This window comes from Microbacterium sp. KHB019 (assembly GCF_037285405.1).
Taxonomy (GTDB): Bacteria; Actinomycetota; Actinomycetes; order Actinomycetales; family Microbacteriaceae; genus Microbacterium.
In genome coordinates, this window is record NZ_JBBDHF010000001.1 from 1 (window position 1) to 224734 (window position 224734).

A 224734-nucleotide genomic window follows, 5' to 3' on the forward strand; every position below is an offset into this window, starting at 1 on the left:
GTCCGACACAAACGCACCCGCCCCTATCGTCCACAGACCAATGGCAAGATCGAGCGTTTCCACCGCACCCTCGCCGACGGCTGGGCCTACGCCCGCTTCTACGGATCCGAATCCGAACGCCGAGACGACCCGGCTGGCTGCACTTCTACAATCATCACAGGCACCACTCCGCAGTCGGAGCCGCGCCCGTCAGCAGAATCAACAACCTGCCTGGACATCACACCTAGACCAGTCGGGTCAGACTCCGTAGACCTCGCGCACGCGATCGCGCAGCTGGTGGGAGCAGGCGGTCACCGCCTGCTCCCATGTCAGGTTCGCACCGTCCTGGGCGCTGTCCGAGACGGCCTTCCAGATGCGGATCGGAACATCGAACTGCGCGGCGACCCATGCGTACGCGAACGACTCCATGTCGACCAGGCGGCCGCCGAGAGACAGGATGAGCTGCACGGCCTCCGCGTCGTCGATGAAGCTGTCGCCCGTCGCGATCGAGACATCGCCCTCACCGAGCTGCATGCGCTGCGGCATGGAGACGTGTTCGCCGCGGACACCCTCTTCGTTGATGACATCGTGCTGGAACGCCCAGTGGACCTCGTGCACGCCGGAGTCGATGGTCTCGTCGAGCGCCCCAGCGGTGCCGACCACGAGGATCTCGTCGTACGTGCCGGCGTCGAGCGCGCGGGTCAGCGCGTAGGTGGCCTTGAGCTTGCCTGGTCCGGTGACGAGGCGCTCGAACCCGGGGAGATCCTCGGGGAAGGCGACGAGTTCGGATTCGAGGGCGGCGACGAGGAGTTTCACGAGTCCATTCTCCCAGCACCGTGAATCGAAACGAATCGCAACGCATAGCCCTGACATCCGGATGCTGTGAAAGGCTGGACCCGTGACGATCGTGCCCCCGGAACCAGGAGAGCCGCGGCGCCCGCTCGGGCCGCGCGACCCCGGTGACGCCTGGGTCGTCGCCGAGACGGGGGAGCGGTACTGGGGGCGTTTCGGTGCCGCGGGTCTTCTCGCCGTGGATGCCGAGCGCGGAATCCTGCTGCAGCACCGCGTCAGCTGGAGTCATTTCGGCGGCACATGGGGTCTCCCCGGTGGGGCGCTGCACGAGGGCGAGTCCCCCATCGACGGTGCGATCCGCGAGGCGACGGAGGAAGCCGGCATCCCGGACGGTGCCGTACGCGTGCGGTTCACGAGCATCTACGACATCGAGATCTGGTCGTACACGACCGTCGTCGCCGACGTGGTGGAGCCGTTCGAACCAGTGATCAGTGACCCGGAGAGCGTCGCCCTGGAGTGGGTGCCGTTCGAGGAGGTGGACGATCGTCCGCTGCATCCGGGGTTCGCCGACGCGTGGCCTCGTCTGCGCGAGCGCCTCACGCCCTCTCTCGGTTAGTCCCGCCCGCGCAGCCTGTCGATGTCGCGGCGTTCGCGCTTGGTCGGACGACCAGCGCCGCGGTCACGGACACCGAGCGCCGCGATCGGCTCGCGCACCGGTGTGCGGTCTTCGTAGGCGAGCGCGGCGACGGGTGCACCGACGCGCTTCGTGAGCGTCTGACGGACGATGAGGATGCGGTCGAATCCGCTGATCCGCACTCGTACCTCGTCGCCGGGCTTGACGGTCTGCGCAGCCTTGATCTTGTCGCCGTTCACGCGTACATGCCCTGCACGGCATGCGGTGGTGGCCGCCGAGCGCGTCTTGTAGACGCGGATCGCCCACAGCCAGCTGTCCACTCGCACTGGGGAGGTCATCAGCTGCCCGGTCATGCGACGCTCCGCGTGCGCAGCGCCACCAAGGCGCCCGCGACGATGAGGCCCTGGCCGAGTGTGTAGGTGAGCATGACGAGGGGGCTGGTCCAGTCGGGCATCATGTCGCTCATGAACAGCCGGAACGCGAGCACGGTGTCGCTGATGAGGAAGAAGACGCCGCCCGTCACGACGAGCGGGTGGCAGCGGGCCGCGAACGCTGCGGTGCCGCCGAGCACGAGGCCGTACGCGGCGACGGCGGGAAGCAGAGAGCCGGTGTGCGGTCCGAGCACGATGATCATCCCGACCCACCAGGCTGCGTAGACGAGCGCCCACCACGGCATCCGCCGAACGCGCAATACGCGGGCGAACAGGACGATGTACGCGACGTGGGCGAGGCCGAAGAAGAGCAGCATGAGGGGCAGCTCCGGGCCGTCTGGGAAGAACGCACCGGCTCCGTCGCCGAGCCACGACAGGGCGATCGCCGCGAGCAGCAGGGCGATTGCGACGACGGGGCGCAGGCGCAACGAGACGAGCACGGGGATCGCGAGCAGTGGCATCAGCCAGAGCTTGGTCGGGTTCGCGATATCGCTGCCGATGGCGAGGGCCGCGACGTGGATGATCGACATCGCGATGTAGGGCAGGAACGCCCAGGAGAGGAGCGTTCTCAGCGGAGTGCTGCGCGGCATCCCACCATCGTATGGGTGCGCCTCTCAGACGACCTCGAGACTCACGAGCGGACGGTCGGGCTTGGGGCCGTCGATTTTCGTGAAGCCGGCAGCGAGGAACGTCGACAGGGCGCCGTGAAACAGGTCGTTGACGCGGACATCGGTCTTCGCCGTGTCGATCGGATAGCCCTCGATCACCCGGGCGCCGGCTGTTCGCGCGTACTCGATCGACGCTTGGAGGAGCGCGGCGTTCAGTCCCTGCCCTCGGTGCTCCTTGCGGACCACGAAGCAGCTGATCGCCCAGACACTGTCGTCGTCGAGGGACTCGCGGGTGGTGGCCACGATGTTTCGGGTGCGGGCGAGGCGCCGCTGCGAGAGCCGTGGCCCGACGCGGACCCAACCGGCGGCTTCGCCGTCGATGTACGCGACGATGCCAGGAGGCCGGGCGGAGACGACCTCGTCCTGGAACATCGCGGTGCGTTGATCGAGGTCGGTCGTCTCCCACTCCTTATTCGTCAATACCGGCCAGACGCACTGGCAGCTGCGACCGTCTCCACCGCCGCTCAAGGCATGCTGGATGTCTTCCCAGACCTCTGGGCTTGCGAGCGCGGTGGTGATCGTGGGCATGTTGGGCAGAGTACGCCGAGGCTCTGACACGAGCAAGGTTCTGGTTCGCGAACCCACCGCGGTGCGGCTAAGATAGGGGAGTTGCCTGCGCGAGAGCGCGAGACAACGGGCTGTGGCGCAGCTTGGTAGCGCACCTGACTGGGGGTCAGGGGGTCGCAGGTTCAAATCCTGTCAGCCCGACCAGAGTACGGCCCGGAAACTCGCAAGAGTCTCCGGGCCTTCTCCATCTCCATCTCAGGATGTCCTGCTCTTGGGTCGATACGTCCGGGCGAGACTGCGCCTGTTCGCCTCATCGATCTCGACCAGCTCCCAGTCGAAGCGGCGCCCACCGGGGACATCGAAGATACGGATCCCGTCGCCGAGGAAGACGGGCGCGACGAACACCTGCAGCTCGTCGATGAGATCGTGCTCCAGCGCCTGCCGAGCGATATCGGCGCTGATGATCTGAATGTCTCGATCGCCGGCGATCGCTTGCGCGCGGTCGATCGCCTCGACGATGGAGCAGTTCACGGCGATGACGGTCGGGTCGTCCGCCAGTTCCTCCGGCCGGTGCGTGAGGATGAACTCCGTCCCCGACCACGCTCCGCCGTAGGCTTCGGCAGTCATCTCGTCACGCTCGTCCCGCTGTGCCTGGGCCGCGTCATACCCGTCGCGGCCGGAGATGATGACGGCCACCTTCGAAGCCATCCGCTCTGTGGTGCCCTCAGCGTGCGGTTCGGAAGCGGCGAGCCACGACATATCGTGTCCGGGACCGGCGATGAACCCGTCGATCGATGCGGTGAACCCCCAGGCGACTTTGCCCATGCTGACGCTCCTTCGCTGTTGCGTGTGAGTGTAACTGAGCGGTGATCCGTCGGTCTGCTCGTCTCACCGTCAACCCGTTGACCCGGTGACCGCACGCGAGTAGACAGACGGCATGAGCGAAGCATCAGGCACGATGAAGACGCTGATCCAGAAGATCGGCCGAGCGAAGGAGCTGGATGCGCCAGCCACGACCTTGATTGGGTGGGTCAAGACGGCGACCCGGTCGAAGGGCGTGAAGAACGCCCTGTCCGGATCATGGCTCGGGCATCAACTGCATCCGATGCTCACGGACCTCCCGGTCGGCGCCTGGGGCGCTGCGGTCGCACTCGACCTCGCGGGCGGGGAGGAGAGCGCCGCAGCTGCCCGCCGCCTCGTCGGCCTCGGCATCCTGGCATCCGCCCCCACCGCTCTCTCGGGCGCCTCGGACTGGTCCGACACGATCGGCGCCGACCGTCGCGTCGGCTTCATCCACGCGGCATCCAACGCCACCGCGAGCGTGCTGCAGGCCAGCTCCTGGCTCGCCCGCCGACGCGGCCATCGTGGAGCGGGCATTGTGCTCAGCATCTTCGGCCTGTCACTCACGCTCGGCTCCGCCTATCTCGGCGGTCACCTGTCGTTCGTCCGTGGCATCGGTGTCAACCACACGGCGTTCCAGCGACCGACTCGCAAGTGGACAGATGTCGCCGCCGAGAGCGACATCGCCGAGGGCTCGCTCACCCGGGTGACGGTCGGAGACGTTCCCGTGCTGCTTGCCCGGCAGAACGGCGAGCTGCACGCGATCTCGGCGGTGTGCACGCACGCCGGGGGACCACTCGACGAAGGAACCCTCGACGCCGACGGCTGCGTCACGTGTCCGTGGCACGGCAGCCGGTTCCATCTGGAGGACGGCGAGGTCGAGCGCGGCCCAGCCAGCGTTCCGCAACCGCTCTGGGAGGTCAGCGTGGATGACGGCCGGGTCAGAGTTCGCGCAACCTGATGACAACAGCCTGCGATATGGACATCACTCCGCACATCGTCGACGTCCTGCGCCCCGATGAGGTCTTCGTGTTCGGCTCCAACTCCGGCGGTCAGCACGGCGGTGGAGCTGCGCGCGTGGCTCATCAGCGCTTCGGAGCGGTCTGGGGCGAAGGCCATGGCCATCACGGTCGGACGTACGCCATCGACACCATGAACGGGCTCGACGTGCTCGCCGACGAGGCCCGAAGCTTCATCGCGTACGCCGCAGCACATCCTGAACTCCGCTTCCTCCTCACGCCGGTCGGCTGCGGGATCGCGGGACACACGCTCGAAGAGGTCGCGCCGCTGTTCGTCGGCGTCCCCGCCAACGTCACGATCCCCGAATCCTTCGTTCCGCATCTGTCTGCTTGACTGGGCAGATGGAGCGTCTTCAGGTTCCGCTCTATCTCGCGGCCCTCGCCATCGGCGCTGTCGTCGGCCTGCTGTTTCCGGTCATCGCGCAGCCGGCCGAAATCGCCATCACACCCGTGCTCGGTCTGCTGCTCTACGCGACGTTCTGCGGCGTGCCGTTCGCGAAGATCGGCCGGGCATTCCGCGACTGGCGGTTCCTGACGACGATCTTCGCCGTGAACTTCGCCGTCGTCCCGATCGTCGTCTGGATGCTGTCCCGCATCGTCGCCCATGACCAGGTGCTGCTCGTGGGTGTCCTGTTCGTGCTGCTCACCCCGTGCGTGGACTACGTCATCGTCTTCACAGGCCTCGCCGGCGGCTCACGAGATCGGCTGCTCGCAGCCACGCCACTGCTGATGCTCGCGCAGATGCTCCTTCTGCCGCTTTACCTCTGGGCCTTCGTCGGTGCGGACTTCGTCCTCGGCATCGACCTCGCGGCGTTCGCTGAAGCCTTCGCGCTGCTCATCATCCTGCCGCTCGCCGCAGCCGGTCTCACGCAGCTCGCCGCAGCACGCACCCGCTGGGGCGGCCGGGTGCTGAGCACGGTCGAAAAGAGCATGGTGCCGCTGATGATGCTCACGCTCGCTGTGGTCGTGGCATCCCAGATCGCCGGCGTGGGGGAGCGGATCGGTTCGCTCCCGCTGGTGATCCTCGTCTTCGTCCTGTTCGCGGCGATCATGGTTCCGGTCGGACTGGCCGCAGCTCGTGTCGCTCGACTCGATGCGCCCGGCTCGCGAGCGATCGTCTTCAGCGGAGTGACGCGGAACTCGCTCGTCGTCCTGCCGCTGGTTCTTGCTCTTCCCGAGGCGTACGCCCTCGCGCCGCTGATCGTCGTCACGCAGACGCTCGTCGAACTCGTCGTGATGGTCATCGCCGTGAAGGTCGTTCCGCGGTTGATCCCGGCCGCGCGCACACGCAGCATCCCCGCATAGCGCCGCGAAACGGACGTTCTGTCACGCGCTCCGAGACCTGTCAACCCCCTCACAGCGACACCTTCGGCCCCGGGAGACTGCTCGTGATGGCGGTATCAGCTCTTGGAGCACCCCGCCACGTGATCGAGGAGGAACCATGGAATCGACACCGGACGCCGCTTCTGATGCCGGCGAAGACATCCGCGACGTGGACGACGAGATCCCCGAGGCCGATCTGCCATCGTCGGCCGAGCAGCCCGAGACCCAGGGCGATGACCCTGTGGAGGCGGAACTCGGCGACGAAGGACAGGGCGACCTCGCGCCCGAGGATCTCTGACCGGCGGAAGCAGCCGATCAAGGCCGGCGAGGAGAGTGGACACCATGTCGGAGCAGACGATATACCGAGCACCCATGCGTTCGCGCGATCCTGATGTGCCGACCGGCATCGCCGTGACGCGGGCACTCGAGGGAGGACTGTGCGGTGTCGGCGGACGACTCGATCATCCACCTGCTTCGCTGTCCGACGCCATCGTGCAGACCGATGCGACGTACGGTGAGCGCGCAGCGCGACGACTCGAGCGATTCGCGTCAGCTGCGCTCAGGTCGTTCGTGTGGACCCGCGATCTGAATGCGTCTCTGTGGCTCGGCCGGATAGGCGGGGCGTGGAGATACGACGCGAATCCGGGGGCGTGGGCTGTCGACCTGATGCACGTCCGGGCATGCGAATGGATCCCGACGCCCATCCCGCACGAGCAGGCGCCTCCGTCCGTGCGTGCCTCTTTCGCGCGCGGCGGCCGCAACTGGCAGCGGATTCGCGCCGCCGACGCCGCAACGGGAACCGCCCGGACATGGTCGCGATACTGGCACGACGCGCCGGTCCCGGGCACTCGCCCATTCGGATAGTCAGCCCGATGCACAGGTGCGAATCATGTCGCGCCGCCGGCTTCTCGCGCCCGTGCCACGACGATTCCCCGCTGTGACGCCCAGAAGCCGTCGAGCATGTCGCGCAGCTGGGCGGCGTCGACGTCGGCGCCGAACGCTTCAGCGCCTGGCTCGAGCATGATCCCCGACGCAAGAGGGCCTGCGAGCACGGGATCGAACCCGAGCGCGTCCACGAGGGATGACACGACGTCGACATCGGCCGGGTTATCACCGGCGACGGCGATCGCCTTGCGACCGGATGCCCCGGCCGGACGCGCCTCGTCCTCGAGGTCCTGATATCCCATGTGGCTCAGCGCCTTCACGACCCGCGCCCCGGCGAGGTGCGTCTGCACGAGCTCGCTGGTCGAGGTCCGCGGATCGCTGAGGTCGTCTCGGATGCCATCCGAACCCCACCAGTAGTTCATGGCGTCGATGACCAGCTTGCCGCGCAGGTCGCCTGCGGGCAGCATCCGGTACTTTCCGAGCGGAAGCGCGAGGATGACGGCATCCGACTCGGCGATCACGGTCTCGACAGGCGCGGCGATCGCACCGAGTGCCCGCATGCGCCCGGCGATGACCGCGGGGTCGCCCGAGCGCGCGACGAGGACGTGCAGGCCGGCGGATGCCGCGAGCCGGGCGAGCACGCCGCCGAGCCGGCCGGCTCCGAGAATGCCGAGGGTCTGGATCGTGCGCGCGGAGGTCACTCCGTCATCGTAGAACCCGGGCCCGAGCAGTCAGTCAGAGCTGGTTCACGCGGATGAGGTTGCCGGCCGGGTCGCGGAACGCGCAGTCGCGCACGCCGTAGTCCTGATCGGTCGGCTCCTGCACGATGTCGGCGCCGCCCGCCTCCATGCGCTCGAAGAAACCATCCAGATCATCGGTCGCGAGCGTCAGTGCGGTGTAGACGCCTTTGGCGATGAGGTTCAGGATGGTCTCGCGCTCGTCGTCGGTGATTCCGGGGTCGACCGCCGGCGGATGCAGCACGATCGACGTCGACTGACCTGCGGGTCCCACGGTGATCCAGCGCATGTTCTCGTAGCCGACGTCCTTGCGGACCTCGAATCCGAGCAGGTCGCGGTAGAAGCCGAGGGCGGCGTCCGCGTCAGTGTGGGGCAGGAAGGTGTTGTGGATGCTGATGTTCATGAAGGCCACGCTAGGCGGAGGCCGTCACCTGCGCTTCTCGATTCCTGATCGGTCTGGTGACCTGCTTGGCCAGGCACGGTGGGATGCCGTCCACTGAATGCGACGGGTCCTCGCGGTACGCGCTCGGCGAGACTCCGACGAGCTCGGAGAACCGGGTGCTGAACGTGCCGAGGGACGAGAACCCGACGGCGAAGCAGATCTCGGTGACTGACAGATCGCCACGACGCAGCAGGGTCATCGCCCGCTCGATGCGCCTCGTCATCAGGTACGAGTAGGGCGGCTCGCCGTAGATCCGCCGGAACTCGCGGCTCAGGTGACCGGCCGACATGTGCACGCCGCGGGCGAGGTCCTCGACGTTCAGCGGACGCGCGAACTCACGGTCGATCCGGTCGCGCACGCGGCGCATGACCGTGATGTCCGCCCGGTCGTCTGCACCTGCCATGCGTCCATCCTGTCAGGCCCGCTCGCGCTCCGGACAACGATCGAACGCGTCAGGAATCGAGAAGTGCCGTCGCACTCGCCGCCGATAGCGTGGGGTCACGGCAACGACACGACGAGGAGACAGGACCATGACGAAGAACGACGCCGGAGGATTCTCCGCAGAAGAGCGCGCCGCGATGAAGCAGCGTGCGGCGGAGCTCAAGGCCGACGCCAAGCGCGCCAAGGGTGCTGCGAAGGCAGCGGCCGAGAAGGCGGAGCAGCTCGCGAAGATCGCGCAGATGCCGGATGGCGACCGCGAGATGGCCGAACGCCTTCAGGAGATCGTCGAGTCCGTCGCGCCGGACCTGGCGCCGAAGCTGTATTACGGTCAGCCCGGTTACGCGCGGGACGGCAAGGTGGTGGTGTTCTTCCGCAGCGGCCAGATGGACAAGGAGCGCTATTCGACGTTCGGCGTGAGCGCGCAGGCCGCCCTGGACGAGCCGACCGGCTTCTGGCCGACCTCATACGCGCTCATCGACCCCACCGAGAAGGCATGGGAGCAGTTGAGCGAGGTCGTGAGGCGCGCGGCAGGAGCCTGATCGTAGAGTGCTGCCAATACTCGCGTCGACGCGCCCGTCGTAAGGCGGTTCGTCAGTCGGCGCTGCCGGCGGCAGCTGTCGCCCTGTTGCGGCGGAGCTGTCGGACGCGTACCACGATCCAGGCGACGACGGCGATGACGACGACCGCGATGACGACCTTCTGGAAGATTCCCGCATACTCCTCGACGATGTGCCAGTTGGCGCCGAGGTAGAAGCCGGCGAGCACGAAGATCGTGTTCCAGATCGCACTCCCCGCGGTGGTCAGCACGGTGAAGCGCAGCAACGGCATCCGTTCGATGCCCGCCGGGATCGAGATGAGGCTCCGGAAGATCGGGATCATCCGGCCGAAGAACACCGCCTTCGATCCGTGCTTCTCGAACCAGGCCTCCGTGCGCTCGACATCCTCGACTTTGATCAGCGGAAGACGCTCTGCGATCGCGTACATCCGCCGTCGCCCGAGCCAGGCGCCGATGCCGTACAGGGCGAGAGCGCCGACGATCGACCCGACCGTCGTCCAGATCAGAACCTCGGCCAGGCCCAGCGTGCCCTGCGCGGCCGTGAAGCCCGCCAGCGGCAGGATGATCTCGCTCGGCAGAGGGGGGAACAGATTCTCCAGCGCGATGGCGACGCCTGCGCCGACTCCGCCGAGGGTCTCCATGAGGGCGACCGCCCAGGCCGCGATCGCGTTGAGGTTCTCGGCTCCGGCATCCATGACCACCAGCGTAGGGAAGACCGTCTGTGGATCCCCGCAGAGTCACCCGATGTTCACGTCGGCGCTGAACGGGCGCAACTGCGGGATCCAACACCGCACGGCGTGCGCGTACTCGACATAGTCGGCGCCGAAGCGGGCTTCGAGGTCGTCCTCCTCGAGCGGTCGGACGATCCAGTTCCAGATCAGCGACCCGCTCAGGGCGTAGACGACGACCAGCCAGGACCCCACCGCGAGACCCACGGCGACACCCTGTGCGATGCCGGCGATCGCCATCGGATTGCGGACGAACCGGTACGGACCGGTGACCACCAGCCGCCGCGCCATGGCCGATGGCAGCGGTGTGCCCTCGCCGCGCGTCGACATCACGGCGGCCGACCAGAGCCCCAACGCGCCCGCGGCGACGAACAGGATGCCGCCGCCCACGCGCACCGCATCGGGGAAATCGACGTGCAGGCCCCAGCGCTGCTCGAAGTAGACGATGGCCGCCGGGATCACCCCGAGGAACAGCCCCCAGAACACGACGATCTGCGCGGCCGAGCGAGTGACGTGCGCACGGGTCGTCGTCGCGGTCGCGAGCCGGAAGGAGAACGGCCCGAAGAGGATCCACTCGGTGGGAGCACGCCCCAGCCAGACCAGCAGCCCTGCGGCGATGCTCCCGACGGTGGCGGCGATCATGAGCAGCACGCCCCACCCGGCCAGCCCTGTGAGCGTCGCGTACAGCGCCATGCCGGTAGCGACGACCGCGGTCCACGGTGCGACGATCCACACGGCCCTGCGCACGCCGACAGCGACGAGCAGCGACGCGATGACGAAGAGCGGGACGTCGAAAGCGGCCACCAGTACCGGATCCAGGCGCCCCAGTGTGAGCTCGCGGACGGACTCGGACAGGGCCGTACCGACCCACCACGCCGCGCCCGCGACCGCCTGCGCTGCGAAGTACAGGCGGCCGGTCCGCGCGTCGAGACGCGACAGCAGCGGAGACGGCATGCAGTGAGTCTAGGCGTCTGCACACGAAGCCCTTGCCTCCGCCGCCGGTCTTCGTAGGCTGTAGCCATGGACAGGACGATCGTGATCGCGATGCCCGCCCCGATCCCGCACGGGCACCGTGTCGAGGTGGTCGAGAGGGTGGATGAGAACGGCGAGCGCTCGGTCCTCGCCGTGACGGATCTGGAGACGCGGATCCGGTACGAGCACTCCCGGTCCGCCGTCCCGGGAGCGGCGACCTGGGTCGGTCGGGTTCTCGAGTGCACGGTCAACCCCGGCCGTGCAGGTTTCAGCACCACGCTGCTGGTCGACCCTGTCGGGCCCGGTGCGGCCGAAGCCGATGTGGCCCTGCGCGGGGCGGATGCCGCGGCATCCGCCGTCACGGACGAAGCGCTCCGCTGGGGCGGGGCCGACCGCAAACCCGAGCCGGAGGCGCCGCGCTTCTGGTGAGCCGACGCGTCAGCGGAAATCGCGCGATCGATGCTCGAGGCCGGTGCGCAGATCCTGGAATGCATCCGCGAGCACGTTGATCACACCCTCGGGTGAGCGCTCCAGGATCCCGCGGATGATCAGCGCGGGGGAGTCCCGCGCGATGCGGCGATAGCGATTCCAGACCCCGGCTGAGCAGACCACGTTGACCAGGCCGTGCTCGTCCTCGAGGTTAAGGAACGTGATGCCGGATGCCGTCGCGGGGCGCTGTCGGTGCGTGACCAGTCCCGCCACCTCGATGCGCCGCCCGACCTCATGCTCGCGCAGCTGGGTCGCGGTGAGCACGCCGCGTTCATCGAGTGCCGAGCGGAAGTGCACCATCGGGTGGTCGTCGATGGAGACGCCTGTGGTGGACAGGTCAGAGGCCAGGCGTTCGTAGCTGGTCTGATCGGTGAACAGCGGCGGCTGCACGGACAGGGTGGTGCCCGGCAGATAGCGGGCTCGATCCTCGGCGGCTGCGCCGGAGAGCCAGACCGCCTCGCGGCGAGTCAGCCCGAGGCATTCGAAGGCGCCGGCGGATGCCAGGGACTCCAACTGCGCCGCCGTGGCATCCGTTCGGCGCACCAGATCATGCAGGTCCCGGTAGGGGCCGTTCGCCTCGCGCTCCGTGACGATCCGCTCTGCCATCGGCGTGCCGATGCCGCGCACGCTGCCGATCCCCAGCCGGACGGCGAACGCGCCGTCACGGCGATGCGCCTCCGACTCATCCGGTGCGTCGCGGTCGAATTCGCCTGGGGTCGGCTGCTCGTAGACGGCACACGACTCTCTGCCGGTGGGACCTCTCCTGTCATCATCTCGCTCCAGACCAGCAGTCGCCCGCGAGGCGTGCAGATCGGGACGCCGCACCTGCACGCCGTGCCGCCGGGCGTCGGCGGTGAGCGTCGCAGCGGAGTAGAACCCCATCGGCTGCGCGTTGAGGAGCCCGGCGAGGAACGCCGCCGGATAGTGCAGCTTCAGCCACGAGCTGGCATAGACCAGCAGCGCGAACGACAGCGAGTGCGATTCGGCGAATCCGAAGTGGGCGAACGCCTGGATCTGCGCGTAGATGCGATCGGACTGCTCCGGGGAGAGCCCGTGCCGGGTCATGCCGGCGTACAGCTTGTCGCGGATGCTGTCGATCCGCTCCAGCCCGCGTTTGGACCCCATCGCCCGCCGTAGCGTGTCCGCTTCATCGGCGTCGCAGTCACCGATGGCCGTCGCCATCTGGATGAGCTGCTCCTGGAACACGGGGATGCCCTTGGTGCGCTCGAGCACCGGCTCCAGCACCGGATGCGGGTAGGTCACCGGGTCAACGCCCATCTTGCGCCGGACGAACGGGTGAACGGCGCCGCCCTGGATGGGGCCGGGGCGGATGAGAGCGATCTGGATGGCGAGATCGTAGAACCTCCGCGGCTGCAGCCGGGGGAGCAGCCCGATCTGCGCACGCGATTCGACTTGGAACACTCCGATCGAGTCGGCGCGGCAGAGCATGTCGTAGACCGCGGCCTCCTCCTTGGGAATGGTCTCCAGCTTCCACGTCTCACCCGTCGAGGCGGCGACGAGATCGAAGCAGTTCTGCAGAGCGGCGAGCATGCCGAGCCCCAGCAGGTCGAACTTGACCAGCCCCATCCACGCCGCATCATCCTTGTCCCACTGGATGACGGTGCGCTTCTCCATGCGGGCATGCTCGACCGGAACGACCTCGCCCACTGGACGCGCGGTGAGCACCATGCCGCCGGAATGGATGCCGAGATGCCGTGGCGCCTTCAGAACCTCACCGGCGTACTCCAGCACCGTCTCGGGGATGTCGTGGCCGTCGGCGGGCATCAGGTCTGCGCCCCAGCCGTCGACCTGGCGCGACCAGGCGTCCTGCTGGCCGGGGGAGTAGCCCAGTGCCCTCGCCATGTCGCGCACGGCGTTCTTCGGGCGGTACTGGATGACGTTCGCGACCTGCGCCGCGTTCTCGCGCCCGTACTCCCCATAGACCCACTGGATGATCTCCTCGCGGCGCCCGGAGTCGAAGTCCACGTCGATATCCGGCTCTTCCTCGCGGGTGCTGGCGAGGAACCGTTCGAACGGAAGACCGTAGAGGATCGGGTCGACGGCGGTGATGCCCAGCAGGTAGCAGACCGCGCTCGCAGCTGCCGATCCGCGGCCCTGGCAGAGGATGCCGCGCCGCTTCGCCTCGGCGACGATGCCGTGCACGATGAGGAAGTAGCCGGGGAAGTCCTTCTCGTCGATCACGTTGAGCTCGCGTTCGATGCGGGCACGGCCGGCGGCATCGAGTCGGGGGTACCGGTTGGGCACCGCCTCCCACACCAGATGCCGCAGCCAGCTCATCGGCGTGTGCCCGTCAGGAACCTTCTGCCGTGGCAGGGCGGGGCGCGCGCGGCGCAGTTCGAACGCCGACTCCTCGGCGATGCGCAGCCCGTGCGAGATCGCGCCGGGGTAGCGGCGGAATCGCTCGGTCATCTCCGCGCCACTGCGCAGATGCGCCGACCCGTGCGACGGCATCCACCCGTCGAGATCGTCCATGCTGCGCACCGCACGCACTGCGGCGACGGCCTCGGCGAGCCCGGCGTGCTGAGGCGCCGCGTAGTGCACGTTGTTCGTCGCGACGATGGGGAGGTGACGGGATGCCGCCAGCTCGGCGAGAGCGTCGTTACGGCGGGAGTCCTGCGGATCGCCGTGGTCATACAGCTCGATGGCCACGTTGTCGTGCCCGAAGAGGTCGACGAGTCGCCGCAGGGGAGTTTCGGCATCCCCGTCGGCGAGCCCCCGGCGGACGCCGCTCTTTCGGCATCCGGTGAGGATCGTCCACTGACCGCCGGCGCTCGCCGCGAGATCGTCGAGGTCGTAGACGGGGCGACCCTTCTCTCCGCCGCGCAGCTGGGCGCGGGTGATCGCGCCCGAGAGCCGGTGATACCCCTCCATGCCGCGGGCGAGCACGAGCAGATGCTCGCCGACGGGGTCGGGGGCGCCGCCCTGCGGGGCCGGGAGATCGAGCGACAGCTCCGCGCCGAAGACGGTCTGCAGCTCGATCTTCGGTGTCCCGTCCTTCGGCTCTCGCTTCATCATGAGATCGGCCGTTTCGGCGAAGCGCGCGGCGCCGTAGAACCCGTCGTGATCGGTGATCGCGAGCGCGGTGAGGCCGAGCCGTACCGCCTCGGACAGCAGATCCTCCGGAGGGGAGGCGCCGTCGAGGAACGAGTACGAGGTGTGCGCGTGGAGCTCGGCGTACGGGACGGCGTTCTCGGGAGGGGCGACCGGCGGCGGAGAGACGGCCCTGCGCTTGCGGCTGACCGGTCCGGGGTCCGGCCGGGTGGGAAGGGGTTCGCCGCTGAGCGTCTTCTCGAGCTCATTCCACGGCATCGCCGGATTGTGGAAGCCCATCAGCGATACCTCCCCTCGACCCACCAGGAGCCGTCCTCCCAGAGGGCGAGCCAGGCGCGCTGGGACTCATCGACGATCTGGAACCGCTGCGCGTTGCGGGCGCGCTCGGCATCCCAGGCGCGTTCTCGCAGCGGCCAGGGGCCGGCCCAGCTGAGCACAGGGACGTCTTCGATCCGTGCAGGCGGAGCCGACAGCATCCCGCGCTCGTCCACTGTCGGGGCCGTGCCGTCTGCCCCGGTGACCCTGGCGGGCAGCGGCGGGGAGAACACCTCGGAGGGGAGGGGAGCCGGAAGGCTCCCTGGCCAGGGCAGCTCGGCGTTCCGCTCATGCGGGGTCTTGTCGCCCCACGGCTGGAACAGCTGCCTCTCCGCCAGCCGTCGTCCTCCGGTCACCTGCGGCGTCACGACGCCGCGATGCCCGAGCAGCGCCTGCACGCGAGACACCGCATGATGCAGGCGCTGCTCGGGACCCTGCCCGAACAGTCCCGGCTGATGGTGCGCGCTGTCATCGACGCGCGTCGGGGTGATCCGCACCTCGAGGATGCCGGCACCGGTGTTTTCAGAACCGACCGGCTCGGTGTCGGCGAGCGCCCCCGCCAGCCCCTCGAGCTGCCAGCGCACCCGATCGATCAGATCACTCGCCTCGAACGACGTGGGATGCATCCAGACCCGCGACGAGACGCCCCCGTCGTCATCGGTGAGGTCGATGCGCACCTCCGTGCACACCTGTGAGAGCTCGGCGAGGGCTGCGGTGACGGCATCCGCTGTCTGACGCACCGCGAAGGCGACCTGCTCGGCCTGCGCGAGGGGGCTGTCGAACACGATCTCGCGCGCGAGCTGCGGCTCAGGAGTCTGCGGCGTCAGCGGCCGCGAGTCCGCCCCCGCAGCAAGATCGTGCAGCCGCACCCCCCGCTCGCCGAGTCGGTCGCGGACGAGACCTGCCTCGAGTGCGGCGAAATCGGCCAGCGTGCGCACCCCGAGCTTCATCAGCAGCGTCGTGATCTGCTCGTCGCTCAGCACCTGGACGGGGAGCGGCGCGAGGAAATCACGCGATCCTCCCTGCCCGACCACGCGAACGGGGTCTGCCAGACGAGCCGCCTGCTCGGCGGTGAACAGGCCGTCCGCGACGCCGGAACGCGCCCCTGGGTGGGTGTGCTCGGCGAGCGTGTCGATGAGGTGGAGGGCGGCCTGCTCTTCTCCGCCGTAATAGCGGGCGGCCCCTCGAGCTCGGAGTGCGACCAACCCCGGTCGCAGCGGTTGGATGCCAGGCACCAGCTCTTCGAGCAGGCGGAGCACAGGGAGGAACATCCGCTGCTCCTGCAGCGGGTCTGCGGGAAGGATCCGCAGCCCGGGGGAGCTGGTCTGTGCGAGTCGGCGACGCTGCCCGCGGCGCACTCCCTGGGCGCGGGCGGACGCCGAGCACGCGACGACGAGGTTCGCCTGTACGACGGCGACCGGCTCGTCCCCTGGCGGGGAGCCGAGCGCCGCGCGCACCGGCCAATCCGGCAGCCACAGCACGAGGTGACGGGGAGGCGTGTTCATCCCGCGACCGCCAGAAGGTCGGGTCTCGAAAGATCGGGCGCGGGCAACGGTGCGACAGGCCGCAACGCGGCAGGAGCGGCATCCACTCGCCCGAGCGAGGTCGGCATCTGCACGCGCACCCGACGGCCGGATTCGAATCGGCGGCCCGATGCCCGCAGCGTCACAGTGCGATCGGACAGCAGCCCCCACCCGGAGCCCAGACCGTGCCACTCGGTCTCCTCCACGCGGATCGTCGCCTCGCTCTGCGGCCAGGGGGCGGTGACCAGCAGCGTGCAGCCGCGGTCGCGCAGGCGTGCGTTCAATCGGGCGATGTCGGCGTCTGCGACACGGCTGCGCGGGTGCACGGCGATGATCGGGATCACCTCGGAGAGAGCCACAGCGACGGTGAGCCAGCGCGGACCGGGGTCAGGCACGAGGATGAGCCGCTCGAGCTCGACGCCGAGATCGCTCATCGCCTCGACGCCGATCGTGGGCATGCCGATGATCGCGCACCATGAACCTTTCTGCGACGGAGCGGCGAGGAGAGCGCCGAGCAGACTTGGAGAGGGGGAGAGGGAGTAGGCGGAGCCCACTCGAAGACCGGGGTCGGGAAGCAGCCCCTCCAGTGCCGGATCGAGCGGGAGGAAGGGTACGTCGCTGCGGCGTCGCTGCATGCGGGAGATCTCGCTGCGCAGGCGATGCACCTCCTGCGCGCGGGAGGCGATGCTCTCGCGAGGGAGAGCCGCGGGGGCGGGAAGTGCGGTGCCCATGCATCCATCCTCGAAGATATCTACGAATAAATCAAGTGATGCTTCGATGGTAATTCGTACACCGGACATTGACGTTATCCACAGGGCGGATCCGCGTCATCCGCGTTTCTCGTAACCTTCCGGGATGCCTCCGGTCTCGCCGTTCGACGTCTCGCTGTACGACGTCGCCGTCATCGGTGTGCACCTGGCCCTCGCGGGAATCGGCATCTGGCTGCTGGCGATCGACGCCCGCACCCATCGTCTGCCGAATCGGATCGTGCTGCCGGCGCTCGCGGCATCCCTCGTTCTCGTCGGCGTCGACGCGCTCGTGACCCAGCGCACCGACGCGCTGCTCGGGGCGCTGGTGGGGATGCTGATCCTCGGCGGCTTCTACGTCGTGCTCCGCGCCATGAGCCGGGGAGGGATCGGCGGGGGAGATGTGAAGCTCGCCGCCCTCATCGGCCTCGTGCTCGGATGGCACGGCATGCAGGTGCTCGTGATCGGCGCGGCATCCGCCTTCGTCCTCGGCGCGATCTACGCCCTTGCGCTCATGGCGGTGAAGCGCGCGAACCGGTCCACCCGCATCGCATTCGGACCCTGGATGATCATCGGTGCGGTTCTCGGCATCGCGATCGGCTGAGGACATCGCCGCCGAGTGAGGACTATGGTGTGCTCATGGCAATCGCACGACTTCACGGCGGCCCGCTGGACGGGCAGATCATTCCCATCGAGGAAGCCGATGACAAGCTGATCGTTCCCTACAGCGAGACTCAGGTGGTCTACAACCGCCGCGGGGACGAGCAGAACACCGGGTCCGGCGACGGACCGACCGAGGTCGATTACTGGTACGACGAGGCGCTCGAGGATCTCACGCTGAACGATGACTGAGGGGTCACGCACCGTCGAGGTCGAGCGCAAATACGACGTCGACGTCTCGACGCCCCTGCCGCACTGGGTTGAAATCGAATCCGTGGATGCCGTGACCTCCGGCGAGCTCCGTGAACTCGACGCCCGTTACTTCGACACCGCAGATGCTGCTCTCGCGCGAGCGGGCGTCGCCGTGCGCCGTCGCACGGGGGGCCCGGACGCCGGCTGGCACATCAAGGGGCCGCGTGAGGGGGACGGGCGGCTCGAGATCGCCTGGCCGCTGGACGGCGCCGGTGAGGAGGGCACGATTCCGGATGCTGTCTCCGATGCCCTCGCCCGCTGGACGACGGCTCCGCTCACGCCGCTCGCACGCATCGAGAACAGCCGCACCGCCTATGTGCTCACCGGGCTCGCTGGAGCGATCGCCGAGTTCGTCGACGACCGCGTGCGCGCCACCGACCTGCGCCACGGCACGCAGCGCGTGTGGCGCGAGTGGGAGGTCGAACTGGGCCCCGCTGCCCCTGCCGACGAGGCCGGGCGCGACGCGTTCTTCGCCGCAGTCGAAGCCGCGGTCTTCGCCGCCGGTGGGCGTGCCGCGGCATCTGATTCGAAACTCGCCCGCGCGCTGGGCTTCTGACACGACTTCTCTGGGCAACTTCCCTGGCGCAACCCCCTTCTGCCGGCGGGGTCGGCGTGCTTGAGTGACCTCATGAGTCACGCCCCCATCCTGCGTTCGCTGCAGACGATCGTCCCCGAAACGACCCTGCGGCAGGAGGAGGTGCGCGACGTCTTCGCCGCCCAGCCCGATCTCGGTCGGCTCGCCCAGCGGATCGTGACGGCATCCTTCAACGGCTCGGGCATCGACACCCGGTACACGGTGCTCGACGAACTGTCGCTGTCGGCCGACACGGATGAGCCGCAGTTCTTCGATCGCGAGACCGGTCGGTTGCTCTCGCCGAGCACGAAGGTGCGCAACGAGGTCTACGTGCGGGAGGCGTGGAAGCTGTACGTCGACGCTGCCCGCAGATCCCTCGAGGCCGATCCGGACATCACCGCAGCCGACATCACCCACGTGATCACCGTCTCGTGCACGGGGTTCTACGCACCGGGGCCCGACTACGAGATCGTGCGTTCCCTGGGGCTCGCGGACAGCGTCGAACGCTATCACTTCGGATTCATGGGTTGCTACGCGTCGATGCCCGCACTGCGGGCCGCCGCCCAGTTCTGTGCGGCGAACCCGGACGCCGTCGTCCTCGTGGTCAGCGTCGAGCTGTGCACGCTGCATCTGCGGTCGTCCGAGGACCCGGACATGATCGTCGCGACCTCGCTGTTCGCCGATGGGGCCGCAGCCGGGCTCGTCACCGCACGATCGTTCGACTCCGCCGTGCCGGGGTTCGCGTTGGACCGGTTCCACACCGGGATCATCCCGGAGGGCAAGAAGGACATGGCCTGGATGATCGGCGACACCGGTTTCGAGATGATCCTGTCGACCGCCGTTCCGCAGCTGATCGGGGACAACATCGCAGGTGCGCTGCGTCCGCTGTACGCGTCCGACGCGGTCCTCGCCGGCGCGTTCGATGACGGATCGATCGGCGAGCAGGTGGCGCACTGGGCGATCCACCCCGGCGGACGAAGCATCCTCGACAAAGTCGAAGAGCACCTGAAGCTGTCAGAGCAGCAGCTGCACCCCGCGCGGGAGGTGCTGCGTCAGTACGGCAACATGTCCAGCGCTACGGTGCTGTTCGTGCTGCGGCGCATCCTCGAGGAGGAGGGCGCGCGCGACGGTGAGCGCGTCGCGGCGATGGCTTTCGGCCCTGGACTGACGGCCGAGACCGCACTTCTGACCGTCGTCGCACCGTGACGCCTGACCTGTCTGCCCGCGCCGTCGATGCGCGCGAGCTGATGGACGATCCGGATTGCGACCTCCGGATGCTGGAGCGGACGTACGAACAGTTTCCGCTCGTGAACACCATGGTGTCGCGGTGGCATTCGGTCTACCGGCGTGACATCCGGCCCCGTGCGCGACGGAAGCCTCTGCGCCTGCTCGATGTAGGGGCAGGCGGCGGTGATGTGTCGCGGGCGCTCGCCGCGTGGGCGCGTCGCGATGGGCTGCAGGTCGCGGTGACGGCGCTGGATGCCGACGATCGGGCGATCCGGTGGGCGCGCGAGCGCGGTGGCGGGGTTTCATACCGATGCGCGCACACCTCAAGCCTGGTCGCGGCCGGTGAGCGCTTCGACGCCGTCGTCTCCAACCACCTGCTGCATCATCTGACCGGTTCGGAGCTGCTCGAACTGCTGGATGATTCGATTCGCCTGGTCGAGGACGACGGTCTCGTGCTCCACCGCGATATCGCGCGAAGCCGCTTCGCGTACCGGGCCTTCGCCGCCGGGACGCGGCCGTTCGCGCGGAACGTGCTCGCCGAGTCGTTCATCCGAGAGGACGGGCTCACGAGCATCCGTCGGTCGTACACGGCCCACGAGATCGCCGAGATCGTGCCGGCCGGCTGGCAGGTGCGGCAGGAGCTGCCCTCGAGGCTGGAGCTGCGATGGGAGGCGTGGGATGCCCGACCATGACGTCGCGATCGTCGGCGCGGGCCCGGTCGGGCTGCTGCTGGCGTGTCTGCTCGCGCAGCGTGGCATCGACGTCGCGGTGTTCGAAGCGCGGGATGGTGCGGACGAGCGGTCTCGTGCGATCGGCATCCATCCGCCAGGGCAGGTGGCGCTGGATGCTGCCGGCATCGGTGATGAGGCGCGCGGCGAGGCGCTGGTGCTGGAGGGCGGCGAGGTCGTCTGCGCTGGGCGTGTGCTGGCATCGCTTTCGTTCAGCGAACGCCAGCGGGTGCTGATCCTGCCGCAGCACCGAACGGGCGAGCTGCTCCGCGGCCGGCTGTCAGAGCTGTCTGCTGATGCGCTGCAGCTCGGGCGTGCTGTGGCCGGGGTGCGGAACGAGGGGACAGTCGTTCGCTTGACGCTCGCGCAGTCCAACGATGTCACGGCGTCCGTCGTCGTAGCGGCTGACGGTGTGCGAAGTGGCATCCGCCAGCAGCTCGGCATCGGATGGCGGGGTCGGCCCGGTGCGGGTTGGTACGCGATGGCGGACACCCACGACGTCGATCGCGGGTCACGTGCCCAGCTGTATTGCGAGGCAGAGGGGCTGGTCGAATCATTCCCTCTTCCGGAGGGAAGGCGACGCTGGGTCGCAGCTGATCCTGAGCGTGTCCTCGGCGAGGCGGAGTCCTTCATGCGTGCGATTCATGCGCGCACCGGCATCCATCTGGACCTCGCCTCCGAAACCCGTCCGACGATCTTTCAGGCTCGGCAGCATCGTGCGTCACGCCTGGTCGACGGTCGGGTCGTGCTCGTGGGGGATGCTGCGCATGAGACGAGCCCGATCGGCGGGCAGGGGATGAACCTCGGCTGGGCGGCCGCGGTCGACCTGGCCGCAGCCATAGAACGCTCCCTGCGTGCGGGGTTGCCGGACTTCGCCGATTACGAGCGACGCGCTCTTCGCGCGGCCGCGCGTGCTCAGCGCCGCTCGTACTTCTACATGACGATGGGGCGCCCGGTTCGCGGGCCCGTCCTGCACGGTCGCAATGCGGTGATCCGGATGCTGGGCACGGCGCCCCTGCGCGGCCGAACGGCCGACATGATCACGATGCGAGGGACGTGAGCCCTTCGCGGGTCGTTGAGCGGAGGCGGCAAGCAGCGTGTGTCGCATATCGTCGACTCATGCCCCTCGTACTCATCACCGGAGCAGCCCGCGCGAACAGCATCGCCGCCGGCGTCGTCGCCAGGCTGGAAGCCGACGGGTGGGACGTCGTGACCAGCGATCTAGCGGCCGGCGACTACCCATGCGATCTTTCCGCGACCACGGCGCCCGCCGCGCTGATCGACCGCGTCTCCCGCGAGCGCGGAACCATCTCGGCCCTCGTGCTCAGCCACGCACACGACGTGGAGTCGGGCGTTCTGAGCACGACTGCCGAGGAGTTCGACCAGCACATGGCAGTGAACGCTCGCGCATCCCTGTTGCTGATCGCCGCTTTTGCACGCCAGGTCGATTCAGCCGGCGGCGCGATCGTCGCGTTCACGAGCGACCATACGACTGGGAACCTCGCGTACGGAGCATCCAAGGGTGCACTCGACCGGATCGTCATTTCATCCGCTCGCGAACTCGGCCCGCAGTCGATATCCGCGAACGTCGTCAATCCTGGACCGATCGACACCGGCTGGATGGATGATGAGACGCGCACGACCCTGACGTCCCATCATCCACTCGGCCGAGCGGGGACGCCGAAAGACATCGCAGCTGTGACCTCATTCCTTCTGTCGGATGAAGGACGCTGGATCAGCGGCCAACTGATCAACGCTGATGGGGGCTTCTCCGCTCGATTCTGAGCGCATGCGGGCAGGCGCAACCCACCGGCACACAGGTGGACTCTGCGCGAGCGGTCTCAGCGGCGCACCCTCACCGCGGTAGCAGAATACCGAGCGCTCCAGGAACCACCCGGATGCTCACGCTTTCGCTGCCGAGGCGCTCGCCGTCTGCGTAGACGACGAGTCCGGGAGCGGATACCTCGATCTCGCGGCCGCGCATCGTCGTCACCTGAGGCAACTGCACGTGCGTGCCGTTCAGCAGCCGAGGGAACAGCCGCAGCAGTCGGAGCCGCCCGATCGGGGGGACGTGCGTGACATCGAGCAGCCCGTCATAGGGGTCCGCACTCGGGCAGACGGGCATCCCGCCGCCGTAGCTGCGAGTGTTGCCGACGGCGATCAGCGTGCCATCCGCGATCGGGGCATCCACGCCGTCCACTCGCACGGCGAAGCGCATCGGCGCCAGCCGAACCAGCTCGATCAGCAGCGCGAGGTAATAACGCGCGCCGCCGCGCGGCCACCGCAGTCTGTTAGTGCGCTCACTGACCTTCGCATCGAATCCCAGCGCCGCAATGGTGAGGAAGTGCGTCGCGCCGTCCGGACAGGTCGCCTCGCCGACATCGAGTGCCCGCGGGATGCCGTCGACCGCGGCCTCCGCCGCGAGCGCAGCCGTCTCATCCGAGCCGTATGGGATGCCGAGCGATCGGGCGAGATCGTTACCGGTGCCGGCCGGGACCAGGACGATCGGGATGCCGGATCCGACGAGAACGTCGACGACGCTCGACAGCGTTCCGTCGCCGCCGACGATCACGAGAGCATCTGGCCCGGCTGCGACCGACTCGGCGACCAACCGTCGCGATTCCTCAGGGGATGAGCCGGCGAGCACAACCGGATCCACACCACGCTGGCGCAGGTGGGCGATCGCCGCATCCGCTCGCGAAGAACCGCGTCCGCGCCCGGCCTCCGGATTCACGAGGACGTGGACGTTCGACACGTCAGCCCTCCCGAGACGCGATGAGCGCGCCGGGGTTCATGATTCCGGCGGGATCGAGTTCGCTCTTCAGCGCGCGCAGGATCCGCATGCCACCGTCGCCGATCTCCTTCGCCAACCAGGGAGCATGATCACGACCGACGCCGTGGTGGTGGCTGATCGTGCCGCCGCTGCGGAGGATCACGTCGTTCACGCGCGACTTGATCGCATCCCACTGTTCGAGAACCTCTTCGCCGGAGCCTCGCAGGTTGCCGATGATCGTGAAGTAGAGCGCGGCGCCCGTCGGGTAGACGTGCGAGATGTGGCACATCACGAGCGACTTGGCGTCTTGCTCTGCGAATCCAGCGCGCAGCGTTTCGGTGATCACAGCCTTCAACTGAGCGATGTCCGACCAGACAGCCGCGGTCTCGAGCGTCTCGCAGAAGACTCCGTGATCGAGCATCGCGTCACGCAGATACGGCGCCCCGAACCGGCCCTTCGCCCAGTCCTCGGCGGGCCCCGCGCCGGTCGAACGCCCTCCGGCGGCCGTGAGGACCTTCGCAGTGAGTGCATGACGCGCGGCTGCGACCTCAGGCTCGCCCTCGAAGACCGTGACGGCGCTGCATCCCTTCGACAGTGCCTTGCCGATCTTGCCGTGCTGCGCGAGTCCGATCCCGGTCTCGGCCTCGTCAGAGAGACGGATCACGGTCGGGCCGCTGCCGAGCTGGGCGACACGGCGAAGGGCATCGACTCCTGTCGCGAAGTCGGGGAACGACCACCCTTCGTAGATGCGTGTCACGGGCAGTCGGTGCACGCGCAGGCGCAACTCGGTTATGACGCCGAGGATGCCCTCCGCGCCCAGGAAGACGCGCAGAAGATCCGGCCCCGCCGCCGTGCCTGGGGCCCCGCCCAGAGCGACCTCGCCTGTCGGCGTCGCCACGCGCAGTGCTGTGACCATCGCGTCGAAGCGGCCGTTGCCCGCCGAGTTCTGACCGGACGATCGCGCCGCCGCGAATCCGCCCAGGGTCGCGTACAGAAAGCTCTGCGGGTAGTGCCCAAGCTCGAACCCGCGCTCCGCCAGCAGGCGCTCGGCCTCGGGGCCGGTCGTACCGGCGAGGAACTGGGCCTCGCCGCTCACCTCATCCAGGTGGAGCATGCCGGTGAGCCGGCGCAGGTCGAGTGCGATCACGGCCCGATGACCGTCGCGTTCAGGATCCAGCGCTCCGACGACGCTCGTGCCGCCGCCGAATGGCACGACCGCGACACTGTGTTCAGCAGCCCAGCCGAGGACCGCGAGAACCTCCCCGTGATCAGCGGGGGAGACCACGGCATCCGGAGCGTCCTGATCCGCGAACCGCTTGTGGACGAGGTCGATCGTGGATCGCCCTCCGGCATGCCGGATCCGCGATTCGTCATCGGTGCTGACCTGCGCATCGCCGACGATCGTTGCGAGGTCCGCGCGATCTTCGTCCGTGAGCGCGGATGCGGCAAGGTGAACGTCTGACAGGGCGACCGCGGGCTCTGCACGCTGCACCCGGCCGAGCACAGTCGGCAGCAGAGCTCTCACCGCCAGCGGCAGATCCTTCGCGAGCGCAGGGTCGCCCCAGCCGTTCCAGCGCATCATTGCAGCAGGTGAAGTCTCCGTCGTCATGGGTTACAGTGTGACACATTATGGAAAAGCGTCAAACAATCTCGGAGCTGGCCATGGAGGCAGAGCTGCCGTCCTGGGACGCCGCCGACGCGCACATCCTCGAACGAGCATCCGATCTCATCGCCTCACGAGGCACCGCGCGCCTGACGATCGCCGAGCTCGCTCGTGAGGTGCGTGTCAGCCGCCCGACGATCTATCGACGCTGGTCGAGCGCTGACGAGGTGGTCCGAGCAGCACTGCTGCGCCAGACGATGACGGTCATCCGCCGGCTCGAGCCCGAGGTGAGCACCCGCGAGCGGCTCGTCAGCGAGACGCTCCGGTTCGCCGACCTGTTCCGAAAGGACCCCGTGTTCGGACGCCTGCTCGCCAGCGAACCGGAGGCGTTCACGCAGTACAGCCTGGAGCGCGTCGGATCCAGCCAGCGCGCGATGCTCCGGTGGCTGGCCGACGCCATCGCCCACGCGCAGAACGGCGGAACGGTACGCGCCGGCGATCCGAGCGACATGTCCGTCATGCTGCTGCTCATCGTGCAGTCAGCTGTCCTCTCGTACAACGCCGTCTCGTCGCTCATCGGCACCGACGAATGGCACACCGAACTCTCCCGAGCTGTGGACGGATACCTGCGGCCATGACAGAACCCGGCGCACGCGGGTCATCGATGCTCAACGCCGCGCGGCGGTCGCGCGAGCTCGAGGCTCTCGCGGGCGCCGACGAGATCGATCTGCTCGTGATCGGCGGCGGCGTGACCGGGGCGGGTGTCGCCCTGGATGCCGCGAGCCGAGGCCTCTCCGTCGTCCTCGCAGAAGCCCACGACCTCGCATTCGGCACCAGCCGTTGGAGTTCGAAGCTCGTGCACGGCGGACTGCGCTACCTCGCGTCGGGAGACTTCGCCGTCGCGCGAGAGAGCGCACGCGAGCGCCATCTGCTCATGACCCGCATCGCTCCGCACCTCATCCGCGCGCTGCCGCAGCTGGTGCCGTTCGTCGATGGCGTCTCGGCGAAGCAGCGCTTCTTCGGCGGCATCGGCCTATGGATGGGAGACGGCCTGCGCCGCATCGCCCGCACGCCGAGCTCGGTTCTGCCGCATCCGCATCGAGCGACGGTCGGTGAGGCCGTAGCCATGTTCCCGGCGCTGAGCCGGAACGGCATCCGCGGCGGCATCGTCGGCACGGACGGTCAGCTCATCGACGACGCGCGGCTCGTCACCGCCGTCGCGCGAACCGCAGCCGCGCACGGCGCGACGATTCTGACGCGAACGCGGGCGACCGATGTCTACGGCAGCGGTGCGACCCTGCACGACGAGCTCGGAGGGGGATCGTTGCGCGTGCGCGCCCGCGCGGTCGTGAACGCGGCGGGCGTGTGGGCAGGTCAGCTCGATCCCGACATCCGCCTGCGCCCCAGTCGCGGAACGCACATCGTCCTTGATGCCGCGACGCTCGGCAACCCCACCGCAGCGCTCACCGTTCCGCAGCCCGGATCGATCAGCCGCTTCGTGTTCGCGCTGCCGACGCAGCTCGGACGCGTGATCGTCGGCCTCACCGACATCGACGCGCCGGGCCAGATCCCCGACGTTCCGATCCCGGCCGAGGACGAGATCGACTTCCTCCTCACCACGCTGTCACGGGCTCTCGACCGTCCGCTGGCACGCAGCGACGTGCGCGGCTCCTTCGCGGGCCTCCGCCCGCTCATCGAGTCGAGAGCCGGTGGATCGACCGCCGACATCTCCCGCCGCCACCACGTCGAGGTGTCATCGAACGGCAGCGTCAGCATCCTCGGTGGCAAGCTGACGACTTACCGCGCCATGGCGAAGGATGCCGTCGACCTGGCTCTTCGTCATGCCGGGCTCGACGATCCAGGATGCCGCACCGATCGACTCCCGCTTGTCGGAGCGCCCGGTTGCCCGGTGCCCGTTCCGGATGCCGGTGCACGTCGCTCATCCGCAACTCTTCGTGCGCGCTACGGCGCGGAAGCGGCATCCGTTCTTGCCATCGGCGGGCATGGCGGCGCCGAGCGCGTGGCGGACGGGATAGACGTCATCCGCGCCGAGGTCGCGTTCGCGGTGCGCGCGGAAGGCGCGCTCGACGCGGAGGACGTGCTCGACCGGCGCACGCGCATCGGTCTGGTGCCCGACGACCGGGTCGCCGCCGAGGATGCGGTCGCGGAGACTGTTGCGGAGACGCTCGCGAACCTGCGGTGAAACGACGAACGGCCCGGCAGGCGGAGCCTGAACCGGGCCGTTCGAACGAGTGATCAGAAGTTGATCATGTGGCCTGCGAGGCCGTGGAAGCCCTCCTGCAGCGCCTCCGACAGCGTCGGGTGCGTGTGCACGTTGCGCGCCAGCTCGAGGGCCGTGAGGTCCCACTTCTGCGCGAGCGTGAGCTCGGGGAGCAGCTCCGAGACGTCCGGTCCGATCATGTGAGCGCCGAGCAGCTCGAGGTGCTCGGCATCCGCGACCATCTTGACGAAGCCGACGGGCTCGCCGAGGCCGTGCGCCTTGCCGTTGGCCATGAACGGGAACGTCACGACCTTGACGTCGTGGCCCTCGTCCTTGGCCTGCTGCTCGGTGAGACCGAACGAGGCGACCTGAGGCGAGCAGAACGTGGCACGCGGCATCATCCGGTAGTCGCCCAGCGTCTGCGTCTCGGCTCCGCCGATGGTCTCGGCCGCCACGACGCCCTGCGCCTCGGCGACGTGCGCCAGCTGCAGCTTCATCGTGACGTCGCCGATCGCGTAGATGCCGTCGACGTTGGTCTTCATGTGGTCGTCGATGTCGATCGCGCCGCGCTCGGTGAGCTTCACGCCCGTCTTGTCGAGACCGTAGCCCTCGACGTTCGGGGCGAACCCGACCGACATGAGAACCTTGCCGGCCTCGATGGAGGCCTGCTGGCCGTCCTTGCCGGTGTAGGTGACGGTGACGGACGATCCGTTGTCGACGACCTTCTCGACCTTGGTCGAGGTGAGGATGTCGACGCCGTAGTTCTTGTACTGCTTGGTGATCTCCTTCGACACGTCGGCATCCTCATTGGGAAGCGCGCGGTCGAGGAACTCGATGATCGTGACCTTCACGCCGTAGTTCGTGAGGACGTACGCGAACTCCATGCCGATGGCGCCGGCGCCGACGATGACGATCGACTCGGGCAGCTCGCGGGTCATGATCTGCTCTTCGAACGTCACGACGTTGTCGCTCAGCTCGACGCCCGGCAGCAGGCGGACCTTCGAGCCTGTGGCGATGATGACGTTGTCGAACGTGACCTCTTCGGTGGATCCGTCGGCCTTGGCGACGGAGATCGCCTTCGGGCCGGTGAAGGTGCCACGACCGTTGTACTCGGTCACCTTGTTCTTCTTCATCAGGAAGTGGATGCCCTTGACCCGGCCCTCGGCGACCTCGCGCGAGCGATCGAACGCCTTGCCGAAGTCGATGGTGAAGTCACCCGAGATGCCGAAGAACTCGGCCTTGTGGTTCAGGGTGTGGGCGAGCTCTGCGTTCTTGAGGAGTGCCTTGGACGGGATGCAGCCCACGTTGAGGCAGACACCGCCCCAGTACTTCTCTTCGATGATCGCGGTGGAGAGGCCCAGCTGTGCGCTGCGGACTGCGGCGACGTAACCGCCGGGGCCCGCGCCGAGGATGACGACGTCGTAGTGTGGCATGCCTTAAGCCTATCGCCCTGCGGGGGCGTCAGATTCGGAATCGGCGGCCTTGCGAGGACGCAGCAGAAGCACCAGCAGGAACACCACGATGAGCAGCACGACGGCTCCACCGATCAGCCAGGCAGGGGAGAACGATGCCTGCGCCTCCATGTTGGGATCCTCTGCGGCCTGCGTCTGATCCGGTGCCGGAGCGGCCGTCTCCTCGGCGGTCGGGGCAGTCGACGGCTCGGACGAGCCGAGTGTGCTCGTCGTGACGGAGAACCCGAACTCACCGGAGGTCGGGTGGCCGTCGCTGGAGACCACCTTCCAGAGCACGTGATACTCGCCGGCATCCGCCTCTGCGACGAGCGGCTGCGTGACCATCGCTCCGTCGAGCTCGGCGGCGCCGTCCGTGACCGACTGGCCGGCGTCATCCATCACGACGATCTCCGTGGAGCCGTCGCCGCCGATGAGCGCAGCGCTGAATGTCAGGGTGATCTCGCCGGGCAGGATATCGACCGTCGAACCCTCGGCAGGGCTGGACTCCACGAGGGCGTCGTGCGCCGCGGCCGGCTGCGGCCACGCGAAGAGGAAGACGAACGCGGCCAGCAGGGTGGCGGCCAGAGCGAGGGGAGCGAACGAACGACGAGCAGTGAGAGTACGCACGACTCCACCTTAGGAAATCCGAATGTGGATGCGCTGTGTCGTACTTGCCCTCGCTCGGCGGTCACTCGATCAGTTAGTCTGGGTCGGAAGGAGGGCAACCGTGACAGATTTCGAAAGCCGATCGGCTCGCGATGCATCGATTCACCGCGACGGAGAGCAGCGGCACGACGCCACGCAGACATTCGGACACGACTCCGACCTTTCCTTCGTCCCGTTCGGTGCGGAGCTCACTGAAGTCGAGCAGTCCGCGATCGCCGCGCTGCCGGCCGGCTCGGCGCTGCTGCTGGTGCGCTCGGGCGCGATGGCAGGAGCCCGGTACCTGCTCGACACCGATGTCACCACGATCGGCCGTCATCCAGAGGCCGACATCTTCTTCGACGACGTGACCGTCTCGCGCCGTCACGCCGAGATCACCCGTGCCGGAAGCTCCTTCGAGATCATCGATCAGCGCTCGCTCAACGGCACCTACGTCAACGGAGAGCGCGTCGACCGCAGTGCTCTCGTCAATGGTTCCGAACTGCGCATCGGCAAGTTCCGTCTGAACTTCTTCCTCTCCGCCGCCGACCTTGCGGCGGCGTCTGACTGATGGCAGCACTCCCCGCCCGCGATCGCTCAGCGTCTGCGGGTCTACTGAGCATCGGTCAGGTCCTCGCGCGCCTGACGCCCGAGTTCCCCGACCTGACCTCGAGCAAGCTGCGATTCCTCGAGGTGCAGGGCATCGTCACCCCGTCGCGAACGGAATCGGGTTACCGCAAGTTCTCGCAGTCCGATATCGAGCGACTGCGGCTCGGGCTCACGCTCCAGCGCGATCACTATCTGCCGCTCAGCGTGATCCGCGAACAGCTCGATGAGGCCGAAGCCAACGGCGACACCGGGCTCGCCTTCGCCCCGCCGCCGTCGATCGCGCCCGCGCCTCGGCGCTACCGTCGCGAAGAGCTGCTGTCGGCGGCAGGTGCAGGGCCGCAGATCCTCAACGACGCCATCAGCACCGGCATCATCGCCGCTGCCGAGACCTACTCCGAGTCGACCGTCACGCTGCTGCGCGGCCTGGTCGCCTTGGATCGTCACGGCATCGAGCCCAGGCACCTGCGCACCGTCCGCCAGAGCGCGGAGCGCGAGGTTTCGCTGATCGAGTCGGCGATGTCGGCGCTGCTGCGCAGGACGGATTCCACGTCCAGAGGAAAAGCACGTGAGATGGCGCCGGAACTGGCGACCAAACTCAGCGAGGTTCGAGCGGCTTTCGTGAAAGAAGCGCTCGCGCGAGTGCTTTCGTAACGAACAGGTTGCGACACACCTTCATCGCGAAGCGGATGTCGTTGCCCGGGGCAGAGCACTGCTCTAGCGTTGGGGGTATCCCGTCAGAGAGGAAGTCATATGAATGCGGATGAGCGTGCCGGCGACCCGCGGTTCGTGACCGAGCTCCTCTTCACCGACGGCCTCCCCGCCATGGACGACGAGGTCGGCTACCGCGGTGCAGTGGCTGCCCGTGCGGCCGGTATCACCTATCGTCAGCTCGACTACTGGGCCCGCACCGAGCTCGTCGAGCCCACCGTGCGCGGCGCGAGCGGCTCCGGTTCGCAGCGTCTTTACGGCTTCCGCGACATCCTCGTGCTCAAGCTCGTCAAGCGTCTGCTCGACACGGGCATCTCGCTGCAGCAGATCCGCACCGCCGTCGATCAGCTCCGTGCTGCCGGCATCCGCGATCTGGCCGGCACCACGCTGATGAGCGACGGCGCCTCCGTCTACCTGTGCACGTCGAACGACGAGGTCATCGACCTCGTCAGCCGCGGACAGGGCGTTTTCGGCATCGCCGTCGGCAAGGTGCTGCGCGAGGTCGAGTCGACGCTGGTCGAGTTCGACCCCACAGCGCCGGATCCCGTCGACGAGCTCAGCGCCCGTCGCGCCAAGCGCACGGCCTGACCGGAGGCACGCTCAGGAACCGGAGCCAAGCTCAGGGACCGGCGCAACAGAAAACGCGCTCAGCAGAAGCTGAGCGCGTTTGCTTTGCCGGCCCTCTCAGGCCTGTGCGCCGGTCTCCGGTACGGGGACGCGGCCCGTGCGCACGATGCGGTCCAGCAGCAGGTCGAAGTCTGCGGCGAGCTCCTGAGCCGAGTCGCCCGGCCAGATGTGCAGCGGCTTCGCCGCGCCCTGCGCCTGCTGCAGCGACGTGCGCTCCGGCAGCTGAGGCGAGAGCACGAGCGGTCCGAACATGTCTCGCAGTTCCTTGATCCGGAACTGGTGTTCGATCGACTGCGGGCGAACGCGGTTGACGACGATGCCCAACGGCTGAAGGCGAGGGGAGAGCCCTCGGCGGATCTCTTCGATCGCGCGCAGGGCACGGTCGGCCGCGGCCACGGAGAACAGGCCGGGCTCGGTGACGACGATCACGCGGTCGCTCGCGGCCCATGCCGTGCGCGTCAGCGCGTTCAGGGAAGGGGCGCAGTCGATGAGGACGAGGTCGTAGTCGCTCTCGACGGAGGCGAGGGCTTCTTCGAGCTTCCACACGTCGCGAACGCTCGGGTGCGGACCGTCGTAGTTGATGGCGGACGGGCTGCCGATGAGCACGTCGATCGTTCCGGGGTGCACCTTCGCCCAGCCGCTGGAGGTGATCGCCTGACGGACGACCTTCTCCTTGGGGTTCGCGAGAACATCGGCGATGTTGAGGCGTCCAGCGACCTGGATGTCCATTCCGGTGGAGACGTCGGACTGCGGATCGAGGTCGACGACGAGGGTGCGAACACCTCGGGCGAAGGCCGCTGAGGCCAGTCCGAGGGTCACGGTCGTCTTTCCGACACCGCCTTTTAGGGAGCTGACGCTGAGTACGTGCACGGACACCACGTTACCTTCCCCTAGGCTTGGAAAACACTCAGCCCCGCCCTGTGCGCGTCGACAAAGCCGCGCATGAGCTATCAGAGGTGTGCATGTTCCAGAAGATCCTTGTGGCCAATCGCGGTGAGATCGCGATCCGCGCCTTCCGAGCGGCGTTCGAGGTGGGGGCGCGCACTGTGGCCGTGTTCCCGTACGAGGATCGTGGCTCCCAGCATCGCCTCAAGGCTGACGAGGCGTACGAGATCGGGGAGCGCGGCCATCCTGTGCGCGCATACCTCAGCGTCGACGAGATCATCAGGGTCGCGCTCGAGTCCGGTGCCGATGCGATCTACCCGGGGTACGGCTTCCTGTCCGAGAACCCGGAGCTCGCAGAGAAGGCGGCGGCGAACGGCATCGTCTTCATCGGTCCGCCGTCGAACGTGCTCGAGATGGCCGGCAACAAGGTCGAAGCCAAGCGCCATGCGATCGAAGCCGGTGTGCCCGTCCTGCGGTCGACCGAGGCATCGGACGACGTCGACGCGCTGGTGGCTCAGGCCGACGAGATCGGATTCCCCGTGTTCGCCAAGGCCGTCGCCGGCGGCGGCGGACGCGGCATGCGCCGGGTCGAGACGAAGGACGAGCTCGCACCGGCCCTCGCTGAGGCGATGCGCGAGGCGGAGAGCGCGTTCGGCGACGCGCGCATGTTCCTCGAGCAGGCGGTCGTCCGCCCACGCCACATCGAGGTGCAGATCCTCGCGGACAAGACCGGCGAGACCGTGCATCTGTTCGAGCGCGACTGCTCCGTGCAGCGCCGGCACCAGAAGGTCGTCGAGATCGCACCGGCGCCGAACCTCGACGACAGCATCCGCACAGCCCTGCACGGCTACGCCATCGCCTTCGCCCGCTCGATCGGATACGAGAATGCGGGAACCGTCGAGTTCCTTCTCGAGACAGCAGGGGAGCGCACCGGCGAGGTCGTCTTCATCGAGATGAACCCACGCATCCAGGTCGAGCACACGGTCACCGAAGAGGTCACCGACGTCGACCTCGTGCAGACCCAGATGCGCGTCGCGGCCGGCGCGAGCCTGGCCGAGCTCGGCCTGCAGCAGGACGATATCCACCTGCGCGGCGCGGCGCTGCAGTGCCGCATCACAACTGAGGACCCCACACAGGGCTTCCGCCCGGACACCGGCAAGATCACGACCTACCGCTCGCCCGGCGGTGCCGGCATCCGCCTCGACGGAGGCACCGTGCACCAGGGCGCGCAGATCAGTCCGCACTTCGACTCGATGCTCTCAAAGCTCACCTGCCGTGGTCGCGACTTCGAAGCAGCCGTCGGCCGCGCGCGGCGGGCACTCGCTGAGTTCCGCATCCGCGGCGTCTCCACGAACATCCCGTTCCTGCAGGCGCTGCTCGCCGACGACGCCTTCGTCTCGGGCGACATCAGCACCTCCTTCATCGACGAGCGCCCCGATCTGTTGCAGGGCAGGGTGTCCAAGGACCGCGGCACGAAGCTGCTGAACTGGCTCGTCGACGTCACCGTCAACAAGCCGAACGGGGAGCACCCCGGCGCGATCGACCCGGTGGCCAAGCTCCCGGCCATCGACCTCAGTGCCGAGCCGCAGGCCGGTTCCCGCCAGCGGCTGCAGGAGCTCGGGCCCGAAGGGTTCGCGCGCAGTCTGCGGGAGCAGACCGCGCTGGCGATCACGGACACCACCTTCCGCGACGCGCACCAGTCGCTGCTGGCCACCCGCGTGCGCACCCGTGACCTCGTCGCCGCAGCGCCCTACCTCGCCCAGCTCACCCCCGGCCTGCTCTCGGTCGAGGCTTGGGGTGGCGCGACCTACGACGTGGCACTCCGCTTCCTCGGCGAGGACCCGTGGGAGCGGCTTGACAAGCTGCGCGCCGCGCTGCCGAACATCAACATCCAGATGCTGCTGCGTGGCCGCAACACGGTCGGATACACGCCGTACCCGACCGCGGTGACCGAGGCCTTCGTCGCCGAGGCGGCGACGAGCGGCATCGACATCTTCCGCATCTTCGATGCCCTCAACGACGTCTCTCAGATGCGCCCGGCGATCGACGCGGTCCGCGCGACGGGAACCTCCGTGGCCGAGGTCGCGCTCTGCTACACCGGCGATCTGCTGAACCCGGCCGAGGATCTGTACACGCTCGACTACTACCTGCGTCTGGCCGAGCAGATCACAGACGCCGGAGCGCACATCCTCGCCATCAAGGACATGGCGGGGCTGCTGCGGCCGGCGGCCGCCGCGAAGCTCGTGACGGCGCTGCGCGAACGCTTCGACCTGCCGGTGCACCTGCACACGCACGACACCCCAGGTGGACAGCTCGCGACTCTGCTCGCTGCGAGTGCGGCCGGCGTGGATGCTGTGGACGCGGCATCCGCCCCGCTTTCCGGAACGACCAGCCAGCCGTCGCTGTCGTCGCTCGTCGCGGCCCTCGCGCACACCGATCGCGACAGCGGCATCGATCTCGGCGGCGTCTCGGACCTCGAACCGTACTGGGAGGCCGTGCGCAACCAGTACGCGCCGTTCGAATCCGGGCTCCCGGGGCCGACCGGTCGCGTGTACCACCACGAGATCCCCGGCGGGCAGTTGTCGAACCTGCGTCAGCAGGCCAAGGCGCTCGGCCTCGCGGACGACTTCGAGCTCATCGAGGACATGTACGCCGCGGCCGACCGCATCCTCGGCCGAGTGCCCAAGGTCACGCCGTCGTCGAAGGTCGTCGGCGATCTCGCGCTGCACCTCGCGGCTGTGAAGGCCGACCCCGCCGATTTCGAGGCGAATCCCGAGAAGTACGACGTCCCTGATTCTGTCGTGGGCTTCATGGCCGGCGAGCTCGGTGATCTCCCCGGCGGGTGGCCGGAGCCGTTCCGCAGCAAGGTGCTCGCCGGGCGCACGGTGCGCGGCGGTCTCACGGAGATCTCCGCTGACGACGAGAAGGCTCTCGCCGGCTCGAGTGCGGACCGCCGCGAGAGGCTCAACACCCTGCTCTTCCCGGCCCCGACCCGAGAGTTCTCTCAGCAGCGCGAACTGTTCGGAGATCTGTCGGTGCTCGACACGGCCGACTATCTGTACGGACTCGTCCAGGGGCAGGAGCACCTCGTCGAGATCGATCGCGGCGTGCAGCTCTACGTCGGTCTCGAGGCCATCGGTGAGGCCGATGAGCGCGGCATGCGCACGGTCATGACGACGTTGAACGGCCAGCTGCGACCGGTGTTCGTGCGTGACCGCTCCGTCGCCGTGGACGCACACGAGGCCGAGAAGGCCGACACCGCGAAGCCCGGTCAGGTCGCGGCCCCCTTCTCGGGCGTCGTGTCGCTGAAGGTCGAGGTGGGTGCGACCGTCCGGGCAGGTGAACCCGTCGCATCCATCGAGGCGATGAAGATGGAAGCGGCCATCACCGCACCCGTCGACGGTGTCATCGAACGGCTCGCGATCGGCTCCACGCAGCAGGTGGATGCCGGCGACCTTTTGGTCGTGATCACTCCAGCCAAGTAATCTTGGGCGAGCGACAGGATCGCACAAGCTTGGAGTGACACAGTGACATCGAAGAACAGTTCCCCCTCGGAGGGCGACGATCTCGGCATTCTCGACGAGGCCGCATCTCTCGACACGACAGCGCTCGGCGTTCTCGGGCAGACCTCGCAAGTCAGCGTGACGCTGCCCGCGGGCGCGGATGATGACGACGACCTGGTCGAGGACGTGGTGGACGGCGAGTTCACCGGCGAGATCCTCGTCGGCGAGCTCGAGACCCCTCGAGCCGCCGTCGACCAGGATGCCGTCGAGCAGGATGCCGTGATCGGCGCGGTCGACGAAAACGCGGTGACAGCGGACGCTGATGCCGTCGTCGACGCGGAGCCGGTCGAGGACTCGGAGCCGATCGAGGACGCTGTGCCGATCGAGGATGCTGATGCCGTCGTCGATGCGGAGCCGATTGAGGATCCACCCGCACCCGCACCCGCACCGGCACCGGCACCGGCACCGGTTGCAGCGCCCGATATCGCGCTGGTGTCCAAGCGCTTCGGCGAGCAGGCCGGGCAGTCATCCCGCGAGACCGCCGACCTGCTGACCGCCGACCGTCTGCTCAACCCGAGCCAGCTGACGAAGCCCGAGCCGGAGGGCACGTGGAGCCACCTGCTCTACACGGTCTCAGGACGCCGTATCAACATCGGCGACGGCAAGCGCGCGCGAGAGCGCAAGGCGCTCACCGCACGTATTGCGAGCGCGCTCAACGGCGGTGCGCGCTTCGTCCCGGTGCTGTCGCGTAAGGGCGGCGTGGGCAAGACCACCGTCACGGCGCTGCTCGGCATGGCCCTGGCCGATGCGCGAGAGGATCGCGTGATCGCGGTCGACGCGAACCCCGATCGCGGCACGCTCGCAGACCGCATCGTCCGCAGTCCGGGCGGCAAGTCGGTGCGCGATCTCGTCAAGATCCACGACGAGGTCAGGGGATACCACGACCTCTCGGCGATCGTCGCTCGCGACTCCACGCGGCTCGACGTGCTGGCATCCGACCCCGACCCGCACATCGCGGAGGCGTTCAGCGACGAGGACTACCGCAACGTCGCAGACGTGGCGGCGCACTACTACTCGCTCGTGCTCACGGATACCGGAACGGGCATCGTGCACTCGGTCATGCGGGCCACCCTCGACAAGGCCGATCAGATCGTCATCGTCTCCGGACTCAGCGTCGACGAGGCGCGCCTCGCATCCGAGACGCTGACCTGGCTCGAGACCAACGGTCGCGAGGAGCAGGCGCGGGGCGCCATCATCGTGCTGAACCAGTCCACGCCCGGCAGTCCGCTGGTGCGTCTGAACGAGCTCGAGGCGCACTTCAAGACCCGGGCCAAGCATGTCGTGCGGATGCCGTATGACCCGCAGATCGCCGGCGGCGGCGCGATCGTCTTCGCGAACCTGCAGCCGGAGACGCGACAGGCCGCTCGCGAGCTCGCCGCATTGCTCGTGGAGAGTCTGCGCGCGAAGGCCGCCTGATGACCGCGCGCGAGATCAGAATCTTCGGCGACCCCGTGCTGCGCACTGCGTGCGCTCCGGTGAGCACGATCGATGAGGGCGTCCGTTCGTTGGTCGAGGACCTCGTCGACAGCGTGAAGCTGCCCGGCCGCGCCGGAGTCGCCGCGCCCCAGATCGGTGTCGCCGTTCGGGCGTTCAGCTACAACATCGACGGTGACGTGGGCTATGTCATCAATCCCGTGCTCACCGAGGTGCGCGGCGAGCCGGTGCCCACCGGCGAGGGATGCCTGTCGGTGCCCGGGCTCTGGCACGATGCCTTGCGGCATCCGTGGGCGCGCGTCGAAGGGATCGACCTCGACGGCAATCCGGTCGTGCTCGAGGGGGAGGGGCTGCTCGCGCAGGCGCTCCAGCACGAGACCGATCACCTCGACGGGATGCTGTACCTCTCCCGTCTCACTCCGGAAGACCGCAAGCGCGCGATGCGCGAGGTCCGCGAGAGCGACTGGTTCTAGCCCGGCCGGAGACAGCGCCTCAGCCGAGCGGCACGTTGGTCGTCTTCACCGGCTCGTCGTAGATCGCGGAGACCTGGTCGGCGAAGTCCGACATGATCACGTTGCGCTTGATCGACATCTTCGGCGTCAGGTGACCGCTCGCCTCTGTCCACTCGGAGTCGAGGATCGTGAACTTGCGGATCGACTCGGCGCGCGAGACGTTCTTGTTCGCGATATCGACCGCCCGCTGCACCTCGGCGCGAACGGCCTCGTTGGTCGAGGCATCCGCCAGGGACATATCAGCGGACAGACCGTTGTTGCCGAGCCACGTCGGGAGCATCTCGGGGTCGAGGGTGATCAGCGCCGAGATGAACGGCTTCTGGTCTCCGACCACGACGACCTGACCGACGATCGGATTGGCGCGGATCGGGTCCTCGAGCGCGGCGGGAGCGACGTTCTTGCCGCCGGCCGTGACGATGATCTCCTTCTTGCGCCCGGTGACCGTGAGGAAGCCCTCGGAGTCGAAGCTGCCGATGTCGCCCGTGCGGAACCAGCCGTCGTGGAACGCCTCGGCCGTGGCCTCGGGGTTGTTCCAGTACTCCTTGAACACGTTGATGCCCTTGACCTCGATCTCGCCATCCTCGGCGAGACGGACGCCGACGCCGGGGAGCGCGGGACCGACGGTGCCGATCTTGGACTTGTCGGCGAGGTTGACCGTCGCGGGGGCCGTCGTCTCGGTCAAGCCGTAGCCCTCGAGGATGACCACGCCGAGGCTGTGGAAGAAGTGCCCGAGGCGCGGGCCGAGCGGAGCGGAGCCGGAGACGGCGTACTGGATGTTGCCGCCCATCGCGTCGCGCAGCTTTCCGTAGACGAGTTTGTCGAAGAGCGCGAATTTGATCTTCAGCCCGAACGGGATCTTCTTGCCCTCTTCGAGCAGACGGGAGTGCTCGATCGCCGCGGCGGCGGCAGCGCGGAAGATCTTGCCCTTGCCGCCGGCCTCAGCCTTCTGCTCGGCGGAGTTGTAGACCTTCTCGAAAACGCGGGGAACCGCGAGGAGGAAGGTCGGCTTGAAGGTGCCGAGTGCCGACAGCAGCTGCTTGGTGTCGGGCTGGTGGCCGGTGCGAACACCCGCGTGCACGTTGAGCAGCGAGATGAAGCGCGCGAACACGTGCGCGGTCGTGATGAACAGCACGGTCGACGCACCCTTGGTCTGCACGACCTTGTCGAGGGACTTCGCAGAGTTGCGGGTCAGCTCGACGAAGTTGCTGTGCGTGAGCACGCAGCCCTTGGGGCGTCCGGTCGAGCCGGAGGTGTAGATGAGCGTCGCGATGTCGGAGCCGACCGCGAGGTTGCGGCGGCGCTCGATCTCAGCATCCTCGACACCGGTGCCGGCGGCGGTGAGCGTGTCGATCGCGCCCAGGTGCAGCTGCCAGACCTCGCGCACGAGCGGCAGGTCACCGCGTACCTCGTCGAACTTCGCGAAGTGGTCGGCGGACTCCACCAGAAGGGCGTTGGCACCCGAGTCCTCGAGGATCCACTGGATCTGGGCGGGGGAGCTGGTCTCGTAGATCGGCACCATCACGGCGCCTGCATAGAACAGGGCGAAGTCGACGAGCGTCCACTCGTAGGTCGTGCGAGCGAGGAATCCGACCTTCTCGCCGGGCTGGATGCCTGCTGCGACGAAGCCCTTGGCCAGGGCGATGACGGCGGTCTGGAAATCGGCGGCGGTGATATCGCGCCATGCGTCACCGTCTGGTACGGAGAACAGGGCGAGGTCGGGTGTGGCCTCGACGCGCTTCACCAGAAGGTCGGTGATGTTCGCCTCGGGGTCGGCTGGGACGATCGCGGGGACTTCGAATTGAACCACGGCAACTCCTTCGGTACCGGTCGGGCACGGCTTTCCCTGAGTCTAGGGCACACGGGCGTGCTGACTCGGCGGATTTTGGTATTCAGTAGCGTAGCAAGTGAGACTCAGTCGCATGCGTGCCGTTGCCTCGACGCGCGCGCCGATGGTCGGCGATGACCCCCGGCGATAGACTTCCAAACGATGTTCTACTGGCTGATGAAGTACGTGGTGATCGGCCCCATCGTGAAGGGCGTGTTCCGCCCGTGGATCGTGGGGCGAAGCAACGTGCCCAGGACCGGTGCCGCGATCCTGGCGAGCAACCACCTCTCGGTCTCCGACTCGATCTTCCTGCCGTTGCTGATCGATCGCCCGATGTCCTTCCTGGCCAAGAGCGATTACTTCACCGGGCGCGGCATCAAGGGCTGGGCGACGAAGCAGTTCATGAAGGCGACCGGTCAGATCCCGATCGATCGATCAGGGGGAAAGGCTTCGGAGGCCTCTTTGAACACCGGATTGCAGGTCCTCGGCGGCGGCGATCTGCTCGGGATCTACCCCGAAGGCACCCGCAGCCCTGACGGCAAGCTGTACCGCGGTCGCACCGGGCTCGCACGCATGGCGCTCGAGGCGAAGGTGCCGGTGATCCCTGTGGTCATGGTCGACACCGACACCGCGATGCCCATCGGCCGCAGCATCCCGCGCGTCGTGCGTGTCGGGATCGTCATCGGCGAGCCCCTCGACTTCTCCCGGTACGCCGGTATGGAGAACGACCGCTACATCCTCCGGTCGGTCACCGACGAGATCATGGTCGCCCTCCAGCGGCTCGGGGAGCAGGAGTACGACGACGTGTACGCCTCGTCGGTCAAGGACCGGATGCCGCGGTCGTCATGACGGCCGAACGCCGAACCTGCCGCCGCTAAGCTGGGGAGATGCCTCAGCACGACCTCGACACCTGGCGCGACCTCCCGATCAAGCAGCAGCCGTCATGGCCGGATGCCGAGCGCGTGGCCGACATCTCCAAGCAGATAGCCGCACTCCCGCCGCTGGTGTTCGCCGGTGAGGTCGACAACCTCCGCGATCGACTGGCGCGCGCAGCATCCGGCGGGGCGTTCCTGCTCCAGGGCGGGGACTGCGCCGAGACGTTCGCCGGTGCGACCGCCGAGCAGATCCGCAACCGCATCAAGACCGTGCTGCAGATGGCGGTCGTCCTCACGTACGGCGCCTCGATGCCGATCGTGAAGATGGGCCGCATGGCCGGGCAGTTCGCCAAGCCGCGCTCGAGCGACAACGAGACCCGCGGCGACGTCACGCTTCCCGCGTACCGAGGTGACATCGTCAACGGCTACGACTTCACCGAGGGCTCTCGGCAGGCAGACCCCGGCCGTCTGCTGCAGGGGTACCACACCGCGGCATCCACGCTGAACCTCATCCGCGCGTTCACGCAGGGTGGTTTCGCCGACCTGCGTGAGGTGCACTCCTGGAACAAGGGCTTCGCTCAGAACCCGGCCAACCAGCGCTACGAGCGCATGGCAGCCGAGATCGACCGGGCCATCAAGTTCATGGAGGCCGCGGGCGCCGACTTCGACGAGCTCAAGCGCGTCGAGTTCTTCACCGGCCACGAGGGCCTGCTCATGGACTACGAGCACCCGATGACCCGCATCGACTCCCGCACGAACACGCCGTACAACACATCGGCGCACTTCCTGTGGATCGGCGAGCGCACACGCGACCTCGACGGCGCGCACGTCGACTACTTCTCGAAGATCCGCAACCCCATCGGCGTCAAGCTCGGCCCGACCACGACGCCCGAGACCGCGCTCGCGCTGATCGACAAGCTCGACCCGAACCGCGAGCCTGGGCGCCTGACCTTCATCACCCGCATGGGTGCGGGCAAGATCCGCGACGCGCTGCCGCCGCTGCTCGAGGCCGTCCGCGAGTCCGGCGCGCAGCCGCTGTGGGTCACCGACCCCATGCACGGCAACGGCATCACCACGCCGACCGGATACAAGACGCGTCGCTTCGACGATGTCGTCGACGAGGTGCGCGGGTTCTTCGAGGCTCACCGGGCCGTCGGGACGTTCCCCGGCGGCATCCACGTCGAGCTCACCGGCGACGATGTCACCGAGTGCCTCGGCGGCTCGGAGCGGATCGACGAGGCCGCCCTCGCGACCCGCTACGAGAGCCTCTGCGACCCGCGCCTGAACCACATGCAGAGCCTGGAGCTGGCCTTCCTCGTGGCTGAGGAGCTCGAGAAGCGCTGACTCCGGCATCGGACGTGCGGGCTCGGGGTCAGAGGCTGCTGCGGATGTTGAAGTTCACCTGGGTGCCGGCGCGCTGCATCGAGCCGGCTGCCGGATCCATGCCCGTGACCTCGGTGAAGTCGTTCGGGAACGGAGTCCACAGTGCGCTCCATGTGGGTTCGAATCCGGCATCCCGAAGCGTCTGAGCGGCCTCGTCGCGAGTCATCCCCTTGACGTCGGGCACCTCGAACAGCTGCGGCCCGAGCGAGACCACCAGCGTCATCGTGTCGCCCGGGCGCCAGTTGCCCGGCTCCGAGCGCTCGCCCGTGCGGATCACGCGCCCTTCTTCGACGTCGTTGCTGTATTCCTCGACGGTCGTCGTCTTGATCTGCTTCTCGCCGAGCAGGTTCGCTGCTTCGCTCGCCGTCTTGCCGACCACATCGGGCAGCCCGCCGAGCGACACGGTGAGGTTGGCGGTGTCGGCCTCGTGCACCTCGCACCCGTCACCGCAGGCGACATTGTCGCCACCCGCGCGCGGGGTGATGCTGGCGTTGATCACGACGTCGTTCTCGGCGTCGGAGTACAGCATCAGCATGTCGTCGGAGGTGGTGAGGCCGAGCTCGTCGAGGTAGGCCTTCGCCTCGTCCACCGTCTTGCCGTTGAGCGTCTCGATGGTGCGCGGAGCCGGCCCGGTCGAGACGAATACGGTCACCTCGGTGCCCTTGTCCTCGCGCGCTCCTTCGCCCGGATCGGTGCGGATCGCGAGCCCCGGATCGACATCGACAGAGCTCTCATCGGCCTGGACGGGCACGAAGCCCTCGGCCTCGAGCGCGCCCGCTGCCTTCTCGTACGTCATTCCCGCGACGGACGGCACGGCGATCAGCGAGCCGGGGCCAGAACCGAACCACCATCCGACACCGCCCGCGAGCACCGCGAGCAGCATCACCAGCGCGAGCAGGAACGCTCCGCGGGCGCGGCGCTTCGACGTCCGTCGACGCAGAAGCGTCGCATTATCGACGGGCTGAGCGGCGACCGGACTCGTGACAGGGTCGATGACCATGGTCGACGGCATGACCTTGGTGAGGTCGCCCGAGTCCCGCTGCGTTCGCAGCGGCGTGGTGTTCGCCGCAGGAGCGGGGGAGATGCCCAGGTCGCGCTCGATCTCGCGGAGCCGGTCGAGCATCTGCTGCGCGTCATCCGGTCGCTCATCGGGCGACTTCTCGGTCGACCACAGCACGAGCTCATCGAGCTGCTCCGGCACGCCCGGGTTGCGGACGCTGGGGCGGGGGACCGACTCGGTGGCGTGCTGGAAGGCGATCTGCATCGGCTGCTCGCCCTTGTACGGCTGCTCACCGACGAGCATTTCGTACAGCATGATGCCGAGCGCGTAGATGTCGCTGCGCGCGTCAGCCGTGCCTCTGGTCACGAGCTCGGGAGCGAGATAGGCGATCGTGCCCAGCAGCTGCTGGCCGGTCGCGGTGTTCGCCGTGGTCGCCCGCGCGAGTCCGAAGTCGCCGATCTTGATACGGCCGTCCTCTGCGAGCAGCACGTTCTCGGGTTTGACATCGCGGTGGACGATTCCTGCCTTGTGAGCCGCAGCCAGTCCGGAGAGGATCGCGTCCATGATCGAGATCGTCTGAGGGATCGTCAAGCGCTTCTGCTCGCGCAGGAGTTCGCGCAGCGTGATCCCCGGCAGGTACTCCATGACGAGGTAGGCGAGTTCGCCGTCCTGCCCCTGATCGAAAACATTGACGACGTGGGGGTCGGCCAGTCGGGCTGCCGCCCTGGCCTCCTGGATGAAGCGGCTCTGGAACACCGCATCGTCGCTGAGGTGGCCGTGCATGACCTTGAGGGCGATGCGCCGCTCGAGTCGCAGATCGGTGGCCACGTACACCGTGGCCATTCCGCCGCGCGCGATCCTGGCGCGAACCCGGTACCGACCGTCGACAAGCCGCCCGATGAGGGCGTCGGCCTGCTGATTGGTCGTCACGTACAGATTCTATGGAGAAGTGGCTGAAAGCCCGGGGAGCGCCTCACCCTTTCGGGCGGGGAATCACCCGTAGAGCGCGAGCCATGTGTAGGCCGCGTCCTCCCATTTCGCGTACCGATCCGGGTACGCGGAGATCTGGACGGCCTGCGCAGCGTCGGCGAAGGACATCTTCTCCCAGCCGGGGATGTCCAGCAGGCCGCGCGTCGTCGTGCCGTCGGCGTTGGATGTGCCGAGGAAGAACGCGCGGATGCTGTGATCGCGGTTCATGATCTGATCGGGCTCACCCCAGCCGGTGCTCGGGCGCTGCTGGAAGAGGCCGAGCGAGTCGCGATCGCCCCACTCGAGATTGCGGAGCCACGCTTCGACCATGGAGGTGCCCAGCGCGATGGCGATGCCCCGGTCGGAAACGCCGAGTTCGCGCCCGATCCGGATGATGAGACGGACGTTCTCGGCCTGGAGACCGTTGAGCTCGGCGGACGTGGATGCCACCGACGGCGTGGGCACGGACGCGGGAGCTGCGGCTGCGGCCGGCTTCGGGGCGGATGCCGCCTTGGCTGCGACACGGAGCGTCTGACCGGGGTAGATGATGGAGTCGCGGCTCAGCCCGTTCGCCGCGAGGACGGCGTCCACGGACGTGCCGTGCTTCTGCGCGATGGCGAAGATCGTGTCGCCAGCGACGACCTCGTGCGAGGCAGCGGCCTGCGCGGCCGGTGCCGGTGCCGCAGGCTTGGCGGCGGGCGCCGCAGCCGTCGCGGCGACGGGGGCGGTGAGAACGACCTTCTGGCCAGGGTAGATGACCGTCCGCCAGCCGAGGCCGTTCCACTTCAGCACGTCGGGAGTGGCGAGCCCGAAGCGCTGGGCGATGCCGGCGATCGTGTCGCCGGACTGGACGGTATACGAGGCGGGCCGTGCGGCCGTGGCGACGGGGCGCACGGTCTTCTCCACATGGAGGACGACTCCGGCGCGGGCCTGCAGTGACGCAGGCGCTGACTCCGCAGGGGCCGCGGCCTGGGCGGGAGCGACAGCGAGCGGCCCTGCCAGCACGCCCAGCATCGCGGCCGGTACGCCGATCTGGGTGTATCGCCTGCGGTTCGACATTGTTGTGAGTCTCAAGGTTTCCCCCCTAGTCAGACTCAAGAAACGCTGACACGGATGTAAAGGGATGTCAACCAAAGTGATGCAAGTGAAAGGTGTGACAGACGTGACGATGTGCGTTGTCGTGGCCGAGGTGAGATAGTCGAAACGTGTCTGACGAAGCAGTTGAAATCTCCGGTGAATGGCTGACCACACCCGACCTCGTCGAGGTTCTGGGGGAGCCGCTCGGTCGTGTCCGCCGCCTCATCGCGGAGCAGCACCTGATCGGGTCGACGCGCAACGGCGCGTTCGCGGTTCCTGGTATCTTCATCGTCGACGGTCGACCGCTGGCCTCGTTGCGAGGCACGATCATCGTGCTGGCGGATGCCGGATTCTCGGATGACGAGATCATCGACTGGCTGCTCGCCGAAGACGAGGAACTCGGGCGTACGCCGATCGCCGCGCTCCTGGACGGCCACAAGAGCGCCGTGCGCCGGGTGGCGCGAGCGCTGGCCTGAATTCGGGCAGCCGCGCGGCTCAGGCGGTGCGCACGGTGGCCGCTCGCGCGAGTTCGCGGAGGTTGCTCACCGATGCGTTGTCGAGCCGCGCGGCCGTCAGAGCCCGGTCGGCCTGCACACTGTAGTCGCGGATCATCGTCTCGACACGCTCAAGGGCGCCCGAATCGATGATCTTCGCCTGCAGGGCGGCGACCTGTGCGGCTGTGAGCTCGGGGTCTCCGAGCAGATCGTCGAGCACGCGACGGGCGGAGCTGTCGAGGTTCTCACGGGTGAGAGCGATAAGGACCGTCCGCTTCCCCTCGCGCAGGTCGTCTCCCGTCGGTTTTCCGGTGACCGATTCATCGCCGAAGACGCCGAGGACGTCGTCTCGCAGCTGGAACGCCATGCCGATGGGATGCCCGAACGCGCGGAGCGCGTCCTGCTGAGCGGCATCCCCGCCTGCCAGAGCCGCGCCCAGCGCGAGCGGTTGCTCGATGCTGTACCTGGCTGACTTCAGCGAGACGACGCGCAACGCGCGCTCCGCGTGCTCGTCGTCGGGGTTCACCCGCCAGGCGGACTCCTCGGCGATGTCGAGGAACTGCCCCGTCGTCACGTCGCGGCGCATACGGGCGTACGCGCTGCGCACGTCAGCGGAATTCGGATGCCCCGCGAGCGCTCGCTCGAGCAGATCGTCGCTCCACGAGATCAGCAGGTCACCGAGCAGGATGGCCGCCGACCGGCCGAAGCCCTCGGCATCGCCATTCCAGACGCGCTCGACGTGCTGCGCCTGGAGCGCGCGATGCGCGGCCGGCCTGCCGCGTCTGGTGTCGGAGTTGTCGATGAGGTCGTCGTGCACGAGCGCTGCCGACTGGAAGATCTCCAGCGCGGCGCACAGGTCCCAGAGTGCGTCGGTCTCCGTGGCATCCCGGTCCGCGAAGCGGGCCACCGCGCTCCACCCGGCGTGGCAGAACCGTGCGCGCAGACGCTTACCGCCCTGCAGGGTCTGGACCGCCGACTCGATGAAGAGAGGGGCATCCGGCCCGTACTCCGCCGACTCTGCGCGTACGTCGGCGGCGAAGCGATCCAGACTGGTGAGGACGGCCTGCTGGACTTGGCTGGAGAGGGGCACGATAATCAGCTTAGGTTCTCAGCGGAAACCTAGCCTCAGTCGTTCCGCTGAGCGTAAACTGGAGGACACTTACCCGAGGGGGGCGTCATGCCACTGTCTGAACAGGAGCAGCGTCTGCTCGATGAGATGGAACGTCATCTCCTTCACAACGACGCCGACATAGTCAGCGCGCCGTCTGGTGACCGCACGCTCAGCTACCGCAATCTCGTCTACGGCGCCGTCCTGCTGCTCGTCGGCATCGGCGCTCTCGTCGCCGGCGTCGCCCTGGGCAGCCAGCTCGGCCCCGTCGTCAGCATCGTCGTCGGCGTCGTGGGATTCGCGGCGATGCTCGCCGGCGTCATACTCGCAGTCACCCCGGTGCGTCGCAACGACGCCGGCCGTTCGCCCAAGACCGAGTCCTCGCCGAAGACGCCGCAGAATTCGTCATCCTTCATGGATCGCATGAACGACCGCTGGGATCGACGCCAAGACGGTCACTGACCCGATCGATTCCAGAGGCCTCCACTCCACGGACCTCCACTTCACAGACCCGGATGCATTCGCATCCGGGTCTTTTTGCGTTTCCAGGTGGATTCCCTCCACTGGCGCTCCACTGCCCTCCACTCGCGCTTCAGGGGTGTGAGCCCCGGAATCACGCGGGGGAGCGCGCGACCGATCCGTGGAAACGGCATTCTTTTCGCGATCCTCCATATGAATGTGGAGGAAAGTGGAGTAAAGTGGGGCTCACCTCGAGTTGGCCGGACGTAGAGGGGGTGATGGCCGATGTTGCTGGGAACGCATTCACCGAAGCTCGACGACAAAGGCCGGGTCATCCTTCCGGCCAAGTTCCGCGAGGACCTCGGCGGCGGCATCGTCGTCACCCGTGGTCAGGAGCGGTGCCTCTACGTGTTCAGCACGGCTGAGTTCGAGGCCATGCACGAGCGGATCCGGCAAGCGCCGCTCAGCAACAAGCAGGCCCGTGACTTTCTGCGCATGTTCCTTTCGGGGGCGAGCGCCGAGATGCCGGACAGCCAGAACCGCATCACCATCCCCGGTCACCTCCGGCAGTACGCAGGGCTCGAGAAGGAGCTCATCGTCACGGGCGTCGGCGCTCACGCCGAGATCTGGGATGCCGCTGCATGGAACGACTATCTCGCCGCAGGCGAGGACAACTACTCAGAACTGGAGCAGGAGGTGATTCCCGGACTCTTCTGACCTCGGCTGTGATGCCCCGCCGCTCCCGCCCCGACACACTTCCCCGGTGCCGGGTCGAGAAGCGGAGGGGGATCAGGGCCCAGGTCTCCGGAAACGATCATGAACCTCCGTGACATCCACACCCCCGTCATGCTCGAGCGCTGCATCGAGCTGATGGCGCCCGCGCTCGCGCACGACGGCGCCATCGTGGTCGACGCGACGCTCGGCATGGGCGGTCACTCCGAGGCGCTGCTGGAGCGGTTCCCCGGCATCCGGCTGATCGGCCTCGACCGTGACACCGACGCCCTCCGCATCGCCGGTCAGCGGCTCGAGCGTTTCGCCGACCGCGTCACCCTCGTCCACACGGTCTACGACGAGATCGGGCTGCACGCCCACGGCGCATCGGCCATCCTCATGGACCTCGGCGTCTCGTCCCTCCAGCTCGACGAGGCGGATCGCGGTTTCGCGTACTCCAAGGACGCTCCGCTCGACATGCGCATGGACCAGACGAAGGGCGTCACCGCCGCTGAGGTCCTCGCGACCTACAGCGAAGGCAACCTCCGCCGCATCTTCGAGCGCTACGGCGAAGAGAAGCTGGCAGCGCGCTATGCGCGGTTCATCGTGCAGGCTCGCGACGACAAGCCCCTCGTGCGATCGCAGGACCTCGTCGACCTGCTCCAGGCGGCGACACCGGCCGCAGCTCAGCGCGCGGGCCATCCGGCCAAGCGGGTGTTCCAGGCGCTGCGCATCGAGGTCAACTCCGAGCTCAGCGTGCTCGCCGATGCCATCCCCGCGGCGATGGACGCCCTGGCCGTCGGCGGCCGCATCGTCGTCATGAGCTATCAGTCGCTGGAGGATCGCCTCGTCAAGCAGGCGTTCGCGGCGGCATCCGCATCCACCGCCCCGGCCGGACTCCCCGTCGAGCTGCCGGAACACGCACCGCGGTTCCGCACGCTGACGAAGGGCGCCGAGCTTGCCAGCGAAGAAGAGAAGCAGCGCAACCCGCGTGCCATCCCGGTGCGCCTGCGCGCCGCCGAGCGATTGAGGGAGGCCGCATGAGCCGCGCCACCGCAGCAGCCGTGCTGCCGCAGACCCAGCCGCAGACGCCGAGTCCCGCACGACCAGGACGCAGACTCACCAGCGTCACGGCGCCGTCCCGCGCACGGCGTCCCAAGCTCGCCTACGCGCTCGTCGCCGTGTCGGGTGCGGCGTTGATCGCCGCCGCGCAGATCGGACTCTCGCTCGCGATCACCAACGACTCGTTCGTCCTCGCCGACCTGACGTCGCAGCAGCGCGAACTGGATCTTCAGGCCAGCGCCCTCCACGACGATCTCGCCGGCATCTCGTCGCCGCAGCTGCTGGCCACGAAGGCCGATCACCTCGGTCTCGTCGTGGCCGGCCCCGCGTCGTACCTGCGGCTGAGCGACTCCGCAGTGATCGGCGCGAACTCCGAGGCGAGCTGGAGCTCAACGGTGAATCCGACCGGAGCCGGCGCCGTGCACAACGCCCTCCTCGAGGATGACGCCAAGGAGGCCGCGGCCGAGGAGAAGGCCGACGCGAGCACGAAGAAGGACCCGGATCTGCCGCCGGCGATCACCGACGGCCTTCCCAGCCCCACCACCCGCTGATATCGACACGACCGCTGACAAGGACACGGAGAGAGCCGCATGACCACTCGAGCAACGCGCGGCCCGCGCCGCCGGACCGTCGTCGCCCTCGCCGTGATCCTCGCCGTCCTCTCGGCGTTCGTGGTGCGTCTGGTCGATATCCAGGTCGTGAGCGCCAACGACCACGTCGAGGACTCCCTGCACGTCGGTCAGCTCGGAAGCACTGACACCATCTACGGCGACCGGGGCTCGATCGTCGATCAGAACGGCATCACTCTCGCGTCGAGCGTGAAGGTCTACGACGCTCAGCTCAGCCCGAGTCTGATGCAGAAGCTCGAGGACGATGCCAAGAACCCGCCGAAGGTGCCGTGGGCAGAGGCGTCGGACAAGATCGCCGCGATCATCGGGCAGGACCCTGAGGAGCTCCGCTCCGCCGTCGCCGCGAACCTCGAGAAGGACGCGAGCTCGCAGTACTACCAGCTGGCGAACGGATTGAGCACCGAGAAGTACCTCGAGCTCCGTGACCTCGGCCTTCTCTACGTCTACGCCAAGCCGCGTGAGACCCGCGTCTATCCGAACGGCGCCGTCGCCGGGAACGTCGTCGGGTACATGAACTCGGCCGGCGAGGGCAAGGCGGGCATCGAGCAGATGGAGAGCAAGTGCCTCGCGCCGACGAGCGGTGAGCGCACGTACCTGCGCGGCAAGGACGGCGTGACGATTCCCGGAAGCGAGCGCACCGTGGATGCCGTCGACGGCGGCACGGTGCAGCTGACGATCAACAGCGACCTGAACTGGTATCTGCAGCAGATGATCGCCGAGGAGGCGCAGAAGCAGAAGGCGCAGTCGGGCACGGTCACCGTCGTCGAGATCAAGACGGGCAAGATCCGGGCGGCGGCCGAGTGGCCGGCGCTCGACCCGAACGATCTGGACGCCTCGTCCCCGGATGACTGGGGCACCAAGGTCTTCGGCAACACCTTCGAGCCCGGTTCGACATTCAAGGCCGTCACCTCAGCCGCCCTGCTCGACTCGGGTGCCGTCGACATGAACACGACGGTGACCGCAGCCGGGCACGAGAAGTTCCCCAACGGCGCCGTCATCAACGACGCCTTCGTGCACGGCGCCTACCAGTACACACTCGCCGGTGCCCTCATCGACTCGTCGAACGTCGCACTGTCGAAGTTCGGCACGATGGTCGACCCGCAGGTGCGTTACGACTACCTGAAGAAATTCGGGGTCGGGCAGAAGACCATCGACTTCCCCCGCGAGGCGACAGGTGTGATCCACCCGGTGTCCGAGTGGGACGCGCAGTCGCTCTACACCACGACCTTCGGGCAGCACTACACGGTCACCGCGCCCCAGCTGGCCAACGTCTACCAGGCGATCGGCAACGGCGGCGAGAAGATCGACCTCTCGCTCATCGAGTCGTGCACGTACGAAGACGGCACCGTCGTCACCCCTGACGCCCCCGGCCATGAGCAGATCATCAAGAAGAGCACGGCATCCCAGCTGCAGCGCATGCTCGAGAACGTCGCCGTACAGGGCGGCCTCGCCGATCAGATCAAGGTCCCCGGCTACCGCATCGGCATCAAGACCGGTACGGCAGAGATCTCCGACGGCAAGGGCGGACTCAAGAAGGGCGTCTACTACACGAGCATGGTCGGCATCGCTCCGATCGACGATCCGCAGTACGTCGTCGTCGTCACCCTCGACCAGCCGACTAGGATTACATCGTCCGCAGCCACCGCATCCGCCTTCCAGAAGGCCATGACGCAGGTCTTGAAGACCTACCGCGTCTCGCCCTCGACGGAGCCGATGGACGACCCGCTGCCCAAGTTCAAGTAGCCGGCTTCACGCCGCGCATGGAGATGTCATGATCGCCCTGTCGTTCGCCGAGATCGCATCCATCACCGGCGGCGATCTCCACCTCGCGGGCTCCGACGCCGCCGAGACCGTCGTGGACGGAGTCGTCGACACCGACTCGCGAAACATGAGCCAGGGCGGCATCTTCGTCGCCAAGCCCGGCGCCGAGACCGACGGGCACCGCTTCGTGGGGGCGGCCGTCGCGAACGGAGCACGTCTCGCCATCGTCGAGCACATGGTCGACGACGCGGTCTCGCAGATCGTCGTGGCGGATGTCGTCGAAGCGCTGGGAGCGCTGGCCAGCGCCGTCGTCGCGCGCGTTCGTGAGGGCGGGATGCTGAAGATCGTCGGCATCACCGGATCGAACGGCAAGACGACGACCAAGAACTTCCTCGCCCGCATCCTGCAGGACGACGGCGAGACCGTGTCGCCTATCAACTCGTACAACAACGAGGTCGGCGCTCCGGTGACGATGCTGCGCGTGACCGAGAACACGAAGTATCTCGTGAGCGAGTTCGGCGCGGCTGCGCCGGGGAGCATCGCCAAGCTCGCAGGCCTCGTCGAACCGGATGTCGCGGTCGTGCTCATGGTCGGAATGGCCCATGCCGGTGGATTCGGCGGGATCGAGGCCACGGCGAAGGCCAAGGCCGAGCTCGTCACGGCATCCCGCGCCGACGGCACGGCGGTGCTGAACGTCGATGACCCGCGGGTCGCGGCGATGGCCGATGCGGCCGAGAGCCGCGGGATGACCGTGCTCGGATTCGGGCAGAGCGAGACGGCAACGGTGCGAGCATCCGACGTGCAGGTCGCCGCAGACGGCACTCGAGCGACCATCACCGCAGACGGCCGGGATCTCCCGCTCCACCTGAAGGTGCTCGGCGCCCACCACATCAGCAACGCGCTGGCCGCGATCACGGCCGCCGGCGCTCTCGGCGTCTCCGCAGCCGACGCGATCGCGCGACTCGAGACCGTCGAGGTAGCCGAGCGGTGGCGGATGCAGCCGATGGGCAACGACCGCGTCCGGATCATCAACGACGCGTACAACGCCAGCCCTGATTCGATGGCCGCCGCCCTGCGAACGCTCGCCCAGATCACCGGTCCCGAAGAACGCACGGTCGCTGTCCTCGGTGCGATGAGCGAACTCGGTGAGACCGCGGGGGAGGAGCACGACAGGATCGGGCTGCTCGCCGTGCGGCTGAACATCAGACGCATCGTCGTCGTCGGTCCCGAAGCGCGTCGCCTGTACCTTTCTGCCGTCGGCGAGGGATCGTGGGACAGCGAAGCCATCCATCTGCCGGATCAGGATGCCGCTTTCGAGTACTTGAAGACCGAGCTGCGCGACGGCGATCGCGTGCTCGTGAAATCGTCCAATTCCGTCGGGCTCCGGCATCTCGGCGATCGTCTGGGAGAATTGTTCTCGTGAGATCACTCCTCATGGCGGCCGCCATATCGCTCGCCTTCACACTCTTCCTGACTCCCGTCTTCCTCCGGCTGTTCCGCCGCTGGGGCTGGGGGCAGGTCATCCGCACCCCCGAAGACATCGCGAACCCCAGTCACGGCGCAAAACGCGGCACCCCGACCATGGGCGGCGTCATCTTCATCGTCGGCACGATCGTCGGATACTTCACCGGCACGATCGCCGGGGGCAGCACGCCTTCGCTGTCGGCCATCCTCGTGCTCTGGCTGATGGTGGGCTTCGGCGCGGTCGGCTTCATCGACGACTACATGAAGGTGCGCTCACAGCGCAGCCTGGGGCTCTCCGGCTGGCGCAAGGTCATCGGCCAGCTCGTCGTCATGATCCCGTTCGGCGTCGTCGCTCTGAGCGCAGAGAACCAGTTCGGTCAGACCTTCGCCAGCGGCTACGTCTCGCTGTTCCGGGACATCACCTGGCTCAACCTGTTCGCGTTCGGTGTGATCATCGGTTGGATCCTGTATCTGGTCTGGATCGCGGTCATCGGCATCGCCACCTCCAACAGTGTGAACCTCACCGACGGACTCGACGGGCTCGCCGCTGGTGCCGGCGTCTTCGTCGTGAGCGCTTACAGCCTCATCGCGTTCTGGCAGTTCAAGCAGTCCTGTGCGGGAACCGGAGTCGCGCAGGACGCTTTGGACGCCTGCTACGAAGTGAGCGACCCGTTCAACCTCGCGATCGTCGCGGCATCGTTCGCCGCGGGACTCGTCGGGTTCCTGTGGTGGAACGCGCCCAAAGCCAAGGTGTTCATGGGCGACGTCGGCTCGATGGCGATCGGCGGTGTCATCACCGCCATGGCGATCCTCACCCGCACCGAACTGCTGCTCTTCGTGATCGCCGGCATCTTCGTGCTCTCGTCCGGCTCGGTGATCCTGCAGCGCACCTACTTCAAGCTCACCCGCGGCAAGCGGCTGTTCCTGATGAGCCCGTTCCACCACCACCTCGAGATGCGCGGCTGGCCCGAGGTGACGATCGTCGTGCGCCTGTGGATCATCGCCGGACTTCTCTCGGTGGCGGCGATCGGACTGTTCTACGTCGAATGGCTCACGCTGGCATGACTGGGTGCACGAAGTGACCGAACGACTGGATTCCCTCACCAGCTGGCATTCCGACTGGGCGGGCCTGCGGGTCGCCGTCCTCGGGATGTCTGTGACCGGCTTCTCGACCGCCGACACGCTCACCGAGCTCGGCGCCGAGGTCCTCGTTCTCTCCGAATCGGCCTCCGAGGAGTACGAACGGCTCGTGCCAGTCATCGGCGCCACCCTTGTTCTCGAGGCGCTCGACGCCGCGCCGAAGGAGCTCATCGACTTCGCGCCGGAGGTCGTCATCGCGTCCCCCGGGTTCGCCCCGTCGCATCCGCTGATCCGGTGGACGCAGGATGCCGGGATCCCGCTCTGGGGCGACGTCGAACTCGCCTGGCGTGTGCGCGACAAGGTCGTCCGCTCCGACGGCACCCCGGCTGACTGGGTGCTCATCACCGGCACCAACGGCAAGACCACGACCACACAACTCACCGCGACGCTCCTCGTCGAGGGCGGCCTGCGCGCAGCGCCGTGCGGCAACATCGGCATCCCCGTGCTGGATGCCGTGCGGGACCCGGCAGGGTTCGACGTCCTCGTGGTCGAGCTGTCGAGCCATCAGCTCTGGTACATCGGCCAGAGCGCGCCGGCCGGACAACTGGTGCCGCATTCCGCCGTGTGCCTGAACCTCGCCGACGACCACCTCGTCTGGCACGGCAGCGCCGACGCGTACCGCGCCGCGAAGGCGTTCGTGTACCGGAACACCCGTGTCGCCTGCGTGTACAACAAGGCCGACATCGCGACCCGCGAGATGGTCGAGGACGCCGACGTCATCGATGGCGCCCGCGCCATCGGCTTCGACCTCGGCGTGCCTGGTCCCAGCGACCTCGGGGTCGTCGACGGCATCCTCGCCGACCGCGCCTTCCTCGACGATCGTCGCAACAGCGCTCTCGAACTCACGACCATGGCCGACCTCGAGCGGGCCGGTCTGTCCGCTCCGCACATCGTGCAGAACATCCTCGCCGCAAGCGCGCTGGCACGCGCCCTCGGCACAGCGCCAGAGGCCATCGGCAGGGCGCTCGACGGGTTCCGCCTCGACGAGCACCGCATCCAGGTCGTCGCCCGTCACGCCGGCATCACCTGGGTGGATGACTCCAAGGCGACGAATCCGCACGCCGCGGCCTCGTCGCTGCGTGCCCACCCCGGCGCCGTGTGGATCGTCGGCGGCGATCTCAAGGGCGTCGATCTGTCGGATCTGGTTGCAGATGGCGGCCGCACAGCCAGCGCTGCACTGGTCATCGGCGTCGAGCGCGAAGCCATCCTCACCGCATTCACGCGACACGCGCCCGACGTGCCGGTGTATGAGGTTTCCACTGGTGAGACTGAAGACGTCATGACTCGGGTGGTGGAACTCGCCGCGGAGATCGCGACGGACGGGACCACAGTGCTGCTGGCCCCGGCCGCAGCATCCTTCGACCAGTTCACCGGCTACGCGGATCGTGGCCACCGCTTCGCCGACGCGGTGCGCACGTGGATCGACAGCACTGGGACCGACAGGGGGAGCGCCGATGACACAGGTGGCTCGCCCTCAGCGCACTGAATCACGGGGACTCGCCGCACGCGTCTCACTCGGCCGCATCTTCACGCCGCCGTCCAGCGAGTTCCTGCTCATCGCATCCACTGCGCTGCTTCTGACGGTCTTCGGGATCGTCATGGTCATCTCGGCGACCAGCGCGACGGAGTCCGGCGTCATGGACACGGCGCTGAAGCAGGCCATGTTCGCCGTCCTCGGCATCCCGCTGATGTTCCTGGTGAGCAGGCTGCCCATCGGCTTCCTGAAGAAGATGGCGTGGCCGGCGCTGATCCTCGCGACGCTGATGCAGTTGCTGGTCTTCACGCCTCTCGGCATCGAGGATGCCGGTAACCGCAACTGGATCGACCTCGGCTTCGTATCGATGCAGCCCTCCGAGTTCCTCAAGCTGGCCCTCGCGCTGTGGATCGCCTACGTGCTACTGCGCAAGCGCACACGGCTGGCCATCTGGCACCACGTGTTCATCCCCGTCGTCCCGGTCGCCGTGCTCGCGATCGGCACCGTCATCGCAGGCAACGATCTCGGCACGGCGATGGTTCTCGTGCTGATCCTGCTCGGCTGCCTGTTCTTCGCCGGGGTCAAGCTGCGGCTGTTCATCCTCCCCGTGCTTCTGGGCATCGTCGGCGTCATCGCTCTCGCTGTCGTCAGCCCCGACCGCATGCGCCGCATCACCGCCGTGTGCTCGGACATGAGCAACTACGAGCACGACTGCTATCAGTCCATCCACGCGGTGTGGGGGATGGCGAACGGCGGCATCTTCGGGCTCGGCCTCGGCAACTCGCAGGAGAAGTACGGCTGGCTGCCGGCAGCGGCGAACGACTTCGTGTTCGCCATCGTCGGCGAGGAGCTCGGTCTCATCGGCTGCGTCGTCGTCCTCGCGCTGTTCACGTTCTTCGCGGTCGGCGCCTTCCACATCATGCGGAAGACGAGCGACCCGTTCATCCGCGTCGCCACCGGTGGGATCACCGTCTGGATCCTCGGCCAGGCCCTCATCAACATCGGCGTCGTGATCGGCGTGTTCCCTGTCATGGGCGTGCCGCTGCCATTCATGTCGCAGGGCGGTACCGCCCTTCTCGCCGTGCTCCTCGCCTGCGGTGTCCTGTTGGCGTTCGCTCGCACGATTCCCGCAACTGAACGGGGTAGGGTCGCGAAGTGACCTCGTACCTTCTCGCCGGCGGAGGCACCGCCGGCCATGTGAACCCCCTGCTCGCCGTGGCCGACGGGCTGCGCGAGCGCGAGCCCGATGCTGCGGTCCTCGTCCTCGGTACGAAGGAGGGCTTGGAGGCGCGGCTGGTTCCCCAGCGCGGATACGAGTTGCTCATCGTCGACAAGGTGCCCTTCCCACGGCGCCCGAACAGGCAGGCCCTCGGGTTCCCCGCCCGGTTCGGACGTGCCGTGCGACAGGTGCGCCAGCACATCCGCGCACGTGACATCGACGTCGTGGTCGGCTTCGGCGGCTACGCGTCCGCTCCTGCTTACATCGCGGCGCGCCGCGAGAACGTGCCGTTCGTCGTCCACGAGGCGAACGCGCGACCGGGGCTCGCGAACAGGCTGGGAACCGGCGCTGCCGCAGGCGTGGGCGTCGCCTTCGCCGGAACCCCGCTCAAGAACAGCGAAGTGGTCGGCATGCCGTTGCGCCGCGAGATCGTCGCGCTCGACCGCGCTGCGCACAGGGCCGAGGCCGCCGAGGCGTTCGGGCTGGATGCCACGCGGCCGGTGCTCCTCGCGTTCGGAGGCTCGCTCGGCGCACAGCGACTCAACGAGGCTCTCGCCGACTCCTGGGGCGATGTGCTCGCCGCCGGCTGGCAGCTGCTGCACATCACAGGCGAGCGGAGCGAGCTCGTCGATCCGCAGGTCCCCGGGTACACGATGCGGCGGTACGTCGACCGCATGGATCTGGCGTTCTCACTGGCGGATCTCATCCTCTCCCGTGCGGGATCTGCGACCGTGAGCGAGATCAGCGCGCTCGGCATCCCCGCCGTGTACGTGCCCTACGCGGTCGGCAACGGCGAACAGCGGCTCAACGCGGCATCGGCGGTCGCCGCAGGCGCTGCGATCCTGCTCGACGATCGAACGTTCACGGGTGACACCGTGCGCGCAGACGTGATCCCGCTGCTCGCCGACCGCGACCGCATCTCCGCCATGGCCGCTGCCGCCGAGAACGTCGGCACCCGTACCGGAACCGAGAACGTCATCGCGATGATCGACCGCGCGCTCCGCGCCGGTGCTTGAGCACCGCGAATTAGGATGGATCCGACATGATCAGACCTGACCTCTCGCTCCCGATCCCCGAGTCGATCTCCGTCGCGCACTTCATCGGCATCGGCGGCTCAGGCATGAGCGGCCTGGCGAAGATGTTCCTCGACGCCGGCATCCGCGTCTCGGGATCCGACCGCGCCGACAGCGACAACCTCCGTGCCCTCGCCGCCGCCGGCGCGACCGTGCATGTCGGTCACGACGCCGCGTATCTGGGCGATGCCGACACCGTCGTGCACACCGGTGCGATCTGGCCCGAGAACCCCGAGTTCGTCACGGCCAAGGAACGCGGACTCCACGTGATCCACCGCTCCCAGGCGCTGCACTGGCTGATCGGCGGCCGCCGCCTCGTGTCGGTGGCAGGGGCCCACGGCAAGACGACGTCGACCGGCATGATCGTCACGGCGCTCCAGGCTCTCGGCGCAGACCCGAACTTCGTCAACGGCGGTGTCATCGAGCAGCTCGGCACGTCGAGCGCCTCCGGCGCCGACGAGCTCTTCATCGTCGAGGCGGATGAGTCCGATGGGACCTTCCTGCTCTACGACACCGCGATCGCCCTGATCACCAACGTCGACCCCGACCATCTGGATCACTTCGGATCGGACGAGGCCTTCCACGACGCCTTCATCCGCTTCGCCGACGCGGCAGGAGAGGCTGTCGTGATCTCGAGCGACGACCCCGGCGCCCTGCGCGTCAAAGCCGGGCTGTCGCACCCGAACGTGATCACCTTCGGCACGGCAGACGATGCCGATGTCCGGCTGACCGAGGTCGCGACCTCCGGCCCCGTCGCGGCCACCGTCACACGCGGCGACGACAGCGAGCGCATGCAGCTCGCCGTACCCGGCGTCCACAACGCCATCAACGCCGCTGGGGCAGTCGCGGTCCTGATGTCGCTCGGATACGACCTATCCGATGCGGTCCGCGCGGTGGAGGGGTTCTCCGGGACCGTTCGCCGATTCGAGCTGCACGGGGTGGAGCGAGGCGTGAGCGTCTTCGACGACTACGCGCACCACCCGACCGAGGTGAAGGCCGCCCTCGAGGCCGCACGCGGAGTCGTGGGGGACGGGCGCATCATCGCGATCCAGCAGCCGCACACGTACTCCCGCACGCAGCACATGTTCCGCGAGTTCGCCGAGGTCCTCGAGACATACGCGGATCACACCGTGATGCTCGATGTGTACGGCGCGCGTGAGGACCCGGTGCCCGGCGTGACCGGCGAGCTCGTCAGCGGCGCTTTCTCCGATCAGAGCAACGTTCACTACGTGCCCGACTGGCAGCAGGCTGCGGACTACACGGCATCCATCGCCCGAGACGGCGACTACGTCATCACTCTCGGATGCGGCAATGTCTACCTGATGATCCCGCAGGTGCTCGATTCGCTCCGACAGAGCGCAGAAGGCTGACCCGTGCGTCGCCCGGCCCCGCTTCCCACTGCGCCGGAGGAGGCGCAGCCCGCACCGGCGCGCCCCCGCCGTGGCGGTGAGCCGCGCGAGCCGGTCGAGCTGACACAGGCCTCTCCGACCGACGATGCGGATGCGACGGCGGAGCCCGAGTCGCTGGAGGGGCTCACCGCCCGTGACGTGTGGCGAGCGGCCCGTGCGCGCCGCAAGCGGCTGCGCGCGGAGATCCGCCGGTTCACGCAGCGCTCGCGCCGTCGCCGCATGATGTGGCTGGGTGCCCTCGGTGCCGTCGTGCTGCTCATCGCGGGCAGCGTGGTCGCCGCCTACAGCCCCCTGTTCGCCGTCGAGCGGATCACGGTCGCCGGGACATCGTCATTGGATGCCGCGACCGTCGAGGCCGCGCTGTCGGATCAGATCGGCCGCCCGCTCGCGCTCGTCGATGACAGCCAGGTCAAGGCCGCACTCATGGCCTTCCCGCTGATCGAGACGTACGCGCTCGAGGCCAAGCCGCCGCACGACCTCACGGTGCGCATCGTCGAGCGCACGCCGATCGGAGTCGTGAAGTCGGATGCGGGATACACGCTCGTGGACGCGGCAGGGGTGGCGCTATCGACCACAGAGCAGCCTCCGGAGGGTCAGCCCGTTCTGAACGTCGAAGGCGGGCCGGGCTCCGACGCGTTCGAGTCGGTCGGACTCGTGGTCAGGTCGCTTCCCGCCGAGGTGCGCACCACCCTGAGCGAGGTGTCGGCGAGCACACTCGATGACGTGACCCTCAAGCTGTCGACCGGGCTCACGGTCGTGTGGGGGAGCGCCGAGGACTCGGTGCTGAAGAGCGCGACGCTCAGCAGCATCCTCAAGGCGAAACCGGATGCTCGCAACGTGGATGTCTCGTCCGCTCAGGTCCCCGTCGTCGGCTGACCGTACACGAATGCGAGCGCCGGCACGGTGAAACGGGCGACACGCCCGTGTCGCTGCGCTCGCACGGCGAATCGACGCATACCTTCGATCAAGAGAACGCAATACCGGGAAATACTTTACACCTCTAGTTGAGGTTTAAGGTTCACATTCTTTCCAGGCTCGACAATCGGAGGCCGGCCATGAGCCAGAACCAGAACTACCTCGCCGTGATCAAGGTCGTCGGCGTCGGCGGTGGCGGCGTCAACGCCGTCAACCGCATGATCGAACTCGGCCTTCGCGGCGTCGAGTTCATCGCTGTCAACACCGACGCCCAGGCGCTGCTCATGAGCGACGCCGACGTCAAGCTCGACGTCGGACGCGAGCTCACCCGCGGCCTCGGCGCAGGCGCGGACCCCGAGGTCGGACGCCGTGCTGCCGAGGACCACGCCGAAGAGATCGAGCAGGCGCTGACCGGCGCCGACATGGTCTTCGTCACCGCCGGCGAGGGCGGCGGAACCGGCACCGGTGGTGCACCGGTCGTGGCACGCATCGCGAAGTCCATCGGCGCCCTCACCATCGGTGTGGTCACCAAGCCGTTCTCGTTCGAAGGTCGTCGTCGCCAGAGCCAGGCAGAGGCGGGCGTCGCGAAGCTGAAGGAAGAGGTCGACACCCTCATCGTCGTCCCGAACGACCGACTGCTCGAGATCAGCGACCGCGGCATCTCGATGATCGAGGCGTTCGCCACCGCAGACCAGGTCCTCCTCGCCGGCGTTCAGGGCATCACCGACCTCATCACGACGCCCGGTCTCATCAACCTCGACTTCGCCGACGTCAAGTCGGTCATGCAGGGTGCGGGATCCGCGCTCATGGGCATCGGCTCCGCACGCGGCGCCGACCGCGCCATCAAGGCCGCGGAGCTGGCTGTCGAGTCGCCGCTTCTCGAGGCATCCATCGAGGGTGCGCACGGCGTGCTGCTCTCGATCCAGGGTGGCTCGAACCTCGGCATCTTCGAGATCCACGACGCCGCCGACCTCGTCAAGGAGGCCGCGCACCCCGAGGCGAACATCATCTTCGGTACCGTCATCGACGACACGCTCGGCGACGAGGTCCGCGTCACGGTCATCGCCGCAGGCTTCGATGGCGGAGAGCCGTCGCTGCGTCTGGACCCGATGGTCGTCTCGCGTCCCGAGCCGGCCACGCTGCCAGAGGTGACGTTGTCGGACGACGAGGTGGAGGCGCCCAAGGCGAGCGAGCCGGCGGCGACGCAGCCGGCGCCGCGCATCCCGACCACGAGCCTCGAGCCGGCGTTCGCCGACGACGACATCGACATCCCCGAGTTCCTGAAGTAGGAGCGCGTTGACCGAGCTCGCCGAGCGGCTGTCCGCGATCGACGCACAGATCGCGGACGCCGCGCGCTCCGCCGGCCGGGATGCCGGAGACATCACCCGCATCGTCGTGACGAAGTTCCACCCGGCATCCCTCGTGCGCGACCTGCACGACCTCGGCGTCCGCGACGTCGGGGAGAATCGGCAACAGGAGCTCACGGCGAAGCGGGATGACCTCCACCTCGACGGCTTGCGCTGGCACTTCATCGGGCAGGCGCAGACGAACAAGGCCGGCGCCATCCGGCGCAGTGCTGACGTCGTCCACTCCGTGGACCGGGTGAAGCTCGCCGACGCGTTGCATCGTGCTGCTGAGCCGGGTGCTGCTCAACCGGCTGACCACGGCATCCTCGACGTGCTGGTCCAGGTGAACCTCACCGATGACCAGGGCAGAGGGGGAGTCGCACCGGATGCCGCGGAGCACCTCGCCGAGCACATCCTCACCCTTCCGTCCCTGCGACTGCGAGGACTCATGGGGGTCGCACCGCTCGATGAGGACCCCGCTCCCGCCTTCGCCCGTCTGGGGGAGATCTCCGAGCGCATCCGCAGGATCGCGCCTGAGGCCACCTGGATCTCCGCCGGGATGACCGGCGACTTCACCGAGGCGGTCGCGGCGGGTGCGACACACCTGCGGATCGGCTCCGCAATAACCGGACCCCGGCCTGACCGGGGTTAACCTCGAAACAGATCAGCCCACGTCGAACACGGAGGACACGATGGGAAACCCGCTGAAGAAGACCATGGTGTACTTGGGCCTCGCCGATGAGGAAGAGGCCTACGAAGAGCAGGCCGCTCCAGCGCCCGCCCGTGCTCACCGTGACCGTGATCGCGATCGTGACCAGGATGACGTGGCGCCCGCGCCCGTGACTCCGTTGCGCCGCCCCGTCGCCGTCAAGCAGCCCGCTGCCGGTGCGGTGAACGAGATCCTCACCGTGCACCCCAAGCAGTACCGCGACGCGCAGCTGATCGCTGAGAGCTTCCGCGAGGGCGTGCCGGTGATCATCAACCTGTCGCAGATGAGCGACGCCGACGCGCGACGCCTGATCGACTTCGCCAGCGGACTCTCCCTGGGCCTGTACGGACGCATCGAGCGGGTCACCAGCAAGGTGTTCCTGCTCTCGCCCGAGAACATCGCTGTCTCCGGTCACGGCGGCATCGCAAGCGCAGACCCGGAGTCCGCGGGCTTCGACCAGTCCTGAGTCGTGGCAGTAGTCTCCTGGATCGCATCGATCGTCCACCTGGTCCTGCTGATCTACATCTTCGTGCTGTTCGCGAGACTCATCCTCGACTACATTCCGCTCTTCAACCGCGGATGGCGTCCCAAGGGTGCCGGTCTCGTCGCGGCTGAGCTGGTCTACACGGTCACCGATCCACCTATTCGGCTGTTCCGACGCTTCATTCCTCCGTTGCGCATCGGCTCGCTGTCGCTGGATTTCGGGTTCACCTTCACCATGCTCGCCGTGCTGATCCTGATGGCTGTCGTGAGGCAGTTCATCTGATCGGGGACTATGCTTGCTCGGAGGTGCGCGCCCCGGGTTCGCGCCAATCAATACCGAGCCATGCTTCAGACACTGGCAACAGAACTCATCGAAAGAGGAGCCGAGAAAATGGCACTGACCCCGGATGACGTCGTCACCAAGCAGTTCCAGCACGTTCGATTCAAGGACGGCTTCGATCCGGACGAGGTCGATGACTTCCTGGACGAGATCGTCGTCGAGTGGCGCAAGGCCCTCGAGGAGAACGCCGAGCTGAAGGCGAAGCTCGCCGCATACGAGTCCGGAGAGAAGCCGGCCGCCGAGTCCAAGCCCGCTGAGCAGGCTCCCGCTCAGGTCGTCGACGAGGTTCCCGCGCCTGTGGCCGCAGCCCCCGCACCCGCCCTCGCGGCAGAGGTCGGCGCCGGTTCGACCACCGCCACCGCAGGCATCATCGAGCTCGCTCAGCGTCTGCACGACGAGCACGTCGCCGAGGGTGAGTCGAAGAAGAAGCAGCTCATCTCCGAGGCCGAGTCCGAGGTCGAGCGCATCCGCACCGAGGCTCAGGCCAAGCAGCGCGAGGAATCCGCACGACTCGAGCGCGAGCGCAACACGCTCGAGGCTCGCATCACCGAGCTCCGCAACTTCGAGCGCGACTACCGCACGCAGCTGCGCGGCTACATCGAGGGTCAGCTCCGCGACCTCGACGAGAAGTCGACGTCGACGGACTCGACGCCGGTTTCGGCTATCGGGCTGTAGGTCACCTCTTTGCCCGGACGTCGTCCCATTCGTCGGTCGGCGGCCGGCATCGTCGTCGCAGTTCTTGCGGCGCTGGTGCTGGCCGCCGATCAGTTTGTGAAGTACCTCACCGTCGAGCACCTGCCGCTTCAGGAGGTCGTTCCGGTCCTCGGTGACTTCCTGCAGCTGTACTTCATCCGCAACTCCGGTGCTGCATTCTCACTCGGCAGCGACGTGACGTGGATCTTCACGATCGCGCTCACCGTCGTCGCCGTGATCATCATCTGGAAGGCCACCGGCCTGAACTCGCGCATCTGGGCGATCGTGCTCGGCTGCCTGCTCGGCGGCGTTCTGGGCAACCTCACCGACCGGCTTCTTCGTGAGCCGGCGTTCGCTGTCGGTCACGTGGTCGACATGATCTCGATGCCCTGGATGATGCCGGCGATCTTCAATGTCGCCGACATCTTCATCGTGTGCGGCATGATCTCCGTCGCCCTGCTCGTGGTGCTCGGCATCCGTTTCGACGGCACACGTGAGAAGGACCACGTCGCAGCTGCAGAAGCAGAGGCCGTGGACGGCGGTGCAGAGGTCGTCGAGAAGGACGCCTGATCGTGGAATCTCGTTCGCTGCCCGTTCCTGACGGGCTCGACGGTGCACGGGTGGATGCCGCGCTGGCGAAGATGCTCGGTTTCTCACGAACTTTCGCGGCCGACGTCATCGCCGCCGGTGGTGTGCGACTCGACGGGGCCGTCCTCGACAAGTCCGACAAGCTCCGCGGTGGAGCCTGGCTCGACGTCGAATGGCAGCCCAAGCAGGAACCGACGATCATCCCCGTCGAGGTGCCCGACCTGGGCATCGTGTACGACGACGACGACATCGTCGTCATCGACAAACCGACGGGTGTGGCAGCGCATCCCTCGCTGGGCTGGGACGGACCCACGGTGCTCGGCGCCCTCGCCGGGGCAGGGTTCCGCATCGCGACCAGCGGCGCGGCTGAGCGAGCGGGCATCGTCCATCGACTGGATGTCGGCACGAGCGGTCTCATGGTCGTCGCGAAGAGCGAGTCCGCATACACGGCTCTGAAGCACGCCTTCAAGGAGCGGACGGTCGAGAAGATCTATCACGCGGTGGTGCAGGGGCATCCTGACCCCCTCAGCGGCACGATCGACGCGCCGATCGGCCGGCACCCGAACCATTCGTGGAAGTTCGCGGTCGTCCCTGATGGCAAGCCGTCGGTGACCCACTACGAGACCATCGAGGCGTTCCCCGGTGCATCGCTGCTGGAGATCCACCTCGAGACGGGGCGCACCCACCAGATCCGCGTGCACATGGCTGCCCACCGGCATCCCTGCGTCGGTGATCCGCTGTACGGGGCGGACCCGACGCTGTCCGCCAGACTCGGTCTCACGCGGCAGTGGCTGCACGCGCACCAGCTCGGGTTCACGCACCCGGCCACAGGGGAGTGGGTGCAGTTCGAGTCGCCCTACCCGGCGGACTTCGTGCACGCGCTCGATGTGCTGCGCGGGGACTGACGGGTCAGCAGGTCGCAGCGTCAGCAGATCACAGGGCGCTGTCGCGCGCCGCTGCCATCGCCCCGTCGAGGGTGCGGAGCAGGAACGCGACGAGCGCGGCGTCGTCGGCGAGGTCGTCGGCGGCGACGCTCACGAAGACCTCCTCGGCGAATGAGACCCACGCGCGCAATGCCATCCGCACGGCTCGGGTGTCTGGGGCGCCGAGGTCCCCGAATGCCTCCCGCAGGTGTTCCGCATTGACCGCTCGGGCCTCATCGACCAGCGCACGCACCGTCGGATCACCGCTCGCGGTGCCACGGACGAGTGACAGGAACGTGCCTCGGTGGTCGCGCACGAAGGTCGCGAAGCGCCGCAGCGTGTCGTCCATCCGCTCGCGCGGTGGCAGCTCAGGGCGCGGCGCGGTGGCCTGCAGCAGGCTGTCGCGCGCTGTCGTCACCACCGCACGATGCATGCCCTGCTTCGACTCGAAGTAATGGAACAGCAGCGCCCGCGAGACGCCGGCGCGGCGTGCCAGCTCGTCCATCGAAAGCTCGTCGAGCGGATGATCCGCCAGGAAGTTCACGCCGACGACGAGGAGCTGCGTGCGGCGGTCCTCCGGCGTCAATCGGCTACGGCGTTCGTCGGGCATCGAACCAGCCTATCGATCCGCGCGACATGCGCCGCTCGTATTGACTCTGAGTCAATGAGGGTTATGCTCGAACACGCGCCGCCGAAGACGACGGCCTGACATTGGAGGATCGATGAAGTTCCCGTCACTCACGAAGTCCCACGCCGGTCGTATCACGCTGGCAGCGGTGCCGGTCGGCGCTGTCGCAGCGCTCCTCCTCGGCGGCGTCGCTCAGGGTGCGGTCCCCGTCTCCTTCGCCGTGTCGGGCAGCCAGTTCCAGATCTCCGCCAGCCAGCTCGAAGGCACCGGCTTCTCGCAGTACGCCGGTGTCGCCACCGACTCGGAGGGCGGTGAGCACACGGTCGCGATCGCCAACATCAAGAGCGCGACGCTGAGCGACCTGTGCCAGTCCGTCGTCACCGAGACTCCGCTGGGCAAGGTCGGTGTGCTCATCAAGGCCGGCGGCGGTGACAAGCCAGCCAGTGCCTCCGACCTCCAGATCGGCATGACCGGTCTCGCAGGCGATGCTTCGTTCGGAAACATCCGCATCGGCGTCGACGCGTCGACCGTGACGACGGACGCCAAGGGCAGCGCGGGCGACTTCGCCCAGGACGCCGACACGGTGTCGATTGCGAACCTGCAGCAGACCGCGTGGAGCACGCAGGCCTCGGTGTTCACGCTGACCGGTATGACGCTCGAGCTGACTGACGGTTCGACCCCGTGCTTCTGACCGAGACGACCGCTGTGACGACTTCGCGACGATCGGCTCGCAGCCGCCTGCGCAAGTTCTCGGCGTGGCGTCGGGAGCGGCCCTTCGTCGGCGGGCTGCTGACCGTCGTCGCCGGGATCGAGATGTTCTTCTCCGGACAGCTCGACATCGGCCACCTGCACGTGCAGCTCGGCATCGAGGGCATGCAGGCGACGCTGATCCCCGTAGCGCTCGTCCTCCTCGGCATCCTCGCGGTCACGATGCCGGCGCATCACGTCTTCTACGGCGTCCTCTCTCTCGCGGTCGGGCTGTATGCGCTGATCGGGGTGAATCTGGGCGGCTTCCTGATCGGGACGATCCTCGCCTGCGTGGGCGGTGTGCTGGTCGTCGCGTGGATGACGCCAGAAGCGAAGGCTGCGGCCAAGGCGCGCAGCGCGGCGCGACAGGAGGCAGCAGAGGGGAGCGCCGAATGACATCCCGCAGACTGCGCGCCGGCGCCGTGATCGCGGCCCTGCTCATCACCGCACCTCTCGTCGTGAACGCGGCCCCCGCGCCGCGGCACACGGGATTCTGCGACTCGTTCCTGTCGTTCCTGTGCCCCAAGGAGGACCCGGCGCCGGGCGAGACCACGCCACCGCCGACACCCGGCGTGCCGGACGTCCCCGGAGTGGTGGATGAACTCGTCCCGGATGCCGACGCCCCCGCCGAACCGGGTGAGGAGACGCCCGACGCCGAGACGACTCCTGTTCCCGCGCCTGTGGACGACGGTGCACCGGTCTTCGCCGGCATCCCTGCGTCGATGGGCGCCGGCGGTCTGTCCTTCACCGGCCTTCGCGGTATCAGCATCGTCAGCGTCCCGACCGTGAACGGGGACTCAGTGCGCGCGTTGAAGATCGAGGCGGACTCCATCACGATCACCGGCTTCTCGCTCACCGTTCGCCCTCCGGACGGTCCAGGGCTGGTGACGACGGCCGACACCATGTCCCTCAAGGGCAATGTGTCGGTGTACCTCGGATCCGTCACCGCGACCACGATCGGTGGCGAGGGGCTCACGCTGGGCCTCGACACTCCACCGCCTCTCGGCGATGTGGAGCCGGGCCTGCTGAAGGTCTCGATGGGGCTCGTCGGCACGATCGCGGACTCGATCCAGTACACGAACACCGATCAGAACATCGTCGCTGCGAAGTAGCGGGTGCGGCTGCCGGCGGCATCCGGCACACTGTCGCCATGAGCATCCAGGTGCGTCCGGCCACAGAGTTCGACGACGTCGCGGCGATCGTCGGGCCGAAGAAGCCGACATCGAACGTGTGCTTCTGCCTGAGCTACCGACTGGGCTCGAAGGAGAACAACGCACTCCGCGGTCCCGAGCGAGCCGAACGCGTTCGAGAGCTGTGTCGACTGGATCCGCCGCCTGGGGTCGTCGCGTACCTCGGCGAGGAACCGGTCGGCTGGGCGGCGCTGCAGCCGCGGCGGAGCACGAGCTTCGCGACCAGCAGGCGGATCCCGCACATCGATGACCTCGACGTCTGGTCGCTCTGGTGTCTGCGGGTGCGACCGGGGCACCGGAAGCAGGGCATCATGCACGAGCTCGTGCGCGGCGCTGTCGAGTACGCCACGAAGCGCGGCGCACCTGCGGTCGAGGCGTACCCGGTCGACAACCGAGGCGAGAAAGTCGACATGACGATGATGTACGTCGGCACGAAGTCACTGTTCGAGAAGGCCGGCTTCGCCCAGGCATCCGAGACGCAGTCCACGCTCGATGGCTTTCCTCGCGTGCTCATGCGGCTCGACCTGCGAAAGAAATCGTGAACCGGACTCGGCGCCGTGCTCATTCGCTCGCGCGGCACTTCTTGGCACGCGCTGCAACGATATCTACAGCGTTTGCGAGCAAGTGCAGCGCGAACGGAGCGGGTAGTCCAGTTGGGTGAGGGACGCGCATGCTCGCCGGGCGCCGGTGTCCGGGCCCCGACGTAGACTCGAACACGTGGCATCCGACTCCTTCGTTCACCTTCACGTTCACAGCGAATACTCGATGCTGGACGGTGCCGCGAAGATCAATGCGATGACCCAGGCGGCCGCAGATTACGGCATGCCGGCCATCGCGGTCACCGACCACGGCAACACCTTCGCGGCCTTCGAGTTCTACAACGCGGCGCGCAACGCCGGCGTGAAGCCGATCATCGGGCTCGAGGCCTATGTGACCCCCGGTACCCATCGCAGCGACAAGACGCGAGTCGCATGGGGCTCGCCGGACCAGAAGAGCGACGACGTCTCCGGTTCCGGCGCCTACACCCACACGACGATGTGGAGTCAGAGCACCGAGGGCATGCACAACCTGTTCCGGTTGAGCTCGCTGTCGAGTCTCGAAGGCTACTACTTCAAGCCGCGCATGGACCGCGAACTGCTCCAGAAGTACTCCAAGGGCTTGATCGCGACCACAGGCTGCCCGTCGGGCGAGATCCAGACGCGTCTGCGACTCGGGCAGTACGACGCGGCGCGCGCGGCCGCGGCCGAGTTCCAGGACATCTTCGGCAAGGAGAACTACTTCGCCGAGATCATGGACCACGGGCTGCCGATCGAGCGGCGCGTGATCAATGATCTGTTGAAGATCTCCAAGGATCTGAACATCCCGCTGGTGGCGACGAACGACTCGCACTACACGCATCAGCACGAAGCCGATGCCCACGCAGCGCTGCTGTGCGTGCAGTCGGGGTCGACCATGGACGACCCGAACCGGTTCAAGTTCGACGGCGACGGTTACTACATCAAGACGGCGCAGGAGATGCGCCAGATGTTCCGTGACCATCCAGAGGCGTGCGACAACACGCTGCTGATCGCCGAGCGGTGCGAGGTCGAGTTCAACACCTCGGCGAACTACATGCCCCGGTTCCCGGTGCCAGACGGCGAGACCGAGGACAGTTGGCTCATCAAGGAGGTCGAGGCGGGCCTGCACTACCGGTACCCGAACGGCATCCCCGACAGGGTGCGCAAGCAGGCAGAGTACGAGACCGGAATCATCCTGCAGATGGGATTCCCCGGGTACTTCCTCGTCGTGGCCGACTTCATCAACTGGGCGAAGGACAACGGCATCCGCGTCGGTCCTGGTCGTGGTTCCGGCGCAGGATCCATGGTCGCGTACGCCATGAAGATCACCGACCTCGACCCGCTCGAGCACGGACTGATCTTCGAGCGATTCCTGAACCCCGACCGCGTCTCGATGCCCGACTTCGACGTCGACTTCGACGATCGTCGCCGTGGCGAGGTCATCGACTACGTGACCGAGAAGTACGGCTCCGAGCGCGTGGCTCAGATCGTCACCTACGGCACGATCAAGTCGAAGCAGGCACTGAAGGATGCCGGACGCGTGCTGGGCTTCCCCTTCAGCATGGGCGAGCGGCTGACCAAGGCCATGCCACCGCCCGTGATGGGCAAGGACATGCCCCTGGACGGAATGTTCGACTCCGCCCACGCGCGGTACAAGGAGGCCAGCGAGTTCCGCGCCCTCATCGAGACCGACCCCGAGGCGAAGACGGTCTTCGACCGCGCGCTGGGTCTCGAAGGTCTGAAGCGCCAGTGGGGTGTGCACGCGGCCGGCGTGATCATGTCGTCCGAGCCGCTGCTCGACATCATCCCGATCATGAAGCGCGAGCAGGACGGCCAGATCGTCACGCAGTTCGACTACCCGTCGTGCGAGTCGCTCGGCCTGATCAAGATGGACTTCCTGGGGCTCCGCAACCTCACGATCATCTCCGATGCGCTCGACAACATCCGCATGAACCGTGGCGAGGAGGTCGACCTCGAACACCTGGAACTCGACGATCGGCCGTCCTACGATCTGCTCTCGCGCGGTGACTCACTGGGCGTTTTCCAGCTCGACGGCGGTCCGATGCGCTCACTGATGCGGCTCATGAAGCCAGACAACTTCGGTGACATCTCGGCCCTCATCGCTCTGTACCGACCCGGCCCGATGGGTGCCAATTCGCACACCAACTACGCACTGCGCAAGAACGGCCTGCAGCCGATCACGCCTATCCATCCCGAGCTCGAAGAACCGCTGAAGGACATCCTCGAGGAGTCGTACGGCCTCATCATCTACCAGGAGCAGGTGATGGCGATCGCGCAGAAGGTCGCGGGGTTCACCCTCGGCCAGGCAGATATTCTGCGCCGAGCGATGGGCAAGAAGAAGAAGTCAGAGCTCGACAAGCAGTACGAGGGCTTCTCCGGCGGCATGAAGGAGCGCGGCTACGGCGAGGCCGCGGTCAAGGCCCTGTGGGACATCCTGCTGCCCTTCTCGGACTACGCCTTCAACAAAGCCCACTCCGCCGCGTACGGACTCGTGTCGTACTGGACCGCCTATCTGAAGTCGCACTACCCCGCCGAGTACATGGCGGCGCTGCTCACCAGCGTCGGCGACTCCAAGGACAAGATGGCGATCTACCTGAACGAGTGCCGCCGCATGGGCATCAGAGTGCTGCCGCCGGACGTTCGCGAATCGATCAACTTCTTCGCCGCCGTCGGTGAGGACATCCGCTTCGGCCTCGGCGCCGTGCGGAACGTCGGCAGCAACGTCGTCGACGGCATCGTCGGCGCGCGCGAGAAGGAGAACTTCGACTCCTTCCACGACTTCCTGAAGAAGGTCCCGCTGCACGTCTCGAACAAGCGCACCGTCGAGTCGCTGATCAAGGCCGGTGCGTTCGACTCGATGGGCGACACCCGGCGTGCGCTCATGGAGATCCACGAGGATGCCACAGAGGCCGCAGTCGACCAGAAGCGCAACGAGGCCCAGGGCGCGATCGGCTTCGACTTCGACAGCCTCTACGACGCGCACGAGGAGGCACCGCCGGCGAAGGTGCCCGAGCGCCCGGAGTGGACCAAGAAGGACAAGCTCGCCTTCGAGCGCGAGATGCTCGGCCTGTACGTCTCCGACCACCCGCTCGCCGGTCTCGAGGTGCCACTCGCCAAGCACGCGTCGATCTCGATCCACAACCTGCTCGCATCGGAAGACCTGCAGGACGGCGATCAGGTCACCGTCGCCGGCCTCGTCACCAGCGTGCAGCACCGCGTGGCGAAGGCCAGCGGCAACCCGTACGGCATGATCACCGTCGAGGATTTCAACGGCGAGGTGACGGTCATGTTCATGGGCAAGACCTACACCGAGTTCCAGCACGTGCTGCAGCAGGACGCCATCCTCGCGGTGCGCGGTCGGGTCTCCCGACGAGACGACGGCCTGAACCTGCATGCGCAGTCGGCGTTCGCTCCGGACGTCGGATCGTTCGATGCGGCAGGTCCCCTGTCGCTGGTGCTCGCCGAGCAGCGCGCCACCGAGAACGTGATGAACGACCTCGCCGACGTGCTGCGGCGGCACAACGGCGACACGGAGGTCGTGCTGCGAGTGCACCGCGGGCAGACCGCCAAGGTGTTCGACGTCCCGATGCCCGTGAAGGTCTCTGCAGACCTGTTCGGAGACCTCAAGTCGTTGCTCGGGCCCACCTGTCTCGGGTGAGTCGGGTCGGTCGAGCAGGGCAGGTCTGCCCCGAGTGAGACCCGGCGGCCTCGGGTAGGGTAGGGACTCATGAGTACGGACGCACCTGAAGAGCTTTTCTCCGAGGACGAAGGCGTGCTTTACGCCGAACAGGTCACGCCACAGCACGGGATCCTCGGATTCACACTGCGTGAGCTGCTCATCGTCGGGGCATGGCTGATCGCGTTCGCGACGTCCTTCTTCCCAATCGGTCAGGGCTCGTCGCTCTGGGCTCAGGGGATCACCTGGCTGCTCCCGCTCGGTATGCCGACCGCCGCCGTCTTCCTCATCGTGCTCCGGCGTTTCTCGCCCGACGGAATCCGCAGAGTCGGCTCTCTGGGGATCGACCAGTTCGCGTCCGTCGCGTTCGCGGTCGGTGCGATCTGGTGGATCCAGACGACGTGGGCCTACCTCGCGGCATCGATGCAGGCCGGATCGGCGATGACTGCCTGGGTGCCGTGGGTGCAGCTCGCCGCGCTGCTCGTGCTCGTCGTCCTCACCGTGTTCGCACCGTTCATCCCCGGCATCCGCGACGACTTCCGCGGTCGCCTCATCACGCTCGCCCACCGCAGCGCCAACCCCGTGCGCCCCGTCGTCGCCCAGCCCCGTGCCGAGCGCGTCCAGCCGGTGTCGGAGCCAGCCGTCGCCGGCGGCGACGACACGGCCGGCGAAACGCCCGGCGCAGAGCTGCTCGACGCCGAGACATCCAGCGCCGAGAACTCGAGCGCCGATGAAGACCACATCGATGACACGACCCACGAGACCGTGACGCAGCCCGCTGCCGAGAGCATCCCGCTCAGCGATCACGCCTCAGGCGGAGAGCTCGGGGCCGTGCCCGAGCTCGATGACGACTACGTCCCCGGGTATCTGCGCTCTTCGCAGGGCGAGACGGAAACTGTCGACGCCGCCACTGCAGATGAGCCGTTCCAGCCGTTCTGGGCATTGGCGCCCACCGAGCGCGACGTCTTCGACGAACGAGGCGAGTCGCTGTTCCGCATCGGCCCCGATGCGTGGGCTCTCGTCATCGAGGACCGCGGCGGAGCGTACGTCGTGCGCCACGACGACGGACGCATCGGCTATCTGCACGATATCGCTGACATCACGAGGGGCTGACGTGCGCACCATCGATCTGCGAGGGCAGGAGCTCTCGCCGGCGGACATGCTCGCCGCCGTTCCGCGCGCCGCTCAGGCGCGCGCCGAAGCACTCGAGACCGCGGCGCGGATCGTCGACGACGTCCGCACCGGGGGAGAGACCGCTCTTCGGGCCCAGGCCGGCGAGTTCGACCGTGTGTCGGGGCACGAGATCCGGGTGCCGGCGAGCCACATCCAGGATGCCGTCAGCGCTCTCGCACCCGAGATCCGCGCGGCGCTGGAAGAGGCGATCCGTCGGGTTCGTCAGGCATCCGCCGCTCAGGTGCCCGAGACCCGAGTGACCCGGATCGGTGACGGCGCGCTCATCACGCAGCGGTGGCAGCCGGTGAGTCGCGTCGGCGTCTACATTCCCGGCGGCAAAGCGGTGTACCCGTCCAGTGTGATCATGAATGTGGTGCCGGCGCAGGTCGCCGGCGTCCAACAGATCGCCCTGGCCTCACCCGCGCAGGAGGACCAGAACGGGCGCATTCACCCCGTGATCCTCGCGGCCGCCGGTCTGCTCGGCATCACCGAGGTGTACGCCATGGGCGGCGCCGGGGCCATCGGGGCGTTCGCTCACGGGGTCGCCGGCCTCGGGCTCGATCCGGTCGATGTCGTCTCCGGCCCTGGCAACAACTACGTCGCCTCCGCGAAGCGTGCCGTCGCCGGCGTCGTCGGCACGGACTCGGAAGCAGGTGCGACCGAGATCCTGATCGTCGCAGACAGCTCAGCGGATGCTCGGCTCATCGCAGCCGACCTCGTGAGCCAGGCCGAGCACGACGAGCAGGCGTCCGCTGTTCTCGTCACCGACGACGAAGCCCTCGCCGAGCGCGTCGCCGTCGAGGTCGCCGGTTTCGCGGCATCCACGAAGCACGCCGAGCGCGTCAGCGTCTCGCTGGCCGGAGAGCAGTCGGCGATCGTCCTCGTGGACGACCGCGCCATGGCCGCCGCGTTCAGCAACGCGTACGCCCCCGAGCACCTCGAACTGCACCTGGAAGATGCGAGTGAGGCGGCATCCGACTTCACCAGCGCCGGCGCCATCTTCGTCGGCGACCAGACCCCGGTGAGCCTCGGCGACTACATGGCCGGCAGCAACCACGTCCTGCCGACCGGCGGACAGGCGCGGTACGCGCCCGGTCTCGGCGCCTACACGTTCCTCCGCCCGCAGCAGATCATCTCGTACGATCACGCGGCCCTCGCCGCGGTGCGCGAGGGCGTCGTGGCGCTGGCCAACACCGAGGTCCTGCCCGCCCACGGCGAGGCCATCGAAGCGCGCTTCCAGGAACCGGGAGAGCGAACGACTACGCTGTAACACCATGCACTGCCCGTTCTGCCGCCACCCCGATTCCCGCGTGATCGATTCGCGCACCAGCGATGACGGGCTGTCGATCCGCAGGCGCAGGCAATGTCCGGAATGCGGTGGACGCTTCACCACCACCGAGACCGCGAGCCTGAACGTGATCAAGCGCTCCGGCGTCATGGAGCCGTTCAGCCGCGAGAAGGTCATCGCCGGTGTCCGCAAGGCCTGCCAGGGGCGCCCGGTCACCGAAGCCGACTTCGCGATCCTCGCGCAGCGCGTCGAGGAGGCCGTGCGTCAGACCGGCGTCTCCCAGCTCGATGCCAACGAGATCGGGCTCGCGATCCTCGGTCCGCTCCGCGATCTCGACGAGGTCGCCTACCTCCGGTTCGCGAGCGTCTACCAGGCGTTCGACTCGCTCGAGGATTTCGAGAGCGCGATCACCGATCTGCGCGCCGACCACGCCGGGGCAGAGCCGAAGAGCGCCGACCGGTAATCTGGCAGGGATGTATCCCCTCCTCTTCCGCGCCGTCCTGTCGCGCTTCGACCCCGAGTTCGCTCACCACGCCGGCATGGCCGTGATCCGGGTTCTCGGCGTCCCGCCGTTCTCCTGGGCGACCCGCGCGCTGTGCGCGCCCGCCTCCGGTCATCAGGTGTCGGCGCTGGGGCTCACGTTCGACTCGCCCTTCGGCGTCGCGGCCGGGTTCGACAAGAACGCCGTCGGTGTCCGAGGCCTCGCCGCGCTCGGCTTCGGGCATGTGGAGATCGGAACGGTCACCGCGATCCCGCAGGACGGCAATCCGAAGCCGCGGCTGTTCCGCCTCGTGCCCGATCGAGCGGTGATCAACCGGATGGGCTTCAACAACGCCGGTGCGGACGCTGCCGCGAAGCGTCTCGCGAAGCTGCGCCGCCGGCGCCCGAAGACCGTGATCGGCGTGAACATCGGGAAGAGCCGCGTGGTCGACGTCGAGAACGCCACGGCGGACTACGTCGAGAGCGCCACGAAGCTCGCACCGCTTGCGGACTACCTCGCCGTCAACGTGTCCTCTCCGAACACGCCAGGCCTGCGCGGTCTGCAAGCCGTCGAGACGCTCGCGCCGCTGCTGCGCGCCGTGAAGGATGCCGCCGGGTCCACGCCGCTGCTCGTCAAGATCGCTCCCGACCTTCCGGACGAGGAGATCGCGGCGATCGGGCGTCTCGCCGTGGCCGAAGGCCTCGACGGCATCATCGCGCACAACACCACGATCGGTCGCGACGGCCTGAAAACGGACGCTTCGGTCGTCGATGCCGCCGGCGCAGGCGGGCTGTCGGGCGCACCACTGCGTGAGCGCTCGATGGAGGTGCTGCGCGTCGTCCGCGAAGCGGTGCCGAGCGACTTCTGCGTGATCTCGGTCGGGGGAGTCGAGACGGCATCCGACGTCGACGAACGACTGGATGCCGGCGCGACACTCGTCCAGGGCTACACGGCGTTCCTGTACCGCGGTCCGTTCTGGGCGCGGCAGATCAACCGCGGGCTCAAGCGGGGCGCTGTCCGCGCTTGACCTGCGGCTTGGGCAGGCGCATGAAGCGCATCTGCAGCGAACGCATCGCCGCATACCAGCCGAGGCCCTTCTCGAGCCGTTCCTTGCCGAACTTCGCAGCGGCCTTCTTCTTCACCCTGGCGCCGAGCACGACCATGTCGATCACGGCGAGGATGATGAAGATCCACAGGCCGACGAATGCGTAGAACGAGAACGTGGGGTCCGGGACGAGCGAGACGAGGATGACGATGACCATCAGAGCCATCACCCACTCGGACAGGTGCCAGCCGGCGTCCACGTAGTCCCGCACCCAGCGGCGCTGCGGACCCTTGTCGCGCGGCGGCAGGTACTTGTCGTCACCAGCGGCCATTCCGGCCTGAGCGCGCTCGCGCTGCTCGCGCAACTGGGCACGCGCGGCGGCCTTCGCCTCTTTGGTGTCTGCCACCAGAGGGCGGCGGCGAGCAGCGACCTGCTCGGCGCGGCTCGGAGTCGGCCGTCCCTTGCCGACGCCCGGCTTCTCGGCGGACTCGTCGTTCGGCGATGGGGTGGAAGCGGCCACGGGACTCCTCGGCTCAAAATCGGGTGAAGCCTTAAGATTACTCGCATGACCTCCGAGCCGAGCGACACCGTGCCTCCCACCGCTGATCCCGCCGTCGAATCCGCCGTCGCAGAAGCCGTGGCGACCGGCATCCCGAGTGCTCTGGCCGACCTCGGCGACCTCGTCCGGATTCCCGGCATCGCATGGCCCTCCTTCGACCAGACGCAGCTCCAGCGGAGCGCAGAGCGTGTGGCGCAGCTCGCCGAGGGCACCGGGGTCTTCGACGAGGTGCGCGTGCTTCGCGCGGCGATCCCCGGTACCGATGAGTTCGGTCAGCCCGCTGTGCTCGCCACTCGTGCGGCGCGAGGCGGCAAGCCGACGATCCTGCTCTACGCGCACCACGACGTTCAGCCTCCCGGCGACGACGCGCTTTGGGAGACCCCGCCGTTCGAGCCCACCGTCCGCGACGGCCGTCTCTATGGCCGTGGAGCCGCGGACGACAAGGCGGGCATCATGACCCACATCGCGTCGCTGCGCGCCGTCCGCGAGGCTCTCGGTGACGACCTCGACCTCGGCGTCTCGCTCTTCATCGAGGGGGAGGAGGAGTACGGGTCCCGCTCGTTCGCGCAGTTCCTCAGCGACAACGCCGACGCCCTGCGGGCCGATGCCATCGTCGTCGCCGACTCGGGCAACTGGGATTCCACGACGCCCGGTCTCACGGTTTCGCTGCGAGGCAACGCGCGCTTCACCTTGAAGGTCAGGACGCTCGACCACGCCTCGCACTCCGGAATGTTCGGCGGCGCCGTCCCCGACGCCATGATGGCCACCGTCCGGCTGCTGTCCACGCTGTGGGATGAAGAGGGCGTTGTCGCCGTCGAGGGCATGACCGAGCGCGAAGCGCCGACGCCGGAGTACACCGAGGACACGCTGCGCGACGAGGCAGGACTGCTCCCTGGCAGCTCGCCCATCGGGCGCGACAGCATCCTCAGCCGGATCTGGAACAAGCCGTCCGTCACGGTCATCGGCATCGACGCGACCAGTGTGGCATCCGCATCCAACACGCTCCTCCCGGAGGTGACCGTCGTCATCAGTGCACGTGTCGCTCCGGGGCAGACCGGGGAAGAGGCGTACGCAGCCCTGGAGAAGCACCTCCGCGCACATGCGCCGTTCGGCGCTGAGCTCACGTTCTCGGACGCGGATCTCGGCAACGGATTCCTCGTCGACACGAGCGGATGGGCAGTCGGGCTCGCTCGCCAGGCGATGGCGGACGGATACGGGGTCGAGCCCGTCGATCTCGGGGTCGGCGGATCGATCCCGTTCATCGCAGACCTCGTCAGGGAGTTCCCCGAAGCGCAGATCCTCGTCACGGGTGTCGAGGACCCGCACTCGCGCGCGCACAGCCCGAACGAGTCCCTGCACCTGGACACGTTCCGCCACGCCATCGGCACCGAGGCGCTGCTGCTGACGCGAATGAATGCCGTCACGCGCTGACCGGCCCCTATCCGGGCCTCGGCGGTAGAATCGCAGTACCAGTCGTGCGCATGCGCGACGAGTCACAAGGAGCGACATGAGCGACACCACCATCACTTCAGAGACCCAGACCGCCCACGGCGTCACCCTCACCGGCGCGGCCGCGACCAAGGTGAAGAACCTGCTCGAGCAGGAGGGCCGCGACGACCTCCGTCTGCGCGTCGCCGTGCAGCCGGGTGGATGCTCTGGACTCATCTACCAGCTCTACTTCGACGAGCGCTACCTGGACGGCGACGAGACCGTCGAGTTCGACGGCGTCGAGGTCATCGTCGACAACATGAGCGTGCCGTACCTGGATGGCGCGTCCATCGATTTCAAGGACACGATCTCGGAGCAGGGCTTCACGATCGACAACCCGAACGCGGCCGGCAGCTGCGCCTGCGGCGACAGCTTCCACTGAACGACAGCCGTGTCCAGCCTGCGTGGTTGGCATGAATCAGGTGTGAGGTTGCCCTAGACTGGGGTAGCCCTGTCCGCGATCTTGAAAGGTGTATCGTGCCTTCGAAACGCCGCCTTCGTTGGGTCGCAGTTCCCGTGGGAATTGCGGCAGCCGTGGCCCTGGCGGGATGTTCTCCCACCGAGCTGCACGGATTCCTCCCGGGCTTCGTGGAAGACGGCACCGCCGCCACGAACCAGACCGACCGTGTCGCGTCGCTCTGGGTCAACTCGTGGATCGTGCTTCTCGCGGTCGGCGTGATCACCTGGGGCCTGATGGGCTGGGCTGCGATCGCCTACCGTCGCCGCAAGGGGCAGACCGGTCTTCCGGTCCAGATGCGCTACAACATGCCCATCGAGATCTTCTACACGGTGATCCCGCTGATCCTCGTGATGGGAATGTTCTTCTTCACCGCTCGCGACCAGGCGGAGATCGAGACCCAGTGGGGCGACGACGCCGACGTCGAGATCACCGCGATCGGCAAGCAGTGGGCGTTCGACTTCATGTACGCCGGCGAAGACGACGACCTGTCCGACGCCGTGTGGACCATGGGGATCCAGGCGCAGCCTGACGCTCAGGGCAACGTCGACAAGGAAGAGCTGCCCACGCTGGTGCTCCCGGTCGACCAGAAGGTGCACATCAGCCTGCAGTCGCGCGATGTCATCCACTCGTTCTGGATCATCGACTTCCTCTACAAGAAGGACATGTACATCGGGAAGGACAACTCCTGGTCCTTCATCCCGACCCGTGTCGGCGAGTACGACGGCAAGTGCGCCGAACTCTGCGGCGAGTACCACTCGATGATGCTCTTCAACGTCAAGGTGGTCGAGCAGGACGAGTACGACGCTTACCTCGAGACGCTCCGCGACGAGGGCAACACCGGCGACATCAACAACGCCTACGACCGCCTCGGCAACCTGCCCGGTACGGGCGCGCCTGGGACGGACTCCGAGGAAGAGGGAGAGTAATCCTCATGACTACCACTGAGGCACCCGGCCAGACCGCTGGCGCTCGCCCCACCGCGATCCCGGCCCGTCAGGCCGCGCTGCTCAGCTCGTCCCGTACGGAGCAGAAGGGCAACATCGTCGTCAAGTGGCTGACCTCCACTGACCACAAGACCATCGGGTACATGTACCTGATCACCTCGGTGCTGTTCTTCCTGCTCGGCGGTGTGATGGCGCTCGTCATCCGTGCTGAGCTGTTCGCCCCCGGGATGCAGATCGTCCCGACCAAGGAGCAGTACAACCAGCTGTTCACGATGCACGGCACGATCATGCTGCTAATGTTCGCGACGCCGTTGTTCGCCGGATTCGCGAACGCGATCCTCCCGCTGCAGCTCGGCGCACCGGACGTCGCGTTCCCGCGACTGAACGCCTTCGCATTCTGGCTGTTCGGGTTCGGTTCGATCATCGCCGTCGCCGGCTTCCTCACCCCGCAGGGTGCCGCGGCCTTCGGATGGTTCGCCTACCAGCCGCTCGCCAACGCCTCGTTCTCGCCGGGTGCCGGTGGAAACCTGTGGATGGTCGGACTCGGCATGTCCGGTTTCGGCACGATCCTCGGTGCGGTGAACTTCATCACCACGATCATCACCATGCGTGCACCGGGTATGACGATGTGGCGCATGCCGATCTTCTCGTGGAACACGCTGATCACCAGCCTCCTCATCCTGATGGCCTTCCCCGTGCTGGCCGCGGCGATCTTCGCCGCCGCAGCGGACCGCATCCTCGGCGCTCACGTTTACGACCCGGCGAACGGCGGTGTGCTGCTGTGGCAGCACCTGTTCTGGTTCTTCGGCCACCCGGAGGTGTACATCATCGCGCTGCCGTTCTTCGGCATCGTGTCCGAGGTGTTCCCGGTCTTCAGCCGCAAGCCGATCTTCGGTTACAAGACGCTCGTCTACGCGACGATCGCGATCGCCGCACTGTCCGTCGCTGTCTGGGCGCACCACATGTACGTCACCGGCTCCGTGCTGCTGCCGTTCTTCGCCCTGATGACCATGCTCATCGCTGTGCCGACCGGCGTGAAGATCTTCAACTGGATCGGAACGCTCTGGCGAGGATCCGTCACGTTCGAGACGCCGATGGTGTTCGCGCTGGGCTTCCTCGTGTCGTTCGTCTTCGGTGGTCTGACCGGTGTCATCCTCGCGTCGCCGCCGCTCGACTTCCACCTCAGCGACTCGTACTTCGTCGTCGCCCACTTCCACTACGTGGTGTTCGGAACCGTCGTGTTCGCGATGTTCTCGGGCTTCTACTTCTGGTGGCCGAAATGGACCGGCCGAATGCTCAACGAGCGCCTCGGTTACGTGCACTTCTGGATGCTGTTCGTCGGCTTCCACATGACGTTCCTCATTCAGCACTGGCTGGGCGTCGACGGCATGGTGCGTCGCTACGCGGACTACTCGGCTGCCGATGGCTGGACCTGGGGCAACCAGGTCTCCACGATCGGTGCGATCATCCTCGGTGCGTCGATGCTGCCGTTCTTCCTGAACGTCTGGATCACCGCCCGCAAGGCGCCGAAGGTCACGGTCAACGACCCGTGGGGCTACGGCGGTTCGCTCGAGTGGGCGACCAGCTGCCCGCCGCCGCGTCACAACTTCACGTCGATCCCGCGCATCCGCAGCGAGCGGCCCGCGTTCGACCTGAACCACCCGGAGGCCGCAGAGCGCCCGGTGGCGGCCGAGCCGGCCGCGGCCGGTGCACACGGAGAGGCGAAGTAAGCCATGCGTTCGAACATCATCCTCTGGTGGATCCTCGCGGTCTTCTTCGCCCTGGTAGGCGTCACCTACACGGTGTGGCACATCCTGGCCTACCCGGAGCTGACCGGCGCGATGAGCGTCGAGTGGGTCGGCACGGTCGCGCTGTTCTTCGGCATGTTCATGTCGGCCATGATCGCGGTCTACCTGCAGCGCACGCACAAGGCGCAGGGCGGCGAACTCCCCGAGGACGTCCTGACGTCGGACATCGATGACGGTGACCCCGAGCTCGGCGAGTTCAGCCCCTGGTCCTGGTGGCCGCTGGTGCTGGCCGCTTCGGCTGGTGTCTTCCTGGTCGGAATGGCCGTCGGGCAGTTCCTCCTCCCGATCGGCGTGGCGATCTTCGCCGTCGCGATCGTCGGCTGGGTCTACGAGTATTACCGCGGACACTTCGCCCGCTGAGAAGCTCGAGTCTGCTGATCAGAACGCCCCTGGAAGATTCCAGGGGCGTTCTGCGTATGGGTCGCCGGTCAAGCCCGCGTGCGTACGCGGGCGACTCCGGTGAGTGGGTCGACGGGGCGACGGTGGATGCCATCGTGGTCTTCGACGGGATATCCCTCGCGTACCCAGTACTCGAAGCCCCCGATCATCTCGCGTACGTCGTACCCGAGCTTCGCGAACTCGAGAGCGCCCTTCGCACCGGCGTTGCATCCGGGACTCCAGCAGTAGACGACGACGTCGCTGCCCTCAGGGACCTCCTGCGCAGCCCTGCTGGCGATCTCGCTGTAGTGCATGTGCACGGCACCTGCGACGCGTCCCTGGGCCCAGGCCTCGTCTGAGCGGACATCGATGACCACGACCGCGTCTCCGGCCCTCTGACGGGCGTACAGGTCGCTCGCGTCGGTCTCGTAGGCGAGCTTGGCGGCGAAGTAGTCAGCGCGATCGATCATGGCCCCAGCCTAGAACCCGGGAATCGCATTGTTACGCGTCCTGATCCGGCCGGCGCTGCGGTCATCTGGTGGGTTGCCGGTGACGTCCCGGTAACGTCGAAGGCCCCGATGCGAATCGCATCGGGGCCTTCGAGGGGGAGGGCGTTACTCGCCGCTCTCGTCCTTCTTCTTGGACTTCTTCACCGGGTCGGTGGCGATCACCGAGCTAGGCGTGTTCGGCGTCTCATCGACGTGCGTCTCGCGCTCGGGGTGCAGCGGAGCATCCGGAACACCGGCGCGCTCGTGCGCGCCCTGGATCTCAGCTGTCTCGGCCTCATCCATGTGCGCAGTCACGTGGTGCTGGTGCGCGTCGGCAGCATCCACCTCGGCCTGCGTGAGCGGGGACAGACGGTCTTCGTAGAACCAGCGGGAGAGGCTCGAGCGCAGGTTCTGCGTCCACGGGATGCGACCCTTGGCGTTCGGGCGGACCACCAGAGGCTCGTAGCCGTCGACGTCGATGAGCTTCCAGCGGTCGTACTGGTCGACCGGCTGGTGCACCTCGATGTACTCGCCGCCGGGGAGGCGGACGATGCGACCGGACTCGTAGCCGTGCAGGACGATCTCGCGGTCCTTCTTCTGCAGCGCGATGCAGATGCGCTTGGTGACGAAGTAGCCGATGATCGGGCCGAGGAACAGCAGAGCCTGCAGCGTGTGGATGACACCTTCCATCGTGAGGTGGAAGTGCGTCGCCATGAGGTCGGACGAGGCGGCCGCCCACATCACTGCGTAGAAGATGACGCCGGCGACACCGATCGCGGTGCGCGTCGCTGCGTTGCGCGGGCGCTGTGCGATGTGGTGCTCGCGCTTGTCGCCCGTGACCCACGCCTCGATGAAGGGGTAGATCGCGACGGCCACGATGAACAGGCCGAGGACGACGACCGGAATCAGGATGCCGAAGGACCACGTGTGGTTGAGGAACACGACGTCCAGGTGCGGCGGGGCCAGGCGCAGCGCGCCGTCCGCGAAGCCGATGTACCAGTCGGGCTGGGTACCGGCGGACACCGGGGACGGGTCGTACGGACCGTAGTTCCAGATCGGGTTGATCTGGAAGAACGTCGCGATGAGGACGATCGCACCGAAGACGATGAACAGGAAGCCGCCCATCTTCGACATGTACACCGGCATCATCGGGTAGCCCACGACGTTGTCGTTCGTGCGGCCCGGGCCGGCGAACTGGGTGTGCTTGTTGACGATCATCAGCATCAGGTGCACGACGATCAGGCCGATCACCAGCAGCGGAAGCAGCAGGATGTGCAGCGTGTACAGGCGGCCGACGATGTCGGTGCCGGGGAACTCGCCGCCGAAGAGGAGGAACGAGGTCCACGTGCCGATCAGGGGGAGACCCTTGACCATGCCGTCGATGATGCGGAGGCCGTTGCCCGAGAGCAGGTCGTCAGGCAGCGAGTAGCCCGTGAAGCCCTCGGCCATGGCGAGGATGAACAGCACGAAGCCGATCACCCAGTTCAGCTCGCGCGGCTTGCGGAACGCACCAGTGAAGAAGATGCGCAGCATGTGGATGCCGATGCCGGCGACGAACACGAGCGCAGCCCAGTGGTGGATCTGGCGGACCAGCAGGCCACCGCGGAGGTCGAACGAGATGTGCAGCGTCGATTCGAGCGCTGCGGACATCTCGATGCCGCGCATCGGGGCGTAAGCACCCGTGTAGTGGGTCTCGACCATCGACGCCTCGAAGAAGAACGTCAGGAAGGTTCCGGAGAGGAACACGACGACGAAGCTCCACAGTGCGATCTCGCCGAGCATGAACGACCAGTGGTCGGGGAAGATCTTGCGACCCAGCTCCTTGACGAAGCCCGAGAGGCTCGTGCGCTCATCGATGTAGTTCGAGGCTGCGCCGATGAAGCGGCCGCCGAGCGGCGCCTGAGCGTCCTTCTTGTCGTCTTTGGACAGCGTTGCGGTACTCAATGGCGCTCCCAGAAGCTCGGGCCGACGGGTTCTTCGAAGTCGCTGCGTGCGACGAGGTAGCCCTCGTCATCGACCGTGATCGGCAGCTGAGGCAGCGGACGCGCAGCCGGGCCGAAGATCACCTTGGCATGGTCGGTGACGTCGAACTGCGACTGGTGGCACGGGCACAGCAGGTGGTGCGTCTGCTGCTCGTAGAGAGCGACGGGGCAGCCGACGTGCGTGCAGACCTTGGAGTACGCGACGATGCCGTCGTACGACCAGTCCTTGCGTTCCTCGGATTCGATGAGCTGCTCGGGGCGCAGGCGCATCATAAGCACGATGGCCTTGGCCTTCTCCTCGAGGTAGCCGTCGTGGTGCGAGAGAGTCGCGAGGTCCTCTGGGATCACGTGGAACGCGGAGCCGAGCGTGACGTCAGCAGCGCGGATGGGCGTGCCGTCGGGGTCGCGGACCAGACGCTGGCCCTTCTCCCACATCGTCTGCTTGAGGAGGACGACCGGGTCGCCGGCCGTTGGGTCGTCAGGCGTGCTGTGCGGAGCGAGTCCGCGGAAGAGCGCGACGCCGGGGACGATGGATGCCACGACCGCTGCGATGAGCGAGTTGCGGATCATCGTGCGGCGGCCGAAGCCGGACTCCTCGTTCGCCTCGGCGAAGGCCTGGATGGCCGCTTCGCGGGTCGCGTCCTTGCCTCGGGTCGGATGCCGGTGCTCGATGTGCTCCTTGTCGCTCATCAGCGCCTTGGACCAGTGGATCGCGCCGATGCCGATCGACAGCAGCGCCAGCGCGATGCCGAGACCGATGAAGAGGTTGTTGTTGCGGATCGATGCCAGCGAGCCGTCCTCGATCGGGAACAGCATGTACGCCGCTACCGCCCAGATGCTGCCGGCGAGCGACAGGTAGAACAGCGTGTAGACGGTGCGTGCTGCCCGCTTCTCAGCCTTCGGGTCCTGATCTGTGATCCGCTCACGGTGCGGCGGCAGGCCGGGGTTCTGCACGGGATCGCTGACTGCGACACCCAGCCCAGGGGAGGGCTGGTAGGCCCGGTCAAGGGCCTGCGAGTCGTCGTCGTGTGCCATGGTGCTCCTCGTACGTTCCTCTTCGTTGAATATGCGTCAGTTGGACTTCGCCGTGATCCACACGGTCGCGCCGACGAGGGCGCCGATGCCGAAGATCCAGACGAACAGGCCCTCGGAGACCGGCCCGAGCGAGCCGAGCGTGAAGCCGCCGATCTGGACCTCCTGCTGCTGGAACAGCAGAGCCGAGATGATGTCGCGCTTGTCCTCGTCTGACAGGTTCATGTCGCCGAACACGGGCATGTTCTGCGGGCCGGTGACCATGGCCGCGTAGATGTGCAGAGCACTGGTGCTGGTCAGCCCAGGGGCGTACTTGCCCTCGGTGAGAGCGCCACCGGCTGCCGCGACGTTGTGGCACATCGCGCAGTTGACGCGGAACAGCTCCGCGCCGTGTGCGACATCGCCTTCGCCGTCGAGGATCTCGTCTGCGGGGTAGGTGGGGCCAGGGGCGACCGACTGGACGTACGACGCCATGGCCTCGATCTGGTCCTGCGTGAACTGCACGGGCTTCTGCGGAGCCTGCGGTCCCTGCATCTGCAGGGGCATGCGGCCGGTCGCGACCTGGAACTCGACTGCCAGCTCGCCGACGCCGTAGAGGCTCGGGCCGTTGTCGGTTCCCTGCAGGTCGAGGCCGTGGCAGGTGGCGCAGTTCGCCTGGAACAGCTTCTGTCCGTCATCGACGGTCAGCTGCGTGCTCGCCGATGTCTGGGTGTCGGTTGCCGCAATCGCGGCCGACGCACCGGCGTAGATGCCTCCGGTGATCAGGAGTCCCGCTCCGATGAGCGCCGCAGCGGCCAGGGGGCTACGGCGTCCGTTCGAGCGACGCTTCTTCTCTCGTGCCATTTCGCAGGTCAGCTCCGCTCTTATTTCAGGAAGTAGATGACGAAGAACAGCACGATCCAGACGACGTCGACGAAGTGCCAGTAGTACGACACGACGATCGAGGAGGTCGCCTCCTTGTGTGCGAAGTTCTTCACCGCGTACGCGCGCCCGATGACGAGCAGGAACGCGATGAGTCCGCCGGTGACGTGGAGGGCGTGGAAGCCCGTGGTCAGGTAGAACGCCGAGGCGTAGGAGTCAGCCTGGATCGGCAGGCCCTCTGCGACCAGCTGGGCGTACTCCCAGACCTGACCGGAGACGAAGATCGCGCCGAGCGCGAAGGTGACCCAGAACCACTCGACCATTCCCCAGCCGAAGAGGCGGCGGCGGCCTGCGCCGTTGAGGTGCCCCTTCTTGATGCGATACGCCTGGAGATCCTCAGCCGCGAACACGCCCATCTGGCAGGTCACGGAGGAGAACACCAGGATGGCCGTGTTGACTGCGGCGAACGGAACGTTCAGCAGCTCGGTACGGTCTGCCCACAGCTCGGGTGAGGTGCTGCGGAGCGTGAAGTAGATCGCGAACAGTCCCGCGAAGAACATCACTTCGCTGCCGAGCCACACGATGGTGCCGACAGCTACCGGATTCGGGCGCTTGATCGTTCTTGCCGCCGGGGCATAGGTCGCTGAGGTGGTCACCTGTCCATTATGGCCGATTCGCGAGCATGATTCTTGCATCCGGGGGGACCGATTCGCTGGTGCCAGACTTAGGGGACCCTAAGAAAACACTGCGAATCCTCGGTGAATACGCGGCACCGCGCGGATGGCCGAGGCGCAACGTGTCCTCAGGGTGTCCATTCGCGCCGATAAGATCTCTGGCATGGCGGATTCCCTGACCTGGCCCGATGTCCTCACCGCACTTCTGGAGCGACGCGACCTCAGCGTGTGGGAATCCACCTGGGCCATGCGCCAGGTGATGCAGGGCAACATCTCGGATGCCAAGCTCGCGGGTTTCCTCGTCGCTCTGCGCGCCAAGGGCGAGACCATCGACGAGATCGTCGGATTCCGCGATGCCATCCTCGAAGCCGCAGTTCCGCTTCCTGTCTCTCCGAATGTTCTCGACATCGTCGGGACGGGGGGCGACCGCGTCGGCACGGTCAACGTCTCGACCACAGCGGCGATCATCATCGGCGCCACAGGCATCCCCGTCGTCAAGCACGGCAACCGTGCCGCCAGCTCCGCGTCCGGTTCCTCGGACGTCCTCGGCGCGCTGGGCCTTCAGCTCTCGCTGTCGCCGGAGGACGTCGCGAAGGTGCTCGATCTGACAGGCATCACGTTCGCGTGGGCTGCGGCATTCCACCCCGGTTTCAAGCACGCCGGTGCGGCACGAGGCGAGCTCGGCGTGCCGACCGTGTTCAACATGCTCGGACCACTGTGCAACCCTGCCCGCGCTGAGGCGAACGCTGTCGGCGTCGCCCAGCTCGAGCGCGTTCCTCTCATCACCGGCGTCTTCCGCACGCGAGGCGCCACGGCACTCGTCTTCCGCGGAGACGACGGCCTGGACGAGCTCACCACGACCGGTCACAGCAGGATCTGGGAGGTCTCGCGCGGTGACATCCACGAGCACGACCTGGATCCGCGCGATCTCGGCATCCCCACGGCCGACCTCGCCGATCTCATCGGCGGTCCTCCCGAGTACAACGCGGGAGTGCTGCGGGACACGCTGGCTGGAACGAAGGGCGCCGTTCGCGACATCGTGCTCCTGAACGCCGCGGCCGGAATCGTCGCGTTCGAGCTGTCGCAGGACGCGACGCAGGCGACACGGCCGATCCTCGAGCGTCTTCGCGACGGTTACGAGCGGGCCGAAGCCGCCGTCGACGACGGCAGCGCAGCTGCGAAGTTGGACGCCTGGGTCGACGCGACGCGCGAGCTGGCATCGAACTGAGCTCTGATGGATCCCGTCGACGCACTGCTCGAGATCGCCACGCTTCTCGAACGCGAGCGAGCGTCGCGGTACCGGGCGAAGGCGTTCCGGCAGGCGGCCGCCACGGTGAAGGCACTGCCGCTGGATGTGCTGAACGACCCGACGAGGTTGCGCGCGGCGAAGGGGATCGGTGAGTCGACCTTCGCCGTGATCCGCGAGGCCCAGTCGGGCGTGGTGCCCGCGTACCTCGTCGACCTGCGCGGCGAAGTCGAGCCGGAGCGGACGTCCGTCCTGCGACCGAAGCTGCGCGGCGACCTGCACGCCCACACGGACTGGTCGGACGGTACGACCCCGATCGCCGTCATGGCGGACGCCGCCCGCGCGCTCGGGCACTCCTACCTGGCCATCACCGATCACTCACCGCGACTGCGCGTCGCGCGTGGGCTATCGGCTGAGCGCCTGCGAGAGCAGTTGCCGCTGGTGCGCGCGGAATCCACCGACACGTTCACGATGCTCACCGGTATCGAGGTCGACATCCTCGAAGACGGCGGGCTCGATCAGGAGCCGGAACTGCTCGGTGAGGTCGACATCGTCGTGGCATCCGTGCATTCGAAGCTGCGCATGGAGTCACGGGAGATGACCAGGCGCATGCTCGCTGCTGTCGCGCAGCCCCACGTCAACGTCCTCGGCCACTGCACTGGCCGGCTCGTGCAGGGCGACCGCGGCACTCGACCGCAGTCGCAGTTCGACGCACGTGCCGTATTCGACGCCTGCGCCGAGAACGGCGTCGCCGTCGAGATCAATTCACGGCCGGAACGCCAGGATCCGCCTGACGAATTGATCGCGATCGCCCTGGACGCCGGATGCCTGTTCTCGATCGACTCGGATGCGCACGCCCCGGGGCAGCTGTCGCTGCTCGACTACGGTGCTGAGCGTGCCGAGAAGGCGGGCGTGCCGGCGGAGCGGATCGTCACGACCTGGGGGCTCGAGCGCCTGAGGGCCTGGGCCGAATGACGCGGCGTTCCTTCCCGTGGCTGGTGCTCATCGGCATCCTGGTCGCGGCTCTCAGTCTTCGCGCGCCGATCATCGCGCTGACCCCTGTGCTGCCGGACATCATCCACGACCTCGGCATCAGCTCGGCATCCGCCGGACTGCTGACGACGGCGCCCGTCATCATGTTCGCTGTCATGACTCCGCTCGCCGCGCTCGTGATCCGCCGCGCGGGACCCGAACTGGCGCTTCTCATCGCCCTCGGCGGAGTGATGGTCGGCACGCTGGTTCGCGCTCTCCCCGGTTTCGGCTCGATGGTCACCGGCATGATCATCATGGGCGCGACGATCACCGTGGGGAACGTCGTCATCCCGGTGATCATCCGACGTGACCTGCCGCCCGAACGTACGGCGATCGCGACGGCCGCCTACACGGCGACGTTGAACGTCGGCTCGCTGCTCACGGCGCTCGGCACCGTCCCGCTCGCAGAGGTCACCGGATGGTCCACTGCGCTCCTGCTGTGGGGCCTGTTCTCGGTGGCGGGCATCGCCCTGTGGCTCGCCCACATCGTGCGGTCGCGTTCATGGCGATCCGCAGAACGGATGTCGGGGGAGACCGTGGCATCGGCCGGGCAGGGCGAGTCTGCGACTCGGCACGAGACTGCGAGCATCACCGGGCCGATGCCGGTTGTAGCCGACAACCGCATCGCGGTCGTCCTTCGACGCCCGATCGTCTGGCTGCTCGTGATCGCCTTCGCATCGCAGTCGACCGTCTACTACGCGATGTCGACCTGGCTGCCGACGATGCTGCTCGACACGACCGACGTCGACGCCGCGACCGCGGGGGCCCTGGCATCGCTGTTCCAGGGCGTCGCGATCGTCGGCGCCATGCTGGCGCCTCTGCTCATGCGGTTCGTCGGCCCCGTGTACTCGGCTCTGATGCTCGGCATCTGCTTCGCTGTGATGGTGGCCGGGATGCTGGTGGCCCCTGAGCTCGCAGGAGTCTGGGCCTCGTTCGGCGCGCTCACGCATTCCGGCGGATTCGTGCTGATCTTCACCGGTCTGGTTCGGGCCGCGCGATCGGATGCGGAGGCCGCCACGATGTCGGCGCTCGTGCAGGGCGGCGGGTACCTGTTCGCCGCGTTGGGCGCCCCGGTCATGGGGGCGTTGCACGAGGCGAGCGGCGGATGGCAGGTTCCGCTCGTCGGAACAGGCGTGATCGTTCTGGTCTACGTCGTTGCGCTGATGTCCGCGATGGTCGTCGCCTTCCGGCGACGCTGAATCAGTCGACCTGCCGGTTCAGGGTGTTGATCTGATCAGGGCGGCGATCGCCCGCTGCATCGAACTGCCGAGATTCCACTGCTCGGCGAGCGTCTCTGCTGCTTCGACCTGTTGCGGGTCGAGGGCGCGCACCGGGTCCGCCGGCACCTCGATGCTGAGGTTCCGTGCGACCTCGACGACGGTGGGAGCGACGTCGAGGTAGTCGGACGCGGCCATGACCTTCGCCTGCACCCCTGCGCTCATGCCCTCGCCCGCGGCGGCCGCAGCGCGGATGCCGGCGAGATCACCGTGCGTCCGCAGGAGCGTCGCGGCGGTCTTCTCCCCGACGCCGGCGACGCCGGGCAGGCCGTCGGACGCATCACCGCGCATCGTTGCGAAGTCGGCGTACTGCTCTGGCAGCACGCCGTATTTCGCGACGACGGTCGCGTCGCTGACGATCTCGAGGTTGCTCATGCCCCGCGCCGTATAGATGACGCGGATGCCTCGGCTGTCGTCGACCAGCTGGAACAGGTCGCGGTCGCCGGTGACGATGTCGACGGGAATCGTGGAGCGAGTTGCGAGTGTGCCGATGACGTCGTCGGCCTCGTGAGCGGCGACTCCGATGATCGGGATGCCGAGAGCGGCGAGCGTCTGGCGGATCAGCGGGAGCTGCGCCTCGAGCGGGTCGGGCACCTCTTCGATGTCGGGCCCTGCGGCGACGACTTCGACGACACGGTGCGTCTTGTAGCTCGGAATGAGGTCGACTCGCCACTGCGGACGCCAGTCGTCGTCCCAGCAGGCGACGATGTGCGTTGGTTCGTAGAGCGTGACGAGCTTCGCGATGATGTCGAGCAGTCCTCGCGTCGCATTCACCGAGGTGCCGTCCGGTGCCTTCACCTTGTCCGGGACGCCGTAGAAGGCGCGGAAGTACAGGGATGCGGTGTCCAGCAGCATCAGCTTCTCGCTCATCCGATCAGCATGGCACAGGGGAGTGACGTTGCCGCGGTCAGCAGCCGGGGGAGCTCGGAGCCTGTTCGCACGTGTGGGCGACGAGCGCGGTGTGCGCCTCGAAGATGCGGATCTCCTGCGGTGCGCCGGGCGAGGTGACCTCGCCGGTGATCGGAAGCCATCCGATTCCGAAGTCGACTTCGGCCGTGTAACGGACGTCGACGTTGGCCGTGTATGTGCCGCGCTCGGAGTAGGTATGGCTGGTGTCTGTGGGAGTGAACTGCGCCTGGTCGAGTGCCGCCCAGGTCGCGCCGCCGGTGGTCGTGATCGCGGCATGGCCGTCGCCGAACGCGAAGTCGAATGCCGACGGAGTGAACCGCACCGAGACGGGGAACCCGAACAGATCGGCGTCGACGGTGTGCGTGGATGCTGCGGCCATGAAGTTCGTCGGAAGACCGACGACCCCGACGTTGTCAGGCTCTGCGGCGACGACGGAGCCGTCCGGAGCGAAGCGGGCGAGGTCCGAGATCGTGATCGCGGGTATCGCCGCGATCTCCTCCTGCGCCTCCTCATCGTCAGGGTCTTGCGCCGCGTTGAAGCAGAGGCGGTAGGAGTCCCAGTCCATCCGGCACTCGCCGAACTCGTCTCTGGGCGGTGGGGGAGTCCACCCCGGCGGCGGTGTCCACCCGGGCGGCGGCGTCCAGTCGGAGTTGTCGATGGGCGAGGTGCCGCGGTCGGGGTCTGTGGACTTCGAGCCGTCGATGACGATCTCGGTGCCTGTGTTGGTCGAACAGAGACCCAGGACTTCAAGCTCCTTGGAGCAATGTGAACCGACCCCAGTGAGCGCGCCCGGTGCGCCCCAGACGGCAGTCAGCAGTAATGTGGCCGCGACCGTGGTGCTGGTTAACACAGGGCTGCCTCTGCAGACTTCTCGTCGGAGATGAACGGTGCGCCATGGATTGCCGTGAATGTCACTTCTTGCGCCACAATCAGCACCCGATCGGGTGTGACGTCTTGATCGGCGTCGTTCAGAATTCGTGTGTTCGCGAGGTCCAGACATACCAAAGCGATGACTTGTTGCGGATCGGAATCCAGGATCGCTTCGAGACCACTGAACGTAGCAACCTCGACGACCCCGTCAAGCCGCACCCCGGCGTCGCGAATCTTGTTCAGTGCGTCGATGTCACCCTCGAGCGCGTTGCCCACCAGATAGTCCTGCGGGTCGGGCTCTGAGTCTCCATCCCTTCGAGCGTTGCCGGCATCGTTGTAGGCCCGGTACGTCTCCTCCGCAGCAGCGAAGGCCTCCTCTTCGCTCGCGAAGGCGGCGGTCGGCGTCGGGCTCGGGGCGGGCGCGGGCGTGCAGGCGCTCAGCGTCGCTCCGGCCACGGCCAGCAGCGCCAGCATCCGGAACCGGTTCGTCTTCGATCGGAGGACCATCACCCGTTCACGCTAACGCGAACCCGCGGCATCCCGTCCGACTTATCCACAGAACCGGAATGGCGCCATCTCTGATACTCTGAAGTGTCACTCGTGGCGTGCACGCGCGCGCCTGTGTGCATCCAATCAAATCCAACTGCTTCTCCAGCGGAGTCACGCATGCGTGAAAGCCGGAGAAGCCCGAGTATCCACCCAACAAGGACAACCCACTACATGACTACCGCAACGACCGCCCCGGCCACCAAGCAGGTCGCCATCAACGACATCGGATCTGCTGAGGACTTCCTGGCCGCGGTCGAGAAGACTCTGAAGTTCTTCAACGACGGCGACATCATCGAAGGAACGATCGTCAAGATCGACCGCGATGAGGTTCTGCTCGACGTCGGCTACAAGACCGAGGGTGTCATCCCCTCCCGCGAACTTTCCATCAAGCACGACGTCGACCCCAACGAGGTCGTCAAGGTCGGCGACGAGGTCGAGGCTCTCGTTCTCCAGAAGGAGGACAAGGAAGGCCGCCTGATCCTCTCCAAGAAGCGCGCACAGTACGAGCGCGCCTGGGGAGACGTCGAGAAGATCAAGGAGAACGACGGCGTCGTCACCGGCACCGTCATCGAGGTCGTCAAGGGTGGCCTCATCGTCGACATCGGCCTCCGTGGCTTCCTGCCGGCCTCGCTCATCGAGCTGCGCCGCGTCCGCGACCTGACCCCGTACCTGGGGCAGGAGATCGAGGCGAAGATCCTCGAGCTGGACAAGAACCGCAACAACGTCGTGCTCAGCCGCCGCGCACTGCTCGAGCAGACGCAGTCCGAGTCCCGCTCGAACTTCCTCAACAACCTGCACAAGGGTCAGGTCCGCAAGGGCCAGGTCTCGTCGATCGTCAACTTCGGTGCGTTCGTCGACCTGGGCGGCGTCGACGGTCTCGTCCACGTCTCCGAGCTGTCCTGGAAGCACATCGAGCACGCCTCTGAGGTCGTCGAGGTCGGCCAGGAGGTCACCGTCGAGATCCTTGAGGTCGACCTCGACCGCGAGCGCGTCTCGCTGTCGCTGAAGGCGACGCAGGAGGACCCGTGGCAGGTCTTCGCCCGCACCCACGCGATCGGCCAGATCGCTGCGGGCAAGGTCACCAAGCTCGTTCCGTTCGGTGCGTTCGTCCGCGTCGCAGACGGCATCGAGGGCCTCGTGCACATCTCCGAGCTCTCCAGCAAGCACGTCGAGCTGGCTGAGCAGGTCGTCTCCGTCGGCGAAGAGGTCTTCGTCAAGGTCATCGACATCGACCTCGAGCGTCGTCGCATCTCGCTGTCGCTCAAGCAGGCCAACGAGTCGGTCGACCCCAACGGCACCGAGTTCGACCCGGCTCTGTACGGCATGCTCGCCGAGTACGACGAGAACGGCGAGTACAAGTACCCCGAGGGCTTCGACCCCGAGACCGGTGCTTGGAAGGACGGCTTCGACGCTCAGCGCGAGGCATGGGAGCAGGAGTACGCTGCGGCCCAGACCCGCTGGGAGGCTCACAAGGCTGCGGTTGCCAAGGCAGCCGAGGCCGAGGCCGCCGCTGGCGACGACTTCGGCGCAGCCGCTGGCCAGTCGTTCACGAGCGACTCTGCCGGCGCCGGCACGCTTGCTGACGACGAGGCACTCGCGGCTCTCCGCGAGAAGCTCTCGGGCGGCAACGCGTAAGCAACGTCTGTCTGAAACGGGCCGTCACCCTTCGGGGTGGCGGCCCGTTTCGCGTATTCGCGACATCCGCTCAGGAGCACCGGACGCGACGTGTGACGCAAGATTACGGCCGACCTCGTCACATCAGCCGCACTCCGCGACGATGGGGGGATGAGTTCCGCCCTTCTCTCGTCGCGCACTGAGACCGTCCCGCCCGCTGGCGCCGCGACGGCCGTGCGCCTCGAGAGCGTGGAGCGGCGCTTCGCCGTCGCCGAAGGGCAGCGGCAAGTGCTGCGCGGTCTCGACGTCGACCTGGGCGCCGGTGAGATCGTCGCCGTCGTCGGACCGTCCGGATGCGGCAAATCGACGCTGCTGCGCCTGGTCGCGGGCCTCGACACTCCCACCGGCGGCATCATCGCCATCGACGGAACCGGTGTCACCGACACCGACGAGCGCACGGCGGTCGCCTTCCAGGAGCCGCGGCTGCTGCCGTGGCGCACCCTGGCGCAGAACGTCGCACTCGGACTGCCGCGGCGACTGCGCGGACGCGCCCGCACCGAGCGCGTCTCCGAGCTCCTCCGCCTCGTCGGTCTCGAGCACGCGGCGAACCAGCGCCCCCGTGAGGTCTCCGGCGGCATGGCGCAGCGGGCATCCCTCGCACGTGCCCTCGCCCGCAACCCCAGCGTCCTGCTGCTCGACGAGCCGTTCGGTGCGCTCGACGCACTGACCCGCCTGCGGATGCAGGACCTGCTGCTCGACATCCATGCCGCAGAGCCCACCACCATCCTCCTCGTCACCCATGACGTCGAGGAGGCCCTCTACCTGGCGGACCGCGTGCTGCTGCTGCGCTCGCTGACCGTCGACCCCGACCCGGATGCCGCGTCGATCGCCCGTACGATCGCCGTCCCCGGCATCCGCCCCCGAGACCGCGCAGATCGCGGACTCGCGGCACTTCGCGCCGAGCTCCTCGAAGGGCTCGGCGTCGACACCCATCACAGCGCCACCGATCACAGCACAGACCTGGAGACCCGATGAGCATCATCACCCGCCGAATCGTTCCTGCGACCGCGATCGCCGGCGCGATGATGCTGCTCGCCACCGGTTGCGTCGCCGGTGAGAACGCCGACGCCGCTCCTGCCGAAGGATCCGACTGGTCCGCGAGTACCGTCACTGTCGACTGGGCCACCTACAACCCGCTGAGCCTCGTCATCAAGGACCAGGGGATCCTCGAGGACATCCTCGGCGACGACGTCACGGTCGAGTGGGTGCAGTCCGCAGGGTCCAACAAGGCCAACGAGCTGCTGCGCTCGGGTTCGGTCGACGTCGGCTCGACTGCCGGATCCGCGGCGCTGCTCGCCCGCGCCAACGGCTCGCCGATCAAGGTCATCGACATCTACTCGCAGCCGGAGTGGTCGGCGATCGTCGTCGGCGCCGACAGCGACATCACCTCGGTCGAGGACCTCGCCGGCACGTCGGTGGCGGCGACCAAGGGCACCGACCCGTACTTCTTCTTGCTGCAGGCACTCGAGACCGCCGGCCTCACCGTCGACGACATCGAGGTGCAGAACCTCCAGCACGCCGACGGCCGTGCAGCACTCGACGGCGGCTCGGTCGAAGCCTGGGCGGGCCTCGACCCGATCATGGCCGCTGCCGAGGTCGAGTCCGGCGACAAGCTGATCTACCGCAACGTCGACTTCAACACGTACGGCTTCCTGAACGCCACCGAGGAGTTCATCACCGACCACGCCGACCTCGCGCAGGCCGTCGTCGACGCATACGAAGAGGCCCGCGAGTGGGCGCTCGAGAACCCCGAGGAGACAGCGCAGCTGCTCGCTGACGCGGCCGGCATCGACCTCGACGTGGCCACCACCGTGATCCAGGAGCGCTCCAACCTCGACGTCGACGGCGTGCCCGGTGACGCCCAGGTCAAGGTGCTCGAGAAGATCGCTCCGGTTATCGTCGACTCCGGTGACGTGCAGGGCGGTCAGGATGCCGTCGACAAGGCGCTCTCCGAGATCATCTACCCGGACTTCGCTCAGAAGGCCGTCGAGGGCTGATGAGTCAGACCGCCGAAGGCGCCGCGCTCGAGGGCTCCCGCCGAGCACTCGAGCTGCCCGGCGCGAGCCGCGCCGGCGGGCGCGGGCTGTGGGATCGTTCAGGAGTCCGCCTCATCGGCGGGCTCCTGCTCCCGGTCGTGATCCTCGTCGTCTGGCAGATCGCCACGACGACGGGGCTGGTGCCGACGTACCGGTTGCCGACCCCGGCATCCGTCTTCACGGCGGGCGTCGAACTCGCCGAACGCGGACAGCTGTGGACCCACATCGCGATCTCGGTGCAGCGCGTGCTGCTCGGCTTCGCCATCGGTTCGCTCATCGGCCTCGCCGTCGCGGCGATCGTCGGCCTGTCCAAGCTCGGCGACCTGCTGCTGAGTCCGACACTCGCCGCCCTCCGTGCCGTGCCGTCGCTCGCCTGGGTGCCGCTGCTGATCCTGTGGATGCAGATCGGTGAGGAGTCCAAAGTCACGCTGATCGCGATCGGCGCGTTCTTCCCGGTTTACACGACGGTCGCCGACGCGCTGCGCCACGTCGACCCGCATCTCGTCGAGGCGGGACGCTCGTTCAGCCTCCGCGGCTGGTCCCTGTTCCGCACGGTGCAACTGCCCGCCGTCATCCCGTCGGTGATGTCGGGCCTTCGGCTCGCGCTCGCGCAGTCGTGGCTGTTCCTCGTCGCCGCCGAACTCATCGCCTCGTCGATGGGTCTCGGTTTCCTTCTCGACGACTCGCAGAACAACGGTCGCGTCGACCGCATCCTCCTCGCGATCGTGCTGCTCGCCGTTCTGGGGACGATCACCAACGCGATCCTCGGCTTCATCGAAAGGCGTCTGCTCAAGCGATGGACCTGATCGACGACACGGTGTTGGTTCCAGAAGATGGGCCGACCGAAGAAGCCCGCCTGATCGAGGACCGCACCTACCCGCCGCCGCCCGCGTTCCGCGCGCAGGCGAACGTCACGGAGGAGATCTACGGGCAGGCGGATGCCGACCCCATCGCCTTCTGGGAGGACGCAGCGCGCCGGCTCGACTGGGCGACCCCGTGGCACACGGCACTCGACTGGCAGCAGCCGACCGGTGATGCGATTCCGGCGGCGCGCTGGTTCGACGGCGGAACACTGAACGTCGCCTACAACTGCGTTGACAGGCACGTCGAGGCCGGCCGCGGCGATAAGGTCGCCCTGCACTTCGAGGGTGAACCGGGTGACCGGACCGCGGTGAGCTACGCCGATCTGCAGCGTCGCGTCTCGCAGGCCGCGAATGCGCTCGAAGCGCTCGGGATCGTCCCCGGCGACCGGGTCGTCGTGTACCTGCCCGTGCTCATCGAGACGGTCGTGATCGCGCTCGCCTGCGCGCGGATCGGCGCCGTCCACTCGCTCGTGTTCGGCGGGTTCTCCGCTGAGGCCGTGCGGTTCCGTCTCGCCGATACCGGCGCCAAACTGCTCGTCACCAGCGACGGGCAGTTCCGCCGGGGCACGGCCGTCGAGGTCAAGTCGGCCGCTGACCTCGCCGCCGCGGACCTGCCGGACCTCGAGCACGTTCTGGTCGTCCGCCGAACCGGTCAGGACGTGCCGTGGACCGAGGGCCGCGACGTCTGGTGGCACGACGTGGTCGACACCGCGGCCGAGACGCATGAGGCGCAGCCGTTCGCGGCGGAGCATCCGCTCTTCATCATCTACACGTCCGGCACCACCGGGAAGCCGAAGGGCCTCGTGCACACGTCGGGAGGCTACCTCGCGCACGCGAGCTGGGCCCACTGGGCGCATTTCGACGCCAAGCCCGACGATGTGCACTGGTGCACCGCCGACCTCGCGTGGGTCACCGCGCATACCTACGAGATCTACGGACCTCTCTCGAACGGGCTGACCCAGGTCATCTACGAGGGCACGCCGGACAGCCCAGACCGGGAGCGGCATCTCGAGATCATCGAGCGCTACGGCGTGACGGTGTACTACACGGCGCCGACGCTGATCCGCACGTTCATGACCTGGTTCGGCGATGCGCTGCCTGCGGGACACGACCTGTCCAGCATCCGCCTCCTGGGCAGCGTCGGCGAGGCGATCAACCCCGAGGCATGGGTATGGTTCCGCGGCACGTTCGGGCGCGACGAACTGCCGATCGTCGACACGTGGTGGCAGTCCGAGACAGGAGCGGCGATGATCGTGCCGCTGCCCGGTGCGACCACGCTCAAGCCCGGTTCGGCATCCGTGGCTCTGCCGGGCATCGACGCCGCCGTCGTCGACGAGAACGGCGACGAGGTGGCGGCCGGACGTTCAGGAACGCTCGTCATCCGGCGACCCTGGCCCGGGATGGCGCGCACCGTCTGGGGCAACCCGCAGCGATACCGCGACTCGTACTGGTCGGACTTCGCCGGACACGGCGCCTACGGCGGCTACTACGTCGCCGGCGATGGTGCGACGCGGGACGCCGACGGATACATCTGGATCCTCGGGCGCCTCGACGACGTCGTGAACGTCTCCGGACACCGACTGTCCACGATCGAGATCGAATCGGCCCTCGTCGCTGATCCGTCGGTGGGGGAGGCCGGCACTGCCGGCGTCTCCGATCCGATCACCGGCCAGGCGGTCGTCGCGTTCGTGATGCCCTCGGGCAACGGAGATGTGACGGCATCCGCTCTTCGCGACCGCGTCGCCCGCGAGATCGGCCCCGTGGCCAAGCCCCGCCACATCGTGCCGGTGCCGGACCTGCCGAAGACGCGCTCGGGCAAGATCATGCGCAGGCTCCTGGCTCAGCTGTGGGAGGCTGAACAGGATCGCCGCGCCGGCCGCGAGCCCCAGGCGCTGGGCGACACCACCTCCCTGCAGAACCCGGATGCCGTGGCGGGCATAGCCGCGGCCCTCGCAGTCTTCGATAAGAACTAAGGACGTCATGACGGAAGAACACCGCTTCGGGTTCCGCACCCGCGCGCTCCACGCCGGCGGAACACCGGATGCCGCGACCGGTGCGCGTGCCGTGCCGATCTACCAGACCACGTCGTTCGTCTTCGACGACGCGAAGGATGCCGGCAACCTGTTCGCCCTGCAGAAGTACGGCAACATCTACTCCCGCATCGGCAACCCCACGGTCGCTGCTCTCGAGGAGCGGCTCGCATCGCTCGAGGGCGGCATCGGCGCAGTGGCGACGGCATCCGGCATGAGCGCCGAGTTCATCACGTTCGCGGCTCTCGTGGGCGCCGGCGATCACGTCGTGGCATCCGCGCAGCTCTACGGCGGAACGGTCACCCAGCTCGATGTCACGCTGCGGCGCTTCGGCGTCGAGACGACCTTCGTCCCCTCGACGGACCCGGCCGACTACGCGGCGGCGATCCGCCCAGAGACCAAGGTCGTCTACGTCGAGATGATCGGCAATCCCTCCGGCGAGATCGCCGACATCGAAGGGCTCGCGGAGGTCGCGCACGCCGCCGGCGTGCCGCTCGTCGTCGACGCGACGCTGGCCACGCCGTACCTGGCTCGGCCACTCGAGCACGGCGCCGACATCGTCATCCACTCCGTTACGAAGTTCCTCGGCGGGCACGGCACGACGCTCGGCGGCATCGTGATCGAGAAGGGCACGTTCGACTGGGGAAACGGGAAGTTCCCGCAGATGACCGAGCCGGTCGAGTCGTACGGCGGCATCAAGTGGTGGGACAATTTCGGCGAGTACGGGTTCCTCACCAAGCTCCGCTCCGAGCAGTTGCGCGACATCGGGCCGGCGCTCAGCCCGCAGTCGGCGTTCAACCTGCTGCAGGGCATCGAGACGCTGCCGCAGCGGATCGACGCGCACCTGGCGAACGCACGCATCGTCGCGGAGTGGCTCGACTCGGACCCCCGCATCTCGTATGTGACCTGGGCCGGCCTCGAGTCGCACCCGCACCACGAGCGCGCGGCGAAGTACTTGCCCCAGGGGCCCGGATCCGTCTTCGCGTTCGGCGTCGCAGCTGAGGACGGCCGAGCTGCCGGGGAGACGCTGATCGAGAACCTGCAGCTCGCCTCGCATCTGGCGAACATCGGCGACGCGCGCACGCTCGTCATCCACCCGGCATCCACGACTCACCGGCAGCTGACCGCCGAGCAGCTCGTCGCCGCCGGCGCGCCCGCGGATCTCATCCGCATCTCCGTCGGGCTGGAGGATCCGGACGACATCATCTGGGACCTCGACCAGGCCCTCACCGCAGCGACGGGAGCAACCCGATGAGCACGAACGACACCTGCGAGTTCACACCGCCGGCTCCCGCACCTTCTGCGTCGGCTGACGGCGTCGCCTGCGAACTGCCGGGTGCCGCCGTCGAGACCGGATCCGAGCGCGCGGGCCTGGATCGAACATGGGCGAGCCCCAGCCAGCAGGAGCGGTTCGCCCTGCTGCGCCGATCGCGGTCGGTGGCGATCGTGGGCGCGTCGAGCAACCCGGCGCGCGCGTCGTACTTCGTGTCGACGTACCTGCAGTCGAGCTCGCCGTACGACGTCTACTTCGTGAATCCGATGGCGGACGAGATCCTCGGCCAGCCCGCGTACGCATCGATCGCCGATCTGCCCGTCGTCCCGGACATCGTCGACGTGTTCCGCAAGCACGAAGACCTTCCTGGCGTGGCGCAGGAAGCGGTCGACGTCGGAGCGAAGGCGCTGTGGCTGCAGCTCGGCTCGTGGAATGAAGAGGCCGCCGCCATCGCCGAGAGCGCCGGGCTCTCGGTCGTCATGGACCGCTGCATCAAGATCGAGCACGCGCGTTTCCACGGCGGGCTCCACCTCGCAGGCTTCGACACCGGCGTGATCAGCTCGAAGCGGCAGCTGCTGTCGCGCTGACGCGTCCCGGTTGGCGCCGCGGCCAAGCCGGGGGACGGCGGATGTCAGGCGCTAGCCTGGTCACCATGTCGAACGGCACGATTCCCAGGTGGCGCAGCATGCGTGCCGATCGCACGCGAGAACGTACCGTCGTCCTCAACCAGCTCCTCCTGGGCGTCGTGTCGCTGTTCTCGGCATTGATCGCCTTCTCGATGGGGGCGATCGCCGTCGTCGAGGCCCTCATAGGCGGGATGCTCCTGGTCGCCGTCATCACTGGTGTCGCCCTGGCCGTTCCTTGGAACCGCGTACACGCGCTGTGGAGCGCGCTTCTTCCGATCTCGGACATCTTCGCGATCGCCATCCTGAGGGAATCGAACCCTTCGGCGGGGTTCTCGCTGCTGTGGATCTTCCCCGCGATGTGGATAGCCGGAGCCTTCGGCCTGCTCGGGCTCGTCGTCGTGAACATCCTGGCCAACGGCGTCTATTGGCTGACCGTGGCGCTGGACCCTGCGCAGTCGTTGACTCCCGTGGTCATCCTCATCCCGATGATGATCATCGCCGTCTCCACCACGTCTTATGTGGCGGCCAAGCGTGCTTCGGCGCAGCGCTCGCTCCTCGATGCTCAGGCACGACTGCTCGCACGAGCCGTCGAACGCTCACGTCGCCAGGAGGATATGGTCACCGAAGTCCTCGACGCGGTCGATTTCGGCGTCATCCGTCTGGGGGCGAGCGGAGAGGAATCCGTTCGCAACGAGGCACATGCGCGGATGCAGCGAATGATCGCGACCGGCGGAGGGGAGCAAGCGGCATACGCCGAAGACGGGCTGACCGAGTTGAGCGTCGAGGAGACACCGCTTGCGCGCGCACGCCGAGGTGAGACCTTCGATGGCGATCTCGTCTGGTACGGCAGACCCGGAAAGGGGCGCCGTGCCCTCAGCGCGACATCCCGAGCGCTCGAGAACGCGACAGGAGAACGCGTCGGCGGCATCTTCGTCTCGCGCGATGTGACGGCCGAGGTGATGGCGTTGCGTGCGCGCGAGGATCTCGTGGCTTCCGTGTCGCACGAACTGCGTACGCCGTTGACCGCGATCCTCGGCTACCTCGAGCTCGTTCTGGACGCCGGCGACCTGTCGCCGAGCTCGCGGCGCGGCCTGGAGGTCGCCGAACGCAATGCATCCAGGCTCCTGGACATCATCGCGGATCTTCTCGCCGTGTCCGTCGACCACCACGGCGGGGTGCAGCTTTCATTCACGCCCGAGTACGTGAAGCTCGACGAGATCATTCGCGCGAGCATCGAGGCGATCATCCCGCGCGCGATGGAACGGCAGATCACCCTCGAGGACGCGGGAGTCGAGGCCGTCACCGCATACGTGGACCCGCTCCGCATCCGTCAGGTGGTCGACAACGTCATCGGAAACGCCGTCAAGTACAACGTCGACCAGGGACGCGTGGAGGTCGGTGTGACCGCCGATGTCGACCACGCCTGGATCGTGGTGCGCGACTATGGCACCGGCATTTCGGCCGAAGAACTTCCGCGGCTGTTCGAGCGCTTCTTCCGAGCCGACGCCGTTCGCAACACCACCACGCATGGAAGCGGCCTCGGATTGTCGATCAGCCGCGACATCGTGAGAGCACACGGTGGCGAGATCACTGTGCAATCCGAACTGGGCGGCGGATCGACGTTCCTGATCCGCCTGCCATTGTTCGAGAAGGGGAGACGCAGCTGATGGAACTCGAGATCGCGACTGTCTCCGTGATGACGGCAGTCGTCGTGGTCACGGCCGGAATCCTGTTCATCGTGGAGACGGTGCTTCGAGAGGACGATGCCGTCGGCCGGACCTGGTCGATCGCCTTCGTCTCGGGCATTCTCGCCGCCGTCGCATACGCGGTGTGGGCGTTCGCTCCGCAGACGTGGGGCGCAGTGGCGGTGGGTAACGCCGCTTTCGTCGCCAGTGCGGGGTTCATGTGGCTGGGCTGCCGGCGGTTCAGCAACCGGCGCGTCGGCTGGGCAGAGGCCGTTGTCGTCGTCATCACGCTCGCTGCGGGGGCGGCGGTCGTCGTTCGAGGACCTGACGGCGGCGGGTGGGCCGGTGCGGAAGTCATGTTCTTCGGGCTGTTCCTGCTGCCCGGCGCGGCCGCGTGGGAGATCGCCCGCGGCTCCCTTGCCGGCATCAAGACTGCCGCCGCGCTCACGGTCGTGTTCGGGATCGAGTCCCTGTACTACCTCGCGCGGTTGTTCGTACTGCTGTTCACCGGTCCTGAGAGCGAGACCTTCACCGTCTGGTGGGGCACGGTTCCCACGAGCATCCTCACGATCGTCCTCACGATCGTCGTGGTCGTCACAGCCTCCGTTCTGCGGGCCGAGCGTGCGGGGCTTCGTGGCCGGCGCACGCTGGCCAACCCGCGCGTCACGTTCACAGGCGTCCTCGAGCCGATCTGGTTCGAGCGCTTCCTCGCTGACGCCGTCGAACGGGGCAGTTCGCGCGATGAGCTGGTGGCCGTGATCTCGACGAGAATCGATGACCTCCCCATGATGTCGACCGCGTTCGGCGCCAGCGAGGCCGAGAGCGTGCGTACCGCCTGGCATGACGCGGTGCGTCTGCACGCGCCGACGCAGACGTGGATCGGCGACGACGGGGCCGGGGGGCTCGTGCTCAGCACCGTCGTCGAGTCGGAGGCCGACGCCAGAAGACTCGCGGCTGGCCTGCACCGGGCGATCTACGACGAGCTCAATGGCGTGGAGGCCAGCGTGATCCCGGTGCTCGGCGTCGGGATCGCCTTGAGCGATCGGGCCCACAGCGACGCGAGCTCTCTCATCGAAGCTGCTCGAGCCGCCGCATCGGAGGCTGCGATCAGCGACGACACGAGCATCGTCGTCGCGCGCTGACGGTCTCAGGCTGTGCGGCGGTATCCGATCCCGCGCACCGTTTCGATCCACCGAGGATCGGCGGGAGACTCACCCAGTTTGCGTCGCAGGTTGGCCACGTGGACCTCGATCGCCCGTGTGTCGTGCTCGCTGATGAAGTCGCTCGCCATTCCGCGTTCGCCGCGGACGACGAGCGCCAGCTGCGCTTTGCTGACCACGCGCCCGGCTGACTGAAGGAGCTCGACCAGGATGTCGAACTCGCTGCGTGTGAGCTCCAACATCGCGCCGTCCTTCTCGACGATGCGCATCTCGGGCTGCACCCGCAGACCGCGGTGCTCGATGCCGATCTCGCGATCCACGCGGCTCGCCGCGGGTTCAGCGGCGTCGCTCTGCAAGGCACGAGGACGACGGAGCATCGCTTCGACCCGCGCGCGTACCTCCCGAGGACGGAACGGCTTGGTGATGTAGTCGTCGGCACCCGACTGCAGCCCCAGGAGAGCGTCGATCTCCTCGGATCGGGCAGTGAGCATGAGGAGATAGGTCGAGCTGAACGCGCGGATGCGCTTCGCTGTCTCGAAGCCGTCCATGCCCGGCATGCTCACGTCCAGAGTCGTGATCACGGGGTCATGGTCGCGCACGAGTTCGACGCCTTCGATGCCGGTCCCGACCGCATGCACGGTGAAACCCGCTTGTTCGAGGATGTCGGTCAGGAGGAGGCGGATGTCCGGCTCATCCTCGATAACGACGGCGACACTCATGTGCGGCGACTCCTCACTCTCCGCCCCAGTGCCCTCGGCCTTCGTGGCCGGTGCGTGGCGCGTCGGTGCAAGCGGAGCTTCGGCGATGATATCGCAGAAGATGCGCCGGAAATCCTCACCCGGCACTGTAGCCCCGATGCCGTATCACGAGCACCGGGATGCGGTGCCGGCTTCCGCGACTTGGAAGAAGATCGTTGTCACCTGCCAGTCCGCTCCGGTTCCGCGTACGCGAGGGAGCTGCCCGCATGTCCAGCCGTCCCGCGGCGTGAACTGCGCTCCCGCAAGAACGGAGGCGTTCTTCCACGACCACGATGTTCCTTTCCCTGTCGCCGTGTTGAGGTCGACGTCGAACGCGACGGAGCGTGTGCCGCTCGGAGTCTGGAAGTTGATGTAGTAGTTCCTGGTCTGCTTCCCCGCTTCGCCCCAGCCGAGGTAGGTGATGCCGCTCACCGCGCAGCCCGGCAGTACCTTGCCATCCTGGCCGTAAGCGGTGCACCCGTTCGTGGTCGTGCTCGTCCACGTTCCCGCCGTGATCACGGCTGAGGCATGCGTGTGATCGACCCAGGCCGCCGAGGTGTCGTCGAAGAGGCTGAGTCCCCCAGGGGCGGCAACCGTGCCCGCGCCGAACATCAGTGCAGCAACGAGCGCCAGCACCGAGAGCAGTCGTTTCACGCGAGCGCCGGCGTCCGACGGGGGCCGCTCGGGGGCGTCAGCATGCTGAGGCCGAGCAGTCCGAGGAGGCCCGCGAGAAGCGGCAGTGCGACTGCCGGTGTCGTCATGCGCATGGCGGCCGTGCCCCACCCTGACAACTGCAGGGCCGGCCGCCACACTTCCCCAGAAATCGTGTAATCGAGTGCGTCGGAGTACTCGTTGTTGTCCCCCTTCATCGTCACCGTGTAGCCGCCGACGCCATTCGGAGCGATCGCTTCGATCCGGTGGGTGACAAGGTCGCCGGTCAGCTCGCTCGGCAGGCTGACGACATCGCCTGCGACGAGATCCTCTGCCGCGACGCGGGTATCGACGATGAGATCGCCGGTCATGATCCCGGGCTCCATCGATCCGGAGATCACGATGAGCGGCTTGATCATTCCGAGAGCCGTCGCTCCCCAGACCAGCCCGCAGGCCACGCCGGCAGCGGCCAGCGCCCAGAGGGCGATGAGGGAGATGCGTCGCAGGATCTGCATGATCGGTGTTCCTCGTCGTGAAGGGGGTGAAATGTCAGGAGGTGGCGGTCGCCGAGATCGTGACGACGACGGTGCCGGACTTGCCCTGATTGACAGGCGCCCAGTCCGATGGTGTGGTCACGGTGAGCTGGAACTGGTCCTGTGCACCAGTGCCGCCGGTGGGGGTGAGGGAGGCGACCAGACCCGAGACCGCAACCGTGGGCTTCGTCGTGAAGGTCGAGTTCGATGCGAAGGCCACCTGCGACGTGAGTGCAGCGTTCACAGAGCTCTCGTTGCGTACCCAGAGGTCGAGCGTGCGGGTCTGGCCGGGCAGCAGGTTGGCGAGCTGGCTGGTCGGAATGGTCAGCTCGATCGCGTCGGCGTTGCCCGACTGCGTCCACGTCTTCCCGTCCAGCGATCCCTGCAGGTCGAAGGTCGCTGCGGCGGCGGGAGCGGCGAACAGGGTGTTGTCCGTCCAGGCGGCGCTGGTGATCGCTGCACCGACTCCGCCGACTGCGAGAGCCGCAAGGCCGAAGGCGACGAGAGGGTGGCGCTTGCGGCGCTCCTTGGTGGGCACGTTCTGGGAGGTGTTCGTTGTCATGTCTTAGACAGTAGGAACACGACCTCAGCCGGCCCGCAGATCCACGTCAACGGTGTGCAAGGTTTCCCTCAGGTTTTCGACGACGGGTGCCGACCGGGCTCGTGGCAGACTGGGACGCATGCCCCTCATCGCCCTGACCGGCGGCATCGCCTCCGGGAAGTCCACGATCGCCCGTCGACTTCAGGAGCGCGGCGCGATCGTCGTGGACGCGGATCAGATCGTGCGCGATGTGCAGCAGCCAGGCTCGCCGGTGCTGGCGGAGATCGCCTCCGCGTTCGGTGACGGGATCGTCGCCGCCGACGGTTCCCTCGATCGCGCCTTGCTCGGCGATCGGGTGTTCGGAGACGCCGAAGCCCTGAAGCGGCTCAACGCGATCGTCCACCCGGCCGTCCGCGCGGAATCCGCTCGGCGCTTCGACGCGGCCTTCGTGGAGGATGCCGGGGCCGTCGTCGTGTACGACGTGCCTCTGCTCGTCGAGGCTCGGGTCGACGACCCGTGGGACACGATCGTCGTCGCGCACGCCCCCGCCGAGGAGCGGCTGCGCAGGCTCGTAGAGCTGCGCGGGATGGCGCCTGACGCCGCCCAGGCGCGCATCGACGCCCAGGTTCCCGACGAGAAGCGCCTTGCGATCGCCGACATCGTGATCGACACGTCCGGCACTCTCGAGCACACGATCGAGCAGACGGACGCCGTCTGGAACCAGCTCGCGGCAGAGTGAGCGCGCCGGACTTCGCCGGCCACGTTCCCGGTTCGAGCTCGTACCGACGACTCATCGCGGGACTTTTCTTCGCCGGAGTGGCGACGTTCGCACAGCTGTACTCCCTGCAGGCCGTGCTGCCAGAGGTGAGCGCGGATCTCGGCGTTCCGCCGGCGACCGCGGCCCTGACCGTGTCGGCGGCGACGCTCGGAATCGCGATAGCGGTCGTGCCCTGGTCGATGGTCGCAGATCGGATCGGCCGAATCCCGGCCATGGCGATCGGCATCATCGGCGCGACGGTCTTCGGTCTCGCCGCCCCGTTCAGCGGCGGGATCGAGATGCTGCTGGCGCTGCGTCTCGCAGAAGGGCTTGCGCTCGGGGCCGTTCCGGCCGTCGCGTTGGCATACCTCAGCGAAGAGGTGCACATCCGACACGTCGCTGCGGCCGCGGGCAGCTACACGGCCGGAACCACGGTCGGCGGGCTCTCCGGTCGCCTGATCGCCGGCCCGCTCGGCGAGGCTTTCGACTGGCGACTCGGCGCGGGGCTCGTCACCGTGCTCTGCGCGATCGCCGCAGCAGGGTTCCTGTGGCTGGTGCCGCCGGCACGTCGCTTCATCCCGGGCAGGCATCGTGCGGATGCCGGACCGGGGATGCCGGCACGCCTCGCCCGCGCGCTGCGCGCGCCGCAGCTGCTGGCGCTCTACGGTCAGGGGTTCCTGCTCATGGGAGCCTTCGTCGCGGTGTACAACTACCTCGGGTTCCACCTGATCGGCCCGCCGTTCCTTCTTCCCGTGTGGTTGGTGACGCTGTTGTTCCTCGCCTATCTCGCCGGCACGGTGTCATCACCCTGGGCGGGTTCACTGGCCTCCCGATTCGGACGCCGACGCGTGCTGCTCACCGCGATCGGCGTCTTCGGCGTCGGGGTCGCCCTGATGCTCGTCCCGCAGCCCATCGTGATCCTGGCCGGCCTGGTGATCTTCACCGGCGGCTTCTTCGGGGCGCACGCGATCGCCTCGAGCTGGGCGCCGGTGCTCGCGGATGCGGACAGTCGAGCGCAGGCGCCGGCGCTCTACTACTTCGCGTACTACGCGGGGTCGAGCCTGTTCGGCTGGACACTCGGCATCGTCTTCGGCACCGTCGGCTGGAACTGGTTCCTGCTGACTGTGCTCGCGATGGCCGCGCTGGCAGCGGTCATCGCGATGACGGTGCTGCGCCCGGCTGCTCGTGACGCGGCACCTCGCTGACGACGACGTCTCCGCGACTGCGCCTGCGTCGCCGGAACAGCATGAACACGGCGACGATCAGCCCGATCAGCAGGAGACCCGCCAGCACGGGCACGATGATCGCCAGAGCTGCGAGCAGGAACGACGCGCCATCCTCCGCAGTGCTCAGGACCGGTGCGGCCAGGCCGCCGGTGACGGTGTTCGCGGCGAGACGGCCGGTCGCCTTCGTCACGTGCACGACGAGTGCGATGACGATTCCGGTCACGATCGGCACCCAGGCGTTCTGCGAGAAGAACGCCGAGGGGTCATCGACCGCGATGGTCTCGGCGCTTGCACCTGCGCCGAAGACGATTCCGCCGGATGCCGGCCGCAGGACGCTCTGAACGACGTCGTTGATCGAGTCGAGCGCGGGGATCTTGTCGGCGACGATCTCCAGCGCGAGTAGCGCACCGAGGATCCACAGCGCGATGTCGCTGCCGATCCACGACCAGCCGGCCGGCAGGTTCACCGCGGGGAGGAATCGGTCGGCGAGACCGAGCAGGAACAGCGGCATCCAGGCGTTGAGGCCGGCGGATGCCGCGAGGCTGGAGCCGATCAGGAACTCGATCATGCCGCCACTCTAGATCCGCGAACCGCCGCCGACCATGCGCACCGGCCGAGTGCGATGCGCTGAGCCCGCCGCAGTGTCGGTGGTGGCGCTTACGCTGGAATCATGCAAACCACTCGCAGTGTCCGGCCGTTCGAGGTGATCAGCGAGTACATGCCTGCCGGCGACCAGCCGCAGGCGATCGCCGACCTCGCAGCGCGCATCAACGCCGGCGAGACCGACGTCGTACTGCTCGGCGCCACCGGTACCGGCAAGTCCGCGACGACAGCATGGCTCATCGAGCAGGTGCAGCGTCCGACTCTCGTCATGGCGCACAACAAGACGCTCGCCGCTCAGCTGGCCAACGAGTTCCGCGAGCTCATGCCGAACAACGCCGTCGAGTACTTCGTCTCGTACTACGACTACTACCAGCCAGAGGCCTACGTCCCGCAGACGGACACCTTCATCGAGAAGGACTCGTCGATCAACGCCGAGGTCGAGCGGCTGCGGCACTCCACGACCAACTCGCTGCTCAGCCGCCGCGACGTCGTCGTGGTCTCGACCGTGTCGTGCATCTACGGCCTCGGCGCGCCGGAGGAGTACCTTCGGGCGATGGTGGCCCTGCAGGTGGGGGAGCGCTACGACCGCGACGCCCTGATCCGGCAGTTCATCGCGATGCAGTACAACCGCAACGACGTCGACTTCTCGCGCGGCAACTTCCGCGTGCGCGGCGACACGATCGAGATCATCCCCGTCTACGAAGAGCACGCGATCCGCATCGAGCTGTTCGGTGACGAGATCGAAGGGCTCTACTCCCTGCATCCGCTCACCGGCGACGTCATCGAGAAGCTCGACGCCGTGCCGATCTTCCCCGCATCGCACTACGTGGCGGGTACGGATGTGGTGCAGCGTGCCATCGGCACGATCGAGACGGAGCTCGCTGAACGGCTGGCCGAGTTCGAGCGGCAGGGCAAGCTCCTCGAGGCGCAGCGGCTGCGCATGCGCACCACCTTCGACCTCGAGATGCTGCAGCAGCTCGGGTTCTGCTCCGGCATCGAGAACTACTCCCGCCACCTCGACGGCCGCGCACCCGGTGAGCCTCCCCACACGCTGCTGGACTTCTTCCCCGATGACTTCCTGCTCGTGATCGACGAATCGCACGTCACCGTGCCGCAGATCGGCGCGATGTACGAAGGCGACGCGTCGCGAAAGCGCACCCTCGTCGACCACGGATTCCGCCTGCCGAGCGCGATGGACAACCGTCCGCTGCGCTTCGACGAATTCAAGAACCGCATCGGCCAGACCGTCTACCTCTCGGCGACTCCGGGCAAATACGAGATGGGCATCGCCGACGGCGTGGTCGAGCAGATCATCCGTCCGACGGGCCTCGTCGACCCCGAGATCATCGTCAAGCCGTCGAAGGGCCAGATCGACGACCTGCTCGAGGAGATCCGGATCCGCGTCGAGAAGGACGAGCGCGTGCTCGTGACGACGCTGACGAAGAAGATGGCCGAAGAGCTGACCGACTTCCTCGGTGAGCACGGCGTCCGGGTGCGATACCTGCACTCCGACGTCGACACCTTGCGCCGTGTCGAGCTGCTCAGCGAGCTGCGACAGGGCGTGTACGACGTGCTGGTCGGCATCAACCTCCTCCGTGAGGGGCTCGACCTGCCCGAGGTGTCGCTGGTCGCGATCCTGGATGCCGATAAGGAAGGCTTCCTGCGGTCAGGCACGTCGCTCATTCAGACCATCGGGCGCGCGGCGCGAAACGTGTCGGGCCAGGTGCACATGTACGCCGACAACATGACCGACTCGATGGCGAAGGCGATCGAGGAGACCGACCGACGTCGTGAGAAGCAGGTCGCGTACAACAAGGAGAACGGCATCGACCCGCAGCCGCTCCGCAAGCGCATCGCCGACATCACCGACGTGCTCGCGCGCGAGGCGTCCGATACGCAGGAGATGCTGCGCGGCAAGGGCAAGACGAAGTCCGGGAGGGGCAAGAGTCCGACACCGCAGCTGCGTCGTGAGGGGCTTGCAGCCGAGGGCGCGCAGCAGCTCGAGTCGATGATCGAAGACCTCTCAACGCAGATGCTCGCAGCCGCATCCGAGCTCAAGTTCGAGCTCGCGGGGCGCCTCAGGGACGAGGTTCAGGACCTGAAGAAAGAGCTTCGCGCGATGGAGCGCGCGGGCCACGCCTGAGCAAGAGGGAATCGACCATGGATGCTGCCGCCACCGAACTCGCAGACCGTGTTCGTGCTCTTCTGATGTCCGAGCCCGGGCTCGAGGAGAAACGGATGTTCGGCACCCGTGCGTTCCTGTTGAACGGTCGGATCCTCGTCGGCACGCGCAACGAGGGTGTGCTGCTCGTGCGGGTCACCGAAGAGAAGGGCACGGCTCTGCTCACCGAACCCGGCGTCGCCATCGCCGTGATGGGGGCGAAGACGATGGGGCCGAGCTGGCTGGACGTCGAGTCGACCGCGATCGAAGACGACGAGTCGTTGATGTTCTGGGTGGACGCGGCGCGCGAGAGTGCCGCAGAGACAGCCGAGTAGGTCAGCTGTCGAGCGGCGCGTCAGGCCGGGCAGTGCATGAGCGGCTTCGGCCCGCTCCGGTCGATCTCATGCTCCGTCATCGGCCGCCCGCACAGGGGGCAGGCGCGTTCCGCGCGCTGAGCGGCGGTCGGTGGAGGAGTCGCTTCATACGGTCCGACCGCTGCGGGCCCGGCGAGCCTGATGAGGTTCGTATTGAACCATCGGTACAGCCCGCCCGCTTCGCGGATGCGTGTGCGCAGCGGCACTCGGTCTGAACTGTTCTCCATATCCCTTAGTGTACTAAGGATTAGTGGTCTATGTATAATCGAGACGTGACTGCCACGGACGACATGCTCAAGCTCGAGAACCAACTGTGCTTCGCGCTGGTCACGGCTGCTCGCAACGTCGTCGCGATCTACCGTCCGATCCTCGAGCCGCTGGGGCTCACCCACCCGCAGTACCTCGTGATGCTCGCGCTGTGGGAAAGATCACCTCGATCGCTGAACGATCTCGCAGCTGACCTCGCGCTCGACCCCGCGACGGCATCCCCACTCGTCAAGCGCCTGGAGAAGGAGGGGCTGATCGCCCGTGAGCGCAGCAGCGCAGACGAGCGCCGACTCGACATACGCCTGACCGAGGCCGGCGCCAGCCTGCGCGAGCGCGCGATCGATGTCCCGCGTCAGGTCATGGAGGCCGTCCACATGGACATCGATCAGGTCGCGGCACTCCGCGACGGGTTATCCCCATTCGCCGGTCGCGTCGCAGTCTGATCGGCGCCGACGCCTAGGCTGAAGGCATGTCGTCTGCGCGCCCGAACTCCTCCAGGGGTCTCGGATGAAGCGGGTCGCGACCGCGGTCGGGTTGATCGGAATCTTCGTGGTCGTCATGCTGGCGGCATCCGTTCAGGGCATCCCGGTGATCACACCGCCCGACTTCCTCTCCGCAGACGGCGCCGTGTTCGACGAGCCGCAGCCCAGCGGGTCGCCGGCAGCATCGCCACCGCCGGAACAGGACTTCGATCTCGCCACCACGATCATCGGCACCATCTTCCTGATCGTCGTCATCGCGACAGTCGCTCTCATCGCGATCCTCCTCGTTCGCGCTCTGATGAGGTACTGGCGCGAACGACCGCTTCGCAGCCGGGCGGGTGGCGACGTCGATTTCGAGTCGACGGCTCAGGAAGCCGCCCAGGAGGCGGATGCCGTCGCGCCGGCGATCAGGCGGGGGATCGACGGCGCGCTGCGCTCGATCGACGCCGAGTCCACCGCTACCGACGCGATCATCGCCGCATGGGTCGGGCTGGAGGAGAGCGCGGCGGACGCGGGGATCGCCCGTGGGATGAGCGAGACACCGTCCGAGTTCGCCCTGCGGATCATCACTCGACGCGCCGGCATCACAGAAGCGGCCGGCGACCTCCTCGGACTCTACGAACGCGTCCGATTCGGCGACTACGTCGCAGGGGTGCACGACCGATCAGCGGCCCGCACGGCGCTGCAGACGATCGAGGAGGGCTGGAGATGACTCGCAGCCGCACAATCTCATCGATCGTCGTGGCCATCGTCGCGACCGCGGTTTTGGTGTTGGCCATCCGTGTCGAGCCGGGGTTCGCGATCGCGTGGGGAGTGCTCGCCGGGGTGCTCACGCTGTGCGCTCAGCTCGTGATCCCCGAGGACCCGCGAGTGGACTCTCCTCGCATCCCCGCGGAGCCCGAACGCCGTGGCACCGCGATCTCGCGGATGGCATGGTCGCTCAACACCCGCACCGGAGAGGCCGGCGAGCAGATCAAGCGGCGCGTGCGCGGCATCCTGCGCCAGCGGCTGTTGCGTCGCGACCTCGACATCGATGACCCGACGCACCGCGAACTCATCGAGACGCAGATCGGCGCCGGACTGTGGACCCGGCTGACGACCGCAGGCGCCAAGCGTCAGGACATCGAACGCGCGCTCGGCGCGATCGATGAACTCTCGCCGACCAAGGAGAAGCAATGACCGAGAACCCCACGATCGCCGACACAGGAGCGCGGATCCTGGCCGCGGTGCGCACTGTCGTCGTCGGCATGGACGACACCGTGGAGATCGCGCTGGCGACGATCCTGGCGGGTGGACACGTGCTCTTCGAGGACGTCCCAGGGCTCGGGAAGACTCTCGCGGCTCGAAGCCTGGCGTCTGCGCTCGGGCTGGACTTCCGACGGCTCCAGTGCACGCCGGACATGCTCCCTGGCGACGTCACCGGTTCATACGTCTACGCCCCGGATTCCGGTGACTTCGTGTTCCGGCCAGGACCGATCTTCACCGGACTGCTGCTGGCGGACGAGATCAACCGCACGACGCCGAAGACGCAGTCCGCGATGCTCGAGGCGATGGCAGAGCGACAGGTCACCGTCGAAGGAAACAGCTTCCCGCTGCCCGCGCCGTTCCACGTGATCGCGACGTCCAACCCGATCGAGTACGAGGGAACCTACGCCCTCCCGGAGGCGCAGCTCGACCGCTTCATGGTGCGGCTGTCCGTCGGATACCCGGAGGCAGCAGGCGAGACGCAGATCCTGCTCAATCGGATGGCACGCCAGCAGGAGCCGACGCACGTCGCCGCCGTGATCGACGCCGCGCGCCTGGTCGAGGTGCAGCAGGCCGTCGAGGCGATCCACGTGCACCCCGACATCGCGCGGTACTGCGTCGACGTCGCGGCGGCCACGCGACACGCGCAGAACGTCGCAGTGGGCGCATCGCCGCGCGGCTCGCTCGGGCTCCTTCTGCTCGGCCGTGCGCTCGCTGCGCTGGACGGTCGCGAGTACGTCCGCCCCGACGACATCAAACGCATCGCTGTGCCCGTCCTCGCGCACCGGCTGACGCTGACGCCCCAGGCCTGGGCGCAGGGCGTCAGCGCCGAGCAGATCGTCGCGAACGTCGTCGGTCAGGTACCGGTGCCGCCCACCGTGGGTGCGCCCGTCTGATGACCACCGCGACCACTCGTACACGCTGGGCACCCGCGGTCGTGATCGGCTTCTTCGGAGCGATCGCGCTCGCCGCCGCCGGGTTGGTCTTCTCGCGTGCTGACATCGTCGCGATCGGACTGCCGTTGGCGATGCTCAGCGTGGCGGCCGCGTTTCGACGGTCGGATGCTGTTCCGCTCACGGTCTCGCTCGCTCCAGAGCAGGCGACAGATGAGGGCGCGATGCTGCTCACCGAGGTGCGTGTCACGAGCGATGCAGAGCTCGCGGAGCTCGTGCTCGTTCAGGCGGAGCGGCGCACCAGGCGGATGCTCGTGCCCACTGACGGCTCGGCGACCGTCGCTCGCAGCCGTGCGCTGCACTCCGGTCCTCTAGCGGCCGTGAAGGCTTCGGCCAGAGGAGTCTCAGCCGACGGCCTGATCCTCGGCCGGCCGACTCCGGTGATCCAACAGGTCCGCAACGTCGCTCCGACGCCCATCGTGCTGCCGCACCTGCCGCTGTCACCGCGGCTCACCGGCATGCACGGCAGTCACGAGGGGCGTCGACTCGGGCAGGGCGGCGACTTCCGCGACATCCACCAGTTCGTCCCCGGCGACGAGTTGCGCCGCGTCGACTGGCGGGCCACAGCCCGGATGGCGCGCCGACCAGGCGACCTCATGGTGCGTCGGACGAACACCCTCAGCGACACGACCATGGTGATCGCCATGGACACCGCAGACGACCTCGCCACGATGGCGGCCACGTGGGGGAGCGGCGACCTCGAGCGCAGCGGCCCGACCTCGCTCGACCTGTCGAGACAGGCGGCGCGCTCGATCGCGAGGGCCGCTGTCGGCTCGGGAGACCGCGTCGCGCTGCACGTGCTCACCCACGGCGGTCGTTCCGTGCGCAGCGGTGCGGGCTCCCGTCACCTGGCACGCGTGGAGGCGGCGATCGCGGCGACGGGTGCGGCAGGGGAGGACGCGCGGTTCCGCCGCACGCCGCCGGTGCCGCACGGTTCGGTGATCTTCGTGCTCTCCACGTTCTTCGAGGGAGCGGCGTCCGATGTGTCCTTGATGTGGCGCGCCTCCGGACACCGGGTCGTCGCAGTCGACATCCTTCCCGCCCTCGATGTCGCCCGGTTGACCCGAGAGCAGCAGATCGCTCTGCGAGTGGTCCTCGCCGAACGGGAGGACGTCCTGCACGATCTGCGCGGAGCAGATGTCGATGTCGTCTCCTGGCGCGACGATCCGGCGATTGCTCTGAGCGCCGCAGGGAGGTCACGATGATGACCGAGAGCGGCCAGCGGAACGACTGGATCCGCACCGGCCCGGCACTTCCCGGTGCTGTGCTCCACTTCGTTCTGCCGCTGACCGCCGCGATCGCCGCTGTGCAACTCCTGCCAGTGCTCTGGTGGCAGGTGGCGATGGTCGGTTTCGCGGTGCTCGGGATGCTCGTCCCGCAGACGCTGGCCGGATGGCTCTCGATCGCCTGCCTGGCGATCGGGATGCTGCTGACCGAGCCGGGCGTGTGGCAGACGATGCTCGCGGTGCTCGTCGTGCATGTCATCCACGTGCTGTCATCACTGCTGCCGCTCGTGCCATGGCGAGGGCCGGTCGTGCTCGCGGCGCTTCTCCCTACGCTGCGCAGACTCCTGGTGGTGCAGCTGATCGCACAGCCGCTGACGTTCGCGGTGATGCTCGTGCAGACGTCGGGTGGCGCGACGATCGGGTGGTCCGTCCTGGTGGGCGCGGCGTGCGTCGCCGGCTTCGCCGTGCTGTTCCTGCTGCGTGCGAAGCGGCGCTCCGACCGAGCCTGAACGTCCTCTCGGCCCGAATGTCTGTGGCCCCTCGTAGACTTGTTCGGTGCCCATCGTCCCCGTCGCCACCCCAGGAAAACTCAGTGTTCGCGGTGCCCGCGTCCACAATCTCAAGAACGTCGATATCGACATCCCACGCGACTCGCTGGTCGTGTTCACCGGCCTGTCAGGGTCGGGCAAGTCGAGTCTCGCCTTCGACACGATCTTCGCCGAGGGTCAGCGCCGGTACGTCGAGTCGCTGAGCGCGTATGCACGACAGTTCCTCGGTCAGGTCGATCGGCCGGATGTGGACTTCATCGAGGGTCTGAGCCCCGCCGTCTCCATCGACCAGAAGTCGACGAACCGCAACCCGCGGTCGACCGTTGGCACGATCACCGAGATCTACGACTACATGCGCCTGCTCTGGGCGCGCATCGGCATCCCGCACTGTCCGCAGTGCGGTGAGCGCATCCAGCGTCAGACCGTGCAGCAGATCGCTGACCAGCTCATGGAACTGCCCGAGCGCACCAGGTACCAGATCGTCGCCCCCATCGTCTCGCAGAAGAAGGGCGAGTTCGTCGACCTGTTCCGCGAGCTGGGTGCGAAGGGCTACTCGCGTGCGATCGTCGATGGCGACCTCATCCAGCTCTCCGAGCCGCCGACGCTGAAGAAGAGCTACAAGCACGACATCGCGGTCGTCGTCGATCGCCTCGTGGCGTCCGACGACATCCTCAGCCGCGTCACCGATTCGGTCGAGACCGCGCTCGGACTCGCGGGCGGCGTGGTGCAGGTGAACTTCGTCGATGAAGAGGGCGACGACGCCTGGCAGTCCTTCTCCGAGAAACTCGCCTGCCCGAACGGGCATCCGATCACACTCACTGAGATCGAGCCGCGCACGTTCTCGTTCAACGCGCCCTTCGGAGCGTGCCCCACCTGCTCGGGTCTGGGCACGCGGATGTCGGTCGACGTCGATCTCATGCTCGCCGACGAGGAGCTCTCGATCCGCGAGGGAGCGATCATCCCGTGGACGACGCAGGGCAAGGGGCTGTTCCAGTACTACGAGCGTCTGCTCGAAGGACTCGCGCGTGACCTGAAGTTCTCGCTCGACACGCCATGGAAGGACCTGCGAGTCGACGTGCAGGATGCCGTGCTGCGCGGTGACAACTACAAGGTCACGGTGAAGTGGAAGAACCGCTACGGCCGCGAGATGCGCTACGCATCGGGCTTCGAGGGCGTCGTGCCGTACATCGAGCGGCAGTACGCCCAGGCAGAGAGCGACAACCAGCGTGCGCGCTGGGCGGAGTACCTGCGCGAGGTGCCGTGCCCGGTGTGCGACGGCAACCGCCTGAAGCCCGAGGTTCTCGCGGTCAAGGTGCACGGCCACTCGATCGCCGAGGTCTCTCATCTGAGCCTCGGTGACGCCCGCGATTTCATGGAGAAGCTCAAGCTCAGCGACCGTGAGGCGAAGATCGCCGCTCAGGTGCTGCGCGAGATCCGTCTCCGGCTCGACTTCCTGCTTCAGGTCGGGCTCAACTACCTGAACCTCAGCCGGTCCGCAGGATCCCTGTCCGGTGGCGAGGCGCAGCGCATCCGCCTGGCGACGCAGATCGGGTCCGGCCTCACGGGCGTCCTGTACGTCCTCGACGAGCCCTCGATCGGACTCCACCAGCGCGACAACCGTCGCCTCATCGAGACGCTGCAGAAGCTGCGCGACCTCGGCAACACTCTGATCGTCGTCGAACACGATGAGGAGACGATCGAAGCGGCCGACTGGGTCGTCGACATCGGTCCCGGTGCCGGTGTGAACGGCGGCGGAGTGGTGCACTCCGGGCCCTATTCCGCGCTGCTCGGCGATACCGAGTCCATGACGGGCGACTACCTCTCCGGTCGTCGTGCGATCCCGACGCCGAAGAAGCGCCGCAAGATCGACAAGAAGCGTCAGCTCACCGTGGTCGGCGCTCGCGAGAACAACCTGAAGAACGTCACGGCCGAGTTCCCCCTCGGAGTGCTCACGGCTGTGACGGGCGTCAGCGGCTCAGGCAAGTCTTCGCTCGTGAACGACATCCTCTACCGCGTCCTGGCATCCAAGCTCAACGGCGCCCGCACCCTCGCGGGCAAGCACACCCGTGTCACCGGGCTCGACAACCTCGACAAGGTCGTGCACGTCGACCAGGCGCCGATCGGCCGCACTCCGCGGTCGAACCCGGCCACGTACACCGGCGTGTTCGACCGGATCCGCTCGCTGTTCGCCGAGACGCCGGAGGCGAAGGTGCGCGGCTATCAGCCCGGTCGCTTCAGCTTCAACGTGAAGGGCGGCCGCTGCGAGGCGTGCTCCGGCGACGGCACGATCAAGATCGAGATGAACTTCCTGCCCGACGTGTACGTCGACTGCGAGGTCTGCCACGGCAAGCGGTACAACCGCGACACGCTGGCCGTGCACTACAAGGGCAAGAACATCGCCGACGTGCTCGAGATGCCGATCGAAGAGGCGGCCGAGTTCTTCGAACCGATCCAGGCGATCCACCGCTACATGAAGACGCTCGTCGACGTCGGCCTCGGCTACGTCCGTCTCGGACAGTCGGCGACCACGCTCTCCGGAGGCGAGGCGCAGCGCGTCAAGCTCGCGACCGAGCTCCAGCGGCGCAGCAACGGCCGCAGCGTCTACGTGCTCGACGAGCCGACGACGGGTCTGCACTTCGAAGACGTCCGCAAGCTCCTCGAGGTTCTGGGCGGCCTCGTCGACAAGGGCAACACCGTGATCGTCATCGAGCACAACCTCGACGTCATCAAGTCGGCGGACTGGGTCATCGACCTCGGCCCCGAGGGCGGCTCCGGCGGCGGAGAGATCCTCGCCACGGGCACCCCGGAGCAGATCGCGCGCGTCGAGGACAGTCACACCGGGCTGTTCCTCGCAGAGATCCTCGGGGAGGGGCGCGGAGCTCAGGAATCGGGAGAGAAGCGCAAGGCCAGCTGATGGCCGACGTCCTCCCGTACAAGCCGAAGCAGGGCGAGATCCCGACCGCGCCCGGCGTCTACCGGTTCCTGGATGCGCAGGGGCGAGTGCTCTACGTCGGCAAGGCGAAAAGCCTCCGGCAGCGGCTGTCGAACTACTTCGCGCCGCTGCGCACCCTGCACGAGCGCACGCGGCGGATGGTGACGACGGCGGCATCGGTCGAATGGACCGTCGTTCCCACTGACGTCGACTCCCTGCAGCTCGAGTACATGTGGATCAAGGAGTTCGATCCGCCCTTCAACGTCCGATACAAGGACGACAAGTCGTACCCGTTCATGGCGATCACGCTCGGTGACGAGGCGCCGCGGGTCATCGTCACGCGCAACAGGAAGATTCCCGGCGCACGGTACTTCGGGCCCTACCCGAAGGTGTGGGCGGTGCACGAGACGATCGACCTGATGATCAAGGCATTCCCGATCCGCACCTGCAGCGATGCGAGCTACAAGCGCGCCATGGCTACCGGGCGCCCGTGCTTCCCTGGACAGATCGGAAAATGCGGTGGGCCGTGCTCGATGACCGTGACCATCGAGGAGCACAGGGCGATCGTCGACGATTTCGTGGCGTTCATGGCCGGAGGCGACGAGCGCTTCACCAAGGAGCTCACGGCACGGATGCTCTCGGCCTCGGCCGCGATGGACTACGAGGCCGCCGCGAAGTACCGTGATCAGCTCGCGTCGATCGACGCCGTCCTCGGCAAGAGCGCGCTCGTGCTGCCGGCGGATGAGGATGCCGATCTCTTCGGCATCGCCGAGGATGAGCTCTCAGCAGCGGTGCAGCACTTCTCGATCCGCGGCGGTCGAGTCCGTGGAGTGCGTGCGACCACGATCGAGAAGGAGATCGACATCTCCGGGGCCGACCTCGTCGACCAGGTCCTGCAGCGAGCCTACGGCGAGGGCGTCGATGTGCCGCGCCGGGTGCTGGTGCCTTCGCTCCCCGACGACGCGGCGGAGCTCGAGGTGTGGCTGCAGGAGCGACGCGGCCGCAGAGTCGAGATCGCGGTCGCGCAGCGAGGACAGCGCGCCGAGCTCATGCGCACAGCCACGCTCAACGCGCAGCAGGCCCTGATCCGGCACAAGACCCGCCGCACCAGTGATTACGTCGCCCGCACCCAGGCGCTGACCGATCTGCAGGAAGCGCTCGATCTCGAGACGGCGCCACTGCGCATCGAGTGCTTCGACATCTCGCACCTCGGCGGCACGAACGTGGTCGCCTCGATGGTCGTGTTCGAAGACGGGCTGCCGCGAAAAGACCAGTACCGCTCGTTCAACATCGCCGAGACCACCGATGACACCGATTCGATGTACCAGGTGCTCATGCGCAGACTGGCCTACCTCGACCGGCCGGAGGAGGCCGACCCGGAACCCGCCGTCGTCACGGATCCGGTCGCCGAGGGCGAGGTCGTGACGACCCGAAAGCGGCCCCGGTTCTCATACCCGCCGCAGCTGCTGCTCGTCGACGGCGGCAAGCCGCAGGTCGAAGCGGCCGCGCGCGCCCTGCGCGACTCCGGTCATACCGAGATCGGTCTGTGCGGCATCGCCAAGCGGCTGGAGGAGGTGTGGATTCCGGGGGATGACTTCCCGGTCATCCTGCCGCGAACGAGCGAGGCCCTGTACCTGCTCCAGCGACTGCGGGACGAGGCGCACCGCTTCGCGATCACACATCAGCGCAAGCGTCGCCGCCGCGACATCTCCTCTGTGCTCGAAGAGGTTCCGGGGCTGGGGGCATCACGCATCAAGGCGCTCTTGAAGCACTTCGGCTCGGTCGCCGCGCTCAAGGGGGCGACGTCAGAGCAGATCCAGGAGGTCCCCGGCATCGGGCCGGCCCTGGCGCTCAGCATCCACACGCACCTCGTGAATGGATAGGCTGGACTCCACAGGAAGAGGGAGTACCGATGACCACCGAGGAGAAGAACGAATTCCTCATCGTCACCGGCATGTCCGGTGCTGGACGATCCACCGTCGCCAACGCGCTCGAGGACCTCGGCTGGTACGTGGTCGACAATCTTCCGCCGCAGATGCTCCGTCCGCTGCTCGACCTCACCGACATCGGCGGCGGGGCTCTTCCGAAGGTTGCTGCCGTCGTCGACGTCCGCGGTCGCAACCTGTTCAACGACTTCCCCGAAGTCGCCAGAGCGCTGCGCTCCCGTGGCAGCGTGCGGGTGGTGTTCCTCGACGCATCCGACGATGTCCTCGTGCGCAGGTTCGAGTCGGTCCGACGGCCGCACCCCTTGCAGGAGGACGGCACCCTGCTCGACGGCATCAGACTCGAGCGTTCGCGACTCACGCTCGTGCGCGAAGCCGCGGACATCGTCATCGACACGTCGTCGCTCAACATCCATCAGCTGGCGACGCAGGTCTCCGAGACCTTCTCGGAGGAGGGGGCCGCCCGACACCGGCTGACCATCCTCAGCTTCGGCTTCAAGTACGGGCTCCCGACCGACGTGGATCTCGTCGCCGATATGCGGTTCCTTCCCAACCCGTACTGGAACGACGACCTGCGCGGCTTCACCGGACAGGACGCGCAGGTGCGCGACTACGTGCTCTCTCAGGAGGGGGCGACCGAGTTCCTCGAGGCGTACGCAACGGCTCTGGTGCCGGTTCTCGAGGGATACCAGCGCGAGAACAAGGGGCACTCGACCGTGGCGATCGGATGCACCGGCGGGAAGCACCGTTCTGTCGCGATGGCGGAGGAGCTCGCGAAGCGACTCTCGAAGATCCCCGGGGTCGCGGTGAGCGTGCGGCACCGGGATCTCGGTCGGGAGTAGGCCGGGGCATCGCGGCCGGTAAACTGATTCTTTGCGTCGCGATCGACGCGCGAAGCTTCCAAGGAGTCCCGTGGCACTTACCACCGATGTCAAGGCTGAGCTCGTCAGCATCCGCAACGCACCGCCGACGGTGCGTGTCGCCGAGGTCACCGCGATCCTCCGGTTCGCCGGGGGACTCCACTCCATCGCCGGCCGCGTGGCGGTCGAGGCTGAAGTCGACGCGGATCTGCTGGCTCGCCGGGTCGCTCGAGACCTGGCAGAGATCTACGGTGTCCGGCCCGAGATCGCCCAGGTCCAGTCCGCGAGCTCGCACGACGGAGCCCGGTACGCCGTCCGCGTCATCAGCGCGGGGGAGACGCTGGCCCGCCAGACCGGCCTGCTCGATCAGCGCCGACGTCCGGTCCGCGGACTGCCCAACCGACTCACCACCGGTTCACGGGAGGAGATCGCCGGCCTGTGGCGCGGTGCGTTCCTCGCCGCCGGGTCGCTGTCCGAGCCCGGTCGCTCTGCGATGCTCGAAGTGTCCTGCCCGAGCTCCGAGGCCGCCATGGCGCTCGTCGGCGCAGCCCACCGCCTCGGCGTCGCGGCCAAGGCCCGCGAGGTCAGGGGAATGCCGCGCGTCGTCGTTCGCGACGGAGAGGCGATCCGCTCGATCCTCGCGCAGATGGGCGCCCAGAAGACGGCTGCCGCGTGGGAGGAGATGCGCCAGCGCCGAGAGGTTCGCGCCGGCGTCAACCGCCTGGTCAACTTCGACGACGCGAACCTCCGCCGCTCGGCGCAGGCCGCTGTCGCCGCGTGCGCTCGTGTCGAGCGGGCCCTGGAGATCCTCGGCGAGACCGTCCCCGATCACCTGCGCATGGCGGGTGAGCTGCGACTCTCGCACCGCGACGCCAGCCTCGACGAACTCGGACACCATGCGGACCCGCCGCTGACGAAGGATGCCGTCGCCGGCCGCATCCGTCGGCTGCTCGCCATGGCGGACAAGCGTGCGCAGCAGGACGGCATCCCCGGCACGGAGTCGGCGGTGCCCGCCGGCCTCGACGTCTGAATCCCGGGTCTTCCTCGCAGCACGATCCGTCATCCGCGGAAGCATCTTGGCCGCACTTGCGTTGTCGTCAGTAGGATGAAGAAGTCTGCTCCGCGCCGCATTCGGGTGGCGCGGAGGAACCGACAAGCGCCGCGGCGCGGCGCGGATTGGATGAAAGCGACATGGCTACCTACACGCTCCCCGACCTCCCCTACGACTTCGCGGCGCTGGAACCGCACATCAGCGGCAAGATCATGGAGCTGCACCACGACAAGCACCATGCCGCCTACGTGACCGGTGCGAACGCGGCACTGGACGGCCTGGCGGAGGCTCGTGAGAGCGGCAACCTCGCGAACGTCAACAAGCTCGAGAAGGACCTCGCGTTCAACCTCGGCGGTCACGTCAACCACTCGATCTTCTGGACGAACCTCTCGCCGAACGGCGGCGGAGAGCCGGAGGGTGAGCTGAAGGCCGCGATCGACGAGTTCTTCGGATCGTTCGACAAGTTCCAGGCGCACTTCACCGCCGCAGCCACCGGTATCCAGGGATCGGGCTGGGCGGTCCTCAGTTGGGACTCGATCGGCGAGCGTCTGATCATCCAGCAGCTGTTCGACCAGCAGGCGAACACCGCTCAGGGCACGATTCCGCTGTTCCAGCTCGACATGTGGGAGCACGCCTTCTACCTCGACTACCTCAACGTGAAGGCCGACTACGTCAAGGCGGCGTGGAACATCGCCAACTGGGAGAACGTCGCCCAGCGCCTCGACGTCGCCCGCAAGCAGACGAACGGCCTGCTGGTACTGTCGTAATCGGGTTGCGTCCCGACGGGCCTCGCGCTCGTCGGGACGCCATCTCAGCCAAGAAAACTGCGCATCGCGCACGACAAACAGGGAGACCTTAGTGTCTGTCAAGATCGGCATCAACGGCTTCGGCCGTATCGGACGCAACTACTTCCGCGCGGCTCTCGCGCAGGGAGCTGACCTCGAGATCGTCGCGGTGAATGACCTCACCGACAACAAGACGCTCGCGCATCTTCTGAAGTACGACTCGGTCGGAGGCGTCCTCGACGCGGAGATCAGCTACGACGATGACAGCATCACCGTAGGCGGCAAGCAGATCAAGGCGTTCGCCGAGCGCGACCCCGCCGGCCTCCCGTGGGGCGAGCTGGGCGTCGACATCGTCATCGAGTCCACCGGCTTCTTCACCAAGGCCGAGGCCGCCAAGAAGCACATCGATGCAGGCGCCAAGAAGGTCCTCATCTCGGCACCGGGCACCGGCGTCGACGCGACCTTCGTGATGGGTGTGAACGAGGACAGCTACGACCCGGCCTCGCACCACATCATCTCGAACGCCTCGTGCACCACCAACTGCCTCGCGCCGCTGGCCAAGGTCTTCAACGACGCGTTCGGCATCGACCGCGGCTTCATGATGACCGCCCACGCCTACACCGCGGACCAGAATCTGCAGGACGGCCCGCACGGCGACCTGCGTCGCGCGCGTGCCGCCGCGATCAACATCGTCCCGGCCTCCACGGGTGCAGCCAAGGCCATCGGCGAGGTGCTCCCGGAGCTCAACGGCAAGCTCAGCGGCTCGTCGTACCGCGTTCCGGTTCCCACCGGCTCGATCGTCGACCTGACCCTGGTCACCGACCGGGAGAACCTCACCGTCGAAGAGGTCAACGAGGCGTACAAGAAGGCAGCGGCCGACGGTCGCCTGGCCGGCTACCTCCAGTACAACGAGGACCAGATCGTCTCGAGCGACATCGTGCACAACGCGCACTCGTCGATCTTCGACTCGACGCTGACCAATGTCAGCGGCAACCTGGTCAAGGTCTCCAGCTGGTACGACAACGAGTGGGGCTACTCCAACCGTCTCGTCGACCTGACCGAGTACGTCGCAGAGCGTCTCTGAGATATTCGTCATGACCCTGCGCACCCTGGAATCACTGGGTTCGCTCGAGGGCAAGCGCGTCATCGTCCGTTGTGATCTGAACGTCCCCCTGAAGGACGGCGTCATAACGGACGATGGTCGTGTACGCGCCTCGTTGCCGACTCTGAAGACGCTCATCGAAGCCGGCGCGCGCGTCGTCGTCTGCTCGCACCTCGGACGCCCCGACGGTGCACCCGACCCGCAGTACAGCCTCGAGCCCGTCGCGAAGCGGCTTTCCGAGCTGCTCGACCAGCCGGTCGCCTTCGCATCGGACACGGTCGGCGAGTCTGCGCGCGGCGCGGTCGCCGAGCTCGGCGACGGCGAGGTCGTCGTGATCGAGAACCTGCGTTTCAACGCGGGGGAGACGGCGAAGGATGACGACGCCCGCAGGGCATTCGCCGGCGAGCTCGCCGCGCTCGGCGACGCTCTCGTGTCCGACGGCTTCGGCGTCGTGCACCGCAAGCAGGCGAGCGTCTACGAACTGGCGGAGATCCTGCCCTCGGCCGCCGGTCTTCTGATCGCGACCGAGCTGGACGTGCTCGACCGTCTCACCGAGAACCCGGAGCGCCCCTACACGGTCGTCCTCGGCGGCTCGAAGGTCAGCGACAAGCTCGGCGTCATCTCGCACCTGCTGCCCCGGGTCGACCGGATCCTCGTCGGCGGGGGGATGCTGTTCACGTTCCTCGCAGCGCAGGGCCACGCCGTCGCATCCAGCCTGCTCGAGAAGGACCAGCTCGACACCGTTCGCGGATACCTCACCGAGGCCGCGGAGCGCGGCGTCGAGATCGTGCTTCCGACGGACGTGGTCGTCGCCGAGTCGTTCTCAGCGGATGCCGCGCACGAGATCGTCGCAGCGGATGCCATCGAGCAGTCCTCGTTCGGCGCATCCGGAATCGGACTCGACATCGGTCCGGACACCGCGGCGGCGTTCGCAGATGCGATCCGCAGCTCGAAGACCGTCTTCTGGAACGGTCCGATGGGCGTTTTCGAGTTCCCCGCGTTCGCGGCAGGGACCAAGGCCGTCGCACAGGCGCTCACCGAGGTCGACGGCCTCGGCGTCGTCGGCGGCGGCGACTCGGCTGCTGCCGTGCGTCAGCTCGGCTTCACCGATGACCAGTTCGGTCACATCTCGACGGGCGGGGGCGCGAGCCTCGAGTTCCTCGAGGGCAAGAAACTACCCGGCCTGGAGGTGCTCGGATGGGCATAAGCGCTCGTACCCCGCTGATCGCGGGCAACTGGAAGATGAACCTCGATCACCTGCAGGCGGTCGCGTTCGTGCAGAAGCTGCACTGGGCGCTCAAGGACGCCAAGCACGAGGACGGCTCTGTCGAGGTGGCGGTCTTCCCACCGTTCACCGACATCCGCAGCGTGCAGACACTGATCGATGCTGACAAGATCCCGTTCGCGCTCGGCGCGCAGGACCTGTCTGCGCACGATTCCGGTGCCTACACCGGTGAGGTGTCCGGTGCGTTCCTCGCGAAACTCGACGCGAAGTACGTCATCATCGGCCACTCGGAGCGTCGTGAGTACCACGCCGAGTCCGACGACGTCGTGGCGGCGAAGGTCCAGGCGGCGCTCAAGAACGGTCTCGTGCCGGTGATCTGCGTCGGCGAGACGGCGGAGGACCTCAAGGAGTTCGGCGCGAGCGCGGTTCCGGCTGGTCAACTCGAGGCGGCGCTCAAGGGCGTCCCGGCATCCGCCGACATCGTCGTCGCCTACGAGCCCGTCTGGGCCATCGGCTCCGGCCAGGCGGCGACGCCGCAGCAGGCGCAGGACGTCTGCGCAGCGCTTCGCGGCGTGCTGGCCAAGGCCCTGGATGAGGATGCGGCTGCGCGCACCCGAATCCTGTACGGCGGCTCTGTGAAGGCGGCGAACATCGCCAGCTTCATGCGCGAGCCCGATGTGGACGGCGCACTGGTCGGCGGGGCGAGCCTCGTGGTCGACGACTTCGCCGCGATCATCCGGTTCGAGAAGCACGTCGGCGTCTGAGCGGCGACGGGGCTGCGGCCCCGTCACCCCGTATACTTGACGTTCACGGGCACTCCCAGGCCCAATCGAAAGGCTCTCCCTCGTGGCAATTCTTGAGTTCGTTCTGCAGGTCCTGCTGGGCATCACCAGCGTCCTGCTGACACTCCTCATCCTTCTCCACAAGGGCCGCGGCGGCGGTCTGTCCGACATGTTCGGCGGTGGCATGACCTCGGCGGTCGGCTCATCCGGCCTCGCGGAGCGCAACCTCAACCGATTCACCATCGTCCTCGCGCTCGTGTGGTTCGTCTCCATCGTCGCGCTCGGACTCATCACGAAGCTCGAGGTGATCTGACATGGCCACTGGAGGCAACGCCATCCGCGGAACCCGGGTCGGCTCGGGCCCTATGGGCGAGCAGGACCACGGCTACCACGCAGACCGCATCGCGGTGTCCTACTGGGACGGGCTCGGCAACGAGACGGTCCGCTACTTCGCGGCCGGTCTTCCCGACGAGGAGATCCCCGACACGATCGACCACCCGCAGTCCGGTCTTCCCGCCGGTCGCGATAAGAACAACCCGCCGGAGCTCGCGAAGAACGAGCCCTACAAGACGCACCTCGCCTACGTGAAGGAGCGGCGCACCGACGACGAGGCGACTCAGCTTCTCGACGAGGCGCTGACGCAGCTGCGCGAGCGCCGCGGACAGGCCTGACTCACTCTCCTCGAAGCCGTCGTGACCCCGTTTCTTTCTTCGGGGTCACGACGGCTTCGTCGTTCAACGGCAGCCGGCGGCGGCGGCGATGAGGGACTGCGGCGGAGCCCCGTACGCCGACGTGCCATTGGCGGCGTCGGTGAATCCCTTGCTGATGGCCCACGCCGTCGCCCAGGCCTCGACGGTGCCGCTGTTCGAGTCGTCGTACATGCCCTCGCACTTGACGCTGATGGCGTGGCCGACCTCGTGCGCCACGAGCGCCTTGCTGCGCGCGCCCGGCCAGTACTCGGCGACGGAGTTCGACAGCTCGATGGTCGAATAACCGGGGTCGCCGTACCACCAAGTCGCGTATCCGCCCATGCTGTCGCCATAGCCGTACCCGTTGACCAGTGCAGACCAGTCGAAGTCCAGAAGCACTCCCGGGGCGAGTCCGCGCGCGAACGCCTCGATCTCGGTGCGAGCCTGGAACAGCGGGCCCTGCTTCTCCGCGAGCTCGGCCTTCTCCGATGCGATCATCGCGGCGGCCGCCGTCTCCAGTCCCGCGTAAGCCTCCGCGGTCGTTGCATCCAGCACCACGGCGCCGCTGACCTGCTCCGCCTGGCGGCGAAGGTCGAGGATGTCGAGGTTGCGTGCCGACACATGCGCCGCTTCGAACTCGTCCGCCGCGCCGGCCGCGGCCATGACGGCCGCCATCCCCGCGTCACTCAGGGCTTCGGATGCCGCCTCCGCCCCGTCGCGGGCGTCGTCGAAGTCGTCGCGCTGCTGGGCTGCGTCGTCGCGTTCCTCGTCCAACTGCGCGGTGGCGCCGAACAGCTCCCAGGCCCACACCGGCTTGGCTGCCGCGACCGGCAGCGAATCATCCGCCAGCGACGTCGCCTCGTCGGCGGCCACGGCTGCGCTCTCCACCGCTGCGTCCAGAGCCTCAGTGCTCTCGGCATCCATGAGGAGGTCGGTGCGCGCGCCGGCCACCACGGTGGCGGCATCCATCGTCTCGGTCAGCGAAGCGGCGGCTTCACCGAGCCGAGCCTGGTCCGCTTGCGCGCCGTCGACTGCGTCCTCGAACGCGACGAGCGCGTCGTCGTAGCCGACGTTCGCGCTCCACTGCACGCCAGCGCACGCCGCACCGATGACGATCACAGCAAGACCGCCGAGCATCCAGATTCGTGCGGGGTGCGATCGGCGTTGCGGGGGAGGAGCGGCCGGAGGCGATCCGCCGATCACTGGATCGAATGCGTGTCCACCGGGTGCAAGGGGAACAGGTGACTCGACCACGAGCTCTCCTCCTGACGGGGAAGTGGAGGGGCTGACGAGAATCGAACTCGCATCATCTGTTTGGAAGACAGAGGCTTTACCACTAAGCTACAGCCCCGAATTCTGAGGTGACCTCAGGACTCGTATCCGATCGGAACCGGACTCAACGATCATAGCGGACGTTGACGGTGCTCCTGTCCGTTAGACTCGTGAAGGCCGTTTCCCCGCGCGGGTTCAGACGGGGCGTAGCTCAGCTTGGTAGAGCGCCCGCTTTGGGAGCGGGAAGTCGCAGGTTCAAATCCTGTCGCCCCGACCACGGCCCCTCGACCTCAGGCCGCGCGCTTCGCGCGGAAATCCAAAGGAGAACAGACAAGCATGGCGAACAGCACCGTTGAGAAGCTGACCCCGACCCGGGCCAAGCTCACCATCACGGTCACCCCGGACGACCTCAAGCCTTCTATCGCGCACGCGTACGAGCACATCGCGCAGGACGTCCAGATCCCCGGCTTCCGCAAGGGCAAGGTCCCGGCTCCCATCATCGACCAGCGCATCGGGCGCGGCGCCGTCATCGAGCACGCCGTCAACGAGGGCCTCGACAAGTTCTTCCGCGAGGCCGCGGGCGAGCACAGCCTGCGCGTCGTCGGTCGCCCCGCGGCCGACATCACCCAATGGCCGAACGAGAAGGACTTCACCGGAGACCTGATCGTCGAGGTCGAGGTCGATGTGCGTCCCGAGATCGAGATGCCCGAGCTCTCCGACATCACGCTGACGGTGGATGCCGTCGAGTCCGATGACGCGGCCATCGAGGAGGAGCTCGACAAGCTGCGCGCCCGCTTCGGCACGCTCATCCCCGTCGACCGTCCCGCAGGCAAGGGCGACTTCGTCGAGCTCGACCTCGTCGCGACCATCGACGGCACCGAGATCGACCGCGCTGAGGGCGTCTCGTACGAGCTCGGCTCCGGCGAGCTGCTCGAGGGCATCGACGACGCCGTGGAGTCGCTCACCGCCGGTGAGGACACCACGTTCCGCTCGAAGCTCGTCGGCGGCGACCACGCCGGAGAAGAGGCCGAGGTCTCCGTCTCGATCAAGTCCGTCAAGGAGCGCGAGCTTCCTGAGGCCGACGACGACTTCGCGCAGATCGCGAGCGAGTTCGACACGATCGCTGAACTGCGCACCAGCCTGTCCGAGCGCGTCGGCGAGCAGGGCGTCTTCGCCCAGGGGTCCGCCGCTCGCGACCAGCTCCTCGAGACGCTTCTCGAGAAGATCGAGATCCCGGTCCCGCCGCAACTCATCGAGGACGAGGTGCACAACCACCTCGAGTCCGAGAACCGCCTCGAGGACGACGAGCACCGTGCCGAGGTCACCGAGGCCAGCGAGAAGCAGTTCCGCACGCAGGTGCTGCTCGACACGATCGCCGAGCAGTCGGACGTTCAGGTCTCGCAGGAGGAGCTCAGCCAGTACCTGATCCAGTCCGCCGCGCAGTACGGCATGGCCCCGCAGGAGTTCGTCGAGGCTCTGCAGTCCTCGAACCAGCTGCCCGCACTGGTCGGCGAGGTCGCCCGCAACAAGGCGCTCGCGATCGCCCTCGGCAAGGTCAAGGTCGTCGACAGCAACGGCAAGCCCGTTGACCTGTCGAGCCTGGTCGCCGTCGACGACGAGGACGAGTCCGCCGAGGCCGCTGCCGACGAGAAGCCAGCCAAGAAGGCTCCCGCGAAGAAGCCGGCCGCGAAGAAGGCACCTGCCAAGAAGGCCGCCGAGAAGGCTGAGGACGCGGCTGAGGAGAAGACCGACGAGAAGCCGGCCGCCAAGAAGGCTCCTGTCAAGAAGCCGGCAGCCAAGAAGGCTCCCGCCAAGAAGGCCGCCGACAAGGGCGAGTGATCGCACTGCGATTCTGAAGGCGGATGCTTCGGCATCCGCCTTCTCGCGTAGAGGGAGAGCCATGAACGACTGGCAGGATCGCGTAGACGCGGTTTGGGACGACGACACGATCTCGGATGACGAACGCGTCAGGGCGATCGACGCGTTGGCGCTCGAACGCGAGAGTGAAGACGCGGTCGCGTTGTTCGAGCGGGCGGGTGCGCGAGACTCGGCTGGCGCGGAGATGGCAGCGGCATCCTTCTACCGGCGTGCTCTCGCAGCCGGTCTCGACGAATCGCGGCGGGCACAGGCGACGATCCAGCTGGCCAGCACCCTGCGCAACCTCGGACGCGTCGACGAGAGCCTGGAGATGCTGAAGCGGGAGCGTGAACGCGGGGGAGTGCTCAGCGATGAAGCCTCGGCGTTCTACGCCCTTGCACTCGTGTCAGCCGGCGACAGTGTCGCCGCGGCATCCATCGCATTGGAGACGCTCGCTCCGCACCTGAGCCAGTACCGACGTTCCGTGACGGCGTACGCGCGCGAGATCGCCGAACGCGACACCTGATATGCCGACGGCGAACACGACCTGAGGGCCGCGTCGTCGCCGGTAGATTCGAATCACCGAACACGGAAAACAGGAGCGTGAAATGGCTGCAGAACCCCTGGTCGCGACAAGTGTCTTCGACAGGCTGCTGAAGGATCGCATCATCTGGCTGGGCTCAGAGGTGCGAGACGATAACGCCAACGAGATCTGCGCGAAGATCCTTCTTCTCGCCGCAGAGGACTCAGAGAAGGACATCTACCTTTACGTCAACTCGCCCGGTGGCTCGATCACCGCGGGTATGGCGATCTACGACACGATGCAGTTCGTGCCGAACGACATCGTGACCGTCGGCATCGGCATGGCGGCATCCATGGGCCAGCTGCTGCTGACCGCCGGCACCAAGGGCAAGCGCTACATCACGCCCAACGCCCGCGTGCTGCTGCACCAGCCGCACGGCGGCTTCGGCGGCACCTCGAGCGACATCCAGACGCAGGCCCAGCTGATCATCTCGATGAAGAACCGCCTCGCCGAGATCACTGCGGCGCAGACCGGCAAGTCGGTCGAGCAGATCAACGAGGACGGCGACCGCGACCGCTGGTTTACCGCCGAGGAGGCCCTCGAGTACGGCTTCGTCGACCACATCCGCGAGTCGGCCACCGATGTCATCGGCGGCGGCGGCACGGCGGACTCGGCTGAGTAACGGATTCGAGAGGACATCCATGTACACCCCCACTTTCCAGTCCGCAGGCAACCTGCCCTCGAGCCGCTACGTGCTTCCCCAGTTCGAGGAGCGCACCGCCTACGGCTTCAAGCGCCAGGACCCGTACAACAAGCTGTTCGAAGACCGTGTGATCTTCCTCGGCGTGCAGGTCGACGACGCGTCGGCCGATGACGTCATGGCGCAGCTCCTCGTGCTCGAGAGCCAGGACGCCGAGCGCGACATCACGATGTACATCAACTCGCCAGGTGGCTCGTTCACCGCCATGACGGCGATCTACGACACGATGCAGTACGTCGCGCCGCAGATCCAGACCGTCGTGCTCGGGCAGGCGGCATCCGCGGCATCCGTACTGCTCGCCGCCGGTGCACCCGGCAAGCGGCTCGCGCTTCCGAACGCTCGCGTGCTCATGCACCAGCCGGCGATGGGCGAGGCAGGCCACGGCCAGGCATCCGACATCGAGATCCAGGCCAAGGAGATCCTGCGCATGCGCACGTGGCTCGAGGAGACCATGGCCAAGCACACCGGCAAGCCGGTCGAGCAGGTCAACAAGGACATCGACCGCGACAACATCCTCTCAGCGCAGGAAGCGCTCGAGTACGGCATCGTCGACCAGGTGCTCACGACGCGCAAGCGCGCCTGAGCCTCTGTCTCCACGCCGAGACCCCGTCTTCGCGTCGACACCCCGTCGTAGTAACCGAACTACGACGGGGTCTCGGTGAGAGGACGGGGTCTCGACGTTCGTGCGCGTGCGCGCATGTGGGTGGAGACGCCGTCTGACTGCTCATGTGAGCACACAGATGCGCGCGCGCATGCTCGTGCGTACGCTGGTGGAGACGAAAGGGGGATGCCGTGGACGAAGATCTGCTCACCGTGCGAGTTGCCGAGCTCTACTACGACGAAGCCAAGACGCAGGACGAGATCGGCGCCCTCCTCAAGGTCTCGCGCTGGAAGGTCGGCCGCCTGCTCACACAGGCGCGCGAGAAGGGCATCGTGCGGATCGAGATCGTGCACCCGCGCGCCCGCCGCCTCGGCCTGGAACGAGAGCTCGTCGAGCGGTTCCGTCTTTCGGATGCCGTGGTCGTCCCCGTTCCCGACGACGACGGAGCGGTGCTCGAACGCGTGGCTCAGGCCGCGGCCGACCACCTCGCAGCCGTCCGCCCCGTGCCGCGCACGCTCGGGGTCAGCTGGGGTCGCACCCTCACCGCCGTGGCCGATGCGCTGCCAGAAGGCTGGGCGACAGGCGTCGGCGTCGTTCAGCTCAACGGCGGCGTCAGCCTGAATCGCCGATCAGGGGGAGCGGCGAGCCTCGCGATGACCATCGCGCAGCGCGCCGGAGGCCAGGCGACTCTGCTGCCGAGTCCCGCCATCCTCGAGCGCGTCGAGACGAAGCAGGCGATCGAAGCCGATCGCACCGTAGCCGGCATCCTGGATCGGGCAGCCCACGCGCAGACCTACCTGTACTCCGCCGGCCCTGCCGACGCGTCGTCGGCCCATGTCGAGAACGGGTACCTGAAGCCCGCCGACGTGGAGGAGCTCGCCCGTCGCGGTGCCGTCGGTGACGTGCTCGGCCGTTACATCGATGCGGACGGCAACATCGTCGACCCGCAGCTCGACGCCCGGACGGTCGGAGTGAGCCTTGACCACCTGCGCACAGCTGAACAGGCCATTTTCGTCACCGCGGGGAGCGCCAAACACGACATCGCGCGTACAGTCGTGACCAGCGGCCTGTGCAGCGTTCTGGTGACCGATGAGACCACAGCCCGAGCATTGTTGGAGGAACGATGACGACCACAGAACTGACCCGCCGCACCGCGGTGGACGTGCTGGGCGGTGAGCCAGACGACGCCACGCTCAGGCGCTTCCTGCACGGCCTTCCCGGCGTCGACGCGACCGGACTCGAGCAGCGTGCAGCAGGCCTCGGCACCCGCTCGATCAAGACCACATCCAAGGCGTGGGCGATCGACAAGATCATCTCGCTGATCGACCTCACGACGCTCGAGGGCGCCGACACCCCCGGCAAGGTGCGCTCGCTGGTCGCGAAGGCCAAGACGCCGGATGCCGCCGACCCGTCGACCCCGCTCGTCGCTGCCGTCTGCGTCTACGGCGACATGGTCGGCCACGCCGTCGAGGCGCTCGGTGCTCTGCATGGCGACCCCGACGATGGCAGGATCTCGGTCGCGGCCGTGGCCACGGCCTTCCCGAGCGGACGCTCGTCGCTCGCCATCAAGCTTGCCGACACCGCAGAGGCCGTCGCCGCCGGTGCGGATGAGATCGACATGGTGATCGACCGCGGCGCATTCCTCTCCGGCCGCTACGGCCTCGTTTTCGACCAGATCGCCGCCGTCAAGGAGGCATGCCGCCGCGAGGACGGCACGTACGCATCGCTCAAGGTGATCCTCGAGACCGGAGAGCTGAACACGTACGACAACATCAAGCGGGCATCGTGGCTCGGCATCCTGGCAGGGGGCGACTTCATCAAGACGTCCACCGGAAAGGTGCAGCCCGCGGCAACGCTGCCGACGACGCTGCTCATGCTCGAGACCGTGCGCGACTGGTACCGCGGTACTGGCGAGAAGATCGGCGTGAAGCCGGCCGGTGGCATCCGCACCTCGAAGGACGCCATCAAATACGTCGTCACGGTCGCCGAGACCGCGGGGGAGGAGTGGCTGCAGCCGCACCTGTTCCGCTTCGGGGCGTCGAGCCTCCTCAACGACGTGCTCCTGCAGCGTCAGAAGCTCACGACCGGCCACTACTCCGGCCCCGACTACGTCACGATCGACTGAGGGAAACAGAAACATGTCATTCCTGGAATACGCTCCGGCGCCTGAATCCAAGGCGATCCTGAACCTGCGTGACAGCTACGGTCTGTTCATCGACGGCGAGTTCGTCGATGGCTCGGGCAAGAGCTTCACCACCATCTCGCCTGCCGACGAGTCGCACATCGCCGAGATCGCCGGCGCCTCTGACGACGACATCGACCGCGCCGTCACAGCCGCCCGCCGCGCCTACGACAAGGTGTGGTCGAAGATGAGCGGCCGCGATCGGGGCAAGTACCTGTTCCGCATCGCCCGTCTCGTGCAGGAGCGCGCTCGTGAGCTCGCCGTCGCAGAGAGCCTCGACAACGGCAAGCCGATCAAGGAGAGCCGCGACGTCGACGTTCCGCTCGTCGCATCCTGGTTCTTCTACTACGCCGGATGGGCCGACAAGCTCGACTACGCCGGCCTCGGTGCGAACCCGCGTGCACACGGCGTCGCCGGGCAGATCATCCCGTGGAACTTCCCGCTTCTGATGCTGGCGTGGAAGATCGCTCCCGCCCTCGCGGCGGGCAACACGGTGGTGCTGAAGCCCGCCGAGACCACGCCGCTCACGGCGCTGATCTTCGCCGAGATCCTGCAGCAGGCAGACCTTCCGGCCGGCGTCGTGAACATCGTCACGGGCGCAGGTGCCACCGGCGCGACGCTCGTGCGTCACCCCGAGGTCGACAAGGTCGCCTTCACCGGCTCGACCGGCGTCGGCCGCGACATCGCCAAGGCGGTCGCCGGTACGAACAAGAAGGTCACGCTCGAGCTCGGCGGCAAGGCGGCGAACATCGTCTTCGACGACGCGCCGATCGACCAGGCCGTCGAGGGCATCGTCAACGGCATCTTCTTCAACCAGGGCCACGTGTGCTGTGCAGGCAGCCGTCTGCTCGTGCAGGAGTCGATCCACGACGAGGTCATCGATCGGCTGAAGACCCGCCTGTCGACGCTGCGCCTGGGCAACCCGCTCGACAAGAACACCGACATCGGCGCGATCAACTCCGCCGCCCAGCTCGCACGCATCCGCGAACTCAGCGACATCGGCGAGGCCGAGGGTGCAGAGCGCTGGACCGCGGACTGCGCGATCCCCGACAAGGGCTTCTGGTTCGCCCCGACGATCTTCACCGGCGTCGAGGCATCCCACCGCATCGCCCGCGACGAGGTCTTCGGGCCCGTGCTGTCGGTGCTCACCTTCCGCACTCCGGCCGAGGCGATCGCCAAGGCGAACAACACCCCGTACGGGCTGTCCGCCGGCATCTGGACCGACAAGGGCTCGCGCATCCTCGCCGTCGCCGACCGGCTTCGCGCCGGCGTCGTCTGGGCGAACACCTTCAACCGATTCGACCCCGCCAGCCCGTTCGGCGGCTACAAGGAGTCCGGATACGGCCGCGAGGGCGGCCGCCACGGCCTGACCGCCTACCTCAAGGGAGCCGCAGCATGAGCAAGCGACTGACTGTTCCGAAGACCTACAAGCTCGCGATCGGCGGGGCCTTCCCTCGGAGCGAGTCCGGCCGCACCTACGAGGTGCTCTCCGCCAAGGGGGCGTTCCTCGCGAACGCCGCGAAGGGCTCCCGCAAGGACGCTCGGGATGCCGTCGTGGCAGCGCGCGCGGCCGTCAAGGGCTGGTCCGGCGCCACCGCGTACAACCGCGGCCAGGTGCTCTACCGCGTCGCCGAGGTTCTCGAGGGGCGTCGTGCGCAGTTCATCGACGAGATCACCGCTCAGGAGGGCGTCTCGGCCGCGGCAGCAGCGTCGCAGGTCGACGAGGCGATCGACCTGTGGGTCTGGTACGCGGGCTGGTGCGACAAGTACGCGCAGGTCGCCGGGAATGCCAACCCGGTCGCCGGTCCGTACTTCAACATCTCCGTCCCGGAGCCCACCGGTGTCGTCGCGATCGTCGCGCCGCAGGACTCGGCGCTGCTCGGGCTCGTCTCCGTCGTCGCCCCAGCGCTGGTGGCTGGCAACACCGTGGTAGTTGTTGCCAGCGAGAGGTACCCGCTGTCTGCCATCAGTCTCGCCGAGGTGCTCGCGACCAGCGATGTGCCAGGGGGAGTGGTGAACGTGCTCACCGGATCGCCTGCCGAGATCACGCCGTGGCTGGCTTCGCACGCCGACGTCAACGCCATCGACCTCGCCGGTGCCGGATCTCTGGAGTGGATCGACCTGCAGATCGCGGCGGCCGACACGCTCAAGCGCGTGCTGACGCCCGGGGACGTCACCGCGTCGCCAGAGCGCATCGCGGCGTTCACCGAGACGAAGACGGTCTGGCACCCGAAGAGCATGATCTGATCGAACGGATCTGATCCGACCGCGCCCAATGCGGCTGAGTGTCCGAGGGAGAGGTTAGGCTCGAATATGTCTCTCGGACACTCCAAGGAGGATGCGCATGGCCAGAATCGGTGAAAGCGCTGACCTGTTCAAATGCTCGTTCTGCGGGAAGAGCCAGAAGCAGGTGCAGCAGCTCATCGCCGGCCCCGGCGTGTACATCTGCGATGAGTGCGTAGAGCTGTGCAACGAGATCATCGAAGAGCGCATGGCGGAGTCGTCCGCCGATGGCGTCGCGGATTTCGAACTGCCCAAGCCGCGTGAGATCTATGCCTTCCTCGAGGAATACGTCGTCGGGCAGGAACAGGCCAAGCGCTCGCTGTCGGTGGCCGTGTACAACCACTACAAGCGCGTTCGCGCGCACGGCACGCTGCAGCTCGCTGAGCAGAAGGCCGAAGAGGTCGAGATCGCCAAGAGCAACATCCTGATGATCGGCCCGACCGGCTGCGGCAAGACGTACCTCGCGCAGACGCTCGCGAAGCGCCTGAACGTCCCGTTCGCAGTTGCGGATGCCACGGCGCTGACCGAAGCCGGCTACGTCGGCGAAGACGTGGAGAACATCCTCCTCAAGCTCATCCAGGCCGCTGACTACGACGTGAAGCGTGCCGAGCAGGGCATCATCTACATCGACGAGATCGACAAGATCGCCCGCAAGTCGGAGAACCCATCGATCACCCGCGACGTCTCTGGCGAGGGTGTGCAGCAGGCGCTGCTGAAGATCATCGAGGGCACGGTGGCCTCGGTGCCTCCACAGGGCGGTCGCAAGCACCCGCACCAGGAGTTCCTGCAGATCGACACGTCGAACGTCTTGTTCATCGTCGCCGGCGCCTTCGCAGGCCTTGAGGACATCGTCTCGTCGCGTGTCGGCAAGCACGGTGTCGGTTTCGGCGCGCCGCTGCACGACAAGACGAAGGATCTCGACCTGTTCAGCGAGGTGCTGCCAGAAGACCTGCACAAGTTCGGCCTGATCCCCGAGTTCATCGGTCGCCTGCCCGTCGTCGCCTCCGTCACGCCGCTCGACCAGGACGCGCTGATCGACATCCTCACTGGTCCCCGCAACGCGCTGGTCAAGCAGTACCAGCGCATGTTCGAACTCGACGGTGTGGAGCTCGACTTCGAAGAGGACGCGCTGCGGTCCATCGCCGACCTCGCAGTCGAGCGCAAGACCGGTGCCCGCGGCCTCCGAGCGATCCTCGAGGACGTCCTCGGGCCGATCATGTTCGAGATCCCCTCCGCGGAGGACGTCAAGAAGGTCGTCGTCACCCGCGCCTCGGTCGACGAAGGCGCCCCGCCAACGGTCGTGATGGAGCGCAAGCGCAAGAGCGCCTGACGTGCGTCCCGCTCCGTGGACGGTCAGCGACAGTGAGATCATCGTGGCAGACCGCTGGATCCGATTGCGCGCCGACACGTGTACGGATGCCGCGGGTCGGACGATCGCGCCGTACTACGTGCTCGAACCGGGGGACTGGATCTCCGTCCTCGCGCTGACTCCTGAGGGTGAGGCGATCGTCGTCGAGGAGTACCGGCACGGTGCCGGCGTCGTCGCAATCGGTACGATCGGCGGAGCGGTCGAACCCGGGGAGACTCCGGTGGATGCGGCAGCGAGAGAGCTCCGCGAGGAGACCGGTTGTCAGGCAAGCGAGATCCTCGACCTCGGAGCGACCTGGGCGAACTTCGGCAACCACTCCAATCGCGTGCACCACTTCCTGGCGCTCGACTGCGTTCGTGTGGCAGACCAGTCGCTCGACCCGAGCGAAATGATCGCTGTGCATGTGATGCCGGTCGAGGGGCTCGGCGAGCACCTGTCGCAGAGCTTCCACCAGCTCACCTGGTACAAAGCGCTCGCGCGCCTCTGAGCACGCCTGACCCGCGCCGGCACGACGCAGAATGACACGAATCTCGCAGCGAATTGTGAGATCTCTGCGAAGTTCGCGCTTTCCCGCGAAGTTCGAGCGGCGCGTCAGCCGAGCCCGCGGCGCTTGAGCAGGGGAGTGATCTCGGCATCCCGCCCGCGGAAGTCGCGGTAAGCCTCCAGGGGGTCCTTCGACCCGCCCACGCCCAGCAGCCGAGCACGGAACCGGTCGCCGTTCTCACGCGTCAGTCCGCCGTTCTCACGGAACCACTCGACGGTGTCGGCGTCGAGCACCTCGCTCCAGATGTACGAGTAGTAACCCGCGCTGTACCCGCCGGAGAACACGTGGGCGAAGTAGGTCGACGAGTAGCGCGTCGGCACCGCGGGGTTGTCCAGCCCGATCTCAGCCAGCGCCTCGGTCTCGAACGCGACGACATCGGTCACGGCATCCGATGCTCCGATCCGATGCCACGCCTGATCCAGCCATGCCGCAGCCAGGTACTCGCTGGTGTCATGCCCTTGGTTGAAGGTCTCGGTCCCGCGCAGCCGCTCGACGATCGCGGCGTCCAGCGGCTCGCCGGTCTCGAAGTGGCGGGCGTAGTTGTCGAGGACTTCGGCCCACAGGATCCACATCTCGTTGACCTGGCTGGGGAACTCGACGAAGTCGCGGAACACGTTCGTCCCGGCGAAGTGCGGGTAGTTCACCGTGGCGAACAGGCCGTGCAGCGCGTGACCGAACTCATGGAACAGAGTGGTGACCTCGTCCAGCGTCAGCAGCGTCGGCTGGCCGTCTCCGGGGCGCGCGACGTTGAGATTGTTGACCACGACGGGAGCGGTGCCGCGCAGTGACGACTGGCTGACGATCGGGTTCATCCACGCGCCACCGCGCTTGGAGTCGCGGGTGTACAGGTCGAGAACGTACAGCCCGAGTGCCGAACCGCCCGGGTTGAAGACCTCGAAGACGCGAGCGCCGGGGTGATACGCCACGAGGTCGTCGCGCTCGGTGAACGTCACGCCGTACAGCTGCGTGGCGGCGTAGAAGACTCCGTCCTGCAGTACGCGCTCAGCCTCGAACCACGGGCGCAGTGCCGCCGTGTCGATGTCGTACGTCGCTGAACGCACCTTCTCGGTGTAGAACGCCCAATCGTGCGCCTCGAGTGCGAACGGCTCCGCCTCGGTGTCGTCGATGATCGCCTGGAGGGCCGCCTGCTCCGCGCGAGCGTTGGATGCCGCGGCCGGAGCGAGACGGTGGAGAAGATCCGCGACGGCTTCCGGAGTGCCCGCGGTCTCATCGGCGGTCACGTACGCCGCGTGCGACGAGTAGCCCAGAAGAGCCGCGCGCTCGGCGCGCAGGGACACGATCTCGGTCAGCACGGTGCGATTGTCGTTGCTGTTCCCGCGCGTCGCGCGCGAGCGGGACGCCTCCATGATCCGTCGACGGCTCTCGCGGTTCGTGAGAGAGGCGAGATACGGATGCCCCGTGAACAGCGGCAGCGTGATGAGGAAGCCGGTCTGATGACCGCGATCGGCCGCGGCGCGAGCTGCGGCTGACAGCTCCCCGTCGGCGAGGCCATCGAGGTCCTCTGCGGTCTCGAAGTACACGGCCAGGTCGTTGGTGTCGGCCAGGAGGTTCTTCTCGAAGGCCGTGGTGAGCGTGGAGAGCTTCTGGTTCAGGGCCGTGAGTCGCGACTTCGCGTCGTCGTCGAGCCCAGCGCCTGCGTGGGTCATCTCGCGGAAGTGGCGCTCGACGAGGTACCGGCTCTCCGGATCGAGGGAGAGGTCGCCGAGCTGCTCATGCACGGTCTTGACCCGCCAGTACAGCTGGGCGTCGAGTCGGATCGCATCGTCGTGCGCGGCCATGAGCGGCGCGAGCTCTTCGTCGATCTCCTGTATCTCGGTCGTGGCATCCGCGGAGCTCACCGTGTAGAAGGCGTGCGCGACGCGATCGAGCATGGCACCTGCCTGTTCGAGCGGAACCACCGTGTTCTCGAACGTCGGCATCGACCTCACCCTGGTGATCGCGGAGATCTCGGCCAGGTGCTCCTCGAACGCGAGCTGGAACGCCGGAATGTAGTGCTCGGGGCGTATCGCCGCGTAGTCGGGAAGTGCGTAGGGGAGAGCGGAGGGCGAGAGGAGCGGGTTCGCGGCTTCGGTCATCCCCCGAGCCTAGGGCCGGCTTCTGAAGTTCACAAAGAAACACTTGCAAAGAAAGCTTTGCAAGGATATCTTTGCACTATGACCGAGAACGAGAAGGCCGCCGCGAGAGAACGTCGCGTTCTGGATGCCGGGGCACTGCGTGCCCTGTCGCACCCGCTGCGCGTGCGGATCTTCGACATCCTCGCGAATGAAGGGCCTCAGACGGCAAGCACCCTCGCCGAGATCCTCGGGGAGTCTTCCGGCGCCACGAGCTATCACCTCAGGGCTTTGGCCCGGCAGGACCTGATTCGAGAGGTCGAGGGGGAGCGCAGCGGGCGCGAGCGCTGGTGGGAGCGGCCTGAGGGCGGCATCGTCTACGACTCGCGCGCAGTGCAGGGGTCACCAGCCGGCGAGGCTGCTCTGCAGGTCGCCGTCGCCGAGATCCACCGTCGGCGCCACGAAGAGCTCATGGAGTACTTCAGCGGGCGCATCGACAAGGAGCCGGAGGAATGGGCTGACGCCAGTTCATCGATGACGAGCGGCATCAGCATGACGGCCGAGCAGACCACAGCTCTGATCGAGAAGCTCGAGGCCGTGATCGATGAGGCCGCAGACACTTACCGCGGCCAGAAGGGGGAGGGCGTCCGCCGCATCAGCGTGCGCGCCGATGTCTTCCCCCTCGCCAACCACACGAACACGAAGGAGACCGCATCATGAGCGCAGTTGCCATCACGCGCACGTATGCCGTACCGCGCGGCGCGACAGCACTCGAGCGCTGGTCGATCAGGATCGCGGGAGCCGTCACCCGTTGGGCGACGGCACGCGCCGAACGTCGGCTGGATCGCCATGAAGCCATGCTCGCCGCCATCCAGGCCGAGCAGACGCAGAAGGCAGATCCGCGTGCGGCGGACCGGATGCTGGCGCAGATGGGCGCGCCGCGGCGCTGAGTCAGTCCTGGAACTCTCGGGCGATGACCTCGCCCGCGGCGTCCTGCAGGACTTCCCAACCGGCATCCAGCTCGGCGATGGGGCGGCCCTCGAGCCAGGTCAGCGTCCAGTAGCCCTCGACGCCGCGACTCTCGACCTCCGCGATCGCAGGCAGCAGCGCGGCGGGGACGGATGCCGGAGCATCCGCTCCCGCCGCCCAGCGCGTACCCAGCTGCATCAGTTCTCCTCCACCGGGGCCAGCACGATCTCCGTGACGGCGAACTCGTCGCCCTCCACGATCTCGAGCTCCGCGATGCGGCCGACCGCGCTGAGGTCACCGGCGGCCGCGCGAAGCGTCTCGAGCGAGTCAGCAGGGACCGCGATGACGGCACGTGAGACCGGAGTCTTCTGCGATGCCTTCGCCTCGGTCTTCGCGCGGCGGATGCCGATCAGGGCGGCGCTGGCTGTGGAGAGCACAGCCGGGTCTCCGCCGGCGAGCGAGCCGGCCTCTGGCCAGGCGGCCGTGTGGATCGAGCCCTCCTCGAACCAGCTCCAGGCCTCTTCGGTCGCGAACGAGACGACGGGTGCGAGCAGACGCAGCAGCGTCGACAGAGCGATCCGCAGGGCGAGGGCCGCCGACGGTTGTCCGACGTCCGTCTGGTCGTACGCGCGTTCCTTGACGAGCTCCAGGTAGTCGTCGCAGAAGGTCCAGAAGAAGGACTCGGTGACCTCCAGCGCGCGGGCGTGGTCGAACGCGTCGAACGCCTTCGTCGCCTCGGCCACGACCCCGTCCAGGGCGGTGAGCATCGACGCATCCAGAGCATGCGTCACCTGCGCGCCCTCGGGCACGGGGAACGACAGCACGAACTTCGCGGCGTTGAGGATCTTGATCGCCAGGCGGCGACCGATCTTCATCTGCGTCGGGTTCTGCGGATCGAACGCGGCATCCACGCCGAGACGGCTGGAGGCTGCCCAGTAGCGCACCGCATCCGAACCGTGCTTCTCGAGGATGTCGGCCGGGGTCACCACGTTGCCCTTGGACTTCGACATCTTCTTGCGGTCGGGGTCGACGATGAAGCCGGACACGGAGGCGTGCTTCCACGGCGACCGCGCGTCCTCGAGGGTCGACCGGAGCATGGTCGAGAAGAGCCAGGTGCGGATGATGTCCTGACCCTGTGGGCGCACGTCGAAGGGGGCGACGAGGTTCCACAGCTCCTCATCGCGCTGCCAGCCACCGGCCAGCTGCGGGGTGAGCGACGACGTCGCCCAGGTGTCGAGAATGTCGACCTCGGCCTCGAAGCCGCCTGCGACGCCACGTTGGTCCTCGGTGTACCCGGCCGGCACGTCGATGGTCGGATCGATCGGCAGCTGCTCGGGCGAAGCCATCAGAACGCGGTCGAAGTCGCGCTCACCGTTCTCGTCGAGTCCGTACCAGACCGGGATCGGAACGCCGAAGAAGCGCTGACGCGACACGAGCCAATCGCCGGTGAGGCCGCCGACCCAGTTCTCGTAGCGCACGCGCATGAAGTCGGGGTGCCACTGCAGCTCACGGCCGTGAGCGATGAGCTGATCGCGCAGATCCTCGTCACGGGCGCCGTTGCGGATGTACCACTGGCGCGTCGAGACGATCTCGAGCGGGCGATCGCCCTTCTCGAAGAACTTCACCGCGTGGTTGAACGGCTTCGAGACCTCGAGCAGCTCGCCGGACTCCTCGAGCAGCTCCACAATGCGCTTCTTGGCGCTGAAGACGGTCTTGCCTGCGAGCTCTGCATAGGCGGTCCTCCCCGCCTCCGACTCGATCGCCTCTGGGGCATCGGCCACGACGCGACCGTCGAGGCCCAGGATCGTCCTGATCGGCAGGTCGAGCTCGCGCCACCAGACCATATCCGTGACGTCGCCGAACGTGCAGACCATGGCGATGCCGGAGCCCTTGTCCTGCTGGGCGAGGTGGTGGGCGCGCACGGGCACCTCGACGTCGAACAACGGCGTACGGACGGTCTGACCGAAGTACGGCTGGTAGCGCTCGTCGTCGGGGTGTGCCACGAGCGCGACGCAGGCTGCGAGCAGCTCGGGGCGGGTCGTCTCGATGTGGATGTCACCGGATCCATCGGTCGTGTGGAACGCGATGCGGTGGTACGCGGCCTGCTGGTCGCGGTCCTCGAGCTCTGCCTGGGCGATCGCCGAGCGGAAGTCCACGTCCCACAGGGTCGGTGCCAGCGCCTGGTACGCCTCGCCGCGCTCGTGGTTGCGGATGAAGCCGAGCTGGCTCTGCCGGATGGTCTCGTCCGAGATGGTGCGGTAGGTCTGGGTCCAGTCGACGCTCAGACCCATCTGGCGGAAGACGTCCTCGAACTGCTTCTCGTCCTCGATGGTGAGGCGCTCGCAGAGCTCGATGAAGTTGCGGCGGCTGATGGGCTGCTGGTCTGCGGCTTTCAGGCTCTTCGCGTCGCCCTGGAAGGGAGGGGTGAACTCGGCGTCGTAGGGGAGCGTCGGGTCGACGCGCACACCGTAGTAGTTCTGCACGCGGCGCTCCGTCGGCAGGCCGTTGTCGTCCCAGCCGATCGGGTAGAAGACGCTCTTGCCGCGCATGCGCTCGTAGCGCGCCTTGACGTCGGTGTGCGTGTACGAGAACACGTGGCCGATGTGCAGAGATCCGGATGCCGTCGGCGGAGGCGTGTCGATCGAGTACACACCCTCACGACCGAGCTCGGCTGCGCGCAGGCGATCGAACAGGTACGTGCCCTGCTCGGCCCAGACGCCGTCCCACTTCGCTTCGAGACCTTCGAGGACCGGCTTGTCGGGAATCTGGTTCGGTGCGGACGCAGCCATGAAGGTCTCCTTGAGCGATGTATGCGGCACGGTGTGTACGTGCCTGAGTGTGTGGGATGTGCTCAACAGTCTACCGATCCGCCTTCTTCACCGCGTGACCCGTAAATCGACCGCGTCCAACAACCACCGGTAGACTGGACGGACCCCCTTTCACCTTCCTGAGGACTCGCATGCCCACTTCGCTCGTGCGCCGTATTCTGCCAGTGACCGCCTTCGTCGCGGCATCCGCTCTGCTGCTCAGCGCATGCGCCGGCCCGGCGGGCGAGTCCGCCGACGGTGATGGGACGGGCGAGGTCGTGTGGGCGATCGAGGGCGCGAACCTCGCCGCCGGTCACATGGACCCGCAGACCAGCCAGCTCGACGTCTCCGGCATGGTGCAGCGCGCGGTGCTCGACTCGCTCGTGTTCCAGGAGGCGGACGGCTCGTTCTCGCCGTGGCTCGCGAAGAGCTGGGAGGTATCGCCCGACAGCACGACGTACACGTTCGAGCTGCGCGACGACGTGACCTTCCACGATGGCGAGCCGTTCAATGCCGAGGCCGTGAAGGCGAACTTCGACCGGATCGTCGCTCCAGAGACCGCCTCCAAGCAGGCGGCCAGCATGCTCGGCGCCGACTTCTACGAGGGCACCACCGTGAAGGGCGACTACACCGTCGAGGTGAAGTTCAGCCAGCCGTACTCGCCGTTCCTGCAGGCCGCGAGCACCGCGAATCTAGGCTTCTACTCGCCGAAGGTGCTGGAGGAGTCGGCGGACCAGCTCGCAGCCGGCGGCCCGGACATCAACGTCGGCACCGGCCCGTTCGAGCTCACCGAGTACACGCCGGATCAGGAGCTCGTGTACACCCGCAACCCCGACTACACGTGGGGTCCGGACGGTGCGGCTGCTGCGAAGTTCGAGACGCTGCGCGTCGAGCTCCTGCCCGAGGCATCCGTGCGCGCCGGCGTCGTGGAGAGCGGCGAGGCGGACCTCGCCAGCAACATCCCGCCGAACCTCGCCGTCGACATGCCGGACACGCTCACAGTCGACTCCGTCGAATACCCGGGGCTCCCGTACTCGCTGTACCTGAACGAGAAGTACGGCGTCTTCTCCGACGAGAAGGTGCGGCAGGCGTTCGCCCGCGGCATCGACATCGACGCGGCGGTGGAAGAGATCTACTTCGGGCAGTTCCCACGGGCATGGAGCATCCTGGGCTCCACCACACCCGGCTACGACGCCTCGCTCGAGGACTCCTGGCCCTTCGATCAGGATGCCGCGAACGCACTGCTCGATGAGGCCGGTTGGACCGACCGCGACAGCGACGGCATCCGCATGAAGGACGGCAAGCGCCTCTCGGTGCGCTGGATCGCCTGGACGCCGGTGCCCGACGACAAGGCCGCTCTCGGCAACGCCATCCAGTCCGACCTCGCTCAAATCGGTTTCGAGGTCGAGCGCGAGGTGCTCGAGCCCGGCGCATACAACGCGCAGTACGAGCCGAAGACCTTCGATCTCACGGACTGGGGCTTCTCCGGCGTCGACGCGGATCTGCTGCGCAGTCACCTGCACACCGATGGCTTCCAGAACGCCTCGCAGGTCTCCGATCCCCAGATCGATGCGCTGTTGGAGCAGGGAATCTCCACCAGCGACGTCGACGCGCGGGCCGCGATCTACCAGCAGCTGCAGGAGTGGAACGCCGAGTACACCGCGATCGTTCCGCTCTACAGCCCGTCGCTGATCACCGCCTCGAACGACACGATCTCAGGGCTCGAGTACGACCTGTACGGTCGCCCGCTGTTCTATGAGGTCTCGGTCGGCTGATCCGGTCGTGAAACCGCTTCTCGTCCGGATCGCGGGGCTCGCGGCATCCGTCGTCATCGTCCTGTGGGGAGCCGCGACGCTGGCTTTCCTCGCGTTCCGGGTGATCCCCGGCGACCCGGTGTCGGTGATGCTCGGGCCGCAGGCTCAGGTGAGTGAGGCGGTCAAAGACGGCATCCGCGCCGAGTTGGGGCTCGACCGTCCGCCGTTCGAGCAGTATCTCTCGTATCTCGGCCAGCTCGTGCAGGGAAACCTCGGCGAGTCCTACCAGCTCCGGATGCCGGTGGGCGAGGTCATCGGGCGACAACTGGGCTCGACGCTGCAGCTCACGGCGCTGGCGCTGGGCATCGCCGTCGTGCTCGCCCTCGCCGTCGCGCTGTTCGTCCGTGGACGGGTGGGGCGCGGCGTGGTGGCCGGACTCGAGCTCATCGTGCTGTCGTCTCCCGTGTTCTGGATCGGCCTCCTGCTGCTCAGCGTGTTCGCGTTCGGTCTCGGGTGGTTCCCGGTGTCCGGCACGCGCAACCCCGCGACGATCGTGCTGCCGGCGGCGACTCTCGCGCTGCCCGTCGCCGCCCTCCTCGGGCAGGTGCTGCGCGATGGCATCGAGGCTGCGGAGCGTCAGCCGTTCGCGACGACGGTGCGGGCGCGCGGAGCCGGTCAGGTACGACTGACGGCTCACCACACCCTGCGGCACGGGGCGGCCGGTGCTCTGACGCTGACCGCCTACCTGGTCGGGTCCCTGCTCGGCGGCGCCGTGCTCGTCGAGACCGTGTTCGCGCGGCCTGGGCTCGGGCGTGTGACGCTCGCGGCGATCTCCGACCGAGACCTGCCCGTGATCACCGGGATCATCCTGTTCAGCGCACTCGTCTTCGTCATCGTCAATGTGATCGTCGAGCTGCTGCATCCGGTGCTCGATCCCCGTCAGCGGCGCGCCGCACCCGCTGCGCCGGAGCTGCGCCGATGAGCATCGCACGTCGCATATTGTTCTGGGCAGCGTTCCTCCTCCTGGCGGTGGTCGCCGCGATGGCGCTCGTGCCGGGCATCATCGCCCCGGCCGACCCGCTGCAGACCGATGTGCGGGCGGCGCTGCAGGCTCCGAGCGCCGCGCACTGGTTCGGAACGGATCAGAGCGGTCGCGACGTGTTCGCCCGTGTCGTGCACGGGGCTGCGCGCTCGGTCGGGATCGGCCTGCTCGCAACCGGCCTCGCGCTGATCGTCGGCCTGATTCTGGGGTCGTTGTCGGGGATCGCTCCGCGCCCCGTCGACGCTGTCGCCATGCGCGTCAACGACGTGCTGATGGCGTTCCCGGAATTCCTCGTCGCCTTGGTGGTGGTCGCGATCCTCGGCCCCGGTCCTGGGAAGGTCGCTGTGGCGGTGACGATCGCAGCCGTCCCCGTGTACGTGCGGTTCGCGCGGGTGCAAACGCGCACGCTCGCGCTCGCCGAGCACGTCGAAGCCGCGCGCATCCTCGGAGTGCCGAGAGCGCAGGCGTTCACCCGGCACGTGATCCCCGGCGTGCTGGGATCGCTCAGTGTCCTCGCGACGATCGGCATCGGTTCGAGCATCCTCGCCGTGGCAGGGCTGAGCTTTCTGGGGCTCGGGCCCACCGAACCGGTTCCGGAGTGGGGACTCATGCTCTCCGGTGGGCGCAACGTGCTCGGCACCGCGTGGTGGATCGCCGTGTTCCCGGGGATCGCGATCACGCTCACGGTCATCGCCGCGACGATCGTCGGGCGCACCCTGCGGGCGCGGGCAGAGGGGCGGACGTCGTGAGTGCGCTCTTGGTGCAGGACCTGTCCATCTCGATCGGCGGCCGGATGCTCGTCGACGGGGTGTCGTTCGAGGTCTCGCCCGGGGAGTGCGTCGCGATCGTCGGCGAGTCGGGCGCCGGCAAGTCGCTGACGGCATCGGCGTTGCTGGGCCTTGCTCCTGGGCACGTTCGGGCGGCTGCGCTCACGGTGGACGGCGTCGACGTGCGTCGCTTCTCGGAGTCGCAGTGGCGTGGAGTCCGCGGCGATCGGATCGGCCTCGTGTCGCAGGACGCCCTGGTCTCGCTCGACCCGCTGCGGAGGGTCGGCGCGGAGGTCACTGAGCCGCTCGCCATTCACTCGCGACTGTCACGGGCCGCGCGCCGCGCGCGGGCGCTGGAGCTGTTGGAGGCGGTGGCGATGCCGTCACCAGCTGAACGTGCGGCGCAGTACCCGCACGAGTTGTCCGGGGGGCTCCGGCAGCGCGCTCTGATCGCTTCGGCGCTCGCGGGAGAACCCGCCGTACTCATCGCGGATGAGCCGACCACCGCCTTGGATGCCACCGTGCAGGCGCACGTGCTCGCTCTGCTGCGAGACATCGCGGATGCCGGCACCGCCGTGGTCTTCATCAGCCACGACTTCGCCGCGGTGCGCCGTGTCGCCGATCGTGTGCTCGTCATGCGCGATGGTCGCGTGATCGAGCAGGGAACGGTGGCGCAGGTGCTCGAAGAGCCGTCGGAGGACTACACGCGAGAGCTCATCGCCGCCACGGACCACGAGCCGCGCGGCGACCGGTTCGGTCTGGGCGAGGCCGTGCTCACCGGGATCGGGGTGTCGAAGTCGTTCGCGGGCGTCCCGGCTGTCGTGGATGCGTCATTCACCCTGCTGCAGGGGCAGACGCTCGGCATCGTCGGCGAGTCCGGCTCGGGCAAGACGACGCTCGCACGGATGATCGTCGGCGTAGAGCGACCGGATTCCGGTGCTCTCCGGTGGGCGGGGGAGCACCGCGTGCAGCTCGTGCATCAGAATCCGCTCGGGGCGTTCGACCCGCGGTGGACGATCGGCCGCTCGCTGCGCGAGGCCCTCGAGGCCGGACAGGTGCCGCGAGCTCAGCGTGCGGCGCGGGTGGCTGCACTGATGATCGAGGTGGGTCTCGCGCCGGAGCTCGCCAAGCGTCGCCCTTCCGAGCTCTCCGGCGGCCAGCGGCAGCGTGCGGCGGTCGCGCGGGCGCTCGCCGCCGAGCCGGATGTCCTGGTGCTCGACGAACCGGTGTCAGCCCTGGATCCGTCGGTGCGCGAGAAGGTGCTGCAGTTGCTCGGGCGTCTGCAGCGCGAGCGGGGGCTGACGATGATCTTCGTCTCGCACGATCTCGGTGTGGTCGCCGCGGTCTCCGATGACGTGCTCGTCATGCAGCACGGCGAGATCGTCGAGCAGGGGCCGGTCGCCGCTGTGTTCGCAGCTCCCCAGCATCCCTTCACCCAGGAGCTGCTCGCCGCCGGCCGCTAGGCCTCGCGTCAGTCCAGGATCTGGATTCCCAGCCCCGTGGCGATCACCGGCGCGAGCTGCTGCACCTGGAACGTCGTCAGCGTCGTTCCTCTGAGGCTGTTCGCATCGGTGAAGGCGATCGCATCCAGGCCGCGCAGGTCGACGTCGGTCGCTCGCAGCCCGCGAGGATCCACCTCATCGCTGCGGCAGCCCTCGAAGCCCACCCGCGTGAGCTCGGCCTGCGGCATGTCCAGAGTGCGGATCTGACAGCCGGCGATCAGCACGTCCGTCGCTTTCGCCCCGCCGACGTTGAGGTAGTCGACGCGCAGGTCGCGCAGCTCGAGCTCGTCGATGCGCGCGCCGCTGAGGTCGAGCGTGCCGATGCGTCCGCCGGTGATGCGGAGCCGGCGAAGGCTCGCGTTGCGCATGGGCATGGATGCCGCGCGCACGTCGCGGATGTCGACGTCGAGGAGCGTGGCTCCGGTCAGATCGAGCAGATCGACGTCCGCGGCGATCACGCACTGCTCGAGCGTCGAGTGGGCGAGGTCGGCGGTTCCTGCGAGCTCGAGGCGGGCGGCGATCAGGTCGGCCCCTCGTCGGGGATCAGCGCTCGCGAACTCATCCGGAAGGTCGGGAGGTGAGACCCGAGGGGCCGTGGGGGAGCCTGTGGTGCGAGCCATGTCTTCGAGCGTAACGGTTCGGGATGCTATATTGCTAGCATGCAAGCATCCGAGCCGAGAAAGGCGCAGTTCAACGTGTATCTGCCCGCCGACATCATCCGGGCGGTGAAGCACCGGGCGATCGATGAGGGCACGAGCCTGTCGGCGCTGGTCGAGGCGGCCCTGCGCGGTTACCTGGAGGAGCGGTCATGACTGTCGTTCAGCAGATCCTGTACACCGAGCAGCCTGAGCGGTGGTGGCCTCTCGCAAAGGCGCTCGGTTTCGTTGCACCGTTCGCTCCGACGCCGGAGTGGGGTGAGTTCCACGCCGACGGAGTTCTCGCGGTGCACGGCGCGACGCCGGAGCATCGCCCTGGAGGCGTCGACGTCCATCTCGTCGTCGCAGACCTGGATGCCGCAGCATCCGCCCTCGCGTCATTCGACGTCGAGCGCGCCGTGATGGACGGCGTGGGCGAGATGCTCATGGTGCGCGCAGCATCCGGCATCTCGATCACGGTGTCCGAGGGTGCTGTCCAGGCCGGAGTCGGCGCCATCGCCGTGCAGCCGATCTGGTTCCAGGAGGACCTCGCGGAGCCGCGGGCGATTCTGGAGGCACTCGGATTCCGCGCCGGGATCACATCTGATCGCCCTGGCTGGGTCGAGATGCTCGGCGACGGCGGATCCATCGGGCTGCATACCGGCGAGCCGCGTATCGGTCTGTCGTTCGAGGCGCGCGGTGATCTCGACGCGCTGGCCGCTCGCTTGCAGGATGCCGGATTCGAGGCATCCGTCGTCGATGAGGCGTTCGCGCGCACCATCCGCATCCCCGATCCCGATGGAGGGGACGAGATCTGGATCAACGGCGTCCAGGACGACCTGCACGGCTACCACCGGGAGGGCTGAGCTCGACGTACGACAGCAACTCGCAGGACAACCGCAAGTTCGCAGGAATACCGCTGAACTCTGCGAAATTCGTGGCGTTCTGCGAACTCACGTCCTGTGCCGACCTGTTCTGCACAGCAAGACCTCGTACCGGGCTTCGCACTATCCGCGTGTTCTCGGCACCTGGCAGGATGTGCGCGGTGGCACTCTCGGCGGATGCATCCACGATCAGAACAGGGAGTCGCTGAATGCGTCGGCGAGCTCGGCGGCGTCGCACGCGTCGCCGCACTGCACGACCGGGGGCATCGCCGTGCCGAGATCGAACGGGCTCTTCGTGATGGAGCCCTCACGCGGATCCGGCAGGGGTGGGTGGCGACGCCGGATGCTTCGCCTCAGCTCGTCTCAGCCGCGCAGCACGGTGTCGTGCTTTCGTGCGTGACCGCGGCCCGGCGTCTCGGGATCTGGGTGCACGAGCAGAACCCGGGTGCGCACGTCGGCGCGACACCGGGCAGCGCGGGAGGGAAGCCGGAGAGCGTGCGCGTGCATTGGGCGAAGCCGCTCGTTCCTCGGCATCCGGATGCTCTTGTGGACCCGATCGAGAACGTGCTGGCGATCGTGGCAGAGTGCGCGCCGTTCGAGCAGGCGCTCGGAACATGGGAGTCCGCGCTCAACAAGGAGCTGGTCACCCTCGAAGCCCTGGCGAACCTGCTGCTGCGACCGGCGGCGAGGCGTTTGCTCGCCGAAGCCCAGCCGTTCGCGGATGCGGGTCTGGAGACCTACTTGCGTCCTCGGCTGCGGTGGCTCCGCATTCAACTGACCATCCAGACATGGATCGCCGGTCATCGGGTCGACGCGCTCCTGGGCGCGCGGCTTGTGCTCCAGATCGACGGCAAGCACCACGTCGGTGCGCAGCGCAGTGAGGATATCCGGCACGACGCCGAGCTCCGCCTCATGGGCTACCACGTCATTCGCATCAGCTATCCGCAGATGATGTTCCAGTGGCCGCAGGTGCAGGATCTGATCATGAGGGCGGTCGCTCAGGGTCTGCATCGCGCAGTTCGACGCGCGTGAGGCATGACTGGCGCGAGGTCTCGCAGTGACGCAAGCGCTCACAGGGGCGCAGCACGTCGCAGCAATGCACTTTCTTCGCAGAGTCTCCGCGCAGATCTGCGAGATAGGTGGTGTTCTGCGAAGTTCCTGCCGGCCGAGATGCCGCGTACAATGGATGCACCAGCTTTGATCCGGCCATCACCGGGGAGCTCTCGGAAGAACGGCCGCGAGGCCCAGTAGAACCGAGCGGGGCAGGCCCGTCATCGCCGCAGTGAGAGTGGCAGCGCCGCGAGGCGCAGCACGCGAGGTGGTACCGCGGTCCTTGTGGAACAGAGGATCGTCCTTGCAAGCAGCATCCGCCCACGACACTGCGAGCTATAGATGACCTACCCCCGCAACACCTCCGCCTTCGGCCCAGCCGCCTCCCCGCGCTTCCCCGAGATCGAGCGCGAGGTCCTCGACTTCTGGAAGAGCGACGATACCTTCCGGGCATCCATCGCGCAGCGCGACGGTGCAGACGAGTGGGTCTTCTATGACGGCCCTCCGTTCGCCAACGGTCTGCCGCACTACGGTCACCTGCTCACCGGGTACGCCAAGGACCTGTTCCCGCGCTTCCAGACCATGCGCGGCAAGAAGGTCGATCGCGTCTTCGGGTGGGACACGCACGGCCTCCCGGCAGAGCTCGAGGCGATGAAGCAGCTCGGCATCACCGAGAAGAGCGAGATCGAAGACATGGGCATCGATGTCTTCAACGGCAAGGCCCGTGACTCCGTCCTCGCGTACACCGAGGACTGGAAGGACTACGTCACCCGCCAGGCGCGCTGGGTGGACTTCGATCGCGGCTACAAGACGCTCGACCTCGGCTACATGGAGAGCGTCCTGTGGGCGTTCAAAACCCTGTACGACAAGGGCCTCGCGTATGAGGGGTACCGGGTGCTGCCGTACTGCTGGCGCGATGAGACCCCGCTCTCCGCCCATGAGCTGCGCATGGACGACGACGTCTACCAGGACCGTCAGGACCCCTCCGTCACCGTCACCTTCCCCCTCACCGGCGTGAAGGCAGAGACTCTCGGCCTCACCGCGGTGCGGGCTCTGGCCTGGACGACCACACCGTGGACCCTCCCGACCAACCTCGCCCTCGTCGTCGGCCCCGACATCGAGTACGTCGTGATCCCCGCCGGTCCGAACGGCGCGGCCGACATCATCCCCGGTGACGATGTCGCCGAGAGCGACGCGCACCGGTACCTGATCGCCCGCGATCTGCTCGGGGGCTACGCCAAGGACCTCGGATACGAGTCGGCCGATGACGCGCTCGCCGCGGTCTCGGCATCCCACCGCGGAGTCGACCTCGAGGACGTGACCTACGACCGCCTCTTCGACTACTACGCCGACGCCGAGACGTGGGGCACCGAGAAAGCATGGCGCATCCTCGTCGACGACTACGTCACGACCACCGACGGCACCGGCATCGTCCACCAGGCTCCCGCCTACGGTGAGGACGACCAGCGCGTGACGAACGCGGCCGGCATCCCGACGATCCTGTCGCTCGACGACGGCGGCAAGTTCCTCTCCAGCGTCACTGACGTCGCTGGCCAGTTGTGGATGGACGCGAACCGTCCGCTCATCCGCCTCCTCAAGGAGAACGGGCGGATGCTGCGCGAGCAGAGCTACGTGCACTCGTACCCGCACTGCTGGCGCTGCCGGAACCCTCTGATCTACAAGGCCGTGTCGAGCTGGTTCATCCGCGTCACCGACATCAAGGACAAGATGCTCGCGAACAACGAGCAGATCACCTGGGTGCCGGAGAACGTCAAGGAGGGTCAGTTCGGCAGGTGGCTCGAGGGCGCCCGCGACTGGTCGATCAGCCGCAATCGCTACTGGGGCTCACCGATCCCGATCTGGAAGAGCGACGACCCCGAGTACCCGCGCGTCGACGCCTACGGCTCGCTGGAGGACCTCGAGCGCGACTTCGGCACGCTGCCGCGGAATCCCGAGGGCGAGATCGACCTGCACCGTCCGTACATCGACGATCTGACTCGGCCGAACCCGGACGACCCCACGGGCCAGAGCACGATGCGCCGCATCGAGGACGTCTTCGATGTGTGGTTCGACTCCGGCTCGATGCCGTACGCGCAGGTGCACTACCCGTTCGAGAACCAGGAGTGGTTCGACTCGCACTCGCCGGCGGACTTCATCGTCGAGTACATCGGCCAGACCCGCGGCTGGTTCTACGTCATGCACGTGCTCTCGACCGCGCTGTTCGACCGCCCGGCGTTCACGGGTGTCAGCTGCCACGGCATCGTGCTCGGCAACGATGGCTACAAGATGTCGAAGTCGCTGCGCAACTACCCCGATGTCTCCGAGGTCTTCGACCGCGACGGCTCTGACGCCATGCGCTGGTTCCTCATGTCGAGCTCGGTGCTCCGCGGCGGAAACCTCGCCGTCACGGAAGAGGGCATCCGAGCGGGCGTGCGCGAGTTCCTGCTGCCGCTGTGGAGCTCCTGGTACTTCTTCGCCACGTACGCGAACGCGTCCGGCGAAGGTGGGTACGAGGCGACCTGGCGCACCGACTCCACGGACGTGCTCGACCGGTACATCCTGTCCCGCCTCGGCGAGCTCGTGCGGGACGTGGCATCCGACCTCGAGGGCCTCGATTCCACGACGGCGGCCGCTCGCCTGCGCGACTTCGCCGAGGTGCTGACGAACTGGTACATCCGTCGCTCGCGTGACCGCTTCTGGGTGGGCGCAGAAGGCGGCACAGACGCCTTCGACACGCTCTACACGGTGCTCGAGACGCTGACCCGCGTGGCAGCGCCCCTCGTGCCGCTGGTCAGCGAGCGCATCTGGCAGGGCCTGACAGGTGGACGCAGCGTGCACCTGACCGACTGGCCGGATGCCGATGCGTTTCCTGCGGCGGACGACATCCGCGATGCGATGGATGCCGTCCGCGAGCTCTCCAGTGTCGGCAACGCGCTGCGCAAGAAGGAGAAGCTGCGCGTGCGCCTGCCGCTCGCGCGCTTCACGGTCGTCTCGCCCGTGGCCGACCAGCTCGGCCAGTTCGAGGACATCCTGCGCGACGAGCTCAACGTGAAGTCGGTCGAGCTCGCGCAGCTCACAGACACGACGGCGGCGGAGTACGGCATCAGCCACCGTCTCAGCGTCAACGCCCGCGCGGCAGGTCCGCGCCTCGGCAAGCAGGTGCAGCACGTGATCGCCGGCGCTCGCGCCGGCGTCTGGGAGGAGCAGGACGGCGTGGTCGTCGTCGACGGCATCGCCCTCGAGCCGCAGGAGTACGACCTCGTGCTCGAGACCGCCGGGCGCCCAGAAGGCGAGGCTCTTGCTGTCGTGCCCGGTGGCGGGTTCGTACTGCTGGACACGCAGACGACGCCGGAGCTCGAGGCCGAGGGCATGGCGCGAGATGCGATCCGCGTCGTGCAGGAGGCGCGCAAGAACGCCGGACTCGACGTGAGCGATCGCATCGTGCTCGCACTGAACGTCTCGACGGAGAACGCCGAGGCGCTGCAGGCGCACGCCGAGCTCATCGCGGGAGAGACCCTGGCGGTGGCGTTCGCCGTGCAGGCGACGGACGAGATGGACGACCTCGTGAAGGACGTCACGAGCCCCGGCGAGGGAGTGTTCCGCACCGGCGCCACCGCGCTCGGCTCTGACAAGGCCCCGATCATCGTCACGATCGACTCCAACCTCGAAGGAGCGAGCAATGTCTGACCGCGACCGCGCGGATGCCGTCTACGAGAACCTGCTCGAGCGGGCAGGGGAGCGGTGGGTGCAGCCTCGGAAGGAGCGCACCGCCCGCATCCTCGAGCTGCTCGACGACCCGCAGAAGACGTACCGCGTCGTGCACATCACCGGCACGAACGGCAAGACCTCGACGGCCCGTATCGTCGAGAGCCTGCTGCGCGCGCACGGGCTGCGCACCGGCCTGTTCACCAGCCCGCATCTCGAGCGCTTCACCGAGCGGATCATGATCGACGGCGAGCCCATCGCGGATGCCGCGATCGCCGACGCGTGGGGTGAGATCGAGCCGTTCATCGGGATCGTGGATGCCGAGCTCGAGAAGGCGGGCGACGCACCGCTGACGTTCTTCGAGCTGCTCACCGTGCTCGCGTTCGTCGCGGCATCGGATGCACCGGTCGACGTTCTCGTGCTCGAAGTGGGCATGGGCGGTGCGTGGGATTCCACGAACACCGCCGACGGCGACGTCGCCGTGTTCGCGCCGATCGCGATCGATCATGCCGATCGACTGGGCGACACGATCGCGAAGATCGCCGAGGTGAAGGCCGGGATCATCAAGGAAGGCGCCGCCGTCGTCTCCGCTCAGCAGCCCGCCGAGGCCGCCGAGGTGCTGCGCCGCGTCGCGAGTTCGAAGAACGCGACGGTCGCGTTCGAGGGCGAGGAGTTCGGCCTTGCCGAGCAGAAGCTCGCCGTCGGAGGGCAACTGCTGACGATCCGCGGCCTCGCCGGCGACTACGTCGAGGAGTACCTGCCGCTGTACGGCGCTCACCAGGGTCACAACGCCGCTCTGGCGGTCGCCGCGGTCGAGTCGCTCATCGGCGCCGGTTCGCAGCGCATCGCGGACGACATCGTCACCGACGGGCTCCAGGGCGCGACGTCGCCGGGGCGCCTGCAGCTGCTCGGCATCGCACCGACCGTCGTCGTCGACGCCGCCCACAACCCGCACGGAGCCACGGCGCTCGCGCAGTCGCTCGACGACAGCTTCGACTTCGACGAATGGGGTCTCGTGCTCGGCATCCTCGCCGACAAGGATGCCGCCGGCATCATCGCCCAACTCGCACCGGCCGCGGCTCACGTGTTCGCGACGTCGCCCGAGTCCGACCGTGCGAACGACGCCGACGCGATCGCCGATCTCGTCGAGAGCGCCGGATTCCGCGCGACCGTCCACCCGTCGCTTGCGGATGCCGCGGATGCCGCTCGCGAATGGGCGGCATCGTCCGATCGGCGCGCGGTCGTGATCGCGGGCTCCGTCGTGCTCGCCGGTGAGGCGATCGCGCTGTCCGAGGAGGAGGACTGGAAGTCGGGGTGGCGCGCGTGAGCGAAGCATCCGCCGCCCGTCACGCCCGCGCCCCGCGGACGCTCGTGCAGAAGCTCGCGCCCATCGTCCTCGGCTTCGAGGCGATCGTCGTCATTCTCGCCGGGCTCACGATCTTCGGCCTGAAGTCCCTTCCGGAGAACATCCCGCAGTGGTGGGCGATCATCGGCGGCCTGATCGTCGCGGTCGCCATGATCGCTCTCGCCGGCCTCATCACGAAGCCCTGGGCGATCCCGGCCGGGTGGGTGCTGCAGGCGATCGTCGCGCTGTCCGCGATCTTCGTTCCGGCCATCCTTCTCGTCGTGCTGGTTTTCGGAGGCATGTGGGCGTATGCGACGATCGTGGGGGCCCGGGTGGATGCACGACGTCCAGCCGATGCGAATCCGCACAGCCCAGCCACCGATCCACACACAGAGAGCGACTGACATGGCCACCGAAGAAACCCTCGTCCTCGTCAAGCCCGACGGCGTCGCCCGCGGTCTGACCGGCAGCATCCTCGCCCGCATCGAGGCGAAGGGATACGCGCTCGTCGACATCCGCCTCGTCGAGCCCGATCGCGACCGCCTCGCGGCTCACTACGCCGAGCACGAGGGCAAGCCGTTCTACGAGCCGCTGCTCGAGTTCATGATGTCCGGTCCGTCCGTGGCGATCCGCCTCGCCGGCAACCGTGTCATCGAGGGCTTCCGCTCGCTCGCCGGGACCACGGATCCGACCACGGCCGCCCCCGGAACGATCCGCGGCGACCTCGGTCGCGACTGGGGCCTCGCCGTTCAGCAGAACCTCGTGCACGGTTCGGACAGCCCCGAGTCCGCCGCACGGGAACTGGGTATCTGGTTCTCCTGACCCAGACATGCGACACCCGCCGGTCCTCGTCGAGGCCGGCGGGTTTCGTCGTCTTCAGAAGAGGATGCGAGCCATCTCGCCGAGGAAGTCGATGCCCTTGAGCTGGGCCATCAGCACGATGACCGCGTAGGCGATGATCGTCGCCAGCGGCACCCAGGCCATCAGCGTGCCGGCACGTGCCTGGACCTTCTCGGAGCTGCTGAACGTCCCGTTCCGGAACAGATGCACCACGGTCGCGAAGAAGGTGGGGATCGTGACGGCCCAGGTCACCATGCACCACGGGCACAGCACGATCAGGTCGTAGATGCTCTGTCCGATCAGCCAGCACACGAAGCCGAACGCGAAGAGGATTCCGGCGCCGAACGTCGCCCAGAACCAGCGGGGGAAGCGCGCGCCGGCGAGTACCGCGACCCCCACCACGATCGGCGCCATCCAGCCGGTGAGCCCGAGGATCGGGTTCGGGAACCCGAACGCCGAGCCCTGCCACGAGTTGAGGTTCGTCCCGCACTGGATGAATGCGCTGAGGTCGCAGCTGAGCGACGCATCGGGGTCGCCTAGCAGCACGAACTTCTCCAGCGTGAGCTGGAACGCCGCCCACCAGCCGACGACGCCGGCGATGATCAGCCAGACGGCATAGAGGACGGGGCGGGTGCGCTGCTCGCTCATATCCGGATTATCTCAGCGTCCGCTATGGATGTGGCGTGAGCGAGCCCGTCAAAAGGGCACGAGAGCGCCGGATGCCACGAACTCGCCCACATGGTGCGATAATGGCGTGTGATGCACTAGGCGGCCAGACCGCGGAAGGCGTCGACGCAGACTTCGGGGCCCAATGCCCCTCGCGATCAGAGCCATGAGCCGGTCGCAGACCGATTGAGTTCGCGGCACCCGCGGGTGCCGCACGAGATTTCGCGGCACGCAGTGCCCGCGCAGGGAGTACGCCAGAGATGGCCGATGAGACGAATGACAACAACACCCCTACCCTCGACGCGAATGAAGCGGCTCCGGTAACACCGGAATCCGCTGACCCGCCGTCGGACGTGACGGTTTCGTCGGAGGCTCCGGCCGAAGCCGATGCTCCGGTCGAGGTGGACCGCGCGGTCGATTCCGCCCCCGACACGGATGATGCTGCCGAGCCCGAGAAGCCTGAAGCGTCGGAGAAGCCTGAGGCGTCTGAGAAGCCCGAGGCACCCACCGAGCCTGAGAAGCCCGAAGCGTCTGAGAAGCCCGAAGCGTCTGACAAGCCGGCTGAGCCCGCGGAACCGGTCGAGCCGGAGCCCCTGACGGCCGTCGGCCTGGGGCTCATCCCCGAGGTGTTCGTCTCCCGGGTGTCGACCCAGCTGCACTTCTACGCGCCCGAGATCACGCCCCTCCCGGCGCGACCGGGACGCGACCGCGACGGCTCGCGCGACTCCCGCGACAACGACCAGGACGAAGCGCCGAACGCTCGCCGCGGACGCCGCCGCCGCGGCTCCGACTCCGACGAGCAGCGCGACGAACCGCGTCAGCGTCAGCGCGCCGTCGAGTACATCACCGAGCCGAAGGCGATCAAGGGCTCAACGCGGCTCGAGGCCAAGAAGCAGCGCCGTCGTGACGGCCGGGATGCAGGGCGTCGTCGTCCCGTCGTGACCGAGGCGGAGTTCCTCGCCCGGCGCGAGTCCGTCGACCGCAAGATGATCGTCCGCTCGAAGAACGGCCGCACGCAGATCGGCGTCCTCGAGGATGCCGTGCTGGTCGAGCACTACGTCGCTCGCAACCAGGACGCCTCCCTGATCGGCAATGTCTACCTCGGACGTGTGCAGAACGTGCTGCCGAGCATGGAAGCGGCATTCGTCGACATCGGCCGCGGCCGCAACGCTGTGCTGTACTCCGGCGAGGTCGACTGGGACGGCGTCGAGACCGGCAACCAGCCCCGTCGCATCGAACTGGCGTTGAAGCCCGGCGACCGCGTGCTCGTCCAGGTCACAAAGGATCCCGTCGGACACAAGGGCGCCCGCCTCACCAGCCAGATCTCGCTCCCCGGACGCTACCTCGTGTACGTGCCTGGCGGGTCGATGAACGGCATCAGCCGCAAGCTCCCCGACAACGAGCGCGCCCGACTCAAGCGCATCCTCAAGGAGGTGCTTCCCGAATCGAGCGGCGTCATCGTCCGCACGGCGGCCGAGGGCGCCACCGAAGACCAGCTGACGCGCGACGTCCAGCGGCTCACCTCCCAGTGGGAGCACATCCAGAAGCAGGTCGAGAGCCAGCAGGCACCGGCCCTTCTGCACGCTGAGCCCGACCTGCTGGTCAAGATCGTCCGCGACGTCTTCAACGAGGACTTCACGAAGATGCTCATCCAGGGCGAGGAGTCGCAGCGGACGATCCGCGCGTATCTCGAGAGCGTCGCCCCCGACCTGCTCGAGCGCGTCGAGTCCTATGAGGACGACACCGACCCGTTCGACGCCTTCCGCATCACCGAGCAGATCGAGAAGGCCCTCGACCGCAAGGTCTGGCTGCCCTCCGGCGGTTCGCTCGTCATCGACCGCACCGAGGCGATGACCGTCGTCGACGTCAACACCGGCAAGTTCGTCGGGTCTGGCGGAAACCTCGAAGAGACCGTCACCAAGAACAACCTCGAGGCCGCGGAGGAGATCGTCCGCCAGCTGCGGCTGCGCGACATCGGCGGCATCATCGTCGTCGACTTCATCGACATGGTGCTCGAGTCCAACCGCGACCTCGTGCTGCGGCGTCTGGTGGAGTGCCTGAGCCGCGACCGCACGAAGCACCAGGTCGCCGAGGTCACCTCGCTCGGTCTCGTGCAGATGACCCGCAAGAAGCTCGGCCTCGGGCTTCTCGAGACCTTCAGCGAGGCGTGCGAGGTCTGCGCCGGGCGCGGCGTCATCGTGCACCACGATCCGGTCGTCAAGCACCGCTCGAACTCGGGCGGCGGTCAGTCGAACAACCGTCGTCAGCGCGGCGGAAACGCTCAGCAGAACCAGAGCCCGCAGCAGAACAGCGCCGTGGCGCACGGCATCCCCGAGGGCGCGAAGACGGCGCTCGCGCAGATCGCGGCGTCCACGCTCGCAGCGACGAGCGAACCCGTCATCGAGGTGGCGACCGTCGTCGAGACCGAGCAGCCCGCAGCGCAGGAGCGTCCGAAGAAGCCTCGCCGCAAGCGCGGCGGCGACCGGAACGCACCCAAGACCGAGGCCGAGCAGCTGCTCGACTCGGTGCTGGATGCTCTGCCCGAGCCCAAGGCCCCCGGTCAGGGACGCAACCGCCGCCGCGTGACGACGGCTGCGCTCACCGGCACCCCGGTCTCGGTCAACGTCTCACCGTCGGCGGTCGCGAGCGGGGACGCGGAGTCCTGAGGCGATCAGCCTGCGCACCAGTTCCTTGCCGCCGACGTGCTCGGCGCCGGCGGCGATGAGCCGGGGCAGGGCCTCTTCCGGCACGTCGTAGTGGTCGCGGTCGAACCCTCGAGGCGGCAGGTCGTTCCGGCGCGCGAAGTCGTGCAGCTCCTCCAGGCTGTGATCGCTGACCAGGTGGGCCCAGAGGCGTCCGTGCGCGGGCCAGATGGGGTCGTCGATCAGTACGGTCACTCCGTGATCCTACGGCGGGGCGACACGGGTGCGGCTCGCTTTGCGAGAGCGTGGTCGATCCGGTAAAGTAGTCCCTTGGTGCGTGAGCTGAGTCGTCCCCAGCGGGTGACGAGCCGAGGCCTTGTGCTCGTACCCGTCAGACCTGCGACGAACGCAGGCACAGTCTTCCCGTGAGATTTCCGGAGCTTTACGCTCCCCAACGAAACAGGTATCAAGTGGTTTACGCAGTAGTGCGCGCCGGTGGACGGCAGGAGAAGGTCGAGGTCGGCACGATCGTTCAGCTCGATCGTGTTCAGGCTGCCCAGGGCGAGAAGATCGAGCTGCCCGCAGTGCTCCTCGTCGACGGCGCCACGGTGACCACCGACGCCGACAAGCTGGCCAAGGTCAAGGTGACCGCCGAGGTCATCGGCAACCTCCGCGGCCCGAAGATCATCATCCAGAAGTACAAGAACAAGACCGGCTACAAGAAGCGTCAGGGCCACCGCCAGGAGCTCACGCGCGTCAAGATCACCGGCATCAAGTAAGCAGAAGAGGCTCAGGACATGGCACACAAAAAGGGCGCAAGCTCCACCCGTAACGGTCGTGACTCCAACGCTCAGCGACTTGGGGTCAAGCGTTTCGGTGGCCAGCAGGTCAACGCCGGCGAGATCATCGTCCGCCAGCGCGGCACGCACTTCCACCCCGGCGTGAACGTCGGCCGTGGCGGCGACGACACGCTGTTCGCTCTTGAGGCGGGCGCGGTGCAGTTCGGCGCGAAGGGCGGCCGCAAGGTCGTCAACATCGTCGCCGCTGCGCAGTAACAGCAGCACAGCAGACATCCGGTTCGGGGCGGGCTTCGGCTCGCCCCGTCCGCGTATCCAGGAGAGAATCAAGACATGGTCACGTTCGTCGACACGGTGACGCTGCATCTGCGCGCCGGCAAGGGCGGCAACGGCTGTGTCTCCGTTCACCGCGAGAAGTTCAAGCCGCTCGGCGGTCCTGACGGCGGCAACGGCGGTGACGGCGGCGACATCGTGCTCGTGGCCGACACGCAGACCGGCACGCTGCTCTCGTACCACCACTCGCCGCACCGCTCGTCCGGGAACGGCGGGTTCGGAATGGGCGACCACCGCTCGGGCTATGAGGGCGAGGCGCTCGAGCTTCCCGTCCCCGTCGGCACGGTCGTCAAGAACACCGACGGTGACGTGCTGATCGACATGGTCACGCCCGGCGAGAGGTTCGTCATCGCAGAGGGCGGTCGGGGTGGCCTCGGCAACGCTGCCCTGGCGAGCCCGAAGCGAAAGGCTCCCGGGTTCGCGCTGCTCGGCACTCCCGGCTACGAGGGCGACGTCGTCCTCGAACTGAAGACCGTCGCCGACGTCGCACTGGTGGGCTATCCGTCCGCCGGCAAGTCGAGTCTCATCGCCGCGATCTCGGCGGCTCGTCCGAAGATCGCCGACTATCCGTTCACGACGCTGCACCCGAACCTCGGTGTCGTTCAGCAGGGCGACTTCCGCTACACGGTCGCCGATGTTCCCGGCCTCATCGAGGGCGCCAGCGAGGGGCGCGGTCTCGGACTCGAGTTCCTGCGCCACGTGGAGCGCTGCTCCGCACTGCTGCACGTGCTCGACTGCGCGACTCTCGAGCCGGGCCGCGATCCGATCTCCGACCTCGACGTGATCCTCGCCGAGCTCGCAGCCTATGACGTGCCGGAGGGGCAGACGCCCCTGCTAGAGCGTCCTCAGCTCGTCGCGCTGAACAAGATCGATGTCCCGGAGGCGCGCGATCTCGCCGACCTGGTCCGCCCGGAGCTCGAGGCACGCGGCTTCCGCGTGTTCGAGATCTCGACCGTGTCGCACGAGGGGCTGCGTCCGCTGACCTTCGCCCTGGGCGAGATCGTCGACAAGCACCGTACGGAGGCCGCTGTCGAGGTGCCAGCCGAGCGCGTCGTCATCCGCCCCAGGGGTGCGCAGAAGCCGTTCACCATCCGTGTCGAGGGCGGCTCGTACGGCACGTACTACCGCATCCTCGGTGAGAAGCCCGTTCGGTGGGTGCAGCAGACCGACTTCCAGAACGAGGAGGCCGTCGGATATCTCGCCGACCGCCTCGAGCGTCTCGGAGTCGAGGACGAGCTGTTCCGCGTCGGGGCGACCCCCGGCGCCACCGTCGTCATCGGCGAGGGCGAGGGGCTCATCTTCGACTGGGAGCCCTCCATGCGCTCGGCCGCAGAACTCGCGACCGCGCCGCGCGGCACCGACCCGCGCCTGGCCCCGAACTCTCGACGCACCACTGGCGAGCGTCGCGAGCAGTACTACGAGCGGATGGACGCGAGAGCGGCCTTCCGCGCCGAGGAAGACCAGAAGCGCCGTGCGACGGCGGGGCAGGACTTCGACGGGGAAGACGCGTGACCGCGACGGCTCGCGCCGAGCTCGCGTCAGCCGCGCGCATCGTCGTCAAGGTCGGCTCCTCGTCGATCAGCGGCGAGTCCTCGTGGCGCATCCCGCTGATCGTGCACGCCCTCGCCGGCGCGCACGCTCGCGGATGCGAGATCGTGCTGGTGTCCTCGGGTGCGATCGCCACCGGCATCCCGTTCCTCGATCTGGATGCCAGGCCCACTGACCTTGCGACGCAGCAGGCCGCGGCTGCGGTCGGCCAGAACGTGCTCGTCTATCGCTACCAGGAGGCGCTGCGCCCGTTCCGCGTGACGGCCGGCCAGGTTCTCCTCACCACAGGCGACCTCGAGAACCCGACCTCGCGCAGCAACGCCCGCCGCGCGATGGAGCGACTGCTCGGACTGCGCATCCTCCCGATCGTCAACGAGAATGACACAGTCGCCACGCAGGAGATCCGGTTCGGTGACAACGACCGGCTCGCAGCACTCGTCGCGCAGCTGATCGGAGCGGACGCCCTCGTGCTGTTGAGCGACGTCGAGTGTCTGTACACCAAGCCGCCCACTGACCCCGCTGCGGAGCCGATCGACATCATCGCCGCCGATGCGGATCTCGCCGGGCTGGAATTCGGTGCGACCGTCGTCAACAGCGTCGGAACAGGGGGAGCGGCAACCAAGGTGTCCGCCGCTCGACTGGCCGCAGCATCCGGAATCGGGGTGCTCGTCACCAGCGCCGATCTCGTGGACCGTGCGCTGCAGGGCGACGAGATCGGCACCTGGTTCGAGCCCGCTGTCATCTCGCCCGCCTGACCGCACCGGTCTCGTAAGCTGAGCGGATGACCACCGCATCGCCTCAGGACCGTCTCGCGCGCGCCAAGGAGGCGTCGCGCGCCACCGCCCGTCTCACGAGCGACGAGAAGGCCAGAGCGCTCGAAGCCATCGCGAGTGCCGTCGAGGGGAACGCGGCGGCGATCATCGCCGCCAACGCCCGCGACATCGACGAAGGACGTGCGAACGGGATCGGCGAGTCGCTGATCGATCGGCTGCGCCTGGATGCGAAGCGCGTGAGCGCTCTGTCCTCGGCTGTGCGGCAGATCGCTGCGCTTCCCGACCCCGTCGGGCAGGTCATCGGCGGACACCGGATGCCGAACGGTGTGAACCTCCAGCAGGTGCGGGTGCCGTTCGGGGTCGTGGGTGCGATCTACGAGGCACGCCCCAACGTCACAGTCGACATCGCCGCGCTCGCGCTGCGCTCCGGCAACGCGATCGTGCTGCGCGGCGGGAGCGCCGCCCGCGAGTCCAACACGGTGCTCGTCCAGGTCATGCGCGATGCGCTGGAGAGTGTCGACGTCACCCCGGAGGCGATCCAGACCGTCGACGAGTTCGGACGCGACGGCGCGAAGGCGCTCATGCACGGGCGCGGGTTCGTCGACGTCCTCGTCCCTCGGGGCAGTGCAGCGCTCATCGAGACGGTCGTCACCGAATCGACCGTGCCGGTCATCGAGACCGGAGCGGGGAACGTGCACATCGTGCTCGACGAATCCGCACCGGACGACTGGGCGCGCGAGATCGTCGTCAATGCCAAGGTGCAGCGTCCGAGCGTGTGCAACGCCGTCGAGACGGTGCTCGTGCTGCGTCAGGCTGCTCCCCGGCTCGTACCCCTCGTGGCCAGCGCCCTGCAGAGCGAGGGGGTGGCTGTGCACGGCGACGACATGGTCGCAGGGCTCATGAGCAATGTCATCCCGGCGACCGAGGAGGACTGGGCGACCGAGTACCTCAGCCTCGACGTGGCGATGAAGGTCGTCGACACCCTCGATGATGCTCTCGCGCACATCCGGAAGTACAGCACCGGCCACACCGAGTCGATCATCACGACCGATTCGCGCAACGCGGAACGGTTCCTCGCCGAGGTCGATTCGGCTGTCGTCATGGCGAACGCGTCGACGAGATTCACCGACGGCGCCGAGTTCGGCTTCGGCGCGGAGGTGGGCATCTCCACTCAGAAGCTGCACGCCCGCGGTCCGATGGGGCTTTCCGAGCTGACCAGCACGAAGTGGCTCGCGCGTGGGGCGGGGCAGACGCGCGCCTGAGCGATAGGATGGGTGAGCCTCTTCTCGCACCCGGTCACGAAACGGAGACAGGATGAACCTCGTCGCACAGATTGCGATGGCAGCCGCTGAAACGGAGCACCACGGAAACGTGGCCCTGGAGACCCTCATCTTCGGGCTCATCGCCGCTGGGCTGTTCGCCGTCCTCGGTCTCGTCACGTTCTCGTACCGTCACGTCGCCAACCGGCACTCCGCCAAGGCCGAGGCCTGGGCTCAGAAGCACGGCGCCGACGCCCACGGGGCAGGGCACGGCCACTAAGGCGCATGGAGAAGACGACCACGCGTGCCCCCCGCATCGGAGTGATGGGCGGGACGTTCGATCCGGTCCACAACGGGCACCTGGTCGCGGCAAGCGAAGTCGCGCACTCCTTCGATCTGGACGAGGTCGTCTTCGTTCCCACCGGGCGACCCTGGCAGAAGGCGAACGTCACCCCGAGCGAGCACCGCTACCTGATGACCGTGGTGGCCACGGCTTCGAACCCGCAGTTCACCGTCAGCCGGGTCGACATCGACCGCGAAGGCCCCACATACACGATCGACACCCTTCGAGACCTGAAGAAGGAGCGCCCTGGAGCTGAGCTGTTCTTCATCACCGGTGCGGATGCCGTAGCGCAAATTCTCAGTTGGAGGGACCATGATGAACTGTGGGAGTTGGCCCACTTCGTCGCGGTCTCCCGCCCAGGACATGTTCTGAGCACCGACGGCCTCCCGAGCGACAACGTCAGCCAGCTCGAGGTCCCCGCGCTGTCGATCTCATCCACCGCGTGCCGTGAGCGCGTGCATGACGATCAACCCGTGTGGTACCTCGTTCCCGACGGAGTCGTTCAATATATCGCGAAGCATCATCTGTATCGGAGCAAGGCATGAGCACATCGGATCAGCAGGGCAACCAGCCGCTGACCCGCAAGCAGCTGCGGGAGATCCGCCTCACCGGCGCGACGCCGGTGATCGGAGAAGACGAAGCCGCCGCAGACGCTGCGAAGAAGACGCCCCCGACCCCTGCCGCCCCTCTTGCCCGTCCGGCCGAACCTGCCGAGGTCGCCCCGGCTCCGGCCGACGTCGACATCGATGAGGACTCGGGAGCGCCGCTGACCCGTCGTCAGGTTCGTGCGCTCGAGCGCATGCGGACGGCATCCGTGCCCGTCATTGAGCCCGACGCCGACTCCGAAGAACAGCAGGCCGAGGCGGTTGCGCCGGATGCCGGTTCAGAGCCGGAGGGCGTCCCTGCGCCTGTTGCAGCCGCGACGACCGACGAGGTCGTTTCGGGACTCCCGGTGTTCGGCACCGCCGGTGACGAGGACTCGGGCGACGAGCGACCCGCGGAAGACGTGGCTGACTCGGAAGACGAGGCTCCCTCGGCAGGCCACGAGGACGACGCCCACGATGACGACGCCGACGAGGAGGTCGCGGAGCGACCGATCGTCAGCCCGACCTTCGGCGAGCAGGTGCTCGGCGAGCAGACCGACGTCCCGTCGTTCGCCCCGTCATTCGATGAGTTGATCACCTCGGACTCCGGCGGGTCGCACCGTGCGCCCAACACCCTGATCTTCACCCACCCCGGTGAGGGCTCCCTCTCGGGCCCTGTCGCCTCGACGGGCGAGGTCCTCATCACCGGCACCTACGAGCTCCCCGAGGGACTGGGCTCGCAGGGGCACGCACGTGGTACCACCGACGGCAAGGACATCGATGCGGTGCTCATCGACGGTGAACTGCCGCCGGCTTCGTCGCCGACGCCCATCGCGGCGAGTTCTGCCGTAAGCACGATTCGCCCCGCGGGCGAAGTCATTCGCCCTCCCGCACCGGAGAAGGGCAACAAGCTCATGCTGACGCTGGCGATCACGGCGGGCGGGCTCGCGCTCGCCCTGGCTGTGGCGCTGATCGCAGCCTTCACCCTGAATGTGTTCGGATGATGCAATCACCTGAGAATGCCCAGACCATGCTGCAGATCGCAGCCGACGCCGCTGTCTCCAAGGGCGGTGAAGACCTCATCGCGCTCAACGTCTCCGAGCCGCTGCCGCTGGTGGACATCTTCCTGCTCGTGACCGGTAACAGCGAGCGCAACGTCGCCGCGATCGCCGACGAGATCGAGGATCGACTCATCGAGGCGGGCCACAAGCGCGTGCGCCGAGAGGGCCGTGCCGAGGCGCGCTGGGTTCTGATGGACTTCGGCGACCTGATCGTTCACGTCTTCCACGGCGAAGAGCGTGTGTACTACGGCCTGGAGCGGCTCTGGAAGGACTGCCCCGTCGTCCCGATCGAGCTCACCGAGGCCGCAGAGCGTCCCTGATGCCTGTGCATCTGATCACCGGAGCCGGCTCCGGCATCGGTGCAGCGCTCGCCCGGCGCCTCCACGACCGCGGTGATCAGCTCGTACTGCTGGCACGCGATGCCAGTCGGGCGCGGGACTTCACAGCTCATTACCCGGGTGCATCGACGCTGGTCGGCGATCTCGCACAGCCGGGGCGCCTGTCATGGGCGTTCTCGAAGCAGCACCTCCCTGAGCGGATCGACACACTCGTGCACGTCGCGGGCATCGTCGACCTCGGGCGGGTCGCCGACCTTTCGCCGACCGTGTGGGAGCAGCAGCTCGCCGTGAACCTGGTGGCTCCGGCAGAGCTCACCCGTCTGCTGCTGCCGGTGATCCGCGTCTCCCGAGGCCAGGTGCTGTTCGTCAATTCCGGCGCCGGACTGCGCGCCAACGCCGAATGGGGCGCGTACGCGGCATCCAAGCACGGCCTGAAGGCTCTCGCCGACGCCCTGCGCGCCGAAGAGGCGGGGAACGGTGTGCGCGTGACCTCGGTGTTCCCTGGGCGCACGGCGACGCCGATGCAGCAGAAGGTGCATCACCAGGAGGGCGCGGAGTACGTCGCCGACCGGTTCATCGACCCCGCGTCCGTCGCGACGACGATCCTCACGGCCATCGACTTGCCGCGCGACGCGCAGATCACCGACCTGTCGGTGCGACCGGGCGTCTGAACAGGTTCACCCGCGCAGCTGGTACCGCAACTCCGGCCTGCCGACGCCACCGTAGGTCGGGGAGCTCGCCGCGAGACCAGACTCCACGAGTCGCTCAAGATACCGGCGGGCGCTGACCCGTGACATCCCGAGCGCCTCGGCGAGCTCTGTCGCCGACAGCGGGCGCGCGTGGCTCTCCATGGTCTCGGCGACCCGTTGCAGCGTGACCCGGGAGACGCCCTTGCGGTTACTCGCCAGGGCGACGGCATCCCGCCGCATGAGCGCATCGACGGTGACCTGGTCGAGTTCGCCGGTGTCGCCCAGCTCAGCATCTCGGGCAAGGACCCGGCGCACGTCGTCGAGCCGTTCGTGCAGCGTCTGCATCGGGAACGGCTTGACGACGTAGTGGTGAACTCCGTGCGCGCGTGCGCGCCGGACGGTCTCCAGGTCGCGGGCAGCCGTGACGGCGATGACCTCGACGTGCGCTCCGGCCGCGCGCAGCCGCCGCAGCACGTCGATTCCGGACATGTCCGGAAGGTACACGTCCAGCAGCATGACCTCGGGACGCAGCTCCGAGACCGCACGCAGCGCGTCGCCACCGGTCGGGGCGACGCCGACGACCTCGAAGTGCGGATGCCGCTCCACGAAGCCGCGCGTCACATGGGCGACGGCGAAGTCGTCTTCGACGATGAGCGTGCGCAGACGGCTCATGCGGTGACTTCCGCGAGTTCGGCGACCGGCAGGCGGATGGCGAACCGCGCTCCGCCGATCGCAGCAGGGGAGAGTTCGATGCTGCCGCCGCGCCGTTCGACGATGCGTGCGACAAGGGTGAGTCCGTACCCGCGCTGGCGGTCGCGGCTCTTCGTCGAGAAGCCCAGGCGGAACACATCTCCCCGGTTCTCGATCGGGACACCAGGGCCGTCGTCCTCGACGCAGATCACGGTGTCACTGCGCGCATCCCGCTCGATCGCCACGACGACGTGACCGCCTCGGCCGGCGGCATCCAGAGCATTGTCGATCAGGTTGCCGACGACCGTGCTGAGGTCGCCATCAGCGGGGCCGGCAGGCAGACTCGCGTCCGAGATGTCGAGCCCGACACCGAGTTCGCGCGCACGGGCTCGCTTGGCGAGCAGGATCGCGGCAAGCTCGATGTCCTGGACCGCGTCCGGAGCATCCAGCCGGCTGAGGGCCCCACCGTCTCCCGCTCGCTCGATCACGCGACGGGCGGCATCGAACTCTTCGAGCTCGATCAGCCCGCCGATCGTGTGCAGGGTGTTCGAGAACTCATGCTGCTGCGCGCGGAGCCCCTCTGTGAGGCTCTGCGCGCCGGCGAGATCGCGCAGCGCGTGGTCGAGCTCGGTGCGATCCATCAGCGTGACGACGGTGCCGACCCTGCGCTTCTGCACGCGCACCGCCGCCGCTCTGGCGACGAGCACTCGCTCGCCGGAGAGCACGAGGCGCTGCGGAGTGGATTCGTCGACGTGAGAATCGGCGATCAGCATGGTGAGGTCGTCGAGCAGTTCGGATGCGGGCTTGCCGATCGCCTCGGCGGGGGAGTCGAGTCCGAGCAGGCGTGCGGCCGAGTCATTGCACAGTGAGATGTCGCCGCGCTCGTCGAGGGCGAGCATGCCCTCGCGGATGCCGTGCAGAGTAGCCTCGCGCGTCTCCAACAGGCTCCGGATCTCATCCGGCTCGAGGCCGTAGATGCGGCGGCGCACGATGCGAGCGACACCGGTGGCGGCGATCACGCCGACAACCGTCGCAGCTCCCAGCGCGAGCAGGAATCCGGTGATGTCGCCGAGGAAGTCCTCGCGCAGCGCCGACTCGAGAATGCCGACGGAAACCTGCCCCATCACAGCACCGGAGCTGTCGAAGACGGGCACCTTGACGCGCCACGACTCGCCGAGGGTGCCGGTCTGCGTGCCGACGTACATGGCACCGGAGAGGGCGACGCTGGGGTCCGTCGACACCGGCTCGCCGATGCGGTCAGGATTCGGGTGCGAGTATCGGATCCCCTTGTCGTCGGTCACGACGACGTAGGCGACGTTCGACGCATCGCGGATCAGCTCGGCGATCGGCTGAATGGTCTTCGCCGGATCGGCGTCGTCATACGCTTCGATGATCGTCGGCAGTTGGGCGACCGACTGGGCCACGCCGATCATGCGCTCCTGTGATGCCTCGCGGATCTGCCGCTCCTGCATGAGCATCGCGGCGAGGCCGACGGTGAGGACGACGGCGAGCACGATGAACACCTGCAGCAGCACCAGCTGCGTGCGGAGCGTCATCGCTTTCACCACGTTCCCCATGATATTCGAGCGCAGAGCGGGCGATCAGGGTACGAAATGACCAAAACCTCCGGTACTGAACTCAACCGGTCTGCGGATTCGGGTGCGTCATAGGCTCACGACACCCGCACCCCGGCATCGACGCCGGAACGAGAACTCGAGGAGGAGTTCATGACACAGCACATCCGTACCCGAGGCCGCCTGGCCGCCGCAGCCGCGCTCGGCATCGCAGCCCTGACCTTGGCCGCCTGCAGCGGAGCATCGGCTCCCGCCGGCGACAGCGGAGACGGCGAGGCAGCCGCGAGCATCAAGAGCGTCGCCGTCGTCGCCCCGGCCGATCCCGGTGGAGGATGGGACCAAACCGCACGCGCGTTCGCGCAGGCGCTCAGCGATGAATCCCTCGTCTCGTCGGCACCCGTGACGAACATCGGCGGTGCCGGAGGCACCGTCGGACTCGCCTCGCTCGCGACCGAGACCGACCCGAACACGCTCATGATCACCGGCAGCGTGATGGTCGGCGCCGTCGAGACGAACGCGTCGGACGTGCGCGTCGACGACATGACCCCCATCGCCAAGCTCACTGAGGAGCCGCTGGTCCTCGTCGTCCCCAAGGACAGTCCGTATGACACGATCGACGACTTCGTCGCCGACTGGGTCGACAGGGGCGCTGACATCGCCGTAACCGGCGGTTCGGCCGGCGGCATCGACCACATCCTCGCGGCGCTTCTGCTCACGGATGCCGGCGTCGACGCGGCTGACGTGCCGAAGAAGCTCAACTACATCGCCAACTCGGGCGGTGGCGAGGCGCTCACCCTGCTCCTCGGCGGTCAGGTGCAGGCCGGCATCTCCGGCGTCGGCGAGTTCGCGCAGCAGGTGGAAGCCGGCGACCTGAAGGCGCTGGCGGTTTCGTCCGGCGAACCCGCGCTGCTGCTGCCCGACGTGCCCACGCTCAACGATGAGGGGATCGATCTCGTCGTCACCAACTGGCGCGGACTGATCGCACCGGGCGGCATCTCGGATGCCGAGAAGAAGGCGTTGGAGGAACTGGTCACCTCCGTGCACGACAGCAAGACGTGGACAGGCATCCTCGACAAGAACGGCTGGACCGACGCATTCCTCGTCGGCGACGAGTTCTCGAGCTTCCTCGACGGTGACATCACCACCACGCAGGAGACGCTGAAGACGATCGGTCTCGTCGAATGACAGATCAGTCCATCGCGGGGGCGCAGGCATCAGCCGGAGCCCCCCGGTCGCGCAAGATCGGCGAGCTCGTCTTCGTCGGGGTGATCCTCGTCTTCTCGGTGGTCGCGCTGGTGATGACCGGTTTCATCCGTGAGCCGCTCGGCTCATCGAACGTGCTCGGCGCGCGCGTGGTGCCCTACGCCGTTACCGGTCTGATGCTGCTGTCGTCGCTCGGCGCGCTCATCGCCGTGCTGCGCGGCGACGTCGGAGCACCCGATGAGGGCGAGGACATAGACGACGAGGCGAAGACCTCGTGGAAGACAGTCGTGCTGCTGGCGCTGTCGTTCGCGTCGCTGATCATCGTGATCCCGCTCGCCGGCTGGCCGGTCGCGGTCGTCGTCCTGTTCACCGGCGCATCGCTCGCGCTCGGGTCGACGAGCTGGTGGCGCGCGCTGCTGCTCGGCCTCGGGCTCGGTGTGCTCACGCAGCTGCTGTTCGGCACGCTGCTCGGTCTGTCGCTGCCGGTCTGCGGCACAGTCCTCCCGGGTCTGATCGGGGCATCGGGGGTGTTCGGTGGATAGCCTGCAACTTCTCATGGAGGGATTCGCGACCGCGCTGCAGCCGCAGTATCTACTGTTCGCGTTCGTCGGAGTCCTCCTCGGCACTGCCGTCGGCGTGCTGCCCGGCATCGGCCCCGCCATGACCGTGGCACTGCTGCTGCCGCTGACGTACACGCTCGACGTGACCAGTGCGATCATCATGTTCGCCGGCATCTACTACGGCGGTATGTACGGCGGATCGACCACGTCGATCCTGTTGAACACACCGGGGGAGTCCGCGTCGATAGTCACAGCGCTCGAGGGCAACAAGATGGCCCGGATGGGGCGTGCAACGGCCGCCCTCGCCACCGCGGCCATCGGCTCGTTCATCGCGGGCACCATAGCCACCGCGCTGCTCACGCTGTTCGCCCCGATCATCGCCGACTTCGCCGTGACCCTTGGGCCCGGCGACTACTTCGCGCTCATGATCGTCGCCTTCCTCACGGTCGGCGCCCTGCTCGGTGCGAGCCCCATCCGCGGCATCGTCTCGCTATCGATCGGCCTGTTCCTCGGGCTCGTCGGCACGGACACGCTCACCGGCCAGTCCCGCTTCACGTTCAGCATCCCGAACCTCGGCGACGGCATCGATGTCGTCATCGTCGCCGTCGGACTCTTCGCCGTCGGCGAGGCCCTCTACGTCGGCTCACGCCTGCGCACCGGCGCACTGCCGATCATCCCGGTGTCGGGAAACTGGCGCTCCTGGATGAAGAAGAGCGACTGGAAGCGCTCATGGAAGCCGTGGCTGCGCGGCACGGCGATCGGATTCCCGATCGGATCGATCCCGGCTGGCGGCGCGGATGTCGCGACATTCCTGTCGTATGCGGCCGAGAAGCGCCTCGCGAAGGACCCGTACCGCAAGCAGTTCGGCAAGGGCGCGATCGAGGGCGTGGCGGGACCGGAGGCGGCGAACAACGCCGCAGCGGCCGGCGTGCTGGTTCCTCTGCTGACGCTCGGACTGCCGACCACGGCGACCGCGGCGATCATCATCTCGGCGTTCCAGACCTACGGCATCCGCCCTGGACCGCTGCTGTTCGACAGCCAGCCGGCACTGGTGTGGGCGCTCATCGCGAGCCTGTACATCGGCAACGTCGTGCTGATCATCCTCAACCTGCCGCTGGTGGGCATGTGGGCGAAGGTGCTGCAGATCCCACGGCCGTATCTGTACGCCGGGATCCTCGTGTTCGCGGGGCTCGGCGCGTACGCGGCGAACTTCACGGTCTTCGACATCGGCGTACTGCTGCTGCTCGGGGTGATCGGGTTCGTCATGCGCCGGCACGGATATCCGGTCTCGCCGATGGTCGTCGGCGCGATCCTCGGGCCGATGGCGGAGGAGCAACTGCGTAAGGCCATGGCGATCAGCCAGGGCAACCCGATGTACCTCGTGCACAGCCCGGTCTCGATCGTGATCTATTCGGCCATGATCGTCATCATCGTGCTCGGTGTCTGGCTCAAGCACCGCCAGGCGCGGTTCGAGGCGGACCTGGCCGAGATCGACACCGCGACCCTCCGGACCGTGGACGAGGAGATCGCCGAGCAGTTGCGCGATCGCTGAGGTCGCGACAGCCGGCTCCGCTCAGACGGAGCGGCGCACCGTCAGAAGGAAGACACTGTCTTCTCGCGCGAGGACGCTGTGCCGCTCCGGAGGGATCGGGATGAGGTCGCCGACGGCGAGCTCCCATGAGCGGCCCTGACCGGTCAGACGCAGGTGTCCGCCGAGCACCTGCAGCGTCGCCTCCGGCGGGCTGTCGTGCTCCGGAAGTTCGGCCTCCTCGAGCAGGGCCATCGCGGTCTGCCGCAGCACCGCATCCCGGCCGCCGTAGACGGTTTCGGCCGCTCGTCGAGACGAGGACTCGCGTGCTTCGGCGAGCAGCTTCGTCTGGAGTTCTTCGAGATTCGTTCGCGTGGGCGCGGACCCGGTCATGACCTGCTCCTATCGCTGGATGCTCCCGCCATCCTCGCATCCCCGGCCCAGAACGCAACAGGGCGGCACCCGGCCACCCGGATGCCGCCCTGTTGTCGGGCGTCAGATGATTTGACGCCCCTCCTTCTTGGCCTCACGGGCGTCCTTGGTGAACGCGCGGATGATCACGGCGAGCACGCCGATGACGACCACTGGCCACACCAGCACGTATGCGGTCATGAGGATGATCTCCATCACTTCTCCTTTCCGGTGAAGGCGGCATCGGCGGTGCGCACGACGCCTTCGGCCGCGCTGATGACCTCGGTCTCGGCGGTGTCGAAGTCGCCGGTGCGGTGCCGGATCACCGAGAAGTCGAACCGCTTGTCCTTATTGAACATGGTGATCGCGACGCACACGATCGTGCTCACCGCGTAGGCGACCAGCGAGCCCGACAGCACCGGATAGGTGTGCAGGAATCCGATCGCGAACGGCGCCGATGTAACAGATGCCACGGCGCCGACGACGACGGCGACCCGCAGCCCGAAGAAGCCGAACGACATGAGCCCGAGCACCACACCGATGCCGATCACCGAGAAGACATCGCTGACGATGCCCAGTCCGCCCGACAGGTCGACCCATTCGAAGCGCACCGGCAGGAATGCCGCAAGGGCTGCGACGACCGCGACGCTGAACGCCGCATTCGTCACCCGGTTCCAGTAGAAGCTCGCGATCACCGGGAAGACCAGGGCGCCCCACAGAGCACCGACGAACACCAGCAGGTCGAGGATGTTGAACTGCATCGACGCGAAACCGAGAGCTGCGGCGGTCGCCCCGACCATCGTCAGGCGTCCGACGAGCAGCATCGTCTTCGGGTTGGCGTTCTTCTTGCCGGCGATGTTCTGGCCGTAGATGTCGGCCATCATGATCGACGACAGTGCGGTCATGTCAGCATCCGCCGTCGATGACAGCGAACCGATGATCATGACGAAGAAGACGCAGATCAGGATCGGGCTGAGGTAGGTCGCGGCCATCTGCGGGATGAGGTTGTTGACATCGCCGCCCATGGGCTCGATGCCGGCGTACAGGGCGATGACGCCCAGCATCCCGACACCGATGATCGTCGCGCCGTACCCGATCGTCGCCGTGACGAAGGTCTTCTTGATCAGGTCCTCGCGGACGGCGAACAGGCGCTGCGCGATGGTCTGGTTGCCGATCGCGTAGGCGAGCACGGCCGCGATGTACGGCGCTCCCTGGTTGAAGAACGCGTCGGAGGAGAAGAAGTCGCCCTGCTGCGGGGTGAGGTTCTTCGCACCTTCGACGAACAGGTCGGGGCCGCCAGCGGCGAAGAAGATCACCGGGATGATGATCGCCACCGCGCCCAGCATGGCCAGAACCTGCGCGAAGTCGGTCAGCACCGAGGCGCGGAAGCCCGACCAGAGGGTATACGCGAGCACACCGATCGCGATCGCGACGATGCCCTGCGTGAACGTGAACGGGGACAGCATCGAGATCAGCGCCCCGCCGGCGATGAGGTTGGAGGTCAGGCTGATGAGACTGCCGAGCACGTTGGACCCGGCGAGCATGAGCTGGCTCGAGCGACCGTGCCTGGCGAACATCACCTCGGCGATCGTGTGGGCCTTGGGAGCGACCTTGCGGATGCGCCGGCCGAAGGGGTAGATCAACAGGATCATCAGTGCGCCCCACAGCCCGTAGTGGATCGGGCCGGAGATGCCGTACGTGTAGCCGGATGTCGCCGATGCGTACATCGAGGATGCCCAGATCCAGGTCGCCGTCATGGATGCGGCTGAGATGCCGAAGCCGATCTTGCCGCCGCCGGTCATGTAGCCGTCGGCATTCTCCTTCTTGCGGGAGATGCGAATAGACATGTACAGGCTGCCGCCGAAGAAGATCAGCATGAGCAGGACCGTCACTGGCCCTGAGAGTGTTTGGAGGTCGCCCACCGGATGGTTCTCACTTTCTCGTCGTGATGCGGCTGGAGCCGCCGGTCGAAGGAGAAAGTGCTCGCTAAGTGGGGGAGGGAACGCGGGGGAAGTAGATGGACATCGGGCGATCTGAAGCTGTCAGCATGGCGAACGAACCTGGATCACTGAGGCGCATGACAGCGCACAGACGAGAGATCCGGGGTGCGGCTCCTTTCGGTTCGGTCGCGTTCGGCACGCCTGACGTCGGCGCATCCTCAGCGGGATTCGAGGGATTGCGATCGCGCGCAGTCGGGCGCGCGGCTCGCGAGAGCGCACAATGCGCTCGATGCTCATTCATGCACGAGCATGTTCTCCACCATAGCAAACTCCCAGCGAACTCCCCGGGGAGTGCCGGTCAGGAGAACAGCACGATGAGGTAGACGGCGAACAACGCCAGGTGCGCCCCGCCATGCATCGCGGTCACGCGCCGGGCAGCGAACGTGGCGACGGACAGCAGCAGCGTCCCTCCGAGCAGCAGCAGATCGGCCGGCGTCTCGGCGAGGATCACGCCCTTGCCGGTCGCGGCCCCGATGACGAGCACAGCGGGGATCGTGAGGCCGACGGTCGAGACCAGGGCGCCGTGGCAGAGATTGACGACACGCTGGACCTCGCCGCCGAGCGCAGCCCGGATCGCCGTGATCGACTCGGGCAGGAACACGATGGCGGCGATGAGCACACCGGCCAGGGCCGGGGGAGCACCGAGCCGACCGAGCCCGTCATCGAGGAGAGCTGCCATGTCGTGCGAGAGCAGCACGATCGGGATGACGGTGACGACGAGCAGGGCGAGACGGACGACCACCTCGGTGCGGTGCGTGCGGAGTGTGTCGCGGATGCTGTGCGCCGAGGCATGCGGGTCGGTCGCGCGCTCGATGCGCACCCGCTCGTCGACCTCGGTGAAGTCGGATGCCTGCGCGCCCATCTGACGGAACAGGAAGAGGCCGTAGAGCACGAGCGTGAGGATCACGACGGGGATCGCCTGCGCAGCAGTGTACGCGCCGTCCTGGCCGATCAGGACGGGGAAGCCGAACGCGACGGCGACGAGGACGACGAGCATCGCCAGGTATGCCGAGGTGCCGGTTCGGTTGTGCGCCATGCCGCGGTGCCGGATTCCGCCCATGAGCAGGGCGAGCCCGATCACGAGGTTCAGGATGATCATCGACACCGCCATGACCGAGTCGCGCGCGATCGTGGGATGCTCGCCGGGGCCGAGCATGACGGCGGAGATGAGCACCACCTCGATGAGCACGATCGACAGCGTCAGCACCAGGGAGCCATACGGGTCGCCGAGGCGGTGCGCGAGCGCCTCGGCCTGCTTCACGACGCCGAATGCGCACACGAGGATCACGGCGACGATGACGACGAGGGCCACGACCAGCACCGGCGCGGGAACGGGGGCTGCGAGCAGTGGATGAGCGAGCAGCAGGATGCCGAACGCTCCCCAGCCGAGCGCGATCCTGACGATGTCGGATGCGGCGACGAATGCTCTCGGGCTTCGCGTGGTTGTCATGACCGGGAATCCTTGCGGGGCCGTCCCCTGGTGCGAAGTCCGGTGAGGGTCGTCCCCCGCGGTGTGATCGATTCTAGCCGAGGGGGCTGATCGGCAGTCCTAGACTGACCGTTCATGGGAACCATCGCATCTCGCGCATTCGGACCACTGGGGCTCGTCCGGATGTCGGGCCGGGACTCGCGAGAGGCTCACCGCGCGGCGAGTCCGCTGGAGCTCTTCTTCGACCTGGTCTTCGTCGTCGCCGTCTCGCAGGCTTCGCAGGGTCTGCACCACGGCATCGCGGAGGGCGAAGCGGGCGCAGCTGTGCTCGGGTACGGCATGATCTTCTTCGCCATCTGGTGGGCGTGGATGAACTTCACCTGGTTCGCTTCGGCGTTCGACGTCGACGACTGGCTGTACCGGCTGACGACGATCGTGCAGATGGGCGGCGTGCTGGTGCTCGCCACCGGAGTGCAATCGGCGATGGCAGAAGGAGAATGGGCCGTCGTCACCTGGGGATACGTGATCATGCGGCTCGCGATGGTCGCGCAATGGGCGCGCCTCGCGATCTCCGACCCTGAGCAGCGTTCGGTCGCGATCCGCTACGCGCTGGGCATCGTCGCCGTGCAGCTGCTCTGGCTCGCGCGACTCCTGTTCTCGGCCGACGTGCAGTTCTGGAGCTTCTGGCCGGCCGCCATCCTCGAGATGCTGATCCCGGTGTGGGCGGAGCGGGCGCGGAACACGCCGTGGCATCCGCATCACATCGCGGAGCGCTACGGATGCTTCACGCTGATCGTCCTCGGCGAGAGTCTGCTCGCCTCGAGCAATGCCGTGATCCCCGCGCTGGGTGCCGGCGAGCACACCGCGGCGCTGGTCGGCCTCGCCGTCGCCGGCATCGTGATCGCGGCAGGGATGTGGTGGGTCTACTTCAGTCGCGAGCAGGGCGAACGGCTCGGCGCGTCGCCGCGAGCCTTCGCCTTCGGTTACGCGCACTACTTCGTCTTCGCCTCAGCCGGTGCGGTGTCTGCCGGCATCGAAGTCGAACTCGACCTGCTCGAAGACGCTCACGGCGTGTCTACCGCATCTTCGGCGCTGGCGTTCACCCTGCCGGTAGCGGTGTTCCTGGTCACGATCTGGCTCGTCATGCTGCGCGGCCGGATCTCAGAGCCCGCGTCGGCGATATTCCTGATCGCGGCTGCGCTGGTTCTCGCCTGCGGCGTTCTGCCGGTGCTCACGGTCGCAGGCACCGCCGTGTGTCTGGTCATCGCTGTGGTGACGCTCGAGTGGGACCGGCTGAGATGAGAAGAAGCCCTCGGCGTGTGCCGAGGGCTTCGCTTGGTGGACCTGAGGGGACTCGAACCCCTGACCCCCTGCATGCCATGCAGGTGCGCTACCAGCTGCGCCACAGGCCCATCTCGCTTCCCCGGGTGAGTGGGGCAACTTGAAAAGAATACAACACCGTCAGCGGTGCGCGCGAATCGATGCGCGGCCGGGCGGGTCAGCGGGAACACTTCCGCAGATGCATGCGTTGTGATGGATATGGAGATCAGGGAGAGCATCGTCATCGGCGCAGGCCAGGCAGGGCTCTCGACCTCCTTCCACCTCAAGCGACTCGGAATCGACCATCTCGTCCTCGACGCGAATGACAGCGCGGGCGGCGCGTGGCAGCACAGATGGGATGCGCTGACCATGGACGATGTCCACGGCGTGGCCGAGCTGCCGGACGCTCAGGCTCCTGCTCGGGATCAGAAGCGCGCGAACATCGTGGTGCCGGCGTCCTTCGCCGACTACGAACGAGAGCACGACCTGCCCGTCATCCGCCCGGTGCACGTCGACCGCGTGAGCGACGACGACGGCATCCTCGTCGTTCGGGCCGGGGCGCGGGACTGGCGCACCCGGACGATCGTGAACGCGACGGGCACCTGGACGCAGCCGTTCCTGCCGCACTACCCGGGGATGGAGACGTTCCTCGGGGAGCAGCTGCACACCGTCGACTATCCGGGCCCTGAGCACTTCCGCGGCAAGCGAGTCCTGGTGGTGGGCGGCGGCGCCTCCGCGGTCCAGTTCCTCGGCGCGCTCGCACCGATCACCGACACGCTGTGGGCCACCCGTCGTGAGCCGATCTGGCGCGACGACGACTTCACCCCCGAAGCCGGCGCCGCAGCCGTCGCGCTCGTCGAGCAGCGCGTCGCACAGGGCCTTCCGCCGCAGAGCGTGGTCGGAGTCACCGGGCTCATGCTGCGACCGCAGGAGCGTGAAGCGCAGCGGCTCGGGGCGTACGCCGACCGGCGGCCGATGTTCCAGCGCATCGAACCAGACGGTGTCCGGTGGGCTGACGGATCCTTCGAGCGCGTCGACGTCATCCTGTGGGCCACAGGGTTCCGACCGGCGATCGCCCATCTCGGTCCCTTGCATCTGCGCAGTGACGCCGGCGGCATCCAGCTCGACCGTGCCGGGCGCGGCACGACCGCCGTGAAGGATCCGCGCATCCAACTCGTCGGGTACGGCCCATCGGCGAGCACGATCGGTGCCAACAGGGCAGGGCGAACGGCCGCCATCGGTGTTCAGCGCGCCCTGCAGGCCGTCTCCGATGGCCGTGCCGTGACCGTCTCGGCGGGTTAGCCTGGAGGCATGTCCCGTGTCATCGTCTTCGGCGGCCACGGCCGCATCGCCCTCCTGCTCGCACCGATCCTCGTCGCCAGAGGCGATGAGGTCACCTCGGTGATCCGCAACCCCGATCACGTGGCCGAAGTCGAGCAGACCGGAGCGACCGCGCTGGTCACCGACGTCGAACAGGTGGGCACCGCCGCGATCGCCGAGCTCATCCGCGGTCACGACGCCGTCGTGTGGTCGGCCGGAGCGGGCGGAGGGTCGCCGGAGCGCACGTACGCCGTGGATCGCGATGCCGCGATCCGGTCGATGGATGCCGCGGCATCCGCCGACGTGAAGCGCTACGTCATGGTGTCGTGGCTCGGCTCGACCGCGGATCACGGTGTGCCGGAGAGCGATTCCTTCTTCGCGTACGCCGACGCGAAGTGGGCAGCAGACGAGCACCTGCGCGGCACCGACCTGGACGGCACGATCCTCGGCCCTGGCACGCTCACCTTCGACGAGCCCACCGGGCTCATCGACCTCGAGGCACCCGACCGCGGCCGGGTGTCCCGCGGCGACGTCGCAGCGGTCATCGCGGCGGCTCTGATCGAACCCCTCACCATCGGGCGCACCGTCCGCTTCGGAAACGGCACGGCCGACAGCGCCGAACCGATCTCCGTCGCCCTCGCGCGCTGACCACCATGCGCCGGTGGATGCTGCTGGCAGTCGTGACGCTGATCTGCGGTGCACTGGGTGGCAGTGCCGTGGGCGGCAACGCGTCTTCGGCGCAACCCGCACCGTCCGTTCGACCCGTGAACGCCGCCCTCGCCGCGGCGCAGCCGGTCGTCAGCGGCCCGGCCGCCGAAGCGGCGCGTCTGGTCGGGGATATGACCACGGCCGAACAGGCCGCGAGCATCGTGATGGGGCACATCCCTACCGCCGATCCTGCGGCCCTGGCCGACTACATGAGCGCGACGGGCATCGGCGGGTTCATCCTCATGGGAGCGAACGTGCCGGCCACCGAGGCCGGTCTGCGTGCCGTGACAGCAGCCCTCGCCTCCGAGGCGGACGTTCCGCCGCTGATCGCCATCGATCAGGAGGGCGGCGACGTCTCGCGCCTTCCCTGGGACGATGGCGCATCGTCCAGCACCCTCAAGTCGCGTCCGACCGCCGAGACCTCGGCGGCGTTCGCAGCGCGCGCTGCGCTGGTCGCCCGCGCCGGAGCGAGCGTGAACTTCGGCGTCATCGCCGACACCACCGGCGACGCGTCCTCGTTCATCTACCGACGCTCACTCGGCGCCGATCCCGCGTCGGCGGCCGATCGAGTCTCCGCCGCCGTCGCTGCCGAGGAGCCGATGGTCGCCTCTACGCTCAAGCACTTCCCGGGGCACGGTGCGGCTCCGGGCGATTCGCACCAGCTGATCCCGAGCACCGGGAAGTCGCTGGACGAGTGGCGTCGCACGGATGCCGTGCCGTTCGAAGCCGGCATCGACGCCGGCGCGCGGCTCCTCATGTTCGGGCACCTCTCCTACACAGCGGTCGATCAGAAGCCGGCTTCGCTCTCGCAGCGCTGGCACGAGATAGCCCGCGACGATCTCGGCTTCAACGGGGTGATCGTCACCGACGACCTCGGGATGCTGATCTCCACCGGCATCCCGGAGTACGCGGACCCGGTCGCCGATGCCGTCGCCGCCGTCGCAGCGGGAAGCGACCTCGTGCTCATGGTCGCGCACTCCACGCCGCAGACCGCGGCACAGATCACTGGCGGGATCGCGGAAGCGGTCGAGCAGGGCTCACTCCCGGATGATCGGCTTCAGGATGCCGCGGAGCGCGTCATGACGCTCAGGCTCGAGCTTGCGGCATCCGCTGCCGTGTGGGCGCCCTGCGGCGACTGCGAACCGGTGTCCTGAGCCTGATCCTCACCCAGCCACGCGTCGAGCATCCGCTCGCGGAGCGCCGTCCCGCGCTCTGCGAACTCGCGCTGGCGGCGCACGTACTCGCTCTTTCCTTCTGGCGTCTCGATGGGGACGGGCACGACGTCCCAGTAAGACAGGTCGTACGGCGCTGCTTCCATGTCGAGCAGCCGGATGTCGCCGGCGAGCTCGAACGCGTCCAGCAGCAGGTCACCGGGGATGAGCGGGCCGAGCTTCATCGCCCACTTGTACAGGTCCATGCCGGCGTGCAGACACCCCGGCTGCTCGAGCGCCGGCTGATCGGCGCGGGTCAGCGGCGTGCGGTTGCGCGGCACGGCGTCCGTTGTGAAGAACCGGAAGGCATCGAAATGCGTGCAGCGCAGATCGTGTGACTCGACGACGGCATCTGTGCCGGCCTGGCCGAGGCGGAGCGGAGCGGGATGCCGGTGCTCATCCTCGCGGTACACCATCGCCCATTCGTGCAGGCCGAAGCACCCGAACTGGCCGGGGCGTGCGGCGGTGCGGCGCAGCATCCGCTCGATCAGATCGGCGAGCGGCGCCTTCTCGCGCGCGAACGCCTCGGCGTCCGGGACGACGGAGTCACGGTCGGTCCCTATCGTGTACCAGCGCCAGCCCGCTCGCTCCGGAGCATCCAGAAGCTCGACGCCCGCGCCCGGATGCCAGCGCCGCAGCTGCGACGGCGAATACGAGTAGTAGGTGAACAGGAAATCCCAGACCGGGTGCTTCTCGCCACGCGCGGCCCGAGCGCGGTGGGCAGCGGTGAGCGCGTCGGCGCGCTCCTGGTGGGCGCGCTCGCGCTCTGACCAGGTCGATCGATCAAGGCTCGTCATGCCAGCTCGTCACTTCACGTCTGTCGATGCAGGATGCCGACGTCGGTGAGCCGCTCGCGGAGACCTGCGCCGTCGGAGGCCGCGACCCACGGTGCTGTGTCCTCCGAGTGGTCATCCGAGGTCGCGCGTCCACCGGCGAGCATCGCCTCGGTGGTGGAGAGCTGCCTGATCGCGACGCCGGCGACGGAGGCAGGGTGGTCGATCATGAACTCGGTGTAGATCGCCTCGTCGTGCTGGCCGTCGTCGCCGATGAGCAGCCACTTCACCCGGGGGAACTCCTCGGCGAGGCGGCGCAGGTTGGTGAGCTTGTGCTCGCGTCCGCTCCGGAACCAGCGCTCGTGCGTCGGACCCCAGTCGGTGAGCAGCATCGATCCCAGTGGGAACAGGTGCCTGCCCATGAACCGGCTGAGCGTCGGAGCGACGTTCCAGGCCCCGGTGGACAGGTAGATCATCGGAGCGCCCGGATGCTGTCTCATCAGCTGCTCGAGCAGCACCGCCATGCCGGGCACGGGGATGCGGGCGTGCTCGTCGACCACGAAGGAGTTCCAGGCGGCGATGAACGGGCGGGGGAGCGCGGTGACCATCACGGTGTCGTCGACGTCCGACAGCACGCCGAACTCGACGTCGTCTGCGACGATGAACGCCGTCGCCTCGACGGGCTCCTGCCCTTCGACGGACATCGTGAAGCGCTGCCACCCGGCTGCGAGCTCGGCGTCGATGACGGTGTCCACCACGCCGCCTCGATCCGCGATCACCTCGTGGGTGCGCCCGGCGATCACGATGGTGACCTTGGCGAAGCCCACAGGGATGCCGACGAAGCTTCGCCATCCGCGCACCGACTCGTACTCGCCATCCGCTCCGCGGCGCCGCGGCGGCACGATCAGCACCCGGCCGAGCACGCGGACCCAGCCCGTGCCCCCGTAGCCGGCGAACGGCAGGACCGTGGCGGTGCGTCCTCGGCGGCGCGCGCGGCTCTCCCGCCACACGTGCAGGCGGTGCTCGAGGCGCGCGAACCAGTGGATCCGGGGCTTCTTGGCGGTGTCTTCAGACATCGCCTTCAGTCTTTCATGTCGGAGGTGGGAGTCTCGTCGGTCTCGACCGCGCGCATGTGGCGCGCTTCCCACTTCCCGAGCAGCTTCTTTCCAAGGAGCACCAGCAGGGCGAACACCACGATCACGCCGACGAACACGTAGCCCGCGAAGTGCACGCGGTCGACGAGTTCGCGGAAACCGCCGGCGGCGAGGGACGTGACGCTCACGTAGGCGGCGGCCCATAGGAGGCATGCCGGCGCCGTCCAGGCGAGGAAGCGGCGGTAGGAGTAGCTGCTCATGCCCACCGTGAGGGGGACGAGCGAGTGGAGCACCGGCAGGAAGCGGGAGAGGAAGATGGCGAGCCCGCCGCGGCGCTCCAGGTACAGTTCGGCACGCGTCCAGTTCGCCTCGCCGATCCTCCGGCCGCCCCAGGAACGGCGGATACGAGGGCCGAGCCAACGGCCGAGCCAGAATCCGATGCTCTCGCCGATCAGTGCGCCGACGACCACGGCGACGACCATCGCGATGGCTTCGACCGGACCGTCGACGCCCATGGACGCGATGATGACGATCGTGTCGCCGGGGACGATGAGGCCGATGAGGATGCTGGTCTCGAGCATGACGGCGAGCCCGGCGATGAGAGTGCGGGCGATCGGATCCACCGCCTGCACGGCATCCAGGATCCACAGCAGGAAGTCGTCCACGCAGACGAGAATACGCACCCTACGCTGAGATCGTGCTCCGTGAACGGTTCGACCTGTCGCAGCGCTTCCGCGCGCTCGCAGCCGAGCATGCGAACGTTTTCTGGTTGGATGCCGGTGTCGGAGCCGCGGAGGGGTGGAGCTTTCTCGGTACGGGGCTTCCGGATGCCGGGGGACCGGGGCATGTGCGGCTCGATGTCGCGGTTGCCTCTGATGACGGGCCGCCGTTCCGCAACGGCTGGATCGGCTGGCTCGACTATGAGTCGGGGGCGCAGCGGGCCGGGGCACCCGCTGCTGCGTCAGAGGGCGGGCCGGCATGGCTGCGCGTCACCTCGGCCGTCGCCGTGGAACACTCCAGCGGTGCCGTGTGGCAGTTGCAGGATGCGGAGTCCGAGTGGCTTCGACTCCCCGTGTCGGTGAGCGAGCGAAGCGAGACGAAACGCATTGAGGGAGCGGAGCGAGACGAAACGTTCACGCCGACCGCAACGGCATCCGCCCGTCACACGCCGGACGAGTACGCGGACCTGATCGAACGCTGCCGGGACGCCATCCGCGCCGGCGACGCATATCAACTGTGTCTGACGACGCGATTCGATGTACCCGGCGCCCACGACCCCGTCGACGCCTACATCCGCCTGCGCGAAACGACACCTGCACACCACGGCGGCTTCGTGCGGATCGGGGGACGGGCGCTGCTGAGCGCGAGCCCGGAGACGTTCCTCCACGCCTCGGGCGGAGTGATCCGCACTCGTCCCATCAAGGGCACGCGTCCTCGGGGGGCAGATGCGGCATCGGACGCCGCGCTCGCGGCGGAACTCCTCGCGAGCCCCAAGGAGCGCGCAGAGAACGTCATGATCGTCGACCTCATGCGCAACGACCTGTCGCAGGTGTGCCGGCCAGGATCCATCCGTGTCGACGGGCTCTGGGCGGTCGAGTCCTATCCCGCGGTCCACCAGCTCGTGAGCACGGTGAGCGGGTCGGCCGTCGAGGGTCTGACGACGGAGGCGCTGTGGGATGCCGCGTTCCCCGCAGGCAGCATGACAGGAGCGCCGAAGCTGTCGGCGATGACGCTGCTGCATGCCTTCGAGACCGGCCGGCCGCGGGGGATCTACAGCGGTTGCTTCGGCTACGTCGGCGCCGACGGCGCCGTGGATCTGGCGATGGTGATCCGCAGCATCGTTGTCGACGACGCCCATGCTGTCGTCGGCGCCGGCGGCGGCATCACCTGGGGATCGATCGCGGCCGATGAGATCGACGAGGTCGCGACCAAGGCCAGGGCGCCCCTCGCGGCGCTGGGTGCGGAGCTTCCGGAGGCCTGGCGCCGCAGGCGATCCGATATCCTGGAAGTTCCTGACTTTCCCTGAGATTGGCCATTCGTTGTCTGAATTCTCCGCTGCCTCCGCCGAGCCCGTCGACGAGTCGTCGACGCCGCACGCCATCCAAGCCAAGTGGCAGAAGTACTGGGCCGACAATGACACCTTCCTCGCGGGGGGAGCGGACGACCGTCGACCGCGCAAGTTCGTGCTGGCGATGTTCCCGTACCCGTCCGGCGACCTGCACATGGGCCACGCCGAGAACTACCTGTACTCCGACATCGTGGCGCGCTTCTGGCGTCACCGCGGCCACAACGTCCTGAACCCGATCGGGTGGGACTCGTTCGGTCTGCCGGCCGAGAACGCGGCCATCCGCCGTGGCGCCGACCCGCGCGAGTGGACCTACCAGAACATCGATCAGCAGAAGACGGGCTTCAAAGCGTACGGCGTCTCGTTCGACTGGACGCGTGAGCTGCACACGTCCGACCCCGAGTACTACCGGTGGAACCAGTGGCTCTTCCTGCAGCTGCACGATCGAGGGCTCGCCTACCGCAAGAAGAGTCCGGTCAACTGGTGCCCCAACGACCAGACGGTGCTCGCGAACGAGCAGGTCGTCGACGGGCGCTGCGAGCGCTGCGGCGCCGAGGTCATCAAGAAGAAGCTGACCCAGTGGTACTTCAAGATCACGGAGTACGCCGACCGTCTGCTCGATGACCTCAATCAGCTCGAGGGTCGCTGGCCGCACAAGGTGCTGCAGATGCAGCGCAACTGGATCGGCCGTTCGATCGGCGCCGACGTGGACTTCCGCATCGAAGGCCGCGACGAGCCGGTGACCGTTTTCACGACGAGGCCCGACACGCTGCACGGCGCGACGTTCTTCGTCGTCGCCCCCGATGCAGACCTGGCTTCAGAACTCGTGGCCGACGCGTCCGATGAGGTGCAGGAGCGTTTCCGGAGCTACCTCGCCGACGTCCAGAAGACCACCGACATCGACCGGCAGTCGACTGATCGCCCGAAGACCGGCGTATTCCTGGAGCGCTTCGCAGTCAACCCGGTCAACGGCGAGAAGCTGCCGATCTGGGCTGCCGACTACGTGCTCGCCGACTACGGCCACGGCGCCGTCATGGCGGTGCCGGCGCACGACCAGCGCGACCTCGACTTCGCGCGCGCCTTCGACCTGCCGGTCAAGGTCGTCGTCGACACGACTGCTCCCATCACCGGCGCGATGCCCGTGATCGACGTCGACGAGGACGGCGTGCCGATCGAGCCCGCTGAGGCTCTCGACGAGCAGCACCCGGCATCCACCGGTGTCGCCCTGTCCGGCGAGGGCCGGATGATCAACTCCGGCGATCTGAACGGCCTGTCCAAGCGCAACGCCATCGCGCGCGCCATCGAGCAGCTCACCGCTGCAGGCACCGGCCGCGCGGCGAAGAACTACCGTCTGCGCGACTGGCTGATCTCGCGTCAGCGCTTCTGGGGCACGCCGATCCCGATGCTGCACCATGAGGACGGCGCCGTGACCCCCGTCCCCGCCGACCAGCTGCCCGTGAAGCTGCCGAGCGTCGAGGGACTGGACCTGTCGCCGAAGGGCTCATCGCCGCTCGGAGCAGCCGAGTCGTGGGTGCGCACCGTCGATCCGGCGTCCGGTGAGCCGGTGCTGCGCGACGCGGACACGATGGACACGTTCGTCGACAGCTCGTGGTACTTCCTGCGCTTCCTGTCTCCGAACAGCGAGGAGTTCGCGTTCGACCCGGCCGAGGCGTCGCGCTGGGCTCCCGTCGACAGCTACATCGGCGGCGTCGAGCACGCGATCCTGCACCTGCTTTACGCGCGATTCATCACGAAGGTGCTCTTCGACATGGGGCTGATCGACTTCACCGAGCCGTTCAGCAGCCTGATCAACCAGGGCATGGTGATCCTCGACGGCGCGAAGATGTCCAAAAGCAAGGGCAATCTCGTGCTGTTCCAGGAGGAACTCGACAAGTACGGCGCCGACGCGCTGCGTGTCGGACTCGCCTTCGCCGGCCCTGTGGAGGACGACAAGGACTGGGCGGACGTGTCGACCACTGGCGCGCAGAAGTTCCTCGCCCGCGCGCTGCGCCTGAGCCACGAGGTGTCCAGCCCGGTCGACGTGCTGTTCAAGGACGGCGATGCCGCGCTGCGCCGCGGCACGCACAAGCTGCTTGCCGAAGCGCCAGCGCTCGTAGAGCAGACGAAGTTCAACGTGCTCGTCGCACGCCTCATGGAACTGGTGAACCTCACGCGCAAGACCGTGGACACGGGCGCCGGCGCTGGAGACCCCGCCGTCCGGGAGGCCGTGGAGACCGTCGCCGTCATGCTCGACCTCATCGCCCCGCACACGGCGGAGGAGATGTGGGAGACGCTCGGTCACGAGCCGTCCGTCGGTCTGGTCACGTGGCGTCAGGCGGATCCAGCGCTGCTCGTCGAGGACACCATCACCGCTGTCGCACAGGTGAACGGCAAGGTGCGGGCACAGCTCGAGGTGCCGGCCAAGATCACCGCCGACGAGCTCGAGGCGCTGGCTCGCGCCGATGAGCGCGTCATCCGGTCGATCGGCGACAAGGAGATCGTCAAGGTGATCGTCCGCGCGCCGAAGCTGGTGAACTTCGCCGTCAAGGGCTGAGGGCCCTGCAGCGGAGCCGCTCTGCACATCCGGCACGAACCACGGGTTCTTCACCGAACCGGCTGTTCACGGCATCCGACGATTCCTGACCCGTCCTAGCGTTGCGGGGTGCCAGCGACTGAAACCGCGTCCGCTCCGCGTGCGCGTCTGCGGCTGAGCATCGGCGCGGCCGTCGTGCTCGGCCTCGTCGTGCTGTCGGGAGCCGTGGGGCTCGGGATCATGCGCGGGCAGGCGCAGCCGACGCAGACCGTGCAGATCGACGCATCCGACGGCGAGGTCACCGCGGGCGGCGAGCTGTACGTGCACGTGCTCGGGCAGGTTTCGCATCCAGGATTGTACGTACTCGAGCCCGATGCCAGGGTCGTCGATGCGCTTGCAGCTGCCGGAGGCACGCTCGACGACGCCGATCTTCAGGCGGTGAACCTCGCGCGTCTGCTCAGCGACGGCGAACAGCTCGTCGTCCCGGTGGCCGGAGCAGTCGAGGACGGAGGCGGATCGGAACCCGTCGGCGATGGACTCATCGACCTCAACAATGCCGACCAGGCCGCGTTGGAGACGCTGCCGCGCATCGGGCCAGCCATAGCCCAGCGCATCATCGACTGGCGGGAGACGAACGGACGGTTCGGTTCCGTCGACGACTTGCTCGCCGTGCCGGGGATCGGCGAGAAGCTTCTGGCAGGCTTGCGCGATCTGGTGCGGGTGTGAACGGCGCGACGCGGGTGCGCGACCTGCGACTTGTGCCGCTCGCCCTCTTCGTGTGGGGCGTCGCCCTGATCTGCGTGTTCGTGCCGCAGGCGTCCTGGTGGTGCGCCGGTCTCGCGCTGATCGGCGGGCTGTGGACGCTGTTTCTGATGTTCCGGCGGGGGCGAACGCGGGCACGCGGCGGCCTCGGGGCGGTCATCGTGCTGGGCATGGCCGCAGCCGCGATGACAGCGGGCTTCGCCGTGCCGCAGCGAGACGCCGCAGCAGAACTCGACGGACGCGTGATCGAGATGATCGGCGAGATCACCTCGTCGGCCTCGGTCGGCAGCGACGGCCGACTGTGGTTCGACGTGCAGTCCATCAGGGCGGGCACGCTGGGGGCACCGGAGTCGCTCGCTGTGCCGATGCGGGTCGGGGTCGAACCAGAGCCCGGGTTCGACCTGGGAGCGGTCATCCGCGTCACCGGCGATGCGATGGCGACGGATGCGGGCGAGCGGGCAGCCGCGGTCGTGTTCGGGATGCGGGTGGAGATCCTGCAGTCCGCTCAGGGCGTCTTCGGCATCGCATCGCAGGTGCGTGAGGACTTCGTGGAGCGCGCGACGAGGCTGCCCGAACCGGGTGCGGGCCTGTTGCCGGGGCTCGCCGTCGGCGACACGCGCGCGGTGTCGGAAGAGCTCGGCGCGGCGATGCTCACGAGCGGGCTGAGCCACCTCACGGCCGTGAGCGGAGCGAATTGTGCGATCGTCGTCGGTGCCGTGTTCTGGCTGGTGGCACTGTGCGGCGGCGGCCGCGGATCGCGCGTCGCGCTCGCGCTGACGGCTCTGACCGCGTTCGTGGTGCTCGTGACACCGGAGCCCAGCGTGATCCGCGCATCGGTGATGGCGGCACTGGCGATGCTGACGCTGCTCTGCGGCAGGCCGAGTGCCGGCATCAGCGTGCTGTGCCTCGCGGTGACCGGCATCCTCGTCTCGGATCCGTGGCTCGCGACGACGCCGGGCTTCGCGCTCTCGGCGGCAGCCACCGCGGCACTCATCGTGCTCGCCCCGCCGCTCGCGCGCGGGATGTCACGTTGGATGCCGCAGCCCCTCGCTCTCGCCGTCGGGATCCCCGTGGCGGCGCAGCTCGCATGCGGACCGATCATCGCCCTGTTCGCCGAGCAGCAATCGATCATCGGCATCCCGGCGAACATGCTCGCCGACCCCGCCGCTCCCATCGCGACCGTGGTCGGTCTGCTCGCCTGTCTCGCGGCGCCCATTCCTCCGCTCGCGGATCTGTTCGCGGCATCCGCCTGGCTCCCAGCGGCCTGGATCGCGACCACGGCGACCGTGTCGGCCGCGGTCCCCGGCGGCACCGCCCTCGTCGTCCCCGGCATCGGCTCTGCGCTCCTGGTGGCCGTGCTGAGCACGGCGATCGGCATCGCGCTCGCCGGCGCGACCCCGTTCCAGGGCATCGTGGGGCGCTGGTCGCGGCCGGCGTCGTTCGTGGTGCTCATCGTCGCCGGCGGACTGCTCGGTGCGCGATTGCTGCTCACCGGTCCTCTCGTGGCAGCCACGGTTCCGGAGGACTGGTCGATCGCAGCGTGCGACGTCGGGCAGGGGGACGGCCTCGTCGTGCGCTCGGAGGGTCGGATCGCGCTGATCGACACCGGCATGGAACCGGAGCCGATTCAATCGTGCCTCAGCGCGCTGGGCATCGAGCGCATCGACCTGCTGATCCTCACGCACTTCGACGCCGATCACGTCGGCGCCGCCTGGACGCTCGTCGGGCGGGTCGACGCCGTGCTGCACGGCCCCGTCTCCGCACCGGACGACACACGGCTGCTCGGCGAGCTGCAACGCGGCGGGGCGGAGATCATCCGTGCATCCACCGGCATGCACGGGTCCCTCGGCGGGTCGCGATGGCGCGTGCTGTGGCCGAGACCGAACTCGGCCGCGTTCCCCGCCGGCAACGACGCCAGTGTCGTCGTCGAGTTCGACGGCGGGGACGTGCCCCGATCGCTCTTCCTCGGCGATCTGTCCGCGGTTCCGCAGCGGATGCTGGCACAGCAGCTGCGCGGCGCTTACGCGGTGGTGAAGGTGGCGCACCACGGCAGCGCCGACCAGGACCCTGCCCTATATGCGCAGATCCGAGCGCGCATCGCGATCTTCAGCGCCGGCATCGACAACGACTACGGTCACCCGCGGCAGGAGACGATCGCCCTGACAGAAGCCGCGGGAGCGTTGAGCCTGCGCACGGACCTGCAGGGGCGCATCCTGATCGGGGTCGATGACGATGAGCTCGTCGTCTGGACCGAGCGTGCAGACGCCCCTGCCGAGACGGCCGATGTCGACGACCCCGAGTAGGCTCGTATCCATGGCCGCTCCCCGTACCTCATCCCGTGGCGGCGCCGCACGGGGAGGCGCCAAGGCCACCAAGATCCCGCAGGTGCCATGGCGAGAGCCGCGACCCGCTCCGATCGTGCTCGTCTCCGGGCCGGAGGAGGTCTGCGCTGAGCGCGCCATCGCCGGCATCCGCGACTATCTGCGGGCAGAGGACCCGGCACTCGAGGTCAGCGACGTGCGCGCCGACGATTACGCGCCGGGCACGCTGCTGGCGCTGACCTCGCCCTCGTTGTTCGGCGAGCCGCGCCTGGTGCGGGTGGCGGGCGTCGAGCGCTGCACGGATGCTTTCATCCAGGAGGCAGTGTCCTACCTCGATCATCCGCAGGAGGGCGCGACGGTCATCCTCCGCCACACCGGTGCGAGCGTCCGCGGCAAGAAGCTGCTCGACGCCCTCCGATCCGGAACGGGCGGTGGCATCGAGATCGCGTGCCCGACGATCAAACGGGACGGCGACCGCGTGGACTTCGCCGCGGGGGAGTTCGCAGCCGCCCGTCGCCGCATCGCACCGAACGCTCTCCGTGCCCTGGTCTCAGCATTCGCCGACGATCTCACCGAGCTCGCCGCCGCCTGCCAGCAGCTCATCCGCGATGTCGAGGGCGACATCTCCGAAGACACCGTCACGAAGTACTACGGCGGCCGGGTCGAGATCTCAGCTTTCGTCGTCGCGGACACGGCGATCGCCGGTCGTTACGGCGAGGCGCTCGTCGCTCTGCGGCACGCGCTCGACTCCGGTGCCGACCCCGTGCCCATGGTCGCGGCATTCGCGATGAAGCTGCGCACGATGGCGCGAGTCGCAGGGCAGCGCGAACCGAGCCGCAGTCTCGCGCAGCGCCTGGGCATGAAGGATTGGCAGGTCGACCGCGCGCGCCGCGATCTCAGCGGTTGGAACGAGCGGTCCCTCGGGCTCGCCATCCAGGCGACCGCCAGGGCGGACGCCGAGGTCAAGGGTGCCGCGCGTGATCCGATCTTCGCGCTCGAGCGCATGGTCACCGTGATCGCGACCCGCGCTCCCTTCGGGGAGTGACCTCCCGCACAGCATCCTGGGCCGACGGACCGCCGCTTAGGCTGGCGGTATGCGACTCCTTCTGATCCGGCACGGCCAGACCCCCAGCAACGTGATCGGAGCCCTCGACACCGCGCGCCCTGGTGCGGGCCTCAGCGCCCTCGGCCAGGCACAGGCCGCGGCGATTCCGCGAGTCCTCGAGCGCGAGCGGATCGACGGGGTGTACGCGTCCGTGCTGACACGGACTCAGCTCACAGGTCGGCCTCTCGCCAGGGCCCGTGGCCTCGGCATCCGAGTCCGCGAGGGGCTCGAGGAGATCTCGGCGGGCGACTTCGAGATGCGCAACGACGCGGAGGCCGTCCAGGCGTACGTCACAGCGGGGTGGAGTTGGATCCGGGGTGATCTCGCGCACGCGGTCTCCGGCGGCGAGACGGGGCACGATTTCTTCGCCCGCTACGACGCGGCGATCGCGGAGATCGCAGAGCAGCACGAGACGGCTGCTGTCGTCAGCCACGGTGCGGCGATCCGTGTCTGGGCGGCACGGACAGCCGCGAACGTCGATGATGAGACCGCCGCGCACCGGCGACTGCACAACACCGGCATGTGCGTTCTCGAGGGCGACTCGGACAGCGGCTGGGAGCTGCGCGAGTGGCGCGAAGACCCTCTCGGAGGCATCGACCTCGAAGACCAGCTCGCCCACGACGTCACCGGCGAGCCGGAAGAGGCCGAAGCGGTGATCGAGTCACAGTCCTAGGAAACACTGGAGGCCCGCCCCGCGAACGGGACGGGCCTCCAGGGATGACTTCAGCTCAGAGAGCGGCGACCTGCTTGGCGATCGAGGACTTGCGGTTCGCAGCCTGGTTCTCGTGGATGACGCCCTTGCTGACGGCCTTGTCGAGCTTCTTCGAGGTGACCTTCAGCGAAGCCTCTGCGGCGGCCTTGTCGCCGTTGGCGATGGCCTCGCGAGTGCTGCGGACGAGGGTCTTGAGCTCGGACTTCACAGCCTTGTTGCGGATGCGAGCCTTCTCGTTGGTCTTGTTGCGCTTGATCTGCGACTTGATGTTTGCCACGCGTGGAAGCTTTCGTTCAGTGATGGATGGGAAGTGTCGTGGGCAGGAAGAGGGCTGCCGTCCGACGGTCGTGAGGGACGAACCCACACGCAAGCCAAGAATCGAGTCTACCAGGTCTGCGCGCGATCCATTGCGCGTCGCTCGCGCCGGACGATTCGGATGCGGCAAGCTGGGCGTACCCGAGCGAAGGAGCTCCGAATGGCGGATGCGTCGACCCTGAGTCCCCGTGTGCCCACTGGCGTGCGATGGTCAGCCGCCACAGCGGCGTTTCAGATCGAAGGCGCCCGCGCAGAGGATGGCCGCGGCCGCTCGATCTGGGACGACTTCGTCGACACCGCAGGGCGGATCCGAGACGGTTCGACGGCCGAACCAGGGCCGGACAGCTATCACCGCAGCGACGAGGACATCGCCCTGCTGCGCGATCTCGGAGTCGATCGGTACCGGTTCTCGATCTCGTGGGTGCGGGTGCAGCCGGACGGCACCGGACCGGCGTCCGCGCCCGGCCTCGCGTACTACGACCGACTGGTCGACGGTCTGCTGGAAGCCGGGGTCACGCCGTTCCCGACGCTCTACCACTGGGATCTGCCCGTCGACCTCGAGGCGCAGGGCGGTTGGCTCGCACGCGACACAGCCGAACGCTTCGCAGCCTACGTCGATGTCGTCGCAGCGAGCCTCGGCGATCGGGTGAAGAACTGGTACACGATCAACGAACCCGTCTCGACGACGCTGCAGGGTTACGCGATCGGAGAGCTCGCGCCGGGCCGGCAGCTGCTGTTCGACTCCCTTCCGACCGTGCACCACCAGCTGCTCGCACACGGTCGCGCCGTCGCCGCTCTCCGCGCACGAGGAGCCGGGTCGGTTGGCATCGTGAACAACCACACCGAGGTGCGCCCGGCATCGGAGTCGGACGCGGATCTCACGGCAGCGCACGTGTACGACCTCATCCACAACCGTCTGTTCGCAGATCCGGTTCTCACGGGGGAGTACCCCGATCTCTCAGCGCTCGGCGTCCGGATGCCGATCAGAGACGGCGATATGGACGCCATCGCCACGGCATCGGACTTCTACGGGGTGAACTACTACAACCCGACCACGATCGCCGCCGCACCCGAAGGGTCGCCGGTGCCGTTCGCACAGGTCGCGACGCCCGGACTCGAGCACACCGGCTTCGGCGAGCTGTGGCCGATCGCACCCGAGGGTCTCACCGCGTTCCTCGTCGACGCCGGACAGCGGTACGGCGATGCGTTGCCGCCGATCATCATCGGTGAGAACGGCGCCTCGTTCCCCGAACCCGATCAGGTCGACGGCCCGCTCGACGATGACCGGCGGATCGCCTATCTCGCCAGGCACATCGATGCCGTGGGGGATGCCGTCGCTCAGGGTGTCGACGTCGAGGAGTACACGGTGTGGAGCCTGCTCGACAACTTCGAATGGGCAGACGGCTTCACGCAGCGGTTCGGGCTCGTGCACGTCGATCACGCGAGCTCCCGACGCACGCCGAAAGCGTCGTTCGGCTGGTACCGCGACCTGATCGCGGGTGCCCGGTGAACGCCCTCGCGCCGCGCGGCGGACGCGTGGGCGGACTCTGGCTGACGCTGTTCGGCGTGGCCTGGCTCGCCGTCTGGACGGTGCAGCTCACGCCGGTGCAGCTTCTGCTGCCTCTGCAGCTGGACACGCCTGGCGGGCCGAGTGACTGGATCACCGGAGTCATCTGGTCCGGACTCATCCTCTCGATCGGAGGCCTGGCCGGTGTGATCGCCGGCCCGCTGGCCGGGATGCTGTCCGACTGGACGACGTCGCGCTGGGGGAGGCGGCGCCCGTGGGCGATCGGGGGAACGATGCTGACCGCCGCCTCTCTTCTGCTGACCGGCGCGGCGAGTGACCCGGTTGGCGTCGGTGCAGCCTGGATCGGCGTGTCCGTCGGCATCGCCGTGCTCTCAGCGGCGTTGACGGCGATGATCGCCGATCAGGTGTTCGCGCAGCGCGGCACGGCATCTGCGCTGGTCAGTTCGGCGCAGGCCGTCGGCATCGTCGTAGGCGTCGGCGCCGTCGTTCTGCTCGGCCTCGGCATCGGCGCGAGCTATGTGGCGCTGGCGGGCTTCATCCTCGTCATCGGCGTCGGCACCGCGCTGATCCTGCCCGATCCGCAACCCGCAGTGCGGGTTGCGTCCGCCCACGCTGGCGCGGAGCGACCGACATGGCGACACCGGCTCGGCGCCCTGCAGGACAGGGACTTCGGATGGGTGCTCGCCAGCCGCCTGACGGTGAACCTCGGAAACGCCCTGGGAACGGCGCTGCTGTTGTTCTTCCTGCTCTACGGCGTCGGCTCTCCGGCCGAGAGCGCCGAGGACGACCTGCTGGTGCTCATCGTGATCTACACGATCTTCGTGGTGGTGGCATCCCTCATCGCCGGAGCGATCTCGGACCGCACGGGCAGACGCAAGTCCATCGTCATCATCGCCGCGCTCATCCAGGCGCTGTCGGCGGTCATGATCCTGGTGTCTCCCACGTTCATCGGCACCGCGATCGCCGCCGCCGTCATGGGCGTCGGGTACGGCGCCTACATGGCGGTGAGCCTGGCGTTCGCGACGGATCTGCTGCCGCGTCCTGAGCACCACGCCCGCGACCTGGGAGTCGTGAACGTCTCGGCGAGCCTCGGTCAGCTGCTCGGGCCGCTGCTCGGTGCGGGCCTTGTCGCACTCGTCGGCGGATTCTGGCTGCTGTTCCTGGCAGCCGGTGTGCTGTCGGTGCTCGGTGCGATCATGACGGTCGCGGTGCGTCCTGCACGGGCGCCTTCTGATCCAGCGTCGCGATCGCCACATCCAGCAGAGCGTTGAACACGCGGGGCCGCATGGCCGTGACGAGGTGTGAGGTCCGTGGCACCACGATGAGCTCGGAGTGCGGGGCGAGCCGACGGAACAGGCGCTCCTGCATCCGCAGCTGATCGAACTGACCGTTGATCCACCACACCGGCATCGTCAGGCGCTCAAGGTCCGCGGCCAGGTCCAGTGCGCCCAGACTCCCGAGAGCGATGTCCTGGGCATCCAGCGCGTAACCGCCTGCGGCGAAGTCCGGCCGCGTCGCCTCGGGGATCGTCGCCCGGAGCACGCGGTTGGTGAGCCACATGCCACGGTCGGGCAGGGAGTCGAATGCACGCGCGAGCGTGCGGTAGGTGGCAAGGCCCGCACCGCGGGGGAACGCCGTGCACGATGCGCCGATGAATGCGGACACCGGGGGAGCGGCCTCCGATCCGGCGTACGCCACAGACACCAGGCCGCCCATGGAGTGCCCTGCGAGCAGCACGGGGCCTCGCGTCGCGGCATCCCGCACCGCATCGTCGATGGTCGTGAACGCGCCGTCCAACGTGAAGGTCTCGGCCATGCGCGAGCCGTGTCCTGGCAGATCCACCGCTTCCGCAGAGATGCCACGTTCGGCGAGGTGGGCCAGTTGCGAACGCCACATCGTGCGCGACGTGCGGATGCCGTGCACGAGGACGACCTGGACGTTCATGGTCACAGCATACGAAGAGGCGGGGCCGCAGGAAGAACCTGCGACCCCGCCTCTGCTGTCAGAAGTGCTTACTTCTCCCAGCCCACGTTCTCCACCGGCTGGACGCCGAAGCCGTCCAGGCCCACGTAGGGCTCAGGGGTGAGGTTCGCAAGACCGGTCTTGACCGCCGAGATCGACGGACCGTTGTAGAGCGGGATGAGGCCCCACTCCTGGAAGATCTCCGCCTCGAGCTTCATGGCCGCAGCCGTCTGCTCGTCAGCGGTCGGCAGGGACTCGACCTCATCGTGGATGCGCTGGTCGGTCTCCTCGTTCTGAACACCCGAGAGGTTCAGGCCCATGTCCATGCAGTACAGCTGGCAGAACCAGGCGGCACCGAACGGGTCGGACGAGGTGAAGCGCAGCGACGAGACGTCCCAGTTCTTCGAGGTGTAGTCGGCCGAGAAGTCGGTCGACGGGCGGATGTCGATCTGAAGGTCGATGCCGACCTCCTTCATCTGCGCCTGCAGAGCCTTCGCGAGCGCCTCAGCGGTCGCGTCGTCGCTCCACACGGGGTAGACGACGGAGAGCTTCTCGCCGTCCTTCTCGCGGACACCGTCCTCGCCCTCGGCCCAGCCGGCGTCATCGAGAAGCTTCTTGGCTGCGTCGGGGTCGTACTTCCAGCCGGCCTCTTCCAGCGCGTTGGAGTAACCGGGCTGGAACGGGAACAGCGTCAGGGACCCTGCGGGCTCCTCTTCGTAGTCCAGACCGTTCCAGGCGATCTCCTTCTGCTGGTCGATGTTGATCGCCTTGAAGAACGCCTCGCGGACCTTGACGTCCGAGAACTGCGGCTTGTCGGCGTCGACCTGGATCAGCGTGTTCGCGGTCTGCGTGGCACGGTAGATCGTGATGTCATCCATGTCCTTGACCTGCTCGAGGCGGTCCTTGGTGTTGACACCGACCATGTCGATCTCGTCAGCCTTGAAGGCGTTGATGGAAGCCGCGGCGTCCATGCCCTGGAAGGAGACCTTGTCGAGCAGCGGCTCGTTGCCCCACCACTCCTCGTTCGGGACGAACGAGATGTAGTCGGAGTTCGCGTCGAACTCGTCGACCTTGTACGGACCGGCGCCCCACTCGGGGTGCGGGTTGTCGATCATGGCCGTGTTGAAGGTCTCGGGGTCGGCCAGGGCGGGGTGGATGATGCCCGTCAGGAACGGCATCTCCGGCCATGCGAACTCGCCGTCGAACGTCACGATCGCCGTCTTGGCGGAGTCGCCCTGCTCGACCGAGGTGATGGCCTTGTAGCCGTCGGTCGCGTTCGGGTTGAACGCCTCGTCGGTGCCGTTGTTGGCCTTCCACGTGGCCTCGATGGCGGTCCAATCCATGTCGGTGCCGTCGTTCCAGTGCGCCTCATCCGTGAAGGTGAAGGTGATCTGGGTGTTGCCGTCGACCGTGTCGATCTTCCACTCGTCGAGGTACGCGTCGTTCTTGTACGGCGTTCCGTCGGCTTCCTGCAACAGAATCTGCGGGGTGTACCACGCCGCGACGCGGGCAGTGTCAGCAGAACCGTCTCCGTTGAACGCGTTCAGCTGCTCCGGGATCTCGTTGATCGGGAAGCGAACCTCTCCGCCCGTCTGGAGCGCGTCGCGCTCCTGCGGGTTGTAGTCCGCCGCCTTGGTCTCGACGGGCTCATTGCCGCTGTCACCGTTGTCGTCTCCGGTGCCAGCTGCACAGCCCGCGAGGGCAAGTGCGAGGGCTCCGCTGAACGCGATCGCCCCCATCAGCTTGTGCTGCTTCATGGTGCTCCTTTCGCCTTTCGGCGTGTCATAAGGCGAGAATAGTTCGCACCGTCGCCGAATTGGCCTGCGCAGAGTGAATCGCGCCTAACTGTTATCGGACGGTGACCGAGCGTTACTGGCCGTTAACAATCTCAGTGCGCGACGGGCTCGGCCTGCATCGTGTCGGCGTTGAAGATCAGTCGCTCGCGGCTGCGTTCGATGTCGGGATCGGGCACCGGGATGGCCGAAAGCAGTGCCTGGGTGTACGGATGCTTCGGATTTTCGAAGATCTCGTCCACATCGCCGTGCTCGACGAAGTCGCCCAGGTACATGACTGCGACGCGATCGGCGATGTGCCGGATCACGGACAGATCGTGCGCGACGAACAGGTACGACAGGCCCAGCTTGACCTTCAACTCGTCGAGAAGATTGATCACGCCGGCCTGGATCGACACATCCAGAGCCGAGACCGGCTCGTCGAGCACGATGATCTTCGGGTTGGTCGACAGAGCCCGGGCGATGCCGATGCGCTGGCGCTGACCACCGGAGAACGCACCCGGGAAGCGATCGATGTGCGCCGGGTTGAGGCCGACGATGTCCATCAGCTCCTTGACGCGGCGGTGGACCTCGTCCTTCGGCGTGCCGATGGCGCGCAGCGGCTCGGCGATCACATCGGCGACGGTCATACGAGGGTCGAGGGCGCCCATCGGGTCCTGGAACACGATCTGGATGTCGCGGCGGACCTCACGCTCCACCTTGCGGCTCGTGATGTCGTTCACGCTGGTGCCGTTGATGATGATGTCGCCGTCGTTCTGCTTGACCAGATCCATGATCTGCAGCAGGGTCGTGGTCTTGCCCGAACCGGACTCGCCGACGATCGCCATCGTCTCGCCCTCGCGGACATCGAAGGTGACGTTCTTGACGGCGTGGACCTCGCCCACCTTGCGCTTGAGGAACGCGCCCTTGAGAAGGGGGAACGACTTGTTCAGGTTGCGCACGTCGAGGGTGACCGGACGCTGCTCGCGCGGCGTGCGCGTCAGAGCGCTCTCGGGCGCCTCGCGGACCGGGTACACCGGCAGACCGCCGATGATGCCGCCGTCGGTGATCTCGTCTGCACGGATGCACGCCACCTGGTGCGCGGCGCCGGTGCCGGTCGCGACCTCGACGAGGTCGGGCTCGCGGGTTCGGCACGCGTCGATCGCGATCGGGCAGCGGTCGGCGAACGGGCAGGCGTCGGGGAGGTTGATCAGCAGAGGAGGGTTGCCCTTGATCGGTACCAGCGGCTCCTTCTCGGCCTTGTCGACGCGAGGGATCGCGCCGAGCAGACCGATCGAGTACGGCATCCGCGTGTGATGGAACAGCTCGCCGACCGGCGCGTGCTCGATCGGCTTGCCCGCGTACATCACCATGACGTCGTCCGCCATGCGCGCCACCACGCCCATGTCGTGGGTGATCATGATGGTCGCGGCGCCCGTCTCCTGCTGCGCCTTCTCGATCAGATCGAGGATCTGCGCCTGGATGGTGACGTCGAGAGCCGTGGTCGGCTCGTCGGCGATGATGAGCTTCGGATTGTTCGCCATCGCGATGGCGATGACCACGCGCTGGCGCATGCCGCCGGAGAACTCGTGCGGGAAGCCCTTCATGCGCTTCTCCGGCTGCGGGATTCCGACGAGCGTCAGCAGCTCGATCGAGCGATCCCAGGCCTGCTTCTTGGTGAGGCCGCGGTGCACGGTGAGCGCCTCGATCAGCTGATCGCCGATCGTGAACACGGGGGTGAGGGAGGTCAGCGGGTCCTGGAAGATCATCGCGAGGCCGTTGCCGCGGATGACCGACATCTGCTTGTCCGACTTGCCCAGGAGCTCCTGGCCGTCGTAGATGATCGAGCCTGTGACCTTGGCGTTCTCGTCGAGGAGGCCCATGATCGCGAGCGAGGTCACGGACTTTCCGGATCCGGACTCGCCGACGATGCCGAGGGTCTTGCCCTCTTCGAGGTCGAAGGAGACGCCGCGGACGGCATCCACTCGTCCTGCTTCCGAGGCGAAGCTGACCTTGAGATCGCGAACCGAGATGATGGCGCTCATGCGCGGCCTCCTGCAGCAGAGGTGGGATCGAGGGCGTCGCGCAGACCGTCGGACACGAGTGCCATCGAGACGGTGAGCAGCGTCAGCGCCGCAGCGGGGAAGTAGAAGAGCCAGGGTGCGCTCGTGATGGTGTTCGCGCCGGAGCCGATCAGCGAGCCGAGCGACACGTCGGGGATCTTCACACCGAAGCCGATGAACGACAGACCCGTCTCGGCCATCACGGCCCCGACGATGCCGAGCGTGAAGTTGATGACCAGCAGCGATCCGATGTTCGGGATCAGGTGGCGCAGCACGATCTTGAAGCCGCCCACGCCCATGTAGCGCGAAGCGTGCACGTACTCGCGCTCGCGAAGGGAGAGCGCGGTGGTCCACACGACGCGGGCGGGGAAGTACCAGCCCGTCACGAAGATCATGATCAGTGCGATCACTCGCCAGTCACCACCGGAGCGGTTGGAGAGCAGCGAGAGGATGAGGAAGCTGGGGACCACCATCATGAAGTGGATCACCAGGAGGGTGATCTTCTCGGTGCGGCCGCCGAAGTACGCGGCGGCCGTGCCGATGATCGCCGAGAGGATCGTCGTTCCCAGCGAGACCGAGACGGCGATCATGAGCGAGCGCTGCAGTCCGATGGCGACCTGGGCGAAGGTGTCGTTGCCCGAGGCCGTCGTGCCGAACCAGTGCTCCGCCGACGGCGGGCTTCCCAGGTTCAGGAAGTCGAGCTCGATGTGGTCGTACTTCGCGATGAGCGGTCCGACGATCGCGAAGACCACGAGCAGCAGGAAGATGATGATGCCGCCGACGGCGGGCTTGTTGCGCATGAAGCGCCGGGTGTACAGCGTCCACTTCGACAGCGGCTTGCCGCCCGAGGTCTTCTCGGGCGCGGGGTCTGCGGCGACGGTGACGGTGGGGTCGATCAATTCACTCATGCTCAGCTCACCCTCACTCGCGGGTCGAGGACCACGACGATGATGTCGGAAAGGATCGCGCCGATGGCGACCATGACGGCGCTGAACGCGGCGACAGCCACCACACCGTTGATATCGCTCTTGACGATCGTCTCGATGAAGTACTTGCCCATGCCGTTCCAGGCGAAGATCGTCTCGGTCAGGATCGCGCCGGTGAAGATTCCGGGGATGCTGAACGCGACCTGGGTCGCCACCGGGATGAGCGACGTGCGCAGCGCGTGCTTGCGGATGGCCTGCTGCTTAGTCAGGCCCTTCGCGCGTGCGGTGCGCACGTAGTCGGCGTTGATGTTGTCCAGCAGCAGGGTGCGCTGCAGGAAGTGCGTGCCGGCGTAGCCGGTGATCACCAGCGCGATGGTCGGCAGCGTGACGTGCTGGAGCTTGTCTATGAGGACAGGGAAGAAGCCCTCCACCCCCTTGCTCGAGGAGCCGGTGACGAAGAAGATGCGCGCGTCGAACAGATCGTTGATCGCGATCGCCAGCAGCACGAGGCCGAGGGCCGCGACGATGACGTTGATGTTCATCGTGATGATCGAGGTCGCCTGGCCGATGCGGTCGGCGAGCTTGTACTGGCGGGATGCGGTGTAGACGCCGAGCGCGATGCCGAGCACGGTCATGATCACCGTGGCGCCGAGCACGAGCTCTGCGCTGACCCACATGCGGTAGCCGATCTGCTCGTTGATCGAGCCGCCGGTGGGGCTCACGCCCCAGTCCCAGCGGAAGAGGATGGAGCTGAACCAGTTCCACCATCGCTCCCAGATCGGGACGGTGTCACTGAGGTTGCGTGGCTTCAGGAGGTTGACGATCTGCTCTTCGCTGAGCGGAGGGCGTCGACCGACGAAGTTGTTCCGGGGGTTGAGGAAGCCCCAAGCCAGGAAGAACGTGATGTTGGTCGCCACCACGATCATCAGCAGCCAGCCGAGGAATCGGCGCAGGAGATACTTGATCAAGGGTGATGTCTTTCTCTTTGCAGGCGCGCTCGGGATCGGCCGACGCAACGCTGAGTCGGATGTATTCAAACACCTCAGACTCGATTGTGCGAATGATCCTGCCGGCGACTGGCACGGAGTCGGGTTGCAACTGACACTCGGTTTCGCCGATCTGTGCAGGGCAACCTCGCGAGACTATCACCGGTTTTCCACGAATCGAGCATCAGGGTCCCCTGACCGTAGACTGCAGGAGACATGTCTCCACGCGCTCTCACTCCGCTCTCGCCTGCCGCGACGCCGCCGGCTCAGATTCGGAATTTCTGCATCATCGCCCACATCGATCACGGCAAGTCGACCCTCGCGGACCGCATGCTTCAGATCACCGGGGTGGTGTCCGACCGCGACATGCGCGCCCAGTACCTCGACCGGATGGACATCGAGCGCGAGCGCGGCATCACGATCAAGAGCCAGGCCGTTCGGATGCCGTGGGCAGCCGATGGCGAGACGTTCGCGCTGAACATGATCGACACACCCGGCCACGTCGACTTCACCTACGAGGTCTCGCGCTCTCTCGCCGCCTGCGAGGGAGCGATCCTCCTGGTGGACGCGGCGCAGGGGATCGAGGCGCAGACGCTCGCGAACCTCTACCTCGCACTCGAGAACGACCTCCACATCATCCCGGTGCTGAACAAGATCGACCTCCCTGCCGCCGACCCCGACCGTTTCGCCAAGGAGCTCGCAGACCTCATCGGCGGCAAGCCGGAGGACGTGCTCCGCGTGTCGGGCAAGACCGGCGTCGGCGTCGAGGAACTGCTCGACCGCATCATCCAGGACATCCCGGCACCGGTGGGGGACGCCGATGCTCCGGCGCGTGCGATGATCTTCGACTCGGTCTACGACGCGTACCGCGGTGTTGTGACCTACGTGCGCATGATCGACGGCAACCTCTCGCCGCGAGAGCGCATCCAGATGATGTCGACCCACGCGAACCACGAGCTTCTGGAGATCGGGGTGTCCAGCCCTGAGCCGATCCCGTCGAAGGGACTCGGCGTCGGCGAGGTGGGCTATCTCATCACCGGTGTGAAGGACGTCCGCCAGTCGAAGGTCGGCGACACCGTGACGACGAGCCGCGACGGCGCGACTGAGGCACTTGCCGGCTACACGGACCCGAAGCCCATGGTGTTCTCGGGCATCTATCCGATCGACGGCAGCGACTACGCGGAGCTGCGCGAGGCGCTCGACAAGCTGAAGCTGTCCGACGCCTCGCTGCAATACGAGCCGGAGACCTCGGTGGCGCTCGGCTTCGGCTTCCGCTGCGGGTTCCTGGGGCTGCTGCACCTCGAGATCATCACCGAGCGGCTCAGCCGCGAGTTCGGCCTCGACCTCATCACCACCGCGCCGAGCGTGATCTACGAGGTCACGACCGACACGGGTGAGACCGTCACCGTCACGAACCCGAGCGAGTACCCGGACGGGCGAGTCGCTTCGGTCTCGGAGCCGATGGTGAAGACCGCGATCCTGCTGCCCAAGGACTATGTCGGCACCGTGATGGAACTGTGCCAGTCGCGTCGCGGGTCGCTGCTCGGGATGGAGTACTTCTCCGAGGAGCGCGTCGAGCTGCGGTACATGATGCCTCTGGGCGAGATCGTGTTCGACTTCTTCGACCACCTGAAGTCCAAGACGCAGGGCTACGCGAGCCTCGACTACGAGCCCGCAGGTCAGCAGGCTGCTGATCTGGTGAAGGTGGACGTCCTGCTGCAGGGCGACAAGGTCGACGCGTTCAGCGCGATCGTGCACCGCGACAAGGCCTACGCGTACGGCACTCTGATGACCGAGCGGCTGCGCAAGCTCATCCCTCGGCAGAACTTCGAGGTGCCGATCCAGGCCGCCATCGGCGCTCGGATCATCGCCCGCGAGACCATCCGCGCGCTCCGCAAGGACGTGCTCGCCAAGTGCTACGGCGGTGACATCAGCCGTAAGCGGAAGCTCCTCGAGAAGCAGAAGGAGGGCAAGAAGCGGATGAAGATGGTCGGTCGCGTCGAGGTCCCTCAGGAGGCGTTCATCGCAGCGCTCTCGGGCGACGTCGACGGCAAGGACAAGAAGTAGGGCGCGCCCCGTCCGGGGCGGCGTTCAGGTAACGCAAGTAGTCTGGATCTCATGCGGCGCGGGACTTTCCGAGACGACACGGTCGACTATGCGGCCGTCGGGGCAACGCATGCCCCTGACCTGATGCAGTATCCGCCGGAGCGCAGCATCCCGGCCGAGGAGACCTGGCGACTGGGCAGCGGCGAGGAGCGATTCCGCACCGCCGGCGACGCCCTCCTGTCGTGGACGGCGCAGCGTGCGGCGGGCCTGTCGGTCGAAGACGTGCGACCCGCGTCGGGTCCGGCATACTCCGGTGTCGACTTCGACGCCGAGGGGAATCCGATCGCCCCCAGCAGGCGCGAAGTCGAACAGCGCTTCGACGCCGAGGGCACACCGTTCGCCGGCCCTGGCATGACCCTGCATCTGCGCGGCAGGATCTCCGGAATGCGCGCCGACGCGGAGCTGCGGGTGATCTCGGTCACGGAGGAAGCACGACGCATCGGCCTCGTGCTCGGAACCGTCGGCGGTTCGGTCGTGAGCGGCGAAGAGCTGTTCGACATCGCGTGGCATGAGGACACGGACGAGGTCTGGTTCACCGTTCGCGCCTTCGACGCGCCGAACTCCGTGACATACCGATTCCTGCCCTGGCTCATCAAGCGGCGCCGCAAGGAGCTGTTCGCACGCTATCTGCGTGCGATCTCTCCGCTGTACGCGACTCCGCTCTGATGGCCGGACCACTTCCGATCGGGGATCCGGCGCCGGTCGACGGCCGACTTCCGGTGGACCTCCCCGTCGACGCGAGCGTGCCGTTCTCGGCTTACCTGCATGTGCCGTTCTGCCGGGTCCGCTGCGGATACTGCGACTTCAACACCTACACGTCCAGTGAGCTGCGAGGAGCTCGGCAGGACGATTACGCGGATACTCTCGCAGCCGAGATCGACCTCGCACATCGGGTGCTCGGGGAGGCCGGTGCGCTGCGCCCCATGGACACGGTGTTCTTCGGCGGCGGGACGCCGACTCTTCTGCCCCCGGGGGACCTCGCTCGGATGCTTGATGCCGCGGTCTCGGCGTTCGGCATCGCCCAGGGCGCAGAGGTGACGGTCGAGGCGAATCCCGACACGGTGACGCCGGCAGTCGCCAGGACGCTGGCGGATGCCGGTGTCACGCGGCTCTCGGTCGGGATGCAGTCGGCCGTGCCGCACGTGCTCGCCGCGCTCGACCGCACCCACCAGCCGGGCAACGTGCGCACGGCGGTGGATGCCGCGAAGGATGCTGGTCTCGCCGTCAGCGTGGACCTCATCTACGGGGCGCCCGGCGAGTCACTCGCCGACTGGGAGGCGTCATTGGATGCCGCGACCGTGCTCGAGTCCGATCACATCTCGGCGTACGCGCTCATCATCGAGGACGGCACCAAGCTCGCCAGGCAGATCCGCCGCGGCGAGGTGCCGGCGCCGGACGACGATCTGCAGGCGGACATGTACGAGCTGGCCGACGAGCGGCTGGCAGCCGCCGGGTTCGACTGGTACGAGGTCAGCAACTGGGCGCGCACCGTCGACCAGCGCTCGCGCCACAACCTGGCGTACTGGCGGGGGAGCGACTGGTGGGGCTTCGGTCCTGGTGCCCACAGCCACGTCGCAGGACTCCGCTGGTGGAACGTCAAGCACCCCGCGGCATATGCTCAGCGGCTCGCGGCATCCGAATCACCTGCGGCGGGCACCGAGCGGCCAGATGCCCTGTCGCACCTGCTGGAGCGCGTACTGCTGGAGACACGACTCTCGGACGGCATGGCGATCGTCGATCTCCCGGAGGCGAATCGCACACGCGTGGCCGGCCTCATAGCCGACGGGCTCGTGGATGCGGGCGCGGCCATCTCGGGCCGGATCCGGTTGACCCTGAAGGGGCGGCTTCTCGCCGACGCCGTCGTCCGTGAGCTCACCGACTAGGGGAGTAGATCGAGGCTCTCCATCCGCCGCTGCGCCACGGTCTCGGTGCGCGCATCGAACAGGCGGGTGAGGCGGTCGGAGCCGAACGGCTCCCACCCCGGGTCGCCGGACGCGATGAATCGCGTCCACGCGCCGTTCATCTCCAGGCCGAGCGCGCGCGGCGGCTCGAGTCCGGCCATCCGCACGGAGTCCGGGTCGTGCGCTCTCTGAAACACGAAGCCGAGCTCCATGGCGTGCGCCGCTCGCAGGTCGCGGACGGGGCTCCGCCACGCGAACTCGTACACATGGGTCGGCGCCGAGCGGGCGAGCGCCACGCGTGTGGCGGGCGCGCGCAGCAGGAAGTCCGTCGCGATCTGACCGAAGATCTCGCCGGTCGACGCCTCCGGCCATTCGGCGCGGTACGCACGCTCCGCGCGCCCTGGGATGCGGAGAGCCAGCCGGGCGATCAGCAGCTTCGTGCGGGTGATCCCGTCGAGCGCCTCCGGCGGAAACCAGAGTCGGTACTCGTCGGTGTTCGTGCCGATGAGCAGCGGCGTCTCGATCTCGGGGAGCACCTCGTGCGGTGAGCGAGGAAGCGAATCCGGGTCGAGGGCGAGTTGGAAGCCGGGAGCGCCGCCCATCGGCGAGGCTCCGGCCGACTGGACGCGGCGAGCTTCGAGCAGCCGATCAGAGGTCGTGGCGGCGAATGCCGCTCTGGTCGTGGCGATGCCGAGGCGCCGAGCGAGCTGCGCTGTGACGCGACCGGCCTTCGATGCGCTCTGCGCCTGAAGCGGACCGGACTGGATGATCGCACGACGGACGAGCGGACGGCTGTCGTCGCGGGCGAGCAGGGCCGCGACGAGACTGCCGCCCGCTGATTCGCCCATCAGAGTGACCTGCGCCGGTGACCCGCCGAAGGCTGCGATCTCACGGCTCACCCAGGCGAGCGCGGCCGCGGCATCCTGCAGGCCGAGATTGCGCGGAGCATCATCCAGCACCGAGAACCCTTCGGAGCCGAGCCGGTAGTTGATCGACACGAACACGATCCCTGCGCGCGCGAACGCCGCGCCGTCGTAGGTGGGCAGGGCCGCGGCTCCTCGCTCGAAGGCACCGCCGTGGATCCAGAGCACGACGGGCGCACCGTCGGCCTTCTCTGGTGCCCAGACGTTCGCCGTGAGGACGTCATCGCCGTTGATCCGCACCGTGCCGAGCAGTTCGCCGATGGCGCCGGCGTAGGGGAGCTGCGGCGCCGTCGGGCCGAACGCGGTCGCCTCGCGCACGCCGATCCAAGATGCCGCGGGCTGCGGCTCACGGAAGCGGTTCTCGCCGAACGGGGGCGCGGCGTACGGAATGCCGAGGAATCGGCGGACGCCATCGCTCGTCGTGCCGCGAAGGGTACCGGTGCTGATCGTCGCGGTCGCGGTGTCGCTCATGGCGTCATGATAGGGGGCTGGCGCGCCTCTGACGCGGGCTCGCAGACGTCCTTCATGCTGAGACGATAGAATTGGCACTCTGAGTATTCGAGTGCCAGAGAGGAGTGCGTGATGGTCAGCGAACGTGGGCTTCAAGTGCTCCGCGCGATCGTGCAGGACTACGTCGAGACGCACGAGCCCGTCGGCAGCAAGTCGATCGTCGACAGGCACTCCTTCGGCGTCTCGGCCGCGACGATCCGCAACGACATGGCGCTCCTCGAGGATGAGGAGCTCATCACCGCGCCGCACACGTCATCCGGTCGTGTGCCGACGGACAAGGGCTACCGCGTCTTCGTCAACCATCTCGCGCAGCTGCGGCCGCTCTCCGGCGCGCAGCGCAGCGCGATCGAGTCCTTCCTCGCCGATCCAGCCGATCTCGACGACCTTATGGTGCGAACCGTCCGGGTGCTCACACAGCTGACGGGGCAGGTCGCGCTGGCCCAGTACCCCTCGTTCGCGAGGGCGAACCTCACGCACATCGAGCTCGTCCAGCTCGCCCCGAACCGCGTTCTCGTCGTGCTCGTCACCGACGCCGGCGGAGTCTCCCAGCGGATCGCCGTCCTGCCCGTCGACATCGACGACACGGATGTCGCCCTGCTCCGAGCCCGGCTGTCGGCGCTTCTGACCGGACAGACGGTTCGCGAGGCGACCGATCGGGTGCAGGCGCTCCTCGACGGGCCGGATGGCACAGCCACAGACAAGGCGATCCGACAGCTCGCCGGCATCATCGGCGAGGAGCTCGCCGAGTTCCGGCAGGAGCGTCTGGTGATGGCGGGCGCTGCGACTCTCGCCCGCCGGGAGCAGGACTTCCGCGGCAGCATCCATCCTCTGCTCGAGGCGATCGAGGAACAGGTGACGCTGCTGCGTCTCATGAGCGAGATGGTGACGGACGAACACGGACTGGCGGCCAGCATCGGCGCCGAGAACGAGGCGTTCGGCCTGCCGGAGGCATCCATCGTCGCCAGCAACTACCTCGCGCCCGGCGGCACCGCACGCGTCGGCGTGATGGGGCCGACGCGCATGGACTACCCGAGCAATCTCGCGGCAGCGCGGGCGGTGGCCCGCTACCTGTCGCGACTGCTCGACGAAGACGAGGCGAGCCGCTGACCGGCTCCCGACAGAAGCACGCACACGCAGGAAGGTGATTGTGGCGGACCACTATGAGGTCCTCGGAGTGTCACGTGACGCATCGACGGACGAGATCAAGAAGGCGTACCGCAAGCTCGCACGCCAACTCCACCCCGACGTGAATCCGGGTGAGGACGCGGCCGAACGGTTCAAGCTCGTGACGCACGCCTATGACGTGCTCAGCGACGAGGACTCCCGTCGCCGTTACGACATGGGCGGTGGAGACGGCGCAGCGGGCGGCGACTTCGGAGGATTCGGTGGTTTCGGCGACATCTTCGAGACGTTCTTCGGTGCCGCTCAAGGCGGCGGACGCGGTGGTCGTCCGCGCTCGCGCAGGGAACGAGGACAGGACGCGCTGGTCCGCGTCACGCTGGACCTCGGCGACGTCGTCTTCGGAGCGCATCGCGACATCGAGGTCGACACCGCTGTGCTGTGTCAGACCTGTCAGGGATCGTGCACGCAGCCGGGCACTCAGCCGGTGACGTGCGACATCTGCGGCGGCACAGGGCACGTGCAGCGTCAGGTTCGCAGCCTTCTCGGCAACGTCGTGACCTCGCAGCCGTGCGGCAGCTGCCAGGGCTACGGCACGGTCATCCCGCACCCCTGCGGCACATGCAACGGCCAGGGCCGGGTGCGCTCGCGCCGCACCGTCTCGCTCGACATCCCCGCGGGCGTCGAGACCGGACTCCGTCTGCAGCTGCCCGGATCGGGCGAGGTCGGTCAGGCCGGCGGCCCGAACGGCGACCTCTACGTCGAGGTGACGGTCTCACCGCATGCGGCGTTCAGCCGTGACGGCGACGACCTGCTCGCGACGCTCGAGGTGTCGATGGCTGATGCGATCCTCGGCACCGAGACGGCGATCGACGGACTGGACGGCAAGGTCGATCTGGAGATCCGACCCGGCGTGCAGTCCGGGGACGTGCTGACGATCAAGGGCCGCGGCATCACGCCGCTGCGCGGGAATCAGCGCGGAGACCTGCGGGTCGGGGTGCAGGTCGTCACGCCGACGAAGCTCGATTCGGCGCAGCGCGCGCTCATCGAGGACTTCGCAAAGAAGCAGAAGGCGCCCGATCCGCAGCTCGCCCAGTTCCAGCAGGGACTGTTCTCGAAGCTGCGCGATCGCTTCAAGCACTGACCGTCTCGCACTGACCGTCCCGGCCGATCGGAGTTCCTGTGGCACTGCACTTCCTCGTCGAGAGCTGCTCTGACGCCGCGGTCGGCGACATCGTCGAACTCGTCGGCGCCGAGGCGAAGCACGCGGCGGTGGTGCGACGTGTGCGCGTGGGGGAGTCCGTCACGCTCGGCGACGGTCGCGGCGTCTGGCTCGAGGGCGAGGTGCGGGATGCATCCCCGTCCCGCGTCGAGGTCGCGATCACGTCGCGCTCCGCGGCGGATGAGCCGGCTGTTCGGCTCGTCCTCGTCCAGGCGCTCGCGAAAGGCGACCGCGACGAGCTCGCGGTGCAGGCGGCGTGCGAGCTCGGGGTCGACGAGATCGTGCCGTGGCAGGCGTCCAGGAGCGTGTCGCGCTGGGAGGGTCCCAAGGCAGTCAAAGGCCGGGAGCGCTGGGCGACGATCGTGCGGGAGGCGGCGAAGCAGGCGCACCGCACCTGGGTCCCTTCGGTCTCAGAGCCCGTTTCGACGGCGCAGCTGATCGCCCGTGCCGGCGACCAGCGGATGCTGGTGCTGGACCCCTCCGCGACGAATCGGCTGTCGGCGGTCACGGCCCAGGGCGATGCGGCACAGGACGATGCAGCACAGGACTTCCTGCTCATCGTGGGTCCGGAGGGCGGCATCAGTCCCGAGGAGCTCGTCAAGTTCGAGGAGGCGGGCGCCGAGCGGGTCCGGCTCGGCGACACCGTGCTGCGCACCTCGACTGCCGGTCCCGCAGCCATCGCCGTTCTCTCCGTGGCCCTCGGCCGCTGGTAGCGCGTTCGAGCGGATCCCCCGGCCGGGGCTGCACACGCTCGCCTAGAATGAGAGCATGACCGAACCCTCGATCTTCACTCGTATCCGCAACGGCGAGATCCCCGGTGAGATCGTGATCGACACCGGGACGGTCTTCGCGATCCGCGACATCGATCCGCAGGCTCCGCTGCACATGCTCGTCATCCCCAAGACCGAGCAGTACCGCGACGTCACGGAGCTCGCCGCCGGCGATCCTGGGCTGCTGGCCGAGATGGTGGCCGTCGCGAAGCAGATCGCCGATGAGCACGCGAACGGCGAGTATCGTCTGATCTTCAACAACGGACCCAGCGTCGCGCAGTCCGTCTTCCACGTGCACGCCCATGTGCTCGGCAATCTCGAGGAGAACAAGCTCGTTGGCTTCTGACGATTCGAACACCCCTTCCGCGACGGAGCGCATCTACGTCGACGGCATCGCCATGGTGCAGCTGCTCGGTCCGCAGGATCGACTGCTCCGCATGCTCGAGAAGCAGCATCCGGACGTGCAGGTCCTCGTGCGGGGGAACGAGATCACGCTGACCGGCGAGCCGGCGCTCGTCGCCGACGCGAAGGCGCTCGTCGACGAACTCATCACGATCACCCGCGAAGGCGCCGACCTCGTGCCCTCCGATGTCGAGACGTCGGCCCGGATGCTCCGTCACGAGGGCGGCCCCCGCCCGAGCGAGGTCCTCGGCGAGGCGATCCTGTCGACCCGTGGCAAGGTGATCCGCCCCAAGACCGCAGGCCAGAAGGAGTACGTCGACGCGATCGAGGAGAACACGATCGTCTTCGGCATCGGCCCCGCCGGCACCGGGAAGACGTACCTGGCTATGGCGAAGGCCGTCCAGGCGCTGCAGCGCAAAGAGGTCAACCGCATCATCCTCACGCGCCCCGCCGTCGAGGCCGGAGAACGACTGGGGTTCCTGCCGGGGACGCTCACGGACAAGATCGACCCGTATCTGCGACCGCTGTACGACGCGCTCAACGAGATGATGGACCCCGACATCGTCCCACGTCTGATGGCGACCGGCACCATCGAGGTCGCCCCGCTGGCCTACATGCGCGGGCGAACGCTGAACGACTCGTTCGTCGTGCTCGACGAGGCGCAGAACACCACGCCTGAGCAGATGAAGATGTTCCTGACACGTCTCGGCTTCGGCACGAAGATGGTCGTGACCGGCGACATCACGCAGGTCGATCTGCCGCAGGGCGCATCCGGCCTCCGGCTCGTGACTCGCGTGCTGAATGACATCGACGACATCCACTTCACGCGTCTCACCAGCGATGATGTCGTGCGCCACTCTCTCGTCGGCCGGATCGTCGACGCCTACAGCGAGTACGACGAGCAGCGCACCGCCGCACGCCACGAACGCGAGCAGGCGGCCGAGTTCGCGAATCGCGCCGAGCGGCGCGCAGGCCAGCGACCAGGTCCCCGCGATCGCATGCCCAGACGAGGACACTCATCATGATCGAGATCAACAACGAGTCCGCCATCGCCGTCGACGAGACGGTGCTCCAGCGTCTCACCGACTTCAACCTCGCTCAGCTGCACGTCAGTCCGGATGCCGAGGTCGCGATCGTCCTCGTCGACGAGGGCGCCATGGAGGCGCTGCACGTGCAGTGGATGGACGAACCGGGTCCGACGGACGTGCTCAGCTTCCCGATGGACGAGCTGCGTCCAGGCACCGAAGACCGCCCGACCGCTCCTGGACTGCTGGGCGACATCGTGCTGTGCCCGCAGGTGGCCGAGACGCAGGCGCAGGCCGCCGGACACTCGCTCATGGACGAGCTCATCCTTCTCACGACCCACGGGCTGCTGCACCTGCTCGGCTTCGATCACGCCGAACCCGAAGAGGAGCGTGAGATGTTCGGATTGCAGAAGGAGCTGATCGGCGGCTTCGCTCGCGCTGAACGCGACCGATGACCGAGATCCTCCTGCTGATCGTCGCCGTCCTGCTGGTGGCCTTCGGTGGCCTCATGGCTGCCATCGACGCCGCGTACAGCGTGACCTCGCGCGCCGACCTCGCCGACATGGCCCTCGACGGCCGCAACGCCACAGCACTCGGCCGCATCGCCGACGACCTGGACGCTCACGTCAACGCGGTGTCGTTCATCCGCGTCCTCGTCGAGGTGACGGCCGCCGTGCTCGTGACGGTCGCCTTCACGCTGCTGTTCGAGAACATCTGGTGGGCGATGCTCGCCGCGGCCGTCCTCATGACCGGCATCACGTTCGTGCTCGTCGGTGCCAGTCCGCGGGCATTCGGCCGACAGCGCTCCGAGAGCATGATCCGCGGCACGGCATCCGTCGTCCGCGGATTGCGGATCATCCTCGGCCCTCTCGCGCAGGGCCTCGTCGTGCTCGGAAACAAGGTCACCCCGGGAACGGGTCGCAGTTCGTTCACCAGCGAGGACCAGCTCCTCAGCATGGTGGACGAGGCGGCATCCAACGACCTGATCGAAGAGGACGACCGCGATCTCATCCACTCGGTGTTCGATTTCACCGACCAGTTCGTACGCGCCGTCATGGTGCCCCGCACGGAGATGGTGACGGTGGATGCCGAGGCCACGACGGATCAGGCGATGGCCCTCTTCCTGGGACGCGGCGTCTCACGCGTGCCCGTCGTCGACGACGAGGCGGATGACGTCGTCGGCGTGCTGTATCTGAAGGACCTCGTCCAGTTCGCGTACCGCGACGAGCTCGCGTGGCGGACGGCATCCATCCGTCCGATCGCGCGACCCGCCACGTTCGTCCCCGAATCGATGCGCGCCGAGACTCTGCTGCAGCAGATGAAGCGGGACGCCGTGCACGTCTGCCTCGTCATCGACGAGCACGGCGGGATCTCGGGTCTGGTGACGCTGGAGGATCTGATCGAGGAGCTCGTCGGAGAGATCTCGGACGAGTACGACCACGCCGCAGCCGAGGTCGTCGAACTGGGGGAGGGCCGCTATCGCGTCAGCGCCCGGCTGTCGCTCGACGACGTCGGCGACCTGTTCGGCATCGTGCTCGAGGATGAGGACGTCGACTCGATCGGCGGCCTCCTCGGCAAGGCCGTCGACCAGATCCCGCAGCCGGGCGTCACGGCGACGATCGACGGGCTCGTCCTCACCGGCGGGGCTTCCCGCGGTCGAGGCAGAGGAATCGCGACCGTGTTCGTCGAACGCGCGGCAGCACCAGAGGAGACCGAAGATGACTGAGACCTTCCGCAGCGGATTCGCGACGTTCGTCGGGCGCCCCAACGTCGGCAAGTCCACGCTGACGAACGCCCTCGTCGGCGAGAAGATCGCCATCACGAGCGAGAAGCCGCAGACGACCAGGCGTGCGATCCGCGGCATCCTGAATCGCCCAGCAGGGCAACTCGTCATCGTCGACACCCCCGGCATCCACAAGCCGCGCACACTGCTCGGCGAGCGCCTCAACGACCTCGTCGAGCAGGTGCTCGGCGACGTCGACGTGATCGGGTTCTGCGTCCCCGCGACCGAGAAGATCGGACCGGGCGACCGGCGCATCGCCGCGTCCCTGGACGGCTACGGGCGGGCGAAGAAGATCGCGATCGTCACGAAGACCGACATCGCCGAGCGCGACCAGATCACCGAGCGGCTGATCGAGGTCGATGCGCTGCGCGAGGACTGGGCCGCCGTCATCCCGCTGTCGGCGCTCACCCGCGAGCAGCTCGACGTCCTGACCGACGAGATGCTGACCCTCATGCCCGAGGGCCCTGCGCTGTATCCGGACGGCGTCGTCACCGACGAGTCGGTCGAGGATCGTATCGCCGAGATGATCCGCGAAGCAGCCCTCGACGGCGTGCGCGACGAGCTGCCGCACTCGATCGCCGTGGTCGTCGACGACGTGTCTGCGCGCGAGGACAGCGACCTCACCGATGTGCACGCGTCGATCGTCGTCGAACGCGACAGTCAGAAGGCGATCATCATCGGACGTAAGGGCTCCCGACTGGCCGACGTCGGAAAGCGGGCACGCGTCGGCATCGAGGAGCTGCTGGGAACCCGCGTCTTCCTCGGGCTGCACGTGAAGGTCGCGAAGGAATGGCAGCGCGATCCCAAGCAGCTCGGCCGTCTCGGGTTCTGAGCCGGAGCCGATCATGGCGAAGCACTGGATCGCGACGTCCTGGGGAAGCCCCGACGATTGGGAGTTCGTGGACTACGAGCCGGCGGCACCCGGGTCGGGTGAGATAACGATCCGGGTCCACGCAGCCGGTGTGAATCCAGCGGATGCGAAGCACGTCGCCGCCCCGCGCGGCGGAGTCGAGCTGCCTGTCCCGATCGGGTACGAGGTGTCCGGCATCGTCAGCGCGGTCGGACCGGATACGGAGATCGGCTCAGGAGCCGTTCGGGTCGGCGATGAGGTGCTGGCGTTCCGCATCCGTGGAGGTTATGCCGACGAGGTGACCATCCCGGCCGAGAAGGCGTTCCACAAGCCGGCCGGCCTGACGCATCCCGAGGCGGCCAACCTGCTGCTCGCCGGCACCACGGCCGCACAGATGCTGGCGGTCACCCGCGCCGCCCCCGGTGAGACGATCCTGCTCCACGGCGCCTCGGGTGCCGTTGGCGTCAGCGTCCTGCAGCAGGCGGCGCTGCGCGGTATCCGCGTCATCGGCACGGCGAGCGAGGCCCGATCGGGCGAGGTTCGTCGATACGGCGGCATCCCGGTCGTCTACGGCGACGGCCTGGTGGACCGGGTGCGCGCGCTCACGGACGAACCGATCGCCGCGGCACTCGACGCGGTCGGCACCGACGAGGCGGTGGACGTCTCGCTGGAGCTCGTGGACGACCGAACGCGCATCGTGACGATCGCCGCAGCAGGCAGGGCGCGAGCGGAAGGGTTCGAATGGATCGTCGGGTCGCAGCCGGAGAGCACGCGGTTCCGAGACGCGGCACGTGCGGGGCTCATCGACCTCGCTGCGCGCGGCCTGCTGGTCGTACCGTTGGCACGGACCTACCCCCTCGAACAGGCGCCTGAAGCCCTGGCGTTCCTCGCAACGGGGCATCCCGGCGGCAAGATCGCGCTCGTTCCCTGATCCGGCTCAGCGCCTGATCCGGCTCAGCCACTGATCTCGTGCAACGCGGAGCGGAAGACCACCACATCCGCCCCGTAGTCCTCAGCCGCAGCGGACTGCAGCGTGCCGTCATCCCAGACGACATCCACCCACAGCCGGCCATTCTCGGGGAACGAGCCCAGATACTGGCTGCCGTCGTCGCCGAGCACCGCGGGCAGACCGTCCTGGATGGCGATCAACTCGGATTCGGGGATCGCACCCGGCTCTCCGCCCACCGGATCGTCCGAAGCGATCGGGTCGTACAGCGCGAGGAGCAGCGGAGGCTGCGTCATCGTGAAGGTGCGGCCGTCGTAGGTGCCGGTGACGGCGTATGCGCCCCACCGGACGTCGCCGCTGCTCTCGCTGCCGTCGACGCCGTCCCAGGACCAGCCGACGATCGGCACACCGGAGCACTGCGGGGGATAGGACTCGGCCACAGCGCCCAGGCACAGCTCGATCGTTCCGGCGACGTCCATCACCGTCCCGGTGCCGCGCACCTCGCCCACTGGCGGCGCCGGCACGGCCGTCGCCAAGGCCGGCTCGGACGTGCTGTCGCTGGTCGGCGGCGCCGAGCCCGGCCCGCTCGCGCAGGCGCTCAGAGCGAGCAATCCGACAGGGGATGCGGCGGCCACGACAGCGTGAATGCGCATTCTGCTCATACTGAACAGTGTCCGTCGACGGCGAAGTGTCTCAACTCCGTGTGCGCGGTGCGATCCGATCCTGTTACGATCAGTCCATGCCATTCGGCGGACTGCTTCTTCTTAGCTGCCGCGACGAGTCCTCAAACTAGGGCCTTCCTCGTCGCGGCGCTTGTGCTGGCCCGTCCATCTTGACGAAGAGAAGAAGCCCATCATGCAGAACTCCCAGCGCCCGTCCGCAATGCCGATCCACAAGTACCGGCCGTTCCACGAGCAGATCACCGTCGACCTCCCCGACCGCACCTGGCCGGCAGGCCGCATCACCGAGGCGCCCCGCTGGTGCGCTGTCGACCTGCGCGACGGCAACCAGGCCCTCATCGACCCGATGTCCCCCGAGCGCAAGCGCGTCATGTTCGAGCTGCTCGTCAGCATGGGCTACAAGGAGATCGAGGTCGGTTTCCCGTCCGCCAGCCAGACCGACTTCGACTTCGTGCGCCAGCTGATCGAAGAGAACCTCATCCCGGACGACGTCACCATTCAGGTGCTGACGCAGGCGCGCGAGCACCTTATCGAGCGCACCTACGAAGCGATCGCGGGTGCCAAGCAGGCCATCGTGCACCTGTACAACTCGACCAGCATCCTGCAGCGCGATGTCGTGTTCCGCACCGACAAGCAGGGCATCATCGACATCGCGCTCGAGGGCGCTCGGCTGTGCAAGCAGTACGAGAAGACCGTCCCGGACACCGAGGTGTACTACGAGTACTCGCCCGAGTCCTACACCGGGACCGAGCTGGAGTTCGCGCTCGACATCTGCAACCAGGTGACCGAGGTGTTCCAGCCGACGCCCGACCGCAAGGTCATCATCAACCTGCCTGCGACGGTCGAGATGGCATCGCCGAACGTGTACGCCGACTCGATCGAGTGGATGAGCCGTCACCTGGCGCATCGCGAGAACATCATCCTGTCGCTGCACCCGCACAACGACCGCGGCACGGCCGTGGCCGCTGCGGAGCTCGGCTACCTGGCTGGGGCCGACCGCATCGAGGGATGCCTGTTCGGCAACGGCGAGCGCACCGGCAACGTCGACCTGGTCGCCCTGGGCATCAACATGTTCACCCAGGGCATCGACCCGCAGATCGACTTCAGCGACATCGATCAGGTCAAGCGCACGGTCGAGTACTGCAACCAGCTCCCCGTCCCTGAGCGCAGCCCGTGGGCCGGCGACCTGGTGTTCACCGCGTTCAGCGGATCGCATCAGGACGCCATCAAGAAGGGCTTCGAGGCCATGGATGCCCGCGCGGAGGCCGAGGGCAAGACCGTCGACGAGATCGAGTGGGCGGTTCCCTACCTGCCGGTCGACCCGAAGGACCTGGGCCGCTCGTACGAGGCCGTCATCCGCGTGAACTCGCAGTCGGGCAAGGGCGGTGTCGCGTACCTGCTGAAGACGGACCACGCGATCGACCTGCCCCGCAAGCTCCAGATCGAATTCTCGGGCGTCGTGCAGTCGAAGACCGACAGCGAAGGCGGAGAGGTCACGAGCGATCAGATCTGGTCGATCTTCCACGACGAGTACCTGCCTGCCGACGACGTCGACGCCAAGTGGGGACGGTTCGAGCTGCTGGCCACGCAGACGCGCAGCGACATGTCGGGCGAGGTCGTGCTCGATGCGGTGGTGCGCGACGGCGACTCGCGTCACGAGGTGACAGCTCAGGGCAACGGCCCGGTGGCGGCGTTCGTCGAGGTGCTGCGCAGCCAGGGCTTCGACATCACGGTGTACGACTACGTCGAGCACGCGCTCAGCGCGGGCGGCGACGCGCAGGCAGCGGCCTACGTCGAACTGCAGGTCGACGACCAGCGGCTGTGGGGCGTCGGCATCGACGGCGACATCTCGACCGCGAGTCTCAAGGCGATCGTGTCGGGCGTGAACCGCGCCATCCGCACCCGGGAGCAGCAGCTCGCGGCCGTGTGAGAGCCGGTTCGCCGCGGCGCGAGGGATAATCGAAGGGTGCCCACCTATCGAGACGAAGCGGTGATCCTGCGCACCCACAAGCTCGGTGAGGCGGATCGCATCGTGACCATGCTCTCGCGCCGCAACGGCAAGATCCGTGCGGTGGCGAAGGGGGTGCGGCGCACATCGTCGAAGTTCGGCTCCCGGCTCGAGCCGTTCATGGTGGCGGACGTGCAGTTGTACCAGGGGCGTTCGCTCGACATCGTTCAGCAGGCGGAATCGCTCGGCGCCTACGGCAGTGAGATCGCCGCTCACTACGACCGGTTCACGTCGGCGAGTGCCATGGTCGAGACGGCGGATCGCCTGAACGACGCCGAGGCGACGCCAGAGCAGTACCTGCTGCTCGTCGGCGGTCTGCGCGCGCTGTCGCGGGGCGAGCACGCTGCGCGCAGCATCCTGGATTCCTACCTGCTGCGGGTCATGGCGCTGTCGGGCTGGGCGCCGTCCCTCGACGACTGCGCTCGATGCGCGGCACCAGGGCCGCACAAGAACTTCGTCGTGCAGCTCGGCGGTCTCGTGTGCGTGAACTGCGCGCCTGCCGGCAGCCCCAGGGTGGCTGAGCCGACGCTCGATCTGCTGCGTTCGCTGATCCGCGGCGAATGGGATGCCGTGGATGCCGCCTCCGAGTCGGACACGGCGGCCGCGTCAGGACTCGTCTCGGCGTACACGCAGTTCCATCTGGAGCGCGGCATCCGATCCCTCGCACACGTCTCCGGCCCTGATCGAGAGGGAGTCCGTTGACCCCGAAGCCCTATACCCACAAGGATGCCGTCGCCTATCGTCCGCTGGACTGGACTGGCCTCTACCCGCCGACATTCCCCAAGGTGCCGGAGCATGTCGCGATCGTCATGGACGGCAACGGGCGCTGGGCGAACCGCCGAGGGCTCACGCGCATCCAGGGACACAAGGCGGGTGAGGAGGTGCTGCTCGACGTGGTCGCCGGCGCCATCCAAGCCGGCGTCAAGCATCTGTCTGTGTACGCGTTCTCGACCGAGAACTGGGCGCGCTCGCCCGAAGAGGTCCGCTTCCTCATGGGCTACAACCGCGACGTGCTGCATCGCCGCCGCGATCAGCTCAACGAGTGGGGGGTGCGCGTGCGGTGGGCCGGACGCAAGCCGCGACTGTGGGGCTCCGTCATCAAGGAGCTGCAGTACGCCGAGAAGCTCACCGCGGGCAACGACGTCCTGACGCTGACCATGTGCGTGAACTACGGCGGCCGGGTCGAGCTCGTCGATGCCGTGCGCTCCCTTGCCGGTGAGGTCGCCGCCGGGAGGCTGAAGCCCAACGCGATCAGCGAGAAGATGATCCGCCGGAACCTCTACGTGCCAGACATGCCAGACGTCGACCTGTTCCTGCGCTCGTCGGGGGAGCAGCGCACCTCGAACTTCCTGCTGTGGCAGTCCGCGTACGCCGAGATGGTGTTCCTCGACACCCTGTGGCCTGACTTCTCACGTGAGGAGCTCTGGCGCGCGATCGAGATCTATCTGTCGCGCGATCGCCGCTTCGGCGGCGCCGTGGATGCCCCGGACTCGTCCTGATTCTTCAACCAGCGCCTCGTCTCGCGCGGATGCCGCATCCGGACGATGGTGAGGTGCGGGAACTCGGCTTCGATCGTCGGCATCCGCTCGTCCCACTTGCGGCGCGTCTTCGTCTGCCACTGGAGGATGGTCTCCTCCTGATCCTTCGCGAACCATTTCCAGATCGGCTTCTCGACGTTGCCGTTGTACATCTCGGTGCGCAGGATGCTGCGGCTGAACGTGCGGCGCAGCAGTCGCGTCCGCACGACCGGCCACGGGTAGTCCAGCCAGATCGCGAGTTGCGCCCGCGGCGTCATGATCTCGTCGGTGCCCTTGCTGGTGTACTGCCATTCGGTGACCCAGCGGTCCGTGGCGGCGAAGGCGCGCACGTCGTCGAGGAACTCGGGGCGCGGCGTCCAGTTCGGGCCGTGGTGCAGGGCGTCGATCTCGTGATGGACGAGATCCCACTGCTCGGCGACGCGCCGCGCGAGGGTGGTCTTGCCCGAACCGGTGACCCCGGCGATCAGCACCCGCTGGGGCCGGAACGGCAGCGGATCGACGGCACTGAGCATCCGAAGATGCTATCAACGGAATACGTCGCACCCCGGCGAGCGTTGCACCCTGTGTGAGCGAACCTATTTCCATCGACATCTGGTCCGACATCGCCTGCCCGTGGTGCTACATCGGCAAGCGCAATCTTGAAGCCGGCCTCGCGGCCACAGCATCCGATGATGACGCCCCGAAGGTCAACATCACGTTCCACTCCTTCGAGCTCTCGCCCGATACTCCGGTCGACTTCCATGGTGATGAGGTCGACTTCCTCGCCGGGCACAAGGGCATGCCCCGCGAGCAGGTCACCGAGATGCTCGACAACGTCACGAACGTGGCGAAGAACGCAGGTCTCGAGTACCGCTTCGACCTGCTCCAGCACACCAACACGGTGAAGGCTCACGAGCTCCTCCACCACGCCAAGGCCGAAGGGCTGCAGCACGAGATGGAGGAGCGGCTGATGTCCGCCTATTTCACCGAGGGCAAGCACGTCGGCCGCGTCGACGACCTCGTCGAGCTCGCCGCCGAGGTCGGCCTGGATGCCGATGCCACCCGCGATGCGCTCAACGCGGAGAAGTACCTGCCAGACGTCCGCCAGGATCAGGCGCAGGCTCGCGCCTACGGCATCCAAGGTGTGCCGTTCTTCGTCGTCGACGGTCAGTACGGCATTTCCGGAGCCCAGCCGCCGGAGGCGTTCGCGAACGTGCTCCGCGACCTGTGGGCAAAGCGGGGCGAGTCCGAGTCGGCAGAAGCTGTGTCAGCGGAGGCGTAACTCCTGCCGCAGGGCCCGCGCGGCTGAAGCGCGGGAAACCTAGCGGACCAGGGCGCCCTCGATCGCCTCGACGATCTCGGGGGCGTCCGGCTTCTGCTTCGGGCGGAAGCGCTTGACCGAACCGTCGGGCAGCACGAGGAACTTCTCGAAGTTCCACTCCACACGACCGGCCTTGCCGTGCCCGTCAGTCGTCTGCTTGAGCTGCTTGTACAGTTCGACGGCGTTGCGGCCGTTCACGCGGACCTTGTCGTTGATCGGGAACGTCACGCCGTAGGTCGTGGAGCAGAACTCCTGGATCTGCTCCATCGATCCGGGCTCCTGACCCATGAACTGGTTGCACGGGAATCCGACGACGCTGAACCCGCGATCGCCGTACGTGCGCTGCAGTTGCTCGAGTTGCTCGTACTGGGGCGTGAGGCCGCACTTGGAGGCCACGTTGACCACGAGTACGACGTCCGCGCCGAGGTCATCCAGGGTCTTGTCAGATCCGTCAGCATCCGTGAAGGGGATCTGGCGTACGTTGCGCTCGGAAACAGGGGATTCGGTCATATCCACAGACTACGTCCGCCATGCGGCGCCGGGCGCCGTGAGGATGGGAGAATGGTATGGACATGACTATTGCCGCAGCCCCCGCCCGCGCCTTGCAGATCGGCCCGATCGAACTCGACGTGCCGGTCGTCCTCGCACCCATGGCGGGCATCACGAACACGGCGTTCCGTCGATTGTGCCGCGAATACGGCGCGGGTCTGTACGTCAGCGAGATGATCACCTCGCGCGCACTCGTCGAGCGCAACGAGACGACCATGCGCCTGATCCGCCACCACGAGTCAGAGACTCCTCGCTCGATCCAGCTCTACGGCGTCGACCCGAAGACCATCGCCGAGGCCGTCCGCATCATCGTCGCCGAAGACCACGCCGACCACATCGACCTGAATTTCGGCTGCCCCGTCCCCAAGGTCACCCGCAAGGGCGGGGGAGCAGCCCTGCCGTGGAAGACGAGCCTCTTCGCGGACATCGTCGACCAGGCGGTCAAGGCCGCGGGCCCTCTGCCGTTGACCGTGAAGATGCGCAAGGGCATCGACCCCGATCACCTCACCTTCCTCGACGCCGGTCGTGCCGCTGAAGATGCCGGCGCCGCCGCTGTCGCGCTGCACGCCAGAACCGCGAGCGAGTTCTACTCCGGCCACGCCGACTGGAACGCCATCGGCGAGCTCAAGCAGGCCGTCACCAGCATCCCCGTGCTCGGCAACGGCGACATCTGGTCGGCCGACGACGCGGTGCGGATGATGGACGAGACCGACTGCGACGGCGTCGTCGTCGGCCGTGGATGCCTCGGCCGCCCCTGGCTCTTCGGCGACCTGGCTACGGCCTTCGGCGCCGAGGCCCGCCCCGTCGACGCGACCCTGGGGTTCGTCGCCGATGCGTTCCGCCGGCACGCTGAGCTGCTCGTCGACTTCTTCGACGACGAAGACCACGGATGCCGCGACATCCGCAAGCACGTCGCCTGGTACTTCAAGGGCTACCCGGTCGGCAGCGACATCCGCACCGGGCTCGCGACGGCGCAGAGCCTCGCGCACATCGATGAGCTGCTCGGTCAGCTCGACCGCGATGCGCCCTACCCCGGCGCTGACGCCGAGGGTCAGCGCGGCCGCGCCGGCAGACCGAAGCGTCCTTCGCTGCCGGACAAGTGGCTGGAATCGCGTGACGTGGCCGCGGACATCGGGGAGATGCTGCGAGGAGCGGAGATCGAGAACAGTGGCGGCTGACGTGCGCGCGGACGGCTACGAGCCCCGCGACGCCGACCGATACTTCACCCAGACCCACCGTTCCGAACGCGACGACTTCGCGCGCGACCGCGCCAGAGTGCTGCATTCGGCTGCGCTGCGTCGCCTCGCGGCGAAGACCCAGGTGCTCAGCCCCGCCAGCACTGCGGACTTCGCCCG

At 67.6% G+C, this 224734-nt stretch carries 220 protein-coding genes, 4 tRNA genes and 2 pseudogenes (1 of these 226 cut by a window edge); 160 read left to right on the forward strand and 66 right to left on the reverse strand.

All coding sequences use genetic code 11. The features are described 5' to 3' along the window. A pseudogene (locus tag KHB019_RS00005) lies at nucleotides 1-227 on the forward strand (integrase core domain-containing protein); the annotation flags it as partial. A gap of 10 nt (nucleotides 228-237) precedes the next feature. Here KHB019_RS00005 and KHB019_RS00010 read toward each other — a convergent pair. Beyond that, entirely contained in the window at nucleotides 238-795 is a 558-nt protein-coding gene (locus tag KHB019_RS00010) for a phosphorylase family protein (RefSeq protein ID WP_337457832.1), read from the reverse strand. An 82-nt stretch (nucleotides 796-877) separates the two neighbouring features. Here KHB019_RS00010 and KHB019_RS00015 point away from each other — a divergent pair. Next, nucleotides 878-1369: pseudogene (locus KHB019_RS00015) on the forward strand (NUDIX domain-containing protein); the annotation flags it as partial. A gap of 14 nt (nucleotides 1370-1383) precedes the next feature. Here KHB019_RS00015 and KHB019_RS00020 read toward each other — a convergent pair. From KHB019_RS00020 to KHB019_RS00030, 3 genes are read right to left on the reverse strand one after another with little or no spacing between them, the layout of a single operon-like run. Next, nucleotides 1384-1743, reverse strand: a complete 360-nt coding sequence (locus KHB019_RS00020; RefSeq protein WP_337458384.1) for an RNA-binding S4 domain-containing protein — start codon at nucleotides 1741-1743, stop codon at nucleotides 1384-1386. Nucleotides 1744-1754: 11 nt separating this feature from the next. Further along, nucleotides 1755-2426, reverse strand: a complete 672-nt coding sequence (locus KHB019_RS00025; RefSeq protein ID WP_337457833.1) for a lysoplasmalogenase family protein — start codon at nucleotides 2424-2426, stop codon at nucleotides 1755-1757. 24 nt (nucleotides 2427-2450) lie between these two features. Then, nucleotides 2451-3032, reverse strand: a complete 582-nt coding sequence (locus KHB019_RS00030) for a GNAT family N-acetyltransferase (RefSeq protein ID WP_325471738.1) — start codon at nucleotides 3030-3032, stop codon at nucleotides 2451-2453. Nucleotides 3033-3138: 106 nt separating this feature from the next. On the opposite strand from KHB019_RS00030, the gene KHB019_RS00035 reads away from it, so the two are divergent. Next, nucleotides 3139-3215: transfer RNA gene (locus KHB019_RS00035), tRNA-Pro, on the forward strand. Nucleotides 3216-3266: 51 nt separating this feature from the next. Here KHB019_RS00035 and KHB019_RS00040 read toward each other — a convergent pair. Further along, on the reverse strand, nucleotides 3267-3836 hold the full coding sequence (locus KHB019_RS00040; protein WP_325471750.1) for a dihydrofolate reductase family protein: 570 nt from the start codon (nucleotides 3834-3836) through the stop codon (nucleotides 3267-3269). A 112-nt stretch (nucleotides 3837-3948) separates the two neighbouring features. Between KHB019_RS00040 and KHB019_RS00045 the strand changes: the two genes are divergently transcribed. The 4 genes from KHB019_RS00045 to KHB019_RS00060 all read left to right on the forward strand — a co-directional run bounded on the left by KHB019_RS00045 (nucleotide 3949) and on the right by KHB019_RS00060 (nucleotide 6491). Continuing rightward, a complete protein-coding gene (locus KHB019_RS00045; protein ID WP_337457834.1) occupies nucleotides 3949-4812 on the forward strand; it encodes a Rieske 2Fe-2S domain-containing protein in 864 nt (287 codons plus the stop codon). A 17-nt stretch (nucleotides 4813-4829) separates the two neighbouring features. Next, nucleotides 4830-5204, forward strand: coding sequence for an A1S_2505 family phage non-structural protein (locus tag KHB019_RS00050; protein WP_337457835.1), 375 nt, complete (start codon nucleotides 4830-4832; stop codon nucleotides 5202-5204). Nucleotides 5205-5212: 8 nt separating this feature from the next. After that, nucleotides 5213-6175, forward strand: a complete 963-nt coding sequence (locus KHB019_RS00055) for an arsenic resistance protein (RefSeq protein ID WP_337457836.1) — start codon at nucleotides 5213-5215, stop codon at nucleotides 6173-6175. A 136-nt stretch (nucleotides 6176-6311) separates the two neighbouring features. Beyond that, nucleotides 6312-6491, forward strand: coding sequence for a hypothetical protein (locus KHB019_RS00060; RefSeq protein ID WP_230103085.1), 180 nt, complete (start codon nucleotides 6312-6314; stop codon nucleotides 6489-6491). Nucleotides 6492-7080: 589 nt separating this feature from the next. Here KHB019_RS00060 and KHB019_RS00065 read toward each other — a convergent pair. The 3 genes from KHB019_RS00065 to KHB019_RS00075 are packed head-to-tail and all read right to left on the reverse strand — an operon-like array spanning nucleotide 7081 to nucleotide 8660. Then, nucleotides 7081-7779 carry an NADPH-dependent F420 reductase gene (locus KHB019_RS00065; protein ID WP_337457837.1) on the reverse strand — a complete coding sequence of 233 codons (699 nt, stop codon included), beginning with the start codon at nucleotides 7777-7779 and terminating at the stop codon, nucleotides 7081-7083. A 34-nt stretch (nucleotides 7780-7813) separates the two neighbouring features. After that, complete coding sequence (locus tag KHB019_RS00070) at nucleotides 7814-8218, reverse strand: VOC family protein (RefSeq protein ID WP_337457838.1); 405 nt, start codon at nucleotides 8216-8218, stop codon at nucleotides 7814-7816. A gap of 10 nt (nucleotides 8219-8228) precedes the next feature. Further along, complete coding sequence (locus tag KHB019_RS00075) at nucleotides 8229-8660, reverse strand: helix-turn-helix transcriptional regulator (protein WP_337457839.1); 432 nt, start codon at nucleotides 8658-8660, stop codon at nucleotides 8229-8231. Nucleotides 8661-8787: 127 nt separating this feature from the next. Here KHB019_RS00075 and KHB019_RS00080 point away from each other — a divergent pair, with 127 nt between their 5' ends. Further along, nucleotides 8788-9237 carry a DUF1801 domain-containing protein gene (locus tag KHB019_RS00080; RefSeq protein WP_337457840.1) on the forward strand — a complete coding sequence of 150 codons (450 nt, stop codon included), beginning with the start codon at nucleotides 8788-8790 and terminating at the stop codon, nucleotides 9235-9237. A 52-nt stretch (nucleotides 9238-9289) separates the two neighbouring features. Here the strand turns inward: KHB019_RS00080 and KHB019_RS00085 are convergent, their stop codons facing one another. Then, on the reverse strand, nucleotides 9290-9949 hold the full coding sequence (locus tag KHB019_RS00085) for a DedA family protein (RefSeq protein ID WP_337457841.1): 660 nt from the start codon (nucleotides 9947-9949) through the stop codon (nucleotides 9290-9292). 42 nt (nucleotides 9950-9991) lie between these two features. Then, a complete protein-coding gene (locus KHB019_RS00090; RefSeq protein WP_337457842.1) occupies nucleotides 9992-10936 on the reverse strand; it encodes a methyltransferase family protein in 945 nt (314 codons plus the stop codon). A 66-nt stretch (nucleotides 10937-11002) separates the two neighbouring features. Here KHB019_RS00090 and KHB019_RS00095 point away from each other — a divergent pair, with 66 nt between their 5' ends. After that, nucleotides 11003-11383: a hypothetical protein gene (locus KHB019_RS00095; RefSeq protein WP_337457843.1), complete on the forward strand. Its 381-nt coding sequence runs from the start codon at nucleotides 11003-11005 to the stop codon at nucleotides 11381-11383. A 9-nt stretch (nucleotides 11384-11392) separates the two neighbouring features. Here KHB019_RS00095 and KHB019_RS00100 read toward each other — a convergent pair whose 3' ends face one another. The 3 genes from KHB019_RS00100 to KHB019_RS00110 are packed head-to-tail and all read right to left on the reverse strand — an operon-like array spanning nucleotide 11393 to nucleotide 17084. Next, the gene (locus KHB019_RS00100; RefSeq protein ID WP_337457844.1) at nucleotides 11393-14794 is read right to left on the reverse strand and encodes an error-prone DNA polymerase; all 3402 of its coding nucleotides are present in this window, start codon (nucleotides 14792-14794) and stop codon (nucleotides 11393-11395) included. After that, the gene (locus tag KHB019_RS00105) at nucleotides 14794-16335 is read right to left on the reverse strand and encodes a DNA polymerase Y family protein (RefSeq protein WP_325471755.1); all 1542 of its coding nucleotides are present in this window, start codon (nucleotides 16333-16335) and stop codon (nucleotides 14794-14796) included. Before KHB019_RS00105 ends, KHB019_RS00100 begins: the two co-directional genes overlap by 1 nt. Further along, complete coding sequence (locus KHB019_RS00110; protein ID WP_325471756.1) at nucleotides 16332-17084, reverse strand: hypothetical protein; 753 nt, start codon at nucleotides 17082-17084, stop codon at nucleotides 16332-16334. Before KHB019_RS00110 ends, KHB019_RS00105 begins: the two co-directional genes overlap by 4 nt. A 124-nt stretch (nucleotides 17085-17208) precedes the next feature. On the opposite strand from KHB019_RS00110, the gene KHB019_RS00115 reads away from it, so the two are divergent. The 7 genes from KHB019_RS00115 (at nucleotide 17209) to KHB019_RS00145 (ending at nucleotide 22325) form a co-directional block, all read left to right on the forward strand. Next, nucleotides 17209-17703, forward strand: coding sequence for a prepilin peptidase (locus KHB019_RS00115; protein WP_325471757.1), 495 nt, complete (start codon nucleotides 17209-17211; stop codon nucleotides 17701-17703). Between the two features lie 35 nt (nucleotides 17704-17738). Next, complete coding sequence (locus tag KHB019_RS00120) at nucleotides 17739-17951, forward strand: response regulator (RefSeq protein WP_230103072.1); 213 nt, start codon at nucleotides 17739-17741, stop codon at nucleotides 17949-17951. Next, nucleotides 17944-18567, forward strand: coding sequence for a CYTH domain-containing protein (locus tag KHB019_RS00125; protein WP_230103071.1), 624 nt, complete (start codon nucleotides 17944-17946; stop codon nucleotides 18565-18567). The genes KHB019_RS00120 and KHB019_RS00125 overlap by 8 nt, the downstream gene beginning before the upstream one ends. A 72-nt stretch (nucleotides 18568-18639) precedes the next feature. Further along, nucleotides 18640-19791, forward strand: a complete 1152-nt coding sequence (locus KHB019_RS00130) for a type III polyketide synthase (RefSeq protein WP_337457845.1) — start codon at nucleotides 18640-18642, stop codon at nucleotides 19789-19791. Further along, nucleotides 19788-20504 carry a methyltransferase domain-containing protein gene (locus KHB019_RS00135; RefSeq protein WP_325471758.1) on the forward strand — a complete coding sequence of 239 codons (717 nt, stop codon included), beginning with the start codon at nucleotides 19788-19790 and terminating at the stop codon, nucleotides 20502-20504. The genes KHB019_RS00130 and KHB019_RS00135 overlap by 4 nt, the downstream gene beginning before the upstream one ends. Beyond that, the gene (locus KHB019_RS00140) at nucleotides 20491-21600 is read left to right on the forward strand and encodes an FAD-dependent oxidoreductase (RefSeq protein WP_337457846.1); all 1110 of its coding nucleotides are present in this window, start codon (nucleotides 20491-20493) and stop codon (nucleotides 21598-21600) included. Before KHB019_RS00135 ends, KHB019_RS00140 begins: the two co-directional genes overlap by 14 nt. 59 nt (nucleotides 21601-21659) lie before the next feature. After that, nucleotides 21660-22325: an SDR family oxidoreductase gene (locus KHB019_RS00145; protein ID WP_230103067.1), complete on the forward strand. Its 666-nt coding sequence runs from the start codon at nucleotides 21660-21662 to the stop codon at nucleotides 22323-22325. A 70-nt stretch (nucleotides 22326-22395) separates the two neighbouring features. Here KHB019_RS00145 and KHB019_RS00150 read toward each other — a convergent pair whose 3' ends face one another. Next, entirely contained in the window at nucleotides 22396-23295 is a 900-nt protein-coding gene (locus KHB019_RS00150; protein ID WP_337457847.1) for a diacylglycerol kinase, read from the reverse strand. A gap of 1 nt (nucleotide 23296) precedes the next feature. Beyond that, nucleotides 23297-24922: an FAD-binding oxidoreductase gene (locus tag KHB019_RS00155; RefSeq protein ID WP_337457848.1), complete on the reverse strand. Its 1626-nt coding sequence runs from the start codon at nucleotides 24920-24922 to the stop codon at nucleotides 23297-23299. Nucleotides 24923-24942: 20 nt separating this feature from the next. On the opposite strand from KHB019_RS00155, the gene KHB019_RS00160 reads away from it, so the two are divergent. Beyond that, on the forward strand, nucleotides 24943-25554 hold the full coding sequence (locus KHB019_RS00160) for a TetR/AcrR family transcriptional regulator (RefSeq protein ID WP_337457849.1): 612 nt from the start codon (nucleotides 24943-24945) through the stop codon (nucleotides 25552-25554). Continuing rightward, nucleotides 25551-27119, forward strand: a complete 1569-nt coding sequence (locus tag KHB019_RS00165; protein WP_337457850.1) for a glycerol-3-phosphate dehydrogenase/oxidase — start codon at nucleotides 25551-25553, stop codon at nucleotides 27117-27119. The genes KHB019_RS00160 and KHB019_RS00165 overlap by 4 nt, the downstream gene beginning before the upstream one ends. Nucleotides 27120-27172: 53 nt before the next feature. Here KHB019_RS00165 and lpdA read toward each other — a convergent pair whose 3' ends face one another. Together lpdA and KHB019_RS00175 are read right to left on the reverse strand one after the other, a co-directional pair. Continuing rightward, nucleotides 27173-28570: a dihydrolipoyl dehydrogenase gene (gene lpdA, locus KHB019_RS00170; RefSeq protein ID WP_337457851.1), complete on the reverse strand. Its 1398-nt coding sequence runs from the start codon at nucleotides 28568-28570 to the stop codon at nucleotides 27173-27175. 9 nt (nucleotides 28571-28579) lie between these two features. Further along, a complete protein-coding gene (locus tag KHB019_RS00175; RefSeq protein WP_337457852.1) occupies nucleotides 28580-29215 on the reverse strand; it encodes a copper resistance CopC family protein in 636 nt (211 codons plus the stop codon). A 100-nt stretch (nucleotides 29216-29315) separates the two neighbouring features. On the opposite strand from KHB019_RS00175, the gene KHB019_RS00180 reads away from it, so the two are divergent. The 3 genes from KHB019_RS00180 to KHB019_RS00190 all read left to right on the forward strand — a co-directional run bounded on the left by KHB019_RS00180 (nucleotide 29316) and on the right by KHB019_RS00190 (nucleotide 31135). Beyond that, nucleotides 29316-29801: an FHA domain-containing protein gene (locus KHB019_RS00180; RefSeq protein ID WP_230103060.1), complete on the forward strand. Its 486-nt coding sequence runs from the start codon at nucleotides 29316-29318 to the stop codon at nucleotides 29799-29801. Next, entirely contained in the window at nucleotides 29801-30490 is a 690-nt protein-coding gene (gene ftsR / locus KHB019_RS00185) for a transcriptional regulator FtsR (protein WP_230103059.1), read from the forward strand. Before KHB019_RS00180 ends, ftsR begins: the two co-directional genes overlap by 1 nt. Nucleotides 30491-30589: 99 nt before the next feature. After that, complete coding sequence (locus tag KHB019_RS00190) at nucleotides 30590-31135, forward strand: MerR family transcriptional regulator (protein WP_290368258.1); 546 nt, start codon at nucleotides 30590-30592, stop codon at nucleotides 31133-31135. A gap of 96 nt (nucleotides 31136-31231) precedes the next feature. On the opposite strand, the gene KHB019_RS00195 is transcribed toward KHB019_RS00190, so the two are convergent. Then, nucleotides 31232-32044 carry a ParA family protein gene (locus tag KHB019_RS00195; RefSeq protein WP_230103058.1) on the reverse strand — a complete coding sequence of 271 codons (813 nt, stop codon included), beginning with the start codon at nucleotides 32042-32044 and terminating at the stop codon, nucleotides 31232-31234. Nucleotides 32045-32136: 92 nt separating this feature from the next. On the opposite strand from KHB019_RS00195, the gene KHB019_RS00200 reads away from it, so the two are divergent. The 3 genes from KHB019_RS00200 to KHB019_RS00210 are packed head-to-tail and all read left to right on the forward strand — an operon-like array spanning nucleotide 32137 to nucleotide 37529. Next, entirely contained in the window at nucleotides 32137-35544 is a 3408-nt protein-coding gene (locus KHB019_RS00200; protein ID WP_337457853.1) for a pyruvate carboxylase, read from the forward strand. Between the two features lie 42 nt (nucleotides 35545-35586). Beyond that, a complete protein-coding gene (locus KHB019_RS00205) occupies nucleotides 35587-37038 on the forward strand; it encodes a MinD/ParA family ATP-binding protein (protein WP_337457854.1) in 1452 nt (483 codons plus the stop codon). After that, complete coding sequence (locus tag KHB019_RS00210; RefSeq protein ID WP_337457855.1) at nucleotides 37038-37529, forward strand: peptide deformylase; 492 nt, start codon at nucleotides 37038-37040, stop codon at nucleotides 37527-37529. Before KHB019_RS00205 ends, KHB019_RS00210 begins: the two co-directional genes overlap by 1 nt. A gap of 19 nt (nucleotides 37530-37548) precedes the next feature. Here KHB019_RS00210 and KHB019_RS00215 read toward each other — a convergent pair whose 3' ends face one another. Further along, the gene (locus tag KHB019_RS00215; protein ID WP_230103054.1) at nucleotides 37549-39375 is read right to left on the reverse strand and encodes an AMP-dependent synthetase/ligase; all 1827 of its coding nucleotides are present in this window, start codon (nucleotides 39373-39375) and stop codon (nucleotides 37549-37551) included. A 180-nt stretch (nucleotides 39376-39555) separates the two neighbouring features. Between KHB019_RS00215 and KHB019_RS00220 the strand changes: the two genes are divergently transcribed. Beyond that, entirely contained in the window at nucleotides 39556-40242 is a 687-nt protein-coding gene (locus tag KHB019_RS00220) for a lysophospholipid acyltransferase family protein (protein ID WP_325471763.1), read from the forward strand. Nucleotides 40243-40280: 38 nt separating this feature from the next. Next, nucleotides 40281-41612 carry a class II 3-deoxy-7-phosphoheptulonate synthase gene (locus KHB019_RS00225; RefSeq protein ID WP_325471764.1) on the forward strand — a complete coding sequence of 444 codons (1332 nt, stop codon included), beginning with the start codon at nucleotides 40281-40283 and terminating at the stop codon, nucleotides 41610-41612. A 28-nt stretch (nucleotides 41613-41640) separates the two neighbouring features. Here KHB019_RS00225 and pknB read toward each other — a convergent pair whose 3' ends face one another. Beyond that, nucleotides 41641-43581 carry a Stk1 family PASTA domain-containing Ser/Thr kinase gene (pknB, locus tag KHB019_RS00230; protein WP_337457856.1) on the reverse strand — a complete coding sequence of 647 codons (1941 nt, stop codon included), beginning with the start codon at nucleotides 43579-43581 and terminating at the stop codon, nucleotides 41641-41643. 63 nt (nucleotides 43582-43644) lie between these two features. Beyond that, nucleotides 43645-44679 (reverse strand): LysM peptidoglycan-binding domain-containing protein, encoded by a 1035-nt coding sequence (locus tag KHB019_RS00235; RefSeq protein WP_230103050.1) that lies wholly within the window; start codon nucleotides 44677-44679, stop codon nucleotides 43645-43647. A 146-nt stretch (nucleotides 44680-44825) separates the two neighbouring features. Here KHB019_RS00235 and KHB019_RS00240 point away from each other — a divergent pair, with 146 nt between their 5' ends. Then, nucleotides 44826-45173, forward strand: a complete 348-nt coding sequence (locus KHB019_RS00240; RefSeq protein ID WP_230103049.1) for an Rv2175c family DNA-binding protein — start codon at nucleotides 44826-44828, stop codon at nucleotides 45171-45173. 19 nt (nucleotides 45174-45192) lie between these two features. Here KHB019_RS00240 and KHB019_RS00245 read toward each other — a convergent pair whose 3' ends face one another. Next, complete coding sequence (locus KHB019_RS00245) at nucleotides 45193-46281, reverse strand: polyprenyl synthetase family protein (RefSeq protein ID WP_414684037.1); 1089 nt, start codon at nucleotides 46279-46281, stop codon at nucleotides 45193-45195. Nucleotides 46282-46368: 87 nt separating this feature from the next. Between KHB019_RS00245 and KHB019_RS00250 the strand changes: the two genes are divergently transcribed. The 19 genes from KHB019_RS00250 to KHB019_RS00340 all read left to right on the forward strand — a co-directional run bounded on the left by KHB019_RS00250 (nucleotide 46369) and on the right by KHB019_RS00340 (nucleotide 64679). After that, complete coding sequence (locus KHB019_RS00250; RefSeq protein ID WP_230103048.1) at nucleotides 46369-46761, forward strand: DUF3040 domain-containing protein; 393 nt, start codon at nucleotides 46369-46371, stop codon at nucleotides 46759-46761. A gap of 282 nt (nucleotides 46762-47043) precedes the next feature. Continuing rightward, the gene (mraZ, locus tag KHB019_RS00255; protein WP_230103047.1) at nucleotides 47044-47475 is read left to right on the forward strand and encodes a division/cell wall cluster transcriptional repressor MraZ; all 432 of its coding nucleotides are present in this window, start codon (nucleotides 47044-47046) and stop codon (nucleotides 47473-47475) included. A 99-nt stretch (nucleotides 47476-47574) separates the two neighbouring features. After that, on the forward strand, nucleotides 47575-48513 hold the full coding sequence (gene rsmH, locus KHB019_RS00260) for a 16S rRNA (cytosine(1402)-N(4))-methyltransferase RsmH (protein WP_230103046.1): 939 nt from the start codon (nucleotides 47575-47577) through the stop codon (nucleotides 48511-48513). Beyond that, a complete protein-coding gene (locus KHB019_RS00265) occupies nucleotides 48510-49082 on the forward strand; it encodes a hypothetical protein (RefSeq protein WP_230103045.1) in 573 nt (190 codons plus the stop codon). Before rsmH ends, KHB019_RS00265 begins: the two co-directional genes overlap by 4 nt. Before the next feature lie 39 nt (nucleotides 49083-49121). Continuing rightward, nucleotides 49122-50903, forward strand: a complete 1782-nt coding sequence (locus tag KHB019_RS00270; RefSeq protein WP_230103044.1) for a peptidoglycan D,D-transpeptidase FtsI family protein — start codon at nucleotides 49122-49124, stop codon at nucleotides 50901-50903. A gap of 28 nt (nucleotides 50904-50931) precedes the next feature. Next, complete coding sequence (locus KHB019_RS00275) at nucleotides 50932-52344, forward strand: UDP-N-acetylmuramoyl-tripeptide--D-alanyl-D-alanine ligase (RefSeq protein ID WP_325471767.1); 1413 nt, start codon at nucleotides 50932-50934, stop codon at nucleotides 52342-52344. Beyond that, nucleotides 52341-53450: a phospho-N-acetylmuramoyl-pentapeptide-transferase gene (gene mraY, locus KHB019_RS00280; RefSeq protein WP_230103042.1), complete on the forward strand. Its 1110-nt coding sequence runs from the start codon at nucleotides 52341-52343 to the stop codon at nucleotides 53448-53450. The genes KHB019_RS00275 and mraY overlap by 4 nt, the downstream gene beginning before the upstream one ends. 13 nt (nucleotides 53451-53463) lie before the next feature. After that, the gene (murD, locus tag KHB019_RS00285) at nucleotides 53464-55011 is read left to right on the forward strand and encodes a UDP-N-acetylmuramoyl-L-alanine--D-glutamate ligase (RefSeq protein WP_337457857.1); all 1548 of its coding nucleotides are present in this window, start codon (nucleotides 53464-53466) and stop codon (nucleotides 55009-55011) included. Next, nucleotides 54980-56158: a putative lipid II flippase FtsW gene (ftsW, locus tag KHB019_RS00290; protein ID WP_230103040.1), complete on the forward strand. Its 1179-nt coding sequence runs from the start codon at nucleotides 54980-54982 to the stop codon at nucleotides 56156-56158. Before murD ends, ftsW begins: the two co-directional genes overlap by 32 nt. Then, nucleotides 56155-57234 carry a UDP-N-acetylglucosamine--N-acetylmuramyl-(pentapeptide) pyrophosphoryl-undecaprenol N-acetylglucosamine transferase gene (locus tag KHB019_RS00295; RefSeq protein ID WP_325471768.1) on the forward strand — a complete coding sequence of 360 codons (1080 nt, stop codon included), beginning with the start codon at nucleotides 56155-56157 and terminating at the stop codon, nucleotides 57232-57234. The genes ftsW and KHB019_RS00295 overlap by 4 nt, the downstream gene beginning before the upstream one ends. 26 nt (nucleotides 57235-57260) lie before the next feature. Then, nucleotides 57261-58661 carry a UDP-N-acetylmuramate--L-alanine ligase gene (murC, locus tag KHB019_RS00300; protein WP_337457858.1) on the forward strand — a complete coding sequence of 467 codons (1401 nt, stop codon included), beginning with the start codon at nucleotides 57261-57263 and terminating at the stop codon, nucleotides 58659-58661. 3 nt (nucleotides 58662-58664) lie between these two features. After that, a complete protein-coding gene (locus tag KHB019_RS00305) occupies nucleotides 58665-59576 on the forward strand; it encodes an FtsQ-type POTRA domain-containing protein (RefSeq protein WP_337457859.1) in 912 nt (303 codons plus the stop codon). A gap of 179 nt (nucleotides 59577-59755) precedes the next feature. Beyond that, nucleotides 59756-60904 (forward strand): cell division protein FtsZ, encoded by a 1149-nt coding sequence (gene ftsZ / locus KHB019_RS00310; RefSeq protein ID WP_337457860.1) that lies wholly within the window; start codon nucleotides 59756-59758, stop codon nucleotides 60902-60904. 7 nt (nucleotides 60905-60911) lie between these two features. Next, entirely contained in the window at nucleotides 60912-61613 is a 702-nt protein-coding gene (locus tag KHB019_RS00315; RefSeq protein ID WP_230103035.1) for a YggS family pyridoxal phosphate-dependent enzyme, read from the forward strand. 40 nt (nucleotides 61614-61653) lie between these two features. After that, complete coding sequence (locus KHB019_RS00320) at nucleotides 61654-62136, forward strand: cell division protein SepF (RefSeq protein WP_230103034.1); 483 nt, start codon at nucleotides 61654-61656, stop codon at nucleotides 62134-62136. Nucleotides 62137-62139: 3 nt separating this feature from the next. Beyond that, nucleotides 62140-62436, forward strand: a complete 297-nt coding sequence (locus tag KHB019_RS00325; RefSeq protein ID WP_337457861.1) for a YggT family protein — start codon at nucleotides 62140-62142, stop codon at nucleotides 62434-62436. 108 nt (nucleotides 62437-62544) lie between these two features. Further along, a complete protein-coding gene (locus KHB019_RS00330; protein WP_337457862.1) occupies nucleotides 62545-63168 on the forward strand; it encodes a DivIVA domain-containing protein in 624 nt (207 codons plus the stop codon). 9 nt (nucleotides 63169-63177) lie between these two features. Then, entirely contained in the window at nucleotides 63178-63756 is a 579-nt protein-coding gene (gene lspA / locus KHB019_RS00335; RefSeq protein ID WP_337457863.1) for a signal peptidase II, read from the forward strand. Nucleotides 63757-63758: 2 nt separating this feature from the next. Further along, nucleotides 63759-64679, forward strand: a complete 921-nt coding sequence (locus KHB019_RS00340) for an RluA family pseudouridine synthase (protein WP_337457864.1) — start codon at nucleotides 63759-63761, stop codon at nucleotides 64677-64679. Between the two features lie 28 nt (nucleotides 64680-64707). Here the strand turns inward: KHB019_RS00340 and KHB019_RS00345 are convergent, their stop codons facing one another. After that, nucleotides 64708-65307 (reverse strand): TetR/AcrR family transcriptional regulator, encoded by a 600-nt coding sequence (locus KHB019_RS00345; RefSeq protein ID WP_337457865.1) that lies wholly within the window; start codon nucleotides 65305-65307, stop codon nucleotides 64708-64710. Nucleotides 65308-65419: 112 nt separating this feature from the next. On the opposite strand from KHB019_RS00345, the gene KHB019_RS00350 reads away from it, so the two are divergent. From KHB019_RS00350 to KHB019_RS00390, 9 genes are all read left to right on the forward strand, one after another. Next, nucleotides 65420-66016, forward strand: a complete 597-nt coding sequence (locus tag KHB019_RS00350) for a DUF6230 family protein (protein WP_230103028.1) — start codon at nucleotides 65420-65422, stop codon at nucleotides 66014-66016. 14 nt (nucleotides 66017-66030) lie between these two features. Beyond that, a complete protein-coding gene (locus KHB019_RS00355; protein WP_337457866.1) occupies nucleotides 66031-66468 on the forward strand; it encodes a DUF6114 domain-containing protein in 438 nt (145 codons plus the stop codon). Then, a complete protein-coding gene (locus tag KHB019_RS00360) occupies nucleotides 66465-67184 on the forward strand; it encodes a hypothetical protein (RefSeq protein ID WP_337457867.1) in 720 nt (239 codons plus the stop codon). The genes KHB019_RS00355 and KHB019_RS00360 overlap by 4 nt, the downstream gene beginning before the upstream one ends. Nucleotides 67185-67222: 38 nt before the next feature. Further along, a complete protein-coding gene (locus tag KHB019_RS00365; RefSeq protein ID WP_337457868.1) occupies nucleotides 67223-67804 on the forward strand; it encodes a GNAT family N-acetyltransferase in 582 nt (193 codons plus the stop codon). A gap of 223 nt (nucleotides 67805-68027) precedes the next feature. After that, complete coding sequence (gene dnaE, locus KHB019_RS00370; RefSeq protein WP_443193192.1) at nucleotides 68028-71498, forward strand: DNA polymerase III subunit alpha; 3471 nt, start codon at nucleotides 68028-68030, stop codon at nucleotides 71496-71498. Nucleotides 71499-71567: 69 nt separating this feature from the next. Further along, on the forward strand, nucleotides 71568-72629 hold the full coding sequence (locus KHB019_RS00375) for a hypothetical protein (protein WP_337457870.1): 1062 nt from the start codon (nucleotides 71568-71570) through the stop codon (nucleotides 72627-72629). Between the two features lies 1 nt (nucleotide 72630). After that, entirely contained in the window at nucleotides 72631-73959 is a 1329-nt protein-coding gene (gene hisD / locus KHB019_RS00380; protein WP_337457871.1) for a histidinol dehydrogenase, read from the forward strand. Between the two features lie 4 nt (nucleotides 73960-73963). Next, nucleotides 73964-74440: a transcriptional regulator NrdR gene (gene nrdR, locus KHB019_RS00385; protein ID WP_230103022.1), complete on the forward strand. Its 477-nt coding sequence runs from the start codon at nucleotides 73964-73966 to the stop codon at nucleotides 74438-74440. A gap of 10 nt (nucleotides 74441-74450) precedes the next feature. After that, nucleotides 74451-75485: a quinone-dependent dihydroorotate dehydrogenase gene (locus KHB019_RS00390; RefSeq protein ID WP_337457872.1), complete on the forward strand. Its 1035-nt coding sequence runs from the start codon at nucleotides 74451-74453 to the stop codon at nucleotides 75483-75485. On the opposite strand, the gene KHB019_RS00395 is transcribed toward KHB019_RS00390, so the two are convergent. Further along, nucleotides 75460-76023 (reverse strand): DUF3043 domain-containing protein, encoded by a 564-nt coding sequence (locus tag KHB019_RS00395; RefSeq protein ID WP_230103020.1) that lies wholly within the window; start codon nucleotides 76021-76023, stop codon nucleotides 75460-75462. The two genes, KHB019_RS00390 and KHB019_RS00395, sit on opposite strands and share 26 nt — an antisense overlap. Before the next feature lie 45 nt (nucleotides 76024-76068). Here KHB019_RS00395 and KHB019_RS00400 point away from each other — a divergent pair, with 45 nt between their 5' ends. The 5 genes from KHB019_RS00400 (at nucleotide 76069) to KHB019_RS00420 (ending at nucleotide 81122) form a co-directional block, all read left to right on the forward strand. Continuing rightward, complete coding sequence (locus tag KHB019_RS00400) at nucleotides 76069-77493, forward strand: dipeptidase (RefSeq protein WP_337457873.1); 1425 nt, start codon at nucleotides 76069-76071, stop codon at nucleotides 77491-77493. A 76-nt stretch (nucleotides 77494-77569) separates the two neighbouring features. Next, nucleotides 77570-77932 (forward strand): iron-sulfur cluster insertion protein ErpA, encoded by a 363-nt coding sequence (gene erpA / locus KHB019_RS00405; RefSeq protein WP_230103018.1) that lies wholly within the window; start codon nucleotides 77570-77572, stop codon nucleotides 77930-77932. Nucleotides 77933-78027: 95 nt separating this feature from the next. Beyond that, the gene (ctaC, locus tag KHB019_RS00410) at nucleotides 78028-78936 is read left to right on the forward strand and encodes an aa3-type cytochrome oxidase subunit II (protein ID WP_230103017.1); all 909 of its coding nucleotides are present in this window, start codon (nucleotides 78028-78030) and stop codon (nucleotides 78934-78936) included. A 5-nt stretch (nucleotides 78937-78941) separates the two neighbouring features. Continuing rightward, nucleotides 78942-80684 (forward strand): aa3-type cytochrome oxidase subunit I, encoded by a 1743-nt coding sequence (gene ctaD / locus KHB019_RS00415; RefSeq protein WP_230103016.1) that lies wholly within the window; start codon nucleotides 78942-78944, stop codon nucleotides 80682-80684. A 3-nt stretch (nucleotides 80685-80687) separates the two neighbouring features. Next, nucleotides 80688-81122: a cytochrome c oxidase subunit 4 gene (locus KHB019_RS00420; RefSeq protein ID WP_230103015.1), complete on the forward strand. Its 435-nt coding sequence runs from the start codon at nucleotides 80688-80690 to the stop codon at nucleotides 81120-81122. 68 nt (nucleotides 81123-81190) lie between these two features. Here KHB019_RS00420 and KHB019_RS00425 read toward each other — a convergent pair whose 3' ends face one another. The 5 genes from KHB019_RS00425 to ctaE form a co-directional block, all read right to left on the reverse strand. Beyond that, nucleotides 81191-81610, reverse strand: coding sequence for a rhodanese-like domain-containing protein (locus tag KHB019_RS00425; RefSeq protein WP_337457874.1), 420 nt, complete (start codon nucleotides 81608-81610; stop codon nucleotides 81191-81193). A 144-nt stretch (nucleotides 81611-81754) separates the two neighbouring features. Then, nucleotides 81755-83572 (reverse strand): cytochrome bc1 complex cytochrome b subunit, encoded by a 1818-nt coding sequence (gene qcrB, locus KHB019_RS00430; RefSeq protein WP_337457875.1) that lies wholly within the window; start codon nucleotides 83570-83572, stop codon nucleotides 81755-81757. After that, on the reverse strand, nucleotides 83569-84645 hold the full coding sequence (gene qcrA, locus KHB019_RS00435; RefSeq protein WP_337457876.1) for a cytochrome bc1 complex Rieske iron-sulfur subunit: 1077 nt from the start codon (nucleotides 84643-84645) through the stop codon (nucleotides 83569-83571). Before qcrA ends, qcrB begins: the two co-directional genes overlap by 4 nt. Nucleotides 84646-84681: 36 nt before the next feature. Further along, a complete protein-coding gene (gene qcrC, locus KHB019_RS00440) occupies nucleotides 84682-85485 on the reverse strand; it encodes a cytochrome bc1 complex diheme cytochrome c subunit (protein WP_230103011.1) in 804 nt (267 codons plus the stop codon). A gap of 20 nt (nucleotides 85486-85505) precedes the next feature. Continuing rightward, nucleotides 85506-86198 carry an aa3-type cytochrome oxidase subunit III gene (ctaE, locus tag KHB019_RS00445; protein WP_443193175.1) on the reverse strand — a complete coding sequence of 231 codons (693 nt, stop codon included), beginning with the start codon at nucleotides 86196-86198 and terminating at the stop codon, nucleotides 85506-85508. A 142-nt stretch (nucleotides 86199-86340) separates the two neighbouring features. On the opposite strand from ctaE, the gene trpD reads away from it, so the two are divergent. The 3 genes from trpD to KHB019_RS00460 are packed head-to-tail and all read left to right on the forward strand — an operon-like array spanning nucleotide 86341 to nucleotide 89654. Continuing rightward, nucleotides 86341-87405: an anthranilate phosphoribosyltransferase gene (trpD, locus tag KHB019_RS00450; RefSeq protein WP_230103009.1), complete on the forward strand. Its 1065-nt coding sequence runs from the start codon at nucleotides 86341-86343 to the stop codon at nucleotides 87403-87405. Between the two features lie 6 nt (nucleotides 87406-87411). Further along, entirely contained in the window at nucleotides 87412-88398 is a 987-nt protein-coding gene (locus tag KHB019_RS00455) for a PHP domain-containing protein (protein ID WP_337457878.1), read from the forward strand. After that, nucleotides 88395-89654, forward strand: a complete 1260-nt coding sequence (locus tag KHB019_RS00460) for an MFS transporter (protein WP_337457879.1) — start codon at nucleotides 88395-88397, stop codon at nucleotides 89652-89654. Before KHB019_RS00455 ends, KHB019_RS00460 begins: the two co-directional genes overlap by 4 nt. Nucleotides 89655-89672: 18 nt before the next feature. Here KHB019_RS00460 and KHB019_RS00465 read toward each other — a convergent pair whose 3' ends face one another. The 3 genes from KHB019_RS00465 to KHB019_RS00475 are packed head-to-tail and all read right to left on the reverse strand — an operon-like array spanning nucleotide 89673 to nucleotide 92021. After that, nucleotides 89673-90602: a 5'-3' exonuclease gene (locus tag KHB019_RS00465; RefSeq protein WP_230103006.1), complete on the reverse strand. Its 930-nt coding sequence runs from the start codon at nucleotides 90600-90602 to the stop codon at nucleotides 89673-89675. A 37-nt stretch (nucleotides 90603-90639) separates the two neighbouring features. Further along, nucleotides 90640-91491, reverse strand: coding sequence for a hypothetical protein (locus KHB019_RS00470; protein WP_337457880.1), 852 nt, complete (start codon nucleotides 91489-91491; stop codon nucleotides 90640-90642). After that, nucleotides 91485-92021, reverse strand: a complete 537-nt coding sequence (locus KHB019_RS00475; RefSeq protein ID WP_443193176.1) for a hypothetical protein — start codon at nucleotides 92019-92021, stop codon at nucleotides 91485-91487. The genes KHB019_RS00470 and KHB019_RS00475 overlap by 7 nt, the downstream gene beginning before the upstream one ends. 210 nt (nucleotides 92022-92231) lie before the next feature. Between KHB019_RS00475 and rpsA the strand changes: the two genes are divergently transcribed. The 9 genes from rpsA to KHB019_RS00520 all read left to right on the forward strand — a co-directional run bounded on the left by rpsA (nucleotide 92232) and on the right by KHB019_RS00520 (nucleotide 103389). Continuing rightward, nucleotides 92232-93695, forward strand: a complete 1464-nt coding sequence (gene rpsA, locus KHB019_RS00480; RefSeq protein WP_230103003.1) for a 30S ribosomal protein S1 — start codon at nucleotides 92232-92234, stop codon at nucleotides 93693-93695. Between the two features lie 150 nt (nucleotides 93696-93845). After that, the gene (locus KHB019_RS00485; protein ID WP_230103002.1) at nucleotides 93846-94709 is read left to right on the forward strand and encodes an ABC transporter ATP-binding protein; all 864 of its coding nucleotides are present in this window, start codon (nucleotides 93846-93848) and stop codon (nucleotides 94707-94709) included. Further along, entirely contained in the window at nucleotides 94706-95731 is a 1026-nt protein-coding gene (locus KHB019_RS00490; protein ID WP_325471845.1) for an aliphatic sulfonate ABC transporter substrate-binding protein, read from the forward strand. The genes KHB019_RS00485 and KHB019_RS00490 overlap by 4 nt, the downstream gene beginning before the upstream one ends. Then, a complete protein-coding gene (locus tag KHB019_RS00495) occupies nucleotides 95731-96576 on the forward strand; it encodes an ABC transporter permease (protein WP_230103000.1) in 846 nt (281 codons plus the stop codon). Before KHB019_RS00490 ends, KHB019_RS00495 begins: the two co-directional genes overlap by 1 nt. Continuing rightward, a complete protein-coding gene (gene acs / locus KHB019_RS00500) occupies nucleotides 96567-98606 on the forward strand; it encodes an acetate--CoA ligase (RefSeq protein ID WP_337457881.1) in 2040 nt (679 codons plus the stop codon). The genes KHB019_RS00495 and acs overlap by 10 nt, the downstream gene beginning before the upstream one ends. Nucleotides 98607-98613: 7 nt before the next feature. After that, nucleotides 98614-99918 carry an O-acetylhomoserine aminocarboxypropyltransferase/cysteine synthase family protein gene (locus tag KHB019_RS00505; RefSeq protein ID WP_337457882.1) on the forward strand — a complete coding sequence of 435 codons (1305 nt, stop codon included), beginning with the start codon at nucleotides 98614-98616 and terminating at the stop codon, nucleotides 99916-99918. After that, nucleotides 99915-100523: a CoA-binding protein gene (locus tag KHB019_RS00510; RefSeq protein ID WP_337457883.1), complete on the forward strand. Its 609-nt coding sequence runs from the start codon at nucleotides 99915-99917 to the stop codon at nucleotides 100521-100523. The genes KHB019_RS00505 and KHB019_RS00510 overlap by 4 nt, the downstream gene beginning before the upstream one ends. A 65-nt stretch (nucleotides 100524-100588) precedes the next feature. Then, entirely contained in the window at nucleotides 100589-102229 is a 1641-nt protein-coding gene (locus tag KHB019_RS00515; protein WP_230102996.1) for a sensor histidine kinase, read from the forward strand. Beyond that, nucleotides 102229-103389 (forward strand): hypothetical protein, encoded by a 1161-nt coding sequence (locus KHB019_RS00520; protein ID WP_325471840.1) that lies wholly within the window; start codon nucleotides 102229-102231, stop codon nucleotides 103387-103389. The genes KHB019_RS00515 and KHB019_RS00520 overlap by 1 nt, the downstream gene beginning before the upstream one ends. 5 nt (nucleotides 103390-103394) lie before the next feature. On the opposite strand, the gene KHB019_RS00525 is transcribed toward KHB019_RS00520, so the two are convergent. The 4 genes from KHB019_RS00525 to KHB019_RS00540 all read right to left on the reverse strand — a co-directional run bounded on the left by KHB019_RS00525 (nucleotide 103395) and on the right by KHB019_RS00540 (nucleotide 105890). After that, nucleotides 103395-104126 carry a response regulator transcription factor gene (locus tag KHB019_RS00525; RefSeq protein WP_337457884.1) on the reverse strand — a complete coding sequence of 244 codons (732 nt, stop codon included), beginning with the start codon at nucleotides 104124-104126 and terminating at the stop codon, nucleotides 103395-103397. Nucleotides 104127-104270: 144 nt separating this feature from the next. Further along, nucleotides 104271-104798 (reverse strand): hypothetical protein, encoded by a 528-nt coding sequence (locus KHB019_RS00530; protein WP_337457885.1) that lies wholly within the window; start codon nucleotides 104796-104798, stop codon nucleotides 104271-104273. After that, nucleotides 104795-105310, reverse strand: a complete 516-nt coding sequence (locus KHB019_RS00535) for a signal peptidase I (protein ID WP_337457886.1) — start codon at nucleotides 105308-105310, stop codon at nucleotides 104795-104797. The genes KHB019_RS00530 and KHB019_RS00535 overlap by 4 nt, the downstream gene beginning before the upstream one ends. A gap of 34 nt (nucleotides 105311-105344) precedes the next feature. Continuing rightward, entirely contained in the window at nucleotides 105345-105890 is a 546-nt protein-coding gene (locus tag KHB019_RS00540) for a hypothetical protein (protein ID WP_230102991.1), read from the reverse strand. Nucleotides 105891-106008: 118 nt separating this feature from the next. Here KHB019_RS00540 and coaE point away from each other — a divergent pair, with 118 nt between their 5' ends. Together coaE and KHB019_RS00550 are read left to right on the forward strand one after the other, a co-directional pair. Continuing rightward, nucleotides 106009-106608, forward strand: a complete 600-nt coding sequence (gene coaE / locus KHB019_RS00545) for a dephospho-CoA kinase (RefSeq protein ID WP_337457887.1) — start codon at nucleotides 106009-106011, stop codon at nucleotides 106606-106608. Beyond that, entirely contained in the window at nucleotides 106605-107831 is a 1227-nt protein-coding gene (locus tag KHB019_RS00550) for an MFS transporter (RefSeq protein WP_325471839.1), read from the forward strand. Before coaE ends, KHB019_RS00550 begins: the two co-directional genes overlap by 4 nt. Here the strand turns inward: KHB019_RS00550 and KHB019_RS00555 are convergent. Beyond that, nucleotides 107779-108420, reverse strand: a complete 642-nt coding sequence (locus tag KHB019_RS00555; protein ID WP_337457888.1) for a DUF4126 domain-containing protein — start codon at nucleotides 108418-108420, stop codon at nucleotides 107779-107781. The two genes, KHB019_RS00550 and KHB019_RS00555, sit on opposite strands and share 53 nt — an antisense overlap. 102 nt (nucleotides 108421-108522) lie before the next feature. On the opposite strand from KHB019_RS00555, the gene uvrB reads away from it, so the two are divergent. Next, complete coding sequence (uvrB, locus tag KHB019_RS00560) at nucleotides 108523-110598, forward strand: excinuclease ABC subunit UvrB (RefSeq protein ID WP_230102987.1); 2076 nt, start codon at nucleotides 108523-108525, stop codon at nucleotides 110596-110598. A gap of 17 nt (nucleotides 110599-110615) precedes the next feature. Further along, nucleotides 110616-110951, forward strand: a complete 336-nt coding sequence (locus tag KHB019_RS00565; protein WP_230102986.1) for a TfoX/Sxy family protein — start codon at nucleotides 110616-110618, stop codon at nucleotides 110949-110951. Between the two features lie 20 nt (nucleotides 110952-110971). Here KHB019_RS00565 and KHB019_RS00570 read toward each other — a convergent pair whose 3' ends face one another. Beyond that, a complete protein-coding gene (locus KHB019_RS00570) occupies nucleotides 110972-111217 on the reverse strand; it encodes a hypothetical protein (RefSeq protein ID WP_230102985.1) in 246 nt (81 codons plus the stop codon). 63 nt (nucleotides 111218-111280) lie between these two features. Here KHB019_RS00570 and KHB019_RS00575 point away from each other — a divergent pair, with 63 nt between their 5' ends. The 16 genes from KHB019_RS00575 (at nucleotide 111281) to KHB019_RS00650 (ending at nucleotide 127062) form a co-directional block, all read left to right on the forward strand. Further along, the gene (locus KHB019_RS00575; RefSeq protein ID WP_414684039.1) at nucleotides 111281-111700 is read left to right on the forward strand and encodes a MarR family winged helix-turn-helix transcriptional regulator; all 420 of its coding nucleotides are present in this window, start codon (nucleotides 111281-111283) and stop codon (nucleotides 111698-111700) included. Nucleotides 111701-111764: 64 nt separating this feature from the next. Beyond that, nucleotides 111765-112451 carry a DUF4129 domain-containing protein gene (locus tag KHB019_RS00580; RefSeq protein ID WP_325471836.1) on the forward strand — a complete coding sequence of 229 codons (687 nt, stop codon included), beginning with the start codon at nucleotides 111765-111767 and terminating at the stop codon, nucleotides 112449-112451. After that, a complete protein-coding gene (locus KHB019_RS00585; protein WP_230102982.1) occupies nucleotides 112448-112918 on the forward strand; it encodes a hypothetical protein in 471 nt (156 codons plus the stop codon). Before KHB019_RS00580 ends, KHB019_RS00585 begins: the two co-directional genes overlap by 4 nt. Further along, entirely contained in the window at nucleotides 112915-113880 is a 966-nt protein-coding gene (locus KHB019_RS00590) for an AAA family ATPase (RefSeq protein WP_337457889.1), read from the forward strand. The genes KHB019_RS00585 and KHB019_RS00590 overlap by 4 nt, the downstream gene beginning before the upstream one ends. After that, nucleotides 113880-115142 (forward strand): DUF58 domain-containing protein, encoded by a 1263-nt coding sequence (locus KHB019_RS00595; RefSeq protein ID WP_230102980.1) that lies wholly within the window; start codon nucleotides 113880-113882, stop codon nucleotides 115140-115142. The genes KHB019_RS00590 and KHB019_RS00595 overlap by 1 nt, the downstream gene beginning before the upstream one ends. Beyond that, complete coding sequence (locus KHB019_RS00600; RefSeq protein ID WP_230102979.1) at nucleotides 115139-115672, forward strand: hypothetical protein; 534 nt, start codon at nucleotides 115139-115141, stop codon at nucleotides 115670-115672. The genes KHB019_RS00595 and KHB019_RS00600 overlap by 4 nt, the downstream gene beginning before the upstream one ends. Nucleotides 115673-115718: 46 nt before the next feature. Next, nucleotides 115719-118625: an excinuclease ABC subunit UvrA gene (uvrA, locus tag KHB019_RS00605; RefSeq protein WP_230102978.1), complete on the forward strand. Its 2907-nt coding sequence runs from the start codon at nucleotides 115719-115721 to the stop codon at nucleotides 118623-118625. Further along, nucleotides 118625-120526: an excinuclease ABC subunit UvrC gene (gene uvrC / locus KHB019_RS00610; RefSeq protein ID WP_230102977.1), complete on the forward strand. Its 1902-nt coding sequence runs from the start codon at nucleotides 118625-118627 to the stop codon at nucleotides 120524-120526. The genes uvrA and uvrC overlap by 1 nt, the downstream gene beginning before the upstream one ends. A 29-nt stretch (nucleotides 120527-120555) precedes the next feature. After that, nucleotides 120556-121428 (forward strand): RNase adapter RapZ, encoded by an 873-nt coding sequence (gene rapZ, locus KHB019_RS00615; RefSeq protein WP_230102976.1) that lies wholly within the window; start codon nucleotides 120556-120558, stop codon nucleotides 121426-121428. Nucleotides 121429-121498: 70 nt separating this feature from the next. Then, nucleotides 121499-122476 (forward strand): DNA-binding protein WhiA, encoded by a 978-nt coding sequence (whiA, locus tag KHB019_RS00620; protein WP_230102975.1) that lies wholly within the window; start codon nucleotides 121499-121501, stop codon nucleotides 122474-122476. 161 nt (nucleotides 122477-122637) lie between these two features. Next, nucleotides 122638-123264 (forward strand): superoxide dismutase, encoded by a 627-nt coding sequence (locus tag KHB019_RS00625; protein WP_230102974.1) that lies wholly within the window; start codon nucleotides 122638-122640, stop codon nucleotides 123262-123264. 91 nt (nucleotides 123265-123355) lie between these two features. Continuing rightward, the gene (gene gap / locus KHB019_RS00630) at nucleotides 123356-124366 is read left to right on the forward strand and encodes a type I glyceraldehyde-3-phosphate dehydrogenase (RefSeq protein ID WP_230102973.1); all 1011 of its coding nucleotides are present in this window, start codon (nucleotides 123356-123358) and stop codon (nucleotides 124364-124366) included. A gap of 10 nt (nucleotides 124367-124376) precedes the next feature. Further along, nucleotides 124377-125591, forward strand: coding sequence for a phosphoglycerate kinase (locus tag KHB019_RS00635; RefSeq protein WP_337457890.1), 1215 nt, complete (start codon nucleotides 124377-124379; stop codon nucleotides 125589-125591). Continuing rightward, nucleotides 125582-126373, forward strand: coding sequence for a triose-phosphate isomerase (gene tpiA / locus KHB019_RS00640; protein WP_325472181.1), 792 nt, complete (start codon nucleotides 125582-125584; stop codon nucleotides 126371-126373). The genes KHB019_RS00635 and tpiA overlap by 10 nt, the downstream gene beginning before the upstream one ends. Nucleotides 126374-126455: 82 nt before the next feature. Continuing rightward, nucleotides 126456-126704, forward strand: coding sequence for a preprotein translocase subunit SecG (gene secG / locus KHB019_RS00645; protein ID WP_147039408.1), 249 nt, complete (start codon nucleotides 126456-126458; stop codon nucleotides 126702-126704). Between the two features lies 1 nt (nucleotide 126705). Next, nucleotides 126706-127062: an RNA polymerase-binding protein RbpA gene (locus KHB019_RS00650; protein WP_230102970.1), complete on the forward strand. Its 357-nt coding sequence runs from the start codon at nucleotides 126706-126708 to the stop codon at nucleotides 127060-127062. 63 nt (nucleotides 127063-127125) lie between these two features. Here KHB019_RS00650 and KHB019_RS00655 read toward each other — a convergent pair whose 3' ends face one another. Together KHB019_RS00655 and KHB019_RS00660 are read right to left on the reverse strand one after the other, a co-directional pair. After that, a complete protein-coding gene (locus tag KHB019_RS00655) occupies nucleotides 127126-128217 on the reverse strand; it encodes a hypothetical protein (protein WP_337457891.1) in 1092 nt (363 codons plus the stop codon). 140 nt (nucleotides 128218-128357) lie between these two features. After that, nucleotides 128358-128431 (reverse strand) — tRNA-Gly (locus tag KHB019_RS00660). 121 nt (nucleotides 128432-128552) lie between these two features. Here KHB019_RS00660 and KHB019_RS00665 point away from each other — a divergent pair. The 11 genes from KHB019_RS00665 to KHB019_RS00715 all read left to right on the forward strand — a co-directional run bounded on the left by KHB019_RS00665 (nucleotide 128553) and on the right by KHB019_RS00715 (nucleotide 138414). After that, nucleotides 128553-128629: transfer RNA gene (locus KHB019_RS00665), tRNA-Pro, on the forward strand. A 59-nt stretch (nucleotides 128630-128688) separates the two neighbouring features. Continuing rightward, nucleotides 128689-130191 (forward strand): trigger factor, encoded by a 1503-nt coding sequence (gene tig / locus KHB019_RS00670; RefSeq protein ID WP_337457892.1) that lies wholly within the window; start codon nucleotides 128689-128691, stop codon nucleotides 130189-130191. Nucleotides 130192-130252: 61 nt separating this feature from the next. Further along, complete coding sequence (locus KHB019_RS00675) at nucleotides 130253-130735, forward strand: tetratricopeptide repeat protein (protein WP_230102967.1); 483 nt, start codon at nucleotides 130253-130255, stop codon at nucleotides 130733-130735. Nucleotides 130736-130817: 82 nt separating this feature from the next. After that, a complete protein-coding gene (locus KHB019_RS00680) occupies nucleotides 130818-131414 on the forward strand; it encodes an ATP-dependent Clp protease proteolytic subunit (protein WP_230102966.1) in 597 nt (198 codons plus the stop codon). 19 nt (nucleotides 131415-131433) lie between these two features. Next, nucleotides 131434-132075 carry an ATP-dependent Clp protease proteolytic subunit gene (locus KHB019_RS00685; protein ID WP_230102965.1) on the forward strand — a complete coding sequence of 214 codons (642 nt, stop codon included), beginning with the start codon at nucleotides 131434-131436 and terminating at the stop codon, nucleotides 132073-132075. 209 nt (nucleotides 132076-132284) lie between these two features. Then, on the forward strand, nucleotides 132285-133220 hold the full coding sequence (locus tag KHB019_RS00690; protein ID WP_230102964.1) for a sugar-binding transcriptional regulator: 936 nt from the start codon (nucleotides 132285-132287) through the stop codon (nucleotides 133218-133220). Then, nucleotides 133217-134218, forward strand: coding sequence for a deoxyribose-phosphate aldolase (deoC, locus tag KHB019_RS00695; RefSeq protein WP_230102963.1), 1002 nt, complete (start codon nucleotides 133217-133219; stop codon nucleotides 134216-134218). Before KHB019_RS00690 ends, deoC begins: the two co-directional genes overlap by 4 nt. A 13-nt stretch (nucleotides 134219-134231) precedes the next feature. Then, nucleotides 134232-135674, forward strand: coding sequence for an aldehyde dehydrogenase family protein (locus KHB019_RS00700; RefSeq protein WP_230102962.1), 1443 nt, complete (start codon nucleotides 134232-134234; stop codon nucleotides 135672-135674). After that, complete coding sequence (locus KHB019_RS00705; RefSeq protein WP_230102961.1) at nucleotides 135671-136522, forward strand: aldehyde dehydrogenase family protein; 852 nt, start codon at nucleotides 135671-135673, stop codon at nucleotides 136520-136522. The genes KHB019_RS00700 and KHB019_RS00705 overlap by 4 nt, the downstream gene beginning before the upstream one ends. 97 nt (nucleotides 136523-136619) lie before the next feature. Next, entirely contained in the window at nucleotides 136620-137888 is a 1269-nt protein-coding gene (gene clpX, locus KHB019_RS00710) for an ATP-dependent Clp protease ATP-binding subunit ClpX (protein WP_230102960.1), read from the forward strand. A gap of 1 nt (nucleotide 137889) precedes the next feature. After that, nucleotides 137890-138414, forward strand: a complete 525-nt coding sequence (locus KHB019_RS00715) for an NUDIX hydrolase (RefSeq protein WP_230102959.1) — start codon at nucleotides 137890-137892, stop codon at nucleotides 138412-138414. Between the two features lie 104 nt (nucleotides 138415-138518). Here KHB019_RS00715 and KHB019_RS00720 read toward each other — a convergent pair whose 3' ends face one another. Continuing rightward, entirely contained in the window at nucleotides 138519-140567 is a 2049-nt protein-coding gene (locus KHB019_RS00720) for a M3 family metallopeptidase (RefSeq protein WP_337457893.1), read from the reverse strand. A 78-nt stretch (nucleotides 140568-140645) separates the two neighbouring features. Between KHB019_RS00720 and KHB019_RS00725 the strand changes: the two genes are divergently transcribed. Then, on the forward strand, nucleotides 140646-141263 hold the full coding sequence (locus KHB019_RS00725; RefSeq protein WP_230102957.1) for an ArsR/SmtB family transcription factor: 618 nt from the start codon (nucleotides 140646-140648) through the stop codon (nucleotides 141261-141263). Next, nucleotides 141260-141493: a hypothetical protein gene (locus KHB019_RS00730; RefSeq protein ID WP_230102956.1), complete on the forward strand. Its 234-nt coding sequence runs from the start codon at nucleotides 141260-141262 to the stop codon at nucleotides 141491-141493. Before KHB019_RS00725 ends, KHB019_RS00730 begins: the two co-directional genes overlap by 4 nt. A 1-nt stretch (nucleotide 141494) precedes the next feature. Here the strand turns inward: KHB019_RS00730 and KHB019_RS00735 are convergent, their stop codons facing one another. After that, nucleotides 141495-141710, reverse strand: a complete 216-nt coding sequence (locus KHB019_RS00735) for a hypothetical protein (RefSeq protein WP_230102955.1) — start codon at nucleotides 141708-141710, stop codon at nucleotides 141495-141497. After that, entirely contained in the window at nucleotides 141710-144301 is a 2592-nt protein-coding gene (gene valS, locus KHB019_RS00740; protein ID WP_337457894.1) for a valine--tRNA ligase, read from the reverse strand. The genes KHB019_RS00735 and valS overlap by 1 nt, the downstream gene beginning before the upstream one ends. A gap of 170 nt (nucleotides 144302-144471) precedes the next feature. Here valS and KHB019_RS00745 point away from each other — a divergent pair, with 170 nt between their 5' ends. From KHB019_RS00745 to KHB019_RS00760, 4 genes are read left to right on the forward strand one after another with little or no spacing between them, the layout of a single operon-like run. After that, nucleotides 144472-146094: an ABC transporter substrate-binding protein gene (locus tag KHB019_RS00745; RefSeq protein WP_337457895.1), complete on the forward strand. Its 1623-nt coding sequence runs from the start codon at nucleotides 144472-144474 to the stop codon at nucleotides 146092-146094. A gap of 7 nt (nucleotides 146095-146101) precedes the next feature. After that, on the forward strand, nucleotides 146102-147055 hold the full coding sequence (locus KHB019_RS00750) for an ABC transporter permease (protein ID WP_230102952.1): 954 nt from the start codon (nucleotides 146102-146104) through the stop codon (nucleotides 147053-147055). Further along, complete coding sequence (locus KHB019_RS00755) at nucleotides 147052-147864, forward strand: ABC transporter permease (protein WP_230102951.1); 813 nt, start codon at nucleotides 147052-147054, stop codon at nucleotides 147862-147864. Before KHB019_RS00750 ends, KHB019_RS00755 begins: the two co-directional genes overlap by 4 nt. Next, a complete protein-coding gene (locus KHB019_RS00760; RefSeq protein ID WP_230102950.1) occupies nucleotides 147861-149345 on the forward strand; it encodes a dipeptide ABC transporter ATP-binding protein in 1485 nt (494 codons plus the stop codon). The genes KHB019_RS00755 and KHB019_RS00760 overlap by 4 nt, the downstream gene beginning before the upstream one ends. Before the next feature lie 8 nt (nucleotides 149346-149353). Here the strand turns inward: KHB019_RS00760 and KHB019_RS00765 are convergent, their stop codons facing one another. Further along, complete coding sequence (locus KHB019_RS00765; protein ID WP_325472172.1) at nucleotides 149354-150004, reverse strand: pentapeptide repeat-containing protein; 651 nt, start codon at nucleotides 150002-150004, stop codon at nucleotides 149354-149356. Nucleotides 150005-150043: 39 nt separating this feature from the next. Between KHB019_RS00765 and KHB019_RS00770 the strand changes: the two genes are divergently transcribed. From KHB019_RS00770 to ndk, 7 genes are all read left to right on the forward strand, one after another. Then, on the forward strand, nucleotides 150044-150196 hold the full coding sequence (locus tag KHB019_RS00770; RefSeq protein WP_230102948.1) for a CopG family transcriptional regulator: 153 nt from the start codon (nucleotides 150044-150046) through the stop codon (nucleotides 150194-150196). Further along, nucleotides 150193-150885 carry a hypothetical protein gene (locus KHB019_RS00775; protein WP_230102947.1) on the forward strand — a complete coding sequence of 231 codons (693 nt, stop codon included), beginning with the start codon at nucleotides 150193-150195 and terminating at the stop codon, nucleotides 150883-150885. The genes KHB019_RS00770 and KHB019_RS00775 overlap by 4 nt, the downstream gene beginning before the upstream one ends. 195 nt (nucleotides 150886-151080) lie before the next feature. Then, nucleotides 151081-151935 carry an endonuclease domain-containing protein gene (locus KHB019_RS00780; protein WP_337457896.1) on the forward strand — a complete coding sequence of 285 codons (855 nt, stop codon included), beginning with the start codon at nucleotides 151081-151083 and terminating at the stop codon, nucleotides 151933-151935. A gap of 360 nt (nucleotides 151936-152295) precedes the next feature. Then, entirely contained in the window at nucleotides 152296-155640 is a 3345-nt protein-coding gene (ileS, locus tag KHB019_RS00785) for an isoleucine--tRNA ligase (RefSeq protein ID WP_337457897.1), read from the forward strand. Next, complete coding sequence (locus tag KHB019_RS00790) at nucleotides 155633-156985, forward strand: bifunctional folylpolyglutamate synthase/dihydrofolate synthase (protein ID WP_337457898.1); 1353 nt, start codon at nucleotides 155633-155635, stop codon at nucleotides 156983-156985. Before ileS ends, KHB019_RS00790 begins: the two co-directional genes overlap by 8 nt. Next, a complete protein-coding gene (locus tag KHB019_RS00795) occupies nucleotides 156982-157407 on the forward strand; it encodes a DUF4233 domain-containing protein (protein WP_337457899.1) in 426 nt (141 codons plus the stop codon). The genes KHB019_RS00790 and KHB019_RS00795 overlap by 4 nt, the downstream gene beginning before the upstream one ends. A gap of 1 nt (nucleotide 157408) precedes the next feature. Further along, nucleotides 157409-157825 carry a nucleoside-diphosphate kinase gene (gene ndk / locus KHB019_RS00800; RefSeq protein ID WP_230102942.1) on the forward strand — a complete coding sequence of 139 codons (417 nt, stop codon included), beginning with the start codon at nucleotides 157409-157411 and terminating at the stop codon, nucleotides 157823-157825. A gap of 54 nt (nucleotides 157826-157879) precedes the next feature. On the opposite strand, the gene KHB019_RS00805 is transcribed toward ndk, so the two are convergent. Then, nucleotides 157880-158491 (reverse strand): vitamin K epoxide reductase family protein, encoded by a 612-nt coding sequence (locus tag KHB019_RS00805; protein ID WP_325472167.1) that lies wholly within the window; start codon nucleotides 158489-158491, stop codon nucleotides 157880-157882. 278 nt (nucleotides 158492-158769) lie between these two features. Here KHB019_RS00805 and KHB019_RS00810 point away from each other — a divergent pair, with 278 nt between their 5' ends. Further along, nucleotides 158770-161175, forward strand: coding sequence for an Rne/Rng family ribonuclease (locus KHB019_RS00810; protein ID WP_325472166.1), 2406 nt, complete (start codon nucleotides 158770-158772; stop codon nucleotides 161173-161175). On the opposite strand, the gene KHB019_RS00815 is transcribed toward KHB019_RS00810, so the two are convergent. Further along, nucleotides 161137-161406, reverse strand: coding sequence for a DUF4031 domain-containing protein (locus KHB019_RS00815; RefSeq protein WP_325472165.1), 270 nt, complete (start codon nucleotides 161404-161406; stop codon nucleotides 161137-161139). The two genes, KHB019_RS00810 and KHB019_RS00815, sit on opposite strands and share 39 nt — an antisense overlap. A gap of 215 nt (nucleotides 161407-161621) precedes the next feature. Between KHB019_RS00815 and rplU the strand changes: the two genes are divergently transcribed. From rplU to KHB019_RS00865, 10 genes are all read left to right on the forward strand, one after another. Then, nucleotides 161622-161930: a 50S ribosomal protein L21 gene (gene rplU, locus KHB019_RS00820; protein WP_194419833.1), complete on the forward strand. Its 309-nt coding sequence runs from the start codon at nucleotides 161622-161624 to the stop codon at nucleotides 161928-161930. A gap of 18 nt (nucleotides 161931-161948) precedes the next feature. Further along, entirely contained in the window at nucleotides 161949-162206 is a 258-nt protein-coding gene (gene rpmA / locus KHB019_RS00825; protein WP_230102938.1) for a 50S ribosomal protein L27, read from the forward strand. 75 nt (nucleotides 162207-162281) lie between these two features. After that, on the forward strand, nucleotides 162282-163793 hold the full coding sequence (gene obgE / locus KHB019_RS00830) for a GTPase ObgE (RefSeq protein ID WP_337457900.1): 1512 nt from the start codon (nucleotides 162282-162284) through the stop codon (nucleotides 163791-163793). Beyond that, nucleotides 163790-164584 (forward strand): glutamate 5-kinase, encoded by a 795-nt coding sequence (proB, locus tag KHB019_RS00835; RefSeq protein WP_325472163.1) that lies wholly within the window; start codon nucleotides 163790-163792, stop codon nucleotides 164582-164584. The genes obgE and proB overlap by 4 nt, the downstream gene beginning before the upstream one ends. 26 nt (nucleotides 164585-164610) lie before the next feature. After that, nucleotides 164611-165864, forward strand: a complete 1254-nt coding sequence (locus KHB019_RS00840) for a glutamate-5-semialdehyde dehydrogenase (RefSeq protein WP_230102935.1) — start codon at nucleotides 164611-164613, stop codon at nucleotides 165862-165864. A 52-nt stretch (nucleotides 165865-165916) separates the two neighbouring features. Beyond that, the gene (locus KHB019_RS00845) at nucleotides 165917-166141 is read left to right on the forward strand and encodes a hypothetical protein (protein ID WP_230102934.1); all 225 of its coding nucleotides are present in this window, start codon (nucleotides 165917-165919) and stop codon (nucleotides 166139-166141) included. A 5-nt stretch (nucleotides 166142-166146) separates the two neighbouring features. Continuing rightward, nucleotides 166147-166749: a nicotinate-nucleotide adenylyltransferase gene (nadD, locus tag KHB019_RS00850; RefSeq protein ID WP_230102933.1), complete on the forward strand. Its 603-nt coding sequence runs from the start codon at nucleotides 166147-166149 to the stop codon at nucleotides 166747-166749. Next, on the forward strand, nucleotides 166746-167792 hold the full coding sequence (locus KHB019_RS00855) for a hypothetical protein (protein WP_337457901.1): 1047 nt from the start codon (nucleotides 166746-166748) through the stop codon (nucleotides 167790-167792). The genes nadD and KHB019_RS00855 overlap by 4 nt, the downstream gene beginning before the upstream one ends. 26 nt (nucleotides 167793-167818) lie before the next feature. Then, a complete protein-coding gene (rsfS, locus tag KHB019_RS00860; protein WP_414684075.1) occupies nucleotides 167819-168169 on the forward strand; it encodes a ribosome silencing factor in 351 nt (116 codons plus the stop codon). Then, on the forward strand, nucleotides 168169-168858 hold the full coding sequence (locus KHB019_RS00865; protein ID WP_230102931.1) for an SDR family oxidoreductase: 690 nt from the start codon (nucleotides 168169-168171) through the stop codon (nucleotides 168856-168858). Before rsfS ends, KHB019_RS00865 begins: the two co-directional genes overlap by 1 nt. A 6-nt stretch (nucleotides 168859-168864) precedes the next feature. On the opposite strand, the gene KHB019_RS00870 is transcribed toward KHB019_RS00865, so the two are convergent. Together KHB019_RS00870 and KHB019_RS00875 are read right to left on the reverse strand one after the other, a co-directional pair. Then, nucleotides 168865-169548, reverse strand: a complete 684-nt coding sequence (locus tag KHB019_RS00870; RefSeq protein WP_325472159.1) for a response regulator — start codon at nucleotides 169546-169548, stop codon at nucleotides 168865-168867. Then, entirely contained in the window at nucleotides 169545-171134 is a 1590-nt protein-coding gene (locus tag KHB019_RS00875; RefSeq protein ID WP_414684074.1) for an ATP-binding protein, read from the reverse strand. The genes KHB019_RS00870 and KHB019_RS00875 overlap by 4 nt, the downstream gene beginning before the upstream one ends. A 159-nt stretch (nucleotides 171135-171293) precedes the next feature. On the opposite strand from KHB019_RS00875, the gene KHB019_RS00880 reads away from it, so the two are divergent. From KHB019_RS00880 to KHB019_RS00890, 3 genes are read left to right on the forward strand one after another with little or no spacing between them, the layout of a single operon-like run. Further along, a complete protein-coding gene (locus tag KHB019_RS00880) occupies nucleotides 171294-172325 on the forward strand; it encodes a Bug family tripartite tricarboxylate transporter substrate binding protein (RefSeq protein ID WP_230102928.1) in 1032 nt (343 codons plus the stop codon). After that, on the forward strand, nucleotides 172322-172885 hold the full coding sequence (locus KHB019_RS00885) for a tripartite tricarboxylate transporter TctB family protein (protein WP_230102927.1): 564 nt from the start codon (nucleotides 172322-172324) through the stop codon (nucleotides 172883-172885). Before KHB019_RS00880 ends, KHB019_RS00885 begins: the two co-directional genes overlap by 4 nt. Further along, complete coding sequence (locus tag KHB019_RS00890; protein ID WP_443193177.1) at nucleotides 172878-174455, forward strand: tripartite tricarboxylate transporter permease; 1578 nt, start codon at nucleotides 172878-172880, stop codon at nucleotides 174453-174455. Before KHB019_RS00885 ends, KHB019_RS00890 begins: the two co-directional genes overlap by 8 nt. A 21-nt stretch (nucleotides 174456-174476) precedes the next feature. Here KHB019_RS00890 and KHB019_RS00895 read toward each other — a convergent pair whose 3' ends face one another. The 4 genes from KHB019_RS00895 to KHB019_RS00910 all read right to left on the reverse strand — a co-directional run bounded on the left by KHB019_RS00895 (nucleotide 174477) and on the right by KHB019_RS00910 (nucleotide 178292). Further along, the gene (locus tag KHB019_RS00895) at nucleotides 174477-174824 is read right to left on the reverse strand and encodes a cupin domain-containing protein (protein ID WP_230102925.1); all 348 of its coding nucleotides are present in this window, start codon (nucleotides 174822-174824) and stop codon (nucleotides 174477-174479) included. Between the two features lie 102 nt (nucleotides 174825-174926). Continuing rightward, nucleotides 174927-175058: a putative transporter small subunit gene (locus KHB019_RS00900; protein ID WP_230102924.1), complete on the reverse strand. Its 132-nt coding sequence runs from the start codon at nucleotides 175056-175058 to the stop codon at nucleotides 174927-174929. Beyond that, nucleotides 175058-176719 (reverse strand): sodium:solute symporter family protein, encoded by a 1662-nt coding sequence (locus KHB019_RS00905; protein WP_230103129.1) that lies wholly within the window; start codon nucleotides 176717-176719, stop codon nucleotides 175058-175060. Before KHB019_RS00905 ends, KHB019_RS00900 begins: the two co-directional genes overlap by 1 nt. Before the next feature lie 421 nt (nucleotides 176720-177140). Next, nucleotides 177141-178292 (reverse strand): calcium:proton antiporter, encoded by a 1152-nt coding sequence (locus KHB019_RS00910; RefSeq protein WP_337457903.1) that lies wholly within the window; start codon nucleotides 178290-178292, stop codon nucleotides 177141-177143. 114 nt (nucleotides 178293-178406) lie between these two features. On the opposite strand from KHB019_RS00910, the gene KHB019_RS00915 reads away from it, so the two are divergent. Continuing rightward, nucleotides 178407-179573: a low temperature requirement protein A gene (locus KHB019_RS00915; RefSeq protein WP_337457904.1), complete on the forward strand. Its 1167-nt coding sequence runs from the start codon at nucleotides 178407-178409 to the stop codon at nucleotides 179571-179573. Nucleotides 179574-179607: 34 nt separating this feature from the next. Here KHB019_RS00915 and KHB019_RS00920 read toward each other — a convergent pair. Continuing rightward, nucleotides 179608-179683 (reverse strand) — tRNA-Ala (locus tag KHB019_RS00920). Nucleotides 179684-179810: 127 nt separating this feature from the next. On the opposite strand from KHB019_RS00920, the gene KHB019_RS00925 reads away from it, so the two are divergent. From KHB019_RS00925 to KHB019_RS00935, 3 genes are read left to right on the forward strand one after another with little or no spacing between them, the layout of a single operon-like run. Continuing rightward, the gene (locus KHB019_RS00925; RefSeq protein ID WP_325472188.1) at nucleotides 179811-180893 is read left to right on the forward strand and encodes an NAD(P)-binding domain-containing protein; all 1083 of its coding nucleotides are present in this window, start codon (nucleotides 179811-179813) and stop codon (nucleotides 180891-180893) included. A 9-nt stretch (nucleotides 180894-180902) separates the two neighbouring features. Then, nucleotides 180903-181559 (forward strand): SDR family oxidoreductase, encoded by a 657-nt coding sequence (locus tag KHB019_RS00930; RefSeq protein WP_337457905.1) that lies wholly within the window; start codon nucleotides 180903-180905, stop codon nucleotides 181557-181559. Between the two features lie 17 nt (nucleotides 181560-181576). Next, nucleotides 181577-182773 (forward strand): glycoside hydrolase family 3 N-terminal domain-containing protein, encoded by a 1197-nt coding sequence (locus tag KHB019_RS00935; protein WP_337457906.1) that lies wholly within the window; start codon nucleotides 181577-181579, stop codon nucleotides 182771-182773. On the opposite strand, the gene KHB019_RS00940 is transcribed toward KHB019_RS00935, so the two are convergent. Genes KHB019_RS00940 through KHB019_RS00950 form a run of 3 tightly spaced genes read right to left on the reverse strand, consistent with a single transcriptional unit; the run spans nucleotide 182677 to nucleotide 185362 of the window. Beyond that, nucleotides 182677-183627 (reverse strand): 3-methyladenine DNA glycosylase, encoded by a 951-nt coding sequence (locus KHB019_RS00940; protein ID WP_337457907.1) that lies wholly within the window; start codon nucleotides 183625-183627, stop codon nucleotides 182677-182679. The genes KHB019_RS00935 and KHB019_RS00940 overlap by 97 nt on opposite strands. A gap of 14 nt (nucleotides 183628-183641) precedes the next feature. Then, the gene (locus KHB019_RS00945; protein WP_230102918.1) at nucleotides 183642-184679 is read right to left on the reverse strand and encodes an App1 family protein; all 1038 of its coding nucleotides are present in this window, start codon (nucleotides 184677-184679) and stop codon (nucleotides 183642-183644) included. A gap of 5 nt (nucleotides 184680-184684) precedes the next feature. Beyond that, nucleotides 184685-185362, reverse strand: a complete 678-nt coding sequence (locus KHB019_RS00950) for a DedA family protein (RefSeq protein ID WP_337457908.1) — start codon at nucleotides 185360-185362, stop codon at nucleotides 184685-184687. 32 nt (nucleotides 185363-185394) lie between these two features. On the opposite strand from KHB019_RS00950, the gene KHB019_RS00955 reads away from it, so the two are divergent. The 6 genes from KHB019_RS00955 (at nucleotide 185395) to KHB019_RS00980 (ending at nucleotide 194156) form a co-directional block, all read left to right on the forward strand. Next, on the forward strand, nucleotides 185395-186723 hold the full coding sequence (locus KHB019_RS00955; protein ID WP_337457909.1) for an anthranilate synthase component I family protein: 1329 nt from the start codon (nucleotides 185395-185397) through the stop codon (nucleotides 186721-186723). Between the two features lie 13 nt (nucleotides 186724-186736). Next, nucleotides 186737-189316, forward strand: a complete 2580-nt coding sequence (leuS, locus tag KHB019_RS00960; RefSeq protein WP_230102915.1) for a leucine--tRNA ligase — start codon at nucleotides 186737-186739, stop codon at nucleotides 189314-189316. 108 nt (nucleotides 189317-189424) lie between these two features. Continuing rightward, nucleotides 189425-190021, forward strand: a complete 597-nt coding sequence (locus KHB019_RS00965) for a helix-hairpin-helix domain-containing protein (RefSeq protein ID WP_230102914.1) — start codon at nucleotides 189425-189427, stop codon at nucleotides 190019-190021. Next, nucleotides 190018-192360 (forward strand): ComEC/Rec2 family competence protein, encoded by a 2343-nt coding sequence (locus KHB019_RS00970; protein ID WP_337457910.1) that lies wholly within the window; start codon nucleotides 190018-190020, stop codon nucleotides 192358-192360. The genes KHB019_RS00965 and KHB019_RS00970 overlap by 4 nt, the downstream gene beginning before the upstream one ends. Before the next feature lie 10 nt (nucleotides 192361-192370). Next, a complete protein-coding gene (gene holA / locus KHB019_RS00975; RefSeq protein ID WP_230102912.1) occupies nucleotides 192371-193423 on the forward strand; it encodes a DNA polymerase III subunit delta in 1053 nt (350 codons plus the stop codon). A 49-nt stretch (nucleotides 193424-193472) separates the two neighbouring features. Continuing rightward, nucleotides 193473-194156 (forward strand): histidine phosphatase family protein, encoded by a 684-nt coding sequence (locus KHB019_RS00980; protein ID WP_337457911.1) that lies wholly within the window; start codon nucleotides 193473-193475, stop codon nucleotides 194154-194156. Nucleotides 194157-194211: 55 nt separating this feature from the next. Here KHB019_RS00980 and rpsT read toward each other — a convergent pair whose 3' ends face one another. Beyond that, nucleotides 194212-194472, reverse strand: coding sequence for a 30S ribosomal protein S20 (rpsT, locus tag KHB019_RS00985; RefSeq protein WP_230102910.1), 261 nt, complete (start codon nucleotides 194470-194472; stop codon nucleotides 194212-194214). Nucleotides 194473-194670: 198 nt separating this feature from the next. On the opposite strand from rpsT, the gene KHB019_RS00990 reads away from it, so the two are divergent. Further along, nucleotides 194671-196020: a GH1 family beta-glucosidase gene (locus KHB019_RS00990; RefSeq protein ID WP_337457912.1), complete on the forward strand. Its 1350-nt coding sequence runs from the start codon at nucleotides 194671-194673 to the stop codon at nucleotides 196018-196020. Next, a complete protein-coding gene (locus KHB019_RS00995) occupies nucleotides 196017-197309 on the forward strand; it encodes an MFS transporter (RefSeq protein ID WP_337457913.1) in 1293 nt (430 codons plus the stop codon). The genes KHB019_RS00990 and KHB019_RS00995 overlap by 4 nt, the downstream gene beginning before the upstream one ends. Here the strand turns inward: KHB019_RS00995 and KHB019_RS01000 are convergent. The 5 genes from KHB019_RS01000 to KHB019_RS01020 all read right to left on the reverse strand — a co-directional run bounded on the left by KHB019_RS01000 (nucleotide 197233) and on the right by KHB019_RS01020 (nucleotide 203729). After that, a complete protein-coding gene (locus KHB019_RS01000; protein ID WP_337457914.1) occupies nucleotides 197233-197982 on the reverse strand; it encodes an alpha/beta fold hydrolase in 750 nt (249 codons plus the stop codon). The two genes, KHB019_RS00995 and KHB019_RS01000, sit on opposite strands and share 77 nt — an antisense overlap. A 68-nt stretch (nucleotides 197983-198050) precedes the next feature. Beyond that, nucleotides 198051-199757, reverse strand: a complete 1707-nt coding sequence (locus tag KHB019_RS01005; protein ID WP_230102906.1) for an ABC transporter family substrate-binding protein — start codon at nucleotides 199755-199757, stop codon at nucleotides 198051-198053. Nucleotides 199758-199888: 131 nt separating this feature from the next. Continuing rightward, nucleotides 199889-201817 (reverse strand): ABC transporter ATP-binding protein, encoded by a 1929-nt coding sequence (locus KHB019_RS01010; RefSeq protein ID WP_337457915.1) that lies wholly within the window; start codon nucleotides 201815-201817, stop codon nucleotides 199889-199891. After that, nucleotides 201814-202743: an ABC transporter permease gene (locus tag KHB019_RS01015; protein ID WP_337457916.1), complete on the reverse strand. Its 930-nt coding sequence runs from the start codon at nucleotides 202741-202743 to the stop codon at nucleotides 201814-201816. The genes KHB019_RS01010 and KHB019_RS01015 overlap by 4 nt, the downstream gene beginning before the upstream one ends. Before the next feature lie 2 nt (nucleotides 202744-202745). Next, nucleotides 202746-203729, reverse strand: coding sequence for an ABC transporter permease (locus KHB019_RS01020; protein ID WP_230102903.1), 984 nt, complete (start codon nucleotides 203727-203729; stop codon nucleotides 202746-202748). Between the two features lie 234 nt (nucleotides 203730-203963). Here KHB019_RS01020 and lepA point away from each other — a divergent pair, with 234 nt between their 5' ends. The 3 genes from lepA to hemW are packed head-to-tail and all read left to right on the forward strand — an operon-like array spanning nucleotide 203964 to nucleotide 207736. Continuing rightward, nucleotides 203964-205814: a translation elongation factor 4 gene (gene lepA / locus KHB019_RS01025; protein ID WP_325472145.1), complete on the forward strand. Its 1851-nt coding sequence runs from the start codon at nucleotides 203964-203966 to the stop codon at nucleotides 205812-205814. Nucleotides 205815-205865: 51 nt separating this feature from the next. Then, the gene (locus KHB019_RS01030; RefSeq protein ID WP_230102901.1) at nucleotides 205866-206519 is read left to right on the forward strand and encodes a DUF1990 family protein; all 654 of its coding nucleotides are present in this window, start codon (nucleotides 205866-205868) and stop codon (nucleotides 206517-206519) included. Then, entirely contained in the window at nucleotides 206519-207736 is a 1218-nt protein-coding gene (hemW, locus tag KHB019_RS01035) for a radical SAM family heme chaperone HemW (protein WP_337457917.1), read from the forward strand. Before KHB019_RS01030 ends, hemW begins: the two co-directional genes overlap by 1 nt. On the opposite strand, the gene KHB019_RS01040 is transcribed toward hemW, so the two are convergent. Next, nucleotides 207733-209148 (reverse strand): carboxylesterase/lipase family protein, encoded by a 1416-nt coding sequence (locus tag KHB019_RS01040; RefSeq protein WP_337457918.1) that lies wholly within the window; start codon nucleotides 209146-209148, stop codon nucleotides 207733-207735. The genes hemW and KHB019_RS01040 overlap by 4 nt on opposite strands. A gap of 111 nt (nucleotides 209149-209259) precedes the next feature. Between KHB019_RS01040 and hrcA the strand changes: the two genes are divergently transcribed. From hrcA to KHB019_RS01085, 9 genes are read left to right on the forward strand one after another with little or no spacing between them, the layout of a single operon-like run. Then, nucleotides 209260-210294 (forward strand): heat-inducible transcriptional repressor HrcA, encoded by a 1035-nt coding sequence (gene hrcA / locus KHB019_RS01045; RefSeq protein ID WP_230102899.1) that lies wholly within the window; start codon nucleotides 209260-209262, stop codon nucleotides 210292-210294. A gap of 40 nt (nucleotides 210295-210334) precedes the next feature. Further along, on the forward strand, nucleotides 210335-211450 hold the full coding sequence (gene dnaJ / locus KHB019_RS01050; protein WP_337457919.1) for a molecular chaperone DnaJ: 1116 nt from the start codon (nucleotides 210335-210337) through the stop codon (nucleotides 211448-211450). A gap of 38 nt (nucleotides 211451-211488) precedes the next feature. Beyond that, entirely contained in the window at nucleotides 211489-212241 is a 753-nt protein-coding gene (locus KHB019_RS01055; protein ID WP_337457920.1) for a 16S rRNA (uracil(1498)-N(3))-methyltransferase, read from the forward strand. 55 nt (nucleotides 212242-212296) lie between these two features. After that, the gene (locus tag KHB019_RS01060) at nucleotides 212297-212644 is read left to right on the forward strand and encodes an HIT domain-containing protein (protein ID WP_230102896.1); all 348 of its coding nucleotides are present in this window, start codon (nucleotides 212297-212299) and stop codon (nucleotides 212642-212644) included. Then, a complete protein-coding gene (locus KHB019_RS01065; protein ID WP_414684072.1) occupies nucleotides 212601-213725 on the forward strand; it encodes a PhoH family protein in 1125 nt (374 codons plus the stop codon). The genes KHB019_RS01060 and KHB019_RS01065 overlap by 44 nt, the downstream gene beginning before the upstream one ends. Next, nucleotides 213719-214180 carry an rRNA maturation RNase YbeY gene (ybeY, locus tag KHB019_RS01070; protein ID WP_325472187.1) on the forward strand — a complete coding sequence of 154 codons (462 nt, stop codon included), beginning with the start codon at nucleotides 213719-213721 and terminating at the stop codon, nucleotides 214178-214180. The genes KHB019_RS01065 and ybeY overlap by 7 nt, the downstream gene beginning before the upstream one ends. Continuing rightward, nucleotides 214177-215451 (forward strand): hemolysin family protein, encoded by a 1275-nt coding sequence (locus KHB019_RS01075; RefSeq protein WP_230102895.1) that lies wholly within the window; start codon nucleotides 214177-214179, stop codon nucleotides 215449-215451. Before ybeY ends, KHB019_RS01075 begins: the two co-directional genes overlap by 4 nt. Beyond that, nucleotides 215444-216340, forward strand: a complete 897-nt coding sequence (gene era, locus KHB019_RS01080) for a GTPase Era (protein WP_230102894.1) — start codon at nucleotides 215444-215446, stop codon at nucleotides 216338-216340. The genes KHB019_RS01075 and era overlap by 8 nt, the downstream gene beginning before the upstream one ends. A gap of 13 nt (nucleotides 216341-216353) precedes the next feature. Then, the gene (locus tag KHB019_RS01085) at nucleotides 216354-217289 is read left to right on the forward strand and encodes an NADP-dependent oxidoreductase (protein WP_230102893.1); all 936 of its coding nucleotides are present in this window, start codon (nucleotides 216354-216356) and stop codon (nucleotides 217287-217289) included. A 23-nt stretch (nucleotides 217290-217312) separates the two neighbouring features. On the opposite strand, the gene KHB019_RS01090 is transcribed toward KHB019_RS01085, so the two are convergent. Further along, a complete protein-coding gene (locus KHB019_RS01090; protein ID WP_337457921.1) occupies nucleotides 217313-217957 on the reverse strand; it encodes a hypothetical protein in 645 nt (214 codons plus the stop codon). A gap of 202 nt (nucleotides 217958-218159) precedes the next feature. On the opposite strand from KHB019_RS01090, the gene leuA reads away from it, so the two are divergent. From leuA to KHB019_RS01105, 3 genes are read left to right on the forward strand one after another with little or no spacing between them, the layout of a single operon-like run. After that, nucleotides 218160-219914 (forward strand): 2-isopropylmalate synthase, encoded by a 1755-nt coding sequence (leuA, locus tag KHB019_RS01095; RefSeq protein WP_337457922.1) that lies wholly within the window; start codon nucleotides 218160-218162, stop codon nucleotides 219912-219914. A 36-nt stretch (nucleotides 219915-219950) separates the two neighbouring features. Next, nucleotides 219951-220694, forward strand: coding sequence for a DNA repair protein RecO (gene recO / locus KHB019_RS01100; protein ID WP_325472142.1), 744 nt, complete (start codon nucleotides 219951-219953; stop codon nucleotides 220692-220694). Further along, complete coding sequence (locus tag KHB019_RS01105) at nucleotides 220691-221491, forward strand: isoprenyl transferase (RefSeq protein ID WP_337457923.1); 801 nt, start codon at nucleotides 220691-220693, stop codon at nucleotides 221489-221491. The genes recO and KHB019_RS01105 overlap by 4 nt, the downstream gene beginning before the upstream one ends. Here the strand turns inward: KHB019_RS01105 and KHB019_RS01110 are convergent. Next, nucleotides 221434-222042, reverse strand: a complete 609-nt coding sequence (locus KHB019_RS01110; RefSeq protein WP_337457924.1) for an AAA family ATPase — start codon at nucleotides 222040-222042, stop codon at nucleotides 221434-221436. The genes KHB019_RS01105 and KHB019_RS01110 overlap by 58 nt on opposite strands. A 53-nt stretch (nucleotides 222043-222095) precedes the next feature. Here KHB019_RS01110 and KHB019_RS01115 point away from each other — a divergent pair, with 53 nt between their 5' ends. Beyond that, a complete protein-coding gene (locus KHB019_RS01115) occupies nucleotides 222096-222791 on the forward strand; it encodes a DsbA family oxidoreductase (RefSeq protein WP_230102887.1) in 696 nt (231 codons plus the stop codon). A 39-nt stretch (nucleotides 222792-222830) separates the two neighbouring features. On the opposite strand, the gene KHB019_RS01120 is transcribed toward KHB019_RS01115, so the two are convergent. Next, nucleotides 222831-223340 carry a glutathione peroxidase gene (locus KHB019_RS01120; RefSeq protein ID WP_230102886.1) on the reverse strand — a complete coding sequence of 170 codons (510 nt, stop codon included), beginning with the start codon at nucleotides 223338-223340 and terminating at the stop codon, nucleotides 222831-222833. A 62-nt stretch (nucleotides 223341-223402) separates the two neighbouring features. Here KHB019_RS01120 and dusB point away from each other — a divergent pair, with 62 nt between their 5' ends. Further along, nucleotides 223403-224557: a tRNA dihydrouridine synthase DusB gene (dusB, locus tag KHB019_RS01125; protein WP_230102885.1), complete on the forward strand. Its 1155-nt coding sequence runs from the start codon at nucleotides 223403-223405 to the stop codon at nucleotides 224555-224557. Beyond that, on the forward strand, nucleotides 224547-224734 hold the 5' end (the start) of the coding sequence (locus KHB019_RS01130; protein WP_230102884.1) for a deoxyguanosinetriphosphate triphosphohydrolase. Its footprint extends 1189 nt past the window's final position; only the first 188 of its 1377 coding nucleotides appear in the window; the start codon lies at nucleotides 224547-224549; its stop codon lies off the right edge, out of view. The genes dusB and KHB019_RS01130 overlap by 11 nt, the downstream gene beginning before the upstream one ends.

Excerpts from the sequence above, each read along its gene's own strand:
- KHB019_RS00020 (WP_337458384.1), bottom strand. The coding sequence starts at position 1,743 with ATGACCTCCCCAGTGCGAGTGGACAGCTGGCTGTGGGCGATCCGCGTC.
- KHB019_RS00025 (WP_337457833.1), bottom strand. The coding sequence starts at position 2,426 with ATGCCGCGCAGCACTCCGCTGAGAACGCTCCTCTCCTGGGCGTTCCTG.
- KHB019_RS00030 (WP_325471738.1), bottom strand. The coding sequence starts at position 3,032 with ATGCCCACGATCACCACCGCGCTCGCAAGCCCAGAGGTCTGGGAAGAC.
- KHB019_RS00040 (WP_325471750.1), bottom strand. The coding sequence starts at position 3,836 with ATGGGCAAAGTCGCCTGGGGGTTCACCGCATCGATCGACGGGTTCATC.
- KHB019_RS00045 (WP_337457834.1), top strand. The coding sequence starts at position 3,949 with ATGAGCGAAGCATCAGGCACGATGAAGACGCTGATCCAGAAGATCGGC.
- KHB019_RS00050 (WP_337457835.1), top strand. The coding sequence starts at position 4,830 with ATGGACATCACTCCGCACATCGTCGACGTCCTGCGCCCCGATGAGGTC.
- KHB019_RS00055 (WP_337457836.1), top strand. The coding sequence starts at position 5,213 with ATGGAGCGTCTTCAGGTTCCGCTCTATCTCGCGGCCCTCGCCATCGGC.
- KHB019_RS00060 (WP_230103085.1), top strand. The coding sequence starts at position 6,312 with ATGGAATCGACACCGGACGCCGCTTCTGATGCCGGCGAAGACATCCGC.
- KHB019_RS00070 (WP_337457838.1), bottom strand. The coding sequence starts at position 8,218 with ATGAACATCAGCATCCACAACACCTTCCTGCCCCACACTGACGCGGAC.
- KHB019_RS00075 (WP_337457839.1), bottom strand. The coding sequence starts at position 8,660 with ATGGCAGGTGCAGACGACCGGGCGGACATCACGGTCATGCGCCGCGTG.
- KHB019_RS00080 (WP_337457840.1), top strand. The coding sequence starts at position 8,788 with ATGACGAAGAACGACGCCGGAGGATTCTCCGCAGAAGAGCGCGCCGCG.
- KHB019_RS00085 (WP_337457841.1), bottom strand. The coding sequence starts at position 9,949 with ATGGATGCCGGAGCCGAGAACCTCAACGCGATCGCGGCCTGGGCGGTC.
- KHB019_RS00090 (WP_337457842.1), bottom strand. The coding sequence starts at position 10,936 with ATGCCGTCTCCGCTGCTGTCGCGTCTCGACGCGCGGACCGGCCGCCTG.
- KHB019_RS00095 (WP_337457843.1), top strand. The coding sequence starts at position 11,003 with ATGGACAGGACGATCGTGATCGCGATGCCCGCCCCGATCCCGCACGGG.
- KHB019_RS00100 (WP_337457844.1), bottom strand. The coding sequence starts at position 14,794 with ATGGGCTTCCACAATCCGGCGATGCCGTGGAATGAGCTCGAGAAGACG.
- KHB019_RS00105 (WP_325471755.1), bottom strand. The coding sequence starts at position 16,335 with ATGAACACGCCTCCCCGTCACCTCGTGCTGTGGCTGCCGGATTGGCCG.
- KHB019_RS00110 (WP_325471756.1), bottom strand. The coding sequence starts at position 17,084 with ATGGGCACCGCACTTCCCGCCCCCGCGGCTCTCCCTCGCGAGAGCATC.
- KHB019_RS00115 (WP_325471757.1), top strand. The coding sequence starts at position 17,209 with ATGCCTCCGGTCTCGCCGTTCGACGTCTCGCTGTACGACGTCGCCGTC.
- KHB019_RS00120 (WP_230103072.1), top strand. The coding sequence starts at position 17,739 with ATGGCAATCGCACGACTTCACGGCGGCCCGCTGGACGGGCAGATCATT.
- KHB019_RS00125 (WP_230103071.1), top strand. The coding sequence starts at position 17,944 with ATGACTGAGGGGTCACGCACCGTCGAGGTCGAGCGCAAATACGACGTC.
- KHB019_RS00130 (WP_337457845.1), top strand. The coding sequence starts at position 18,640 with ATGAGTCACGCCCCCATCCTGCGTTCGCTGCAGACGATCGTCCCCGAA.
- KHB019_RS00140 (WP_337457846.1), top strand. The coding sequence starts at position 20,491 with ATGCCCGACCATGACGTCGCGATCGTCGGCGCGGGCCCGGTCGGGCTG.
- KHB019_RS00145 (WP_230103067.1), top strand. The coding sequence starts at position 21,660 with ATGCCCCTCGTACTCATCACCGGAGCAGCCCGCGCGAACAGCATCGCC.
- KHB019_RS00155 (WP_337457848.1), bottom strand. The coding sequence starts at position 24,922 with ATGACGACGGAGACTTCACCTGCTGCAATGATGCGCTGGAACGGCTGG.
- KHB019_RS00160 (WP_337457849.1), top strand. The coding sequence starts at position 24,943 with ATGGAAAAGCGTCAAACAATCTCGGAGCTGGCCATGGAGGCAGAGCTG.
- KHB019_RS00165 (WP_337457850.1), top strand. The coding sequence starts at position 25,551 with ATGACAGAACCCGGCGCACGCGGGTCATCGATGCTCAACGCCGCGCGG.
- lpdA (WP_337457851.1), bottom strand. The coding sequence starts at position 28,570 with ATGCCACACTACGACGTCGTCATCCTCGGCGCGGGCCCCGGCGGTTAC.
- ftsR (WP_230103059.1), top strand. The coding sequence starts at position 29,801 with ATGGCAGCACTCCCCGCCCGCGATCGCTCAGCGTCTGCGGGTCTACTG.
- KHB019_RS00190 (WP_290368258.1), top strand. The coding sequence starts at position 30,590 with ATGAATGCGGATGAGCGTGCCGGCGACCCGCGGTTCGTGACCGAGCTC.
- KHB019_RS00200 (WP_337457853.1), top strand. The coding sequence starts at position 32,137 with ATGTTCCAGAAGATCCTTGTGGCCAATCGCGGTGAGATCGCGATCCGC.
- KHB019_RS00210 (WP_337457855.1), top strand. The coding sequence starts at position 37,038 with ATGACCGCGCGCGAGATCAGAATCTTCGGCGACCCCGTGCTGCGCACT.
- KHB019_RS00220 (WP_325471763.1), top strand. The coding sequence starts at position 39,556 with ATGTTCTACTGGCTGATGAAGTACGTGGTGATCGGCCCCATCGTGAAG.
- KHB019_RS00225 (WP_325471764.1), top strand. The coding sequence starts at position 40,281 with ATGCCTCAGCACGACCTCGACACCTGGCGCGACCTCCCGATCAAGCAG.
- KHB019_RS00235 (WP_230103050.1), bottom strand. The coding sequence starts at position 44,679 with ATGTCGAACCGCAGGCGATACACCCAGATCGGCGTACCGGCCGCGATG.
- KHB019_RS00250 (WP_230103048.1), top strand. The coding sequence starts at position 46,369 with ATGCCACTGTCTGAACAGGAGCAGCGTCTGCTCGATGAGATGGAACGT.
- mraZ (WP_230103047.1), top strand. The coding sequence starts at position 47,044 with ATGTTGCTGGGAACGCATTCACCGAAGCTCGACGACAAAGGCCGGGTC.
- rsmH (WP_230103046.1), top strand. The coding sequence starts at position 47,575 with ATGAACCTCCGTGACATCCACACCCCCGTCATGCTCGAGCGCTGCATC.
- KHB019_RS00265 (WP_230103045.1), top strand. The coding sequence starts at position 48,510 with ATGAGCCGCGCCACCGCAGCAGCCGTGCTGCCGCAGACCCAGCCGCAG.
- KHB019_RS00270 (WP_230103044.1), top strand. The coding sequence starts at position 49,122 with ATGACCACTCGAGCAACGCGCGGCCCGCGCCGCCGGACCGTCGTCGCC.
- KHB019_RS00275 (WP_325471767.1), top strand. The coding sequence starts at position 50,932 with ATGATCGCCCTGTCGTTCGCCGAGATCGCATCCATCACCGGCGGCGAT.
- ftsW (WP_230103040.1), top strand. The coding sequence starts at position 54,980 with ATGACACAGGTGGCTCGCCCTCAGCGCACTGAATCACGGGGACTCGCC.
- murC (WP_337457858.1), top strand. The coding sequence starts at position 57,261 with ATGATCAGACCTGACCTCTCGCTCCCGATCCCCGAGTCGATCTCCGTC.
- ftsZ (WP_337457860.1), top strand. The coding sequence starts at position 59,756 with ATGAGCCAGAACCAGAACTACCTCGCCGTGATCAAGGTCGTCGGCGTC.
- KHB019_RS00320 (WP_230103034.1), top strand. The coding sequence starts at position 61,654 with ATGGGAAACCCGCTGAAGAAGACCATGGTGTACTTGGGCCTCGCCGAT.
- KHB019_RS00330 (WP_337457862.1), top strand. The coding sequence starts at position 62,545 with ATGGCACTGACCCCGGATGACGTCGTCACCAAGCAGTTCCAGCACGTT.
- KHB019_RS00345 (WP_337457865.1), bottom strand. The coding sequence starts at position 65,307 with ATGCCCGACGAACGCCGTAGCCGATTGACGCCGGAGGACCGCCGCACG.
- KHB019_RS00350 (WP_230103028.1), top strand. The coding sequence starts at position 65,420 with ATGAAGTTCCCGTCACTCACGAAGTCCCACGCCGGTCGTATCACGCTG.
- KHB019_RS00360 (WP_337457867.1), top strand. The coding sequence starts at position 66,465 with ATGACATCCCGCAGACTGCGCGCCGGCGCCGTGATCGCGGCCCTGCTC.
- KHB019_RS00365 (WP_337457868.1), top strand. The coding sequence starts at position 67,223 with ATGAGCATCCAGGTGCGTCCGGCCACAGAGTTCGACGACGTCGCGGCG.
- dnaE (WP_443193192.1), top strand. The coding sequence starts at position 68,028 with ATGCTGGACGGTGCCGCGAAGATCAATGCGATGACCCAGGCGGCCGCA.
- KHB019_RS00375 (WP_337457870.1), top strand. The coding sequence starts at position 71,568 with ATGAGTACGGACGCACCTGAAGAGCTTTTCTCCGAGGACGAAGGCGTG.
- nrdR (WP_230103022.1), top strand. The coding sequence starts at position 73,964 with ATGCACTGCCCGTTCTGCCGCCACCCCGATTCCCGCGTGATCGATTCG.
- KHB019_RS00390 (WP_337457872.1), top strand. The coding sequence starts at position 74,451 with ATGTATCCCCTCCTCTTCCGCGCCGTCCTGTCGCGCTTCGACCCCGAG.
- KHB019_RS00400 (WP_337457873.1), top strand. The coding sequence starts at position 76,069 with ATGACCTCCGAGCCGAGCGACACCGTGCCTCCCACCGCTGATCCCGCC.
- erpA (WP_230103018.1), top strand. The coding sequence starts at position 77,570 with ATGAGCGACACCACCATCACTTCAGAGACCCAGACCGCCCACGGCGTC.
- ctaD (WP_230103016.1), top strand. The coding sequence starts at position 78,942 with ATGACTACCACTGAGGCACCCGGCCAGACCGCTGGCGCTCGCCCCACC.
- KHB019_RS00420 (WP_230103015.1), top strand. The coding sequence starts at position 80,688 with ATGCGTTCGAACATCATCCTCTGGTGGATCCTCGCGGTCTTCTTCGCC.
- KHB019_RS00425 (WP_337457874.1), bottom strand. The coding sequence starts at position 81,610 with ATGATCGATCGCGCTGACTACTTCGCCGCCAAGCTCGCCTACGAGACC.
- qcrA (WP_337457876.1), bottom strand. The coding sequence starts at position 84,645 with ATGGCACACGACGACGACTCGCAGGCCCTTGACCGGGCCTACCAGCCC.
- qcrC (WP_230103011.1), bottom strand. The coding sequence starts at position 85,485 with ATGGCACGAGAGAAGAAGCGTCGCTCGAACGGACGCCGTAGCCCCCTG.
- ctaE (WP_443193175.1), bottom strand. The coding sequence starts at position 86,198 with ATGCAAGAATCATGCTCGCGAATCGGCCATAATGGACAGGTGACCACC.
- trpD (WP_230103009.1), top strand. The coding sequence starts at position 86,341 with ATGGCGGATTCCCTGACCTGGCCCGATGTCCTCACCGCACTTCTGGAG.
- KHB019_RS00455 (WP_337457878.1), top strand. The coding sequence starts at position 87,412 with ATGGATCCCGTCGACGCACTGCTCGAGATCGCCACGCTTCTCGAACGC.
- KHB019_RS00460 (WP_337457879.1), top strand. The coding sequence starts at position 88,395 with ATGACGCGGCGTTCCTTCCCGTGGCTGGTGCTCATCGGCATCCTGGTC.
- KHB019_RS00465 (WP_230103006.1), bottom strand. The coding sequence starts at position 90,602 with ATGAGCGAGAAGCTGATGCTGCTGGACACCGCATCCCTGTACTTCCGC.
- rpsA (WP_230103003.1), top strand. The coding sequence starts at position 92,232 with ATGACTACCGCAACGACCGCCCCGGCCACCAAGCAGGTCGCCATCAAC.
- KHB019_RS00485 (WP_230103002.1), top strand. The coding sequence starts at position 93,846 with ATGAGTTCCGCCCTTCTCTCGTCGCGCACTGAGACCGTCCCGCCCGCT.
- KHB019_RS00490 (WP_325471845.1), top strand. The coding sequence starts at position 94,706 with ATGAGCATCATCACCCGCCGAATCGTTCCTGCGACCGCGATCGCCGGC.
- KHB019_RS00495 (WP_230103000.1), top strand. The coding sequence starts at position 95,731 with ATGAGTCAGACCGCCGAAGGCGCCGCGCTCGAGGGCTCCCGCCGAGCA.
- acs (WP_337457881.1), top strand. The coding sequence starts at position 96,567 with ATGGACCTGATCGACGACACGGTGTTGGTTCCAGAAGATGGGCCGACC.
- KHB019_RS00505 (WP_337457882.1), top strand. The coding sequence starts at position 98,614 with ATGACGGAAGAACACCGCTTCGGGTTCCGCACCCGCGCGCTCCACGCC.
- KHB019_RS00510 (WP_337457883.1), top strand. The coding sequence starts at position 99,915 with ATGAGCACGAACGACACCTGCGAGTTCACACCGCCGGCTCCCGCACCT.
- KHB019_RS00515 (WP_230102996.1), top strand. The coding sequence starts at position 100,589 with ATGTCGAACGGCACGATTCCCAGGTGGCGCAGCATGCGTGCCGATCGC.
- KHB019_RS00520 (WP_325471840.1), top strand. The coding sequence starts at position 102,229 with ATGGAACTCGAGATCGCGACTGTCTCCGTGATGACGGCAGTCGTCGTG.
- KHB019_RS00525 (WP_337457884.1), bottom strand. The coding sequence starts at position 104,126 with ATGAGTGTCGCCGTCGTTATCGAGGATGAGCCGGACATCCGCCTCCTC.
- KHB019_RS00535 (WP_337457886.1), bottom strand. The coding sequence starts at position 105,310 with ATGCAGATCCTGCGACGCATCTCCCTCATCGCCCTCTGGGCGCTGGCC.
- KHB019_RS00540 (WP_230102991.1), bottom strand. The coding sequence starts at position 105,890 with ATGACAACGAACACCTCCCAGAACGTGCCCACCAAGGAGCGCCGCAAG.
- coaE (WP_337457887.1), top strand. The coding sequence starts at position 106,009 with ATGCCCCTCATCGCCCTGACCGGCGGCATCGCCTCCGGGAAGTCCACG.
- KHB019_RS00555 (WP_337457888.1), bottom strand. The coding sequence starts at position 108,420 with ATGATCGAGTTCCTGATCGGCTCCAGCCTCGCGGCATCCGCCGGCCTC.
- uvrB (WP_230102987.1), top strand. The coding sequence starts at position 108,523 with ATGCAAACCACTCGCAGTGTCCGGCCGTTCGAGGTGATCAGCGAGTAC.
- KHB019_RS00565 (WP_230102986.1), top strand. The coding sequence starts at position 110,616 with ATGGATGCTGCCGCCACCGAACTCGCAGACCGTGTTCGTGCTCTTCTG.
- KHB019_RS00570 (WP_230102985.1), bottom strand. The coding sequence starts at position 111,217 with ATGGAGAACAGTTCAGACCGAGTGCCGCTGCGCACACGCATCCGCGAA.
- KHB019_RS00575 (WP_414684039.1), top strand. The coding sequence starts at position 111,281 with ATGCTCAAGCTCGAGAACCAACTGTGCTTCGCGCTGGTCACGGCTGCT.
- KHB019_RS00580 (WP_325471836.1), top strand. The coding sequence starts at position 111,765 with ATGAAGCGGGTCGCGACCGCGGTCGGGTTGATCGGAATCTTCGTGGTC.
- KHB019_RS00585 (WP_230102982.1), top strand. The coding sequence starts at position 112,448 with ATGACTCGCAGCCGCACAATCTCATCGATCGTCGTGGCCATCGTCGCG.
- KHB019_RS00590 (WP_337457889.1), top strand. The coding sequence starts at position 112,915 with ATGACCGAGAACCCCACGATCGCCGACACAGGAGCGCGGATCCTGGCC.
- KHB019_RS00595 (WP_230102980.1), top strand. The coding sequence starts at position 113,880 with ATGACCACCGCGACCACTCGTACACGCTGGGCACCCGCGGTCGTGATC.
- KHB019_RS00600 (WP_230102979.1), top strand. The coding sequence starts at position 115,139 with ATGATGACCGAGAGCGGCCAGCGGAACGACTGGATCCGCACCGGCCCG.
- uvrC (WP_230102977.1), top strand. The coding sequence starts at position 118,625 with ATGGCCGACGTCCTCCCGTACAAGCCGAAGCAGGGCGAGATCCCGACC.
- rapZ (WP_230102976.1), top strand. The coding sequence starts at position 120,556 with ATGACCACCGAGGAGAAGAACGAATTCCTCATCGTCACCGGCATGTCC.
- KHB019_RS00625 (WP_230102974.1), top strand. The coding sequence starts at position 122,638 with ATGGCTACCTACACGCTCCCCGACCTCCCCTACGACTTCGCGGCGCTG.
- KHB019_RS00635 (WP_337457890.1), top strand. The coding sequence starts at position 124,377 with ATGACCCTGCGCACCCTGGAATCACTGGGTTCGCTCGAGGGCAAGCGC.
- tpiA (WP_325472181.1), top strand. The coding sequence starts at position 125,582 with ATGGGCATAAGCGCTCGTACCCCGCTGATCGCGGGCAACTGGAAGATG.
- KHB019_RS00650 (WP_230102970.1), top strand. The coding sequence starts at position 126,706 with ATGGCCACTGGAGGCAACGCCATCCGCGGAACCCGGGTCGGCTCGGGC.
- KHB019_RS00655 (WP_337457891.1), bottom strand. The coding sequence starts at position 128,217 with ATGCTCGGCGGTCTTGCTGTGATCGTCATCGGTGCGGCGTGCGCTGGC.
- tig (WP_337457892.1), top strand. The coding sequence starts at position 128,689 with ATGGCGAACAGCACCGTTGAGAAGCTGACCCCGACCCGGGCCAAGCTC.
- KHB019_RS00675 (WP_230102967.1), top strand. The coding sequence starts at position 130,253 with ATGAACGACTGGCAGGATCGCGTAGACGCGGTTTGGGACGACGACACG.
- KHB019_RS00680 (WP_230102966.1), top strand. The coding sequence starts at position 130,818 with ATGGCTGCAGAACCCCTGGTCGCGACAAGTGTCTTCGACAGGCTGCTG.
- KHB019_RS00685 (WP_230102965.1), top strand. The coding sequence starts at position 131,434 with ATGTACACCCCCACTTTCCAGTCCGCAGGCAACCTGCCCTCGAGCCGC.
- deoC (WP_230102963.1), top strand. The coding sequence starts at position 133,217 with ATGACGACCACAGAACTGACCCGCCGCACCGCGGTGGACGTGCTGGGC.
- KHB019_RS00700 (WP_230102962.1), top strand. The coding sequence starts at position 134,232 with ATGTCATTCCTGGAATACGCTCCGGCGCCTGAATCCAAGGCGATCCTG.
- KHB019_RS00705 (WP_230102961.1), top strand. The coding sequence starts at position 135,671 with ATGAGCAAGCGACTGACTGTTCCGAAGACCTACAAGCTCGCGATCGGC.
- clpX (WP_230102960.1), top strand. The coding sequence starts at position 136,620 with ATGGCCAGAATCGGTGAAAGCGCTGACCTGTTCAAATGCTCGTTCTGC.
- KHB019_RS00720 (WP_337457893.1), bottom strand. The coding sequence starts at position 140,567 with ATGACCGAAGCCGCGAACCCGCTCCTCTCGCCCTCCGCTCTCCCCTAC.
- KHB019_RS00725 (WP_230102957.1), top strand. The coding sequence starts at position 140,646 with ATGACCGAGAACGAGAAGGCCGCCGCGAGAGAACGTCGCGTTCTGGAT.
- KHB019_RS00730 (WP_230102956.1), top strand. The coding sequence starts at position 141,260 with ATGAGCGCAGTTGCCATCACGCGCACGTATGCCGTACCGCGCGGCGCG.
- KHB019_RS00735 (WP_230102955.1), bottom strand. The coding sequence starts at position 141,710 with ATGCAGCTGGGTACGCGCTGGGCGGCGGGAGCGGATGCTCCGGCATCC.
- valS (WP_337457894.1), bottom strand. The coding sequence starts at position 144,301 with ATGGCTGCGTCCGCACCGAACCAGATTCCCGACAAGCCGGTCCTCGAA.
- KHB019_RS00745 (WP_337457895.1), top strand. The coding sequence starts at position 144,472 with ATGCCCACTTCGCTCGTGCGCCGTATTCTGCCAGTGACCGCCTTCGTC.
- KHB019_RS00755 (WP_230102951.1), top strand. The coding sequence starts at position 147,052 with ATGAGCATCGCACGTCGCATATTGTTCTGGGCAGCGTTCCTCCTCCTG.
- KHB019_RS00765 (WP_325472172.1), bottom strand. The coding sequence starts at position 150,004 with ATGGCTCGCACCACAGGCTCCCCCACGGCCCCTCGGGTCTCACCTCCC.
- KHB019_RS00770 (WP_230102948.1), top strand. The coding sequence starts at position 150,044 with ATGCAAGCATCCGAGCCGAGAAAGGCGCAGTTCAACGTGTATCTGCCC.
- KHB019_RS00775 (WP_230102947.1), top strand. The coding sequence starts at position 150,193 with ATGACTGTCGTTCAGCAGATCCTGTACACCGAGCAGCCTGAGCGGTGG.
- KHB019_RS00780 (WP_337457896.1), top strand. The coding sequence starts at position 151,081 with ATGCATCCACGATCAGAACAGGGAGTCGCTGAATGCGTCGGCGAGCTC.
- ileS (WP_337457897.1), top strand. The coding sequence starts at position 152,296 with ATGACCTACCCCCGCAACACCTCCGCCTTCGGCCCAGCCGCCTCCCCG.
- KHB019_RS00790 (WP_337457898.1), top strand. The coding sequence starts at position 155,633 with ATGTCTGACCGCGACCGCGCGGATGCCGTCTACGAGAACCTGCTCGAG.
- ndk (WP_230102942.1), top strand. The coding sequence starts at position 157,409 with ATGGCCACCGAAGAAACCCTCGTCCTCGTCAAGCCCGACGGCGTCGCC.
- KHB019_RS00805 (WP_325472167.1), bottom strand. The coding sequence starts at position 158,491 with ATGAGCGAGCAGCGCACCCGCCCCGTCCTCTATGCCGTCTGGCTGATC.
- KHB019_RS00810 (WP_325472166.1), top strand. The coding sequence starts at position 158,770 with ATGGCCGATGAGACGAATGACAACAACACCCCTACCCTCGACGCGAAT.
- rpmA (WP_230102938.1), top strand. The coding sequence starts at position 161,949 with ATGGCACACAAAAAGGGCGCAAGCTCCACCCGTAACGGTCGTGACTCC.
- obgE (WP_337457900.1), top strand. The coding sequence starts at position 162,282 with ATGGTCACGTTCGTCGACACGGTGACGCTGCATCTGCGCGCCGGCAAG.
- KHB019_RS00840 (WP_230102935.1), top strand. The coding sequence starts at position 164,611 with ATGACCACCGCATCGCCTCAGGACCGTCTCGCGCGCGCCAAGGAGGCG.
- KHB019_RS00845 (WP_230102934.1), top strand. The coding sequence starts at position 165,917 with ATGAACCTCGTCGCACAGATTGCGATGGCAGCCGCTGAAACGGAGCAC.
- nadD (WP_230102933.1), top strand. The coding sequence starts at position 166,147 with ATGGAGAAGACGACCACGCGTGCCCCCCGCATCGGAGTGATGGGCGGG.
- KHB019_RS00855 (WP_337457901.1), top strand. The coding sequence starts at position 166,746 with ATGAGCACATCGGATCAGCAGGGCAACCAGCCGCTGACCCGCAAGCAG.
- rsfS (WP_414684075.1), top strand. The coding sequence starts at position 167,819 with ATGCTGCAGATCGCAGCCGACGCCGCTGTCTCCAAGGGCGGTGAAGAC.
- KHB019_RS00865 (WP_230102931.1), top strand. The coding sequence starts at position 168,169 with ATGCCTGTGCATCTGATCACCGGAGCCGGCTCCGGCATCGGTGCAGCG.
- KHB019_RS00870 (WP_325472159.1), bottom strand. The coding sequence starts at position 169,548 with ATGAGCCGTCTGCGCACGCTCATCGTCGAAGACGACTTCGCCGTCGCC.
- KHB019_RS00880 (WP_230102928.1), top strand. The coding sequence starts at position 171,294 with ATGACACAGCACATCCGTACCCGAGGCCGCCTGGCCGCCGCAGCCGCG.
- KHB019_RS00885 (WP_230102927.1), top strand. The coding sequence starts at position 172,322 with ATGACAGATCAGTCCATCGCGGGGGCGCAGGCATCAGCCGGAGCCCCC.
- KHB019_RS00895 (WP_230102925.1), bottom strand. The coding sequence starts at position 174,824 with ATGACCGGGTCCGCGCCCACGCGAACGAATCTCGAAGAACTCCAGACG.
- KHB019_RS00900 (WP_230102924.1), bottom strand. The coding sequence starts at position 175,058 with ATGGAGATCATCCTCATGACCGCATACGTGCTGGTGTGGCCAGTGGTC.
- KHB019_RS00905 (WP_230103129.1), bottom strand. The coding sequence starts at position 176,719 with ATGCTGATCTTCTTCGGCGGCAGCCTGTACATGTCTATTCGCATCTCC.
- KHB019_RS00910 (WP_337457903.1), bottom strand. The coding sequence starts at position 178,292 with ATGACAACCACGCGAAGCCCGAGAGCATTCGTCGCCGCATCCGACATC.
- KHB019_RS00915 (WP_337457904.1), top strand. The coding sequence starts at position 178,407 with ATGGGAACCATCGCATCTCGCGCATTCGGACCACTGGGGCTCGTCCGG.
- KHB019_RS00925 (WP_325472188.1), top strand. The coding sequence starts at position 179,811 with ATGGAGATCAGGGAGAGCATCGTCATCGGCGCAGGCCAGGCAGGGCTC.
- KHB019_RS00930 (WP_337457905.1), top strand. The coding sequence starts at position 180,903 with ATGTCCCGTGTCATCGTCTTCGGCGGCCACGGCCGCATCGCCCTCCTG.
- KHB019_RS00935 (WP_337457906.1), top strand. The coding sequence starts at position 181,577 with ATGCTGCTGGCAGTCGTGACGCTGATCTGCGGTGCACTGGGTGGCAGT.
- KHB019_RS00940 (WP_337457907.1), bottom strand. The coding sequence starts at position 183,627 with ATGACGAGCCTTGATCGATCGACCTGGTCAGAGCGCGAGCGCGCCCAC.
- KHB019_RS00945 (WP_230102918.1), bottom strand. The coding sequence starts at position 184,679 with ATGTCTGAAGACACCGCCAAGAAGCCCCGGATCCACTGGTTCGCGCGC.
- holA (WP_230102912.1), top strand. The coding sequence starts at position 192,371 with ATGGCCGCTCCCCGTACCTCATCCCGTGGCGGCGCCGCACGGGGAGGC.
- KHB019_RS00980 (WP_337457911.1), top strand. The coding sequence starts at position 193,473 with ATGCGACTCCTTCTGATCCGGCACGGCCAGACCCCCAGCAACGTGATC.
- KHB019_RS00990 (WP_337457912.1), top strand. The coding sequence starts at position 194,671 with ATGGCGGATGCGTCGACCCTGAGTCCCCGTGTGCCCACTGGCGTGCGA.
- KHB019_RS01000 (WP_337457914.1), bottom strand. The coding sequence starts at position 197,982 with ATGAACGTCCAGGTCGTCCTCGTGCACGGCATCCGCACGTCGCGCACG.
- KHB019_RS01005 (WP_230102906.1), bottom strand. The coding sequence starts at position 199,757 with ATGAAGCAGCACAAGCTGATGGGGGCGATCGCGTTCAGCGGAGCCCTC.
- KHB019_RS01010 (WP_337457915.1), bottom strand. The coding sequence starts at position 201,817 with ATGAGCGCCATCATCTCGGTTCGCGATCTCAAGGTCAGCTTCGCCTCG.
- KHB019_RS01015 (WP_337457916.1), bottom strand. The coding sequence starts at position 202,743 with ATGAGTGAATTGATCGACCCCACCGTCACCGTCGCCGCAGACCCCGCG.
- lepA (WP_325472145.1), top strand. The coding sequence starts at position 203,964 with ATGTCTCCACGCGCTCTCACTCCGCTCTCGCCTGCCGCGACGCCGCCG.
- KHB019_RS01030 (WP_230102901.1), top strand. The coding sequence starts at position 205,866 with ATGCGGCGCGGGACTTTCCGAGACGACACGGTCGACTATGCGGCCGTC.
- hemW (WP_337457917.1), top strand. The coding sequence starts at position 206,519 with ATGGCCGGACCACTTCCGATCGGGGATCCGGCGCCGGTCGACGGCCGA.
- KHB019_RS01040 (WP_337457918.1), bottom strand. The coding sequence starts at position 209,148 with ATGAGCGACACCGCGACCGCGACGATCAGCACCGGTACCCTTCGCGGC.
- hrcA (WP_230102899.1), top strand. The coding sequence starts at position 209,260 with ATGGTCAGCGAACGTGGGCTTCAAGTGCTCCGCGCGATCGTGCAGGAC.
- KHB019_RS01060 (WP_230102896.1), top strand. The coding sequence starts at position 212,297 with ATGACCGAACCCTCGATCTTCACTCGTATCCGCAACGGCGAGATCCCC.
- KHB019_RS01065 (WP_414684072.1), top strand. The coding sequence starts at position 212,601 with ATGTGCTCGGCAATCTCGAGGAGAACAAGCTCGTTGGCTTCTGACGAT.
- KHB019_RS01075 (WP_230102895.1), top strand. The coding sequence starts at position 214,177 with ATGACCGAGATCCTCCTGCTGATCGTCGCCGTCCTGCTGGTGGCCTTC.
- era (WP_230102894.1), top strand. The coding sequence starts at position 215,444 with ATGACTGAGACCTTCCGCAGCGGATTCGCGACGTTCGTCGGGCGCCCC.
- KHB019_RS01085 (WP_230102893.1), top strand. The coding sequence starts at position 216,354 with ATGGCGAAGCACTGGATCGCGACGTCCTGGGGAAGCCCCGACGATTGG.
- KHB019_RS01090 (WP_337457921.1), bottom strand. The coding sequence starts at position 217,957 with ATGCGCATTCACGCTGTCGTGGCCGCCGCATCCCCTGTCGGATTGCTC.
- leuA (WP_337457922.1), top strand. The coding sequence starts at position 218,160 with ATGCAGAACTCCCAGCGCCCGTCCGCAATGCCGATCCACAAGTACCGG.
- KHB019_RS01110 (WP_337457924.1), bottom strand. The coding sequence starts at position 222,042 with ATGCTCAGTGCCGTCGATCCGCTGCCGTTCCGGCCCCAGCGGGTGCTG.
- KHB019_RS01120 (WP_230102886.1), bottom strand. The coding sequence starts at position 223,340 with ATGACCGAATCCCCTGTTTCCGAGCGCAACGTACGCCAGATCCCCTTC.
- dusB (WP_230102885.1), top strand. The coding sequence starts at position 223,403 with ATGACTATTGCCGCAGCCCCCGCCCGCGCCTTGCAGATCGGCCCGATC.